The organism is Paraburkholderia rhynchosiae (assembly GCF_002879865.1).
In the GTDB taxonomy this organism is placed as follows: domain Bacteria; phylum Pseudomonadota; class Gammaproteobacteria; order Burkholderiales; family Burkholderiaceae; genus Paraburkholderia; species Paraburkholderia rhynchosiae.
On the sequence record NZ_PNXY01000013.1, the window covers coordinates 57,469 to 219,265 of the forward strand.

The 161,797-nt window shown below is 61.1% G+C and carries 157 protein-coding genes, 5 pseudogenes and 1 riboswitch (1 of these 163 cut by a window edge); of the genes and pseudogenes, 98 read left to right on the forward strand and 64 right to left on the reverse strand.

Annotation, left to right across the window (positions count from 1 at the left end):
• From C0Z16_RS19055 to C0Z16_RS19085, 7 genes are all read left to right on the forward strand, one after another.
• A protein-coding gene (locus C0Z16_RS19055; RefSeq protein ID WP_102633677.1) for an acyl-CoA dehydrogenase family protein crosses the window boundary here: on the forward strand, positions 1 to 659 show its 3' portion. It extends 571 nt beyond the left edge of the window; only the last 659 of its 1,230 coding nucleotides appear in the window; its start codon lies off the left edge, out of view; the stop codon is at positions 657 to 659.
• 17 nt (positions 660 to 676) lie between these two features.
• Positions 677 to 1,669, forward strand: a complete 993-nt coding sequence (locus C0Z16_RS19060; protein ID WP_102633678.1) for an amidohydrolase family protein — start codon at positions 677 to 679, stop codon at positions 1,667 to 1,669.
• 134 nt (positions 1,670 to 1,803) lie between these two features.
• Positions 1,804 to 3,204: an MFS transporter gene (locus C0Z16_RS19065; protein WP_102633679.1), complete on the forward strand. Its 1,401-nt coding sequence runs from the start codon at positions 1,804 to 1,806 to the stop codon at positions 3,202 to 3,204.
• A 77-nt stretch (positions 3,205 to 3,281) separates the two neighbouring features.
• A complete protein-coding gene (locus C0Z16_RS19070; RefSeq protein ID WP_102633680.1) occupies positions 3,282 to 4,505 on the forward strand; it encodes a porin in 1,224 nt (407 codons plus the stop codon).
• 23 nt (positions 4,506 to 4,528) lie between these two features.
• Complete coding sequence (locus C0Z16_RS19075) at positions 4,529 to 5,404, forward strand: intradiol ring-cleavage dioxygenase (protein ID WP_102633681.1); 876 nt, start codon at positions 4,529 to 4,531, stop codon at positions 5,402 to 5,404.
• A gap of 37 nt (positions 5,405 to 5,441) precedes the next feature.
• Positions 5,442 to 6,509: a maleylacetate reductase gene (locus tag C0Z16_RS19080; RefSeq protein ID WP_102633682.1), complete on the forward strand. Its 1,068-nt coding sequence runs from the start codon at positions 5,442 to 5,444 to the stop codon at positions 6,507 to 6,509.
• Between the two features lie 274 nt (positions 6,510 to 6,783).
• Positions 6,784 to 7,053, forward strand: a complete 270-nt coding sequence (locus C0Z16_RS19085) for a hypothetical protein (RefSeq protein WP_102633683.1) — start codon at positions 6,784 to 6,786, stop codon at positions 7,051 to 7,053.
• A 50-nt stretch (positions 7,054 to 7,103) separates the two neighbouring features.
• Here C0Z16_RS19085 and C0Z16_RS19090 read toward each other — a convergent pair whose 3' ends face one another.
• The 4 genes and pseudogenes from C0Z16_RS19090 to C0Z16_RS37785 all read right to left on the reverse strand — a co-directional run bounded on the left by C0Z16_RS19090 (position 7,104) and on the right by C0Z16_RS37785 (position 9,091).
• Positions 7,104 to 8,126 (reverse strand): NAD(P)H-dependent flavin oxidoreductase, encoded by a 1,023-nt coding sequence (locus tag C0Z16_RS19090; protein WP_102633684.1) that lies wholly within the window; start codon positions 8,124 to 8,126, stop codon positions 7,104 to 7,106.
• 181 nt (positions 8,127 to 8,307) lie between these two features.
• A pseudogene (locus tag C0Z16_RS38790) lies at positions 8,308 to 8,513 on the reverse strand (cysteine hydrolase); the annotation flags it as partial.
• 175 nt (positions 8,514 to 8,688) lie between these two features.
• Positions 8,689 to 8,853 (reverse strand): hypothetical protein, encoded by a 165-nt coding sequence (locus C0Z16_RS38210; RefSeq protein ID WP_167403548.1) that lies wholly within the window; start codon positions 8,851 to 8,853, stop codon positions 8,689 to 8,691.
• A 64-nt stretch (positions 8,854 to 8,917) separates the two neighbouring features.
• A complete protein-coding gene (locus C0Z16_RS37785) occupies positions 8,918 to 9,091 on the reverse strand; it encodes a hypothetical protein (RefSeq protein WP_158244499.1) in 174 nt (57 codons plus the stop codon).
• A 432-nt stretch (positions 9,092 to 9,523) separates the two neighbouring features.
• Between C0Z16_RS37785 and C0Z16_RS19100 the strand changes: the two genes are divergently transcribed.
• From C0Z16_RS19100 to C0Z16_RS19110, 3 genes are all read left to right on the forward strand, one after another.
• Positions 9,524 to 10,564 carry an AraC family transcriptional regulator gene (locus tag C0Z16_RS19100; protein WP_102633685.1) on the forward strand — a complete coding sequence of 347 codons (1,041 nt, stop codon included), beginning with the start codon at positions 9,524 to 9,526 and terminating at the stop codon, positions 10,562 to 10,564.
• A gap of 310 nt (positions 10,565 to 10,874) precedes the next feature.
• Positions 10,875 to 11,807, forward strand: a complete 933-nt coding sequence (locus C0Z16_RS19105; RefSeq protein ID WP_102633686.1) for a hypothetical protein — start codon at positions 10,875 to 10,877, stop codon at positions 11,805 to 11,807.
• Between the two features lie 44 nt (positions 11,808 to 11,851).
• The gene (locus C0Z16_RS19110) at positions 11,852 to 12,424 is read left to right on the forward strand and encodes an OsmC family protein (protein WP_102633687.1); all 573 of its coding nucleotides are present in this window, start codon (positions 11,852 to 11,854) and stop codon (positions 12,422 to 12,424) included.
• Between the two features lie 36 nt (positions 12,425 to 12,460).
• Here C0Z16_RS19110 and C0Z16_RS19115 read toward each other — a convergent pair whose 3' ends face one another.
• Positions 12,461 to 13,513, reverse strand: coding sequence for a YncE family protein (locus C0Z16_RS19115; RefSeq protein ID WP_244201279.1), 1,053 nt, complete (start codon positions 13,511 to 13,513; stop codon positions 12,461 to 12,463).
• Between the two features lie 352 nt (positions 13,514 to 13,865).
• On the opposite strand from C0Z16_RS19115, the gene C0Z16_RS19120 reads away from it, so the two are divergent.
• The 5 genes from C0Z16_RS19120 (at position 13,866) to C0Z16_RS19140 (ending at position 19,092) form a co-directional block, all read left to right on the forward strand.
• Positions 13,866 to 14,852 (forward strand): AraC family transcriptional regulator, encoded by a 987-nt coding sequence (locus C0Z16_RS19120; protein WP_102633688.1) that lies wholly within the window; start codon positions 13,866 to 13,868, stop codon positions 14,850 to 14,852.
• Positions 14,853 to 14,997: 145 nt separating this feature from the next.
• Positions 14,998 to 16,056 carry an ABC transporter substrate-binding protein gene (locus tag C0Z16_RS19125; RefSeq protein ID WP_102633689.1) on the forward strand — a complete coding sequence of 353 codons (1,059 nt, stop codon included), beginning with the start codon at positions 14,998 to 15,000 and terminating at the stop codon, positions 16,054 to 16,056.
• Between the two features lie 67 nt (positions 16,057 to 16,123).
• Entirely contained in the window at positions 16,124 to 16,930 is an 807-nt protein-coding gene (locus tag C0Z16_RS19130; RefSeq protein ID WP_102633690.1) for an ATP-binding cassette domain-containing protein, read from the forward strand.
• Between the two features lie 15 nt (positions 16,931 to 16,945).
• The gene (locus C0Z16_RS19135) at positions 16,946 to 18,229 is read left to right on the forward strand and encodes a sugar ABC transporter permease (RefSeq protein ID WP_167403549.1); all 1,284 of its coding nucleotides are present in this window, start codon (positions 16,946 to 16,948) and stop codon (positions 18,227 to 18,229) included.
• 134 nt (positions 18,230 to 18,363) lie between these two features.
• Entirely contained in the window at positions 18,364 to 19,092 is a 729-nt protein-coding gene (locus C0Z16_RS19140) for an SDR family oxidoreductase (RefSeq protein ID WP_102633691.1), read from the forward strand.
• Positions 19,093 to 19,186: 94 nt separating this feature from the next.
• On the opposite strand, the gene C0Z16_RS19145 is transcribed toward C0Z16_RS19140, so the two are convergent.
• Positions 19,187 to 19,378 carry a hypothetical protein gene (locus C0Z16_RS19145; RefSeq protein ID WP_102633692.1) on the reverse strand — a complete coding sequence of 64 codons (192 nt, stop codon included), beginning with the start codon at positions 19,376 to 19,378 and terminating at the stop codon, positions 19,187 to 19,189.
• Between the two features lie 132 nt (positions 19,379 to 19,510).
• Here C0Z16_RS19145 and C0Z16_RS19150 point away from each other — a divergent pair, with 132 nt between their 5' ends.
• Positions 19,511 to 21,331, forward strand: coding sequence for an ABC transporter transmembrane domain-containing protein (locus C0Z16_RS19150; RefSeq protein WP_102633693.1), 1,821 nt, complete (start codon positions 19,511 to 19,513; stop codon positions 21,329 to 21,331).
• 295 nt (positions 21,332 to 21,626) lie between these two features.
• Positions 21,627 to 22,046: a DUF1810 domain-containing protein gene (locus tag C0Z16_RS19155; protein ID WP_102633694.1), complete on the forward strand. Its 420-nt coding sequence runs from the start codon at positions 21,627 to 21,629 to the stop codon at positions 22,044 to 22,046.
• Positions 22,047 to 22,118: 72 nt separating this feature from the next.
• On the opposite strand, the gene C0Z16_RS19160 is transcribed toward C0Z16_RS19155, so the two are convergent.
• Positions 22,119 to 23,168, reverse strand: coding sequence for a Vgb family protein (locus tag C0Z16_RS19160; RefSeq protein WP_102633695.1), 1,050 nt, complete (start codon positions 23,166 to 23,168; stop codon positions 22,119 to 22,121).
• A gap of 1,083 nt (positions 23,169 to 24,251) precedes the next feature.
• Here C0Z16_RS19160 and C0Z16_RS19165 point away from each other — a divergent pair.
• The 3 genes from C0Z16_RS19165 to C0Z16_RS19175 all read left to right on the forward strand — a co-directional run bounded on the left by C0Z16_RS19165 (position 24,252) and on the right by C0Z16_RS19175 (position 26,806).
• The gene (locus tag C0Z16_RS19165) at positions 24,252 to 25,052 is read left to right on the forward strand and encodes a GlcG/HbpS family heme-binding protein (protein ID WP_244201280.1); all 801 of its coding nucleotides are present in this window, start codon (positions 24,252 to 24,254) and stop codon (positions 25,050 to 25,052) included.
• A gap of 178 nt (positions 25,053 to 25,230) precedes the next feature.
• Positions 25,231 to 25,395 (forward strand): FmdB family zinc ribbon protein, encoded by a 165-nt coding sequence (locus C0Z16_RS19170; RefSeq protein ID WP_102633697.1) that lies wholly within the window; start codon positions 25,231 to 25,233, stop codon positions 25,393 to 25,395.
• Between the two features lie 274 nt (positions 25,396 to 25,669).
• Entirely contained in the window at positions 25,670 to 26,806 is a 1,137-nt protein-coding gene (locus C0Z16_RS19175; RefSeq protein WP_146014322.1) for an alpha/beta fold hydrolase, read from the forward strand.
• Positions 26,807 to 27,122: 316 nt separating this feature from the next.
• Here C0Z16_RS19175 and C0Z16_RS19180 read toward each other — a convergent pair whose 3' ends face one another.
• A complete protein-coding gene (locus C0Z16_RS19180) occupies positions 27,123 to 28,034 on the reverse strand; it encodes a LysR family transcriptional regulator (protein WP_102633698.1) in 912 nt (303 codons plus the stop codon).
• Between the two features lie 135 nt (positions 28,035 to 28,169).
• Between C0Z16_RS19180 and C0Z16_RS19185 the strand changes: the two genes are divergently transcribed.
• Both C0Z16_RS19185 and C0Z16_RS38795 read left to right on the forward strand, forming a co-directional pair.
• Positions 28,170 to 28,934, forward strand: coding sequence for an SDR family oxidoreductase (locus C0Z16_RS19185; protein ID WP_102633699.1), 765 nt, complete (start codon positions 28,170 to 28,172; stop codon positions 28,932 to 28,934).
• A 73-nt stretch (positions 28,935 to 29,007) separates the two neighbouring features.
• Positions 29,008 to 29,205: pseudogene (locus C0Z16_RS38795) on the forward strand (SDR family NAD(P)-dependent oxidoreductase); the annotation flags it as partial.
• A gap of 328 nt (positions 29,206 to 29,533) precedes the next feature.
• Here the strand turns inward: C0Z16_RS38795 and C0Z16_RS19195 are convergent.
• On the reverse strand, positions 29,534 to 29,770 hold the full coding sequence (locus C0Z16_RS19195) for a hypothetical protein (RefSeq protein WP_102633700.1): 237 nt from the start codon (positions 29,768 to 29,770) through the stop codon (positions 29,534 to 29,536).
• A gap of 247 nt (positions 29,771 to 30,017) precedes the next feature.
• Between C0Z16_RS19195 and C0Z16_RS19200 the strand changes: the two genes are divergently transcribed.
• Entirely contained in the window at positions 30,018 to 31,127 is a 1,110-nt protein-coding gene (locus tag C0Z16_RS19200) for a hypothetical protein (protein ID WP_102633701.1), read from the forward strand.
• Between the two features lie 105 nt (positions 31,128 to 31,232).
• Here the strand turns inward: C0Z16_RS19200 and C0Z16_RS19205 are convergent, their stop codons facing one another.
• Both C0Z16_RS19205 and C0Z16_RS19210 read right to left on the reverse strand, forming a co-directional pair.
• Entirely contained in the window at positions 31,233 to 31,469 is a 237-nt protein-coding gene (locus C0Z16_RS19205; protein WP_175130694.1) for a hypothetical protein, read from the reverse strand.
• A gap of 26 nt (positions 31,470 to 31,495) precedes the next feature.
• A complete protein-coding gene (locus tag C0Z16_RS19210; protein ID WP_102633702.1) occupies positions 31,496 to 32,158 on the reverse strand; it encodes a glutathione S-transferase family protein in 663 nt (220 codons plus the stop codon).
• A gap of 235 nt (positions 32,159 to 32,393) precedes the next feature.
• Here C0Z16_RS19210 and C0Z16_RS19215 point away from each other — a divergent pair, with 235 nt between their 5' ends.
• Positions 32,394 to 33,371: a helix-turn-helix transcriptional regulator gene (locus C0Z16_RS19215; RefSeq protein ID WP_102633703.1), complete on the forward strand. Its 978-nt coding sequence runs from the start codon at positions 32,394 to 32,396 to the stop codon at positions 33,369 to 33,371.
• Between the two features lie 329 nt (positions 33,372 to 33,700).
• Here the strand turns inward: C0Z16_RS19215 and C0Z16_RS19220 are convergent, their stop codons facing one another.
• Positions 33,701 to 34,012, reverse strand: a complete 312-nt coding sequence (locus tag C0Z16_RS19220) for a DUF4148 domain-containing protein (RefSeq protein ID WP_102633704.1) — start codon at positions 34,010 to 34,012, stop codon at positions 33,701 to 33,703.
• Positions 34,013 to 34,380: 368 nt separating this feature from the next.
• Here C0Z16_RS19220 and C0Z16_RS19225 point away from each other — a divergent pair, with 368 nt between their 5' ends.
• On the forward strand, positions 34,381 to 35,838 hold the full coding sequence (locus tag C0Z16_RS19225; protein ID WP_102633705.1) for an NCS1 family nucleobase:cation symporter-1: 1,458 nt from the start codon (positions 34,381 to 34,383) through the stop codon (positions 35,836 to 35,838).
• 239 nt (positions 35,839 to 36,077) lie between these two features.
• Positions 36,078 to 36,461 carry a hypothetical protein gene (locus C0Z16_RS19230; RefSeq protein WP_102633706.1) on the forward strand — a complete coding sequence of 128 codons (384 nt, stop codon included), beginning with the start codon at positions 36,078 to 36,080 and terminating at the stop codon, positions 36,459 to 36,461.
• Between the two features lie 192 nt (positions 36,462 to 36,653).
• On the opposite strand, the gene C0Z16_RS37790 is transcribed toward C0Z16_RS19230, so the two are convergent.
• Together C0Z16_RS37790 and C0Z16_RS19240 are read right to left on the reverse strand one after the other, a co-directional pair.
• Positions 36,654 to 37,112, reverse strand: coding sequence for a soluble NSF attachment family protein (locus C0Z16_RS37790; RefSeq protein WP_158244500.1), 459 nt, complete (start codon positions 37,110 to 37,112; stop codon positions 36,654 to 36,656).
• A gap of 178 nt (positions 37,113 to 37,290) precedes the next feature.
• Complete coding sequence (locus tag C0Z16_RS19240) at positions 37,291 to 38,241, reverse strand: LysR family transcriptional regulator (RefSeq protein ID WP_102633708.1); 951 nt, start codon at positions 38,239 to 38,241, stop codon at positions 37,291 to 37,293.
• A 133-nt stretch (positions 38,242 to 38,374) separates the two neighbouring features.
• On the opposite strand from C0Z16_RS19240, the gene C0Z16_RS19245 reads away from it, so the two are divergent.
• The 3 genes from C0Z16_RS19245 to C0Z16_RS19260 all read left to right on the forward strand — a co-directional run bounded on the left by C0Z16_RS19245 (position 38,375) and on the right by C0Z16_RS19260 (position 41,909).
• Positions 38,375 to 39,805, forward strand: a complete 1,431-nt coding sequence (locus C0Z16_RS19245; protein WP_102633709.1) for a sulfatase-like hydrolase/transferase — start codon at positions 38,375 to 38,377, stop codon at positions 39,803 to 39,805.
• 47 nt (positions 39,806 to 39,852) lie between these two features.
• Positions 39,853 to 41,154, forward strand: a complete 1,302-nt coding sequence (locus C0Z16_RS19250) for an MFS transporter (RefSeq protein WP_102633710.1) — start codon at positions 39,853 to 39,855, stop codon at positions 41,152 to 41,154.
• 554 nt (positions 41,155 to 41,708) lie between these two features.
• Positions 41,709 to 41,909 (forward strand): hypothetical protein, encoded by a 201-nt coding sequence (locus tag C0Z16_RS19260; protein WP_102633711.1) that lies wholly within the window; start codon positions 41,709 to 41,711, stop codon positions 41,907 to 41,909.
• A 61-nt stretch (positions 41,910 to 41,970) separates the two neighbouring features.
• Here the strand turns inward: C0Z16_RS19260 and C0Z16_RS19265 are convergent, their stop codons facing one another.
• The 3 genes from C0Z16_RS19265 to C0Z16_RS19280 form a co-directional block, all read right to left on the reverse strand.
• A complete protein-coding gene (locus C0Z16_RS19265) occupies positions 41,971 to 42,636 on the reverse strand; it encodes a class I SAM-dependent methyltransferase (RefSeq protein WP_244201281.1) in 666 nt (221 codons plus the stop codon).
• 331 nt (positions 42,637 to 42,967) lie between these two features.
• Entirely contained in the window at positions 42,968 to 43,273 is a 306-nt protein-coding gene (locus tag C0Z16_RS19270; protein WP_102633712.1) for a panthothenate synthetase, read from the reverse strand.
• 335 nt (positions 43,274 to 43,608) lie between these two features.
• Positions 43,609 to 47,196, reverse strand: a complete 3,588-nt coding sequence (locus C0Z16_RS19280; protein ID WP_102633713.1) for an indolepyruvate ferredoxin oxidoreductase family protein — start codon at positions 47,194 to 47,196, stop codon at positions 43,609 to 43,611.
• A gap of 102 nt (positions 47,197 to 47,298) precedes the next feature.
• On the opposite strand from C0Z16_RS19280, the gene C0Z16_RS19285 reads away from it, so the two are divergent.
• Positions 47,299 to 48,204 (forward strand): LysR family transcriptional regulator, encoded by a 906-nt coding sequence (locus C0Z16_RS19285; protein ID WP_102633714.1) that lies wholly within the window; start codon positions 47,299 to 47,301, stop codon positions 48,202 to 48,204.
• A gap of 56 nt (positions 48,205 to 48,260) precedes the next feature.
• Here the strand turns inward: C0Z16_RS19285 and C0Z16_RS19290 are convergent, their stop codons facing one another.
• From C0Z16_RS19290 to C0Z16_RS19300, 3 genes are all read right to left on the reverse strand, one after another.
• On the reverse strand, positions 48,261 to 49,703 hold the full coding sequence (locus C0Z16_RS19290; RefSeq protein ID WP_102633715.1) for an MFS transporter: 1,443 nt from the start codon (positions 49,701 to 49,703) through the stop codon (positions 48,261 to 48,263).
• Between the two features lie 55 nt (positions 49,704 to 49,758).
• Positions 49,759 to 51,735, reverse strand: a complete 1,977-nt coding sequence (locus tag C0Z16_RS19295; protein WP_102633716.1) for an aconitase family protein — start codon at positions 51,733 to 51,735, stop codon at positions 49,759 to 49,761.
• A gap of 92 nt (positions 51,736 to 51,827) precedes the next feature.
• On the reverse strand, positions 51,828 to 52,733 hold the full coding sequence (locus C0Z16_RS19300) for a LysR family transcriptional regulator (RefSeq protein ID WP_102633717.1): 906 nt from the start codon (positions 52,731 to 52,733) through the stop codon (positions 51,828 to 51,830).
• 341 nt (positions 52,734 to 53,074) lie between these two features.
• Between C0Z16_RS19300 and C0Z16_RS19305 the strand changes: the two genes are divergently transcribed.
• Both C0Z16_RS19305 and C0Z16_RS19310 read left to right on the forward strand, forming a co-directional pair.
• Entirely contained in the window at positions 53,075 to 53,263 is a 189-nt protein-coding gene (locus C0Z16_RS19305) for a hypothetical protein (RefSeq protein WP_102633718.1), read from the forward strand.
• Positions 53,264 to 53,505: 242 nt separating this feature from the next.
• Complete coding sequence (locus C0Z16_RS19310; protein WP_102633719.1) at positions 53,506 to 54,768, forward strand: serine hydrolase domain-containing protein; 1,263 nt, start codon at positions 53,506 to 53,508, stop codon at positions 54,766 to 54,768.
• Positions 54,769 to 54,857: 89 nt separating this feature from the next.
• Here the strand turns inward: C0Z16_RS19310 and C0Z16_RS19315 are convergent, their stop codons facing one another.
• The 3 genes from C0Z16_RS19315 to C0Z16_RS19325 are packed head-to-tail and all read right to left on the reverse strand — an operon-like array spanning position 54,858 to position 57,327.
• Positions 54,858 to 55,649, reverse strand: a complete 792-nt coding sequence (locus C0Z16_RS19315; protein ID WP_102633720.1) for a MipA/OmpV family protein — start codon at positions 55,647 to 55,649, stop codon at positions 54,858 to 54,860.
• Positions 55,646 to 56,527 carry an alpha/beta hydrolase gene (locus tag C0Z16_RS19320; protein WP_102633721.1) on the reverse strand — a complete coding sequence of 294 codons (882 nt, stop codon included), beginning with the start codon at positions 56,525 to 56,527 and terminating at the stop codon, positions 55,646 to 55,648. Before C0Z16_RS19320 ends, C0Z16_RS19315 begins: the two co-directional genes overlap by 4 nt.
• A 2-nt stretch (positions 56,528 to 56,529) precedes the next feature.
• Positions 56,530 to 57,327 (reverse strand): DUF4118 domain-containing protein, encoded by a 798-nt coding sequence (locus tag C0Z16_RS19325; protein ID WP_102633722.1) that lies wholly within the window; start codon positions 57,325 to 57,327, stop codon positions 56,530 to 56,532.
• A gap of 209 nt (positions 57,328 to 57,536) precedes the next feature.
• Here C0Z16_RS19325 and C0Z16_RS19330 point away from each other — a divergent pair, with 209 nt between their 5' ends.
• Positions 57,537 to 58,343 carry an alpha/beta hydrolase gene (locus C0Z16_RS19330; RefSeq protein WP_102633723.1) on the forward strand — a complete coding sequence of 269 codons (807 nt, stop codon included), beginning with the start codon at positions 57,537 to 57,539 and terminating at the stop codon, positions 58,341 to 58,343.
• Between the two features lie 316 nt (positions 58,344 to 58,659).
• Here the strand turns inward: C0Z16_RS19330 and C0Z16_RS38800 are convergent, their stop codons facing one another.
• Positions 58,660 to 58,896 (reverse strand): hypothetical protein, encoded by a 237-nt coding sequence (locus tag C0Z16_RS38800; protein ID WP_102633724.1) that lies wholly within the window; start codon positions 58,894 to 58,896, stop codon positions 58,660 to 58,662.
• Positions 58,897 to 58,949: 53 nt separating this feature from the next.
• Positions 58,950 to 59,202: pseudogene (locus C0Z16_RS38805) on the reverse strand (hypothetical protein).
• Between the two features lie 321 nt (positions 59,203 to 59,523).
• On the opposite strand from C0Z16_RS38805, the gene C0Z16_RS19345 reads away from it, so the two are divergent.
• Positions 59,524 to 59,889 carry a hypothetical protein gene (locus C0Z16_RS19345; protein ID WP_102633725.1) on the forward strand — a complete coding sequence of 122 codons (366 nt, stop codon included), beginning with the start codon at positions 59,524 to 59,526 and terminating at the stop codon, positions 59,887 to 59,889.
• A gap of 395 nt (positions 59,890 to 60,284) precedes the next feature.
• Here C0Z16_RS19345 and C0Z16_RS19350 read toward each other — a convergent pair whose 3' ends face one another.
• From C0Z16_RS19350 to C0Z16_RS19365, 4 genes are all read right to left on the reverse strand, one after another.
• The gene (locus tag C0Z16_RS19350; RefSeq protein ID WP_102633726.1) at positions 60,285 to 60,518 is read right to left on the reverse strand and encodes a hypothetical protein; all 234 of its coding nucleotides are present in this window, start codon (positions 60,516 to 60,518) and stop codon (positions 60,285 to 60,287) included.
• 121 nt (positions 60,519 to 60,639) lie between these two features.
• On the reverse strand, positions 60,640 to 60,873 hold the full coding sequence (locus C0Z16_RS19355; RefSeq protein ID WP_102633727.1) for a hypothetical protein: 234 nt from the start codon (positions 60,871 to 60,873) through the stop codon (positions 60,640 to 60,642).
• 121 nt (positions 60,874 to 60,994) lie between these two features.
• Positions 60,995 to 61,228 (reverse strand): hypothetical protein, encoded by a 234-nt coding sequence (locus tag C0Z16_RS19360; protein ID WP_102633728.1) that lies wholly within the window; start codon positions 61,226 to 61,228, stop codon positions 60,995 to 60,997.
• A 121-nt stretch (positions 61,229 to 61,349) separates the two neighbouring features.
• Positions 61,350 to 61,583, reverse strand: a complete 234-nt coding sequence (locus C0Z16_RS19365) for a hypothetical protein (RefSeq protein WP_102633727.1) — start codon at positions 61,581 to 61,583, stop codon at positions 61,350 to 61,352.
• Positions 61,584 to 62,298: 715 nt separating this feature from the next.
• Between C0Z16_RS19365 and nthA the strand changes: the two genes are divergently transcribed.
• The 10 genes from nthA to atzF all read left to right on the forward strand — a co-directional run bounded on the left by nthA (position 62,299) and on the right by atzF (position 74,080).
• Positions 62,299 to 62,964: a nitrile hydratase subunit alpha gene (nthA, locus tag C0Z16_RS19370; RefSeq protein ID WP_102633729.1), complete on the forward strand. Its 666-nt coding sequence runs from the start codon at positions 62,299 to 62,301 to the stop codon at positions 62,962 to 62,964.
• Positions 62,961 to 63,632 (forward strand): nitrile hydratase subunit beta, encoded by a 672-nt coding sequence (gene nthB, locus C0Z16_RS19375; RefSeq protein WP_102633730.1) that lies wholly within the window; start codon positions 62,961 to 62,963, stop codon positions 63,630 to 63,632. Before nthA ends, nthB begins: the two co-directional genes overlap by 4 nt.
• Entirely contained in the window at positions 63,625 to 63,993 is a 369-nt protein-coding gene (locus C0Z16_RS19380) for a nitrile hydratase accessory protein (protein WP_102633731.1), read from the forward strand. Before nthB ends, C0Z16_RS19380 begins: the two co-directional genes overlap by 8 nt.
• A 227-nt stretch (positions 63,994 to 64,220) precedes the next feature.
• A riboswitch (guanidine-I (ykkC/yxkD leader) is annotated at positions 64,221 to 64,320 on the forward strand.
• Between the two features lie 58 nt (positions 64,321 to 64,378).
• Complete coding sequence (locus C0Z16_RS19385; protein ID WP_102633732.1) at positions 64,379 to 65,449, forward strand: putative urea ABC transporter substrate-binding protein; 1,071 nt, start codon at positions 64,379 to 64,381, stop codon at positions 65,447 to 65,449.
• A gap of 33 nt (positions 65,450 to 65,482) precedes the next feature.
• Entirely contained in the window at positions 65,483 to 66,298 is an 816-nt protein-coding gene (locus C0Z16_RS19390) for an ABC transporter permease (RefSeq protein ID WP_102633733.1), read from the forward strand.
• Positions 66,295 to 67,086, forward strand: coding sequence for an ABC transporter ATP-binding protein (locus tag C0Z16_RS19395; RefSeq protein WP_102633734.1), 792 nt, complete (start codon positions 66,295 to 66,297; stop codon positions 67,084 to 67,086). Before C0Z16_RS19390 ends, C0Z16_RS19395 begins: the two co-directional genes overlap by 4 nt.
• A 12-nt stretch (positions 67,087 to 67,098) precedes the next feature.
• Positions 67,099 to 67,803, forward strand: a complete 705-nt coding sequence (locus tag C0Z16_RS19400) for an urea amidolyase associated protein UAAP1 (RefSeq protein WP_102633735.1) — start codon at positions 67,099 to 67,101, stop codon at positions 67,801 to 67,803.
• A 13-nt stretch (positions 67,804 to 67,816) separates the two neighbouring features.
• A complete protein-coding gene (locus tag C0Z16_RS19405; RefSeq protein WP_102633736.1) occupies positions 67,817 to 68,458 on the forward strand; it encodes an urea amidolyase associated protein UAAP2 in 642 nt (213 codons plus the stop codon).
• A gap of 171 nt (positions 68,459 to 68,629) precedes the next feature.
• Positions 68,630 to 72,229, forward strand: a complete 3,600-nt coding sequence (gene uca, locus C0Z16_RS19410; RefSeq protein WP_102633737.1) for an urea carboxylase — start codon at positions 68,630 to 68,632, stop codon at positions 72,227 to 72,229.
• Positions 72,230 to 72,247: 18 nt separating this feature from the next.
• Positions 72,248 to 74,080, forward strand: a complete 1,833-nt coding sequence (gene atzF / locus C0Z16_RS19415; protein WP_102633738.1) for an allophanate hydrolase — start codon at positions 72,248 to 72,250, stop codon at positions 74,078 to 74,080.
• A gap of 121 nt (positions 74,081 to 74,201) precedes the next feature.
• On the opposite strand, the gene C0Z16_RS19420 is transcribed toward atzF, so the two are convergent.
• On the reverse strand, positions 74,202 to 74,942 hold the full coding sequence (locus C0Z16_RS19420; protein WP_102633739.1) for a FadR/GntR family transcriptional regulator: 741 nt from the start codon (positions 74,940 to 74,942) through the stop codon (positions 74,202 to 74,204).
• 242 nt (positions 74,943 to 75,184) lie between these two features.
• Here C0Z16_RS19420 and C0Z16_RS19425 point away from each other — a divergent pair, with 242 nt between their 5' ends.
• The 14 genes from C0Z16_RS19425 to C0Z16_RS19500 all read left to right on the forward strand — a co-directional run bounded on the left by C0Z16_RS19425 (position 75,185) and on the right by C0Z16_RS19500 (position 87,713).
• Positions 75,185 to 76,732, forward strand: coding sequence for a sugar ABC transporter ATP-binding protein (locus C0Z16_RS19425; RefSeq protein ID WP_102633825.1), 1,548 nt, complete (start codon positions 75,185 to 75,187; stop codon positions 76,730 to 76,732).
• The gene (locus C0Z16_RS19430; RefSeq protein WP_102633740.1) at positions 76,725 to 77,753 is read left to right on the forward strand and encodes an ABC transporter permease; all 1,029 of its coding nucleotides are present in this window, start codon (positions 76,725 to 76,727) and stop codon (positions 77,751 to 77,753) included. Before C0Z16_RS19425 ends, C0Z16_RS19430 begins: the two co-directional genes overlap by 8 nt.
• Before the next feature lie 68 nt (positions 77,754 to 77,821).
• Positions 77,822 to 78,766 carry an ABC transporter substrate-binding protein gene (locus C0Z16_RS19435; RefSeq protein WP_102633741.1) on the forward strand — a complete coding sequence of 315 codons (945 nt, stop codon included), beginning with the start codon at positions 77,822 to 77,824 and terminating at the stop codon, positions 78,764 to 78,766.
• A 114-nt stretch (positions 78,767 to 78,880) separates the two neighbouring features.
• Positions 78,881 to 79,897, forward strand: coding sequence for an aldo/keto reductase (locus C0Z16_RS19440; protein ID WP_102633742.1), 1,017 nt, complete (start codon positions 78,881 to 78,883; stop codon positions 79,895 to 79,897).
• On the forward strand, positions 79,894 to 80,742 hold the full coding sequence (locus tag C0Z16_RS19445; protein WP_175130695.1) for an amidohydrolase family protein: 849 nt from the start codon (positions 79,894 to 79,896) through the stop codon (positions 80,740 to 80,742). Before C0Z16_RS19440 ends, C0Z16_RS19445 begins: the two co-directional genes overlap by 4 nt.
• A 10-nt stretch (positions 80,743 to 80,752) precedes the next feature.
• Positions 80,753 to 81,082, forward strand: coding sequence for an L-rhamnose mutarotase (locus C0Z16_RS19450; protein ID WP_102633743.1), 330 nt, complete (start codon positions 80,753 to 80,755; stop codon positions 81,080 to 81,082).
• Between the two features lie 110 nt (positions 81,083 to 81,192).
• Positions 81,193 to 82,203, forward strand: coding sequence for a zinc-binding alcohol dehydrogenase family protein (locus tag C0Z16_RS19455; protein ID WP_102633744.1), 1,011 nt, complete (start codon positions 81,193 to 81,195; stop codon positions 82,201 to 82,203).
• Between the two features lie 424 nt (positions 82,204 to 82,627).
• Positions 82,628 to 82,831, forward strand: a complete 204-nt coding sequence (locus C0Z16_RS19465; protein WP_102633745.1) for a hypothetical protein — start codon at positions 82,628 to 82,630, stop codon at positions 82,829 to 82,831.
• A 165-nt stretch (positions 82,832 to 82,996) separates the two neighbouring features.
• Positions 82,997 to 84,151: a DUF3182 family protein gene (locus tag C0Z16_RS19470; protein ID WP_102633746.1), complete on the forward strand. Its 1,155-nt coding sequence runs from the start codon at positions 82,997 to 82,999 to the stop codon at positions 84,149 to 84,151.
• Positions 84,148 to 84,924: an alpha/beta hydrolase family protein gene (locus C0Z16_RS19475; RefSeq protein WP_102633747.1), complete on the forward strand. Its 777-nt coding sequence runs from the start codon at positions 84,148 to 84,150 to the stop codon at positions 84,922 to 84,924. The genes C0Z16_RS19470 and C0Z16_RS19475 overlap by 4 nt, the downstream gene beginning before the upstream one ends.
• A gap of 712 nt (positions 84,925 to 85,636) precedes the next feature.
• Positions 85,637 to 86,170: a DUF4142 domain-containing protein gene (locus C0Z16_RS19485; protein WP_102633749.1), complete on the forward strand. Its 534-nt coding sequence runs from the start codon at positions 85,637 to 85,639 to the stop codon at positions 86,168 to 86,170.
• 28 nt (positions 86,171 to 86,198) lie between these two features.
• A complete protein-coding gene (locus tag C0Z16_RS19490) occupies positions 86,199 to 86,543 on the forward strand; it encodes a cupredoxin domain-containing protein (RefSeq protein WP_175130696.1) in 345 nt (114 codons plus the stop codon).
• Between the two features lie 13 nt (positions 86,544 to 86,556).
• Positions 86,557 to 87,258: an RNA polymerase sigma factor gene (locus C0Z16_RS19495; RefSeq protein ID WP_102633750.1), complete on the forward strand. Its 702-nt coding sequence runs from the start codon at positions 86,557 to 86,559 to the stop codon at positions 87,256 to 87,258.
• 80 nt (positions 87,259 to 87,338) lie between these two features.
• Positions 87,339 to 87,713, forward strand: coding sequence for a hypothetical protein (locus C0Z16_RS19500; RefSeq protein WP_244201282.1), 375 nt, complete (start codon positions 87,339 to 87,341; stop codon positions 87,711 to 87,713).
• A 122-nt stretch (positions 87,714 to 87,835) separates the two neighbouring features.
• Here C0Z16_RS19500 and C0Z16_RS19505 read toward each other — a convergent pair whose 3' ends face one another.
• Positions 87,836 to 89,239, reverse strand: coding sequence for a GGDEF domain-containing protein (locus C0Z16_RS19505; RefSeq protein ID WP_102633752.1), 1,404 nt, complete (start codon positions 89,237 to 89,239; stop codon positions 87,836 to 87,838).
• A gap of 337 nt (positions 89,240 to 89,576) precedes the next feature.
• On the opposite strand from C0Z16_RS19505, the gene C0Z16_RS19510 reads away from it, so the two are divergent.
• The 4 genes from C0Z16_RS19510 to C0Z16_RS19525 all read left to right on the forward strand — a co-directional run bounded on the left by C0Z16_RS19510 (position 89,577) and on the right by C0Z16_RS19525 (position 94,305).
• Positions 89,577 to 90,287 (forward strand): FkbM family methyltransferase, encoded by a 711-nt coding sequence (locus C0Z16_RS19510; RefSeq protein ID WP_102633753.1) that lies wholly within the window; start codon positions 89,577 to 89,579, stop codon positions 90,285 to 90,287.
• 278 nt (positions 90,288 to 90,565) lie between these two features.
• Positions 90,566 to 91,987: a hopanoid biosynthesis associated radical SAM protein HpnJ gene (hpnJ, locus tag C0Z16_RS19515; RefSeq protein ID WP_102633754.1), complete on the forward strand. Its 1,422-nt coding sequence runs from the start codon at positions 90,566 to 90,568 to the stop codon at positions 91,985 to 91,987.
• The gene (hpnI, locus tag C0Z16_RS19520) at positions 91,984 to 93,144 is read left to right on the forward strand and encodes a bacteriohopanetetrol glucosamine biosynthesis glycosyltransferase HpnI (RefSeq protein WP_102633755.1); all 1,161 of its coding nucleotides are present in this window, start codon (positions 91,984 to 91,986) and stop codon (positions 93,142 to 93,144) included. Before hpnJ ends, hpnI (C0Z16_RS19520) begins: the two co-directional genes overlap by 4 nt.
• Positions 93,145 to 93,243: 99 nt before the next feature.
• A complete protein-coding gene (locus tag C0Z16_RS19525; RefSeq protein WP_102633756.1) occupies positions 93,244 to 94,305 on the forward strand; it encodes a flippase-like domain-containing protein in 1,062 nt (353 codons plus the stop codon).
• Here the strand turns inward: C0Z16_RS19525 and C0Z16_RS19530 are convergent.
• Together C0Z16_RS19530 and C0Z16_RS19535 are read right to left on the reverse strand one after the other, a co-directional pair.
• Entirely contained in the window at positions 94,302 to 95,750 is a 1,449-nt protein-coding gene (locus tag C0Z16_RS19530; RefSeq protein ID WP_102633757.1) for an ATP-binding protein, read from the reverse strand. The genes C0Z16_RS19525 and C0Z16_RS19530 overlap by 4 nt on opposite strands.
• Positions 95,751 to 96,410, reverse strand: a complete 660-nt coding sequence (locus tag C0Z16_RS19535; RefSeq protein WP_102633758.1) for a response regulator — start codon at positions 96,408 to 96,410, stop codon at positions 95,751 to 95,753.
• 355 nt (positions 96,411 to 96,765) lie between these two features.
• On the opposite strand from C0Z16_RS19535, the gene C0Z16_RS19545 reads away from it, so the two are divergent.
• The 3 genes from C0Z16_RS19545 to hpnK are packed head-to-tail and all read left to right on the forward strand — an operon-like array spanning position 96,766 to position 99,361.
• Positions 96,766 to 97,128 (forward strand): hypothetical protein, encoded by a 363-nt coding sequence (locus C0Z16_RS19545; protein WP_102633760.1) that lies wholly within the window; start codon positions 96,766 to 96,768, stop codon positions 97,126 to 97,128.
• Between the two features lie 12 nt (positions 97,129 to 97,140).
• Positions 97,141 to 98,502: a bacteriohopanetetrol glucosamine biosynthesis glycosyltransferase HpnI gene (hpnI, locus tag C0Z16_RS19550; protein WP_102633761.1), complete on the forward strand. Its 1,362-nt coding sequence runs from the start codon at positions 97,141 to 97,143 to the stop codon at positions 98,500 to 98,502.
• On the forward strand, positions 98,492 to 99,361 hold the full coding sequence (hpnK, locus tag C0Z16_RS19555; RefSeq protein ID WP_102633762.1) for a hopanoid biosynthesis-associated protein HpnK: 870 nt from the start codon (positions 98,492 to 98,494) through the stop codon (positions 99,359 to 99,361). Before hpnI (C0Z16_RS19550) ends, hpnK begins: the two co-directional genes overlap by 11 nt.
• A gap of 175 nt (positions 99,362 to 99,536) precedes the next feature.
• Here hpnK and C0Z16_RS19560 read toward each other — a convergent pair whose 3' ends face one another.
• The 5 genes from C0Z16_RS19560 to C0Z16_RS19580 form a co-directional block, all read right to left on the reverse strand.
• Entirely contained in the window at positions 99,537 to 100,385 is an 849-nt protein-coding gene (locus C0Z16_RS19560) for a CDP-diacylglycerol diphosphatase (RefSeq protein WP_102633763.1), read from the reverse strand.
• A gap of 13 nt (positions 100,386 to 100,398) precedes the next feature.
• Positions 100,399 to 101,853: an indoleacetamide hydrolase gene (gene iaaH / locus C0Z16_RS19565; protein ID WP_102633764.1), complete on the reverse strand. Its 1,455-nt coding sequence runs from the start codon at positions 101,851 to 101,853 to the stop codon at positions 100,399 to 100,401.
• A gap of 12 nt (positions 101,854 to 101,865) precedes the next feature.
• The gene (locus C0Z16_RS19570) at positions 101,866 to 102,786 is read right to left on the reverse strand and encodes an aminomethyltransferase (protein ID WP_102633765.1); all 921 of its coding nucleotides are present in this window, start codon (positions 102,784 to 102,786) and stop codon (positions 101,866 to 101,868) included.
• A 97-nt stretch (positions 102,787 to 102,883) separates the two neighbouring features.
• A complete protein-coding gene (locus tag C0Z16_RS19575; RefSeq protein ID WP_102633766.1) occupies positions 102,884 to 103,099 on the reverse strand; it encodes a transcriptional regulator in 216 nt (71 codons plus the stop codon).
• A 337-nt stretch (positions 103,100 to 103,436) separates the two neighbouring features.
• The gene (locus C0Z16_RS19580) at positions 103,437 to 104,096 is read right to left on the reverse strand and encodes an NADPH-dependent FMN reductase (RefSeq protein ID WP_102633767.1); all 660 of its coding nucleotides are present in this window, start codon (positions 104,094 to 104,096) and stop codon (positions 103,437 to 103,439) included.
• Between the two features lie 305 nt (positions 104,097 to 104,401).
• Between C0Z16_RS19580 and C0Z16_RS37795 the strand changes: the two genes are divergently transcribed.
• The 3 genes from C0Z16_RS37795 to C0Z16_RS19590 all read left to right on the forward strand — a co-directional run bounded on the left by C0Z16_RS37795 (position 104,402) and on the right by C0Z16_RS19590 (position 105,962).
• A complete protein-coding gene (locus C0Z16_RS37795; protein WP_158244501.1) occupies positions 104,402 to 104,578 on the forward strand; it encodes a hypothetical protein in 177 nt (58 codons plus the stop codon).
• Complete coding sequence (locus C0Z16_RS19585; RefSeq protein ID WP_102633768.1) at positions 104,562 to 105,248, forward strand: J domain-containing protein; 687 nt, start codon at positions 104,562 to 104,564, stop codon at positions 105,246 to 105,248. Before C0Z16_RS37795 ends, C0Z16_RS19585 begins: the two co-directional genes overlap by 17 nt.
• Positions 105,249 to 105,440: 192 nt before the next feature.
• On the forward strand, positions 105,441 to 105,962 hold the full coding sequence (locus C0Z16_RS19590; protein WP_102633769.1) for an arsenate reductase ArsC: 522 nt from the start codon (positions 105,441 to 105,443) through the stop codon (positions 105,960 to 105,962).
• A 31-nt stretch (positions 105,963 to 105,993) separates the two neighbouring features.
• On the opposite strand, the gene C0Z16_RS19595 is transcribed toward C0Z16_RS19590, so the two are convergent.
• Positions 105,994 to 106,320 carry an H-NS histone family protein gene (locus C0Z16_RS19595; RefSeq protein WP_102633770.1) on the reverse strand — a complete coding sequence of 109 codons (327 nt, stop codon included), beginning with the start codon at positions 106,318 to 106,320 and terminating at the stop codon, positions 105,994 to 105,996.
• 84 nt (positions 106,321 to 106,404) lie between these two features.
• Here C0Z16_RS19595 and C0Z16_RS37445 point away from each other — a divergent pair, with 84 nt between their 5' ends.
• The 4 genes from C0Z16_RS37445 (at position 106,405) to C0Z16_RS19610 (ending at position 109,365) form a co-directional block, all read left to right on the forward strand.
• Positions 106,405 to 106,620, forward strand: coding sequence for a hypothetical protein (locus tag C0Z16_RS37445; RefSeq protein ID WP_146014324.1), 216 nt, complete (start codon positions 106,405 to 106,407; stop codon positions 106,618 to 106,620).
• Between the two features lie 336 nt (positions 106,621 to 106,956).
• Complete coding sequence (locus C0Z16_RS19600) at positions 106,957 to 107,265, forward strand: hypothetical protein (RefSeq protein ID WP_102633771.1); 309 nt, start codon at positions 106,957 to 106,959, stop codon at positions 107,263 to 107,265.
• A gap of 357 nt (positions 107,266 to 107,622) precedes the next feature.
• On the forward strand, positions 107,623 to 108,885 hold the full coding sequence (locus C0Z16_RS19605) for an MFS transporter (RefSeq protein ID WP_102633772.1): 1,263 nt from the start codon (positions 107,623 to 107,625) through the stop codon (positions 108,883 to 108,885).
• A gap of 135 nt (positions 108,886 to 109,020) precedes the next feature.
• Positions 109,021 to 109,365, forward strand: coding sequence for a hypothetical protein (locus C0Z16_RS19610; protein WP_102633773.1), 345 nt, complete (start codon positions 109,021 to 109,023; stop codon positions 109,363 to 109,365).
• 507 nt (positions 109,366 to 109,872) lie between these two features.
• Here C0Z16_RS19610 and C0Z16_RS19615 read toward each other — a convergent pair.
• The 3 genes and pseudogenes from C0Z16_RS19615 to C0Z16_RS19625 all read right to left on the reverse strand — a co-directional run.
• Positions 109,873 to 110,564, reverse strand: a pseudogene (locus tag C0Z16_RS19615) (IS66 family transposase); the annotation flags it as partial.
• A gap of 471 nt (positions 110,565 to 111,035) precedes the next feature.
• Complete coding sequence (tssE, locus tag C0Z16_RS19620) at positions 111,036 to 111,461, reverse strand: type VI secretion system baseplate subunit TssE (protein ID WP_102633774.1); 426 nt, start codon at positions 111,459 to 111,461, stop codon at positions 111,036 to 111,038.
• Positions 111,462 to 111,472: 11 nt separating this feature from the next.
• Positions 111,473 to 111,739, reverse strand: a pseudogene (locus C0Z16_RS19625) (hypothetical protein); the annotation flags it as partial.
• Between the two features lie 466 nt (positions 111,740 to 112,205).
• Here C0Z16_RS19625 and C0Z16_RS19635 point away from each other — a divergent pair.
• The 4 genes from C0Z16_RS19635 (at position 112,206) to C0Z16_RS19650 (ending at position 116,452) form a co-directional block, all read left to right on the forward strand.
• Positions 112,206 to 112,958 carry an SDR family NAD(P)-dependent oxidoreductase gene (locus C0Z16_RS19635; RefSeq protein ID WP_102633775.1) on the forward strand — a complete coding sequence of 251 codons (753 nt, stop codon included), beginning with the start codon at positions 112,206 to 112,208 and terminating at the stop codon, positions 112,956 to 112,958.
• 95 nt (positions 112,959 to 113,053) lie between these two features.
• Positions 113,054 to 114,382, forward strand: coding sequence for an MFS transporter (locus C0Z16_RS19640; protein ID WP_102633776.1), 1,329 nt, complete (start codon positions 113,054 to 113,056; stop codon positions 114,380 to 114,382).
• A 48-nt stretch (positions 114,383 to 114,430) separates the two neighbouring features.
• Entirely contained in the window at positions 114,431 to 115,609 is a 1,179-nt protein-coding gene (gene rhmD, locus C0Z16_RS19645; RefSeq protein WP_027798377.1) for an L-rhamnonate dehydratase, read from the forward strand.
• A gap of 60 nt (positions 115,610 to 115,669) precedes the next feature.
• A complete protein-coding gene (locus C0Z16_RS19650; RefSeq protein ID WP_102633828.1) occupies positions 115,670 to 116,452 on the forward strand; it encodes an SDR family NAD(P)-dependent oxidoreductase in 783 nt (260 codons plus the stop codon).
• A gap of 15 nt (positions 116,453 to 116,467) precedes the next feature.
• Here the strand turns inward: C0Z16_RS19650 and C0Z16_RS19655 are convergent, their stop codons facing one another.
• Complete coding sequence (locus C0Z16_RS19655; RefSeq protein WP_102633777.1) at positions 116,468 to 117,463, reverse strand: LysR family transcriptional regulator; 996 nt, start codon at positions 117,461 to 117,463, stop codon at positions 116,468 to 116,470.
• 136 nt (positions 117,464 to 117,599) lie between these two features.
• On the opposite strand from C0Z16_RS19655, the gene rhaM reads away from it, so the two are divergent.
• From rhaM to rhaS, 6 genes are all read left to right on the forward strand, one after another.
• Complete coding sequence (gene rhaM / locus C0Z16_RS19660) at positions 117,600 to 117,923, forward strand: L-rhamnose mutarotase (RefSeq protein ID WP_102633778.1); 324 nt, start codon at positions 117,600 to 117,602, stop codon at positions 117,921 to 117,923.
• 42 nt (positions 117,924 to 117,965) lie between these two features.
• Complete coding sequence (locus C0Z16_RS19665) at positions 117,966 to 118,859, forward strand: amidohydrolase family protein (RefSeq protein ID WP_102633779.1); 894 nt, start codon at positions 117,966 to 117,968, stop codon at positions 118,857 to 118,859.
• Between the two features lie 72 nt (positions 118,860 to 118,931).
• Complete coding sequence (locus C0Z16_RS19670; protein ID WP_102633780.1) at positions 118,932 to 120,461, forward strand: sugar ABC transporter ATP-binding protein; 1,530 nt, start codon at positions 118,932 to 118,934, stop codon at positions 120,459 to 120,461.
• Complete coding sequence (locus C0Z16_RS19675; protein WP_102633781.1) at positions 120,458 to 121,519, forward strand: ABC transporter permease; 1,062 nt, start codon at positions 120,458 to 120,460, stop codon at positions 121,517 to 121,519. The genes C0Z16_RS19670 and C0Z16_RS19675 overlap by 4 nt, the downstream gene beginning before the upstream one ends.
• Positions 121,512 to 122,528 (forward strand): ABC transporter permease, encoded by a 1,017-nt coding sequence (locus C0Z16_RS19680; protein WP_102633782.1) that lies wholly within the window; start codon positions 121,512 to 121,514, stop codon positions 122,526 to 122,528. The genes C0Z16_RS19675 and C0Z16_RS19680 overlap by 8 nt, the downstream gene beginning before the upstream one ends.
• Positions 122,529 to 122,582: 54 nt before the next feature.
• A complete protein-coding gene (rhaS, locus tag C0Z16_RS19685; protein WP_102633783.1) occupies positions 122,583 to 123,590 on the forward strand; it encodes a rhamnose ABC transporter substrate-binding protein in 1,008 nt (335 codons plus the stop codon).
• Between the two features lie 124 nt (positions 123,591 to 123,714).
• Here the strand turns inward: rhaS and C0Z16_RS19690 are convergent, their stop codons facing one another.
• From C0Z16_RS19690 to C0Z16_RS19705, 4 genes are all read right to left on the reverse strand, one after another.
• Positions 123,715 to 124,791: a porin gene (locus tag C0Z16_RS19690; protein WP_102633784.1), complete on the reverse strand. Its 1,077-nt coding sequence runs from the start codon at positions 124,789 to 124,791 to the stop codon at positions 123,715 to 123,717.
• Positions 124,792 to 124,861: 70 nt separating this feature from the next.
• Positions 124,862 to 125,929: an ABC transporter ATP-binding protein gene (locus tag C0Z16_RS19695; protein ID WP_102633785.1), complete on the reverse strand. Its 1,068-nt coding sequence runs from the start codon at positions 125,927 to 125,929 to the stop codon at positions 124,862 to 124,864.
• On the reverse strand, positions 125,922 to 127,691 hold the full coding sequence (locus C0Z16_RS19700; RefSeq protein WP_102633786.1) for an ABC transporter permease: 1,770 nt from the start codon (positions 127,689 to 127,691) through the stop codon (positions 125,922 to 125,924). Before C0Z16_RS19700 ends, C0Z16_RS19695 begins: the two co-directional genes overlap by 8 nt.
• Positions 127,692 to 127,796: 105 nt before the next feature.
• Positions 127,797 to 128,885: an ABC transporter substrate-binding protein gene (locus C0Z16_RS19705; protein ID WP_102633787.1), complete on the reverse strand. Its 1,089-nt coding sequence runs from the start codon at positions 128,883 to 128,885 to the stop codon at positions 127,797 to 127,799.
• Between the two features lie 115 nt (positions 128,886 to 129,000).
• Between C0Z16_RS19705 and C0Z16_RS19710 the strand changes: the two genes are divergently transcribed.
• Together C0Z16_RS19710 and C0Z16_RS19715 are read left to right on the forward strand one after the other, a co-directional pair.
• The gene (locus tag C0Z16_RS19710; RefSeq protein ID WP_407070680.1) at positions 129,001 to 129,696 is read left to right on the forward strand and encodes a response regulator; all 696 of its coding nucleotides are present in this window, start codon (positions 129,001 to 129,003) and stop codon (positions 129,694 to 129,696) included.
• Complete coding sequence (locus tag C0Z16_RS19715; RefSeq protein WP_102633788.1) at positions 129,693 to 131,111, forward strand: sensor histidine kinase; 1,419 nt, start codon at positions 129,693 to 129,695, stop codon at positions 131,109 to 131,111. Before C0Z16_RS19710 ends, C0Z16_RS19715 begins: the two co-directional genes overlap by 4 nt.
• A gap of 14 nt (positions 131,112 to 131,125) precedes the next feature.
• Here the strand turns inward: C0Z16_RS19715 and C0Z16_RS19720 are convergent, their stop codons facing one another.
• The 5 genes from C0Z16_RS19720 to C0Z16_RS19740 all read right to left on the reverse strand — a co-directional run bounded on the left by C0Z16_RS19720 (position 131,126) and on the right by C0Z16_RS19740 (position 134,651).
• Positions 131,126 to 132,286: a CmpA/NrtA family ABC transporter substrate-binding protein gene (locus C0Z16_RS19720; protein WP_102633789.1), complete on the reverse strand. Its 1,161-nt coding sequence runs from the start codon at positions 132,284 to 132,286 to the stop codon at positions 131,126 to 131,128.
• A gap of 9 nt (positions 132,287 to 132,295) precedes the next feature.
• The gene (locus C0Z16_RS19725) at positions 132,296 to 132,871 is read right to left on the reverse strand and encodes an ANTAR domain-containing response regulator (RefSeq protein ID WP_102633790.1); all 576 of its coding nucleotides are present in this window, start codon (positions 132,869 to 132,871) and stop codon (positions 132,296 to 132,298) included.
• Positions 132,872 to 133,272: 401 nt separating this feature from the next.
• The gene (infA, locus tag C0Z16_RS19730; RefSeq protein ID WP_013343004.1) at positions 133,273 to 133,548 is read right to left on the reverse strand and encodes a translation initiation factor IF-1; all 276 of its coding nucleotides are present in this window, start codon (positions 133,546 to 133,548) and stop codon (positions 133,273 to 133,275) included.
• 126 nt (positions 133,549 to 133,674) lie between these two features.
• Complete coding sequence (locus tag C0Z16_RS19735) at positions 133,675 to 133,956, reverse strand: hypothetical protein (RefSeq protein WP_102633830.1); 282 nt, start codon at positions 133,954 to 133,956, stop codon at positions 133,675 to 133,677.
• A gap of 476 nt (positions 133,957 to 134,432) precedes the next feature.
• Positions 134,433 to 134,651, reverse strand: a complete 219-nt coding sequence (locus tag C0Z16_RS19740) for a hypothetical protein (RefSeq protein WP_102633791.1) — start codon at positions 134,649 to 134,651, stop codon at positions 134,433 to 134,435.
• A gap of 182 nt (positions 134,652 to 134,833) precedes the next feature.
• Here C0Z16_RS19740 and C0Z16_RS19745 point away from each other — a divergent pair, with 182 nt between their 5' ends.
• Both C0Z16_RS19745 and C0Z16_RS19750 read left to right on the forward strand, forming a co-directional pair.
• Complete coding sequence (locus tag C0Z16_RS19745; protein WP_102633792.1) at positions 134,834 to 135,478, forward strand: helix-turn-helix transcriptional regulator; 645 nt, start codon at positions 134,834 to 134,836, stop codon at positions 135,476 to 135,478.
• A 52-nt stretch (positions 135,479 to 135,530) separates the two neighbouring features.
• Entirely contained in the window at positions 135,531 to 135,734 is a 204-nt protein-coding gene (locus C0Z16_RS19750; protein ID WP_102633793.1) for a DUF1653 domain-containing protein, read from the forward strand.
• A gap of 49 nt (positions 135,735 to 135,783) precedes the next feature.
• Here C0Z16_RS19750 and C0Z16_RS19755 read toward each other — a convergent pair whose 3' ends face one another.
• The gene (locus C0Z16_RS19755; RefSeq protein WP_102633794.1) at positions 135,784 to 136,095 is read right to left on the reverse strand and encodes a 2Fe-2S iron-sulfur cluster-binding protein; all 312 of its coding nucleotides are present in this window, start codon (positions 136,093 to 136,095) and stop codon (positions 135,784 to 135,786) included.
• A gap of 150 nt (positions 136,096 to 136,245) precedes the next feature.
• Positions 136,246 to 138,222 carry a sigma-54-dependent Fis family transcriptional regulator gene (locus C0Z16_RS19760; RefSeq protein ID WP_102633831.1) on the reverse strand — a complete coding sequence of 659 codons (1,977 nt, stop codon included), beginning with the start codon at positions 138,220 to 138,222 and terminating at the stop codon, positions 136,246 to 136,248.
• Between the two features lie 400 nt (positions 138,223 to 138,622).
• Between C0Z16_RS19760 and C0Z16_RS19765 the strand changes: the two genes are divergently transcribed.
• The gene (locus tag C0Z16_RS19765) at positions 138,623 to 138,913 is read left to right on the forward strand and encodes a DUF1488 family protein (protein ID WP_102633795.1); all 291 of its coding nucleotides are present in this window, start codon (positions 138,623 to 138,625) and stop codon (positions 138,911 to 138,913) included.
• A 159-nt stretch (positions 138,914 to 139,072) separates the two neighbouring features.
• Here the strand turns inward: C0Z16_RS19765 and C0Z16_RS19770 are convergent, their stop codons facing one another.
• The 4 genes from C0Z16_RS19770 to C0Z16_RS19785 form a co-directional block, all read right to left on the reverse strand.
• On the reverse strand, positions 139,073 to 140,374 hold the full coding sequence (locus tag C0Z16_RS19770; RefSeq protein WP_102633796.1) for an NCS2 family permease: 1,302 nt from the start codon (positions 140,372 to 140,374) through the stop codon (positions 139,073 to 139,075).
• Between the two features lie 232 nt (positions 140,375 to 140,606).
• The gene (locus C0Z16_RS19775; RefSeq protein ID WP_102633797.1) at positions 140,607 to 141,380 is read right to left on the reverse strand and encodes a slipin family protein; all 774 of its coding nucleotides are present in this window, start codon (positions 141,378 to 141,380) and stop codon (positions 140,607 to 140,609) included.
• A gap of 81 nt (positions 141,381 to 141,461) precedes the next feature.
• Positions 141,462 to 143,147, reverse strand: coding sequence for an NfeD family protein (locus C0Z16_RS19780; protein WP_102633798.1), 1,686 nt, complete (start codon positions 143,145 to 143,147; stop codon positions 141,462 to 141,464).
• Positions 143,148 to 143,230: 83 nt separating this feature from the next.
• Positions 143,231 to 144,268 carry an AraC family transcriptional regulator gene (locus tag C0Z16_RS19785; RefSeq protein ID WP_102633799.1) on the reverse strand — a complete coding sequence of 346 codons (1,038 nt, stop codon included), beginning with the start codon at positions 144,266 to 144,268 and terminating at the stop codon, positions 143,231 to 143,233.
• 211 nt (positions 144,269 to 144,479) lie between these two features.
• Between C0Z16_RS19785 and C0Z16_RS19790 the strand changes: the two genes are divergently transcribed.
• The 6 genes from C0Z16_RS19790 to C0Z16_RS19815 all read left to right on the forward strand — a co-directional run bounded on the left by C0Z16_RS19790 (position 144,480) and on the right by C0Z16_RS19815 (position 151,891).
• On the forward strand, positions 144,480 to 145,613 hold the full coding sequence (locus C0Z16_RS19790) for an acyl-CoA dehydrogenase family protein (RefSeq protein ID WP_102633800.1): 1,134 nt from the start codon (positions 144,480 to 144,482) through the stop codon (positions 145,611 to 145,613).
• 94 nt (positions 145,614 to 145,707) lie between these two features.
• The gene (locus tag C0Z16_RS19795; protein WP_102633801.1) at positions 145,708 to 147,411 is read left to right on the forward strand and encodes an AMP-binding protein; all 1,704 of its coding nucleotides are present in this window, start codon (positions 145,708 to 145,710) and stop codon (positions 147,409 to 147,411) included.
• A 79-nt stretch (positions 147,412 to 147,490) separates the two neighbouring features.
• Positions 147,491 to 148,999, forward strand: a complete 1,509-nt coding sequence (locus C0Z16_RS19800) for a CoA-acylating methylmalonate-semialdehyde dehydrogenase (protein WP_102633802.1) — start codon at positions 147,491 to 147,493, stop codon at positions 148,997 to 148,999.
• A 29-nt stretch (positions 149,000 to 149,028) separates the two neighbouring features.
• The gene (gene mmsB, locus C0Z16_RS19805; protein ID WP_102633803.1) at positions 149,029 to 149,931 is read left to right on the forward strand and encodes a 3-hydroxyisobutyrate dehydrogenase; all 903 of its coding nucleotides are present in this window, start codon (positions 149,029 to 149,031) and stop codon (positions 149,929 to 149,931) included.
• Positions 149,931 to 150,740: an enoyl-CoA hydratase gene (locus C0Z16_RS19810; RefSeq protein WP_102633804.1), complete on the forward strand. Its 810-nt coding sequence runs from the start codon at positions 149,931 to 149,933 to the stop codon at positions 150,738 to 150,740. Before mmsB ends, C0Z16_RS19810 begins: the two co-directional genes overlap by 1 nt.
• The gene (locus C0Z16_RS19815; RefSeq protein ID WP_102633805.1) at positions 150,737 to 151,891 is read left to right on the forward strand and encodes an enoyl-CoA hydratase/isomerase family protein; all 1,155 of its coding nucleotides are present in this window, start codon (positions 150,737 to 150,739) and stop codon (positions 151,889 to 151,891) included. Before C0Z16_RS19810 ends, C0Z16_RS19815 begins: the two co-directional genes overlap by 4 nt.
• A 36-nt stretch (positions 151,892 to 151,927) precedes the next feature.
• On the opposite strand, the gene benD is transcribed toward C0Z16_RS19815, so the two are convergent.
• The 5 genes from benD to catA form a co-directional block, all read right to left on the reverse strand.
• On the reverse strand, positions 151,928 to 152,704 hold the full coding sequence (gene benD / locus C0Z16_RS19820; protein WP_102633806.1) for a benzoate diol dehydrogenase BenD: 777 nt from the start codon (positions 152,702 to 152,704) through the stop codon (positions 151,928 to 151,930).
• Complete coding sequence (gene benC, locus C0Z16_RS19825; RefSeq protein ID WP_102633807.1) at positions 152,701 to 153,723, reverse strand: benzoate 1,2-dioxygenase electron transfer component BenC; 1,023 nt, start codon at positions 153,721 to 153,723, stop codon at positions 152,701 to 152,703. The genes benD and benC overlap by 4 nt, the downstream gene beginning before the upstream one ends.
• Before the next feature lie 39 nt (positions 153,724 to 153,762).
• Positions 153,763 to 154,251, reverse strand: coding sequence for a benzoate 1,2-dioxygenase small subunit (gene benB, locus C0Z16_RS19830; RefSeq protein WP_102633808.1), 489 nt, complete (start codon positions 154,249 to 154,251; stop codon positions 153,763 to 153,765).
• A complete protein-coding gene (locus tag C0Z16_RS19835; RefSeq protein WP_102633809.1) occupies positions 154,248 to 155,606 on the reverse strand; it encodes a Rieske 2Fe-2S domain-containing protein in 1,359 nt (452 codons plus the stop codon). The genes benB and C0Z16_RS19835 overlap by 4 nt, the downstream gene beginning before the upstream one ends.
• A 106-nt stretch (positions 155,607 to 155,712) precedes the next feature.
• Positions 155,713 to 156,648, reverse strand: a complete 936-nt coding sequence (gene catA, locus C0Z16_RS19840) for a catechol 1,2-dioxygenase (RefSeq protein WP_102633810.1) — start codon at positions 156,646 to 156,648, stop codon at positions 155,713 to 155,715.
• Between the two features lie 176 nt (positions 156,649 to 156,824).
• On the opposite strand from catA, the gene C0Z16_RS19845 reads away from it, so the two are divergent.
• From C0Z16_RS19845 to catC, 3 genes are all read left to right on the forward strand, one after another.
• A complete protein-coding gene (locus C0Z16_RS19845) occupies positions 156,825 to 157,748 on the forward strand; it encodes a LysR family transcriptional regulator (protein WP_102633811.1) in 924 nt (307 codons plus the stop codon).
• A 104-nt stretch (positions 157,749 to 157,852) separates the two neighbouring features.
• The gene (locus tag C0Z16_RS19850) at positions 157,853 to 158,980 is read left to right on the forward strand and encodes a muconate/chloromuconate family cycloisomerase (protein WP_102633812.1); all 1,128 of its coding nucleotides are present in this window, start codon (positions 157,853 to 157,855) and stop codon (positions 158,978 to 158,980) included.
• Between the two features lie 76 nt (positions 158,981 to 159,056).
• Entirely contained in the window at positions 159,057 to 159,335 is a 279-nt protein-coding gene (gene catC / locus C0Z16_RS19855; protein WP_102633813.1) for a muconolactone Delta-isomerase, read from the forward strand.
• On the opposite strand, the gene C0Z16_RS38810 is transcribed toward catC, so the two are convergent.
• Entirely contained in the window at positions 159,314 to 159,757 is a 444-nt protein-coding gene (locus C0Z16_RS38810) for an IclR family transcriptional regulator (protein WP_244201283.1), read from the reverse strand. The genes catC and C0Z16_RS38810 overlap by 22 nt on opposite strands.
• A gap of 319 nt (positions 159,758 to 160,076) precedes the next feature.
• Between C0Z16_RS38810 and C0Z16_RS19870 the strand changes: the two genes are divergently transcribed.
• Positions 160,077 to 160,742 (forward strand): glutathione S-transferase family protein, encoded by a 666-nt coding sequence (locus tag C0Z16_RS19870; protein WP_102633832.1) that lies wholly within the window; start codon positions 160,077 to 160,079, stop codon positions 160,740 to 160,742.
• Positions 160,743 to 161,487: 745 nt separating this feature from the next.
• On the forward strand, positions 161,488 to 161,797 hold a 310-nt coding region (locus tag C0Z16_RS19875; protein ID WP_102633833.1), incomplete at its 3' end, for a PRC-barrel domain-containing protein.

Sequence of the window (161,797 nt, forward strand, 5' to 3'; positions counted from 1 at the left end):
ACGATACCTGGCACGTTGTAGGATTGGCCGGTACAGGCAGCAAGACGCTGGTTCTCGATAATGTGTTCGTGCCGAAGCATCGCCTGCTTTTCTTCTCGGAGACAACGAGCGGACAAACGCCGGGGGCGCAGACCTATCGCGAGAACCCAGGTTTTTCGATTCCGATGCTCACTGCGATTCCGTCCTGCCTCGCCTCGGTTGCAGTAGGCGCCGCGCTGGGCGCGCTGGAAGACTACCTCGAGCGCACGGCGCGGCGCGTGACGCGAGGCGCGGTCGCCGGCGCACAGAATCGCATGGCCGAATTTCCGACGATCCAGTTGCGCGTCGCCGAGGCTACGGCCAGTGCGGACGCCGCGAGAAAGATTCTGTTGAGCGACCTGCGCGAGCGGGAAGCCACGGTTTATCAGGGCGAACGCGTTTCTGTCGAGGAGCGCATTCGGAGTCGTCTCGGACAGGCATTCGCCGTTTCCCTCGCGATTCGCGCAGCGGAGGCGCTGAACGCGTCGACGGGAGGGCAGGGCCTCGATCTCTCGCATCCCGTTCAGCGCGCCTGGCGCGATGTCAATGCAGTGGGGCGCCATATCAGCATGAACTGGGATACGGTAGGAACCATGTACGGCCAGATGGCGCTCGGGCTCGAGCCCAAGGGTCAATACTAATACGATCGGAGCATCGCATGTCTTTCAAAGCAACCAGGAAAATTGCGCTCGAAGAGCACTTCGCAATCGACGCAACGGTTCAGGATTCCGCCGGTTTCGTGCCGGCCTCATATTGGGTAGAACTCAAGGCGCGCCTGCTGGATATCCAGGGCCGGCGTATCGATGAAATGGATCAGAACGGTGTCGACCTCATGATCCTCTCGCTCAATGCGCCGACCGTACAGGCTGTGCCGAATATCAAGGATGCGTACGACCTGTCGCGCCGCGCGAATGACTTTCTCGCCGAGCAGATCGTGAAGCGCCCGGACCGGTTCAAGGGTTTTGCCGCATTGCCCATGCAGTCTCCGGAACTCGCCGCGCGTGAACTCGAGCGCTGCGTCAAGGAGCTGAATTTCGTCGGCGCGCTGGTCAATGGTTTCTCGCAGCTCGAAGGTTCTGACGCAGCGCTTTACTACGACTTGCCCCAGTACCGGCAGTTCTGGTCAGTCGTTCAGAACCTCGATGTTCCTTTCTATCTGCATCCGCGCAATCCGCTCGCCTCGCATGCGCCGATCTATGATGGACACTCGTGGCTGCTCGGTCCCACGTGGGCTTTTGGTCAGGAAACGGCGGTGCATGCGCTGCGTCTGATGGGCTCGGGTCTTTTCGACGAGTATCCGGAATTGAAAATCATCCTCGGACATATGGGAGAAGGTCTGCCCTATAGCATGTGGCGCATCGACAACCGCAATGCGTGGGTGAAGACCGAGCCGAGCTATCCCGCGAAAAAGCGCATCGCGGATTACTTCCACAATAACTTCTGGCTGACCACGTCCGGCAATTTCCGGACTCAGACGTTGATCGATGCAATGCTCGAGATCGGTTCCGACCGCATTCTGTTCTCGACGGACTGGCCATTCGAGAACGTGGATCACGCGGCTCACTGGTTCGACGAAGCCGCTATCAGCGACAACGACCGGATCAAGATCGGAAGGACCAATGCAGCGCGCCTGTTCAAGCTGGAGCCGTAATGGTCCTGACTGAATGCGGCAGGCCATGAAGCGGTGAAGCGGTGAAGCGGTGAAGTGAAGGATACTGGCACGGGCATCGGCAGCGCCGATTAGCCACGCTGCCTGATACGAAAATACAAAATGGAGTGAGACACATGCACAACGATTCGATCGATGTGAATGATGAACTATCGGATGCGCCTGTCGGCAGGATGCACATCAAGCTTGGCATTCTGCTCGCCTTGATGACGCTATTCGACGGCTACGATACGTTCAATCCTGCGTACGTGATCCACTATGTGCGCGGACCCTGGCAGTTGTCGCTACAGCAGGCGGGATTGCTGGTTTCGAGCGGACTGGTCGGCTTCCTTTTTGGAGCCGCCATTCACGGTGCGATTGCTGACCGGTTTGGCCGCCGCATCACGCTCATCGCGGGGCTGTGGATTACCACCGTCTTCTCCGTGCTGACGGCACTCGCAGCAGACACTTTCGCCAGCTTCTGCACACTGCGCGTTTTGACGGGGCTCGGTCTGGGCGTTCTGTTGCCGCTTGCCACCACCTACATCAATGAACTCGCGCCGAGGCGCGTCGAGAACACTTTTGCGTTGTGGGGCGTGGCCCTGGGATGGGCTGCAGGCGGCGCCGCGGCGGGACTCGTGGGTGTGTTTCTCACGCCTCACACCGGCTGGCAGGGACTGTACTGGATCGGCTCGCTGTCCATCTTGCTGATTCCTTTCGTGCACCTCTATCTGCCGGAGTCGCCGAAGTTCGCGCTACTGCGCGGCCGTGAAAGCGAAGTCAGGGACATTCTTGCGAAGCTGCGACCGGAGCGCGCGCATCTTTATCAAACGCTTTCGATCAGGAAGCCGCTCGTACCGGAGAAGGCTCCCGTTCTTGCGCTGCTGGCCGCTCCATACCGCCGGCTTTCCATCGCCATCTGGTTGACGAGCTTTCTCAGCCTTTTTTGTATCTTCGGCCTTTCCGGATGGATTCCGACGCTGATGCAGGCGCGTGGCGAGAGCTTTGGTGCGAGCTTCGCGTTCGGTGCGTTGATGCAGGTGATGTCGTTCGTAGGCGGCCTGGTGTGCGGACGTCTCGTCGACCGGACGGGGCGTCCGCGGTTCTGGCTTTGCATGTGGTGGGCCGCAGGGGCTTTGTCAGTGCTGGCGCTCGTTTTTCTGCAGTCGCACTGGGTCAATCTGATTTGCAGTGCAATGGCCGGTTTCTGCATCATCGGCGGCCAGTTTGTTCTCAACAACTTTACGGCTGCCTCCTATGAAACGCGGATGCGGGCGACCGCCGTGGGCATGGAGCTCGCCGTCGGGCGACTTGGCGCGATTCTCGGGCCGTTTATTGGCGGAGCGTTGCAACAGATGTTCGGCGGCACACAAGCGATGTTGCTCGCCATCGTCATCGCAGCGGGCGGCGCGGCAATGACTGTGCGGTTTGCCACCAGATCGGCCGGTTGCCGCTTCGATAGCCGCGGTGAGGCTGACGATGTGGCAACGGCAACTGGCATTACCTCCACGAACGGGCTGAACCAGGAAGTGGGTTAGCAGCGGCTATAGCCACGCTGTCGGCGCATTCAATAAAAGCGGTGCAAATTAATAGTAGAACTAATGGAGACTTCGTAATGAAAAAGGCGGTGTGTGGTGGTGCGGTTCTCGTGACGGCGTTGTCGGCGCATGCGCAGAGCAGTGTGACACTTTATGGCGTTGTCGATGTGGGTATGAGCTATCAGAACAGCGCGCAGACAGGAAAATCGGGCGGTCACGTGAACGGGAAAAGCCTGGTTGCGTTGACTGACGCACATGCGACAGGTTTGTCGGGTAGCCGCTGGGGCCTGCGAGGCGCCGAAGATCTCGGCAATCAGCTCAAGGCTATCTTCGTGCTGGAGAATGGCTTTATGGTCAATAGCGGCGCGCTGGCGCAAGGCGGGGCCGAGTTCGGCCGGCAGGCATATGTGGGGCTGTCGTCGCCGAACATCGGCACCATGACGGCTGGCCGCCAGTACGATCCCGTGGTCGAGTCGATCCAGCAGTTTTCGGCTCCTTACTGGGCTGGGTATATGTCGTCGCATATCGGAGACGTCGACAATCTCGCGAATACCAGCCGCATCAACAATTCGGTCAAGTATACGACGCCAAGCTTCGGTGGACTGAAAGCCGGAGCCCTTTACAGTTTCGGCGGAGTGGCGGGCAGCCAGTCGCGCAATCAGATCTGGTCGCTCGGTGTCAGTTACAACGGAGGCGCGTTTTCTGCGGGCGCCGGCTACCTGAATGCACGTAACCCGAACGTCTCGTTCTATGGAAACACGCCGAACAAGGGTCTCGCGACGGTGAACAACATCGGCTCGCTCGGCTCGGCGACCGCACCGCAGGCGCTACCGGCCTACGCCGGCTATGCGTCGGCCAACACGCTCGAAATCATCGGTCTGGGGGCTTCATATGCGCTGAGCCAGACAACGGTCAGCGCGGTCGTTACCAACACGCGCTTTGAAGGTCTCGGATCAGCTTCTGGACCAAACCCGTTTGGGTACCGTGGCAATGCGGTTTTCACGAACGCGGAACTGGGTGTGCGGACGTTGATTACACCGGCGCTGCTGGCCGGCGTCGCATTCGACTATACGACGCGTAATTCCGTCAAGGGCGATGGGGGAGCCAAGTACATGCAACTGAACTTCGCAATGGACTACAGTCTGTCAAAGCGCACCGACATCTATGCGCTAGTGGCGTTGCAACGGGCGACTGGTCGCGATTCGCTCGGACAGTCGTCCGTCGCTGCCATCAGCGGATTTTCGCCTTCGGCCACGGACAAACAGGTCGGCCTGCGCCTCGGCATGCGTCACAAGTTCTGAACCGGTAGAAGTGGGAGATTACGATGCGCAACGTCGACGAAAACACCATCACACAGATTGTGTTGGCAAGACATGCTGAAGGGGCAAATCCCCGCCTCAATCAGATCATGACGAGCCTTGTCCAACACCTGCACGCATTCGCTCGTGAGGTCAGATTGACCGAGGAGGAGTGGTTCAAGGGAATAGAGTTCCTCACGGCCGCCGGCCATATCACCGACGATAAACGCCAGGAGTTCATTCTCCTGTCGGATACGCTCGGTCTGTCGATGCTCGTCACGGCGATGAATAACCGCAAGCCGGAGGGATGCACCGAGTCCACTGTGTTGGGTCCGTTCTTCGTCGCCGATGCGCCCGGGTATCAGAATGGCGACGACGTCGCGAACGGTGCGAAAGGAGAGCCTTGCTTGGTCACGGGAAGAGTGAAGGGGCTCGACGGTGAGCCCGTCGCAAACGCCATTATCGACGTATGGCAGGCTGACTCCGACGGCTTCTACGACGTGCAATACGAGGGCAACGCCGACGCGCTCGGTCGTGGAAGGTTGCGTAGCCGCGCGGACGGTTCATTCAATTTCCGTTCCGTCACGGCCGAGTCGTATCCGATTCCGTATGACGGCCCCGTCGGAAAGATGCTCGAAGCGCTCGGTCGTCACCCGTGGCGGCCCGCGCATCTGCATTTCATGATCGAAGCGCCAGGCTACGAGCGCCTGATCACACACGTCTTTCGCTCGGGAGACCGGTATCTGGATTCGGATGCGGTGTTTGGCGTGCGCTCCTCTTTGATTGCCGACTGGCAGCAGCACGACGCCGGCATCGCACCGGATGGTACAAAGATCGATGTTCCATACAGCACGCTGGATTTCACATTCGTGCTCAACCCTGCGCATGAAAGCGCGGTGTGAACCATTAGTCCAGGTTATCTGACTCTCCAGGTGCGTCATGGAATCTTTTATCTATCAGGCGCAGCCCGCTCGCGTCATCTTCGGTTCCGGGACCGCAGCGCAGCTTGCCGATGAGGCTCAGCGGCTCGGACTGAAGCGCTTGCTCATACTATGCACACCTGGGCAGGCCGCACTGGCCGAGCGTGCACGTCAATGGGCGGGCGAACGGGTGGTTGGCATATTCGCCGGGGCGACCATGCATACGCCCGTCGATGTGACGGAACGTGCACTTCGTGTCGTGCAGGATCTGCATGCCGATGGCGTGGTCTCCATTGGCGGCGGATCGACAATTGGCTTGGGCAAGGCGATTGCACTGCGCACCGATCTTCCGCAAATTGTCCTGCCGACGACCTACGCCGGTTCTGAAATGACGCCTATTCTCGGCGAAACGAAAGACGGTCTGAAGACGACGCAGCGAAGCCCGAGAATCTTGCCGGAAACCGTTATCTACGACGTCGATCTGAGTCTCTCGTTGCCCTCACCTATATCGGCCCTGTCTGCATTCAATGCAATCGCTCACGCCGTGGAGGCGCTCTACGCACCGGACACCAACCCAATCATCTCGCTGATGGCACAGGAAGGTGTGCGCACGCTCGTCCGTGCGCTGCCGCAATTGATCGAAACGCCTCACGATCCGGCCGTCAGAAGCGACATGCTATACGGCGCGTGGCTGTGTTCATATTGTCTCGGCAACACCACGATGGGATTGCATCACAAGCTTTGTCATACATTGGGCGGCGCGTTCAATCTTCCACATGCGGAAACCCATACGATCGTGTTGCCGTATGTGCTGGAGTTCAATGCACCGGTGATACCCGACGCAATGGCGCGTTTGTGCCACGCGATGAACGACGACGATCCGGTCAATACTCTCCTTGCTCTCGAGCGTGCCTGTCGGATTCCCATGGCTCTGAAGGACATTGGTATGCCGGAAGAGGGTATCGCCGGCGCCGTGCAGCAGTTGCTGGCAAATCCGTACGCCAATCCACGGCCGCTCGAAACCATTGAACTGACCACACTGCTCGAACATGCATGGGCGGGAACTGGTAGTCGGGCTATCGGATAACGCAGGGTCGCGAAAAGTTCGTCCACATGCCAAGTGCTGCGCGGCGCGGCTAGCCTGACGCAGATTTGCCCCTCATGAACTCGACAGAGCTGTGTGCGGGAATAAGTAATTTCCCCTATAAAGAAGCACGCCAAATATTCATTTTACGAAGTTAGAATGATTCCACTAATTGGGAAATGCATTCGCTGAGTCAAATGATTGTTTGCGGGCTGGCGCCGTGCTAACCGCCGACATAGTTGACGAACTAAAACGATAATCCGGGAGGACTGTCCCTATGTCTCCGCACCTTCAAGCACAGAAGGAGTTGGATCACCTTAAGTCGATCATCTTCTATCTGGAACGCGGACGGTCCGAAATCGCAGCGCCGACAAGCGCGGTGGCGGAGATTGACTACTGGCGCAGGCGCATCCGCGCCGTGTTGATGTTTCCCAATACGCCAAGGCAAATAACCGATCAAGCATCAGCGCTTCTGGCCAGGCTGGATCGCATTACTGCCGCAAAGCGCGAGTGTGATGGCTCCGGGCACATAAAGGCAGCAGCATAGTGTGTCAGGTGCTCAAGCAGTTCGTCCTTTTCGGCTGATCGTCGGCCTGGTTAGCCGCTAGCCGGGCTGATGCGCGTCGATGCCTCAATCGCTTCGTTCAGAAGGCGATCGATGACTTCTGCGGCCGACGTGCGTTTATCCACCAGCGCCGACGATTCCCCAGCAAACAATGCCATCTTCTCGAGATCGCCGGTGGTGGTGCGCAATGGCGAGTTAGTGCTGAACTTATAAATCGGGTAGTCCGGTTCTTGCGCGATCACTTCGCGCGGCAGGAGGTAAGGATTGTTGCCGAACAGATGATCGCCCGCCTCGCGAGTCACGCTGTTGGCCAGCACTCGCACGGGCGCGCCCGGCGGCCAGTTGATTGCATAGACGTCGGTGTGGACGGTATCGCCGGCCTGCGCCTCCACAATGCGTTGCTTGTGGTAGTCGTGTGCAAACGATTCATGAGTCGGGAGGAACACGGTGCCACAATGAATGCCCGACGCGCCGAGTGCAAGAGCGGCAATAAGTCCGCCGCCAGTCGCGAATCCGCCAGAGGCGACCACTGGGACGTGCAGACACCGTGCAATCTCGGGCAGTAGTGTAAGGATGCCTGTGCGTCCACGCACGTGGCCGCCGGCCTCAATTCCTTGAGCAATGACCACATCGGCACCGGCCTTTTCGGCAGCAATTGCGTCCTGAAGAGAGCCGACCTGATACAGCACGATTGCCCCTGCATTCTTCGCACGTGCGACTACTTCGGGGAATACGTCCCAGAAGAAGCACATCGCCGGCACATGCGCTGACAGGCATACGTCGAGTTCGGCCGCGAGAAGCCTTGGCTCGGTCCCCGCCGGGATCAGGTTGACTCCGAAGGGCCGATCGGTCGCCGCGCGCACCGCAGCGATTTCGCGCTCGATCACGTCGGGCGGCTCCCGAACCATGCCGAGCAACCCGAATCCGCCAGCATTCGAAACGGCCGACACGAGTTCGGCACGCGCGGGGCCGCCCATGCCGGCCGATATGATTGGATGCCGGCAGCCGAGCAGGCGGGTTAACGCGGTCTCAAACCGGGCGACTTTCTCGGTCATGGCCGTTCCTTTGCCTTTCAGGCTTGATGCACATGCCGCGAACAGAAGGCATTACTACTCAAGGGTCTATTCGGGGTTGTCGGGCCTTGCGCGGGCCAAGGCTTCTCTACAGAGTAGACCAATCCGGCTTCCGGCCCGAGAATCCTGGCGGCCCCAGAACAATAGAGCGGACGTCGAACGTCTAGGCGAGAAGTTGCAACGCATCCGTGAGCGACAGCACCGCGGTGCGCGAATCGGATGCGGTGGAGAACAGATGTTCATGTACCACCTGATCGGGTCGTAACAGCAATCCTTGACCGTGTACAGACGGAAGTCCGCGTCGCTCGCATAGGCTACCGACGACAGCACCACACTGGTCGATACAATGCCGACCATGATCAGCGAATCGGCCCGATCGGACACGACATCAGCGCTTCGAATAGCGATGAAAAGGGCGTTGGACCCAAGCCGCCGGGTCGCCTACGGAAGTTGGGTGTCGATGCCCGTCGCCAGTCAGCATTGGCGCATCGTCTCTATACGCTGCTCGCGAATATCCGTAGATCTTGCGTACCGGCGCACGGCACTAGCCCTTGCTGAACAGGCTCAAGACACGGGAGATAGACTTCGCTGCCACAACGAGCAGAGCGCCCGAGACGTTGTAGTCGACGTTGTACATGAGGTCCGTCAAGTAGAACATAGATAGCGCAATGAGCGGATGGTACATCGTACGGCTTAGCAGGCTTTTCATAGACGTCTCACGCAATTTCGTTTGCCCGAAGCGGTAGGTCACTGGACGTGAACTGATGTGGGCATCAGGTGGCGCAGCGGGCTTCGGTAAACCATGGAAGGTCTCGCCACGAGAACGGCTGACGTTGATCCGTCGCGTCCCGTACCAACTTTGCCTCTCGCAACCGCTTGCGGTCCTGCCCGCGCGTCGGCTTTTTTTGCCCGATCGTCCAAGTCTTGCCGTTGATCGACGTTGCCATTGCCGGGCGTCCAGAAAGATTGCCGGGCACTCCTGCACAAGTACACGATCTGTCTGCACGCGGCTCTATCGCATAGGCGGCGCAGACGCACACAAAGGTATGCGGGTAAACCCAATGAAACGGTAACGACGAGGCCTGACGTCACCACGTTGGCAAACGCGAACTAGGATCGCGATTGCCGCGTAGATCGTAATGCAGAGCAGAATGAGCGAGTTCCACGCGACGCAGGAACCGGGCGGCGAAACACGTTGCTAACGAACTGGCCGCGCGCGGCCCGACGCATCACAAAGCGCCTCACAGGCGGGGCGAAATCATCCGTAAGCGATTTGTTATCGAACGACGCAACGGGGTATAACATGTACCCGCGGCCGAACGACAAATGCTGCCGCCGCACTTCCTTGCCGGGGAAATCGCAGTTCACGTGAGCTATTCATGGATGCAGTTTCTGACGTTCTGCGCGCTGTGCGCTTAAGCGGCGCTGTGTTTCTGAACGGAACCTTCACGGCACCGTGGTCGTTGATAGGCCGCACGGATGCTGCGCTGTGCGGAGCTTACTTGCCGAGTTCGGAGCGGGTAGTCTCATATCACCTGATCATAGAAGGGAGTTGCTGGGCGAAGTTGCCGAACGACCCCCATTCAGCTATTCATCTCGATGCCGGAGAACTGCTGGTGGTGCCGCAAGGCGAAGCGCACGTGATGGGCAGCGCCATGGATCTTCCGCCAACGCCGTCGGAGTCGCTATTAGGGGGCGTGATGGCTGAAATGCCTGGCGAGGTGATGACGCTGTCCCACGGCGGCGGAGGAGCGGCGACTCGCATCGTATGTGGCTTTCTGGCCTGCGACGATACCCTGAGCAACCCGCTGCTCTCATCGCTGCCGCGACTCTTCAAGATTGATATGCGTCACAATCCGCGCGCGGCATGGATCGAGTCCTCTCTCAAGTTTGCTGCCGCCGAGGCAGGGGATTCACGTCCGGGCGGTACGATGGTGCTCGCGAGACTGTCCGAACTTCTGTTTGTCGAGGCGGTGCGTACCTGTATTGAAGCGCTCCCGGCGGATCAGACAGGATGGCTGGCCGGCGTACGCGATCGCTATGTAGGGCGTGCGCTTTCCTTGCTACATGCTCAATCGGTTCACCCATGGACCGTTGACGAGCTCGCGCGCAAAGTGGGGTTATCGCGCTCCGCGTTGGCGCAACGGTTCGCCGATCTTCTCGGGCAACCGCCAATGCAGTACCTGGCGCGATGGCGCATGCAGATTGCGTCGCACGAACTGTTGACCGGCGGAAAGTCACTCGCGGCTATAGCGGAGCAAATTGGCTACGAGTCGGAGGCGGCGTTCAGTCGCGCCTTCAGGCGCGAATTTGGAATGCCGCCGGCAGGCTGGCGCAGGAGCAAAGGAAAGATAGACGGTGCTGCCGTCTCCAGGCAGACATCACTCGGTGCAAGTGGTATCGCATCCCCACCGGTTTAGTAACACTGGCAGCCGGGCGCAACGGTGCCTCGATAACGTCAGCAAGGGCCCGAACTGATCGGTAGCTCATTGCGCCAATTGGCCAGATCAAATCGCCAGCGTGCCTCTGGCATGCCAGGCGCAACTTCATTCACGCGCGTCAAAGCTGATTCGGCGTTTCGGTCATATCGTCCGGCGGCCCAATCATAGAACCTCGCGTCTCCCAACCGTACATTGAGCCTGCCGGAATGCCAGATCAGCAATCTGGTTTTGACCGGCAGACGGACACGCACAGTTCGACCGCGAGGCGGTCTCTATTGGGAGCAAGGCTATGAAAGCAGTATCGCGACTTTCCGACCGCGATCGTTACGCCCGGTGCATTCGCGCCTCAAAGATGGTCAGTTGGGATATCGACCGTGACGTGATCGGAGGTCGCACTTTCGACACATCCCAGAAGTATCTGCCCGACGGGCTCTCACTGGCGCCGAATTTCTTTACCCTCTCTGCCAGTGAGAAACGGTTTGTCAGTCAGATTCAGGGCCGCACGTATGCAAACGTGTTCGGGTTGGTGGAACGCTTCATCAACGCAAAGGTGCTCGAAGTCGGCCGCGACTACTGGCTCGGCGACCAGGTGGCGCTTGAGGCGCTGGTGCGGTTCAGCGAGGAGGAACTCAAGCATCAGGCGCTGTTTCGCCGCATCGACAGAATGATCGGTGAAACCCTGCCTGCTGGTTATCGCTTCGACGTCGACCCCGATGAAATTGCCGCTGTGATCCTCGGGAAGAGTACCTGGGCGGTACTCGCGCTGACGTTGCATATCGAACTCTTCACACAGCTTCACTATCGTCAGAGCATCAATCCAGACGATCAGCTATCCGAACTATTCAAGAACGTATTTCTCTATCACTGGAAGGAGGAGAGCCAGCACGCCATCCTTGATGAACTCGAATGGCAGCGTCACGACGTCACTGTGACCGCCGAGGAGCGCGATAACGCTGTCGATGAGTTCATCGAACTGGTCGCCGCAGTCGACGGCATTTTGCAGGCGCAGGCCACAGCCGATGCGCGCTATTTCGTGGCGAACTGCGGCCGCGGAGTCGACGAAGTTGAAACGCTATCGATCGAAGCGAATTTCCTGGAGGCTTACCGGTGGCAATACATCCATTCCGGTGTACGTCATCCTCACTTCAAGGAGGTTCTTCATAGGCTCATCTCCGAAGACCAGGGCATGCGCATCCAGGCTGCGCTAGCCACGCTGCAATGAGATTAATCGAAACGGAACAACCCGCGTATTAAAGGAGATTCGACATGAATGCGAATGCACAGCACAAAGAACCTAACGTCGTGAACGGCCTCAACGTGGACGACCTGTTCGCGCTGATCGAGGGCGTCAGGCGCGACGCCTCGAAAGCCGCCACCAGTTGGCGCATTGCTACGACATGGCAAGGCCAGACCCGGACTCGCGCGGAGGTAGACGGCTTCTCGATCGGAGGACAGGACGTGTCGCGTCGGTTCACAATCGATATCGACGAGCCTTGCGAACTTGGCGGCTCTAATCAGTTTGCCAACCCTCAGGAGCACCTGATCGCGGCGCTGAACGCTTGCATCACGGTGGGTTACGCGGCGCAATGCGCGGTTCGCGGCATTACGCTCCAGTCTCTCAAGGTTGAGACTGAGGGTGAAATCGATCTAAGAGGGTTTCTTGGGCTCGATTCCAAGGTCGCAAACGGCTACGAGAGCTTGCGTTTCACCGTTCGTATCAAGGGCAGCGGCACCAGGCAGCAGTTCGCCGAAATCCACGACGCCGTCATGGCCACTTCTCCGAACGTCTATAACCTGGCGAATGCGGTCGCATTGAAATCGACGGTTGTCGTCGAGTGACTTCGGGATAGGGCACGCCGAACGGCAGCAGCGGGGTCACATGCTGCCGTTCGTAGCCATGATGCGAAGCAGCGGTTTGCCATCGACATTCTTCAGCGGGAAATAAACCCGGTGCGTCGCGGTATCGACACCAACAACATGTGCATTCGCTCCCACGAAGCCCTCGCCAATCTTCGATATAGACGAGCCCGACACGCGGAACATCGACGCAATCCCCGCTTCTCCGGCGACATAAAGCACGCCTAGGCCTGGATCGTACGAGAGGACGTCCGGCGCTCCGCCTACTTCGAAGGACTGGATCACGCGCGTTGTCACCATGTCGAGTACAAGCAGTCGGTTGTTGCCTTCACAGCCGATGAACGCGCGATGCAATTGCGGCACGATAGCGAGGCCATGATTGCCTTTAGCGCCAGGCAGTTCGATCCGACGGGTAATGGTATCGGTCAATGGGTCGATTTCAACGAGTTCTCGCCGCGTCTGGACGTTCACGAAAATATGACGGGATGCAGGATCGTATTGCGTGTTGCCCACTTCGCCACCCAGCTGGATTGTGTTTATTCGCCGGTTGGTTCGCGTATCGATCACGGTTACCGTGCCTCCGGTTTCGTCCGAGACATAGAGTTTGCGGGAATCCGGTTCATACGCGATGCCATCGGGATAGACGCCACCCGGCACACGCGCCACAACGTGCATGCTTGCCTCGTCGATCGCGACGACCTCATTGGTACCCGTCGCAGACGCATAGACGCGCCCCAGTTCGGGCACGGCCAGCACGCCATGTACGGAAGCGAGATTGCCGATGCGCGACACAACTCGCGAGTTCAGCGTATCGAAGACGATCACTTCACTGTCACCAAGATGAGCGATGAACAGCAGATGCCGGTCCGCGTCATAACTCATGTAGTCCAGACGCGTGGCGCGACCCGGCAACGGAATGTCAGCGATGTGGCTAAGCGGCAGGTCAGCCGCTGCCTGTCCGGCGGCAGCCGGTGAAATGCCGCATACCAGGATGCCGGCCGCTGCCGACACCACGACCACTATCGCGTACCACCATACCGCTCGGGCTTTGTCTGTTTCTGTGCGCATCATGCGAACCTCCTTCCCGACGTGGGAACGTGTTCATACAGAAAACGTTACCTATTGGCAGTTCCCGCTACAAGCTAACTTGTCCACTGTCCTGCATGCGTCCATTCGGCCCAAATTGCGCGATTACGCTCCGTCCAGTAGCTACGAGCGGTAGAACCGGTGTTGTCCACGCTCAGCTGCTGCATTGCACAATTAACTACCCCTCCCATACGTACTAGCCCGAATACAAGAAAGTATTGGTTGGGGGTCTTAATTTCAGTGGTGAACTCTCTGCTAGAGAGTTATTTTTCAGTTACGACGGAATGCAGTACGTGTAAGCGTAAGCGTACTGCCCAAAAAGACGGAAGGAGGACAGATGCACGCCACTCGGGGTGCCAGGGCGCACAAAGAAGCACGTAGCGCCGACATCGTTCAGCCGGACCTCGAACTGGTCGACGCGCCGCGCCATGGGTCGTTCAAGGTCTGGTCGCATGGGTATCCGTATCGAACGGTGCGCTGGCATTTCCACCCGGAATACGAAATTCACCTCATTACATCTACGACCGGCAGATACTTCGTAGGCGATTACATCGGCAACTTCACGCCCGGCAATCTCGTGATGATGGGCTCGAACCTGCCTCACAATTGGGTTAGCAATGTGCCGCAAGGCGCCCCTGTGGATGAACGCTGCCTGATTGTGCAGTTCGACGCCGAGTTCGTCGCGCGAGCCATCACGGCTTTTCCGGAACTCAGGCGCGTGAAAGGCTTACTTGACGCATCGCGCTCAGGTGTCATGTTCTCTCAGCAAACGGGTCTGGCCGCCGAACCGATCATGCGCGAGATGCTGGCCGCACAAGGCATACGGCGCATTACGTTGTTCATTGCGTTGCTCGATCTACTCCTCGAATGCGCGGAACCGGTGAAACTGGCGAGCGCCGCTTTTCGCGCAGACCCGGCTTGCTATGCCGCCACGCGCATCAATCACGTGATTGCCTATATCGGCAAGAACGTGTCGCAAGAGTTGCGTGAAATGGAGTTGGCCGAACTCGCGGGACAGAGCGTCAGTGCCTTCTCGCGGTATTTCCGCCGGCACACCGGCGTGCCGTTCGTTCAATATGTCAATCGGCTGCGCATCGATTTCGCGTGCCAGTTGCTGATGTCGGGCGAACTGAATGTCGCCGCTATTTGCGATCAGGTCGGGTTCAACAACCTCTCGAACTTTAATCGCCAATTCCTGTTGCTGAAGGGAATGGCTCCGTCACGATGGCGTGCCTGTCAGCAGCTCAAAGCGGACAGCGCGAATGAACCGTCCGATGTCGCACCCTTTCCGGAAGGATTCGGCTCGGGCGTCTTTTGCCAGTAAACCGCAGAACGCGGAACTGGTGTTAGTACCGCGCGAGGCGGACTCGCCCTTGCGGTTTTTAAACGAACATGTACAGGAAGCCTCACCCGCAGCCCGCCCACGGCACCCCATGCGCCGGGACTTTACTAATAAACGGAGACACTCGATGACCCGACTTTCTAACCAGCTCATGGGCGCCAGCGCGCTGAGCCTGGGCCTGTTGAGCAGCACGGCGGCACTGGCCGCGCCCAGCGGCACGGTTGCCTTTCTGATGCCCGACCAGGCATCGACGCGCTACGAACAGCACGACTTTCCCGGCTTCAAGGCTGAAATGGGCAAGCTTTGCCCTGACTGCAAGGTGCTGTACCAGAACGCCAATGCAGACGTCTCGACTCAGCAACAGCAGTTCAACTCGGTCATCGCGCAAGGCGCCAAGGTGATCGTGCTCGACCCGGTGGACTCGACGGCCGCCGCATCTTTGGTCCACATGGCGCAGGGCCAGGGTATCAAGGTGATTGCCTATGACCGGCCCGTGCCCTCGACGCCGGCCAACTACTATGTGTCGTTCGACAACGAAGGCATCGGTAAGGCCATCGCGCAGTCGCTTGTCGAGCATCTGAAAGAGACTGGCGTGCCTACGACCAAGGGCGGCGTGCTCGAAGTCAACGGTTCGCCGACCGATGCAGCGGCGGGACTGATCAAGAAGGGTATCCACGCCGGCTTGCAGGGCAGCGGCTATAAGACGCTCGCCGAATACGACACGCCTGACTGGGCGCCGCCGAAGGCCCAGCAGTGGGTCAGCGGGCAGATCACGCGCTTCGGGTCGCAGATCGTCGGTGTCGTGGCGGCCAACGATGGCACGGGCGGCGGCGCTGTCGCGGCCTTCAAGGCGGCCGGTGTCAACCCGGTGCCGCCCGTGACCGGCAACGACGCGACACTTGCGGGCCTTCAGTTGATCATCGCCGGCGACGAATACAACACGATCCTGAAACCCAGCGAGATCGTCGCCGCGGCGGCGGCGAAGGTTGCCGTCGGCTTCCTGTCCGGTCAGTCTCCGAAAGCTGAAACGACGCTCTTCAATACGCCGTCGCAACTGTTCAAACCTGCAGTCATCACGGCGAAGAATCTCAAGGCGGAGGTTGTCGACAAGGGCTTCGCGAGCAGCAAGGAGCTGTGCACCGGCCGCTATGCCGAAGGGTGCAAGAAGCTGGGCATCACGAACTGATCCGGCGCGACGTTGACGGGGTCCGGCTCGTGCCGGGTCCCTCTACTTTCAATGAGGTATCCGTCCCATGAGTGACAACTCCACAACACGGTCCGGACCCGGCGGCGAACTGGTGCTGAGCCTGCGCGGTATCTCGAAGCACTTCGGAGCGGTCTCGGCCTTGACGGACATCGAGCTCGACGTGCATGCCGGCGAAGTAGTCGCCCTGGTGGGCGACAACGGCGCAGGTAAGTCCACCCTGGTGAAGGTTCTCGCCGGGGTCCATCAACCCAGTGCGGGCACGATCACGTTCCGCGGCGAGGAGGTCGTCCTGGCCGATCCGGGCGCCGCGCTCGATCTGGGCATCGCCACAGTTTTCCAGGACCTTGCGCTGTGCGAAAACCTCGACGTCGTCGCGAACATCTATCTCGGGCGCGAACTGGGCCCGTTGCGCCTCGACGAGGTCGCGATGGAAGTGAAGGCGTGGACGCTGCTGAACGAGCTGTCGGCGCGAATCCCCAGCGTGCGGGACGTCGTCGCTTCACTGTCGGGTGGGCAGCGCCAGACTGTGGCGATTGCACGTTCACTTCTGCTCGACCCGAAGCTGATCATGCTCGATGAGCCGACGGCGGCGCTCGGCGTGGCGCAGACGGCCGAGGTGCTGAACCTGATCGAGCGGGTGCGCGACCGCGGCCACGCAGTCATCATGATCAGCCACAACATGGAAGACGTACGCGCCGTGGCGGATCGAATCGTGGTGCTGCGGCTCGGCCGCAACAACGGTGTGTTTTATCCCGACTCGTCGAACCAGGAGCTGGTGGCGGCGATCACTGGCGCCACCGAGAACGCCGTGTCGCGTCGCGCCGGCCGGCGCCAGGCCGAACAAGGTGCCTAGACCTAGGGAACGATCATGAGTAACGAAACGCAAGGCGCCCCGCAGCGCGAGCCGCAAGGCACGCCGCAGCCGTCCACGCTGCTCGACCGCAGCGATGTCCGCGTCAAGCACGCCACCGGAATCGGCGGCACGGTCGCCGCTTTCGTCGAACGGGTTCGCTCGGGCGATCTGGGATCGCTGCCGGTCGTCGCAGGTCTGATCATCATCTGGACCGTATTCACGAGCCTGAACCCGGTGTTCCTCTCGGCCGACAACCTGGTGAACCTGCTGTTCGACTGCTCGACGGTCGGCGTGATTTCGCTCGGCATCGTCTGTGTGCTGATGGTAGGGCAGATCGATCTATCGGTGGGCTCCATGAGCGGTTTCGCTTCGGCCCTGGTGGGCATGCTGTGGGTCAATCATGGCTGGCCGGTGCTGCTGGCCATCGTCGTTGCCATCGCCGTTGGCGCGCTGGTTGGCGCGGTGTATGCGCTGCTGCTGAACCGGCTTGGTATGCCGAGCTTCGTCGCGACGCTGGCCGGACTGCTCGCGATCCTCGGGATGCAGTTGTACGTGCTTGGCGCCACCGGGTCGATCAATCTGCCGTACGGCTCGACGATCGTGAACCTCGGGCAGCTGATCATCATTCCCGCCGTTGTTTCATATCTCCTTGCACTGGTCCCCGGCGTCGTGATGCTGGTGATCGGGATGCGCACACGTGAACGCCGCCGTGCGTCCCAGCTCTCCGCGCCCTCGATGGGCAGCCTTGTCGTGCGCGCGCTCGCCCTCACGATCCTGCTCGAAGCCGTCGTTGCGTACCTTAACCAGGGACGCGGCGTTCCGCTGATGTTCGGGGTCTTTCTCGGCCTCTCGGTCGCAATGGACTATGCACTCAAGAGAACGCGCTGGGGCCGCTCGATGCACGCGGTGGGCGGCAATCACGAGGCGGCGCGACGGGCAGGCATCAAGGTCGGCGCCATCTACACCAGCGCTTTTGTGCTGTGCGCCAGTTTCGCTGCGCTCGGTGGCGTGCTGACTGCGGCACGGCTCGCTTCGGCCAGTCAGCAGGCCGGTAGTGGCGACGTCAACCTGAATGCCATCGCTGCCGCGGTGATCGGCGGCACGAGCCTGTTCGGTGGCCGCGGCAGTGCGTATTCAGCGGTGTTGGGCATTATCGTGATCCAGTCGATTGCCAGCGGGCTCACACTGCTGAACCTGTCGTCGTCGCTGCGCTTCATGATTACGGGCGCGGTGCTGGCGATCGCGGTGATTGTCGACTCTCTTGCCCGGCAGTCCCGCGTTTCGCATGGTCGGGCGTGATTCGTTAATGCTGTGATGATTTTGCATGGGAGCCGGAGTCGCAGTCAAAGCGCTAACTCCGGTCGACTCGCCGTCTGGCATGGGACGGGAGTAAGCGCTAAAGCGCTAACTCCCGTCGACAAGGAGAGCAGTCAATGAGTGAGTCCATGAAGGGAAAGGTTGCCGCCATCACAGGTGCTGCATCAGGTATCGGCCTTGAGTGCGCGCGCACCCTGATAGCAGAGGGCGCCAAAGTCGTTCTGATCGACCGTGCGAAGGAGAGGCTCGATCAAATTTGCGCGGAACTCGGGCCGAATGCGTTGCCACTGGTCGTGGATCTGCTACAACCGTCCGAAGTTTCAGCCATGTTGCCGAAGATCCTCGACCTCGCCGGCGGCCTCGATATCTTCCATGCGAACGCCGGTGCCTACGTCGGCGGCGAAGTGGTAGACGGAAATCCGGACGAGTGGGATCGCATGCTCAACCTGAACGTCAATGCGGCGTTCCGCTCAGTCCACGCCGTGCTGCCGCACATGGTCACGCAGAAGTCGGGCGACATCATCTTCACCAGTTCCATCGCCGGTATCGTTCCGGTCGTGTGGGAGCCGATCTACACCGCCTCCAAATTTGCGGTGCAGGCGTTCGTTCATACGACCCGCCGCCAGCTCGCCAGGCATGGCGTGCGGGTCGGTGCGGTGGCGCCGGGCCCGGTCGTCACGGCGCTGCTCGACGACTGGCCGAAGGCGAAGATGGACGAGGCGCTCGCCTCAGGCAGTCTGATGCAACCGAAGGAAGTCGCCGATGCGGTGCTCTTCATGCTGACGCGGCCACGCAACGTCACGATCCGCGATATCGTGATCCTTCCGAACAGCGTCGACCTTTGAAAGGCGTTGATAGACGCAGGATCTGGCGTTGGCCCGACGCCGATCTGAAACGCCTTCAATCACATCCGCAAGCGGCCGCTCGAAGCCCACATTTCTAGCGACGGCCGCTGCGACCCCACACGTAGCGCACCCAACGTTGCCATCGGCTCTCTTGCGCAGCGGTAGCATTGCGCTTTGCCCGCTCTTCGCGGTCGCGCTCGACGCTCTTCTGAACCTGTTCGTGGATCTGGCGCAACGTCGAGCCACCAGGTCCTTTCAATTCGTCCGGATCGGATTTGTCTGTCATGGGAAGAACTCATTCCTGAGAAAATCGATTTGATCTTGATACATACGGGCGGGCGCGGCAAGCGCAGCCACTGCCTTCGAATCTGCAGGACTGGCACAATCGAGATGCTCTTCGATCCGCTCGGGAATCCTTATGCCAGACGCCGTTACGCCTTCGCCGCCTCCGCGGGCTATCGCCCCGCTGTTTGCCCTGTTCCCCTTCATGCGTCCGTATGCCGGGCGCTGGGCGCTCGCGTTCCTCGCGCTGGTGACGTCGGCGGGCGCCACCCTGGCGTTGCCGGTGGCGTTCAAATACCTGATTGACCGTGGCTTCGCCGCGGGCGACCGTGCGCACATCGATCGCTACTTCCTCGCGCTATTCGCTGTTTCGCTGGTACTGGCCGGCGCCACGGCACTGCGCTTCTACCTCGTGTCGGGGCTGGGCGAACGGGTCACGGCTGATTTGCGGAGGGCGGTCTACGACCACGTGCTGGAGATGAGTCCACAGTTCTTCGAAACCACGCAGACCGGAGAGGTGCTGTCGCGGCTCACCACCGACACCACCTTGATTCAGACGGTGGTGGGCACCAGCCTGTCGCTGGGCTTACGCAACTTCTTCCTGCTTACCGGTGGCGTGGCAATGCTGGCAGTCACCAGTCCGGTGCTGTCAGGCTACATCATCGCTACGCTGGTCGTGGTGGCCGCTCCTATCGTTATCTTCGGCCGGCGCGTGCGGCGACTCTCGCGCGCCAGCCAGGACAAGGTGGCGAACGCGAGTGCGCTGGCGGGCGAGGTCCTCAATGCGATGCCGACCGTGCAGTCGTATACGCAGGAGCCGTTTGAGGCCCGGCGGTTTGCGAGCGCAGTGGAGGCGGCCTTTGAAACGGCGCTCTCGCGCATTCGGGCGCGTGCCTGGTTGACGGCGGTGGTTATCGTGCTGGTGTTCGCCGCCGTCGTGTTCGTCCTCTGGCTTGGGGCGCAGGCTGTGCTGGCCGGGCGGATGACGGCCGGCCAGTTGTCCCAGTTCATCCTCTACGCAGTGTTCACCGCAGGCGCTGTGGGAGCGGTCGCCGAAGTGTGGGGCGATCTGCAGCGGGCTGCCGGCGCCACCGAACGTTTGTTGCAACTGTTGGCGGCACGGTCTCCGGTGGTGCAGGCCGAGGCCACAGAAGCGCTGCCTACGCGTGGGGACGGCATCCGCTTCGACAATGTTGGCTTTTCGTATCCGTCCCGCCCCGGTATCCCTGCGCTCTCCGGACTCTCACTCGAGGTCCGCGCGGGCGAGCATGTCGCGCTGGTTGGACCGTCTGGCGCGGGCAAAACTACGCTGTTCCAACTTTTGCTGCGCTTTTACGACCCCCAGGCGGGCAGCATTCTGATCAACGGCGTGCCGACGCGGCAGGTGCCGCTCGTCGAATTGCGCAAGACAATCGGGGTGGTGCTGCAGGAATCCGTGATCTTCTCGGGCAGCGTGCTCGACAACATTCGCTACGGCGCGCCGGACGCCACACTCGCACAAGTGCAGCGGGCTGCCCAAATGGCCGCTGCGGCCGGCTTTATCGAAGAACTGCCACAAGGCTACGACACGTTTCTAGGGGAGCGCGGAGTACGGCTGTCTGGCGGACAGCGCCAACGCATTGCAATCGCCCGCGCGATCCTGAAAGATCCTCCCATCCTGCTGCTGGACGAGGCGACCAGCGCGCTCGATGCCGCCAGCGAACGCCTCGTACAAAAGGCGCTGGACAATGCCGCGCTGAATCGCACCACGCTGGTCATCGCACACCGCCTCGCGACCGTACAGCGAGCCGACCGCATTGTTGTGCTGGAGCGAGGACGCATCGTCGCGCAGGGTCGTCACGCCGACCTTCTTCTGAACTCGCCGCTCTATGCCCAGCTTGCCGCCCTGCAGTTCGGCGAGCAGCTAGGGCGAAGGGGGCAGAGCGGGGCTGTGTGCGATCGTGTCGATTCTGCGTGAAGGCGCGATTCGGGTTGGCACGGCCGACCACAAGTCTCAAAAGATTGACGAGAGTTCACTAGATCAGCATTACGCTTTTTGGATGGCTCCTGCTAACCAATAAGGACGTTAGGGCCAAGCGCCGTGGAAAGCAGTCACCATCGCATTCGGCGCGAAATGCAAGCCTGGGCAGAATATCGAAGTTCTGCTCAGAGAATTGGGCTCCATCCGCAGAGACTCAAATTACTTGAGGCGGAATGGACTGCGCGGTATTTGCGCGGGTAGCCTCGGAAAACCAACATCATTGGAATACGAAATGCGCGATCTGTATGACCTTCAGCGCTTTGTCGACGCCCAGGACCCGGTGTACGCCCAGGTATGCGAAGAATTGAGGCATGGCCGTAAGCGAAGCCACTGGATGTGGTTCGTGTTTCCGCAAATCCAGGGCCTCGGGGCAAGCGCAATGGCGCGGCGGTTCGCGATCTCGTCGTTGGCCGAGGCCGAAGCCTATCTGCGCCATCCGTTACTCGGCCCACGGCTGCGCGAATCGACGCAACTGGTCAACCTTGTCAACGAGCGCTCCATAGAGGAAATTTTCGGGTATCCGGATTACCTCAAGTTTCGATCGTCGATCACCCTGTTCGCGCACGCCACGAGCGACAGCGACGTATTTGTGGAAGCTCTGCGCAAGTACTTCGACGGTGAAGCCGATCCGCAGACTCTGCAGCTGCTCTAGGCCGCTTTTGTCCCGAGTCTGCGCGCGTGCCGGAGCGGATTTCGGAATTTCAGTGACCGCACAAGTATGTTGTCATTTCCCGCTCGCATCTGATGCGCGGGACCGGTAGAGCAGCAGATGATCGGTGCTGGATTCGGATAGCCAGACCTCGCCCGGGCGCCCCATCATCTGACGTACGTTCGCGTGCGCGCGCGGCAGTGGAAACACGTCGAACCGTTCGGCACGCGGATCAAAGCGCACGAGCGCGTTGGCGCTCCATTCACTGAGCCAGACGATATCCTTGTCGTCGACAAATATTGCGTACGGGTGAGGATCGTTGCCGGGCAGTCGCCATTCGCGCCACTGGTGCGTCACGGGATCAAATACGCCGACTTGTCCCACGTTCCACTCGCTGACCCAGACGCGTCCCTTCGAATCGGCCCATACGCGGCGCGCACCTTGGTTCGACGTCGGCGGTTCGATGACCTGCGCCGCACCGCTCGCGGGGTCGATGCGGCCGAGATAACTTCCGGCCAGCGATGCGAAATACAGGTCACCGCGCGGGGTCACGCAGATGCCGTACGGCCCGGGCCCGCGCGGCGCATCGAAGACTCGAATGCGGGCGCGTCGCGGATCGAGTTCGCCATAGACGCCGCTTTGTCCGGTAAACCACAGATGCCCTTGTTTGTCGAATACGGCGGTGTTGAGATTGGCGCCTGGCCGGTCCTTAGGCAGGGGAAAACGCGTGACGTCTAGCGTCCCCGGATCGATGCGCACGATCGCGTTCTGACCGCCGTCAGTTACCCACGCAGCGCGATCGGGACCCACGATTACGCCGTGCGGCGCCGATCCGGCGCCGAGCGCAACCTTGTCAATCCTGCCGCTACGCGGGTCCAACCGTCCGACCGTGCCCTGTGCCTGCGCGGTGTACCACACGGTGCCGTCCTGCGCCGGTGCGACGTCATGCGGCGCGCTGCCGGTCGGAACAGCGAAGCTCTCGAACGACGGCGGCTGGAGCTGCGCGTGCGCCGGGCCGATGGTGAGTGCAGCGCTCGCCAAAGCAAACGCGAACCACAGTGCCAGACGTGCTTCGAGAATCGTGTTCACCGTTGCGACAACCCGTTTCCTCGTGATCGCCAACATGCTCACCTCCGTGTCGCGGATGAGGTTCAAAGGGCGCTGATGGATTCTGATTGTTGCACTTATCTGTAGCCGTTGCTGCGCCAACTCTGTCCATGCGTGTATGGATGAGAGTCCCGTTGGCCTTGTTGGTGCGACATGCATGCTCAGCCAACTTTTGCAGTTGCGCCCACAGGGCCGCAATGCGCGTATCCGTTGGGCTGATGAATTGCCGGGGAGGCCAAAAGCGAATGGCTGCTGTACTTTGGCGTTTGTCCGAGCGGAAGCAGCTACGAACGCGCTGGGGAATTGAGTCGGTCACCCGCCGCTATTGAGGTCGAAAAACCGCATGCCGCCGTGGTAAACACAAAACGCGGTTGCCTGAAATCTCGAAATCTTCGTATCGGCCAAACGTTTGCTGTTTCACGCCACGCGGTCCGCAAGCCGCGCTACGGACCACTATGATCCATCAAAGGCGACGCAAAACGCATGGCGAGCACGAGAGCGTGCAATGTGCTGCATGAAGTATTGTGTTCGGCGCCAAGCCGCCGGTCTACGACGGCCCAGAATTCAGACCCACGAGAAAGTGCGAGGGTGATTAATTTCGTTCGTAGAAATCTGGCGGCTTCGCCAACCTGGATTCTTGCGGGGCGAACCCATGACCTACATGGGTGATTTTATTTCGAGGGCTCGGAATGCAATTACTTCGGACTACATGTAATCGAAGGTCGAGGCTCAGGGCACTCGGAGAGATGAAGAACGTAAGCGCAACACGCGGTGATTTACAGGGCTGTCCAATGGACGGAAAGCCGGACTAATTTCTTACTGAACGCCCAACTCTGCCGGGTAAGTACTGCGCTGATGGAAGGCCCGACAAGTCAACCTTAAACGCTCGATCAAGCTTGTTGCTAAGGGAGGTGCCTATCGCAGATGCTTCGAGTCATGCCCCCTCATACCGGTTGATCGCCGCCCCGACCCTTCCGGGCGATGCTATTTCGGACTTACGAATTGCGTCCGTCGTGACGCAAAACGGTTCCGTCGTCGTACCGCGGTTGCTTTCGTCTCTCACTCGTCTACCCAGCACGTATCTCGTGAACCGCAGGTTGCGTGGCCCTGTTTGCATTAGTCCCGCGCCTGCCTTTATGGTCAAACGCTTTCATCGGGAGAATTGGCATGCGAATTAACACATCTATCTCCGTTGTTGCCGTAGCCCTCGGCCTTAGCGTCGCTTACCCGGCGCTCGCCGGGGAAAATGACGATGACACCGGGGCACGCTGCACGCTGCCGCAAGGGACGGTCTCGTTGGTCGAGAAGCAGCTTTTCACTGTCGTCAACCTGAGTGACGCCAACGGAGGCATTTTCAAACCGAACCGGATGTGGGCGGCAATCGTGGACCGTGAGGGCCATCTCTGTTCCGTGATCAAGACGGGAGACGCATGGCCGGGCAGCCGTGCAATCGCCATTGCAAAAGCGTACACGGCGAATGGCTTTAGCAATGATGCGCTCGCGCTCTCAACCGCCAACCTGTACGCGGCGACGCAGCCCGGTGGATCGCTCTACGGGCTTAACAATTCCAACCCGTTCAATCCTCGTTTCCTCGAACGGGGCACCGGAATCGGCCATACAGTCGGCGGCGTCATCACGTTCGGCGGAGGGGTCGCACTCTACGCCGGCGGCAAGGTCATCGGCGGCCTGGGGGTGAGTGGCGACAGCGCGTGCGCCGATCACGCCATCGCGTATCGAATGCGCAAGCTCGCCGGTCTCGGCACAGTCCCGAAGGGCCAGGGGCCGAACAACACCGACAACATCGTCTACGCTGCAAGCTCGTCACCGATGGGCTTCGAGCACCCGCATTGCTTTCCGAGCGACCTGAGTGCGAGCGCTATTGAGAACGTTGGCGGCCGATAATGGACGACGCGTGACTACCCGCTAGTGAAGAGGTAGGGCGGATACAAGGAGGCCGGCGGTGAATGGACGATTAGTGTCTGCACCACATGTCCTGGCCTACAATGGTTAGTCGGGGTGTTGCACGCCGCCCGGTCTTCGTCAGTAGCAGCACGTGCAAGATTTGTGCTGGAGGGATGCCATGCCGACTTACCAATATCGTTGCGAAAAGTGCCATGAGACTTTCGAACGCGTTGAACATCTCGCAGAGCATGAAGCCGCCCATCCGCAATGCCCCAAGTGCGGAAGCGAAGAGGTTCAGCACGTACTCACGCAATTTGTCGCAAAGACGTCGAGAAAGAGTTGAGATCTGCCCACATCATTCGCTTTTTTGGTGCGGTGACACTTCCCCAAACGAATGACGTCTGCGCGGCGCGTGTATTGCTGCGTGCAAGACTTGTGCGCTAGTTGCTGTAGTGTGACCGGGTTCGGCTATCTACGGGTGTTCGCCCACGCCGTCGCATGGATACACGGACGTCAGATACGCGCAGATAGCGGGGCGGGCTTAAAAAAGTCGAGGCTTTTCACGCCTGGTTCTTGTCATAGCAGGCGTGATTGCTTCTGCGCATCGCCAATCGACTATGGACGACGCGGCACGCGATTTGTTAGTTCCACTCCGAGCCGGACTTGAGTACGCTGACATCGTTCGACGTGAGCGCGGTCGCTGGCTGGACGCCTTCGGCTTCGGCCCGATCGAGACGCCGTCTCGCGTGGTGCGCTCCTGGCCCGGGGCGGAGCTTCGCGCGTATGGAGAGACGGGCCAGGTTTCACAGCCCTCATCCGCCGCGGCTCTGCTCATCGTCCCGGCACCAATCAAGCAGGCCTATATCTGGGATCTCGCTCCCGAGGTGAGCGTGGTGCGCCGCGCACTTGAGGCAGGTCTGCGGGTTTATCTCATTCGCTGGAAGGAGCTGAAGCGCGACGCCGCTGAACAGGATGACGGGCTAGCCGCCTACGCTGACAGCTTGATCGCGCAGAGTCTCGAAGCGATCGGTGCTGATGGGGGGCGTCGGGCGACCGTCCCGGTCGTGCTGGTGGGGCATTCATTGGGCGGCACACTTGCGGCAATTTTCACCGCTCTGCATCCGGAGACCGTGCGGGCCCTCGTCATCCTTGAAGCACCTGTCTGTTTCGCTGGGTCTGCCGCCGGCGCTTTCGCGCCTCTGGCGCAATGGGCACCGCCTGCCGACGCGATCGTCGCCGCACTGGGCGGCCAGGTGCCCGGTTCGTTTCTCAATCTCGTCTGCACGTCCGCGGCACCTGACGAATTTCAGTGGGAACGTTGGCAGGACGTCGCGCTAAGCTCTTCTGATCCATTGGCCCTATGGCTGCACCTTAGGGTGGAGCGCTGGACGCACGACGAGTTCGCATTGCCAGGCCGGCTCTTCGCGGAGGTGGTCGAATATCTATATCGCGAGGATCGGTTCTCGCGCGGAACGTTGAACATCGACGGCCGCTTGGCCGCGCCGGCTCACATCAGCGTGCCGGTGTTGGCCGTATTCAATCCGCGCAGCCGCATCGTACCGGCGGTATCCATCGTGCCGTTCATCGGCGCTTTGGCGATGCACACCGACGCCCAGGCGCTGCGCTACGAGGGCGACACCGGCGTTGCATTACAGCATGTGGGTGTCCTCGTTGGCCGCAACGCCCATCTCAGGCTGTGGCCGGTGATCCTGGACTGGATCCGGCAGCACTGCCAACGCACCGCAGAGAGGTGAAACGCTGTTCAAGGTGACGGCTCAATGCGGCCAGTTGTGGACGTCGGCGGGCGCTATCGGACAGACATTCGAATGTCGCCTGCACCGGTTGAATCCGCCCGAGGCAGCGGACATTCGCGCCGATTCCGTGTCCGGAGGTTTGTTGGCCTTGCCACACAATCCGGATCGTGGGCAAAGGCTGGCCGGGACCGTCATCCGGATGTGTGCACCCATGCGCAGACGGATCGTCCGCTCCCTGAGCCTGATTGTCCGGACATGTCGGACGCATGTTCTGGACGCGCCTTCAACTCGTCCCCGGCGTGACACCTGTCCAATTTCAGTCATCCCGATCCCATGGGGGCGCCCCGCCGAATGCATCGACCAGGAAATCGATCATTACACGCACTCTGGCGCTCAGGTGTCGACGGCTCGGGTACATGGCGAGTATGTCGATCTCAGGCAGACGATACTCAGGCAACACGTGAACGAGCGTGCCGGCACGTAGGTCGTTGCCGATCAGGAAAGTGGGTTGCCAGATCACCCCTTGCCCGGCGAGTGCTGCTGCGCGCGCCGTATCGCCGTTATTCGTATGCATGTGACAGTCGACCTTCACCGTGTGAGTCTTGCCGCCACCATCGATCAGTTGCCACTCATCGCCGGTGGCTGCATAGGTGTACCCGATGCAGCAATGTTGCATCAGGTCCGCTGGCGCTGTCGGCACTCCCGCGCGAGCCAGGTAGTCCGGCGACGCGCAGAGAATGTTTTGCGATGTCGCCAGCTTGCGGGCTGCATGGTTCGAGGAGCCGGCTCGCGAAATGCGGATGGCGAGATCGTAACCTTCATCGACGATATCGACGACACGGTCAATCAGCCCAACGTCGAGTTCGATGCCAGGATATTTGCACATGAACTCCGGCCATAGCGGCGCAAGATACAGAATGCCGAAGCTCACGGGCGCATTGATTCGCAGGCGTCCGCGTGGTTCGACCGACGCGGATGACACAAGCCCCTCAGTCTCAGCGACATCGTCGAGAATGGACTTGCAGCGGGCGTAAAGCGTCTCGCCGCCCTCGGTCAGAGACAGCGTACGTGACGTGCGATTCAGCAGGCGCGTGCCAAGGTGCGCTTCCAGTTCATTCACATACCGGGTCACGTTGGCGGGCGACGTGCCGAGCACATCCGCGGCGCGCGCGAAGCCACCACGGCTCACCACCGTCACGAAAACCTCGAAGGCGCGCAAGCGGTCCATCCGAACCTCCTATCATTCACAAAAGCTGACTGATACGACCATTTTTTTGGCCTTTCCGCCATCAGGACTGAAGCTTATAGTGCTTCCACAGGCCAAGGCATAGGGCACTGGCTAACACATCAGGAGAGAGAGAACATGCAACGCTTGACCGGAAAAGTCGCTATCGTGACAGGTGCCAGTGCAGGCATTGGCCGCGCTACTGCAAAGCTGTTCGCGAAGGAGGGCGCCAAGGTGGTCATTGCGGCCCGTCGCGCGGCGGAACTCGAAACGCTCGCCGCGGAGATCGCGAGCGAAGGCGGCGAAGCCGCGTATCTGGCGGGCGACGTGCAATCGGAGGACTTCGCGAAGGCGCTGGTGGAACTTGCAGTCGGCCGCTTCGGCCGTCTGGACATCGCCTACAACAACGCCGGTACGCTCGGCGAGATGGGCCCGAGCACCGGCATTTCCGAAGCCGGCTGGAACGCCGCGCTTGCGACCAATCTGACCAGTGCGTTCCTCGGAGCGAAGCACCAGATACCTGAAATGCTGAAGCAAGGTGGCGGATCGATCATCTTCACGTCGACGTTCGTCGGTTACTCGTTCGCGTTTCCCGGTACTGCGGCTTACGCGGCGAGCAAGGCCGGGCTGATCGGTCTGACGCAGGCGCTCGCCGCCGAGTACGGCGCGCAAGGCGTGCGCGTCAACGCGGTGTTGCCGGGCGCCGTCGACACGGAGATGTATCGCGGCATGAACGGCAGCGATGAATCGCAGGCATTCGTGACCGGCCTGCATGCGCTCAAGCGCGTCGCCAAGCCAGAAGAACTGGCGCGTTCGGTGCTCTATCTCGCGTCGGACGATTCGTCCTTCGTGACCGGCACCGCCTCACTGGTCGATGGTGGCGCATCGATTACACGTACGTGAACCTCCTGGCGGCATCCGGCGTTCAAGCCCCGATGCCGTCGTCATTACTTCATCCATAGAAAGGAAATCACTCGTGCACTTGAATCCCACAGGCAAACTCGCACCGGTGAGCGGCAGCACAGCCGGCATCGGTTAGGCTATCGCCAGCACGTTGGCGCAGGAAGGCGCTCGTGTGATCGTGAACGGCCGCTCGCAGTCATCCGTGGATGACGTGGTCGCACAACTGAAAGCCGAGACGGGCACCGACGCGCAGGGATTTGCGGGCGACCTCCCGTGCTGCGTGATTAAGCGAATGCCCGTTGTACCTCGGAAGCTGCCCTTGATTTCGCGTTGAGCCGAAGGGCCGAAGAGGGTCGCGTGACGAAGTTCGCACCGCAGTCGCCGCAGTGGCGCGGCGGAAAACTGTGGATTTCGGCAACCGGGTAGGCAGCCGTCAGGTTGTGGTGACTGGGATCACCCTTTTATTTGAACTTTGTCGGTCTCTTTAGGGGCGGTTCCGAAGCACACGAACCCGCCTCACCATCCCCTAAGATGAACAGTTGCGATCGGCTGGAGCGGGCGTCGCCATGCCGTCATGGTCGCGCCCACCGTACCTCGCATTACTGCGACTCTTGTGGCTTCTGATGCTTGCGGTGCTTGTGCGAACCATGATGGCTCGGGCGGGTACTGGTCGGTCCCGACGTGTTGTCTCCTCCGGCAGTCGGGGCCGCCGTCGCCGCGCCGTGCGCATTGCCGCCGCCTGATCCGCCGTTGCCGTTCCCGCCCGCTTGCGCACTCGCTGTGCCAGAAACGGCCAATGCGGCCAGCAGTACAAGCATCGATTGAATGCCTCGCATGTTTTGCTCCTGTAGTTGACCCCTCGCTCGGACGAAGCGGCCGTCACCGCGCCGCAGACGCATGAGAGCATATGCAATGCCTGAAAGGGGCGCGAGGCAGTCTGGCGCCGACATCGCTTCTCGCGATCTTTTGTGCCCCAGATAACAGTTAGCGCGGACGCAGCGTGTGAAGATCCGTTGCACGAATCGCTGACGCGGTGTACGCAGCGACATTCAAAAACGATAAGCGCGATACGGGGACATCGACATGAAAAAACATCCAGGCTTACTCTTCGCCCTGCTGCTCGCGGGCTGTGGTGGCGGCGGAGGCGGCAGCAGCGCCAGCACGTCATCAGCAGCACCTGCGTCCACCAGTCCCAAGGCATGTACAGATGGCCCGTACACGACGGACGCTGCAAAAGTTTGCACCGACGCAAGCGGCAATCTCGTCACGGCATATGTCTATGTGCAGCCGAACACGGTCATTCCGGACGGCACGGTCATCACCGCGGATACCACGTGGCAGGCGAGCGGCTCTCCCTATTTTCTCGCCGGCACGGTGCGGGTCGCGCCGGGCGTCACGTTAACAATCCCCGACAATACGGTCGTGGAGACGTACCGCTCCGTACCCTGTACGGCCGACTGCGTGGGTACGATTCCGACAAAAGGGATCATCAACGTGGCGGGCACGCTCAACGTGGGAAGCCAGGGTCCGGTTCAACTGCTGGGCGTGACGGCTGCCAACACCTCGTTGACGCAAGACGCGGGTGGCGGTGTGGTCAGCATCACGCATACGGTCTTGCAAGACGCATTCGTGCAGATCAGCGACGTCGCGCCGTTCTCGATGACATACAGCCAGGCTACGCATCTGAACGTGACGCCGATCGTTCGCAACGGCGTGACCACCTTCGAACCCGGCACGAACGGCTACCCGCGCTTAAGCAGGTCCGCGACCGTGACGGGCAATACGTTCGTCGACTCCGCAGCCTTCGCTTTTGATCCGTCGGTCTTCGTGCAAAACAACCTGTTCATCAACATGGTCGACCCACTCGTGTTGATCGACGCGTTCCCGGCCGCTGGACAGCCGCCCAGCGGCATCGCGCAACGGAACTCGTTTCTCTTCAAGAAGGATTCACCGAATTTGAATCGCATCGTGATCGAGTCTCACGGCACTTACAACGCTTCCACGGTTCATTCGCTCCACTTCTCGAATAACTTCTGGGGCGTGACGGATAACACGACCATCCAGTCGCGCGTGCTGGACAGCACCGACACGGCCAACCCGCGGCTGCCCAACGTGATCCTCTACGCACCGCCGCTGCAGACTCCCGATCCCGCCACGCCGGCGGACCCGCAGAGCGCCACGCCGAATGTGTAAGCACTGAGACAGCGCGATCGGCGTTGGGCGGTGCCGAGCGCAGCACCGCCCACTCGTCCAGATGGCTCACTGGCGCGGCGCGTAACGCCGCGCACACCACAGCCTCTACGTAGGCCCTGACCCGTCATTCGGAACATGACGCTCCTCGCCCGAAATAGCCGCACCGGTGAGATCGTTGCGCAAGTCGCCATGTTGCCACGTGCACGCATGGTCGTCCGGCAAGCAATCACTCTTGCTGAGCGGGAGTAGCATCGGAATCGCCTTGTACGAGGGCGTGCCGCTGCGGGCATCGCAGTCGTGCAACGCGACGAGCCCGTTCGCATCGGGATAGTAAGCAGCCATTGAGCTGCGCGGGACGGGACACCAGTCTAGTCAAGTTCATGAAGAAAATCGGGGACCGCACTTCCAATCGAGGCAAGATATCCCGCCATAGCGCCGGCAACTTTTCGCACGGCAGGACGTGCGATCATCCGTTCACGCCAAGCCAGCAGGTTAGGCGTCTCCCCTGTTATCGGCGCACCCTTGCGCGCGCCGAACAACTGCGCCATGTAGAACGCAATGTCGGCATAGGAATACGTCTCGGCCAGAAATTCTCGAGCCGCAAGAACTCGTTCCATGCGTCGATAGTATTGCAACGCTTCGTTGCGCGCAGTCTGCGCCGCAGGATCATGCGGCGCATCTTCAAGTCCCATCAGTCGGACAATGTGGGGAAAATAGATTTCATCGCTGCAGTGTTCGAGTTGACGCGCCATGGCGCGCGCCTCGGGATGCGCCGGCCATAAGGCGGGATTGGGCTTCAGGTCTTCAAAATACTCAAATATTTGCGTGGAATCAAAAATCTCCAGGTTGCCGTCTATTAGTACCGGCACCTGATGGTTCGGATTGACGCGCAATACATCTGGATGTTTGGGGTTGTAACCGCGCAGTTGGTCGAACGGAGCCATCACCAGTTCGAAGTCGATGCCCTTTTCGTGCGCGGCGATCTCGACCTTGGCACCGAACATGCTCAGGGGTCCAGAAATTATTTTCATTTGTCTCTCTTCAATTGGTCCTGTGTCTCGCGACAAACTCACGACCGAACAGATCGATCAACACGTCGCGTTTTTGGCGATGAAGGGCGGCGTAGTTCAATGGCCTTGAGTTGCTTTTCGTGAATGCTCCTGTCCTTCTTTACCTTTGCATCGATAGAGCAGATGAGGGATGTGGCAGATAATAAGTCCGTTAACATGACACCTTATGTCATGTATTTGAGGTTGGGCGCCATTTATGAAAGCTAGCCGCCTTTTGTCGATCATGCTGATGCTGCAAGCACGCGGGCGTATGACCGCACCGGCTTTGGCTGAAGCACTGGAGGTTTCCGAGCGCACGATCTTGCGCGATATCGATCAGCTCTCTGCTGCTGGCGTGCCCATCTGGGGGGATCGAGGTCGCAACGGGGGATTTCAATTGCGGGAGGGCTGGAGTACCGATCTCACAGGGCTCACGGAGCACGAAGCGCATGCGCTGTTTCTGGCAGGTTTGCCAGGGCCTGCGACAGAACTGGGCTTGGACGGCATGGCAACCTCTGCGTGGCTAAAGATGATTGCCAGTCTGCCTCCGGACTCACGCGAGAAGGCTGATCGTGTCGCTAGCCGACTGCACATTGACACTGTGGATTGGTACCGTGCTCAAGAAACGCCGTTATTTCTGCGTGAAGTCGCCAATGCCGTGTGGAGTTCGTACCGTATCGAAGTGAAGTATGAAAGCTGGCATGGCTTATCCCGCCGCGAACTTGAGCCGCTCGGTTTGGTGCTCAAAGGAGGTACCTGGTACCTGATTGCCAAGGTGGTGGGCAGGCCCGGCGCACTGACCTTTCGACTAGCGAATATTAGTGAATTCAAGTCCTCCCGCCGCCGTTTCAAGCGTCCTGCGCGATTTGACCTGGCGAAGCACTGGCGTGACGCGATGGACCGCTACGAGACCGACCTTTATCGGTTGACGGCACATGTCGCCGTGTCGGCGCGTGGCGAAAATTGGTTGGCCAACGCGCGTATTAAAACCGCTCCGGTTTTGCAGGGTGCAAATAGTGCGGACGTGCCACCGGGATGGAAAGAGTTTTTGGTGCCCATCGAATCCATCGAGCACGGCGTGCGGAAGCTGCTGGAATACGGTTCAAATTTGAGGATCGTAGGGCCGCGCGAACTTAAGAATAAATTTATGGAAGAGTTGTCACAGTTGAAAGCGCTCTATAAGAGGAGCGCATAATTTTGGTGAGACGTGAAGCCAGGAAACCTGGACAATGAAGGCCGTGTTTGAACGGCCGTTGTCCGGCGAATCGAAGGGCAGTTGCGGGTCGACCTGAGCCAACCATTGAGAGCCGTCGCGCGCGTTCTCTTAAGCAACCAGCTCAGTCATAGCGTCGAATATCCATACCTGAGAAGTCGAGATTATTGCATACAGACGTATGCTGCGGATTTCAACGGTTCGATCATTCGGAACGGCGGCTTTTGAGAAGACCAGGAGGCGCCTCAGGCTCGACAAATGCGGAACCGCGGTTAACCCGCGGACGCTCAGGTCCTGGCACGAGTATCCGCTCAACCAGGCCGCGTCTGCGGGCATTCGGTCAGATACCAGGTGTCGACCCGGCGCTGCGCGACCTCCAGATCGGCTGGGTAATAGGGATCAAAGAACCATCCGGGGTGGTAGCCCGCTTCTTCCAGGGCCGCCAGTTCACTCATACTGCGCTCCCGTGTGACGGGTGCCTTGTTTCTGATCTCCGTCAGGTCGCGGCATTGCGTGGCGCTAAGGTGCGTTCGCGTGCCTGCCTGCATGCCGCCTGCGGTACATCCAGCGAGCAGGAGCGTCAGCGCCGAAAGCATCAGCCAGAGCCTGGTTGCGTTTTTCATTTCGCGTCTCCTTTGAATGAGGCAACGCTTACTGCGCATGGGCTATTCCCGGCCTGAGCCCGCGCGCCGGAACGGCCGCCGCGATAGGTATCCCACTCATGTATCAAAGGCCTTCTACTGGATGCGACGGCATCAGAACAGATGCAGTGTTCTAAAGACGTGTTACCTGTCTACCTGTATCGCGTTCTGTGAAGACGTGAACACAAGAAGATTGCCAGCATGCATCTCGATCAGGGTTAACCCATTCGAAACGCTGCACCAAAGGACATACAGTATGGTGCATGCCAGCCGGCCTCAAACGCGGGCATCTCCGCCCAGGCGTGTCCGGCGGTGTTTCCCTGGTTCCGCGTGATGAAAGGAGATGACAGATGGAAATCCGCGATCCTTCTTCCGGCCTCTACAACGAAGATCTCGCGCCCGCCAGGCAGCGCAACTGGGGCGCTTTCAGCATCTTCAACGTCTGGACCTCGGACGTGCACAGCCTGTGGGGCTACTATCTCGCCGCCAGCCTGTTCCTGCTGTGCGGTAGCTTTATCAACTTCCTGCTGGCGATCGGGCTCAGCTCGCTGGTGATCTTCGCGCTGATGAACCTGATTGGCTTTGCCGGCGAGAAGACCGGCGTGCCTTATCCGGTTCTGGCGCGCGCCTCTTTCGGCGTGTGGGGCGCCAACCTGGCGGCACTGGTTCGCGCCGTGGTGGCCTGCTTCTGGTACGGCGCGCAGACGGCTGCCGCGTCGGGTGCGATGGTCGCGCTGCTGATCCGCAGCGACAGCATGATGGCATTCCACAGGGGCACGCACTTCCTGGGCCACTCCGGGCTGGAGGTGATCTGCTACGCGATCATCTGGGCGCTGCAGTTGCTCATCATCCAGAAGGGCATGGAAACGGTGCGCAAATTCCAGGACTGGGCGGGTCCGGCGGTGTGGCTCGCGATGCTCATCCTGGCGATCGGCCTATGCGTCAAGGCCGGCGGCTTCTCGTTCGACCATGGCATTCCGATGAACGTGCTGCTCGAGAAGACCCGCGATGCCGGCGTCAGCGGCGAGCCCGGCTCGTTCTGGGCGCTGATGGCAGTAGGTGCGACCTGGATCACCTACTTTGCGGCGCTATACCTGAACTTCTGCGACTTCTCGCGCTACGCGAAGAACCGTAACGCAGTGAAGAAAGGAAATCTGTGGGGCCTGCCGGTCAACCTCATCGCGTTCTCGCTGGTCGCCGGCGTTACCACCATCGCTGCCTTCAAGGTCTACGGCGAAGTGCTGCTGCACCCCGAGCAGATCTCGGCCAAGTTCGACAGTTGGTTGCTGGCACTCATCGCGGCGCTGACCTTCGCGGTCGCCACGCTGGGCATCAACGTAGTGGCGAATTTCGTCTCGGCGGCGTTCGACATTTCCAACGTATTCCCTCGGCAGATCAGCTTCAAGAAGGGCGGCTACATCGCCGCGATCATTGCGCTGGTGCTCTACCCATTCGCGCCGTGGGAAGGCAACGCCGCGCACTTTGTCAACGCCATCGGTGCCACGATGGGCCCGCTGCTCGGGATTATTCTGGTGGACTACTATCTGGTGGCCAAGGGCAACGTCAACGTCGCGGCGCTCTACCACGAGCACGGCGAGTACCGCTATGAAAGCGGGTGGAACGTCAACGCGCTGGTCTCCGCCGCGGTCGGCAGCGTGTTTTCCACCTTCCTGCCTAACTTCACCAACCTGCTGCCGGTCTGGTGGAATACCTATGGGTGGTTCTTCGGCGTGGTGATCGGCGGCGGGATGTACCTGATCATGGCGACGCTGCGCCCGCGTACCGCGATCGCGCCGACCCGCGCTTGAGGGTTTTCCTGAGAAGCGTGTACGAGTGACAAACAGAGCGACAAGCGCGCGCACGCCACCGATCGGGCTACATGCCGCTTGCGGGGCTGAGAGTTCAAGCCTGCCGGCGCCGCCGCTCTCCGACAAGGTGCCGGGCTTCGTCTCGGCCGCCAGCACAGAGAACAGGCACCGCAACAATGCCGATGGTTGGACGATGGCGCTCATGCTAGGATTTCTCGCAAACAACTCCGGAGACTGCTATGCCGTTCATCTGCGAAAACGTCGAATGTCGTGCCGTCCTGGCCCGCGGGCAGGTCGGGTCCATTCGCGAGAACGAGGGGTGGTGCTTCTACTGCCCAGACTGCAAAGTGAGGAACGAGCTCAAGAACATTGGCGTGCCGGGCGGTCCTGTCGAGTTGATTCAGCCGGAGAGATCCGGTCTCCCGCACAAAGTCATTGCAACTGCTCGACCACTGGAGGACGGCAGGTACTCGGCGCAGTTGCGCGTACAAAGGGCACTCGGTATGAAGGGGACTTACGCGGCCGAAGAGAATTGGGAACAGCTCGGCGTGTTCCTTAACGCGCACGAGGCTGTCGCTCATGCGAAGTCCATTGCGGCAGACTGGCTGGGCGAAAAGGCATAGCCCAAGTGAGTGGAACGCTGGATTTGGCCGTGCGCGGATCTTTTGTGGCTGGTCCGCGCCCCCGATCCGCACGACAACCTGATGCTGTATGGCGCCGGTGCCGTGTAGGCAACGGTTCAGCTTTCGCTACGCTCAAATAAGCGAGGCCAATGGCCAGACACGACGTCAACATTTCAATACGTACAACATCACTCACGACGCTCCGACCGAAGCGACGTTCACAAATAGCTTGGCTGCTTCGTTGCCATGGGACAAAGCACGCAGTGCAAGGGAGAGTGCTAGCTGCGCGTCGTGGGCGACTGCACTGCGGTCCTGATCGAAGAGCTTGACGGCATGGCGCATATGCTGCGCGGCCTGGTCGTGAAGCTCCGCTGCCGTTGCATGATGTTTTGCCGCCATCTCGCTGTTTTTGCCGGAGCCGGTCGACGCAGGTGTTGCCGGCGGCGTACCGGTGCTGTGCGCACCGGCATCGTGTGCCTGGTCGATCGCATGCAAGGTGTGGCCGTGGGCCATCATCGACTGAAGGGCGGCGTGGGCATAGTCTTTACCGGCCTCGAAATGCCGCGACGCCTCCCGGTGATAGCGCGCTGCCTTCTCGTGATGTGACGCCGCGGCTTCCAGATGTTCTCTTTTATTGTGCTTCGTGTTCATACCGGCTCCTGTAAGAGTGGAGTGTAGGACTTACTCCATGGCGACCGATTCGAAGACGCGGTGGCGGGTCGCAAGCCACTGGATCCGAATTTACACGCACTTGCACTCTCGATGATGTTTTCCTCGCTTGGTAAGCTCGTGACACCACGGTCGGCTCATGCAGCGTGTCGTCCGCGTCCTACGTCAGCAGCAACGCAGAGAGCCGCTTTTCAACTGTCTCGATACAACTTAACGCGACCGGCACGACAGGATTAGCCGACGTATGGCTATAGAACAGTTGCACTGTCTCGAGAAAACGTGTGCCGTCTAACGGGAGGATTGCTAGCTTCTCGCTATTCACGCCATGACGCGCCACTGCCAGTGGCATCAAAGCGAGAAATGGATACGCCGCGATCATCGCTTCATTGGCTTGCAACGAGATCGATTGCACGCATCCATCGGGAAGCTCGAGTCCGCGTGCGTGCATCCACGCCTCGAGCGCGAGAAACGTAGGCGCTTCGCGCGGCGGCAGAATCCACGGCAGCCCGGAAAGATCGGCAGGGCTGATCGTGCGGCGCGCAGCGAGCGGATGATCGCGCCCGCACACCACCACGATTGGATCGTCGAGAACGGCATGCGAAGCGAAGGCCGCCGCTTCGGCGCGCGGCGGGGCAGTGCGGCTCAGGACGAAATCGAGCGCGCCGGCAGCGAGCATCGGAAACAGCCGGTCGCTGGTCGCTTCGTAAAAGCTCACGTTCACATGCGGCGCACGCTTTTTCAGTTCGATCACCAGTTCGGGCGCGAAGACGGGCATCACCGTCGCGACCGCGCCGACGGAAATTTTTCCGGATATGCCGCTCGTCAACGCATCGACTTCGAAACGCGCCTGCTCGAGCTGATGAAACACCTCGCGAGCGCGCTTAGTCAGTGTCTCGCCGACGGGCGTGAAAAACAGCCGGTTGCCGACGCGGGTGAGCACGGGAACGCCCAGACCCGCTTCCAGTTCTGCCAGCTGCTTTGACACGGCGGGCTGCGTGATATTGAGCTTCTGGGCGACGAGCCGGATCTGGCCAAGACTGTCGAACATCGTGAGCAGGCGCAGGTGGCTGAGCTTCAGCCCTGCCTGAAAAAAGCGTTCGATCGGATCCATGGAAGCAAGACCGGGAAAACGAATAACCGATGGTTATGCGCTTCGCAAAAAATGTCAATTGAAAGTCATGCGCCGCTGTACGACCATGAATCAAAGGAGACGCGGCACCAAAGAATCCGCCGCAAGACCACTGATGAAACCCACAAACGTCCTCTTCATCTTGTCCGACGAACATCAGCACAACCTGATGGGATGCGCCGGGCACCCGATCATCAAAACGCCCTCGCTCGACGCGCTCGCGCAGCGCGGCACGCGCTTCAGCAACGCCTACACGCCGTCGCCCATCTGCGTGCCGGCTCGCGCAAGTCTCGCGACTGGGCGCTACGTTCACGACATCCGCTGCTGGGACAACGCGGTCGCCTATGACGGCAGTCCTCCGGGCTGGGCGCAGCATCTGTCGGCGAGCGGCGTGCTGACGGAATCGATCGGCAAGCTGCACTACAAGTCGGAAGCGTCGCCGGTCGGGTTCGCGCGGCAGCATCACGCGGTGCATATCCTCGATGGCATCGGCCAGGTCTGGGGCTCGGTGCGCAATCCGATGCCGGAGACGATGGGCCGCTCGCCGCTCTATGACAAGATCGGTCCTGGCACATCGGATTACAACCGCTTCGATATGCGGGTTGCCGATACCGCGTGCGGGTGGCTCGGTGAACACGCGCGGGACGACAAACCCTGGGTGTTGTTCGTTGGACTCGTTGCGCCGCACTTTCCGCTCGTCGTGCCGCAACAGTACCTCGACCTCTACGATCCACGCGGGATTGACTTGCCGGCGTTGCATCCGTCGACGGGATATGTGCGGCATCCGTGGGTCGAGCGTCAGGCGCGCCATATGGATCACGACGCCGCCATCGGCAGCGATGAGCGCCGCCGCCTCGCTGTCGCTTGCTACTACGCGCTAGTGTCGTTCCTCGACGCGCAGGTCGGCAAGGTGCTCGCCGCGCTGCGGGAGAGCGGGCTCGACGAATCGACGACGATCATCTACAGCAGCGATCACGGCGACAATCTCGGCAAGCGCGGCATGTGGAACAAGTGCCTGATGTACCGCGAATCGACTGGCGTGCCGATGATCGTCGCCGGTCCCGGCATTCCGGTGGGGAAGGTGAGCGAAACGCCAGTGTCGCTTGTCGATATCCAGAACACGCTGCTCGAATGCACGGGTTGCGACGAAGCGCTGATCCGAAGTCCGGGCGAATCGTTGGCCCGTCTCGCCTGCGCAGACGACGCGCCTGAGCGCATCGCGTTCAGCGAATATCACGCGGTCGGTTCCGAGAGCGCTGCATACATGCTTGCGAACGCCCGCTATAAGTATCACCACTACGTCGGCATGCAGCCGGAACTGTTCGACGTGCAGAACGACCCCGAAGAACTGCATGATCTCGCGCCGCTGCCCGAATACACAAACGTGCTGGTCGGATTCGAAAAGCGCCTTAGAGCGCTGGTCGATCCGGAAGGCACCGACGCCGCCGCGAAAGCCGATCAGGACAGACTGGTCGAAGCATTCGGCGGCCGGGATGCCGCGCTGAAAACGGGCACGCCGGCTGCGACGCCGGTGCCCGTCGAATAGCGCGCGGCCCGAGACGCACAGACAACAACGATGACGGAGACAACTCGATGGCCTCAGCAGACATTGCGGCGCTTCCCAGCCAGCCAGCGATCAGGCAGAAGTGGAAGACGGTGATACTCGCGAGCCTCGGCGGCTCGCTGGAGATTTACGACTTCATCATCTACGGCGTATTTGCGCGCGAAATCGCGCGGCAGTTTTTTCCAGCCACCGATCCGCTTGCGTCATTGATCAGCACATTCAGCGTGTTCGCGATCGGCTATGTGTCGCGTCCGTTGGGCGGCATCGTGCTGAGCAGTCTCGGCGACCGCTTCGGACGGCGAATGATCTTTCTGGTGTCGGTGCTCGCGATGTCGGCGGCGACGATCGGCATCGGGCTGATTCCCAGCTATGCATCGATCGGCGTGATGGCGCCTGCGCTGCTCGTGCTGCTGCGTCTCGCGCAAGGTTTTTTCCTCGCAGGCGAATTACCGTGCTCGATCACTTACGTCGTTGAAGAGATTCCAGTGCGCGCGAGCCTCGTCAGCGGACTTGTGATCTTCTGTTTGAATTCCGGCGTACTGACGGCGACGCTGATCAGCCTCGCGCTGCATTCGCTGCTCAACGCCGCGGATGTACTCACGTACGGCTGGCGCATCGCCTTCATCTTCGGCGGCGTGATCGGTCTCGTCTCCTACTGGCTGCGTACATCGCTTGAAGAGTCGAAGGAATATCAGCGCCTCAAAAGCCACAAGGTGAAGCGCCCGTTCAGAAAAGTGCTGACCGGGTACCCGAAGCAGGTGGCGATCGGTGTCGGCGTGGCGGGGATCGTCAATGCGTCGAACAGCCTGCTCTTTGTCGTGCTGCCGTCTTACATGACGACGGTGTTGCACTACGCGCCCGCTACCGTCAGCGCCGGACAGAATCTCGGCATTGCGACGATGTCGGCCTCGTTGCTGCTCTTTGCGTGGCTCGGCGACACCATCCCTTCACGGCATTGGCACCGCCTCGGTTCGCTCGTCATGCTGTTCGGAAGCTATCCGTTCTATCGGCTCGTCGCGGCGCATCAGATCGATCCGTTCGTCGCGTTCATGACGATCGGCTTCGTTGGTGGGTTCGTGAACGGCGCATACGCGTATCTGCTTGCGGACCTGTTTCCGACCAACGTCCGCTTCAGCGGCATTGCGCTGTCGCTCAATCTCGCGACGGTCGTTTTTACAGGCATCACGCCGTTGGTTGTCACGCAACTGCTGCATCACACGGGTTCGACGACTGCGCCGGGCATCTTTTTGACAGGCATTGCGCTAATCGCGCTGCTTGCAGGGGCTTTCGTCAACCGCTTTAGCGGACAGATTGCACGCGCAACGAATTGAAGTCGCGAACCGCTGAAAGTCTGGGCGAGATCATCTACAACGTAGCACCATTAGAAGTGCCGCGTCAGCCGGGCAGTCATGATGATTCGGTCGGAACGAGTGCAGTTCAATTGTTCCTCGGTCGCGCGCGCCGATAGATCGACCATTCGCATCTGGACGCCGGCAGCATCGCACTCGCGATGCAAATTTGCAGACGTCTGGATGGCTTGCCGCTCGTCAGCAGATAGCGCAAGCGTTTTAGTACCTTGGCCCGCGCCCGGCCAGGCGTCGTCGTCAATTCTCTCATCGGCGACTTTCTATCGCCGCGATTCTACGCTCCCCCTCTCCTATTGCGACGCAACCGTTCGCCAGGCTTCGGTGAGGCGAGTCGGCGTCTTCAGCGATGCTGCGCGATGCGCCGCTACCTGCTTTTCGTCTTTCATTGCGAGTCCTTGATGGAGGCTAGTGAGTGGATGTCGAGCGTGCCCCGCTCATGCGCCCATTGAGCGCATCCCCAGTGTAGGAACAGCGCGTGCATAAAGTCCTGCAGAAAAAGATGAAAATTTCTGAGGCGCGTGCGGATACTCGCCGCGGCAGTCTTCGAGGACGGCTATTTAAGAACTATTAAGGGCTTCGACGATGGCGTGCTCTATGGACTCGATATTCTGGTTCTCGAGTTCCTCGCTTGGCGCTTCATGCGCCGCCGCGACGCGAGGGCGCGGATCGCGTTGCGCGTGCTGGCGTTCGGCCTATATTTTGTCTGCGTTGCCCAATAACGACGACAGTTTGATTGACTGACTGAATTCGATGTACTCACATATGGACTGATCGATAGAATCATCGTGGCCTGAGCACGGCCACATTCCATTTGATGCCGGACGGAACGTGCACGAGGCGGACACGATCAAGTTCCTCAAAACCGGCCCTCAACCGTTTCCATGTGTTCACGCCGTCGGCGTGGTGCCACATGCTGACGATAAGTATTCCGCCGGGCGCAAGAGATTGTGCGAATCGCCTGACATGGTCTTCCGGAGTTTTTAGGTAATAAAGTATTTCGTTAAAGACAATGACGTCGAACACCTCTGAAGTCTTGAACGCGGTGACATCCGCTACAGCGAACTCCGCTCCCTGGATGTTCAGCTGGCGCGCCTTCTCGATGGCGGCTGCCGACAGGTCGATACCCAGATAGCTGGATATTGCGGCACTCGAAAGCCAATGGGCCAGGATGCCTGTGCCGCACCCGACGTCCAGAATGCGCGCTGCCGGCTTGAAGTGCAGACAATATCCGAGAATCACACTATACCGGCCGACTTCCTTTGTGGTGGAAAGAAAGTCCCAAGCTCCGGAATCGTACTCGTGATTCCATGTCTTATCCGAGATTGAGGTGTTGCGAGGCGACAGAATCACGGCCTTGATCGCAACTGGCATGAACTTATGAATAGGCCATTCCAGAACTTTTTTGAGTAATCTTGCAGTGCTTGCAATCTCATTAGCAATGAACAAAGCTACCTCCTTCCAGAAACCGGCACTAACAGTGCAGATGCAGAATATCCGAATTGATGTCCTGGGTATGTGCTTATCAATGGTCTCAGCAACCATGCTAACGGGTTGAAGGTACATGCATCGATGACGCTTCTTGATAGGGCGTACTGTGGCGGACAAATGGCGGAAAGCCACTTACCATCGCCGCATGGGAAGCCGGAAAGACGGCGCGTTGAACGCTGAACATCGACTCGGTGAGCGCGGGATGTGGTAAATGCGATAAGGAATGTTGCCGTCTGCGGCGCATCTCGAACCGCGGACGGCAAGTGATTTGCACATTAACGCGAGTGCGCTACTTCCATTTTGATCCGAGATTTTCCAACCCAGCTTTCATGAGGTCTTGTGGCAACATCGCGACGCGCAACTCGCAATCGGCGTTGAATTTCAGGAACCACGGTTCCGCAAGCGCGGGAATGTCCGACGCGTCATCGAGATGGATCACGAGCACTGCGCCGCGTGTGCCATTCTGCTCGGTGAAGTAGGCGGCCTCCGGTTTGGTCTCTTCGAGTATCCTCGCGATCACGTCGCCGACAGTGCCGGCACGGACTAGAGTGTTGAACGGTTCGTGCGGTATCCGTACGTTGAGAAGCATGCGCATGTCATCCTCCTGATTGATGCCCAAAGGGCAACTTAAGGATAGGTGCTCGACGCGTCGCTGTCGCTGTTCATATCGAGCCGGCCGCTTCCTGGCCGCTTCCAGGTCGCTTCCTGCCCGCTTCCTGGTCGATTGCGTCCTCCACTACGTCGACGAGCCAGTCGCGGTACACCTGCCCCGCAGGAACCTGTGGTCGGCTGCCTGACTGGCGTCAGACCGTGAGAGGTGCACGAGCAGCCACCGATGATCTGGCTCCCCATAAGCCGCGCTAAAAAGTCCGATGCGATGTCTTTCGCGGTCGGCAAGACGGAGCGCCCGAGACCGGGCGGTCATACGTTTCACGCGGTGGCTGGGATCGGTTCCGGCATACGGTAGCTGTGCAGCAGCCTCTCTTTCTCTTTTGCCACGGCTGCCATATTGCGTTCCTTCACGTGGCCGAAGCCGCGAATCCGGTCCGGCAGCGCGGCCAGTTTCAACGCGGCAGGCAGGCGTTCGTAGTCTAGTGTCATACAGAATTCGTCCACGAGCGCGATGTATTCAAGAATCAACCGCCGCTCCGCACGTCGCTCGCCGGTCTTTCCAAAGATATCGAACGGCGTGCCGCGCAGCCTTTTCATTGTCGCGATAAAGCGAAATACGGGTAGCATCCACGGACCAAAGCGTCTCTTCACCAGGTGACCATTGTCGTCGCGCTTCGCGAGCAATGGCGGGGCAAGGTAGAAGTTCAGCTTGTAGTCGCGCCCCGGTTCGCCGTCGAACTGCGCGCGCAGTTTGTCGAGATAGGCAGGATCGGCATAGAGCCGCGCCACTTCATATTCGTCCTTGTATGCCATCAGTTTGGCGAGGTTTGTCACCACCGCGCGCGTGAGCGGCAGCTTTGAATCGCGCCCGAGTTGCTGTTCCTTCGACCGAATGCGCTCGACCACGCCGCGATAAGTTTGCGCATACGCAGCATTCTGATAAGCGGTGAGAAGCGCCTCGCGCGTCGCGATCAGTTTGTCGAGCGACTCGGGCATTTGCATCACGACGGCCTGCGGCGTGGCCCGCCGATTGCGAAGCGCGTCAACGGCTTCCGAACCTTGGCACGCAATATAACGCCCCCAGTTGAACGCCTGCTGATTCCTGTCGACGGATACGCCGTTGATCTCGATCGCTTGCCGAAGGCTCGACAATCCCAGCGGCAACCAGCCTTTCTGCCATGCGAAGCCAAGCAGCAGCGGGTTGCTATAGATCGTGTCGCCGAGCAGCGCAAGGGCGAGTGCATTGGCGTCGATGAACTCGCATCCATCGCCGATGCTGTCGCGCAGTTGCGCTTCGGTCTGCGCACCCGGAAACGTCCACTGCGGGTTTTTGACGAAGTCCGCGGTCGGCGTCGCGCCGCTGTTGATCGCGGCGCACGTCACGCCATGCTGCGTGCGCGACAGCACGTCATTGGATGTCGATACGATCGCATCGCAGCCGATCACGAGGCGCGCTTCTCCCGTCGCGATGCGCGTGGCGTGCAGCTTGTCCGGTGAAGCGGCAACCTGCACGTGGCTCAACACGGCGCCGCCTTTCTGCGCGAGGCCGGCCATATCCAGCACGGTGACGCCTTTGCCTTCGAGATGCGCTGCCATGCCGATCAGGCCCCCGATCGTCACGACGCCCGTGCCGCCAACGCCTGTAACGAGAATGCCGTATGGCCTCGCGAGCGCAGGCAGCGAGGGCAGCGGCAAGCCATCGAAATCAGGCTTGGCTGCCCCGCCGGTTTGCGCGGCCTGAGGCTTGCGAAGCTGCGCGCCCTCGGCCGTCACGAAGCTCGGGCAAAAGCCGTTCACGCACGAAAAGTCCTTGTTGCACGACGACTGATTGATCTTGCGCTTGGTGCCGAACGGCGTTTCGACAGGCTCCACGGACAGGCAGTTCGACTGCACCGAACAGTCGCCACAAGCTTCGCAGACGGCGTCGTTGATAAAAGCGCGCCGGGCCGGATCGGGATACGTGCCGCGTTTGCGGCGGCGGCGCTTCTCTGTCGCGCATGTCTGGTCGTAGATCAGCACGGTCGTGCCGGCAGTGTCACGCAGTGTACGTTGAATCGCATCGAGCTGATCTCGATGATGAACATCGACGGCCGTCGGCAACACGACGCCGGAATGATATTTTTCCGGTTCATCGGTCACGATCACGATGCGCTTCGCGCCTTCGGCATGCACCTGGTGCGCGATCTGCGGCACGCTCAACACGCCGTCGACAGGCTGGCCGCCGGTCATGGCAACCGCGTCGTTATAAAGAATCTTGTACGTCACGTTTGCATTCGCGGCGATCGCGGCACGAATGGCGAGGAGTCCAGAATGGAAGTAGGTGCCGTCGCCCAGATTGACGAACACGTGCTTGTCGCCGGAAAAGTGCATCTGGCCGAGCCACGCGACGCCTTCGCCGCCCATCTGGCTGAACGTTTCTGTCTTTCGGTCCATCCACATCGACATGTAATGGCAGCCGATACCCGCCAATGCACGCGAACCTTCGGGCACATTCGTCGACGTGTTGTGCGGGCAGCCCGAACAGAACCACGGCTTGCGTTCGACGGACACTCGCGGCTTCGCGGCTTCGCGCTCCTTCGCTTCGATGATCGCCACGCGCGCGAGCATGCGCGCGCGCACGTCGTCGGGCAAATCTGCACGCGTGAGGCGCCGTGCGATTGCCTTGGCGATCAGCGCGGGCGACAGCTCGTAATGCGCCGGCAACAGCCAGTCGCCACGCGGCACAGACCATTCGCCGCCCTTGTTGTCGCGCTCGTCGAACTTGCCGTAGATGGTCGGGCGCACATCCTCGCGCCAGTTGTACAGTTCCTCTTTCAGTGCGTACTCGAGAATCTGGCGCTTTTCTTCGACGACCAGAATCTCTTCGAGGCCTGTCGCGAAAGCGCGCGCATCCTGCGCGTCGAGCGGCCACACGCAGCCCACTTTCAGGAGGCGCAAGCCGATTCGCGCACAGGTGTCGTCATCGAGGCCGAGGTCGCTGAGCGCCTGGCGCACGTCGAGATAAGCCTTGCCCGCGGTGATGATCCCAAAGCGCGGCTTCGGCGAGTCGATCACCACGCGGTTCAACTTGTTCGCGCGGATGTACGCGAGAGCGGCATACCACTTCTCGTCGAGGAGCCGCGCCTCCTGCGCGAGCGGCGAATCGGGCCAGCGAATGTTGAGGCCGCCCTCGGGCATCGCGTAGTCGGTGGGCGTGACGATTTCGATGCGATCCGGATCGAGGTCGATCGACGCGGTCGATTCGATCACGTCCGTTACGCACTTCATCGCGACCCACAGGCCTGCGTAGCGGCTCATCGCCCAGCCGTGCAGCCCGTAGTCGAGATATTCCTGCACGTTCGCGGGATACAGCACGGGAATGCCCGCCGCAATGAACGCATGCTCCGACTGATGCGCGACCGACGACGACTTCGCCGCATGGTCGTCGCCCGCCAGCACCAGCACGCCGCCGCGCACGTCGCTGCCCGCCGAGTTCGCGTGCTTGAAGACATCACCGGTACGATCGACGCCCGGCCCTTTGCCGTACCACATGCCGAACACGCCGTCGCGCGTTGCGCCCGGCCACAGGTTGATCTGCTGCGAGCCCCATACGGCGGTCGCGGCCAGGTCTTCATTCACGCCGGGCTGAAAGAACACATCGTTTGCCTGCAGATGCTTCTTCGCTTTCCATAGCGATTGATCCAGCGCGCCCAGCGGCGAACCGCGATAACCGGAGATGAAGCCGGCCGTATTCAGCCCAGCCTTCAGGTCGCGCGCTTTCTGCAGCATCGGAAGACGCACGAGCGCCTGCGTGCCGCTGATATACACGCGGCCTCGCTCCAGCGTGTATTTGTCGTCGAGAGATACGGATGAGATCGGCGCTTGTTCTGGTAGCTCGGCTAGGGTGGCGCGTTCCTGGGCATTCATGGCGAGACTGTCTCCGTGAGAATGTATTTTTCTCGCCGAGTATAGGAAGCCGTATTGCCATCGTAAAATCACAAATACGCAACCTTGATATTCGAAAAACAGATGGCTTTCGATCTCACACTCCGGCAGTTGCGCTACTTCGTGGCGGCCGCGCAAACCGGTCAATTTTCGATGGCGGCGGCGCAGGAACACGTGTCGCAATCGGCGATCACCAACGCGGTTCTGGCACTGGAAAGCGGTCTCGGCACGCGGCTGTTCGAACGGATGCCGCAGGGCGTCGCCCTCACGCCGGATGGTCACGACTTCCTTAACCATGCGCGTCGCGTGCTGGATGCAGCGCGCGACGCCGTGCACAAACCGCCTTTTCGCTCACACGACATGCGCGGGACCGTGCGCATCGCAGCGTCCTATACGCTGTTGGGCTATTTTCTGCCTGAGCTGCTGGCGCGATTTCGCGCGACGTATCCGCTGATCGAATTCGACCTTCGGGACATGGAGCGGGAGGATATCGAGCGAGCCGTGCAGGACGGGGAGATCGACATCGGCGTGGTGCTTCTTTCGAATGTCGAGAAACCCGGCCGCTTCGGGCGCCATGTGCTGATGCGCTCGCGGCGGCAGTTGTGGGTTGCGCCGTCGCATCCTCTGGCGCAACTGGATGCGCCGTCGCTCAAGGACATTGCGGCTCATCCATACATCCTGATCACAGTCGACGAGGGCGAACAGTCGACTCTGCGCTACTGGAACAGGAAAGGACTGGAACCGGACATCGCCTTTCGCACGAGTTCCATGGAAGCGCTGCGCGGACTCGTCGCGCACGGCTTTGGCGTGACGGTGCTCTCGGACATGGTGTTTCGCCCGTGGTCGCTCGAAGGCAAGCGCATAGAAGCGCGGCCGATACTCGACACCGTTCCTCAGATGGATGCGGGCATGCTGTGGCAGAAGGGCGCGCAGCTAAGCCGTCCGGCAACGGCGTTGCAGCAGTTCCTCATCCACGCATGCGGTACATGACGAGGCGCAACGGCGCCACTGACAAGAAGGTAGCAGGCGCCGGACGAACCGAAGGTTCAGTGCGAAATGCTCTCGAGCGACTTGCCGAGGGTTCGCGGCCCCATCAGGCCGATCGCGACGATCACGAGCGTCATCGCACCCGCGATGAAAACGAACACGCCGCTCACGCCGAATTCCCTCAACGTGAACGCAATGACGAACGAGCTGAATACCGCCGACAGGCGGCTCCACGAATAGACGAAGCCCACCGCGCGCGCACGAATCGCCGTCGGATAAAGCTCCTGCTGGTACGTGTGGTAAGTGAACGAGATGATATTGCCGGCGAGCGTCAGCAAAACGCCGAGCGTCACGATCGCGACCGCCGCCGACGCCTGGCTGAATAGCAGGCCGCTCACGATATTGACCGCGGCCATGAAGACGATCACGTGCTTGCGTTCGAAGCGGTCGGCGATCCAGTAGCCAAGCAGCGGACCGAGCGGCGCGGCGAGGCCGATAACCGTGGTGTACAGCAGGCTGTGCGTCACGGTGATGCCTTGCTTGACGAGCAGAGTCGGCACCCAGTTCGCAAAGCCGTAATAGCCGACCGTCTGGAAGATATGGAAGATGATGAGCATCGCGGTGCGGTTGCGATAGGGCGGTTTCCACATGTCGCCGAAGCCTGCCTTGCGCGGCACCGGGTCGGCGGGTCCAGGGGCAGGCAGCGGCTTGCCGTGTTGTTGCGCGACTTTTTCTTCGAGGCGCGTGAGGACTTCGTCCGCTTCGCGCATGCGGCCTTTGCTCGCCAGCCAGCGCGGACTTTCCGGCAAGTTTCGCCGGAAGTACCAGACAAAGAGCGCGCTGATGCCGCCGAGCAGCACGACCCATCGCCAGCCGTCGAGTCCAAATGGCGTTTTCGGCACGAGCAGATAGGAAAGAAACGCCACGACCGGCACGGCCGAAAACCCGATCGCCTGACAGATGGCGAAGGCCCGGCCGCGCAGGTGCTTCGGCGCGAGTTCGGACATGTAGGTGCCGATGGTGATCAGTTCGACGCCGATGCCCATGCCCGAGATGAAGCGCCATAGATTCAGGCCGTGCGCCGTATCCTGACAGGCCATCACCGTGTTCGCCGCCACGTACCACAGCAGGGACCACGTGAAGATCGCCCTGCGGCCGAAGCGGTCGGCCAGAAACCCGCACGCAATGGTTCCGACAAACAGCCCGGCGAAGAGGGCGGCAACGAAGCTCGCCACGCCGGAAGTGCCGAAAAGACCCGAGGTGGTCGGCGTGAGAATCCCGCTCTTCACGAGACCGGGCGCGACATAGCCGGTAAAGAGAAGATCGTACAGTTCGAAGAAGAAGCCGAGGCTCAGCAGCAGGATCAGCTTCCAGACCGCACGCGTTGCGGGAAGCCGGTCGAGGCGCGCCGAAATCGCCCCGGTGCTGGCGACCGCGGCGGCTTCGGCTCGTGTTGCATCGTCACCGACGCGTAGCGGTGACGCGCCCTCCAGAATGGCCATGTCTGTCTCCAGTATCGTCTTTTGAATAAGTCACTACTTGCACCGCGGCCGTGGGTCACGCGTGCTCGTACTGTTCCTGCAACTCGGCGAAAGAAGCAATCTTGCCCACGAGCGCGCTTGCCACAACCGTCGGCGGGCTTGCGAGCCAAACCTGGCCCGGTCCCGAACGGCCGGAGAAATTGCGGTTGATCGCGCTGATCGTGACCTCCCTCGCGTCGGTAGAGGAGCCGGGTCCGCAATTGGCGCATGCACCGCACGAGGGTTGCAGAAGGATCGCGCCGGTCTGCTCGAATGCCTCGATATAGCCGCGTTCGACGCAGTAGTCGCGAACGTCGGATGTGCCGAACTGAAGATACAGCTTCACGTCTGATGGCACCCGCAGGCCGCGCGCGGCAGCCCACGCCAGCACCTCGTGATAGTGGTCGAAGTCTTCGCGCTTGCCGGCGGTGCATGAGCCGCCATACGCGATATCCACGTGCGGGCGTTCCGCGAGATCGCGCAGCGCAATGCCGTTGCCGGGATCGCCGGGCGCGGCGAGCATCGGCGAAATGCCCATACAGTCAATCTCGATGACGTCGGTGTAGGCCGCGCCCGCATCGCTCGCCATCCACGGTTCGACGATGAAGTCGACGCCCCGGCGTTGCTTCAGGAAGCGGACGGTTTCCGCGTCGGGCGCGACGATTCCCGAAAAACCGCCGAGCTCGGCCGTCATATTCGTGAGCGTCGTTCGCTCATCGGTCGTCAACTGGGCGATCGCGGAGCCGGCGAACTCGAACACCTTGCCGACGCCCGCGCCCGAACGAATCCGGGGCTCGGCGAGAAGGTGCAGCACGAGATCTTTCGCCGTGACGCCGGGCGCGATGGGACCGTTGAAATTCACGCGCAGCGATTCGGGGACGGTCATCCGCACCGCGCCGGTGACGAACGCATTCGCCATGTCGGTCGTGCCGACGCCGAACGCGAGGCAGCCGAGCGCGCCGCTATGCGGCGTATGCGAATCCGTGCCGACGATCAACTGCCCCGGCAGCGCGTAACGCTCGGCCATCATCGCGTGAGAGATGCCTTCCGAGCCTTCGGTGAAGCTACTGCCGACTTCGCTCAGGTAGCCGTGATTCGTGATTGCGTAGTCGTGAGCGAACTGCCGGTGTGCCGCCGACAACTCGCGGACGTCGGGCAGCAGGCCGTTCCTGACATGAAGGTCGCTCTTGTGCGAATACGACAGGTGATCCTCGAACGCGAGAATCGATTCGGGCTCGCGAAGCGTCAGCGGCTTGCCGAACGCGGCGTGCAGCATATGTGTCGCCATGCCCGTGTAGTACTCGTGGATGAAACGCCAGTCCGCGCGAACGAACGCACCGCTGCCGGGCGTCGGCGTCTCGCCGGTGGCTTCGGTGGCAAGTGCATGACGTTCGAGTATTTTTTGCGCGAACGTGCGAGGCTGCTTACCGGTATCCGCATCGGCAGTGGGAGTCACCAGCCGGATCTCGCGCATATGTTGCGCGCCGTAGTGCAGCAGGCCGCCGCGTCGAAGGATCGCGGCGGCGAGGCTGTCGCGCGAGGCTACGAGTTCTTCGATATCGATCGGCTCGCCGCGCTGGATGCGCTCGATGAGCCCGAAGTCCGTCGATGTGAAAAGACCCAGGTTGTCCGCGTTCTGGCGATAGATGCGCTCGAAGCTCCTTGCGATCACGAGCCGGATGCCGGCGCGATACTCCGCGAGCGGACTGTGTTCGCGCGACGATCCTTTGCCATACCGGTTGCCCGCCACCGTCACGCAAAAGCCGCCGTTGCGGACAGCGTCGATACCGATGGGATTCTTGCCGCCCGCTCGGAACCCCAGATAGGGGACCCGGCCAAGGCGTTCGTCGAAGCGGGTCAGCACGCTCATCGGCGTGATCTCGTCCGTCGACACGTCGTCTCTCAAGGTTCCAGCCGCGGCCGTGCTGAGATCCGTACCGTCGAGCTGTTGCGCGATCTGTTCAGGGTCCGTGCAAAGAAACAGTACCCGGCCGGTCAAATCCAGTTTTGCCATCTGATTCTCCTTGAACCGGAATCTAGACGGCGGCGCGAGTGCTGCGAAGTGCTGGATTGGCAAGAGGGGCATCGCGATTCGCGATGCCCTCGTTAACCCGGAGGGTAGTCCGCAGGCTGCGTCAGTGCATCGATCAACGCCTGAACCGCCTTCAGACGGGACGATTTCCGCAGCGCGTGAACTCGCAACGTGCGGCCGGTCGCCCAAGTCTCATCGAGCGGCCGGCGCACGAACGCGTGCGAGCCGGCAAAGGCGGATGCCGCGCTAGTCGGCACGATGCCGATGCCGAGCCCCGCTTCGACCATCCGGCACTGCGCGTCGAAACTGTTGACGGTGACGGAGAGCTTGAGCGGTGTGCGAGCCGCATCGGCGCGCTCCTTGATGATCTGGTCCAACGAGCCACCCGCCTGAAGTGCCACGAGCGGAAAGCGGATGACGTTGCTGAACGTCGGCGCTTCGATGGCGGCGAGTTCATGATCGCGCGGGAGCACGACCATCAGCGGATCGTCGGCGAAGTGCCACGATTCGAGGCCGCTGGGCGTTTTGGTACCCGCCGAGATGCCGACGTCGGCGCGATCGTCCATGCACGACCGGATGACCTCGTCGGTGATCTGCTCGGTCAGCGCGATCCGCACGAGCGGGTAGTGGGCCTGAAAGGCCTTGAGCCGCTCGGGCAAAAAGCCCACGATCGCGGACGCGTTCGCGGACAGACGCACGAAGCCGGCAACCTGACCGCTGAGCGACTGAACTTCGCGTGCGAGCGATTGCAACTGGTCGTGCACCGACACCGCGCGCGCAAACGCATGACGGCCAGCCTCGGTCAATTCGACTCCCGACGACGAACGAATCAGCAACGCAACGCCCATTGCCGATTCGAGATCCGCGATGCGTCTGCTCAGTGCTGAAGCGGCGATGTGGTTACGGCCGGCTGCCCGCGCAATCGAGCCCTCCTGCACGACGGAAATAAATAACTCCAGGCTGTACGGATCGATTCGCATACCGCCAGATTCTCCCGGATGTTGATGGGTGGGAGTCGGGACTCGCCGACGGTGCCTGTCAGCGCGGACCTGGTGCGCTCAAAAAGCATCGCCACCACACGTCGCATTGGACCATTTTGTCCGTTGATTTCGGCCCGCTAATGGGTGTCAGGTTACCTTCAACATGCGGGCGGCGCCAGGTCTAACGCCGGTCCGGGTGTCCGGAGGTCCGGCGCGACGCCACACCGGAGACGCGGCGTACAGACGTCGGCACTGCGCATGAGGTCCATCCGGCAGGGCCAATCCACCCCTCCAGCAATGGGACCAACTCTTGCTGTGCAATAGGTGCACGGGAGACGATCATGTTCAGACTTTTCGGTATCCTGGCGCTCGCGGCTGCCGTCTCGGGATGCGTTGCCGCTCCGCCGTACGATTCCAGCTATCCGGCGTATGGTCCGGGCTACTATGCGCCGGGTCCGAGCATCGGCGTCGGTGTTGGCGGCGGCAGCTTTGGGGGTGGCGTCGGCGTAGGTGTAGGCGTCGGGTTCTGAGCACTTTCCGCGACAACGTCGCGCGATAGCGTTACCACCGGTCAGTAGGAGCCGCGCGGGTAGATCACGCTCTCCGCCTTCAATGTCGGCGATATTCATGCACAACCAGCCGCCACCCAGGGTTGCGACGGCATCCGTCTGTGCGCGCACGGTTCAGAACGCGCCGGTCGCGCAATCCACATCCTATAGTTACTGGAGAAGGCAACGAAAGAAGAACGTCACGAACAGGAAGGGAACAAGCGATGGCCACTTCAGCAACCCCCCAATATTTCTCGAACGAAGCGAAGCGACTTGCGCGTGGCATGTATGCCGTTACTTTGGCAATGGCCATTGGCGTCACGGTTTGCGCTTGTGGCGGCGACGGCACGCTGACGTCCAGCGAGCCGGCATACGCCACACAAGCGCGCCCGCAGATCAATGCATTACTCGCAGACACGATGACGTCGGGTGCAGTCGTGTATGTGCAATCGCCGCGGGGCGACTGGCTCGAATCGTTTGGAACGGCAGTGCGAGGCACGAACACGCCGATACCGACGAACGCGCATTTTCGCGTCGGCAGCGTGACGAAGACGTGGACCGGCACGGTGATCCTGCAACTCGTGCAGGAAGGAAAGCTGAGCCTGAGCGATCACGTCAGCAAATTCATCGCCAATGTGCCCAACGGCGATTCGATCACGATCGGGCAGTTGCTGACAATGCGCAGCGGCCTCTACAACTATTCGACAAATCTGGCTTTCAATCAGACGCTCGACTCACAGCCGAATAAAGTATGGACCGCCGCGGAATTGCTGAGCATTGGTTTTAGTGAGCCGGTTTATTTCCCGCCGGGCGCGGATTTTCATTACTCGAATACGAACACGGTGTTACTCGGACTTATCATCCAGCAACTCACCGGAATGAGTGCCGCCGATGCAATGAAGGCGCGACTTTTTACTCCGCTCGGTTTGACCGATACATATCTTCCGCCGCAGGACGATACGTCGCTGCGTGCGCCATCGCCGCATGGGTATCAATGGGGCACCAACGCCGAGACAACGAACAGCGACGCACTATCTCCGGAGCGCCAGGCGGCCGCGAAAAATGGCACGCTGCAACCAACGGATGTGACTAGTGTGAGCACATCGTGGGCGTGGACGGCCGGCTCGGGCATTTCGACGGTGACGGAACTGGCTGCGTACGTGCAACGGATGGTGGGCGGCGGCTTTCTGAACGCCGATCTGCAGGCGCAACGGCTCGCCAGTTGCACGGCGCTCAAGCCGTCCGATCCGATGTCGGCCGGTTACTGTCTGGGCCTCGCCAGATTCGGAACGTTCTATGGGCATACGGGCGAAATACCTGGTTTCAATACCTTCATGGGCTACGACCCGGCAACGAAAACGACGATCGTCACGTGGACGACCGCGGCTGCCGCGCCCGACGGACGTGCGCCCGCCAACGCGATCGCGCGGATCATCATGGGCGAACTCAGCAAGACATCCGAAGTGCCGAGCGAGGGACGGCCGTAATCAGCGGGATGGTGAGGCCGTCAGTGCGGCAGCATATCCTTGCGCCCGGTCTGTTCCGGGCGGTAAGAGCATGCGAAAGACTTTCGTTGCTAGAAGCGGTAAAGCACCGACGCCATGCCGTTGAGGTCCAGCCGGCGCTCAGTGATCGGACTGCCTGCGGCGTAACGCTCAAGGCGTCCCACAACTGCTGCAACGTTCGCCGACCAGTGCGGGCTGATTTTGTAAGTCGCATTCACGTTGAAGTGAATATCGCGCAAACCGGAACCGGTATCGTAGTGCGGCAATCCCGAAGCCGCGCTTTCCCGCGGCGTCACGCCGAACAAGGTCTGCGTATAGGTCGCGTTGGCCCATGTGAGGCCCGGACCCATGGAAATGAGCCAGTTGCCGATCGGCGCCGATACGAATAAATCGGCCGTCGCCGTCAGACCTTGTCCTGTTCCCGCGATGTCCTGATAGACCGCCGTCGCGCCGGTAAACGCCCACCATGTGTAATCGCCGAAGAGCCGCAGCTTCGGTCCGTAGTGCACATCGGGCAAGCCTTTGAGCCGCGCGTCGTCGGACGACGATCGCGACTGGAAGTCGAAACTCACCGACATACCGAGGTGATAGTTCTCTCCATGCAGCACGTTGACGCCGAGCACATCCGGACCCTGGGAGAAAAAACGATCCTTCCATGAAATGTCCTGCACAGGGAAGGGAAGCACTTGAAGCTGTGAGGAGCCGGGGAACTTCGGGAACACGTACATGCCCGGCCCGACCGAGAATTTCCAATCGCTGTCCGTCTGCCTTTCATCGGCGTGCGCGGCGCCAATCGTGCAACCCGCGGTGACCGCTGCGAGCGCTAAACAACGGCGTCCAGAAGATGTGATGCGGTGCCTCATGCTTTCCTCGCTACGGCGGCCAACTGTCTGAGGCGCCGCGCGAGCGCCCGTGATATGACAGGCGTCGGATTGTTGCAGGATGCCGACGCCGCAGCGCTTTCGCGCATGAAGAGCGCGCATTCCCGCGCGACGACCTCGCGCTCGTTGTCCGATGTGATCATGTGATATGAGTCGTCGAGCCAGATGGTGCGAAGAAACGACGCTCCGACGTTCGCCACGACGTAGCGCGCGTTGTGCGGGCTGGACGTCTCATCGTCGATCGCATGAATGATGAGGCAGTCAGTGTTGATGCTCTTCAGTTTCTTGCGCACGGAGCTCGCAAGCCGACTCGCTTCGTGGAGCGCGGGCATCGCAATGGATGCAGGCCCCACTTCGCTGATTTCGCCTTTCTGCATCACGCGCGCAATTTTCGAGCGCAATGCCTCGTTACGCAAGCCATAGGGTTCATGCTCGCGATAACGGTAGCGCGAGCGCAATGGCGTGTAATAGACGTAGTCGAGCAGAAATCGATACCAGGGAATCGCCCAGCCGTCGTAACTGAGTGTGATTGACAACAGTAGCAGCGCGCGCGCAGTCGGGCGCTGCTCAGCGACTGCGGCGGCCAGCGTGGCACCCATGGAGAGGCCGCACACCGAAACATGGCGGTGTCGCGCCGCGAGCGCGTCAAATTCGGCGACGGCTGCGCTGATCCACTGTTCCATCGGCATATGTCCCGTGCCGGCGCTGTAGCCGCGAAGCTCTGGCGTGTAGGTCGCAAAACCTTCTTCGATGAGCGCGCGAGAGAGGAATCGCAATTCCGCCGGAGAACTCGACAGGCCGTGCAGAAGCAGGACGGCGTGATCGTTGGCCTGAGCAGTGGGAGATTGAGAGGCGTTCATAGTCAATCTTCCGCCCGAAGGATCAGAAATTCGCCGGACGGTGTCGTGAAGCGTTCGCACACACATTCGACGGCGCGCCAACTGTGCCCATTCGATAGAAAACGCATACGGTGATGACCCGGCACTAACCGGTCGTTCACGCGCGCGAGATCATCCTGATGCACTTGCGAATGCCTGGCGCCGTAGGCGATACCGGTAAGAAACGTTTCGTCTTCGATGACTCCGGTGGCAGCAGAGGTTGCCGCTGCCGCGGCGAAACTGCCTGGCGGTGCGCTCGTTGCCGGATCGAGCGCCTTGATGAGAATGAGCGACCGGTTGTGCTGCGCGATGTGATGCAGCATGCGATGCATTTCATCCGTGGCACGACGCGCGATCAGGCGTTCGTTATCCCCTCGCAGCAGCATTTCGTAGCGCGAGTGCGCAACAGCCGCCAGTAGCTCGGCGCGATACTGCGCGCGTCTCAAGCGCTCGACCAGCGTGATGACAACAATCGTGATGAGCGTATACGAGACCAGCAGACGGATGTCCGACGCATCGATGATGTCGATACGTCCGTATGGCGGGACAAAGAGGTAATCCGCGAGACAGAGTCCCGCCAGCATCACGCTGAATGCCGGCGCGAGGCCGCAGTAATACTCTACGAGCATGGCGGCGATAAGAAAGGCGGTGCCCGGCATGATCGGGCCGAGCAGCGGGTGAAGTATCGATCGAATGGCGGCGGCGGTAAAAAGTGCCGCCGCCGCGATGATCCACCGTCTGCGGCCTCGAGAAGCCCACCGCCGAGAGTTTTTGACTTTCATTCGTTTTATACAGCGAGGTGACGTTTTCCCATAAGCCGGTGATTGTGCCAGACACTTCGGTGACATTAGCCGCTCTATTGCTGCAAAGTTTGGTTGAACGGTTCGCAGGTGCGATGGCGTCGAACAGAGCATGGCGATTGGCGCATCGAGCCGAAGATCGTCCGTATACTGGTGCCAAAGCCGATAAAGCCCGCCCAGCGAGACAAAGCATGCGCCTGCTCACCTATACCTTGTGCTTTGCCGTCGCTGCCTATCTGAGCGCGGCGCTGGCGTTGTATCTGATGCAGGACCGCTTGCTGCTTCCATCCACGCCCGACACAGCCCATCTGCACACGGTCATTGGCTCGGGTAACCACATTGACGCGTGGAAAGCGCAAGGCGAGTATGCAGGTTACGTCGTTACGCCGACGGAGCGCGAACCCCGCGGCACGTTCATCGTCTATCACGGTAACGAGGAGTCGGCGGAGACCAAACTGCCGCTCGCACAGGTATTCGTGCGCGCCGGGTATCGCGTCGTCATTGTCGAGTATCCGGGGCACGGCAAGCGGCGAGGCGAGCGCACCATGAAAGCGGCGGTCGTTGCTTCGCGCGACGCCTTGTCGGCCGTCCTCTCGCAGTGGCGCGGGCCGGTCTATCTGGTGGGCGAATCGCTGGGGGCGGGCATGGCATCGCAAGTGGTCAAGGGCGATGAGTCGGTGATCGCCGGCGTCGTGCTTATCACGCCTTGGGATTCGCTTGCCGCTGTGGCCGCTGAGAAGTATCCGATCTTCCCCATACGGTGGCTGCTGCATGACAGCTTTGATTCGATCGCCGCCGTATCGGGTTACGACGGGCCGCTGATCATTGTCGGTTCCCGGCGGGACGAGTTGATTCCGGTCGCGCATGCACGACGTTTCGCGAATGAACACGATCACACGCGGCTGATGCTGCTGCCCAATGCCGATCACGACGGTTGGTTCGACGCCATGACGCAGGAGGACTGGGGACGCATTCTGGAATGGCTTAATGCCGCGTGACCTGAAGGCTGGCCGGAAAAGCAGGGGCCTTGCATGGCTTTCGCCGAGCTTGATGACGACCGATGCTTTGCCGGCGTTTCAGAGCGTTCAGAGCGTTCAGAGCGTTCCGAGCGTTCAGAGCGTTTGCGGGAGTGGCGAACCGGCGACAAGCGAGCCCTCTTCGCACGGTCTGACGATAGAGGACATTGAAGCGCCAGCAAGGGCAAAACGGACGGCAAAAAGTCTGGTGCCGGGTTGACGACCCGAACCTGGCTGTCAGGCGCCCGGTGACTCAGCGATTTTCCGGCTTCACCGGACGCATGAAGCCGGCGACGTCTTATTGCGCCTGCGCTGCGTGACGTTGTGCGGCCTGCTGTTGGGCGTGCTGTTTCGCAAGATGCCTGCCAACCATGCAGCCACCTACCGCACCGACAACAGCATGATGTCCCGCGTAATGTCCAGCGACACCGCCCACTACCGCACCCTTTAGGCAGCCTGCGGCGTTTGCCGTGCCTGCCGTCGTGAAGACCAGCGCTGTGGCAATCAGGGCGATTCTTATCAAGCTAGCTTTCATTCGAAGATACTCGGAGTTTGGATTTTTCGGATGTGGCGCCTTACGGCGCCGTTTCAATACCCGCGCCAATTACGACGCTCGCGCCACTCTTGCGGGCGCCGTTCGTCATAGCCGCTGTCTGTATGCGACGGCGACAGCCGCGGGAGCATACACGACTGGAGGCGGAGACTCGTACACTGGCGCAGCCGGCGCATAGACTCCGACGGGGATACCGATACCAATGCCGACGTCGACATGTGCAGATGCGCCCGTCGATGCCGCCAGTATCGAAAGACCGAGTGCTGCGCCACAGATATTGTTATTGATTTTCCCGACTCCCCGCACGCGTTGCGTGCGTGTCGGTAAATCATGGCTCGGAGTGTACGAGACGGTGTCCGACACAAGTGAAACGACGGTGCGAGATCGGTAACAGCGGATTACTGGTGGCATCGCGACTAACGGCGCATCGGCCTGTCCCGGCAACGCATTCGCTACCACTGCGGCGACCCCAACTGTTCGCCTACTGATCGGTATGGCCGCAACGTTGCAGCCATACACGCGCTTCTTGCGATGTAATGTCAGGCGCGACAAACTTTCGGGCGCCGATGTGCCATGATGGCAGTACGAAGGACGACGCAAGATGGTCACATGGCCAATCGGGCAAAGGAGGCAAAAGTGACGGATGACCATAACCTGGCGGGCGACCGGGCCGAGCAAGTACCTGAATCGCTGCAGACACTCGCCGCATACCTGGAACGGTCACTTGATGCAGCCACAAGCGTCGTGATGATGCGGCACACGACCGAGGTCTGCACCGTTTATCTGGGTGACCCCGAAGGCTCACGCGAAGATCTGAAGCAGATTGGCGCAATTTCAGCATCACTCGCAAATGGCGTGCTTGAATCAACGTCTTCGGGCGTGAATCTGATGCAAATCCGCGGTCAAGCCTATCGCTTCGCACGAAGCTTCACGCAGGTTGACGGCATGGCGGCTGTTGTCTTTTCCACGGAATAGACCACGGCACTTTGCTGGCAAACTGGATTCGCCACGTTGACGTTGCGCGTAGCTTCGGAAGCTGTTGGGAAACCGATTTTCGGATCTGAATGCGTGTGAGAAAGAGGCCGCCGGAGGAGTGGCCGGCGACCTTGAGATCCAAAACCTCGGCGACAAGTCCGGGCGATTCGGAAGGATAACGAACTAAGCTGACTGGATCCAACCGCTTGGACCCCCCGCTGCGTTCCCCGTTTATGAAACTGTCAAGGAGATCTTAGGCGAACTTCGGTTGCCAGAAAGAACGCCCGCATCTCAAACTGACCGACAGCGCTGCGGTTGTAGTTCGTGAACGCTCAGCGAGCACACCTCAGAGCGGCGGACTGTACCGTGCCAGTGCGGCGCGCCGATCGTCGAACTCACGCCCTGACAAACTGCAGGCCGCCGAAATTCTGGATGGTGGGAATGTCGACCTTCGTGTACGTGTCAATCTGGGTGACCGGCGCGACCACGATGCTAGGGCTGGCGAAGCCGCCGCCATAAGCAGCATTGACGTTTCCAAAGTTGTAGTTGCTGCCGCCGCGCACAGCGGACAGTGCTTTGGCGGAGAGTTCTTCGGCGTGGGCGATGTCTTTGATGGTCAGCGAGGTCATGGTAAATCTCCTGGATCTGTTTCGGGTTAAAAGCACGATTTGTTGCGCAAGCGGAAGGAGAGTGCACTTGTGTGGGATTTGATGTCATCCCCTGTGAGGGCGACTCTCCTTCGCGTTTAACTCAGGCTTTGGCAAACTGCAGGCCGCCGAAATTCTGGATGGTGGGAATCTCGACCGTCGTGTGCGTGTCCGTCTGCGTGACCGGTGCCACCACGACGCCTGGGCTGGCGAAGCCGCCGCCATAAGCAAGGTTGAGGTTTCCGGCGTTGTAGTTGCTGCCGCCGCGTACAGCGGACAATTCCTTGGCGGAGAGTTCTTCAGTGTGGGCGATGTCTTTGATGGTCAGCGAGGTCATGGTAAATCTCCTGGATCTGTTTCGGGTTAAAAGCACGATTTGTTGCGCAAGCCGAAGGAGAGTGCACTTGGGTAGGATTTGATGTCCTCCCCTGTGAGGGCGACTCTTCTTCGCGCTTAACTCAGGCTTTGGCGAACTGCAGGCCGCCGAAATTCTGGATGGTGGGAATCTCGACCGTCGTGTGCGTGTCCGTCTGCGTGACCGGTGCCACTACGACGCCCGGGCTGGCGAAGCCGCCGCCATAAGCAGCATTGACGTTTCCAAAGTTGTAGTTGCTGCCGCCGCGTACAGCGGACAGTGTTTTGGCGGAGAGTTCTTCGGTGTGGGCGATGTCTTTGATGGTCAGCGAGGTCATGGTAAATCTCCTGGATCTGTTTCGGGTTAAAAGCACGATTTGTTGCGCAAGCCGAAGAAGAGTGCACTTGGGTAGGATTTGACGTCATCCCCTGTGAGGGCGACTCTCCTTCGCGCTTAACTCAGGCTTTGGCGAACTGCAGGCCGCCGAAATTCTGGATGGTGGGAATCTCGACCGTCGTGTGCGTGTCCGTCTGCGTGACCGGTGCCACCACGACGCCTGGGCTGGCGAAGCCGCCGCCATAAGCAAGGTTGAGGTTTCCGGCGTTGTAGTTGCTGCCGCCGCGTACAGCGGACAATTCCTTGGCGGAGAGTTCTTCGGTGTGGGCGATGTCTTTGATGGTCAGCGAGGTCATGGTAAATCTCCTGTGAGTTGCCTTGGGTTTGGAAGGAAGAGCACTATTTGTCGCGCTCACAGGGTTAATTGCACAGGCTGTGCCAACTCGACCGTGCTCGAAGAAAATACTCACTAACCGTTTGAAAATAAAAGAAAAAATAAGCGGCTCGCCGATATTTTTACGAGTCTATCGAGGGTGGACGCGCAAGGCATGTCGTGCTCTGGCAAACACGTCCATTGGCGACTGTTCGCTGTGATCGAACAGCCCGACTTCGCGCCTTCAATTCATGGCCCTCACGTCCAGGCTGCTCAGGAAATGACCGCTCGCTTCGTCAACAGGCACCCTTGGCAGAGCTTTCAACGCGACCGTGGACCGGAATGAGGCGTTGTCCCATCTCTGAGACGAAGTCTCTCTATCACGGCCATCACTTTCCGGCAGACCTCTTCAGTTGCGCCGTTTGCTAACGCCGCAATGCAACTTGCAAGTTAGGCCTGCTAGAAATAAGAAAGGAAAGGCGGGGGCATTGCGCACGTCGACCGAGTCGACCAACCAACTCACCGGTACGCTTCATTCGTTGACAAACAACCTCGGTTGGCTGCGGCCCGCCGCCAGCGAGAGCCGGAAGACTCGCTCTTCGCGCAGCGACCTGGAGAGCCATAATTCGGCGGGAATTGTATTTGAGCCCTGAACGAACCATACTGACTCTGTCCAATATTGTTCCTGGCGAACTGCGATGAACGGAAGCGACTCTGGAGACAACCATCGCGAGCATGCACACGACGACGCTCACGGCCACGGCAATGCGTTGTCAGAGATGGATCTGCGCGTCCGTGCTATGGAGTCCCTGCTGGTAGAGAAGGGTTATATCGATCCGCACGCCCTGGATCTGCTGATTGAGACTTATGAGCATAAAGTCGGGCCTCGCAACGGCGCCCGCGTAATCGCGAAGGCATGGTGCGACGCGACATACAGGCAATGGCTGCTCGACGACGCTACCGCTGCGATCGCATCACTGGGCTACGCCGGCAGGCAGGGCGAGCACATGGTCGTGCTGGAGAACACTCCCGCAGTACACAACATGGTGGTCTGCACATTGTGCTCGTGTTATCCGTGGCCCGTGCTCGGGCTGCCGCCGGTGTGGTACAAGTCGGCGCCGTATCGTTCGCGCGCTGTCATGGATCCGCGTGGCGTACTGAGGGAGTTCGGTTTTGAATTGCCTGCGGATGTCGAGTTTCGCGTGTGGGACTCCACGGCGGAACTTCGCTATCTGGTTTTGCCAATGCAGCCGCCCGGAACGGATGGCTTTTCCGAAGAGGCAATGGCTGAGCTGGTAACACGTGATTCGATGATCGGCACCGGGTTGCCGAAGACACCCGAATCGAAACCGGAGGCCGTATGAACGGCGCGCAAGACCTTGGCGGCATGCAGACCTTCGGCCCAATCTGCCTCGATGACGGTGCTTCGCTTTTTCACGCCAACTGGGAGCGCAGGGTACTAGCGATAACATTGGCCATGGGCGCAGTCGGCAAATGGAACATCGACATGTCTCGTGCTGCCAGGGAGAGCTTGCCGCCGGCGCAGTACCTCTCCAGCAGCTACTACGAAATCTGGTTCGAGGGGCACAGGAAGCTCTTGCAGAGCACAGGCCTCGCAACGGACGACGAAATCGAGGCTGGCGAGTCGAGGAATGCAGCAGCGCCTGTCCCTCGCGTATTGATGGCAAATGACGTGGCTGCTGCGCTGCTCCGGGGTAGCCCTGTCAATCGCCCCGTTGCTGCCCGAGCACGGTTTGGCATCGGCGACGCGGTAAGGACCCGTCAAATGAATCCGCCCTCGCATACCCGGTTGCCACGCTATTGCCGCGGCCGGCAAGGGCGCATTGTCGCTGTACATGGTGTGCACGTCTATCCGGACGCCAACGCGATCGGGCTTGGCGAGCAACCGCAATGGCTTTATACAGTACGCTTTGACGCCGCCGAACTGTGGGGGAAGGAGACCACCGCGGCGTCCGTGTGCGTAGACTGCTGGGAACCCTACCTCGACGAACCGCCCGCCCGAAATGACTGACGCCTCGCGGAGCCTGTCCGAACTGCACGCCACTTTGGCCGCATTGCCTTGCGACGATTCAGGGCCCGTTTTCAATGCCCCGTGGGAGGCGCAGGCGTTTGCCATGACATTGGCTTTGCACGAGCGAGGCGTGTTCACGTGGGCGGAATGGGCAATAACCCTGAACGAGGCCATCTGCGCCGCTCAGGCCTCAGGCGACAGAGACCGTGGCGACACTTACTACAGTCATTGGCTGAGCGCGCTGGAGAACATTACTTCAGCGAAGGGACTCGTGACGCCCGACTTGCTCCTGCAACGGCGGTGCGCGTGGGAGGCCGCTGCACTCAAAACGCCGCATGGACAACCAATAGAACTCGGCTAACTGTTTCCCGCCACGGGCCCACGATCCAATTGCCTGTGACCGGACCGGATCTGGGCCGCGACGCCCGAAAAGAGTGCGCGCTGATGCATCTCAGTGCAGGCCATCACTGCCCAAATGCACGAAAGTCGTTTGACACGCGCGGAAAGCGCAATTTCCTGGTTGGCACGCTTCCCGCTTAACAGAGTGGGCAAGGGGCCGGCGCATCATCCGGTTCATCAAACAATCTGGAAATGGACGGCTAGGGTTCCGGCCTGCTTCTCGCAGGCGCTGGTCCGAGAGCTGTCGACCTCAGGCGAGGTTACACGGCGGGATAAAAGCCCGGGAGAGAACGCGATGTTTGCGCTGCTCCCTGCCGTCGCTAACCGTCCCCTTCGAGGTCAACCTCATGCGCAAGCTCGTTCGCTGTCTTTGCATTGCCGCCATCTCCCTCGCCACACTCGCCTCCAGTGCCGCGTTCGCCGCAGGTCGCAACGACTTCAAGGTTTGCTGGACCATCTACGCGGGCTGGATGCCGTGGGGACAGGCGAAAACTCAAGGCATCGTCTCCAAGTGGGCCAGGAAGTACGGCATCAACATCGATGTCGTGCAGTTGAACGACTACGTTGAATCCATCAATCAGTACACGGCCGGCAAGTTCGATGGCTGTGCAATGACCAATATGGACGCGCTCACCATTCCGGCCTCGGGCGGTGTCGATTCGACGGCGCTGATTGTCAGCGACTACTCGAACGGGAACGACGGCGTGCTCATAAAGGGCAAGGGCAAACAGATCTCGGACCTGAAGGGCCAGCAAGTCAATCTCGTGCAGTTCTCCGTGTCTCATTACCTGCTGGCACGCGCATTGGAAAGCGCGCATATGAGCGAGCGCGACCTCAAGGTCGTGAACACGTCAGACGCTGACATTTCAGGCGCCTTTGCGACGCCTACCGTCCACAACGCCGTCACGTGGAATCCGATGCTCGCTGACATGAAAGCGCAGCCGAACGTCACCGAAGTCTTCGATTCGAGCAAGATTCCAGGCGAAATCATGGACATGATGGTCGTCAACACGAAGACGCTGCAGGCCAATCCGGCGCTCGGCAAAGCGCTGACGGGTGCCTGGTTCGAAATGGTCGCGTTGATGCACAGCAACTCTGCAGAAAGCACGTCTGCTTTGACTGCGATGGCGAAGGCCTCAGGCACCGACCTCGCAAACTTCAGAGGTCAGCTTTCGACAACCGCGCTCTTCTACACGCCAAAGGCGGCACTTGATTTCGTCACGAGCCCCGACATGCCGAAGATCATGACGCGCGTCGCAAAGTTCTCTTTCGACCATGGCCTGCTCGGGCAGGATGCCCATAGCGCGGACGCTGTGGGCATGGCATTCGACAAGAACGTCGTGGTTGGCAACAAGAACAACGTCAAACTCCGCTTTGACCCGACCTACGTCGAGATGGCTGCCGCGGGCAAGCTCTGACACGCATATCCCCGGCTTAAAGAGGCGGTCACCATGAGACTCATCAATCGACATCCGAGCCGGATCGGCGGCCTGATGCTACTTCTGCTGCCGTTCGTCGTGCTGTTGGCAGTCTATTTCACGGGGTCCGCCGAGCGTCTGAAGCTCAACTCCGATGACAAGTTGCTGCCCGGCGCGACGCAGATGAGTGATGCCGTGAAGGCGGCCGCATTCACTGAGGACAAGCGTACTGGCGAGTACCTGTTGTGGGCCGACACGCTGTCGAGCTTAAGACGACTCGGGATCGGACTTCTCGTGAGCGCGGTGATTGCTCTTGTGGTGGCGGTAGCGACGGGCTCGTTTCCGGTGGTCAGTGCAACGCTGTCGCCGTTCGTCACCGTGATCTCAATGGTGCCGCCGCTGGCGGTGCTGCCGATTCTTTTCATCGTGTTTGGACTCGATGAGTTGTCGAAGGTGGTTCTTATCGTCATCGGCATTACGCCAATGATCATTCGGGACTTGCATGCTCGCGCGAGAGAAATTCCCACGGAGCTGTGGGTCAAGGCTCAGACGCTGGGAGCCAACAGTTGGACTTTGATCTTGCGGCTGGTGCTGCCACAACTGTTGCCGCGATTGCTTGCAGCGATGCGTCTTTCGCTCGGGTCTGCATGGCTCTTTCTCATCGCAGCCGAGGCGATCGCTTCAACGGATGGTTTGGGCTACCGAATTTTTCTCGTGCGCCGCTATCTGTCGATGGACCTGATTCTGCCGTACGTCGCGTGGATTACGCTGCTCGCCTGGCTTACGGATGAACTGCTTCACCGGATCACGCAGTGGTCCTTCCCGTGGTATGGCGGAGGCGCGCGATGATCGAAGTCCGCAACGTCTGGAAAGAGTATGGCGATCAGGTTGTACTTGAGCGCTTGAATTTGACCGTCAAGGAGGGTGAGTTCTGTTCGATGGTCGGCGCGTCTGGATGCGGTAAATCGACGTTTCTGCGACTTCTGCTGGGACAGGAGCAAGCGACGCGCGGCGAGATTCTGCTGGACGGCCAGGCTCTGCCGGGCGAGCCGGACGCGCATCGTGGTGTGGTCTTTCAACGCTACTCCGTGTTCGACCATCTGACTGTGCTGCGCAACGTGATGCTTGGACTGGAGCTTCCGCGAGCGAAGTTCACGGGTCGGCTGTTCGGCGCACAGCGACGTCGAGCGCGCGACGAGGCTGCTGCGATGCTCGAACGCGTGGGTCTTGGCGCCGCCGCAAACAGGTATCCGCAGCAACTCTCCGGTGGTATGCAGCAACGCCTTGCAATTGCTCAGGCGCTGATGATGAAGCCTCGCGTCCTGCTGCTTGATGAGCCGTTCGGCGCGCTCGATCCCGGCATCCGCCGAGACATGCACGAGTTGCTGTCTGACCTGTGGCGCGAATCGAAGCTCACCATCTTTATGGTCACGCATGACCTGAAAGAAGGTTTCACCTTGGGTAGTCGCGTGCTCGTCTTCGACAAGGCGCGGGTGGACCCGCAAGCGCCCGGAGCGTACGGCGCGCGCATTACCTACAACATTCCGCTCGACCGTAGCCGCGACTCCGTGTCCGCTGTTCATCTGGCCCAGGCGGCGGTGCAGGGCGCGTCGAGTGTCGAAGCAATTCCGGACTGAAGGGAACCCGATATGAATTTGCTGCTTGAAGAAACCGTCCCTGGCGGCGGTCATACCTCGCTCATCGTCAAACGCGGACAGTCGCTTCGCATCACGGACCTGCGCGGTGGCGCAAACGTCAGCGTCATGATGGTCAATGCAACGGAAAAGAGCGAGCGGCTCAATCTGCCTGATTCGCTCAAGTGCCAGCACACCGCGAAGCTAACGACGGGTCACTGCCTCTATTCGGACATGGGGCGCGTTCTCGCTGCCATCGTGGCAGACACCTGCGGCTGGCATGACAGCATTGGCGGCGTATCGAACGCTGATGAGGTTTTCGAGCAATACGGCAGCGGTCGCTACCAGGAGTTGCGCAACTCCTTCTATCGCAACGGCACCGACAACCTGCTCGTCGAAATGAGCAAGTGGGGGCTCACCATCTCCGATTTGCTGATGACGCTGAACCTCTTCAGTCGTATCGACGTTAGCGACGCGGGAACGCTCAGCTTCGTGACGGGCAACTCGAAGGCCGGCGATTACGTTGAGCTATATGCGCCGATGAACACGCTGGTCGTGCTCACTGCGATCCAGCACCCGCTCGACCCCAACCCGGAATATTCGCCGAAGCCTGTGAAGCTCGAACTGAGCGAGGCTGACCGGGGCGTGGCCGAAGTGTGTCGGACCGCATGCGATGAGAATGTGCGCGGCTTTATCAACACCGAACGATTCTTCCTCTGAGCGGGGACTACTCATGACTAGTACACTTGTTGTCAGTGACAAACGTCCCGAAACCGCGTCTTTCCGTCAGACCGTCGCGGCTGGCGAACCCTGGCTTCACGAGGTGAAGGCCGGGCGCACATTGCGCATTGTCGATCTCGAGGGCAATCAGGCGGTAGACACGCTTTTCTATAGTCTGGCCGATCCTCGCGAGCGTTTCGACCCGCAACGCACGTTGCGACATCAGAAAAGCCTGTACCTCACAGCCGGTTCCGTTCTGTATTCGAATCGCGGTAACGCGATGTTGACCATCGTTGCAGACACCTGCGGTCGCCACGATACGCTCGGCGGTGCGTGTGCGCAGGAGAGCAACGCGGTTCGTTATGCGCTTGAAAAGCGCTACATGCACAGCTGCCGCGACAACTTCCTGCGCGCCTGTGCTCATGACGGTCGCCTCGCTAAACGGGACGTCGGCGCGAACGTCAACTTTTTCATGAACGTGCCGGTGACTGCCGAGGGCGGCCTTACCTTTGAAGACGGTATTTCTGCACCCGGCAAATATGTCGAGCTACGCGCGGAGATGGACGTCATCGTGCTGATTTCCAATTGCCCGCAGTTGAATAACCCGTGCAATGCCTACAACCCCACGCCTGCGGAGCTACTGATATGGGACTGAAGCGTATTCGCAGTTATGCCTACTTCCTCTTGCTTGTTCGCTCCGGACGCTGCATGACCTGCACGCGCGAACAATTGAATCTCGCAAATCGCTGACGCGACTTCGGCCGTGGACGACCGCGGCTGCAAATTCCCACGGCGGGACGGCCCGCCTTCGAGTTTGGGTTCTCCCATGTTTGAGAAGATCCTTATCGCCAATCGCGGCGCAATCGCTTGCCGCATCCTCAGAACGTTGCGCGAACTCGATGTAACGGGAGTCTCCGTTTTCTCAGAAGCCGACAGGGGGAGCCGTCACGTGAGCGAAGCGCCGATTGCGCATGAACTGGGAGACGGCCCCGCAGCAATGACGTACCTCGACTCGACGAAGATCCTTGAGGTTGCGCGTCGCGAAGGCGTGCAGGCTATCCATCCAGGGTATGGGTTCCTGTCCGAGAACGCGGCTTTCGGCGAGGCATGTGAAGCAGCGGGTATCGCGTTTATCGGCCCGACGCCCGCGCAGTTGCGAGTATTCGGTCTTAAACATACGGCTCGCGAAATCGCCGGTAATGAGGGCGTGCCGATGCTCAACGGCACCGGCTTGCTGGAAGACTTGCCCGCAGCGCTCAAGGCAGCCGAAACCATTGGTTATCCGGTGATGTTGAAAAGCACTGCCGGCGGTGGCGGTATCGGCATGCGAGTGTGTTGGCATGCGGACGAACTCGGTGCGCATTTCGATGCTGTCAAACGCCTGGGCGAAAACAACTTCAGCGATTCGGGCGTGTTCATCGAGAAGTACATCGAAAGGGCCAGGCATCTCGAAGTTCAGATTTTCGGCGACGGAAAAGGAGACGCGATCGCGCTCGGCGTGCGCGACTGCTCGGTACAGCGGCGCAATCAGAAGGTGCTGGAGGAAACCCCCGCGCCCTGCTTGCCGGAAGGCATAGCCGAAGCGTTGTGCGACGCGGCGCTCAAGCTCGCGAAGGCGGTCGATTATCGCTCTGCCGGTACGGTCGAGTTCGTGTACGACAGTGCGGCCCAGCAGTTCTACTTCCTGGAAGTGAACACGCGTCTGCAGGTGGAGCATGGTGTGACAGAACAGGTCTGGGGTGTCGACCTTGTTCGATGGATGATTGAATTGGCGGCTGGAACACTTGCACCTCTGAGTGAGCTCGCCGCAGGTCTAGCACCGCGCGGCCATGCGATTCAGGCTCGACTTTACGCTGAAGATCCGGGCCGCGATTTCATACCGAGTCCGGGCCTTCTGACCGAGGTTGCTTTTCCGCAGGCCGACGGAAGTGCGCTGCGTATCGATACGTGGATCGAATCCGGTTGCGAGGTGCCGCCGTACTTTGATCCGATGCTCGCAAAGATCATTGCGTGGTCGCCGACGCGCGAAGAGGCGCGACGCGCGCTGGACGATGCGTTGCAGAGCACACGTATCTTCGGCGTCGAGACAAATCGTGACTACTTGCGTCAGATTCTCCACGACCAGCCGTTTGCTTCAGGCGAACCATGGACCCGCTGCCTGGAGGGCCTCAAGTATCGAGCGAGCACGGTTGAAGTGCTCAGCGGCGGTACGCAAACCACGGTGCAGGATTTTCCCGGTCGACAGGGCTTCTGGGCGGTAGGCATTCCGCCGTCAGGTCCGATGGATGACCGCGCCATGAGGCTCGGCAATCGCCTGCTTGGCAACGCGCCGCAAGCGGCTGCTCTTGAAATCACCATGAGCGGACCGACGCTGCGATTCAATACCGACGCCGTCATCGCCATCACCGGTGCGGATGTTCCAGTGCTGCTGGACGACGTCAGGCAACCGCTGAATACCAGCATCTTTGTCCCGGCGGGTTCGGTGCTGGCTCTCGGCGCGATTCGGGGCGCGGGCGCGCGCGCTTATATGTGCGTGCGCGGTGGCCTGGACGTTGCGGTGTATCTGGGAAGTCGCAGCACTTTCACGCTGGGTCAGTTTGGTGGGCATGGTGGCCGCGCCATTCGCACGGGCGACGTGCTTCACCTTTATCCCCTGCAGGATACGCAAGCTGGCGCGTCGCTCGCCGATGTACCGAAGCTGGAGAGCGTTCGCACGATACGCGTGATCTACGGTCCGCACGGCGCGCCGGAGTACTTCAGTGCCGGCTACATCGAGCAGTTCCTCGATACGGAGTGGGAGATACATTTCAATTCGAGTCGTACCGGTGTGCGCCTTATCGGACCGAAGCCAAAGTGGGCGCGCGAAGACGGTGGAGAAGCCGGGCTGCACCCGTCGAACATTCACGACAATCCCTATGCGGTGGGTGCCGTCGATTTCACTGGCGACATGCCTGTGATTCTCGGGCCCGACGGTCCGAGCCTCGGTGGCTTCGTCTGTCCGGTGACGATTATTGAGGCCGACCTTTGGCACATCGGCCAGCTAAAGGCCGGCGACAAGGTTCGTTTCATACCCGTAGAAATCGGGCATGCGCGCGAAGCGGCACGCGAGCGCAACCGCGAGCTGGAGAGCCTCGAGATTGGGCAATGCGCGCCAATCGGGAGACGCTCGTCGCTGACGTCTCCCATTGTTCTCGACACGGGCTCTGCTGACGAAAGGCTCGCGGCACGCTTGTCCGGCGACACGCATCTTCTCCTGGAGATTGGTCCGCCGGAACTCGACCTCGTTTCGCGTTTTCGCGGGCATGCACTGATGCAGACACTGGAAGCGAAAGCGCTGCCGGGCATGATCGACCTCACGCCGGGGATACGTTCGCTTCAGATTCACTATCGGCCAGAGGATGTGTCTCTTACTGAACTGCTTGGCATCGTAGAACAGGCCTGGGAACGCGTCCTGTTGATGAAAGACCTTCGCGTGCCTTCGCGCGTCGTCCATATTCCTCTTTCATGGGACGACCCCGCGTGCCAACTCGCGATTGAAAAGTATATGACCACCGTACGCAAAGATGCGCCCTGGTGCCCAAGCAACCTCGAATTCATCCGGCGGATCAACGACCTCGAGTCTATCGATGCAGTCAAGCGCATCGTCTTCGACGCGAACTATCTCGTGATGGGGCTAGGCGACGTGTACCTGGGCGCACCGGTCGCGACGCCGCTCGATCCGCGTCACCGTCTCGTGACCACCAAGTACAACCCGGCGCGCACGTGGACTGCGGAGAATTCGGTGGGCATCGGCGGCGCATATCTCTGCGTGTACGGAATGGAAGGGCCGGGCGGCTATCAATTCGTGGGCCGCACGCTGCAGATGTGGAATCGCTACCGCAACGTCGCGGACTTCGCCGGGCAGCACTACTTACTGCGCTTCTTTGACCAGATCCGCTTCTACGAAGTCTCGCCAGAAGAACTGCTGCGCATTCGCGCTGACTTTCCGCTCGGACGCTACCCGCTGCGGATCGAGGAATCGGAGCTTTCTCTGCCGGACTATCAGGCGTTTGTTGCGAGCGAATCTGCCAGTATCGACGAGTTCCGGTTCCGACAACGGGTCGCGTTCGAAGCCGAGCGTGAGCGCTGGCGTGAAGCGGGTACATTGGAAGAGGCAATCGAGGCACCCGTGGCCGAAGATGCGCAACTGGCTCCTCTCGAAGATGGCGAGGTGGCAGTGGACAGTGAGATTGCCGGCAGCCTCTGGCAGGTGAAGGTAAGGACTGGCGACGTAGTTGCCGCAAATGACGTACTGGTTATCATCGAGTCGATGAAAATGGAGATATCGGTGTGTGCTCCGTGCGCTGGAACGGTCGGCGAAATCTACGTGGGTCCTGGCTCGCCCGTGCGCGCGGGGCAACGGATCGCAGTCATTGAACGTCACTGAATACGAGGACACACAGCCATGTCGTCATTTGACCTACGCCTTCCGGCACTGCGGAATGCATACCTTGCTGGCACTCTTGCGCCTCATACTCTCGTGAATGAGCTTCTTGCGAAAGCCGCGGACCTGAATGCAGAGTTCAACCTCTTCATTCATCTTCTGAGCGAAGAAGAAGTCGCGCCGTATCTCGATTGGCTCGCCAGGCAAGACATTGCCAACCTGCCGCTTTACGGCATTCCATTCGCCATCAAGGACAATATCGACCTCGCCGGTATCCAGACCACGGCTGCGTGCCCAGCTTTCGCGTACACGCCTTCTGAATCGGCGACGCTGGTCGCGCAACTGATTGCGCTCGGCGCCATACCGCTGGGGAAGACCAATCTCGATCAGTTCGCTACCGGTCTTAACGGCACTCGCTCGCCTTATGGAAAGTGCCGCAACAGCGCGCATCCCGACTATCCCTCGGGCGGTTCCAGCGCTGGTTCATCGCTGGCTGTTGCGCTCGGTGTCGCGAGTTTTGCACTTGGTACTGACACAGCGGGTTCTGGCCGGGTGCCTGCCGGATTGAACAATCTGATCGGACTCAAACCAACGAAAGGTATCTTGTCCACCGCGGGCGTGGTGCCTGCTTGCCGCACCCTCGATTGCGTGACGTTCTTCACGGCCACAGCGGAAGAAGCGAGTGAGCTTCTCTCGCTGACTGCACTGACCGATCCTCGGGATGCATATAGTCGCAAGAATCCGCAGTGGAATTGCGCGCAAGCATTCGGCGCGCCGGCCGCTTTCCGATTCGGCGTTCCTTTGCAACTGGAGTTTGCGGGATGCGCGGAGAGTCCGGCGCTGTTCGCCGCGGCTCGCGCGATGCTGGAAGCGGCAGGCGGCGAGGCTGTCGAGATCGATTTCGCGCCGTTCGTTGAAGCAGCAAATCTTCTTTATCAGGGGCCCTGGGTCGCGGAGCGTTACAGCGTGGCGGGCGAGTTGATGTCGACCAGGCCGGACGCTGTGCTTCCAGTCATTCGCGATGTGCTCGCCAAGGCGCCGGGCGCAACCGCTGTCGAATTATTCGAGGCGCAATATCGCCTTCAGGCATTGAAAGCCCGTTGCGATGCATTGATCGAGACACTCGACTGCGTTCTCACACCGACATATCCGCGCCCTGTGACGCTCGCCGAACTGGAGCAAGATCCAATCGGACCGAACTCGTTGCTTGGCTATTACACGAACTTCATGAACCTGCTGGACTACGCGGCCGTCGCGACACCAACCGCATTCATGAAGAACGGGCTTCCGTGGGGCGTAACCGTTTTTGGCCGCGCGTTTACCGACCAGTATCTGTTAGGTATTGCGGACCTTTTGCAACGGACAAGCGGCATCGAATGCGTTGGGGGTAACACAATCGCGCCTTCTGAGCGACGCCCCGCAACGAACGATCGAATGCTCGTCGCGGTATGCGGCGCGCACATGCAAGGCTTGCCGTTGAATAGCGACATGCTTTCTCGCGGCGCGCTTTTGCTGCAGTCCACGCATACAGCGCCGCACTACCGACTTGCCGCATTGCCGGCGTCGCCGGATCGCACACGGCGTCCGGGGTTATGGAGAGTGGGCGATGGCGGCGTCAAGGTCGAGATCGAAGTGTGGAAGATGCCTGCCTCGGAGTTCGGCTCGTTCATCGCGACGGTTCCATCGCCGCTGGCTCTCGGCAAGATCGAACTCGCGGATGGCTCGTGGGTGACCGGTTTCCTGTGCGAACCGTATGGCGTTCAGTCGGGGACCGATATCTCCGAATTCGGTGGATGGCGGGCATGGCTCGCCCATGAGCGCGGCCTCAACGCTCGAGCGTCGAGTTTGGCTTGAGAGCCGTTCGTATCTCCGGGCTCTGATGTGATGGACGCTGCCGCCCTTCGTGGCGACTTTATACGCGACCGGCAGGAAGACGAATGTCGGGGGGAAAGCTCAAACAGGTTGGGTTCACAACTCAACCCGGTCGCACGCGGCCAGCTTTACCGTCAGCATCGTTGGGCGCAACTTTCTTGATGTCACTTCCGACCCAACGCTCCTCGGAAGCTTTCAGATGCGATCGCATCGCTGCTTCAGCGGCAAGCGGGTCTCCTGCTTGCAGGGCATGCAGGACTTTTTCGTGTTCCTCAACGGCAGCCATCCATGTCGCCGTATTTTCGGCGAGTTCGCTAATCCTCGCCCCGATCGGATCGCGTCTCGCGTCGAACAGATCGGCCACGTACCGGCTCAACATCGTGTTGCCAGCCGCTTGCGCAATGATGAGGTGGAACTGCCGGTCCGGTTCCAGAGGAGATTTGCCGGCGGAGGCGAGGCGATGCATCGCCTCCACGCTGCGCTCCAGCCGGTCCAGAGAGGCGGCTGTCAGTCGCGTGCTGGCAAGCACGACGAGGCCGCCTTCGATCACAGCGCGCGCCTGCATGATTTCCGTCGGGCTTTCGCCTAACACCGCCAGCGATCCTTCGCTTTCGTTTGCGGTGTCGCGCACGTAGACACCCGAACCCATGCGCGTCTCGACGCTGCCGCCGATTTCCAGGGCGATCAACGCCTCGCGCAGCGACGGGCGCGAAACACCCAGTTGCTGCGACAAATCGCGCTCTGCCGGCAGTCTCGACCCCGGAGGGAAATCGCCTCCGTGAATGAGGCCGCGAATCTGGTCGGCGACCAATTGGTAAAGCCGCTTTGGTTCGGTCTGTTTCATCTTGTTGCCGGAAGGAAAAGTGGCCCGATCGTCTGACCGAGCCCGCGATCAAGTCTACCACGCCGACTGGCGGGGTTTTCCGCATCGTTTTCCATGGAGGATACGGGTTTGTACTGGGTAAGGCCAATGAAAACAACGCATAAATTGGCTTGACCAGATGCGCGATTTATTCTCTAATCTGCGTCAGATTGGCCTGACCAACACAAGCGCCGCATACAAGAAAGGAGACACGCGTGACAGATCTGAGCGCCGAACTGGCCCCGCGCGCAGTGGGCGGCCTCGCTGCAGAGGAACCCCAGGAGCTATTGAAACTGAGCGGGTTGGGGAAGCGGTTTCCCGGTGTCATTGCACTGGAGGACGTGCACTTCGAATTGCGCCGCGGTGAAGTCCACGCGATTTGTGGCGAAAACGGCGCTGGCAAGTCGACCCTGATGAAAATCGTCAGCGGCCAATACCGGCCGGATGCCGGCACGATTGTTTTTCGCGGCATGGAAAGGCGGTTCGCGTCCTCGCTTGAGGCACAGGAAGCAGGGATTGCAATCATTCACCAGGAACTGAATCTGGTGCCCCACCTCTCCATTGCGGAAAACATCTACCTGGCGCGCGAGCCCAAACGCGGACCGTTCATCGACCGCGCGAGGCTCAATGGCAATGCCCAGCGCGCGCTCGCCCGCATTGGATTGTCGTTGCCGCCCACCAGGCTGGTGGGAACGCTGTCGATCGCCCAGCAACAGATGGTCGAAATCGCCAAGGCTCTCTCGCTCGACGCCCAGGTGCTGATCATGGACGAACCCACTTCGTCGCTCACCGAATCCGAAACCATGCACCTGTTCCGGATCATCAAGGAATTGCGCGAGAGCGGGGTCGGCATTGTCTACATCTCTCATCGTCTGGACGAAATGAAGCAGATCGTCGACCGCGTGACCGTGCTGCGCGACGGACATCACATTTCAACGGACGATTTCGCGGCGACCAGCATGGAGGAGATCGTTGCGCGGATGGTCGGCCGGGCGCTGAATGATGCGTACCCGCCGCGCCGCTCGGTGCCGACGCAGGACGTGCTGCTGCGGGTCGACAATCTGTCGCGCGCACCGGCATTCGGGCCGCTTTCGTTCGAACTGAGGCGAGGCGAGATTCTCGGCTTCGCCGGTTTGATGGGCGCGGGGCGGACCGAAGTGGCACGGGCGATTTTCGGCGCAGACCAACCGGACGGCGGCGAGGTTCATATCGGGGGTGAGCGCGTCTCGATCCGCTCGCCTATCGACGCGATTCGCCACGGCATCGCGTACCTGTCGGAAGACCGCAAGAGCGACGGCCTCGCGCTGAAGATGCCGGTCGCGACCAACATCACGCTGGCCAACATCGAGGCGGTGTCGGGCCGCGCGGGCTTCATCCGCTTCGCCGAAGAAGCGGCCACCGCACAGCGTTATGTCGAAACGCTCGGGATCCGCACGCCGACGGTCCATCAACTCACGCGCAACCTGTCCGGCGGCAATCAGCAGAAGGTCGTCATCGGCAAATGGCTGTTTCGCGAATCGAAGATTCTGTTCTTCGACGAACCCACGCGCGGCATCGATGTCGGCGCGAAATACGCGATCTATACGTTGATGGATCAACTCGCTGCGCAGGGCATCGGCGTCGTGCTGATCAGTTCGGAATTGCCCGAGATTCTCGGCATGTCCGATCGCGTCGCGGTATTCCACGAAGGCCGGATCGCCACGGTCCTGGAGACGCGCCACACCAATCAGGAAGAAATCATGCACTTCGCATCGGGACGAAATCATGCTTGAAATAACATCCGAACAGATCACTACTGTCGACACGAGCGCGAAGCTCCGGCGTCGCGACCTGATCCAGAAATTCGCTGCGCTCGGCAGTCTGATCATGCTGGTGCTCGTCTTTTCATCGACCAGTTCCGCGTTCTTCTCGGTCGGAAACGGCATGACGGTCGCCTTGCAGGTGACGTCGATTGCCTATCTTGGCGTGGCGGCAACCTGCGTGATCATTACGGGTGGAATCGACCTGTCCGTGGGTTCCGTACTCGCGCTGTCCGGTGTGGTCGCCGCGTTGCTCGTCAAGGCCGGCGTGCCGATTCCTCTCGGCATGCTCGGCGGCGTGGTGGTGGGCGGCCTGTGCGGGCTCGTTAATGGCCTGTGCGTCACACGCATGGGTCTGCCGCCCTTTATCGCCACGCTCGGCATGATGCTGGTCGCGCGCGGTCTCGCGCTGCAGATCACGGGTGCGCGCCCGGTTTCCGGACTCGGCGATGCGTTCGGTGAACTCGGGAATGGCGCGTTGTTCCGCATCTCGCATATCGGAGCAGATGGGTTCCCCGATACGGTATTTCCCGGGATTCCCTATCCCGTGATCATCATGGTCGTGCTGGCGGTGGCCGTGTCGATCATGCTGACGCGCACCTCGCTCGGCCGTCACATCTACGCAGTCGGATCGAACGCCGAAGCCGCGCGGCTCTCCGGCGTCAATGTCCGGCGCGTCACGTTGTTTACCTATGTGCTGTCCGGGGTGCTCGCCGGTCTGACAGGCTGCGTGCTGATGTCGCGCCTCGTCACGGCGCAACCCAACGAAGGCGTCATGTACGAGCTCGATGCGATCGCCAGTGCCGTGATTGGCGGGACGTCCCTGATGGGCGGTGTAGGCACGATCTCCGGTACGGCCATCGGTGCGTTCGTCATCGGCGTGCTGCGCAATGGCCTGAACATGAACGGTGTATCGAGTTTCGTCCAGCAAATCATTATCGGCCTGGTCATTCTCGGCACCGTCTGGATCGATCAGGTCAGAAACCGCCGATAAAGCACATCGAATGATGTCATTCGAGAAGTCCAACAAAGCAGTGCAATCACCAACCCAAGGAGTGAGACATGAGGAAGACGTATCTGGCATTGGCCGCCGCACTTTTGACCGCAGCGACGGCGCACGCGAATGCGGCGGGCGGAGAGATCGCCGTTATCGTCAAGACGGCTAACTCGAATTACTGGCAGAACGTGCAAAAGGGCGCGACGGAGGGCATGAAAGGGCTGAACGGCTACACGATGACGTTTCAGGGACCGGCGACCGAGTCGGCCGTGGCCGACGAGGTCAATATGGTCGAGAACGCGGTGAACCGGCATGTCGCGGCGATCGTGCTCGCGCCGTCCGATCCCGACGCACTGGTCCCGGCAATGAAGAAGGCCTGGGAGGCAAAGATTCCAGTTGTCCTGATCGATTCGCTCGTGTCCGATTCGGGCAAGCAGTATTACCAGTCGTTTCTCTCGACCGATAACGCCAAGGCCGGTGAGTTGTGCGCGAAAGCGATGATCGACCGGGTTGGACAAACCGGGAAGGTCGCTGTGATGTCGTACGTGGCTGGAGCGGGTTCCGAGATTGGCCGCGTGGGCGGGTTCCGCAAGTATCTCGCGCAGCACTCGAAGCTGCAGATTGTCGGACCGTTCTACTCGCAGTCGCAGATGGCGACGGCGCTCAATCAGACGACCGACGTGCTGTCGGCCAATCCGGATCTGAAGGGCATCTTCGGTGCGAATGAACCGACGGCTGTGGGGATGGGGCGCGCGTTGGCGCAGTCCGGCAAAGCCGGCAAGGTCGTCGCGATCGGCTTTGACGGCAACCAGGACCTGCAGGGCTTCGTCAAGGACGGAACCATCCAGGCCATCGCTGTTCAGGGCTCGTATCAGATGGGCTACAAAGGCGTCAAAACGGCGGTGGAGGTTATCGAACACAAGCCGGTTACGAAGCAACTGGATACCGGTGTCGTGATGGTCGAGAAGGACAACATCGATCAGCCGGTCGCGAAGAACGTGTTGTATTGAAGCGCGGTGCGGACGACGCCCGACGGCGTTGTCCGCCCTTGATGACTGCGCCGTTCAGGACGTGCGGTAAGGCGTTGAACGTTCAGCAACGAATCCCTGGAGGCGGAATTTCTGATGAAAGCAGGTGATCTGCGCGATCTGTCGCGTGGGGCAGTGCAACTGAGTGCACTCGGTATGGGCTGTTCGCAGCTTGGCGGCTTGTATCGCACTATGCCGCCGGAACAGGCGCGTGCGCTGATGGACGAAGCATGGTCGCTCGGTCTGCGCTATTTCGACACTGCGCCGTACTACGGGTACACGCTTTCGGAGCGCCGTGTGGGTAACGCGTTGTCAGCGCGGCCGCATAACGAATTCGTGCTGAGTACGAAAGTCGGCAGGCTTCTTCGGCCGGATCCGACTGTTCGATGCGGCGATGACGGCTGGGCGGAACCGCTCCCTTTCCGACCGCATTACGACTACAGCTTCGACGGCGTCATGCGGTCTTTCGAAGACAGCCAGCAGCGTCTCGGTATCGCGCAGATCGATCTGCTGTATGTGCATGACATCGGTCGAATGACACATGGCGATGCAAACGTCGAATTCTGGAAACAGTTGACAGACGGAGGGGGTTTCCGCGCACTCGATACGCTGCGTAGTGCAGGGCAGGTCAAAGCCATCGGTCTTGGAGTGAATGAATGGCAAGTCGTGCATGAAGCCATGCAGGAGATACAGCTCGATGTGACGCTACTCGCGGGCCGGTATACGCTCCTCGAGCAGGATTGTTTCTCGCCGTTTCTCGACAACTGCGTACAGCATGGGAATTCGATCGTGGCCGGCGGTGTGTTCAATTCCGGCGTGCTGGCAGGTAATGGCAAGTTCAATTACGGGGATGCCCCCGCCAGTGTTGTGTCGCGCGTCCGCCGGCTGGCTGAGGTTTGCCGCGAATTCGAGGTTCCGTTACCCGCAGCGGCACTGCAGTTTCCGCTTGCGCATCCTGCGGTTGTGTCGTGCGTGGTGGGCGCGCGGAGCGTCGAACAACTCCGGCAGAACGTCGCGTGGTTCGAGCAGACGCTGCCGGCCGGATTGTGGCAGGAGTTGAAATCGAATGGTCTGATTGCAGACACCGCACCTGTGCCCGAGGTCGTCCAGTGAGCCTGCGTATCGACGCACATCATCATTTCTGGCAGCTCACGGCGCGTGTGGGGCATTGGCCACCTGCCAGCCTCGGAGCGATCTATCGAGACTTTGGACCGGCCGATTTTGAACCGCTGCTTGAACAATGCGGCATTGACGGAACCGTGCTGGTCCAGTCCTTACCGGACAGCAAAGACACCGGGTTCCTGCTCGAACTGGCGGAGCGTCACTCTTTTATTCGCGGGGTGGTGGGATGGGCCGACCTGAAAGCACCGGACGCGCCGCAACAGATCAATGCTTTAGCCCGCCACCCGAAGCTGAAAGCGCTGCGGCCGATGCTGCAGGATCTTGCCGACGACAACTGGATCGACGACCCGGCATTGCGACCGGCGATCACTGCGATGATCGAGAATGATCTTGCATTTGATGCGCTGGTCGTCCCGCGTCAGCTGCCCGGATTGCTCGCGTTCGCGAGGCGTTATCCAAGCCTTCGGATTGTTATAGATCATGCGGCCAAGCCACTGGTCGCTATCAGGCAACTGGAGCCGTGGCGAACCGCCATGGAAGATCTGGCAAAACTCGAAAACGTACATTGCAAGCTGTCCGGCTTATGGACGGAGGCGTCGCAGGATACCGACATTGTCGCTTTCGAGCCCTACGTAGAAACGTTATTCCGGCTGTTCGGCACACATCGTCTTATGTGGGGAAGCGACTGGCCTGTCCAGCGACTCGCGACGCATTTCGGCGACTACGCAGGGTGGCTTGCCGCCTGTGAAAATTACTGTGACCGGTATGCCCGCGATGAGGATAAAGACGCTGTATTCGGCGGCAACGCTTGTCGTTTTTACCGGCTCGAAGAATAGGGAGAGTGTGATGCAACGAATGGGAATGGTCATCGGTATCGATCCTCAGTACATCGATGAATACAAACGCTTGCATGCACAGGTGTGGCCGACGGTGCTCGCCCGTCTGAAACGCTCGAATGTCACCCGCTATTCGATTTTCCTGCGGGAGCCCGAGAACCTGTTGTTCGGTTACTGGGAATACGTCGGAGATGACTATGAAAGCGATATGGCCGAGATTGCGAACGACCCAGAAACACAACGTTGGTGGCGCCTGTGTGGCCCGTGCCAGAAGCCATTGCCAAGTCGTGCGCCGACGGAACACTGGGCACGGATGGAAGAGGTCTTTTACCTCGAATAGTGTTGTCCCGCATTGCACTCGTTGACTTCGCCATGAAGAGACGAATTAGCCGAGCTGGCATCGAAACCGCAACATGGCTTCGCGGGCTCTGTATCTGAAAAAGGAAACTTATGCTCACCGTTATTTGTGAAACTCCCGGCGTGCTACGCGCTGAGACGCGCTCAAGGCCATTGCGCGAACGCGGCGACGTGTTGCTGCGAGTGCGACGCGTCGGTGTATGCGGCACTGACCTGCACATCTTTACTGGCAATCAGCCATTTCTCGCCTACCCCCGCGTGATGGGACACGAACTGTCGGGTACGGTAGCAGAAGCCGATGCGGATTCCGGTCTGGCCGCGGGCGACCCGGTCTACGTGATGCCCTACCTGTCATGCGGCCAGTGCATTGCTTGCAGGAACGGAAAAACGAACTGCTGCGTGAACATTCAGGTATTGGGCGTCCATCGGGATGGCGCATTGACGGAGTATCTGAGCGTGCCGCGTCAGTTCGTTCACAAGGCTGAAGGAATCACGCTCGATCAGGCGGCAATGATCGAGTTTCTCGCCATCGGCGCGCATGCAGTTCGCCGCGCAGACGTTCAGGCGGGACAGCGCGTGCTGGTAGTCGGCGCAGGTCCGATCGGTATGGCTGCAATGATTTTTTCACGTCTGCGCGGGGCCACAGTGACGGCACTCGATACACGGCTCGATCGTCTGAACTTCTGCGCCGAGAAAATTGAAGTGGCGGCTACTGTGCAAATCGGTGATGCCGACGTCGACCAGCTGGCGAAACTTACTAACGGCGAATTCTTCGATGTGGTTTTCGATGCGACGGGTAATCCGGCGGCCATGGAGCGTGGCTTCGAGTTTATCGCGCACGGCGGGAAATACGTGCTGATTTCCGTGGTGAGAGACCCGATCACTTTCTCCGATCCGGAGTTCCATAAGCGCGAAGCCACCTTGATCGGAAGCCGCAATGCGACAGCGGAAGATTTCGAAACTGTGCTCACGGCCATGCGTGCCGGTCAGGTGCCCGATGCGGCACTCAACACACACCGGATGAAGCTCGCCGATGTCCCTGCGGAATTCTCGAAACTGCTTGAGCCGTCCGCCGGCGTAGTGAAAGCCATCATCGAATGCTGACTCTGACGCATATCCGGTGTTTGTCACGAGCTAGCCAATTCTCCAGTTTGGCATGATGCACGCAACTTTGTATTGGCCGGTGTCCATTGGCTGAAGATCGTTTAGATACTGCGTGGGCTGGTCCTCCTCATTTTCGTAGACCCTTTGCGATATGCAAGCCATGCTTAAGCGCGATAGCTCAACGATAATGCAGTTCTTGACGTCTCCAATCGAAGTCGAAGAGGGCAGGGCAACACCGATTGCGGGAGCCGAGGAACGTGTAATACAGGGCGGCAAATTCTTCGAGCCAGAAGCCTCTTCTTTCCCGTGTTTCCTGGCTGATCGTGCGACGTCAGTACCATGAGGATCTTCATTGTCGTGCTCCATTGTGAGTAACCAGGCCGCCGCTTACGGTTCATGAGGGCTCACCGCCGGGTTTTCGAACCTGAAGAGTGTCGTCTGGTGTCAGGAGGAGTCGAAGAACCAGGGGACGTGGAATTTCGTCATGGAGCTGCTGCTGGGAATCGTGAAGGTGCCGGCAGTACTGCACTACGTGGGGCCCCAGGCAACCGCGTCGACCGCACCGGATTACCGGTCGATGCACATTGCTCGCCAGGGGAAGTACCTGCACGCAGCTATTGACGAGTAAAGCGCAGCGAGATCCCTCCGTTCGTTTTTTGCGCTGACATCGGACCGCGCCATTGGAGCCTATCAGTCATCTGATTGCTGGCATCACCTTTGCGTCACTCACGCATCCGAGGTATCAATAATGATATCTCTTCGCCGACGCGCGATTCCGCGCGGGGAGGGCAACATGGAGCAGTCAGCGGGCTCAGTATCCGCGGCGCGGGCGTTACCCGTGGTGCTCCTGCATCGCAAGTCACCTAAGGCGGCGCCAGGGGGCCACGAAGCGGACACCATTCGGGAACTCGCGCGACAGATCGCGGAGCTGAAAGGCACGCAGTTTGCGGGCGAGTTCGACGAAGAATGCGCTTACCCGGCGCATCGTTATCTGATCCCCGACGACACGCTCACCGTGGCGCTCGCGCACAAGCTAGGCGTGCGGTCCGTGCGCGATTTATATGGCGGCGTCGTGCCGTTTCCCTTTGTCGCGACAAAGCTGATTGCGCACGGCCTGGCAGATGGCGCAAAAATTTCACCGCCCGGCTGGTCACGTGCGTTCAGCTCGCGTACTGCGTCGCTCGTGTTGCCGGGCTACTCGGCGTTTTCACGCGAGGATGCGCGCAACGCCGCCCGCGGACTGTGGGAAGGCGGTCCCGTGCGCGTCAAGCGGCCTTATGGAATCGGCGGCGCCGGACAGGCGGTGGTTGCCAACCGCGATGAACTGGAGGCGCAACTCGATGCGCTCGGCGACGAGGCGTTGCGGGCCGAAGGCATCGTGATCGAGCGGCATCTGGATGCGATCGAAACATTCAGCGTCGGTCAGATCGCGCTCGACGACATGCTAGCGAGCTACTACGGTGTGCAACACCTGACGGTCAACAATCACGGCAACGAAGTTTATGGCGGCTCCGATCTGGTCGTGGTGCGAGGTTGCTTCGATGCGCTTGTGCGGCTCGACCTTCCGCAAAACATACAAGACGCCATCGCGAAAGCGCGCGCATTCGATGCCGCGGTGCACAACCACTATGCCGGATTCTTTGCGTCGAGGCGCAATTACGACGTCGCTCACGGACTCGATGAAGCGGGCGTCCTCCATTGCGGTGTGCTTGAACAGTCGTGGCGCGTCGGCGGCGCCACGGGCGCCGAGATCGGCGCGCTGCGCACATTCAGGGCCGACCCGGACGCATATCTGGTGCGCGCATCGACACGCGAGATCTACGGAGAGGATGCACAGATACCCGCTGGGGCGTGCATGGTCTACCGTGGTGTCGACGCGCAGGCGGGTCATATCACGAAGTACTACACGCTAGACAGGGAACCCTGCAAAGGAGCGCCGAGCAGATGACAGCAGACCGTTACCGGCTACAGATCAAAGTCGAAAAAGGCCATCTCGACGGCACAATGCTTGTGCCGAAAGCGACCGTGCCCGGGGTGCTTTTCGTGCATGGATGGGGCGGCAGTCAGGAACAGTACCTCGAACGCGCGAGGCAGGCGACGGCCATGGGCTGCGTATGCCTGACGTTCGATCTCACAGGGCATGCGCGGACGCGAAGCGAACAGCAGACAGTGACGCGCGAGACGAACCTGAACGATCTGATTGCCGCATATGACACGCTGGTTGGCCATCCGTTGATCGACCGCAATTCGATCGCGGTGATCGGCAGCAGTTATGGCGGCTACCTCGCGACCATCCTGACGGAGTTGCGTCCTGTACGCTGGCTCGGTCTGCGCGTGCCCGCTCTTTATCTCGACGACGGCTGGGCCACACCGAAGCGTGCGTTGCATGTCGAGCACGATCTTGTCGAATATCGCAAACGCATCGTGCCGGCGACGGAAAACCGGGCGTTGCGTGCGGCCGCAAACTTCAATGGCGATGTGCTGCTGGTCGAATCGGAACACGATCAGATTGTTCCGCACACGGTCATCGCCAGCTATCTGCAGGCCTTCCTGTGCGCGCACTCGCTGACGTATCGCGTCATCGAGGGCGCGGATCACGGCCTCTCCGACGACGGCAGCCAGCGCGCATACACGGCGCTGGTTGTGAACTGGCTAGCGGAGATGGTTGCGGGCTTGCGCGCCGGCAGCAGAGGCGCGGCGCCGGATCATACGAGAACGTAGGCGCGACATTGCTGCCGCCTTTACATTTCTGCCGGTGCCTTTCGGGCGTTGCTATTTACCGGCTCCGTGCGATGCAACACAGCTAATTGCGAGCGTGCCGGCCTTCGCCTCGGGGCTGACTGCGGCGGTATGGAATTCCTGTGCGCCGCACTTCCATTCCGCCCGATAGTTCTTCTTGCATTCGGGCAATGGATGGTCCGTGAGCCGGTTTTTTATGACATATCGACATGACATGCGGCCACTGCATTCCGCCGCAAGGTGCCGTGTATCGTTACCGTGGCGCACCCCGCAGTTATCGCCGTAAGTACCGGAAACAATTGCAATGGTCTGTGCGATTGCGGTAGAGGCTAGCGAGAAAAACACAACGGTGAGCGTCGCAGCGGCGAGATTGCGAAATCGGACGGTGGTCTGCGACCTCGGGCCGGCCGGACAAGTTGCGCAGCCGCGCGGAAAAATGACAGGCGTTTCATGATGGCGCATGGACAACACCTCCAGCGCAAAAGAACCGAAAGCGACCCGTTTCAGGTGGTGGCATTCACGATTGTAGGACCGCAAGGCAGTAATGCAAGAACGCTTGCTCCGGCGGCGGCTGAACCAGGGATATTTCCCGGAACGGGATTCCCAGTCGTGACATCTATCTACATACACAACGTCGCGTTGGGCTGGCCCTGGTCGTTCCGGGCTGGTTCGAGATATCAACGGAGATACCATCATGAGATTCATCAACCCAAGCTGGCTCGGCGTCCTGGCCCTGGTCAGTGTCGCTGGCTGGGCGCAAAACGCCGGACCAACCGATCCGCAGATCGCGGCGATCGTGGTGACGGCCAATCAGGTCGACATCGACGCAGGCACACTCGCAGAGTCGCGGTCGAAGTCGACGGACGTAAAAGCGTTTGCCCAGCAAATGATTACCGATCACAGCGCGGTCAACAAATCGGCTGTGGATCTCGTGCATAAGCTGAACGTGACGCCTGAGGAGAACGCCACGAGTCAGAGCCTGAAGAGCGGTGGGGATGCGAATCTCGCGGCCCTCCGGAAACTGGATGGTCACGCATTCGATCGGGCCTACATCGACCACGAGGTGGCGTATCACGAAAGCGTTCTTGATGCGCTCGACAAGACTCTGATACCGAATGCAAAGAACGAACAGTTGAAAGCGCTTCTTGTTAAGGTGCGGCCGGCCTTTGTCGCGCACCTCGAGCACGCGAGGCACTTGCAGGCGTCGCTGGGAAAAAGCGGTGGCTAGGCGAGGGCGCGCTGCGGGAGTCGAACTGATGGCGGCTCACATTCAGTCGGCTGGCATCGCGCTGGCGTGCAAGGTCGTCACCTGTGCGATGCTGGTATCCGCTGGCCATGCGTTTGTAGCGCCGCAAACGTACGTCGTCGCGGTCGAAGACATGCGCTTCAGTCCGGCAACACTGAAAGTAAAACGCGGGGATCGCATTGTGTGGATCAACAAAGACCTGTTTCCCCATACGGTGAGCGCGGATAACCACGCATTCGACTCGGGGAGCATTGCAGCGGACGCGTCGTGGTCTTACGTCGCCGGTAAGGCCGGCACATATCCCTACGGATGCCGCTTCCACCCGACGATGCACGGCTCCGTTACTGTGCGATGAGAGGCAGCACGCAATGACGAACACCACTTACCTATCTTCCGCGCCCAGCGACGATGACCTGTCCATCGCTGCACGCATTGCCGCAGGCGACCATTCGGCGTTCGAACTGCTTATGCGGCAACACAACCGGCGCCTGTATCGTCTGGCACGCGCGACACTGCGCGATGACGCGGAGGCCGAGGACGCGTTGCAGGAGGCATATCTATCGGCTTACCGATCCATCAGCCGGTTTCGTGGGCATGCGACCTTGTCCACCTGGCTGTCGCGGCTGGTACTGAACGAATGTCTCGGCCGGTTACGTCGTGGGAACCGCAGGCAGAACATCATCCCTATGGTGAGTTCGGACACCGCTGACATTGAAAGGGACGCCATGCCATTACCTGATTCTGCTTCTCCGGATAAGGCGCTGGCACGCGCCGAGATGCGCGCGCTCATCGAGAGAAAGCTGGATACGTTGCCGGAGTCTGTGCGCATGGTATTCGTGCTCAGGTCGGTGGAAGAAATGAGCGTCGAAGAAACCGCGCAATGCCTCGGTATTCCCGAGGCTACGGTCCGCAGCCGGCATTTTCGGGCGAAGAGCCTGCTGCGCGAATCGCTGGCGCAAGACATCGATCTTGCCGAGCGCGAGCTCTTCGAATTCGCTGGTGCGCGCTGTGACCGGATTGTTCAAAACGTCATGGCCCGAATCGCTGGAAACGAAGGTTCCAGGCGCTGACGGCGTCCGATGCCGTGTTCGTCGCGAAGGGTATCGCCCCGACGGACTACAGCACCGAAATTGTGAAGGAGATTTCAATCATGGAACCCGGCCTGATTCTAAAGACCGCGACTGTATTGCTCGCGCTTGGCGCACTCGGTGGCCTGCTGATGGCCGGTATGCGATTTGCCGGACGGCCTCATCCTCCGGCGTGGCTCGCGATGCTGCACGGTGTGCTCGCAGCCTCCGCTATCACCCTGCTTGCGTATGCCGCCGCAACGATTGGACTGCCGGTGCTGGCGATAGTCGCGCTTGCCTTGTTCCTGGTCGCGGCGGCCGGCGGTGCCGTGCTGAATCTCGGCTATCACTGGAAGATGATCGCGCTGCCGAAGTGGTTGATCGTCGTCCACGCCGGCATCGCGGTATTGGGGTTTGTGCTGTTGCTGATAGCGACATGGGTGCCGTCGCGCGGATGAGCCCGCGTTGCCGCGTTCGATGCCTGGCACGGGGGGCGACCGCAAGTCCACGCAAGCCCGTGCCGCACGTCAGGATGAAAATGATGCGGCCGGTGCTGGTAGAAAGATGGCGCACCCGGTTGCTATGCGGCCACCACACGGTTGCGGCCACTGTGCTTGGCCCGATATAGCCGCTCATCGGCGACGCGCAGGAGAGTGTCGATCGTGTCGCCGTCGCGGCCGAATTCGGAGATGCCGACACTGACGGTAACGGCGACGGCCCGCCCCGTTCCGGTATAAAGCTCCTCGGTCGCCACGGCGCCACGGACGCGCTCCGCGATCGAACGGGCCACTTCTAGCGCGGCCTTGGGCAGCAGCACCATGAACTCTTCACCGCCGACGCGCGCCACGCCGTCATACGGCCGAATCGCATCCAGGCATTTCTGCACGAATCGCTGCAACACCTCGTCACCCACCTGATGGCCATAGTTGTCGTTGATCAATTTGAAGTGGTCGAGATCGAGCGCCAGCAGCGAAAACGGCGCGCCGTCTCGCCTCGCACGTGCGATTTCCACCTCCACTTGTTGAATGAACTCTCGCCGGTTAGCGGCACCGGTCAGGGGATCGGTCGAGGCGAGATGCTCAAGCTTGTGATTGGTGCGTTGCAGCTCCTGCAGCGCGCTTTCGGTCCGTGCCATCGCCTCGGCGAGGCGAGCCATCAGTTCTTCCTGACTGTAGATCGCCGAAAAGGACTGCGTGGTGCGAAACGCCTGGACGACGCCATAACTCAGCACGAAAAAGCCGGCGGCGAAGATCGCATGCGCCAGCCACCACATATGATTCCAGGGCTTGCCGAGAATGAACGCAAGCGACGCGAGCGCGAACGAAGTGATCGAAATGCCGTAGATCAGCATCAGCGGCGAGCGAATGCGACGGAGCATGAGCGCTACGACGTTCAGTGTCGAGAAGACGAGCGCTCCACCTTCCATCGACAGCCGTACCCAGAGATCGCCCGCGATCGGCGAGTTCGCGACGACTCCAACGGCCACATCTATCACGACGAATGCGGCGATTGCGAGGAGCCATGGAAGCGGTTTCGAACGCCGGTCGACCGGGTCGGGCACGCGGTGATACGAAAGAAGGCCGGCCAACAGCAGTACCGACATCACGAGGCGCGATGCCGGTCCATAGAGCAGGAAGAGCCAGATATTGTGATGAGCCATGCCGGTGAACGCGCCGTGCGGCAAATACACCAGCACAAAACCAAGAAAGCCCAAAGTCAGCCACCGCAACAGCGGTTCGCCCGACGACAGATAACAGCGCCATGTCACATAAGTGACAAACAGTCCCTCCAGCGTTGCGGCCGCGATCGCGACTTCGTGGAAGATGTGATTTTCGAACTTCAGGCTGGGGTCTTGAAAGAAAGCCAGATAAGCAATCAGGTAGGCGGGGACAAGCGCGAAACCGATGACCAGAAAAACCGAGTACAGCCTGGTCAGGGCCGCGATGATGCGGGGCGGCTCTTCGATCGAAAAAGTCGTGCTCATACGCCGGTCTCCGACAATATTGCTGTGATTTTCTGATCGTCGCGCGACTGCCCCGTGAACCGGGCCAACCGGGACGCCGGATCATGCGGTCATGCCGAGCTGGACACACCGCGCCGGGGAATATCTTCAGACCATGGGAAGTATAAGCGTCAGATTTCATCTGACAAGGAAAATGCCGGCGATCGTCTGATCGCGGCTACATAAGGATGCCGGCTGCATGCCCAATACATCGATATGCGGTAGTGGGCAGGCCAGACATGTTTACAAATTGTCCTTGAAAATCGCTCGATGTTGTTTAGTCTACCGCCATGATATCGATTTCAAGGCGCGAACTATTATGGGTTCTCTTAAGAGTTTGGGGCATTTTCTCTGGCTGGTGCGCAAAACCTGGCTAACCAGGGGCGCGCGCTTGTACTACTCGCAGTTTGGCGAAGATGCCGTACTGCGCGAGATAATCAGTCCAACGTGCACCAAAGGGGTTTATGTGGATGTCGGTGCATACCATCCCATCAAGTTTTCCAACACTTATGCATTGTATAAGCGCGGGTGGCGGGGCATTAATATCGACATGGATCCAGTAAAGATCGAAGCGTTCAGGCTCGCGCGAGCTTCGGACACGAACGTGTGCGCGGCCATTTCCAGCGAGAAGGCCGTGAAAGACGTCTACAATTTTTCGGATTATGGGCTGACCTCCACTTTGGATCCGGAAGTGGCTGCCGCTGAAACCCAGGCGCCAACGTCGGTCCGCAGTGTGGAGACTGCGACGTTAGACGATGTCCTGGAGCATAGCTGCTACTCCGATCGCGAGATCGATCTGCTTTCAATTGACGCGGAAGGTCACGACTATCAGGTGCTAACGTCGATCGATATTGAAAAATACAAGCCGAAGATCATCATCGTCGAGTCGTCGTCGGTTTCCATGCGGGATGTGATGCGTTCCAGAACATATGATTATCTCGAGAAGCGCGGTTATCGGTTGGTCAGTTGGACACATCTATCCCTGATTTTCAGGGTCGATAAGTCGAATATATTCAGATACCAGCTATAAGCGCGAATCCGTGCGCAAGAACAGTATCCCTCCAGTCAATCCAGTTTCACCATGTGATGCGCTTCAAGAATCCAGCCGGCGGGAAGACCGGTAGCAACGGTTCAATCCTCCACGCCTCCATGCAACGCCGCGCGCCATTCCGCTTAAGGTTTCCTTCAGGTTTGCTCCGTACCATCTGCGCGAATCTTGCCGTCGTGCTCGCGATCCCGCGAGTTCCAGTTCCGAAAGTTTTCCGACAGAAAACCGAAAGCGCCCGTTCAAGGCTTGCTGGAGCATCCATGAAAACTCTGTTCTTGCAGGCGCCGTCGTACGACGGCTTCGATGGTGGTGCAGGCTCGCGTTATCAGGCGAAGCGTGAAGTCCGCTCGTTCTGGTATCCGACGTGGCTCGCGCAACCCGCCGCGCTCGTTCCCGGTAGCCGTGTGCTCGACGCGCCTGCCGACGGCTTGTCCGTCGAAGCGTCGCTCGATATCGCACAGCAATACGACCTGGTGATCATCCACACCAGCACGCCGTCCTTTCCCACCGACGCGCTTTTCGCGGAAGACCTGAAAAAGCGCAAGCCGTCGGTGCTCGTCGGTATGGTCGGCGCGAAGGTTGCCGTGGACCCGCACAATTCGTTGATCGCGAGCGAGGCGATCGACTTCGTTTGCCGTGAAGAGTTCGACTTCACGTGTCAGGAAGTGGCCGAGGGCAAACCGTTCGCGCAAATCAAGGGCCTCAGTTATCGCGCGGCCGACGGTTCGATCGAGCACAACGAAGCGCGCCCGATTCTCGAGAACATGGACGAGTTGCCCTTTGTCGCGCCCGTCTACAAACGCGATCTGAACATCGACAACTACTTCATCGGCTACCTGAAGCATCCGTATGTGTCGATCTACACGGGACGCGGCTGCCGCTCGAAGTGCACCTTCTGCCTGTGGCCGCAGACGGTGGGCGGGCATCGCTACCGCACGCGTTCGGTGGAGAACGTACTGGAAGAAGTGAAGTGGATTCGCGACAACATGCCCGAAGTCAAGGAGATCATGTTCGACGACGATACCTTCACCGACTTCAAGCCGCGCGTCGAAGAAATTGCCCGCGGACTCGGCAAGCTCGGCGTGACGTGGTCGTGCAACGCGAAAGCGAACGTGCCGTATTCGACGCTGAAGATCATGAAGGAAAACGGTCTGCGTCTTCTGCTGGTCGGCTACGAATCCGGCGACGACCAGATCCTGCTGAACATCAAGAAGGGCCTGCGCACCGACATTGCGCGCCGCTTTAGCGAAGACTGTCGCAAGCTCGGCATCAAGATTCACGGCACGTTCATTCTCGGCTTGCCCGGCGAGACGCAGGACACGATACAGAAGACGATCGAATACGCGAAAGAAATCAATCCGCACACCATTCAGGTGTCGCTTGCGGCGCCGTATCCGGGCACCACGCTCTACAACCAGGCGGTCGAAAACGGCTGGCTCGAAGAGAACAAGGTGATCAACCTCGTCAGCAAGGAAGGCGTGCAGCTTGCGGCAATCGGTTATCCGCATCTGTCGCGTGACGAGATTTATCACCAGCTAGAAAACTTCTATAAACGCTTCTATTTCCGTCCGTCGAAAATCTGGGAGATCCTGCGCGAAATGTTGACGAGCTGGGACATGATGAAACGGCGTCTGCGCGAAGGCGTCGAGTTCTTCCGGTTCCTGCGCGCTCACGAGGCGTGAGCGCCGCGCATTGGCTCGCTGCCGCGCCGGCCTATGCGTGCGCGGCGTGCGCGCTGTTCGGTATCGGTTATACGATGCTGGCGAGCGTGCTGATCGGGCGGTTCTTCGCGCGAGCGGTGGCCGAGCCGTTGAGCTTTCCGCCCGTCACCATTGTCAAGCCGTTGCACGGCAACGAGCGGGCGCTACTCGATAATCTGTCGAGCTTCTGCACGCAGCGCTACGTGGGCGACGTGCAGTTCCTGTTTGGCGTACATGACCCCGCGGACGCGGCGTTGCAGGCCGTCGACGAATTACGGCACCTGCATCCGGCAGCGGACATTACGGTGGTCGCCGACGCGCGCCTGTACGGCCCAAACCGCAAGATCAGCAACATCATCAATATGCTGCCGCAAGCGCGGCACGACGTACTGGTCTTTGCCGATAGCGACGTGAGCGTCGGTCCCGACTATCTGCGCAATATCGTCGGCGAATTGCAGAGGCCCGGTGTGGGGCTCGTGACCTGCGTGTATCGCGGGCAGGCCGAACCCGGCTTCTGGCCGCGGCTCTCTGCAAAGGCGACCAACTATCAGTTTTTGCCGGGCGTCGTCACCGGTCTCGCGCTCGGTCTTGCGCAGCCATGCTTCGGACAGACGATTGCGATGCGGCGCCGCACGCTAGAAAAGATCGGCGGCTTCATGCCGTTTGTGCGCTATCTCGCCGAAGACCACGCGATAGGCGAAGCGGTGCGCGCGAGCGGCGAACAAGTGGCGATCCCGCCGTTTGCGATCGCGCATGCCTGTGTCGAACGCACCGCGACGCAATTGTTCGCGCACGAACTGCGCTGGAGCCGCACGATCCGTAGCATCGATCCGCTCGGTCATCTGGGCTCTGCGCTGATGCATCCACTCGCGTTTGCGCTGCTCGCGGCGGCGTTTTCTGGCGGCGCGTGGTGGGCATGGCTCATTGCGGCGCTCGCGGTCTGCGCGCGCTTTGCGCTGAAGCTGCGCGCCGACCGCGCGTTGCGACAGATGCATGGCGGCCTGTGGCTGCTGCCGTTTTGGGATATCGTGTCATTTGCGATTTTCGTCGCGAGTTTCTGTTCCTCGCGCGTGACCTGGCGCGGCTTCAGCTTCAACGTGGATGGCGAGGGCCTGTTGTCGGCCGCGCAAGACGAGTAACGATGAATGTCAGGTTAATGCAGCAATGATCCGCAGTTTCGTCGAACCGAAGGATGAACGGCAATGTGCGTATGCGGCACGCCTGCACGAGGTGTCCGCATGATGAAGCATCTAGGCCGCGTGGCCGCGCTGGCGGGTCTGCTGGCTTCGCTATGGCTCGTCTGGCACGACAACCCGGGTGCAGTGCTCGGCGCGTTGCGTGCCGCCGGCGCGGGTCTCGCGCTCGCGGCGCTCGTGCATCTGCTGCCGATGCTCGCCAATGCTTGCGACTGGCGCTCGCTGATTCGCGGTGCGAACCGGCCGGGCATCCTCAACATGCTGCATCTGGTGTGGGTGCGAGAATCCGTCAATAGCATGCTGCCGGTCGCGCGTATTGGCGGCGAAGTGGTGTCGTTTCGCATGCTCAAACGCTGGGGCGTACGGCCGTCGACGGCGGTGGGCAGCATCATCGCCGACATGCAGCTCACAGTCATCAGCCAGTTGCTCTTCACGATGGTCGGCATCGGCTTTCTGTTCGCGCATGCGCACTCGGGCACGCTGCGGCTCGCCGGGCAACTGGCGTGGGGCGTGGTCGTGCTGACGCCGCTTCTCGTAGTGTTTGCGCTGGTGCAGCATGCGAGTCCGTTTGAGCGCATGACGCGGGTGCTCAATCGCGTGACGAGCGGCAAGCTTGCGGCGCTCGTCGGACAATCGGCGCAGATCGATCAGGCCATCAAGCTGATCTGGCGGCGCCGCGGCGTGGTGCTGCGCTATCTCTTCTTCTGGCAGCCGCTGCAGTGCTTTCTGACCTCATTGGAAATCTGGCTCGCACTGTATTTTCTCGGCACGCCGGTCACGCTTGTCGAAGCCGTGGTGATCGAGTCGTTGATCCAGGCAATCAGCAGCGCGGCGTTCTTCGTACCGGGCGGTCTCGGCGTGCAGGAGGGCGGCTTCGTCCTGATTGGAGGCGCTCTGGGCCTCGATCCATCGACATGTCTCGCGCTTGCCGGCGCACGGCGGATTCGCGATCTGCTGATGTTCGTGCCGGGGCTGATCGCGTGGCAGTTCGCGGAGGCGTCCAACCGTGCGCCCGCGCAACATTCAACGCGACGCTCAGGTCGTCACTCGGGGCCGGCGCAACTCGCGGAAGGCAGCGTCGCCAGTGAAACGAACCGCCGCTAGGCAGCCGGCTGCAACCGTTCATCAGGGGCGGCCGCGTAAGCGGGAAACGACACCTCCACCGTGAGGCCGCGCTTGCCGAGGCCGCTATCGAAATGCACGCTTCCGCCGAAATGTTCGGCGATGCGCACGACAATCGACAGGCCCAGGCCGCTGCCGGTCGCCTGATTGCCGGTCGCGCGGAAAAAACGATTCGCCAGACGAGCCAGGTCGGCCGGCTCAACGCCGGGGCCGTCGTCGCGCACGCTTACCAGAACGCGCTCGTGCGCCGGGTCTTTCTCAGGGTTTTCGAGGCGCTGCACCGCGACCTCGATGCTGCCGCCTTCACTCCCATACTTGATGGCGTTATCCAGCAGATTGTCGAACAGGATGCCGATGAGCACTGGCTCGGCGTCTATCTCCGCACGCATATCGCAATTCAGCGTCACGCGGATGTTTTTTTGCTGGGCGTTGCCCGCATTCGCCAGCAATGCGCTCTTCGCGGCGGCGCCGGGCGCGAGCGGCGCGGTCGACATTTTCTCGTGCATGTCCAGCCGCGCGAGCAGCAGCAACTGCTCGGCAAGCCGCGCGCTGCGATCCACGCCTTGCACGACGCGCTCCATCGCCAGCCGTTGCCGCGCGGCATCCGGTTCAGCTAGCGCGACTTGCGCCTGGACCTTGATCGCGGCGAGCGGCGTCTTCAGTTCGTGGGCCGCGTCGGCGGTAAAGGCGCGTTCTCGTTCGAGCGAATGCAGCAGGCGCGACAGCAGCAGGTTGATCGCATCGACGAGCGGCCGTACTTCGGTCGGCGCGCGGCCAATGTCGACAGGCTCGAGGCGGTTGATGTCGCGCGAACGGATCGCCTCGGAGAGCGTGCGCAGCGGCGCAAGACTCCAGCCGATGCTCGACCAGACCAGCAGCGCGAGCACCGGCAGCGCGATCAGCGCAGGGCGCGCGATGCCGCTCGCGACGCCGCTTACCAGATCGCTGCGTGTATTGGCCGGCTCGAACACGCGTACCGTGTGGCCTAACGCGGTATCGCGCAGCGTGAACGAGTGGTAAATCTGCCCGCCCAGCATGACGTCTTGTGCCCCCGTGAGGGGCGGCAGCGGCAGGTCCCATGCGTTGAGCGCATGCAAGGGCGGGCTGCCCGCAATCACCTGACCGTTGCGCGCGCGCACCTGGAACAACGCGTCGCGCGGCAGTGAGTCGTCGTCATCGCTGTTGTTCGCGCCCGTTTCGCCGCCTCTCTCTTCCTCGCGCACATCGATGCGCGCATTGGCGAGCGTGGCAAGATTCGACTGATCGAGCAGCGCGAGCATCTGTGCGAGTTCGGTAAGGCGTGCCTCTTCCCATTCCGCGACTTCGCGCGTGGCCTGACGATAGCTCGACGCGAGCGCGATTGCCCAGACCAGCGCGATGCTGCCGAGCACGAGCAGCATGAGGCGCCGGCGAATGGATGCGCCCATTTACTCTTTCTCCACCACGTAGCCGATATTGCGCACGGTGCGGATCAGCTTTGCGCCGAGCTTCTTGCGCAGGTTCGAGACATGCACCTCGATTGCATTGCTTTCGATTTCTTCCTGCCATCCATACAGGCTCTCTTCAAGACGCGAGCGGGACTGAGGAATGCCCTGGTTGGCCAGCAATTGCATGAGGATTGCCCATTCGCGCGACGTGAGGGACACGCGTGTGCCGGCGACTTCAACCGTTTGCGCCACCGGATTGACCGACAGGTCCTGATAGCGGATGACTTCGACGCTGCGGCCTTGCGCGCGACGCAGCAAGGCACGGCAACGGGCGATCAGTTCGGTCAGGTCGAAGGGCTTGCCGAGATAATCGTCGGCGCCCGCTTCGAGACCGCCGACGCGGTCGACCACGGTGCCGCGCGCCGTCAGCACGAGCACCGGCACGTCCTTGCCGGCGTCGCGCAGCCGTTTGAGCAGGTCCATGCCCGGCACGCGCGGCAGCCCAAGATCGAGCAGCACCAGCTCATAGCTGGTGGTGTCGAGCGCAAGACTGGCCTTGTGACCGTCGCGCGCCCAGTCGACAGTGAAACCCGCTTGACGCAAACCTGCTTCGATACCGCAGCCGATCAGGTCGTCGTCTTCTACGAGGAGTACACGCATGAGGCATAAATTCCGTTGGATGCTTTTAAGCGTTGCAGCAGGCATACCGCGGCGTACCAAGCCGCAACGTCGAAGTTTGACCATGCTGTTCATTAACTGCTTTATACCGCTTTTTGCTTAAGGTTTCCTTCAGCTTGGCCCGATACTATCGCCCAACAGCTTTCTGCCGTCGGTGACATGAACGCGCGGCGCCGCGTTTCGTTGTCGGTCCGTCGAAACGCAATCGTAACGACATCGGTGAAATGCGCGGCGGCCGCGTTCAGTTTTCCTTTGCGCTGAAGATTGACGCGAATGTTAGGCGTCAATTGCGTGCGCCGACCCGCGCAATGCTTTCATCCGGCCACGAGACCTCGCCATGAAGCCAGTCACCGTCGATATGCTGCGCGCTCACCTGATGGTGGCCTCGCTCACGGCTCTCGCCGCGGACGTGCTCGCATGCGCGACGGCGCTTCTGGTGCCCGGCGCGCAGTACCTGTTCGTCTCCGCAGCTTTTCGCCTGATCGCACTCGCCGTCATGGCAAGTGGCGTGATTGTCACGCGCCAGTTCGCGCACGCCGCGTTTGAGCTTGCCGTCGAAGGCCGTCATGTGAGCGTTGCGGGCCGTATTGCCGGCGAGTACGCAAGGCCTGTCGCCCTCGCGTCGAATTGCCCGCGGCTGTGGCTCGTCATTCTTCATCTGCGTCTGACGGGCAAACCGTTCATTCTGACCGTGCACTGACGGAACCCGTGAATGACTGCGCATGCATTGACCGTATGCCAATGGATTCTGCTGGCCGGCTGCATCGGCGCGTCGCTGTATGTGACGACGGCCGCGGTGGCAATGCCGTTCTTCACGCTGCGCCGCGATGCTGTTTCGCGCTTTGCGCATCTTGCACAAACCGTCCGCGCGGTCGATCCCGCGGGTCTCGTGCACCGCGCGGACATCGACGCGGCAGGCTCGGTTTCGCTGTATCCGTTCGCGCATGCCGGCGTGACTGTGCTCAAGCCGCTTTGCGGCGCCGAGCCGCGTCTCTATGAAAACCTTCGGACGTTTTGCGAGCAGCGTCACGGGCATTTTCAACTCGTGCTCGGCGTGTCTTCTCCCGACGATCCCGCGATCGCTGTCGCGCGCCGTTTGCAGGCTGCGTATCCGGCGCTCGACATCGAACTCGCCGTCGATACGCGCGTGCACGGCAGCAACCTCAAGGTCAGCAATCTGATCAACATGGCCGAGCGCGCGCGCCATGACGTGATCGTGATCGCTGACAGCGATATTGCCGTCGAAGCGGATTATCTCGACAGCGTGGCCGCGCCGCTCGCCGACCCGCGCGTGGGCGTCGTCACGTGTCTTTATGTGGCGCAGGGCGTGGGCGGCTTGTGGCCGCGCGTGGGCGCGCTCTTCATCAACGAATGGTTCGCACCTTCGGTGCGCGTCGCGCATGTGGCCGGCTCGCGCCGCTTCGGCTTCGGCGCCACGCTCGCTTTGCGGCGCGCGACGCTCCAACGCATCGGCGGTTTCGAGGCCCTGAGAAACTGTCTCGCGGACGACTACTGGCTCGCCGAACACGTGCGCGCGCTGGGACTGCGAACCGTGCTCTCGCGAGTGATGGTCGCCACCGACGTGATCGAACCGACGTTTGCCGCGCTATGGCAACGCGAGACGCGCTGGCTGCGGACCATACGTTCGGTCAATCCGCTCGGCTTCGCGTTTCTGTTCATCACGTTTCCGACGCCCTGGCTCGTTGCCGGCGTGTGGCTCACAGGCGTATTGGCGGCAGGCGGGAACGGTGGTCCGCATGGCTGGGCGGCGCTCGTGAGCGCGGCGAGTACGGCTGCTGGATTCACCGCGCGTCTCGTGCTGCACGCGCGTGCAGCGCGTCAGGAGAGTGCATTGGGCCGCGCGTTCTCGGGCGCGTTTGGGCGCGGGTTCTGGCGCGATCTGCCGCTCGTGCCGTTGCGCGACACGTTGCTCGCATTGCAATGGGTCGCCGGCGCTTTCGGTTCTCATGTGATGTGGCGCGGCGCGCGTGTGCCGGTTGAAGGTTCACATTCGGCGGCACGCCGTGAGCGGCTGCGCGTGATGGACGTCATGGAGGCATCCGATGGCCGCTAAGCCGCGCGCCGCTGAGCCGCGCGCCGCTGATCTGCCCACCCCCAGGCCGCGTGCGCTGATCGTCACCGCCGACGACTTCGGCCTGCATCCGCGTGTGAATCTGGCGGTGGAGCGGGCGCACTGCGACGGCGTGCTGACGGCCACGAGCCTCATGGTCGGCGCGCCCGCCGCAAGCGACGCGGTGGCGCGAGCCCGCGCGTTGCCGCACTTGCGCGTGGGCCTGCATCTGGTGCTCGCGGATGGCGACCCCGTCCTGCCGCGTGCCGGCATTGGCGCATTGCTCGACGAGCATGGCCGCTTCGGCAGCAATATGGTGCGCGACGGCGTACGGTTCTTCTTGTTACCGCATGTGCGCAAACAGCTTGCCCGCGAAATTCGCGCACAGTTCGAGGCGTTTGCAAAGACCGGGCTCACGCTCGACCATGTCAACACGCACAAGCATTTCCATTTACATCCGACGGTGCTTGGTTTGATTCTCGAAATCGGCCGCGAATTCGGCATGAAGGCGATGCGTTTGCCGTTCGAAGCGAATGCGCCGCTGTGGCTGAGACCGTGGGTCGCGCAGATGAGGGCGCGGCTCGACGGCGCGGGCGTTCTGCACAACGATTATGTGGTTGGCATCGACCACAGCGGCCGCATGGATGAAGCCGCGTGGCTTGCAGCGCTCGCTTGTCTTGCGGACGGGGTCGGGGAAATTTACTGCCATCCGGCTGTTGCCGGCGAACGCGTATTGAGTCGCGGTATGCGAGAGTATCGGCATGCCGATGAACTGCAGGCGTTGCTCTCGCCGAACGTCGCTCACGCTATTCGAGGCCTCGGCGCAAAGCTGGGCGGATTCACCGATGTGCTGAGCCGATAACTGATGGATGGCCCGGTACGTGGCTCGGCATTGTTTGCGTGACCTGCGCGGGCATCAAGAGACTTGACACGGTGGCCTTGTACTAGCGTGCGCACCAGGGACTGGAGAATTCGAAGCGAAGGGCGGCCATAGCCGCCTCATGTCTGGCATTAAACGGCGACGACCAACCGAACCGCTACGAAGCATCGGCAACATGGCACGCGTGATCGAGCAAGCCTTCGGCTGAGCCGCTGCCGTTGTCTACGTCGAGGCCGCTATTCACGACGAGCCAGCCGTCTTTTGCAGCCGACGGTCCCGCGCCCGTCACGAGGATCGTTTGCATGGCCATCGCATCTGAGCCCGGGTTATCGCGCGAAACGAGGCGAAATGGATCGCTCGCGCTGGTCAGTGCGGTGACGCGCATGATCCGGTAACGGCTGCTGTTTAGCGTGTCCCAATGCCACTCACCGGGCGCGTCTTTCGCATGACGCGCGAGCGCGTCCGTGATATCGCTTCGCATGCAGTCGATGTGAATATGCAACTGGTTCTGCGAGCGGCGATATTGCGAGTTGATTTCGAGCCCCAATTGATTATCCGGCAGCGTTCGTTTGACCGATTGATTGACGTAAGTCCGCGCGGCCCACGCGTCGGTCCAATAGTTTTGCGCGTGCGGCGCCAGCACGAGCGGACTTTCGATACCGCTGATGCGATCTGTCGGAATCAGCAGATACTGCGAGCGTCCGACGATATCCTTCAGGATTGCATAGTGTTTGTCGAGATCGACAGCCGTGCATTGGCCCGGCGTGCCGGTCGCCTGTTGCGACGGCACGCAGCGCAACTCGACGATTTTCCACAACGCGTTCGAATCGACACCGGCAAGGCGTGCGCATCCTGCAGCGGCGAGCGCAATCGCCAGTGCCGCGGCTACTCGGCGGGCGTAACGCGCGCCGTTGTACAGTCGCGCGCGGTGATGAGATTCGGAAAGCGAATACGTATTGGTAAGTGTCTTGGTCGACGGGCGGTGCAAGGCTTTTCTTAACGGCATCTTTTAATCGGAGTTAGAGCACGGGTGGCGGCAAAGCGCCGAGTAATTGTTCGAACGCCACGCCGATCGCGAGCAGCCGCCTGTCGCTGCCAAGCGGTCCATCCAGTTCGAGGCCGACGGGCAAACCTTGCGCGCTCATCCCGGCCGGCAAGGAGAGTCCCGGAATGCCCGACGTGCTGGCTGGATCGGTGTTGCGCAGGAAAGCCTCCATGGTGTCGATCGACGGCGCGCCATCGATGGATACCGTCGACGAACCGTTGATATCGTCGATCGGCACGGCGGCGAGCCGCGTGGTCGGGAACAGTAGCGCGTCGACACGTTCGTCGGCAAAAGTCGCGGCGATGTAGGCCTGCAAAAGCGGCCGCCAGTGATTGAGCGCCGCCTCATAACGCGAGTCGAGCGTGCCCGCGAGCACCTCGTCGTAGATCGCGCGCACGTCGGGGCTCGCAATGCGGGCCGCCAGTTCGGCGACGGTCTGCACTGGCGCCTGGTTGGCGGCGAGCCAGGCGGCCAGATCGTCGCGCGCTTCGTGGATCGCAATCGGGCCGCCGACCATGCCGTTCAGATGTTCAAGCTCGCTCATGGCTACCGGCACAAAAACCACGCCTGCTGCTTCGAGCCGTTTTAATGCGGTCCGAGCGACGTCTTCGACCTGCCGTTCGAGACCTTCCCACAGCGGCGCGGGCAAGCCGATGCGCAAGCCGGTCAGCGAGACCGTGAGCAACGGACCGTCGCCGGTGATCACGCCGTCGAGCAGCGCGATATCGGCGACGGTGCGCGCCATCGGCCCGACTGTATCGCGCGTATGGCTGATCGGCACGACGGCATCGGGATCGTGATAGCGCCGCTCGGCGCCGCCATTGCCCACGGACGGACGAAAGCCCGAGGTGCCCGTGAGCGCGGCAGGAATGCGGGTCGAGCCGCCGGTGTCGGTGCCGAGGCCCGTGGGCACGATGCGCGCGGCAATTGCCACGGCCGTGCCGCCCGACGATCCGCCCGGCATCAGCGCTGGATCGTAGGGATTGCGCACGGGGCCCGCATGCGCGGCCAGATTCGTGCTCGTGATACCGAACGCGAGCTCGTGCATGTTCGCCTTGCCGAGAATGATCGCACCGGCGTCGACGAGCCGCTGCACCGACCGCGCATTGGCGGCCGGCACGAAGCCTTCGAGGGCCGGCGTGCCCGCCGAGGTCTGCAACCCCACGGTATTGATGTTGTCCTTCACGACGATCGGCAAGCCGGCAAGCGGCAGTTGCGCCTTTGCCCCGGCGGGCAGCGCGTCGAGGCGCTGCGCGGCGGCGAGTGCGCCGTCGAGATCGATCACCGTCAGCGCGTTGAGTGTCGAGAGCGCACCCGCGCGCGCGAGCAATGTGGCGACGTAGTCCGTTGCGTTGAGCCGACCGGACTGGATCGCGGCGACGGCTTCGGTTGCGCTCAACGCGAGTTGTTCATCGACGGTCCATGTCATGGTCGCGTCTCCTTATCGTTCAGTGTCCGGCCGGCGCGAACGTTTGATGAAGCGCAGTGCGACACGCGCAAGCGCAGGCACGAGCCGCGGACGCAGCAGCCGTGCATCGTAGCCACCCATGCGCCGGTCGTTTTCCGCGAGACATAGCTCGATGAGCTCGCGCTTTTCCAGCCCTTTACCGATCACGCTGCTGTTTGCGGGCAGGAAGTTCGAATCCCGCGCGACGCCATTCGCGTCGATGCCCCTGGCGATCGCCACGCGATCCCAGATCAGCACGGCCCAGATGGCGACCACGCGCAGTGCATGCCACGGCCTGCGCCATAGCGGCATGTTACGTCGATGCCATGCGACCCAGTTGATGAAAAAAAGAATGTGGCGCGCTTCTTCCTGAATCACGGGTTCGAAAGTCTCGACGAGCGCCTCCGGAAAATACCCCGACTGCTGCGCCGCGCGAAACAGGCCGAACGCGAAGAAACTGTCGATGCACTCGCTATAGCCGGTGCGCATCCACGCCCATTCGGGGTCGCGCGGCGCAGGATAGGACGGCTCAGGCGCGATCCCGATGCCGTAGGCGGCGATCAGCCTGGAGAGCACACGCTTGTGACGCGCTTCTTCGTCGCCGTCCATCGTAATGGCTTCGCGCAGCAGCGGGTCGTTCAATTGCGCGGCGTAGGTATGGACGTTGATCGACGCGCGGCCTTCGGTTTGTACCGCGATGTCCCAGATCGGCAGCGAACAGAGCCGCTGGAGTGCGTCGGGCGGCAGCGCCGGCCAGTCGATCACGGCAGGCTTATAGGGATCATGGGTTTCGAGCAGCATGCTGCAAAACATGTGCTTGTGCGCGCCGGAGCCGATCTTCACGGGCGCAAGGCCGGTGAATGTCCAATGGCGCAGGCTGCGGTCTTCGGCTACATCTGTCAATGTGTCGGCCATGGCAAGCGTACAGGGAGCGAACTCGATGTGTCGCCTATTCTGTCACAACGCCCGGAACGCGACGCTGGCGACGCACGGCCGCCAGCGCTTATCGGCCTCACTGGTGATTATCGACCCACATGCGTGCCCAGCGGAACGCGTAAGCGAGCGCGTGTTCTTCGTCGAAGAAGTAGTCGAGCGCGTCGAAGCAATACGCCTGGCGGCGGCTTGCACTGGCTTTTTCGATGGTCAGGTTGGCGGCGAACAGCCCATTGGGTAAAAGTTGCGCGGCCGGTGCGACTTCGTAGCCCTTGTAGCGGATATGTGAATTCATAGTCGTGGCAGTCAGTATGCCCGCATCTGTTGCAAGGAGCCGGTGCATATAACGCCAGGCGTTCGCGTTTGCGTTGGCATCAGGCGGCGGATGAGTCAGCGGGCAGGCTCAAGCGTAGGCCGCACTGAAGGGCCCGTGAACCAATCTTTCTTCGCATGCAAATCAGCGAGTATCCGGAAGGTTCTTCCTAAGACCGGATAACGGCCTATTCGCTGGGTTCGGACACACTATCCCGCGTGACGGGCGATTGGTCTGTTATGTGCCGCACGGTTCCGGCGAGCGACGGCGCCGTGGCCGCGAGTGCAGCGCGACGGCATCGGGCGAGGCGAGGGCTTGTTTAGACCGCGTGCAGCAGACGCGCAGGTTGCGCTTGCGGGATAGCGCTGCCAGATGCATTCGGGCTTGCCGCGCGATGCGCGTTGAACGCGAGCGCAAATTGGGCGGCTTGCTGGCCGACTGTGGCGAGTTGGTCGACGACCTTCGCGTCCGAACAGGTGTCGCTGGTCTCGAAGCGCGTTTCCAGCGTGTTGATGCCGGCGCCGAACGGCGTGGGCCAGCCGCGCAATGCGTGGACGATCGAACGCAGCGAAGTCAGCACCGAGCCCGCGGCCTGCCAGCCGTAGGCCGTGACGATGCAGCCGACCGCGCGGCCATCCAGATACGGACGCTCGTCGGCGCGCAGTTCTTCGAGCGTGTCGAGCGCGTTTTTCACCAGACCGGAGACGCCGCCGTGATAGCCGGGTGTCGCGATAATTAGCGCGTCGGCGTGGCGCACGGCTTCGATCAATTCGAGCTGCTCGTCGGTGCGTTCGTTGTGCTCGGGCGCGTAATGCGGCAGGCTATGCAGGAACGTGCCGCCGAACAGCCGGGTGTTCGCACCGGCCGCTTCGGCGCCGCGCAACGCAAAGCCGAGCGCACGCTCGGTCGACGAGGCTGCACGCGTCGTGCCGCCAATGCCGATGACGAGCGGCCGGCGGTGATGATCGAAACTGGTCAACGAAATGCTCCTTCTGTAGCGGCTCACTGACGCTCTGGCGCGGGGCTGCGCGCAGGCGCGTCGGGCGAACCGGACTTTGAAGTGTCATCTTAATGAGCGGGGCGTCCGGCACTAAGCGACTTTTTGTTCTAACGATATAACCGCGAGGTGTGGCGGCCGGCGGCGGGTGCGCGAGAGCTGTTCGACACGGCTCGACGGCTGTTTCGCGTGCGCCTGCATTGCCACTGAAGCCGTGCGGATAAGCATATGGCGAACCATTGTTTGGGCCGGCGAGGGCGCGACGCTATGATCGGAGCGTCTCCTCCATGACACTCCTTGACATGGGACTCGGCCTCGCCACTTTGGTGGTGGGGCTTTTTTTCTTCGCGTTGCGCGCGACGCACGCGCATGCCGCTTCACGATTCAGCCGTTTCTCGCGTGCTACGATGGTCCGCGAAACGATTCCAGGCGAGGTCGAGCAGGCAAATGGCAACCCTCTATGACATGCTCGGCGTGCCCATGCACGCCACCGAAGATGAGATCAAGCGCGCTTACCGCAAGGCCGCGATGAAGTGGCATCCGGACCGAAACGCGGGCGCCGAGGCAGTGGCGCGCGCCACTTTCCAGGAGATCAAGGACGCGTACGCGATTCTCTCCGATCCCGCCCAGCGCAAGGTGTACGACGCGGTCTACGCCGCGCAGATGCGTGATTGGGAAGCGCAGCGCACGCGTCATCAGCAGGCGCAAGCGGAGCGCGAGGCGGCGGCGCGTGCGGCTGACGAAGCGGCCTACGCCCAAATGGTTTCGCTCGCCATGCGTTTCGCCGACGATGGCCATAACCGCGATGTGCTGTTCGGCGTGTTGCTCGGGCGCCAATGCGAGGCGAGCCGCGCCGCACGAATCGCGGACAGCGTGGCGGCATTGCAGGCGTCGCGGCGAGAGGCCGCTGCTAATGCGGCTGCTAGTCCGGCTGCGGACGTGAGCGCGGAATCGCCAACCGCGAGCGCCGACAAAAAACAAACTGCCCGTGATGATGCCCATGGCGACGCACAAGACGACGCACACGCCGCGCGTGCGAATCACCGCAAGCACGACGAAGCCATAAACGAAGCCAACCCAGCCGGTGCCCTCGGCGGTCTATGGTTCCAGTTCCTCAATGGCCTGAGATTCTGATTTGCTGCACCCGGATCGAGCGTATTGCGGCAGGCAACCGACAGCCCGGTGAAAGAATTACGCGGCTTTGCTCCGCTCCAGGTACAAATTCCCGTAGCGCGCAAAATAAAGACATCGTAGTGTCACGGGGACGCAAGACTGAGCGGGCACAATCGCATACACAAGAAACGAAAAACAGAGTACGGGGTAAGCGTGACCAAAAAATATAAAGTGCTGTTTCTCTGCCGCGAGAATTCAGCACGCAGCATCATGGCCGAAGCTTTGCTGCGCGAACTGGCCGGACACCGGTTCGAGGCATTCAGCGCCGGGCCGGAGCCGGCCTTGCGGGTTCATCCGCTTGCGGTCGCGCAATTGCGGCCCGGCGTTTCCGATCTCGGCGTGCTGTGCCCGAAGAGCTGGCTCGAATTCACTGGTGAATGGGCGCCGCGCATGGATCTCGTCGTCGCGCTAGATGAAACCGTTGCCGCAAACCATGCGCCTGTCTTTCCGGGGAATCCTGCGCTATGTAGCTGGGATTTTGCCGATCCGCTCGCCGACGGCGTGGCAGATGCGGAACGCGTTCGTCTTTTCGAAAAGGCGTTCTGGCAAATCGTGCGTCAGTTGAGCGCGTTTATTGATTCACCGAAATATGCAGTGCCCGCTGCAGTGCCGGCGCGAGCAACGCCGCTGCACGACGCATGCACTCGTGCGCCAGCCAATTTACCCAACCTGTGACGTACGGCGATAGCGCTTATGCGCTAGCGGCTCAACGATCGCCCGAGCGCGCGAGCGGACTTCCTGCGAACGGGTCGTTCTTCCAGTCCACGCGTTTCTTCGGCTGCGGCGCGGGTGCGGGCGGAGCCGATAATTCAAAGTGGTCGATTGATTGGCCTGCGCTGATTGCCTGCTTGAGCCATTGAGGCATGTCCCCCTGGCCGTCCCAGCTATCGCCCGTTGCGCTGCGGTAGCGAGCGTTTTTTTGCGCGGCCGGTTCGGCTGCCAGTACGGCGGCAAGGTCTTCCGGTTTGATGCCAAACTCTTCCATGCGATGGCGGAGATACGCAATGATGCTATCTCGCTTCCTTTCGTCCATAAGATATTCGTCCTTCTAAAGCGTCCAGCGTTCTGTCAAATGCAGATTGCGAGGAAATCCCGCGAAAGCTTGGAGTCCATTTAAATGGCGCCGGCCCGCGGTGAGGTTATTGATCGAAATTGGGAAAACGATGATGACGATGCACTGATTTCGGGCGGCTGGTCTCATGTCCGCGCTCCGTCTCCGGCCAGTGTTTTGCGCGGAGCCGATTCTTCTGGTTATGTCAGCATCATAACGCACTGCGCGCGTAATGCACGCACCGTTTCCACTGATTTTCTCGCCTTTGAACGCCATCCGTAGATTGCCGGCTCCGCTCGCCGTATTGTTCGCGAGTTCGGGCTCGAGAGTTTGAATTCCTCGGCGCCCGAGCTATAAAAGAAATAGCGGAGAGAACAATCCGTGTTTTCCAGCTTGTGGCGTCTGGTTCCGGATTGCGGTGAATGCATCCGGCACGGCTACAGCGCGGGCGACTCGTTATTGGCTGCATTCGCTGAGGTTGCATCCAATGAGTCAACGCAGCAGGCTCGCGTCACGGTTGGCGCTTCCGTCGGCCCGGATTGGGCTATCTGGCTTTTTCGGACGGATCGATTCTTCAGGAGGGAGGACACTGCTGCGCCGGATTTAAGGAGTGTGGACATGAAACTACCTTTATTGATGGCCGTCGCGAGCGCGGTTCTGTTCCTCGCGCCGCGAGCAGCGAGCGCTGACGATACGATGACTCAACCGGCTGCCGGCACGTCCGCCGGTCACAGGCTGATGCAGCATGCCAATGAATCGGCGCAAGCCACCACCGACATGTCGTTGGGCGAGCCCGCCACGCCGGGCTCGCAATCGGCGCAGGATGTCTCGTATGGCGGAGCGGCGGCAGGGCGGTCGGAATCGGGAAGCCGGCAAAATATGCCTTGCTCCGCCGGACCGCAATGCAGGATTTACTTCGGCCGGTAAGAGTGGCTCATGTGAAGGCGATGCGCTGGAGCCGCATCGCCTCGCGAATCTCTCCATGCTGTTGACGCCTTGCGCAAGCCACATGCCCAACGGTTCCTGCGCGTCCCTATACGGCATAACGCAATAACCCCACCCGCGACTGCAATTTTTCGCAGTCTTCAGCGAACGATTTAATACGATGTTAAGGTGTGTTCCGTTCAGGATGCATCCACCGGTTTTTGTCGATTGATCCAAAAGCAGGCCACTACGGCCTGCTTTTCTATTGGTGCTGTGGTCTGCGCGAATCGATCAGTACGGTGATTTGTCACATGCAGCCGCCCCAATCCCATTCGTTGTTGGTAACCCGCAAACAGTACTATGTTGAGAGAAGATGATCTGCCGACGAGCGCTGTCGCTCCGGACGATGGCGCGTCGTCGCCCCTGCGTTCATGGCTCGCCGTCGTGGCCGTTGCAATCGGCGCCTTTGCATTCGTGACGACGGAGTTTCTGCCCGTCGGACTGTTGCCTCACATCGCGGCCGATCTCGGTGTGTTGCCGGGCACGGCCGGGTTGATGGTCACCGTGCCCGGCGTCATCGCGGCGATCTCGGCGCCCGGACTGATGCTGGTTGCGGGCCGTATGGATCGCCGGCGCGTATTCCTTTTACTCACGGCGTTATTGCTGGCGTCCAACGTGATCTCCGCAATTGCGCCGAACTTCCTGGTGATGCTGGTGGGACGCGCATTGCTCGGCGCCGCATTGGGCGGCTTCTGGACACTCGCGACCGCGGCGTCTGGGCGTCTCGTGCGGCCCAAAGATTCGGCTCGCGCAATGGCGACGATTCTCACCGGCGTAACATGCGCAACGGTGATCGGCGTGCCGCTTGGAACCTTCATCGCAAGCTTCGCGTCGTGGCGCACGTCGTTCATGGCAACCGGCGGCCTCGTCGCGAGTGCGCTCATTGCGCAATTCGTGTTCGTGCCGTCGTTGCCGTCGAGCGCCGCATTGCGTCTGCGCGATCTGATTTCGCTGCTGCGCCGGCCGCATCCGCGCAGAAGCATGATGATGGTTGGCCTGGTATTCGGCGCGCACTTTTCGTCGTACACCTACATCACACCGTTCCTGCTGCACAACGCGAATTTGACAATGCCGACAATCACATGGCTGTTGCTCGGCTTCGGCATCATCGGGTTCATCTCGAACTTTGCCGTTTCGTCGACGGTCACACGCAGTCTCAACGTATCGCTGGGCGCAATGATTTCGCTGCTGATGTTGGCGCTGGTTTTACTGCCGGTGTTGCAGCATTCGTCGATAGGCGTGATCGCGCTCGTGCTCGCGTGGGGCGTCTCGTTCGGCGCGTTGCCGCTATGCTTCAGCATCTGGATTCAGCGCGCGACGCCCGATTCGCCCGAAGCGGGCTCCGCGCTGTTCGTGGGCATCATTCAGGTGGCGATCGCGGTGGGCTCGCTGGTGGGTGGCCTTGTGGTCGATCACGTGGGCATGTCGACCGACTTTCTGTTCGGCAGCGGCCTCGCGTTGCTCGGGCTCGCGGCGCTGGCAAGTTTCGGCAGAAGCGCGGTGGGCAAGTCCGCGGCGAATGCGGCGACTCGTGCCGAATGCTCTGCCGCGTGTGGCGACTAGTCAGGCGGGCAGGGGTGGCGGATATCGCGGGTGTCGTGGCTGTCGACGCGGGTGTTGATTTTCGCGCGGACGCCCACAATTTCATTTGCTGACGATGAAACGCCCGATGACTGCTGACAGGTGAAACAAGAGCCGATGAAAAAAGTGCAATCGACACAACCCTCTGCCACGCGCGCGGAACTGCTTTGCTTCCTCGTGGCAATCGCAGCGGCATCGTACGCGTTGAGTGCACAGTGGCGCGTGGACCACGTCGTGCAATGCTGCCGCCAATGGCTTGTCAAAAACGACATGTCGATGGACTGGCTCGAACGCGTGACGATCGGACAACTCGCTTTGAAAATCGCGAGTCAGGATCTGAAGGATGCGGGCGTGGCCGTTCGACTGTCGAATGTACAGGCGCTGTTCACGAGCGAAATGGAGCTGAACGAAGCGAGCACCATGGTTCAGCGGATGATGGCGCTCTGTCAGGAAGCGCTTTGACATAGCGATTGACGAGCGGTCGCGCCGCCCGTCGCGCCGGCCCAATCGCAATTGAAGCAAACCATTCTTTCGTCTCTTCGCCGCAAGCCCGTTCGTCACTGTGATTTGCAAATCAAATTTGTCCTGACGATTTTATCCAAGCAGTTGATTCAAAACAGATTGTAAGAATCGCTTGCGATCAAGTTGATAAATGAGACTGGCCCGACCCGTGACCGCATTCTTGATGGTTGCGTAAATTAAATCCGGCCTAGCGCGATTCCTCGGCTTCCAGGGTCAATTTTCGGTTACCCAATGCGCTGGCCGACGCCGCGCGGGCATTCGCTTTCGCGAGCAGGGTTATATTTCGGACCATCCATTGTCGGAAGACGGTAAGCGCCTCGCGTGGGCCGTTCGCGATGTTTCGCGCGCATGAGGCACGATAGCGATGGCGCTGAGGTAACGGATAGCTTCCGGAAGACCTCCGGACGATCAGACTGTGGGTGGCGAAGTGGGTTGCCTGGTCAACTCCGGCGCAAACACCGGGATTGGCGTGTCGTCCGCGTGCAGCTTGAAGGACGCAATCGTGCAGATCTGCGGCGCTTCGGTCAACGGCTCGCACCGGGCCTCGCACTGGCCGACCCAGCGCCCCATGCTGGCAGGGTCGAGGTTCACACCGTCGCGTGCGGCAATCGCCGACTGTCGGTACAGCGGTTGATGACCAGCGAACTTCGAGACGAGGATGTCGGCCAGCAGGCTCGGATGCAGCGATGCTGCGCTTAATCGGCAGGCCCGGCATCGGCGGCAGCAGGTGCAGACTGCCTTGCGCCGGATTGTGCGAATCACCTTGAACATTGCAGCGACACGGGCGAGTCGCCCAGACGCGTCGTCGCCGGGTGATTGCATAGCGCCGCCTCAATTGGGCAACTCGAATCGGGTTCAAGTATGTGCTCTTCGCGCGAGAGATGCGGTGGCAACGCCTCCTTCGCGGCTGTTGCACCGACGGCCACGTTTGCGCCCGATGCGCGAGCGCGGCAAACATCCGCGACACCACGCCCGCCGGTCAGTTCCTCCAGTTCGGTCTCAAGCCGTTCGATCTGCCGGTCCAGTTGCTCGGACTTGAGGCTGGCTTTGAGCCGTTCTATCTCGATATCGCGCTCAGCGAGCTGTCCTTGCGACTTCACGTCCGCGATGACAGGAGCGGTGAGTAAGTCCGTCGAGATTCAATCCCGGTCCGCGCGAGGGGCAATCGGACTGTAAGCCGGTGGTGTTAGCGCTGCGCCCGCGTCGTACGACCACACGACCAAACGGCTACACGTGCAATCAACGTTGTACAAAGTGGGCTGTTGGCCGGCTGTTGGCAGCGAAGGCAACAATGGGATGCTCCGACGTCGGCGGCGCGTGGTGATGGGGAGAAGCATTGGTCGTCAAAGGGGCGGCAGGCGGTTTGCGGGGCGGTCCTAATGTCGCACATTCACCATCGTCGTCGTATGAGGCGCAGCGGCCTCGCCTCGTTGGACGTGTTGCAACTGGCTCGCCGTCAGCTATTCCTCCCGGTACTCTGCAAACACGGACGTCGCAGGGCGTAACATGCCGATGCAGCTACAAAAATGAGAGCGCGTCTTGTCAAGATGTTCCTTATTGTCGAGTTAGATGTTTCGTTGCGGCGCTGAGTGACGCCGCACAGCGCGTCCTTACTGGCTGGAGTGATTGCGGCGACGCTCCACGCGCATGCGCCCCGGTGGCTCAAAGTACGTCCCGAACCGCACCAGCCCGGTCTTCTTCATGTGGCACGTCATCTCGAAGCTCACGAGTACGCCGGGGTCCTGGTTGTCGGTAATCTCGACGTCGATCGCGCGAATCCGGGGTTCGTACTTCAGCAGTGTCGCTTCCATCTGCTGCCTGAGCAGATGCGAGGAGGAGGGCAGGGCTTTGTAGATGTTCGTGAGGTCCGGTAATCCATAATCAGGCAGGTGCTTGACCGCACCCGCGCGCGTGTTCAGGATGCGCCGAACGTTCTGCTGGACGCTCATGATTTCGAGCGTCCTGTCGTCGTAGGCGTCGAGCGGCTCGCCGCCGATCTGGCCGAGCAGCATGTCGTAGAGCGAGGGGCCGGGCATCGTCTGCTCCGTCAGGCGCCGTCACCAGCAGGCACGGCGTCGCTCATGGGCGCAACGGCTGCCGCAAATGCGTCGCCACGGTCCACAAAGTCGATCGTGAGCGCCCCGTCGGGCGAACCCGACAGCCGGATTTCCGCAGACGCCTCGCCGTTCGCCATCCGCGAGAGCAATTCACGTGAGACGGTCGGCAGAATGCGCTGGTTGAGGAACGCGTCGACATTGCGTGCGCCCGACTCGCGCGCGAGGCAAAGCTCTGCCAGCGAATCGACGAGGCTGTCTTTGCTTCCCTGTCTGCATGTAGGGCGGGCTGTGCAAATACCGACATCCGGCAGTGATTGGAGGCTGCTGTCCGGGTGCGACGAATAGAAGGTGGCCGACGCGGTGAACGCGGTCAAGCCAGATACCATGGCGTTTGGTCGCCTCGAGCCTGGCGTGTCAACCGTCGACGATGTGCTGCGTCGGGCCGGCAAGCCTGAGACCATCTGGCAGGACGATGATGGTTCCCGGCGATTTGAATTACGATTGGCCGCCAAGCCGCCATTCCAACTCTCCGATTCGCTTTTGCTATCAACCTTGCCAATTCTCGGATTGAGATCGCATCGCGCGCCTCGTATATTGGCGTGAACGGCAGCACACGCCGGACACGACAACAACCGGAGGACACGCCGCCCGGCGCGCCGACGGCACCCGTCATGGGATCGGAGTAAGCGCTAAAGCGCCGACTCCGATCGACAGGAGGCACGAATGAATCGAATCGATCTGGAAGGGCGCGTCGTCGCCATTACCGGCGGCGCGCGCGGCATCGGCTACGCGGTGGCGCAGCGGGCGCTGAACTCGGGCGCGTCGGTTGCGCTATGGGACATCGACGCCGAGCGTCTTGCGCGCAGTCAGCGCGAACTCGCCGAATTGGGCAAAGTCACCGCCGTGACCGTCGAACTCACTCAGGAAGCGGCTGTCGCTCATGCTGTCGCGCAGACCGTCCTCGATCACGGCGCGCTCGATGTGCTGGTCAATTGCGCAGGCATTACCGGCGGCAACGGCGCGACATGGGAACTGGAACCGGACGTGTGGCGCCGCGTCATCGACGTCAATCTGATCGGTCCATATCTCACCTGCCGTGCGGTCGTTCCGCAAATGCTGCAACAGGGCTATGGGCGGATCGTCAATATCGCGTCAGTCGCGGGCAAGGAGGGCAACCCGAACGCATCGCACTACAGCGCGTCGAAGGCGGGACTCATCGGCTTGACGAAATCGCTCGGCAAGGAACTCGCCACGAAGAACATTCTCGTCAATGCGGTCACGCCCGCTGCGGCCAAGACCGAGATCTTCGATTCAATGTCGCAGCAGCACATTGACTACATGCTCTCGAAGATTCCAATGAACCGTTTCCTGCTGCCCGAAGAAGCGGCATCGCTGATCCTGTGGCTCGCCTCCGAAGACTGCGCATTCAGCACCGGTTCGGTGTTCGACCTGTCAGGCGGACGCGCGACGTACTGAGTATCGGCTGATACTTTCGCGCTGCGCGCAGCGCGAGCCGCACATCACACAAAGAACCGCGAAGCCGCCACGGCGCGCTACGCGAAGGAGACGACATGGACCCGCATGCGAGCGCTTCACTCGAAGCGATCAACAGCAAGGTGATGCGCCGGCTGTTGCCATTCCTGCTGCTGATGTATGTGCTGGCGTTTCTCGATCGCGCGAACATCGGCTTCGCGCAAAAAGCGCTGCAGCACGACACGGGCCTGTCGAACGCGGCGTTTGCGTTCGGTGCGGGCGTGTTCTTCGTCGGCTATGCATTGTTCGAGGTGCCAAGTAATCTGCTGATGCATCGCGTCGGCGCGCGAGCGTGGATGTGCCGCATCATGGTGACATGGGGACTCGTATCGGCTGCGATGTGCCTCGCGCATACCGCTACGATGTTCTACACGCTGAGGTTCTTATTGGGCGTCGCCGAGGCCGGCTTCTTCCCCGGCGTGATCTATTACCTGACGCACTGGTTTCCCCAACGAGCACGTGCTCGCGCCGTCGGCATGTTCTATTTCGGCGCGCCGCTGGCCTTTATTTTCGGCAGTCCGTTATCGGGCTCCCTGCTCGAACTGAATGGCGCGTTGGGCCTCGCCGGCTGGCAGTGGCTCTTTCTCGTCGAAGGCATTCTGGCTTCGGCGGTAGGCGTGTGGGCGTTCTGGTATCTCGACAACCGTCCCGAAGACGCCCGCTGGCTCAACGCGCAAGAACGCACGAGCTTGCATTTTGCTCTCGACGAAGACGCGCGTGCAGCCTCCGCTCATGGACCGCATCGCATTCTCGCCGCGCTGGTGGATCGTCGCGTGTTGCTGTTCTCTCTGATCTATCTGCTCATCCAGGTGAGCGTATATGGCGTGATCTTCTATTTGCCGCAACAGGTCGCGGCTTTGCTGGGCACGACGGTAGGTTTTCGCGTCGGCCTCGTCGCCGCATTGCCGTGGCTGTGCGCATTGGCTGTGACCTGGTACGTGCCGCGCCGGGCCGATCGAACCGGCGGACACCGGCGTTGGGCGGCCGCGTTGCTGGTGATCGCCGGTCTTGGCATTGGCGTGTCGGGACTCGCGCATAACCCCTCCATCGGACTGATTGCACTGTGCTGCGCGGCGAGCGGTTTCATCGCGGCACAACCGCTTTTCTGGACCTTTCCCACGCGTCTGCTCACAGGTGCGGCTGCCGCGGGCGGCATCGCGCTCATCAACTCGCTCGGCAGCCTCGGCGGCTTCATTGCGCCGAGCTTGCGCATGGCTGCTGAACGCGCGTTTTCCTCGACATCTGCGGGACTGGTCGTGCTCGGCGCATCGAGTCTGCTGGCGGCGCTGCTGATCGGCACGCTATTGCGCCGACATGGCGCAGAGGCGTCCGGCTCTTTTCACGACTTGCTGCATCGCGCCCGCTAGGCGCATTTCCGGCTACACGTTCGACGCCCATCACGGAGCCCCTCTCTCATGGCCATGCCCACTATCCGGCACGTGCGTGCCTTCATCGTCCGCGGCGGCGGAGCGGACTATCACGACCAACCCGGCGGACACTGGATCGACGATCACATCTCCACGCCGATGGCACGTTACCCTGAGTATCGCCAGAGCCGCCAGTCGTTCGGCATTAATGTCCTCGGCACGCTGGTGGTCGAAATAGAAGCGAGCGACGGCACGGTCGGCTTTGCGGTGACGACGGGCGGCGAGATAGGCGCGTTCATCGTCGAAAAACATCTGGCGCGTTTTCTTGAAGGTCAGCTCGTGACCGACATCGAGAAGATGTGGGATCAGATGTATTACGCCACGCTTTACTACGGGCGCAAGGGCGTGGTGCTCAATACGATTTCCGGCGTTGATCTCGCTTTGTGGGATCTGCTCGCGAAGGTACGCAAGGAGCCGGTGTATCAACTATTGGGCGGTCCCGTGCGCGACGAACTCGTGTTCTATGCGACCGGCGCACGCCCGGACCTCGCGAAGGAGATGGGTTTTATCGGCGGGAAATTGCCGTTGCAGCATGGCCCCGCGGAAGGCGAAGCGGGACTCAAACTCAATCTTGAGAAACTCGCGGACATGCGCAGCCGCGTCGGCGACGACTTCTGGCTGATGTACGACTGCTGGATGAGCCTCGACGTGCCGTACGCAACGCGTCTCGCGCAAGCCGCGCATGAATATGGACTGAAATGGATCGAAGAGTGCCTGCCGCCCGACGACTACTGGGGTTACGCCGAACTGCGCCGCAACGTGCCGCGCGGCATGATGGTGTCGACCGGCGAACATGAAGCGACGCGTTGGGGTTTTCGCATGCTGCTGGAAATGCAATGCTGCGATCTGATTCAGCCGGACGTGGGCTGGTGCGGCGGCATTACGGAGCTGATCAAGATCTCCGCACTCGCGGATGCTCATAACGTGATGGTGGTGCCGCACGGTTCGTCGGTGTATAGCTATCATTTCGTCGTCACGCGTCATAACTCGCCGTTCTCCGAGTTTCTGATGATGGCGCCCAAAGCGGATGAAGTCGTGCCCATGTTCACGCCGCTTCTACTCGACGAACCCGTGCCTGTGAATGGGCGAATGAAAGTGCCGGATACGCCTGGCTTCGGCGTGCGGCTCAATCCGGAATGCGCGCTGGTGCGGCCTTATCCGCGTTGATTGCTTGCGCATGGCCTGGCATCGCTCGCGTTTCAGCATCATTCAGCAAAGGAGAATGACGTGCTGCTCAAGGACAAGGTCGTGATCGTCACCGGCGGCTCGCGTGGCATTGGCCGTGCGATAGCCGTCGCGTGCGCAGCCGAAGGCGCGGATGTCGCGATCAACTACTGGGGCGATAACGACGCATCGTATGGACGCCGTTCGGCCGTCGCTGAAGTGGTCGAGGAAATCGAGGCGCTGGGGCGGCGCGTGATCGCGATTGAAGGCAACGTTGCCGCGCGCGAAACGGGTCAGCAACTGGTGCGCCAGACGGTCGATGCATTCGGCAAGGTGGACGTGCTCGCGAGCAACGCCGGCATCTGTCCGTTCCATGCGTTTCTCGACATGCCAGCGGACATTCTGGAGTCGACCGTCGCCGTCAATCTGAACGGCGCGTTTTACGTCACGCAAGCGGCCGCGCAGCAGATGAAAGCGCAAGGCACGGGCGGCGCGATTGTCGCGACGAGTTCGATCAGCGCGCTGGTAGGCGGCGGCATGCAGACGCATTACACGCCGACCAAGGCCGGCGTCCATTCGTTGATGCAGTCGTGCGCGGTTGCGTTGGGACCGTACGGCATCCGCTGCAATTCGGTCATGCCCGGCACCATCGCCACGGACCTCAACGCCGAAGATCTCGCCGACGAGGCAAAGAAAGCTTACTTCGAAAAGCGCATTCCGCTGGGCCGTTTGGGCCGCCCGGAAGACGTGGCCGATTGTGTGGTGTTCCTCGCGTCCGACCGCGCGCGCTATGTGACGGGCGCGGCGTTGCTCGTCGACGGCGGCCTGTTCGTCAATCTGCAATAACGCGCGATGCTTACTTCAACCGACCGGTGCCGAAGCGATAATGGGTTGCGTGGATGCCGTGGGGTCGTCGCGTGCAAGACGGCGCGAGAAACCGCGCAACAGTTCGATGAAGCGCAGCGCCGGTTCCGCGAGCGGTTCTTCCTTGCGCGTGAGAATGCCGAAGCCGGCAAGGCTCTTGCCGATTTCGAGCGGCAACGCGACCAGCAGTTTGCCGCGCAAATGATCGCGCACGACCGACTCCGGCAGCATCGCAACCGCATCATAATTTTCGAGCAGTTGCAGTGTGGCGAAGATAGAAGCGCATTCGGTGAGATTGACCGGCGTGGCGAGTCCCGCACGCGCGAGTTCTTCCTCGAACAGGACGCGCGCGGGACTCGTGACGGGTTGCGCGACCCACGGCCAGTCGATCAATTCGCGCAGCGTGATGCGCGAACGGCTCGCGAGCGGATGTACCGAACGCACCACGAGCAGCAAGGTCTCTCGCGCCAGCGGCTCGAAACTGAAATCGTTGTGTTGCAAGGGACTTGTCAGGCGTCCAAGCGCAAGATCGACTTCGCGGCGATGCAGCAACTGCACGACCTGGTCGCTGGTTTCACCGAGAATGCGCACGTTCAGCAGCGGGCTTTCGGTTTTCAGCGCGGCGACGGCCATTGCCATCAGATCGGGCGCAGCGCCCATGATCGCGCCCACGGTCAATTGACCATGACCGCCGCGGCGTTTGACTTCGAGGTCTTCGGCAAAGCGCGTGAGTTCTGCGAGCGCGCGCCGTGCGTACGCCAGCGTGACGACGCCAAGCGGCGTAGGCGTCATGCCGCGCGCGTTGCGCTCAAACAGCAGAAAGCCGAACGCTTCTTCAATATCGCCGAGCATGCGGCTCGCGCTGGGCTGCGCAACGTTCACAGCGTCGGCGGCCTGATGGAGATTGCGCGCGTCGTCGAGCGCAACCAGTAGTGCGAGGTGCTTGAACTTGAGCCGATTGACGAGTGCGACGGTAGCTGAGAGTTGGCTCATGGTTGCGGTGCGATTCGGTTTGTGGATCGCCCAATCCCAAACGCGGATTGAGATGCTATCGACGCAGGAATTATAGTCTTTGAAGACGCTTGTACGGCTACGCCGCGAATGCGCCTGAAGAGAGGAGACAAGCCTCATGGAGACAATCGCTTTCCGGATGGTGCTCAACCCCGGCATGCGCGAAGAATACGAACGGCGTCATGCGCAAATCTGGCCGGAACTGGTTGACGCATTGCACAACGCCGGCGTGCGCGAGTACCGCATCTTCTTCGATCCCGGCACGGACCATCTTTTCGCCGTGCTCACGCGGACGACGAATCACACAATGGACGCGCTGCCTGAACTCGAAGTCATGCGCAAATGGTGGGATTACATGGCCGACATCATGCATACAGCCCCGGACCATACGCCGCTTCAGGAACCGCTTGAACAGGTGTTTCGTTTGAGTTCGCTTGGCTGACTCTCACGTTGAGTTTCACGCTTGAAACGACGGAGGCATTGCATGCAGGTTGTCGATTCGCATATCCATTTGTGGGACCTGAAAACGCATCGTTATCCGTGGCTGGAAAATCCGGGCGTTTCGTTCGTCGGCGATGCGCGCGATCTGAAGCACGACTATCTGCTCGACGATCTTCTCGGCGAAGCGGGCGACATCGATGTGAAAAAACTCGTGCACGTGGAAGCGAATCACGATCCTGCCGATCCCGTCGAGGAGACCCGCTGGGTGCAGTCCGTTTCGGATCGTCACGAATCGCGCGGCATGCCGAATGCGATTGTCGCCGCGGTGGATCTGTCCGCAGCCAACGCGCCTGGGTTGCTCGAAGCGCATGCGTCGTTCGCGAATACGCGCGGCGTCCGGCAGATTCTCAATGTGCATGACAACAAGCTGTTCGATTACGTCGGCCGGCATTACATGCGCGAGCCGCAGTGGCGCGAGAACTTCGCGTTGCTGCGCCGTTACGGCATGTCGTTCGATCTGCAACTGTATCCGTCGCAAATGGAAGAGGCCGCAGTGCTCGCGCGCGCGCATGCCGACACCTTGTTCGCCGTCAATCATGCGGGCATGTTCGTGGACCGCGACAGCGTTGCCGGTTATCGGGCATGGCGCGAGGGCATGCGCATGCTCGCGGATTGCGGCAACGTCTGCGTGAAGATCAGCGGACTCGCGATGTTCGATCATCAATGGACCGTGGAAAGCTTGCGGCCCTATGTGCTCGAAACGATCGACACGTTTGGCGTGGAGCGCACGATGTTTGCATCGAACTTTCCCGTCGACCGTCTGTTCGGCTCTTACGCCGACTTGTGGCATGCGTATGCATCGATTGTCGACGGTGCGAGCGTCGCGGAGAAAGAGGCGCTGTTTTGCGGTAACGCGGAACGTTTCTATCGCATATGAAGCGGTTCAAGCGGGCGCGCTGCAAACTCGCGCAGCCTGCGCGCCTCACAACGCCAAAGAAGGAGACACGCAGTGCAGCAACCCTCAACCGCTCAGCCGAGGCTCGAACTGCGGCATGCGAGCAAATCATTCGGCCGGGTCCGTGCGCTATCCGACGGCGATCTCTCGCTGTGGCCGGGTGAAGTGCATGCGTTGCTCGGCGAGAACGGCGCGGGCAAATCGACGCTCGTGAAGATCCTTGCGGGCGTGCATCAACCGGATACCGGCGAGTTGCTCGTGGACGGCGTGGCGCGCCGCTTTGCGACGCCCGCCGAAGCGCGCGATGCCGGGCTCGCGGTGATCTATCAGGAGCCGACGCTGTTCTTCGACCTGTCGATTGCGGAGAACATCTTCATGGGGCGGCAGCCTGTCGACCGGATCGGCCGCATTCAGTATGATGCGATGCGCCGCGAGGTGGACGGCTTGCTCGCGTCGCTCGGCGTCGATCTGCGCGCGGATCAACTGGTGCGCGGCTTGTCGATTGCGGATCAGCAGGTGATCGAAATTGCGAAGGCGTTGTCGTTGAACGCGAACGTGCTGATCATGGACGAGCCGACGGCAGCTTTATCGCTGCCCGAAGTCGAGCGGCTCTTTGCAATCGTGCGCAAGCTGCGCGAGCGGGACGTGGCGATTCTGTTCATTACGCACCGGCTCGACGAGGTCTTCGCGCTGACGCAACGCGTCACCATCATGCGCGACGGCGCAAAAGTGTTCGACGGCCTGACCGCCGATCTCACCACCGAAGCCATCGTGGCAAAAATGGTCGGCCGCGATCTGGAGACGTTCTATCCGAAGGCCGAGCGGCCGCCTGGCGAAGTGCGCCTGTCAGTGCGCGGCCTCACGCGCGTGGGCGTTTTCAAGGACATTTCCTTCGACGTGCGGGCAGGCGAAATCGTCGCGCTAGCGGGGCTCGTCGGTGCAGGGCGCAGTGAAGTTGCGCGCGCGATCTTCGGCATTGACCCGCTGGACTCCGGCGAAGTCCTGATTAGCGGCAAGCGGCTGACGGTGGGCAGTGCGGCGGCCGCGGTGCGAGCGGGCCTCGCGCTCGTGCCGGAAGACCGGCGGCAACAGGGACTCGCGCTGGAGTTGAGCATCGCGCGCAATGCGTCGATGACGGTGCTCGGCCGGCTCGTCAAACACGGCCTCATCACCACGCGCAGCGAGACGCAGTTGGCGAATCAGTGGGGCACACGCCTGCGCCTGAAAGCGGGCGATCCAAACGCGCCGGTCGGTACGCTGTCGGGCGGCAATCAGCAAAAGGTCGTGCTCGGCAAGTGGCTTGCCACGAACCCGAAAGTCCTGATCATCGACGAACCCACGCGCGGTATCGACGTCGGCGCAAAAGCGGAGGTATATAGCGCGCTAGCTGAACTCGTGCGCGACGGCATGGCCGTGCTGATGATTTCGAGCGAATTGCCGGAAGTGCTCGGCATGGCCGACCGCGTGCTGGTGATGCACGAGGGGCGGATCAGTGCGGACATCGCGCGCGTCGAAGCTGACGAGGAACGCATCATGGCCGCTGCGCTCGGACAACCGATTCCACCATTGGGGAACGCGGCATGATGCGCCATTCGTCAACTCATCCCGCGCCGGTCCAGGCGCCGCCGCCGTCCAGGCGCTCGGCGGGTACGTCTGGCGGTTTCGCCGCGAGCCTCGCGAAAAGCCGCGAGACGACGCTCTTTATTGTGCTGATTCTGCTGATCGCGGGAACCGCACTTGCGAGGCCGCAGTTCCTGAATCTGCAAAATCTGCGTGACGTGTTGCTCAATGTGTCGATCATCAGTTTGCTCACTGCCGGCATGACCGTGGTGATTCTGATGCGTCATATCGACCTGTCGGTCGGCTCGACGGTCGGCATCAGCGCATATGCGGTGGGCAGCCTGTATGTCGCGTTTCCGCAGATGCCGGTGATCGTCGCGCTTGCGGCGGGGCTCGCCATCGGTCTCGCGGCGGGCGGCATCAACGCGCTGCTTGTGGCCGTCGGGCGTGTGCCCTCGCTGGTGGCGACGCTCTCCACACTCTACATTTTCCGCGGTGCCGACTACGCGTGGGTACACGGCGGACAGATCAACGCGACCAGTTTGCCTGATGCGTTTTCGCGTCTCGCTACGGGCACGTTGCTAGGCATACCGACGCTCGCGTTGATTGCGGTCGTCGTGCTACTTGCGCTCGCGATTTATCTGAAGCAGTTTCGCGGCGGCCGCGAGCACTATGCGATCGGCTCGAATCCCGAGGCTGCGCGGCTTGCCGGCGTGAATGTCGAAAGGCGTGTCATGGCGGGCTTTCTGCTGTCCGGCGCGATTGCGGGCTTCGCGGGCGCATTGTGGCTAGCGCGCTTCGGCACCGTCGATGCCAGCACCGCCAAGGGCATCGAACTGCAAGTCGTGGCGGCCGCCGTGGTGGGCAGCGTCGCGATTACCGGCGGCGTCGGCACGATACTCGGCGCGACGCTTGGCGCGCTCGTGCTCGGCGTAATCAGCATTGCGCTCGTCGTGCTGCACGTGTCGCCGTTCTGGGAGCAGGCGATTGAGGGCGCATTGATCGTCGCGGCCATTACCGCCGATACGTTGCTGGCCCGCTCCGTCGCCAAACGCATGATGAGGAAACGCGATCATGGCTAAACCGGATTCCGCGCTGCTCACGCGCAAACGTGAAACGCCACTGCAATGGGAAGTGTTGCTGGTGATCGTGCTGATCTTGTCGCTCGTGCTCGGACGCGTGCTGTCGCCGGTGTTCCTGAGCGGCGCGAATCTGAGCAACGTGTTGGCGGATCTCACCGAAATCGCGTTGATGGCGCTGCCGATGACGTTGATTATCGTCGCCGCTGAAATCGATCTGTCGGTGGCTTCGGTGCTCGGTGCATCGAGCGCATTAATGGGCGTGCTGTGGCACATGGGCTTGCCGATGCCGGTCGTAATCGCGCTCGTGCTGGTTGCCGGCGCATTGGCGGGGCTGCTGAACGGGCTCGTGATCGTGAAGCTGAACCTACCTTCGCTCGCGGTCACGATCGGCACGCTGGCGCTCTTTCGCGGTCTTGCGTATGTGCTGCTCGGCGATCAGGCCGTCGCTGATTTTCCGGCGGCTTATACAGCGTTCGGCATGGATACGCTCGGCTCGACTTTTATCCCGGTGCCGTTTGCGATCGTGATTGTCGGCGCGGTGCTGTTCACGGTGCTGCTGCAATCCACCGCGTTTGGCCGCAGCCTCTACGCAATCGGCGCCAATCCCACCGCCGCCGCATTTTCCGGCATCGAAGTGACAAAGATCAGACTGCGTCTTTTCGTGCTGTCGGGTTTAATGAGCGCGCTCGCCGGCGTCGTCTACACGCTGCGCTTCACCAGCGCGCGCGGCGATAACGGCGAAGGCTTCGAGTTGTCGGTAATCGCAGCAGTACTGTTCGGCGGCGTGAGCATTTTCGGCGGACGCGGGTCGATGATCGGCGTGCTGCTGTCGCTGCTGATTATCGGCGTGCTGAAAAACGCATTGACGCTCGATGATGTATCGAGCGAAACGCTCACCATCGTCACCGGCGTGCTGTTGCTTGCGTCCGTGCTGATACCGAACCTGGTTGCGCGCTGGCGCGCGGCGCGCGACCGGCGCTTCATCGCGAAGTCCGCTTCTTCTTTATAACGCGATCATCAAACCTGGACAGCACAACGTCCAACAACAAGCAGGAGACACCTCATGTTCAAACCTCTACGTCACACCGGCGCGGCGACGCTCTGCATTGCGTTGCTCGCGATCAGTTGCGCCACCTCCGCCGCGGGCCTGAAAAACGGCCTGAAGATCGCATTCCTGCCGAAGCAGATCAACAACCCATACGAAGTGATCGCCGACGACGGCGGCATGGCAGCAATCAAGGAATTCGGCGGCGTGGGCAAAGTCGTGGGGCCGTCGGATGCGGGCGCGTCGTCGCAGGTGCAGTACATCAACACGCTCATCACGCAGCGTCAGGATGCAATCGTGATTGCCGCCAACGACGCCAATGCGGTCGTGCCGTATCTGAAGAAAGCGATGTCGCAAGGCATCAAGGTCGTCACGTTCGATTCGGACACGGCGCCTGAAGGCCGGCAATTGTTCGTCAATCAGGCGAACGCGGAAGGCATCGGCCGTGGCCAGATCCAACTCGTGTCGAAGCTGATGGGCGGTGAGGGCGAGTTCGCGGTGCTGTCGGCCACGCCTAACGCGACCAATCAGAACACGTGGATCAAGTGGATGCAGGAAGAACTGAAGAAGCCGGAGTACTCGAAGATCAAGCTCGTGAAGATCGCTTACGGTAACGACGACGATCAGAAGTCGTTCGTCGAAACGCAGGGTTTGCTGCAAGCGTATCCGAACCTGAAGGCGATTGTCGCGCCGACCACGGTCGGCATTGCGGCGGCGGCACGTTATATCTCCTCGTCGTCGAGCAAGGGCAAGGTGGCAGTGACTGGCTTGGGCACGCCGAATCAGATGCGCGCGTTTGTGAAGAACGGCACCGTGAAGGCGTTCCAGTTGTGGGACCCGAACCAGTTGGGCTACCTCGCCGGATACGCGGCGGCAGCGCTCGCGTCAGGCACGATCAACGGCAAGGAAGGCGAGTCGTTCGATGCCGGCAAGCTCGGCAAGCGCACGATCGGGCCGCAAGGCGAGATCATTCTCGGACCGCCGACCACGTTCGATGCGAGCAATATCGACAACTTTAATTTTTGAGGGAAGGGTGCCGCGCATTTACGCGTGGCGTTAACGGCAAAGAGCGAGGCGCGCCGGGCAATGAACTGCTCGTGCGCCTCGCGCTGTTTTTCACGCACGAGTGAATTCAGGCGTGAATCCGCGTTTAAAACCGATGCTGAATCCCTGCAGTGACACCCGTCTGCGTATCCGCCGCGCCGGTCAGATCGCGCGAGAGACTCACTGCGTTGCCGTGCTTCGCCATTGCATATCCACCCGCCAGATAGAGCACGGTGCGCTTGGACAACGCATACTGGCCGCGCAGTGAGAACAGCGTCGGGTCGGCGTCGCTACCATCCTTGATGTCCTGATGGTAGACCGCGCCGAACAGCGAGATGAACGGCGTCACATCGTATTGACCGCCGATCCAGTACATGTCGCTGCGCAGCGTGGGCGTGGCCGTGTGGAACGTGCGCCGGTAGTTCCGGTAGCCGGCCATTGCCTTCACCGCGCCGAAGTCGTAGCTCAACCCCGCATGAATGCCCTGGATGTAGTTGGTGGTATCCGCGGGCGTCACGCTGTCGTTCGCGCCGTTCTGCCGGTCGAAGGTCGCGACCACGGCGAATGGACCGTTCTCATAGCCGAGGCCGAAGTCGTACTTCGAGCTTGATTTCATGCTGCCCGGCACGTTGCCGAAGCCATACATCGCGCCGAATTTGAAGCCGGCGAATGTGCCGTCGTAACGCACCGCGTTGGAAGAACGCGAGAACAGCCCATCTTTACGGCCGCCTGTCGCCGTCGACGACGTCGCCCACGAATAGTTCGGCGCGTAACCCATCGGGTCGAACTGCAGCATGTAGTCGTAGGTGGTCGTGAAGTTGCGGCCGAGCGTGATCTGCCCGAAGCGGTTCTTCAGGCCGATGGTCGCGCGCCGGTCGAAGATCGCGCCGGTGCTATCGTCGAACTGGCCGTTTGCGATGTTGATGCCGCTCTCCAACTGGAACACCGCTTTCAGCCCGCCGCCGAGATCTTCGACGCCGCGCAGACCCCAGCGCGACGTGTTCTTGCCGCCGGACACGAGACGCGTCGCGCCGCCGTCCGCGCTTGCATGATTCACGTATTCGATGCCCGCGTCGACGATGCCATACAACGTCACGCTCGATTGCGCATGCGCGCCTGCTGCAAAACTTGCGAGTCCGGCGCACGTCACGCCGAGGGTTGCTTTCCTGATGCTCAACTTCATCAACAGTCTCCTGTAGCGGCTTTTTTTACTTCGGTTGGTGATTTCGTACTGCGATGCCAGGCCCGGCGCTTCAACTCGCCTGAGCGAACGCCCAGCAGTCGTTGGCGGGGAATTCGATCCAGTGACGGCCGGCCGCGCGCGGCACATTGCCGAATGCACGCAGACGCAGGTCGCCGCAATGGAACAGATACTCCCAGCGGTCGCCGAGATACATCGACGTGATCAGCTCGGCTTCAAGACGGTTTGCGCCCGGACCGTCGGCGACCTGGACGCGCTCCAGCCGGATCACGGCCTGGGCCTCCTGGCCGGCGGTCAGTGCTTCGCGCGCTTGTGCCTGCAATTGCCAGCCGTCGCCGGTCAAGGTCACGCGCTCGCCGTCGACCGCGGCCACGCGTGCGTCGATGCGGTTATTGCTGCCCATGAACTCGGCGGTATAGAGCGAGCGCGGCGCGCCATACAGTTCCGCGGGCGTGCCTTCCTGTTCGATGCGGCCGTTGCGCAGCAGGAGGATGCGATCGGACATCGCCATCGCTTCGGTCTGGTCATGCGTCACGCAGAGCGCGGAGAGACCCAGGGAGACGATCAATTCGCGCAGCCACGCACGCGCTTCCTCGCGCAGCTTGGCGTCGAGATTCGACAGCGGTTCGTCGAGCAGAATCACCGGCGGGTTGTAGACGAGCGCGCGTGCAATCGCCACACGTTGCTGCTGGCCACCCGACAGTTGATACGGATAGCGCGCCGCCAGGTGACCCAGGCCGAGCTGATCAAGCGCGCTCTGTACACGCTTTTTCTGTTCCGCCGCCGAGACGCGCCGCAGCTTCAATCCATAGCCGACGTTATCCGCCACCGTGCGGTGCGGCCACAGCGCATACGACTGGAACACGAGCCCGAGCGAGCGCTGCTCGACGGGCAGATCGACATGGGTGGCGCCGTCGAAGAAAGTCTTGCCGTCGAGCTCGATACGTCCCGACGACGGCTGCTCGAGACCGGCGACCGCCCGCAACAGCGTGGTCTTGCCGCTGCCTGACGCGCCGAGCAGGCACACCACTTCGCCGGGATTCAGTTTAAACGACACACCCTTGAGAATCGGATTGTCGCCATAGCTGAGAAAGAGGTTGTCGACCGAGAGCTTATCCATGAAGTTTCACTCCGAAGCGCAGAGCCACGCCGAGTCCGGCGCCGACCATCGCGATGTTGATGACAGAAAGCGCCGCGACCTGATCGACTGCGCCGGTCGCCCACAGCGACACCAGCAGCGCGCCGATTACTTCAGTGCCGGGCGAGAGCAGATAGACGGCGGTCGAGTATTCACGCTCGAAGATCATGAAGATCAGCAGCCACGCCGCGAGCAAACCGAAGCGCACGAGCGGCAGCGTCACGTCGAGACTGACCCGCGCACGCGTGGCGCCGACGCTGCGTCCCGCTTCCTCGAGTTCGGGGCCGACTTGCAGCAGCGCGCTTTGAATCAGGCGCATGCCATACGCGAGCCACACGACCGTGTACGCAATCCAGATGCTCCACATGGAGTTCTTCAGCTCTTTCAGTCCGGGCACGAACAGAAAGATCCACAGGAACGCGAGGCCGGCGAGCAGACCCGGCACCGCGCGCGGCAGCAGCACGAGGTAATCGAGCAGACGCGTTGCCCAGTCGTTGCGGCGATGGCCCGCGAACGCCACCAGCGAATAGAAGCCCACCGCGACCGCACCGCCGATCACGCCGATCCCGAGCGTGTTGAGCATCGCGCGAACGAGGTTGTCCTGTTCGAACAGTTCGGTGAAGTTGGCGAGCGTCAGCACCTCGGCGAGATGCACACCTTCGCCCCAATTCGTGACGAACGCGCGCAGCGTGATGCCGGAGAGCGGCACGAACACGGTCAGCATCAGCCACAACGCGACGATCGCGAGCGCGACCCAGCGCCATGCGCCGAGCGGCAGCACGGTCTGACGACCCGCCTTGCCCTTTACCGTGACGAAACGGTTCGCGCTCTTGAGTAGCCTGCGTTGCAACAGCACGAGCGGAAACGTGATTGCAACGATGCACACGGCGACCGCGGCCATCAGGTGATACGACGGCACGCCGAGCTTGTTGGTGAGCTTGTACAGATACGTGGCCAGCACGAGGTGCCCTTCGGGGTCGCCCAACACGAGCGGCAGGCCGAACACTTCAAAGCCCAGGAAGAACACCAGCACGCCTGCGAAGAGCAGCGCGGGCAGCGTCATCGGCAGGCTCACGTCGAGCGCGACGCGAAACGGCCGCGCGCCCGCGACGCGTGCGGCTTCCTCGACATCGGAGCCGAGATTGCGCAGCGCCGCCGACGAATACAGGTACACATGTGGCACATGCGTCAAGCCGACGATTACCGTGATGGCGAGAATCGAGTACACGGTCCACGGCGCTTCGGCAGTGCCGAAGAGTTCTTTCCACCAGACCGAATAGAAGCCGACCGGGCCGGCCGCGACGACGTAGCCGAACGCGAGCACCATCGGCGAAACGAATACGGGTGTGAGCAGCAACGGTTCGAGCCAGCGGCGGCCGGGCAGGTCGGTGCGCACCATCAGGAAGGCAAGAATGCCGCCGAGCGGAATCGAAATGAACAGCATGCCGCCCGCGATCACGAATGAATTTTTCAACGCGGACCAGAAGTCCGGGTCGCTGAAAATGAATTCGAAACCGGCGAGGCCGAGCGTGCGTTTTGCGTCGAAGAACGGCGCGTTCAGCACGCTCTGAAACAGGATGAAGCCGAGCGGCAGTGCCACCGCGACGGTCAGCACCGCGACGACGAGCCAGCGCAGCAGCCCCGCCAACGGTTGCAGACCGCCGCGCGGCAGTGCGCCGATGGGGCCGCCGTCTGCCGCGAGCGGTGCGGCGTCGCGAGGCCCGGTTGCGCTAGTGGAAAGCATGAGTGTCCCCCTGCGGCAGATAAGCCGCATATCGACAGGTGGTGGTCAACGGAAGGTCAGGCGTTCGCGCGTGGCGGCGCGAACGCCCAGGTCAGATGCGCGCGCCTAGCGCTTGATCGACTGTTGCCATTGCTTGAGGAATTCCAGGCGTTTGGACTGGTCGAGATAGACCAGTAGGCCCGCGCCGATCGGAATGGGCTTGAGCGAGTCGCCGAGCTGTTTTGTGAGTCCGGCCATCGACGTTTCGCCTTCCACGTCCGAGCGGATCGAGAACAGGCTCGCCTGATTCGCGAGCAGGGTCTGGCCGCGTTGCGACAGCAGATAATCGACCCACAGCTTTGCGGCGTTCGGGCTTTGCGCCTTCTTCGAAATGGTCACGAGGCGGCTCACTACGAGCGTGTAGTCCTTCGGATAGACGTAGCCGATCGACGGGTCTTTTTTCGCCTTGGTGAGCGCGTACGAGCCGAGAATGTTGTAGCCGATCAGGTTCTCGCCCGACGAAATGCGCTCCATCATCGCGCCGGTGCTCGATTGCAGTTTCGGGCCGGTGGCGCCCATTGCCTTCACCAGATCCCACGTGACCTGCGGGTTCACGCGCGCATCTTGCGTCAGATAGTTAAAGCCGACGCCGGATTTTTCGATGTCGTAAGTCGTGACCTTGTCTTTGAACTGATCGGGCTTGCCTTGCAGCAGCTTGATCAGATCGGCGCGCGTTTGCGGCACTTCGCCGGCGGCCAGAAGACGCTTGTTGTAGACGATCGCGAGCGGTTCGTAGGTCGTGCCGTACGCCTGCTTCTGATACTGCGCCCATTGCGGCAACTGCTTGGCTTCCGGCGATTCGTAAGAGGCCATCAGGCCGTCGTTGACGAGTTTCACCTGCAGGTCCATGGCCGAGCTCCACAGCACGTCGGCGCTCGTGCTGCTGGCCGCGTTTTCGCTGATGTAGCGGTTGTACAGCTCGGTGCTGTTCATGTCGTTGTACTCGACCTTGATGCCGTACAGGCTTTCAAAATCCTTGATGAGCGGACGCACGAGAGCCGTGTCTGTGACCGAGTAGACGATCAGTTTGCCTTCCTTTTTTGCCCCGTCCACGGTGGCTTGATAGTCGCTCGGATAGCCCGCGGGAAACGCTGCCCATGCGGAGTTTGCGGCGAGCGCGACAGCGGCGGCGAGAACCTTCAGAGAGATTTGCACGTCTTCCTCCAGAAATCATCATGTTGGTTTTGTGAAGGCGAATAGTAAGAGACGCGCGCTTTCTGAATGCTTTCAATTTGCGAGGGAAATGCGTCACAATGGACGAATTCGCCTCATGGATTTCCCTGGGATTCTGTTCATGCGTGTGCTGCTCGTCGAAGACAATCCGATTCTTTCCCGCTCGCTGACCGACGCGCTGACTAGCGCCAAACTCACGGTCGACTGCATGCACGACGGCGAATCCGCTGATCATGTACTGCGTACGCAGGACTACGCACTGGTGATTCTCGACATCGGTTTGCCGAAGCTCGACGGGCTCGAAGTACTGCGCCGTTTGCGCGCGCGCCGCAACGCGGTGCCGGTGCTGATACTCACGGCGCACGGCTCGGTGGAGGAGCGCGTGCGCGGCCTCGATCTAGGCGCCGACGACTATCTCGCCAAACCCTTCGCGCTCACCGAACTCGAAGCGCGAGCGCGGGCATTGCTGCGTCGCGGTCATGGCCAGGAGCCGTCGGGCGCGCAATGCGGCACGCTGCTTTACGACAGCGTCGATCGCGGCTTCACGCTCGGCGGCGAACCGCTCGCGCTGACGCCGCGCGAGCGTTCAGTGCTCGAGGTGCTGATCCTGCGAAATGGCCGCGCGATCAACAAGGAGACACTGTCGGAGAAAATCTTCGGGCTCGACGAATCCGTAAATGCGGACGCTATCGAAATCTACGTGCATCGTTTGCGCAAGAAGCTCGAACGCAGTTCGGTCGGCATCGTCACCTTGCGCGGGCTCGGTTATCTGCTTGAAGCAAAAACGGCATGACGCGGCCGAACCTGCGCGTACGGGTCGCGCTGTGGTTGTTGCTGCCGCTGCTGCTGCTGCTTGCGCTCGATGCCTGGCTCACCTATCAACGCGCGATGAACGCGGCGCACGTGGCGTTCGATCGCACGCTCGAATTCTCGTTGCGGTCGATCCGCGACGGTGTGCGTCTGCGTGATGGCCGCATCGAAGTCGACTTGCCTTATCTCGCGCTGGAGATGTTCGAATCGAACGGCGGAGGCAACATCTATTATCAGATTCGCGAGGAACATGGTCGCGTGGTGACGGGCTATCCTGATCTCCCCGAAGCGAAGAAGGTCCCGTCCGAACCGTACAGCGTGCAGTTTTACGACGATGTATTTCGCGGCCGTCCGCTGCGCGTCGCAATGCTGAGACTGCCCGTGCACGACGTGCCGAGCGCGCAGACCCGCGTGGTGCTGGTGAGAGTCGGCGAGACGATCGAGCAGCGCCAGGCGTTGGCGCGCGAGATCCTGACGGGGTCGCTGCAACAGGAAGGTCTGCTAGTGGTGCTGGCGCTCGGCATTGTGTGGCTCGGCGTCGCGCGCGGCTTGCGGCCGCTGAACCGGCTCTCCGCGAAAGTCGCCGCGCGCGCCGAGGACGATCCCACGGCGCTCGATACCGTGGGCTTGCCGAGCGAGGTTGCGCCGCTGGTCGATTCGATCAACCAGTACATTGGCCGCACGCAGAAGATGCAGCTATCGCGGCGGCGTTTTTTCAACGACGCCGCGCATCAGTTGAAAACGCCGCTTGCGGTGATTCAGGCAGAGTCCGAACTGGCGCTGCGCGATATCGATGGCGTCGAGGAGAACGGCGCAGGCCAGCGGCGGCAAGGCGTTCATCTGCGACGACTAAATCGCGCCGTGCAGCAGGCCGTGCGGATCGTGCAGCAGTTGTTGTCGCTGTCGCGGCTCGATGCGGACAGCGGCTACACGGTTAGGCAGGCCGCCGTGCCGCTGCATAAAGTGGCGCGCAGCGTGACACTCGACTGGTCGCCGGTGGCGCGCTCGCGCGGCATCGATCTCGGCTTCGAGCAGGCAGCGCGTATCGATGTGACCGGGCAATCCGATCTGCTCGCGGAACTGGTGGGCAATCTGATCGACAACGCGATCCGCTATTCCGGCGATGGCGCGGTCATCACCGTGCGGGTCGCATGCGAAGACGGGCAGCCGCTGCTTCAGGTTATCGACAACGGACCGGGCATTGCCGCCGCCGAACGCGAGGCGGTTTTCGAGCGCTTTTATCGCAGCGAGGCGACGCAAGCGGTGGAGGGCAGCGGCTTGGGTTTGTCGATCGTGCGGGAAATCGCGCGCGTTCATGGCGCGCAGATTGCGTTGAGCGATGCGAGCGGCGGTGGGCTCGTGGTTAGTCTGGTGTTTGCGGCGCAAAGTGCGGCATGACGTGGCAGCGCCGCTTATCTGCGGATCGGAAAACTCCGCCCATAAGCAGCGGCAGGCGTGCCGCTATCCCACACTTTGCCGTCCATAAACGTCCGCGCGTTTTCTTCCGCGGGCACTGCCACCTTCACATGCGCGGCGGCCTCGCGATAAAGCTGCGTCTGATTGATCCGGGCCGCGATCTCCGCGTAATCGCCGCGCGCGTCGATCATGCCCCAGCGCTCGAACTGCGTGAGAAACCACACGCCCTCGAACGGCTGCGGATAGTTCACGTCGCCATTGTCGAAGAAACGCACCGGCAAACCGCGCGGCACCGAAGCGGGAATCGCGTCGCCGAAGCGCGCGGCGATCAATGCTTCGTCAATGCCTATGTAGTCCGGCCGCGCGAGCCAGCGTGCGATCTCGTTGCGATGTCCGGGGTCGTCGAGCCAGCGGCACGCTTCGAGCATCGTTTGCACCAGAGCACGCGCGCTGTTCGGATTCGCGCTGACAAAATCCCGCCGGCACGCCAGCACTTTCTCTGGGTGATCGGGCCACACTTCGCTCGTATAAGCGACCGTTCTGCCGACGCCTTGGGCTTCGGCCATCGCGTTCCACGGCTCGCCGACGCATAGGCCGTCGAGTTTGTCTTCGGCCAGCGCCGCGACCATTTGCGGTGGCGGAATCACCACGCTTTCGATATCGCGCAACGGATGCACGCCCTGCGCGGCGAGCCAGTAATACAGCCACATCGCGTGCGTGCCGGTGGGGAAGGTCTGCGCGAAGACCGGCTTGCGGCCGAGCGTCGCGAGCGCCTTCGGCAAGCTGCCATGTTCGGCGAGCGCATCCGCGAGACGGTTCGACAGCGTGAAGGCCTGGCCGTTGCGGTTGAGCACCATCAGCACGGCCATGTCCGTTTGCGGACCGCCCAAGCCAAGTTGCACACCGTAGACGAGGCCGTAGAGCGTATGCGCCGCGTCAAGATCGCCCGACAGCAGCTTGTCGCGCACGGCGGCCCATGATGGCTGGCGGGACAGTTCGAGCGTGAGGCCATGCGCGTGGCCGAATTCGAGCAGCTTCGCGGCGACGAGCGGCGCGGCGTCTGCAAGCGCCACGAAGCCGAGCCGCAGATGCGTTTTCTCAAGCGGCCCTGACGGGGACGAAGCGGGCGACGAAGCGAGGTGACTAACTGAGTTCATGGGCGTGCTTCACTTGAGCGATTCAGCCGACGCGACTACCGCGCGCGCGACCTCGGCGAGCTTGACGCCCTGATTCATCGCGCGTTTGCGCAGCGTGGCGTAGGCGGCGTGCTCGGTGATTTTCTGCTGATCCATCAGCAGGCGTTTGGCGCGGTCGATCAGCTTGCGCTCGGCGAGTTCGTTCTCGACTTGCGCGAGGCGTTCGCGCAGTTGCGATTCCTGCGCGAAACGGGCGAGCGCGACTTCGAGAATCGGCGCGAGCCGTTCGGTTTCGAGACCTTCGACGAGATAGGCAGTGACGCCCGCGCCGACGGCGTCGCGGATCAACTGCTGGTTGGCGTCGTGGCTGAACATCAGCACCGGGCGCGGCGCAGTCGCGTTCATCACCGCCAGCTGTTCGAGCGTGTCGCGCGACGGCGAATCGGTATCGATGATGATCACGTCGGGCCGCTCGCTCTGAACCACGCTGTGCAGCGCTTGGGGCGTGGCGGTGCTGGCCAGCATTTCATAGCCGAGCCGGGCGAGCGCGTCACGAAGATCGCCTATGGGCTTATCGGTATCGGTGACGAGGAGAACACGCAGCATGGAGTAGTGGCAATCGACGGCTGAACATCATTTAAGCGATTTTCATGCCAACGTCCGCAGAGCTTGGGTCGCCAACCGAATCACGCACTTACGGCGAGCTTTCTCCACTAGATGCGCACCGCGAAAGGGCATGCAACGCCGATGCACCGAAGCAGCGCATGGTCGGACAAGCAAAAAGCCGGGGGACTACATCCGGAGTGCGGGCGAGAATGCAACAGACATCGCAACGAGCGTTGCGACGGGACTTCTTCGATAAAGCGCCGCCGCTGCGCGCCGCTCAGATTCGAATCGAGCCGAACCGGAGAAGGCGCGCGAAAGGCTTCGCGAACAACGTTGCTGCAACAGGCACGCTATCGGCCGTCAGGCCGTGCAAGACCGCGGGGTCCGGCGTGCCGTTCGCCTTAACGGCGACGGAACTGCGAATTGCTGCGGGCTGCGCCGCCACCGCCTGCGCGCTCGTCTTTGTGACGGAAGTTGATCCGGCCTTTGGTCAGGTCGTAGACCGACAGTTCCAGCGTCACGCGGTCGCCCGCGAGAATACGAATGTGGTTCTTGCGCATGCGTCCGGACGCGTAAGCGCCAACCACGACGCCGTTGTCGAGCGTCACACGGTAACGGCTGTCCGGAAGTACTTCGTCGACGATACCGTCAAGTTCAAGCAGTTCTTCTTTCGCCATGCATAACTCCTGGTCGATGGGATAAGGGGTGCGCGACGCTTCGCGGGCGGCGCTGCATCAGATACGGTTGCCGGCGGACTTCGAGCCCGCTGGGTGCGGCATCGGCATATACGCCGATAGTACCGCTCAAAGGTCGGCGACTGACTGGCCGTCCACGTGGCCGTCGATCAGTTGCTCGGCGTGAGCCATGCACGCGATGCGCGCCTTGCCCGTGCCGTCGAACGGAAACAGATACTGCAGGCGGAACACGCGGCCCTCGGCCGCCGGATTCGCGCCCACGCGGCAGATGCGCACCGAGGCGTCGTAGCCTGCGTCCGGATTGCGGCTCGTCTGACCGTCTGTGGGACGGCGCGGATAGACGAGCGGGTGAATCTCATAACCCTTGTACGTCTTGACTGCTGAATTCATAAGCATATGTGTGTCCTGTATTACGTGGCCGGTGTGTCACGCGTGTTACGCGCGGCACGACAGACCGGCGGCGCAGCACCTTGAGGCGCGCCGCCATGGAAAAAGGTTGGCACAGGCCCGGTGGAAAGGGCTTGAGCGCGCCGCGCAAAGTCGCGGATTCGATGGAGAAGAAACACGCTGATGTCGCGCGGACACCGTGCGCGTAAAAGCTGAATCACTCAGCTGCACAACTCGCGACGGCTAATGCAGGGGCGACGCATTGCCGGAGTGACGGGATCGCCGACAGGCGGCGGTCGAACAGCCGGGAGTGTTGCGGAGATGCCGGTATGAGACTGCCAGTGCTGCGAACGCGGAATACGACTATTCCAATATGATGCACTAAATAGTGCTAACTGGATAGCAAAAAGTTCCGCGCACCGGCAAGCCGCCCACCCGGCGGGGCTTGGAGCGCAGCGGGAATGGGCGCAAAAGCGCCGTTAACCCTGCGTCTCGGCGACGCGTTTCTGCAATTCTCGCGAGGCCGCGAGCGGAATGCGCGCATCATCCCACGCGGTGAGCCATTCGACTTCCTTCGACGTGAAGATTTGCCCGTGATTGCGCAACGCGTATTGGAGCGAATCAATGATGTGGTTGCGGATGATTTCCGGCGTTCTCTTGTCGTCGAGCACGGCGTGAAATGCTTCGAGCGTTGCCATCTGCGGCTCCGTGGAATAGATCGCCTGTTATCGCACGAAAAAATATTGCTCGCCAGGCGGACAAAAATCGCCGCGGTCGCCGTGGCCCGACCGGGTGGCTACAATGGCGAGTTGCCGCGCGGGCCGCGCCTCAATGCGCCGCCAATTCCTCGCACAATGCGCCTCGAACACTTTGATTTCCAATGCGCCAGACAACCGTGTCTCCTGTGAAAGACCTGCTGCTGGAGCGCTACGCTCCCATCGCCGACGGCATCGCGGCGCTCTTCTATCCGTGTGCGGAAGTGGTGATTCACGACCTGCGCGACCAGACCATCGCCTACCTCGTGAACAATCTGTCGAAGCTCGAAGTGGGCGGCCCATCGGTGCTCGACGAGGTGCACTATGCGGCGCGCGGCCGGACCATCGGCCCGTATGAAAAGCTCAATTGGGACGGCCGGCGCATGCGTTGCGTGAGCAACATCCTGTTCGACGACAACGGCAAGCCGGCCGGCATGCTGTGCGTCAACTTCAATATCGCGGTGTTCGAAGACGTGCGCTCAACGCTCGATCTGTTCATCAAGGGCGGCAATCTGACCGAGGCGCCCGCCGAAGATCTCTTCCGCGACGACTGGCAGGACCGCATCAACACGTATCTGCACACGTGGCTGCGCGAGCGGCAGATCGGCATCAATGCGCTCACGCGCGAGCACAAGCGCGAGATCGTCGAGGCGCTGCACGCACAGGGCGCGTTTCGTGGCCGCAGTTCGGCGAACTATGTCGCCGCCGTGCTGACGATGGGACGCGCGACCGTCTACAAAATTCTGAAGCAGATGAAAGAGGGCGGGTGAGGGCTCACGCTTTCCACTTCGCGCTTCACATTTCCCAGGCAAGGAGAATTCGATGGTGCGAAACGCACGTTATCGGCATTACAAAGGTGGAATTTACGAACTCATATGCGAGGCCACGCTGGAGTCCGATCCGACTGTGACGATGATCGTCTACAAGGCCAGCAACGGCACGATCTGGACGCGTCCGGCTGCGGTCTTTTTCGAGCCGGTCGAGCATGACGGCGTCAAAGTGGCGCGTTTTACGCTGATCGACTGAGCCTGCGCGCAACTTGTGAAGCGCGCATCGAGCATGCACGCAGCGTCGTTCAGCGTGACGGTGGCAATTCCACCGCGTTTGGCGCTTCGATCACCACGTCCGTTTCGGCAATCGCCACGCACGGCAAGATGTAGCCTTCCTGCTTTTCTTCGCGGCTGAGACCCGGCCATTCAATCGTATAGCGCACGCTTCCCGCCGTCATTTTGCACAGACACGTGCGACAGGTGCCGTTGCGGCAGGAGCGCGGCAGGCGCAGATTCGCAAAGCCGGCGGCTTCGAGAATCGTGAGCGAATCGGGCGCTTCGAAGATATGACCAAGCGGCTCGACGCGAATCAGAGGCGGGCGGATTGAATCGGACATCGTACGCGGATGTGTGACTGGAAGTGTCACACTTTACACGCGGCGGGCAGCTCGGGATGGCAATGCACGGCCGCCAACACGGCGGGGCCAACGCGCAGCGGTCACCACTGCACGAGCCCCGCGCAATTTCGAAATCGCAGCACAAGCGCGTCAATGCGTCGTGCCACCGCGTCGCAGATAACGGTACACCGTGTTGCGCGCGAGCCCCAATTCGCGCGCCGCAGCCGACACGTTGCCGTCCAGTCGCGCGAGCGTCTGCGCGATCAATGTGGCCTGCCAGTCTTCCATGCGTGACGGCGTGGACGCTTGCACGGTGGCATCACTGCCTTTTGCGTCATCGCCGGCCGCGAGCAGTGACTGCGCGTTGTCATTCGCCGCGCTATCGGCGCAATCCTGCAAGAAGTCTTCGGGCAGATCGTCAAGCTCGATCCGGTCCGTTCCCTCGGCCATGATGCTTGCGGTGCGCAGCACGTTGGCCAGTTGCCGCAAATTGCCCGGCCAGCGGCATTGCATGAAGCGCTCCAGCACGGCGGCTGAAACGCGGCGCGGCAAGCCTTCGCCCTCGCGCTGGAGTTCGAGCATGCGCTCGACCAGCGCGGCGAGATCCGTACGCTCGCGCAGCGCCGGCAACGTCACCACGAGTCCATTGATCCGGTAATACAGGTCTTCGCGGAAGGTGCCGTCTTCGATCATCGCGCGCAGATTGCGGTGCGTCGCGCACACGATCCGCAGGTCGACCGGAATCGCGCGTGTACCGCCGAGCGGCACGACCGTGCGTTCCTGTAGCACGCGCATCAAACGCACTTGCTGCGCGAGCGGCATATCGCCGATTTCATCGAGAAACAAGGTGCCGCCGTCGGCCTGCACGATCTTGCCGACGCTGCCGCGTTTCTTCGCGCCGGTGAACGCGCCGTCTTCGTAGCCAAACAACTCGGCTTCGATCAACGTGTCGGGCAACGACGCGCAATTCAACGCGACGAACGGCGCCGCGCGCCGCGGCGAATCGTGATGGATCGCGCGCGCGAGCCACTCCTTGCCGGTGCCCGTCTTTCCGAGAATGAGAATCGGAATGTCGCGGCCACGCACTTTGGCGACGCGCCGCAGAATCGCGGACACTTGCGCGTCGCCGGTATCGAGGGTTTCGAGTGTGGCGAGCGGTGCCGGCTCGACGATACGTGGCCCGTGACGCACAGCGTTTGACGCGGCGGTGCCCGACGTCCCTACGAAACCCTCTGCCGACCCTACGTAACGCTGCGCCGCAAATTCGCCGCGCGCGACGACTCGTACACCGCTCGGCAGCGTGAGCATCAAGCTCTCGCCAGGCGTGCGCGCGATCTGCTGCAACAATTTGGGGAATGCGACGCCCAGCAGCGCCTCGAACGGCTGTCCTTGCAACGCGGCGAGCGGCTGCCCGAACTGGAACAGCGCACTGCGGTTCGCCGATAGAAACGTGCCGTCCGCGGCAAACGCGGCAAGCCCTTCGAAAAGGGTACCGATGAACTCGGCGCGCGCGTGAAAATGCACGCGAACGGCGTCGGCGAATTGATTGGAGAACAGATGATTTTCGATCATCTGCGCCGACATTCTGACGAGCGCTAGCGTGTGCTTGTGGAAACCGCGCGTATCGCCGCTGACGTCGAGCGCGCCGATCGTGCGGCCGAACGGATCGGCAATCGGCGCACATGAGCAGGTGAGAATGCGATTGGCGCGCAGAAAGTGTTCGTCGGCATGCACGACGGTCGGCTGTCCGTCGACCAATGCGGTGCCAATCGCATTCGTACCGCGATCCGCCTCGGCCCACGAAACGCCCGGACACAACGCCACGCGGTTCGCCTTTTCGACGAAATCGCTGTCGCCGAGACTGTGCAGAATCAGGCCGCGATTGTCGGTAAGCAGCACCATGCTTTGCGTATCGACGATCTGCGCATGCAGCGTTTCCATGACCGGCAGCGCGTGCGTAAAAAGCGACTGATTGCGATCGACCAACTCTCGCAACGCGGGCCGGCGCAGCGGATGAAAGTCCGGCGTCTCGGACGCGCGCAGCCCGAGTTCGAGCGAACGGGCGTGAGCTTGCGCGATGACATCGGGCCGACCGATGCGGGACGGCGTGGCAGGGCGATGGGTCAAGGCATGTCTCCGGTGATCGTACGGCGGGTACATTGCCCGCCATTCGATGCCGCAGCGCAGCATGTGCGCGTCGCGGCCGAACACCCGATATTACAGGACCCCAAGCCCCGCGCGCGGCAGGGAAAACACCGCGACGGGGCGACGCATGGTGCCCAATCGCCGCGCGCCCCGCACCGCAATCAGGTGAACCAAAAGGAAAACTTGCGCCGCGCGCCAACTCGTCTAAAGTGAATCAAATCATCCTCGCGAGGCGCGAATTGCGTCGCCGCCGCGATCGGATGACCAGCCCGCGTCGCCAGCATTGGACAAGGAGGAGGGAGCTGCAGGCGCGACAGACGCAACCGGCGTGCGCATTACCCGTGCGAATCATGCGCAGTGCCCAACCTTCCAGGTGACTCCCATGCAGATCCTTTTCCCGAACGAAACTCCTGAATATTCAGGTCGCGAACTCACCTTGGCGTTCCCGGCGATGGTCGATGGGCAGAGGGTGGAATGCATGATCACCGCGGAGGCGCTGGAAGATCACTTCGGCGCCGCGTCGCCGCGCCTGGAAGACATGGTCGGCGCATTCGACACGCACCGCGCGCGCATCGAAGCGGCCACGCGGCGCTTGCTGTCGGAAACGAGCGCGCAGTGTGTGGTGCTGCGAAGCGGCTACGTGCGGTTCTACGAAGCGAACTGGCGTGCCTGAGGGCAGTCGCATCTGACCGGAAGAAGCGACCGGCAGCGCGGCTCGCGAAAACGGCAGGAACCGCAGCGAAACGATGGAGCATGACGCACCGCTCCAGTGAGAGCCTTGTGCGCTGCGCAGTCAACACGGCGCGCATGAGCGCCGAGCCTGTTTTGGAATCTACTCGCTGCCGAGATAGAAATAGCGGAACAGAAAAATCGCGGCGATGATCCACACCACCAGCTTGACCTGACGCGCGCGACCGGTGAGCAGTTTCAGTCCCGCATACGAAATGAAACCGAATGCGACGCCATTGGCGATCGAGTAGGTGAAGGGCATCAGCAGTGCCGTCAGAGCGGCCGGCACGACTTCCGTTGCGTCGTCCCACGGCAGGTCGAGCATTTCGCGCAGCATCAGGCATGACACATAGAGCAGAGCCGGCGCCGTCGCGTAACCCGGCACGACGCTCGCGAGCGGCGCAAAGAAGAGCGCCGCAAGGAACAGCACCGCGACGGTGATCGCGGTCACGCCAGTGCGGCCTCCCGCCTGCACGCCCGACGCGCTCTCGATATACGCGGTCGTCGACGATGTGCCGAGCATCGAGCCGGCCAGAATGGCGGTGCTGTCGGCGAGCAGCGCGCGATTGAGTCGGTGCATCTTGCCTTCGACCAGCAGTCCCGCGCGATTGGCCACGCCCATCAGCGTGCCCGTTGCATCGAACAGTTCGACGAGGAAGAACACCAGGATCACGTTCAGCACGCCGGTGGACAGCGCGCCGCGAATGTCGAGCTGAAAGAGCGTCGGCGAGATGGACGGCGGCGCTGAGACGATGCCGTGAAACTCATTGCCGCCGAAGAAAAAGCTCAGCACGGTCACGCCGACAATGCCGATCAGAATCGCGCCGCGCACGCGCAGATAGTCGAGCGTGACGATAGCGAAGAAGCCGATTACCGCGAGCACCACGTGCGGATTGTGCAGATCGCCGAGCGTGACCAGGGTAGCCGGATTGCCCACGACCACGCCGGCCGTCTTCAGGGAAATGATCGCGAGGAAAAGGCCGATGCCGCCGGTAATGGCAATGCGTATCGAGTGTGGAATACCGGTGACGATCACTTCCCGCACACGAAACAGCGTGACGATCAAAAACAGGCACCCCGAAATGAACACGGCGCCGAGCGCCGCCTGCCACGTAAAGCCCATGCCCTTGACCACGGTGTACGCGAAGTACGCGTTCAGACCCATGCCGGGCGCGAGCGCGATTGGGTAGTTCGCATAGAGGCCCATGATCAGCGAAGCCAGCGCGGCCACGATGCAGGTCGCGACGAACACGGCGTCTTTCGGCATCCCCGCGTCGCCCAGAATTGCCGGGTTCACGAAGATGATGTAAGCCATCGTCAGGAAAGTGGTGAGGCCGGCCAGCACTTCCGTGCGCAGATCGGTGCCGGCGGCGTCGAGGCCGAAGTAGCGTTTTATCGAGTCCATATGGCGGGTCTCTCGTCGTAGGGGCGAGATGATACCTTGCCAGCGCGCGCGGCGCAGCCGCAAGCGAATTTACGATGTCGCGGGGAAACAGGCGGAACGGAGGGAGAAACAGGGGTGGCGCGCCGGGTTCCAATCCCCCGGGACAGGTGCGGTCGCGGGCAGGCCGGCGTGCCGTTTCATCCGCTGAGTCAAAGCGAGTCGACGTGGATTGCAGGACCGCTGACTCATCGACTCACGGAACCGTCGGCTTGGTAAAGCGATCCAGCACAGCGCTCAGCAGATCGATCGGCAGCGGAAACACGATGGTCGAGTTTTTGTCGGCGGCAATCGTCGTCAGCGTTTGCAGGTAGCGCAATTGCATTGCCTGAGGTTGAAGCGAGAGCGTCTGCGCCGCTTGCAGCAACTGCTGCGAAGCCTGCAATTCGCCTTCCGCGTGAATCACCTTGGCGCGCCGTTCGCGCTCGGCTTCGGCCTGGCGGGCAATCGCGCGGATCATCGTTTCGTTGATGTCCACGTGCTTGATTTCGACGATCGCGACCTTGATGCCCCACGCATCCGTCTGCGCGTCGAGCACTTTCTGGATGTCGGCGTTCAGTTGTTCGCGCTCGGCGAGCAGCTCATCCAGTTCATGTTTGCCGAGCACTGCGCGCAATGTGGTCTGCGATAGCTGGCTGGTCGCCTCGAAATAGCGCGCCACCTGGATCACCGCTTTTTCCGGATCGACCACGCGGAAATAGACCACCGCGTTGACCTTCACGGAGACGTTATCGCGCGTGATCACATCTTGCGGCGGCACGTCGAACACGACGGTGCGCAAATCCATACGTACTGCCTGTTGCACGACCGGAATGATGAGGACGAGCCCCGGCCCCTTAACCTTCCAGAACCGCCCCAGCATGAACACGACGCCGCGCTCGTACTCGCGAAAGATCCGTATCGACGAAGCAATCAGCGCGATCGCCATGAGAATCAGAATGCTGCTGAAGCCGAATGTGAATCCGATCATGTGTTTTCTCCTGTCGACCAGAGTTGACGCTTTAGCGTCTTACTCTGGTCCCATGCAAAGCGGTCGACCAGAGTTGACGCTTTAGCGTCTTACTCTGGTCCCATGCAAAGCGGTTGCTTGTTGTATCGCTTCGACAGCAGGAGCGGCCACTGGCTCGACGGTGAGCGTCAGCCCCTGCCGTGCAGTAACCCGAACCGCCTCGCCCGCCGCGACCGGGACCGCGCTCGACACCCGCCAGCGCTCGCCGTTGACCCGCGCCCAGCCAGCCGCCGCGGTGTTTGCCGCTGCGGCGTCGGCAAGCAAACCGTCTTCGAGCACCACGCCGACGCTGCCGATCAGCCCTTCCGAGCCGGTCACCACGGGCCGGCGCCGCGCGCGCAACGCGAGCCGGGACACGCCCAGCACGAATAGCACGCTGAATACGACGACGGCAGCGATCATCGGCAGCGGAATGCCGTAGCCGGGCACATCGGTGTCGATCAGCATCAACGCGCCGATCACGAACGCGACGATGCCGCCGAAGCCGAGCGAACCGAACGTCGGCAGAAACGCCTCGCCGATCAGGAACGCGATGCCGAGAAAGATCAGGCCGAGGCCGACGTAGTTGATCGGCAGCATCTGCATGGCGAAAAGCCCGATCAGCAGACTGATCGCGCCGACCACGCCGGGCAGCACGAAGCCCGGATTCGCGAATTCGAAGAACAGGCCGTACATGCCGAGCATCAGCAGCATCAGCGCAACGTTGGGATCGGTGATTACCGCGAGAAAATGGCTGCGCCAGTCGGCTTCGAGCGTGACGACGGGCGCTTGCGCTGTCGCGAGCCTGACGTTGCCCGCGCTCGTCGTGACTGTGCGGCCGTCGAGCTGGCGCAGCAGATCGGGCACGTCGCGCGCATTCAGATCGACGACATGCTGCGCGAGCGCGTCGGTCGCCGTGAGGCTCACGGCCTCGCGCACCGCGCGTTCGGCCCAGTCTGCGTTGCGCCCGCGCATCTGTGCGAGACCGCGGATGTAGGCGGCGGCGTCATGCACCTGCTTGCGCAGTTCGGTCGATTGAGTGTCGAGCGGCAATGCGCTTGCCGCGCCGCTGGAAGCGCCACTTGCCGCGCCACCCGAAGCACCGGTGGCGCCACCCGCAGCGGCTGTTGACGCCGGAGCCGGCGCTTGCGGCGCGCGATCCCCTGTGCCGGGCAAGCGGGGCGTGCCGCCGCCTCCTGGCGGCTCGGCGCCGCCGATGCCCATCTGGATCGGCGTGGCCGCGCCGAGATTCGTGCCGGGCGCCATCGCCGCAATGTGGCTGGCGTAGACGATGTAGGTGCCCGCGCTCGCCGCCCGCGCGCCGCTCGGCGCGATGAACGTGGCGACCGGAACGGGCGAGCCGAGAATTGCCTTGATGATCTGCCGCATCGACGTATCGAGCCCGCCGGGCGTATCGAGTTGCAGCACCGCGAGTTGAGCGTGATCGTCAGCGGCGCGCTGCAGGCTGCGCACGATAAAGTCGGCGCTCGCCGGACCAATTGCGCCGCTCACTGGAATCACCACGACACTGTTAGGTACGCGCGCCGTGGCGGCATACGCGCCTTGGGCTCCAAACGGCGCAAAGCGTTCGCACGACGCGAATGCAAATGCAAATGCAAATGCCAAAAGCATACCGAGCGCGGTCATGCCGCGCATGAATCGGCGCATGAGTCGGCGCACGACATCGCCGCGAGTAGGCGGCCTGCGTGCGCCACACTGCCGGAACGGGAGACGCGGATGCATGCTCATCGCTAATGGCCACCGCGCGCTGTCGACGGTTATCGACCGGCGCGGACCGACACTCCAGGGAAGGCTAGCCTGCTGCTTACAGCTTAGTCCGATTCCACGCGCCGCGTGAAGTCGGCGCGCGCCGGCCGGTAGTCTGTCGGCCGCATGCCGGTCCATTTGCGGAACGCGCGATGAAACGCGCTCGGCTCCGCAAAGCCCACCGAAGCCGCAATGTCTGCGATCGTGCGCCCCGATTGCTGCAGTTCGCCGATTGCAATGTCGCGCCGCAGGTCGTCCTTGATGGACTGGTATGTGTAGCCCTCCTGCTTCAGACGCCGCCGCATCGTCGCTTCGGCGACGTGCAGGCGGGCTGCCATCTGATCGGCGGCGGGCCAGTTCGCCATGGGCAGCGCCCGCAGCATCTTGCGCACGCGCGCGGCGAGCGAGCCCGGATTGCGGTATTTGACGATGAAGTTGGCAGGCGCGTCGCGCAGAAACGCTTTGGCTGACCTGGCCGTCTGGACCACGGGCAAGTCGAGAAAAACCGTCGAGAGATCCACGTACGACTCCGGTTGATCGAACGTCATGTCGTCGCAGAACATCAGCCGGTATTCGTGCGCGGCGGGCGGCTCCGCGCAGCGAAAGCGCGCCTCTATCAAAGGGATGCGGCGTCCGACGAGCCAGCACAACAGCCCATAGACGACGATGAAATACGTCGCATACGCGAACATCGCCGGCGGCTTCATCCCTTCGCGTTCAACGAAGCGCAGCCGCACGCGCTGCGCATCCGCTTCGATGCATGCGCCGAGGTCGTCCAGTACGAGCCCCATGAAGCCGACCGCGCGCGCCAGCGCCTGCGCGCCGTTGCGCGCCGTCAGTGCGCTCTGCGTCATGGCGATGAAACTGCCGCTTTTCATGCGATGCGAATCCTGGCCGAAGAATTCGTCGTCGAGCGCGCGTGCAATGCCGACCCACAGCGCGCCATATTGCGCCGACGACACGCGGCTTTTCGGCGACGCGAGTATCGGCGCGGCGATGCCCGCGGCTTCGGCGAGCGGCAGCGCATCGAAACCGCGCGCCTTGGCGAGCGCGAGCGCTTCCTCGACGAGACTCACGGAGATCGTGCCTTTATCGGTTTTCATCAGCGTCGTTCAAGAGGTGGCGAGAATGGCAATCGCGCTCAACGTTTTTCCTTGTGACGAATGGCTAAAGCTATGGAAAAGCGTGGCAGCAGTTGCAGCACATGGTATCAGTGTGGCAAATGCGCTCATTCATTATGATCGGGCTGAGCATCGAAGCTGTGCAGCGGCTTGCCTACACTAGGCCTCGAACGCATGCACAGGAACCGGGCTCATGGACAGCTTCTACACCGACGAACAACGGATGATCCGCGACGCCGCCCGCGACTTCGCGACCGAGCGGCTCGCGCCGAACGCCGCTCAATGGGACCGCGACGCGCAACTGCCCGCTGGTGTCGTCACGCAAATGGGCGAGCTTGGTTTCCTCGGCATGATCGTGCCGCCGGAATGGGGCGGCTCTTACACCGACTACGTGGCCTACGCGCTCGCGCTCGAAGAGATCGCCGCGGGCTGCGCGGCGTGTGCGACGCTAATGAGCGTGCACAACTCGGTCGGCTGCGGTCCGATTCTCAAGTTCGGCAGCGACGCGCAAAAAGACCGCTATTTGCAGGATCTCGCGACGGGCCGGCGCATCGGCGCGTTCTGCCTGACCGAGCCGCAAGCGGGTTCGGAAGCGAACAATCTGCGCACGCGTGCCGTGCTGCATGACGGCAAGTGGATACTCAACGGCAGCAAGCAGTTCGTGACCAATGGCGCGCGCGCCGACATCGCGATTGTGTTCGCCGTGACGGACCCCGACCGCGGCAAACGTGGCCTGTCGGCGTTCATCGTGCCGACGGACACGCCCGGCTTCAATGTCGGCAAGCCGGAACACAAGCTCGGCATTCGCGCGTCCGACACCTGTCCAATTTCACTCGACGACTGCGCGGTGCCGCAGGCGAATCTGCTCGGCGAACCGGGCGAGGGCTTGCGCATCGCGCTGTCGAACCTCGAAGGCGGGCGCATCGGCATCGCCGCGCAAGCCGTGGGCATTGCGCGAGCCGCGTTCGACGCCGCGCGGGCCTATGCGAGCGAGCGCACGCAGTTCGGCAAGGCGCTGAAGGACCATCAGACGATCGGCAACATGCTCGCCGACATGGCGACGCGTCTGAACGCCGCGCGCCTGCTCGTGCATCACGCGGCGCGGCTGCGCTCGGCGGGCGAGCCGTGTTTGTCGGAGGCATCGCAGGCGAAACTGTTCGCATCCGAAACGGCCGAACAGGTCTGCTCGAACGCGATCCAGATTCATGGCGGCTACGGCTATCTCCAGGATTACGCGGTGGAGCGCCACTACCGCGACGCCCGCATCACGCAGATTTACGAAGGAACCAGCGAAGTGCAGCGCATGGTGATCGCGCGCCACGTTTAAACGCGGAGTGAACGGCGTTTGAGCGCAAAATAGCTTGCGGGTAAAACTAAACCCGAGCAAAGCGGATGCATACCGCGCCCATCAGGAGACGACCATGACCGCAGCAAAAGCTTTCTTCGACGCGCGTGACCTGTTATTGCGCCATCGAACCGACTACGACCGCGCTTATCGCGAGTTCGCATGGCCTGCGTTGGACGAGTTCAACTGGGCACTGGACTACTTCGACGTGATCGCTCGCGACAACGACAACCCCGCGTTATGGATTGTCGACGATCCGTCTGGAGACGGCCTGCGTTTGTCGTATGCGCAGATGTCGGAACGCTCGGCGCGCATGGCCAACTTTCTGCGCAGCGTGGGCGTGAAGCGCGGCGACCGCGTGTTGCTGATGCTGCCCAACCGCGTCGAGCTGTGGGACGTGATGCTCGCCGCAATGAAGCTCGGCGCGATCGTGCTGCCTGCCACGACCCAGCTTTCCGCCGACGACGTGCGCGACCGCGTGCAGATAGGCTGCGCGAACTTCGTGGTGGTGGACAGCGCGGAGCTGTCCAAATTCGATTCGCTCGACGTGCCGTTGACGCGCCTTTCAGTCGGCGCGCCGCGCGACGGCTGGATCGATATTGCAGCGGCGTATGACGCATCGCCGCAATTCACGCCTGACGGTGTGACGCGCGCCACCGATCCGCTGCTGCTTTACTTCACGTCCGGCACGACCTCGAAGCCGAAGCTGGTCGAACATACGCATCAAAGCTATCCGGTCGGCCACCTGTCGACGATGTACTGGATCGGCCTGCAACCGAACGACATCCATTGGAATATCAGCTCGCCGGGTTGGGCCAAGCACGCGTGGAGTTGCTTCTTCGCGCCGTGGAATGCGCAGGCCTGTGTGTTCGTTTTCAACTTTGCGCGTTTCGCGCCGAAAGAGACGCTGAACGTGCTGGTGCGTTTCAACGTCACCACACTGTGCGCGCCGCCGACTGTCTGGCGCATGCTCGTGCAGGAACATCTCGCCGATTATCCGGTGAAGCTGCGCGAGATTGTCGGCGCGGGCGAACCGTTGAATCCGGAGATCATCGAGCGGGTCCGGCATGCCTGGGGCATTACGATTCGCGATGGCTTCGGTCAGACGGAGACCACTTGCCAGATCGGCAATTCGCCGGGGCAGCCGGTCGTGGCCGGTTCGATGGGCCGCCCCTTGCCGGGTTACGCAATCGAACTGCTGGACGCCGACGATCAGCCCGTGACGGAAGGCGAGATCGCCTTGCCGATTGGACCTGATGGCGCGCAGCGTCCGCTCGGCCTGATGACCGGCTACGCGAACAACGAGAAGGCCACCGCGCAAGCGATGCGCAATGGTTTCTATCGCACGTCCGATGTCGCGCTGCGACGCGATGACGGCTACTACGTGTACGTGGGCCGCGCCGATGACGTTTTCAAATCGTCCGATTACCGGCTGAGCCCGTTCGAACTCGAAAGCGTGCTGATCGAACATGAGGCGATCGGCGAAGCCGCCGTCGTACCGAGCGCCGACGCGCTGCGTCTGTGCGTGCCTAAAGCATTCGTCACCGTGCGTCAGGGCTACGAAGCCGGGCCTGAACTCGCGCGCGCCGTGTTCGCATTCTCACGCGAAAAGCTTGCACCGTATAAGCGGATTCGCCGTCTGCAATTCAGCGAGTTGCCGAAAACCATCTCGGGCAAGATCCGCCGCGTCGAATTGCGGCGCCGTGAAATGGAACGCGAAGCCGAACCCGCGCGCTTGCCGGACGAGTACTGGGAAGAAGATTTCCCGGACCTGCGTTGAGCTGCGTCGAGCGTCATTCAGTATTTTCATTTTCAGTCACTGTCCGGCCGCTACGCGGCCACTGCACAGGAGTTTCAGCATGAGCGCAATTGCTTCGAACACCGTCAAGCTGCTGATCAACGGCGAGTTTGTCGAATCGAAAACCACCGAATGGCGCGACATCGTCAACCCGGCGACGCAACAAGTGCTGGCGCGCGTGCCGTTCGCGACCGCCGACGAAGTCAACGAAGCAATCCACTCGGCGCATGCCGCGTTCAAGACGTGGAAGGACACGCCAATCGGCGCACGCATGCGCATCATGCTGAAGTACCAGGCGCTGATTCGCGAGCATATGCCGCGCATCGCGAAGACCTTGAGCGCGGAGCAGGGCAAGACGATTCCCGACGCCGAAGGGGATATCTTTCGCGGGCTGGAAGTGGTCGAGCATGCCTGCTCGATCGGCACCTTGCAGCAAGGCGAATTCGCTGAAAACGTGGCGGGCGGTGTCGACACCTACACGCTGCGTCAGCCGCTCGGCGTATGCGCGGGCATCACGCCGTTCAACTTCCCCGCGATGATCCCGCTATGGATGTTCCCGATGGCGATCGTCTGCGGCAATACGTTCGTGCTGAAGCCGTCCGAGCAGGACCCTTTATCGACGATGCAACTGGTCGAACTCGCGCTCGAAGCGGGCGTGCCCAAGGGCGTGCTCAACGTCGTGCACGGCGGCAAGGATGTCGTCGACGCGTTGTGCACGCACGAGCTGATCAAGGCGATCTCGTTCGTCGGATCGACGGCGGTCGGCACGCATGTGTATCGACTCGGCAGCGAACACGGCAAGCGTGTGCAATCGATGATGGGCGCGAAGAACCACGCCGTTGTGCTGCCCGACGCCAACCGCGAGCAGACATTGAATGCGCTCGCCGGTGCGGGCTTCGGGGCGGCGGGGCAGCGTTGCATGGCGACCTCGGTGGTCGTGCTGGTCGGCGCCGCGCAGCAATGGCTGCCGGACCTCGTCGCGAAGGCGAAGACGCTGAAGGTCAACGCGGGCAATGAACCGAACACGGATATTGGCCCTGTGGTCTCGCGCGCGGCGATGCAGCGCATTCTGGGGCTGATCGAAGCGGGTGTGAAAGAAGGAGCCACGCTTGCCCTCGACGGCCGCGACGTAAAGGTGCCCGGCTACGAGCAAGGCAATTTCATCGGCCCGACGATTTTCACCGACGTCACCACTGAGATGGAAATTTATCGCACGGAAATTTTCGGCCCCGCGCTGCTCGTGCTCAACGTTGCCACGCTCGACGACGCGATCGCACTCGTCAATCGCAATCCGTTCGGCAACGGCGTCGGCCTCTTCACGCAGAGCGGCGCGGCGGCGCGCAAGTTTCAAAGCGAGATCGACGTGGGCCAGGTGGGCATCAACATTCCGATTCCAGTGCCCGTGCCGTTCTTCAGTTTCACGGGCTCGCGCGGCTCGAAGCTCGGCGATCTCGGCCCCTATGGCAAGCAGGTCGTGCAGTTCTACACGCAAACCAAAACGGTCACCGCGCGCTGGTTCGACGACGACACGGTCAACGACGGCGTGAACACGACCATCAGCCTGCGCTGAGTGAGCCTCGCAAAAAACGGAGAGGCATCATGAACATAGGCTTTATCGGACTCGGCAACATGGGTGCGCCGATGGCGCACAACCTGCTGAAGGCGGGCCACGCGGTCAACGTGTTCGACCTCAATGCACAAGCGGTGCAGGCGCTCGTCGATGCGGGCGCGAAAGCCGCCGCCTCGCCGAAAGCGGCGGTGACCGATGTGCAATGCGTGATCACGATGCTGCCCGCCGCGGCTCATGTGCGCAGCGTGCTCACCGCCGACGGCGGCGTGTTCGCCGGCATCGGGAAAGGCGTGACGATTGTCGATTCGAGCACGATCGACCCTGCGAGCGTGCAGGCCTTCGCCGAACTCGCGCAGCAACACGGCAACACGTTTGTCGATGCGCCGGTTTCGGGCGGCACTGGCGGCGCGGCGGCGGGGACACTCACCTTCATGGTTGGCGGCAGCGTGAGCGCGTATGAGGAGGTGAAGCCGGTGTTGTCGGCGATGGGCAAGAACATCGTGCATTGTGGCGATACAGGCACGGGCCAGGTCGCGAAGATCTGCAACAACCTCGTGCTCGGCATCACGATGGCGGGCGTGGCCGAGGCGATGTCGCTCGGCGAAGCACTCGGCATCGACGTAAAAGTGCTGGGCGGCATCATCAATACATCGACCGGGCGCTGCTGGAGTTCGGACACGTATAACCCCATGCCGGGCGTGATCGATAACGCGCCGTCGTCCCGCGGATATAGCGGCGGCTTCGGCACCGATCTGATGCTGAAGGACCTTGGCCTCGCCACCGACGCCGCGAAGTTCGCGCGTCAGCCGGTCTATCTCGGCGCGCTCGCGCAGCAGCTTTATCAAACGATGAGCGCAAAAGGCGCGGGACGTCTCGACTTTTCCGCAGTCATCAAGCTTTATCGTCGCGACGCTGGCAATGGAGACACGTGATGATCGAACTCGACTACGTGCACGACGGCGCCGTCGCGCAACTCACGCTCAAGCGGCCGCCCGCAAATGCATTTACGCCTGAAGGCTTGTTGCAATTGCAGCAGACGGTTGAGCGTCTGAACGGCGAGCCGCAGGTGCGGGCCATCGTGATTACCGGCGACGGCCCGAAGTTCTTCAGCGCCGGCGCCGATCTCAACACGTTCGCGGATGGCAATCGCGAAGTCGCGCGCATCGCAGCGGCGCGCTTCGGCGCGGCGTTCGAAGCATTGCAGAATGCGCGGCCCGTGGTGATCGCGGCCATCAACGGCTACGCAATGGGTGGCGGACTCGAATGCGCGCTTGCTTGCGACATCCGGATCGCGGAACAGCATGCGTCGATGGCGCTGCCCGAGACGGCAGTCGGCTTGTTGCCATGCGGGTGCGGCACCCAGACGCTGCCGTGGCTCGTCGGCGAAGGCTGGGCGAAGCGCATGATTCTCACCGGCGAGCGGGTGGACGCGGCGACCGCGTTGCGCATCGGTCTCGTCGAAGAAGTCGTGGAAAAGGGCGCTGCACGCGAAGCCGCGGTCGCGATGGCCGCGCGCGTCGCGTCGCTGAGTCCGCAAGCGATCGGCTTCAGCAAGACGCTGATTCATCAGGCGCGCCAAGGCGTGCCGCGCTCGGCTGCGCTTGCGCTGGAACGCGAACGTTTCGTCGATCTGTTCGACGGCGCCGATCAGCGCGAAGGCGTCAACGCGTTCCTCGAAAAACGTCCGCCGCGCTGGGAAGTCACGCGGACCGCACACGCAGACAAGGAGACGCAACGATGAGCGCCTTGCAAAGCGCCGTCTCCGACGTCGCGCTCGAGCCGAGCGTTGAAGCTGAACGCGAGATTCTGTTTCGCGTGATCAACCGCGTCGCGATCATCACGCTGAACCGGCCCGCTGCGCTCAATGCGCTGTCGCATGCGATGATTCGCGAACTCGCCGTGCTCGTCGAACATTGCCGCAACGACGAGGGCATCGTCGCGCTCGTGCTCAAAGGTGCCGGAAACAAGGGATTTTGCGCGGGCGGCGACGTGCGCGAGGTGCATCGGCTCGCGACGAACGGCGACAATCGCTGGCTCGCATTTTTCGTCGACGAATACCGGCTGGATTACGCGTTGCACACGTTTTCGAAGCCGGTGGTCGCGCTGGTCGACGGAATTGCAATGGGCGGCGGCATGGGGCTCGGGCAGGCGGCGCGGCTGCGCATCGTCACCGAGCGCAGCAAGATCGCGATGCCGGAGACGCGCATCGGCTTCTTGCCGGATGTCGGCGCAACGCGCTTTTTGAGCGTGATGTCGGCGGAGTCCGAGTTGTATGTGGGGCTGACCGGCGCGACGTTGTCCGGCGCCGACGCGTTGCGGCTGCAACTAGCCGATCTGTGCGTGCCGGCCGAATGGCTGGCTTCTTTCGAAGAGCGCTTGCGGCGCATGTCCCATGAAGGCGATCTCATCAGCGCGTTGCGCGGTGTGTTCGAGCCGCCGTGCAACATCGTGCCGCATGCCGCGTTGGGGCCGCTTACGTCACTCATCCTGCGGCATTTCGATCGGCGCTCGAGCCTCGACAGAATGATGGCGACGTTGCGGCACGATCTTGAACGCGAGCCGCCGCGCGAAGTCAGGCAGTGGTTGCAGTCCACTTATGATTCGCTCGCCGCCCACTCGCCGAGCATGCTCTACGTCACGCGCGAGGCGCTGCTGCGAGGCCGGCAGATGACGCTCGCCGAATGCTTCCGGATGGAACTGGGCATCGTCAAACGGGCGATCGAGGAGGGCGATTTCTGCGAAGGCGTGAGGGCGCAGTTGATCGATAAAGATCGCAAAGCGCGCTGGGCGCCCGCTACGCTCGCTGAAGTGCGGCCCGAGCGCGTCAGGCATTTTCTCGCTTCGCCGTGGAAGCGGGACGCGCATCCGTTAGCGGATCTGGGCGCGGAGTAGAGTTGATGCGCTCCAGACTGATTTCGGTTCAAGGCTCTAGCCGTTGTCACCGCCGGCAACCGGCAACACGGCACCCGTGATGTAGCCAGCTTCGTCGGATGCCAGAAAGAGAATCGGCGCGATTTGCTCTTCAAGCGTCCCATAGCGCTTGAAGAACGTGGAATCAGCCACCTGCTTCACGGCTTCCCTCATCCACACCCTCTCCTGGTCGTTATCTCCGGCTGTGTTGCGGGGCACGCGTCGCGGCGGCGCCTCTGTCCCGCCCGGGGCAGCAGCGACCACGCGGATGTTGCGTTCGCCGTACTCCATCGCGAGCGACTGAGTCAGGGCGTTGACGCCGCCTTTGGCAGCCGAGTAGGGCACGCGGCGAATACCTCGTGTGGCATTCGATGAGACGTTGACAATGGTTCCCCGGCCTTGCCTCAGCATCTGCGGCAGGACCGCGTGGCACGCATACAGGGTCGGCATCAGGGAGCGGCGGATTTCAGCATCGATCTGGGCCGGTTCGAACTCCGCGAAAGGCCGCATGCGAATGGCACCGCCCACCCCATTGACGAGGATGTCAATCCGGCCAAACTTTTGCGCCGCGAAAGCCATTGTCGAAGCTGCGCCTTCATACGTCTCGAGGTCTGCGACGAAGCCGGCTGTCTGGGCACCAACCACCTCGGCGGCGACATCGGAGACAAACTCGGCGCGGTCCACCAACAGCACTTTCGCGCCCTCCGATGCTGCACGCAGGGCGACGCCCCGCCCGATTCCCTGCGCCGCTCCCGTGACGACCATCACCTTGCCTTCGAACCGTTGGGCGTTCATGCGTCCACCGGGGCGACGTTGGGGGTAAATTTTTCGTAGTGAAAGCTGGTTGGCTCTACACCGTTTTCGTCGAAGTATTTGCGCACAGCATCCACCATCGGCGGCGGGCCGCACAGGTACACGTCGACATCTCCGTCGTTCAGACATTCTGCGGGCATGTGCTGGGTCACCCAGCCCTTGCGCGGGTGGCCGGATTCGGCCGCGGCCACAACGGTGCTAAACGTGAAATTCGGAAGTTTTTCCGTGTATGCCTGGATGGCCTCGACCAGCACCAGGTCGAGGTCTCGGGTCACGCCATAGATGAGGTGCACCTTCTGCTGAGAGTTCGCACGGGCCAGCACTTCCAGCATCGACAGGAACGGAGCGAGCCCCGTGCCGCCTGCGAGGAACAGCAAGGGGCGTTCGACAGCACGCAAATAGAAAATGCCCATCGGTCCGGTTAGCTGAACCTTGTTGCCCGGCTGGGCCGATTCGAGCCAGGTGCTCATTACGCCACCGGAAATCTTCTTAATCAAAAAGCTGATTTTCGATTCGCCGGGCGACGATGAGAACGAGTAGGAGCGGCGTTGGCCACTGCCGGGCACATCGATGTTGACGTACTGACCGGCAAGGAAGACGGGCGGAGCGCCGTCCACGTCCATCTCAAGCACGACGGCCGCGTCGTTGTGCTCCTCGACCTTTGTGACCGTCGCGGCGAACTTGCTGTGCTCAGTCTTGCAGGCCATCGACGATGCCGGGACGGCAATGACACAATTGCTCTCGGGAACCATCTGACATGTGAGGACGAAACCGCTCTGCTTCTCGTCGTCGGTAAGCGCGTCCTCTATGTAGTCATCGCCCAAATCGTAGCTGCCGCTCTCCGCCCGGCATTTGCAGGTACCGCATACGCCGTCAGAACAGTCCATCGGCAAGTTAATCCTGGCGCGAAAGGCTGCATCGAGAACCTTCTCGCCGGCCTTGCATTCGACGAAGCGGGTTACTCCGTCTTCGAAGTTAAGTGCAATGTTGTAGCTGGACATGTTGTCTCCTACTTCCTTGTCTCTGTCCGACCGGTCGCATCAAACGTGATAGACGTCGAGCACCTGTCGGATATAGTCGTTCTTAAGCGCAATCTTCTTGCTGGAAATCAGCAGACGGTCGTCGACCGTGCGCAAGGTTACGTATATCGTGCCGAAGAACTGGTCCGTAATCTTGTAGCGGTGAATAAGCGTGTTGAAGTTGTATCGAAGGTCCACTTCGCCATCACGTTCAGCCAGCACTTCCACATTGGTCACGTTGTGACTCGTGCGCGGTTCTGGCATCGAAGCGCCGCTTCGCTCGGTTTTGATGCGGAATACGCGGTCTTCGAGGCCACCCCGGTCCGGGTAGTACATCAACGAGATTTGCCTCTGTGGGTCCTCCGTCAGCGTGTCGTCGTCGTCCCACGCCGGCATCCAGTAAGTGACGTCCTCCGTGTAGCAGGCGAGCCACTCGTCCCATTGACGGTCATCGAGGAAACGGGCTTCCTGATAAAGGGCGCGACAGAGTTTTTGATAGTCGAAGCTCATACCGACGCCTCCACTTGTTCTTTTCGCAACGCTTCGCGCATCACCTGCAGCCAGTATTCGTGCTGAACCACAAAGAGCCCCTCATCTTCGCTGCGCTCACCAGAGATGAGCGGATTCAGGCCCATGCTCCTGGCGTTTTCATCCGGTCCGTGAATCCACAGAGGAGCACCGCGCGAGAGGTCGTTCCACATTGTCGTTGAACCGGCGTACCCGGACTGACACGCGCGGAATTCTTCGAGGTCGTCACTGGTCCCCATGCCCGATACGTTGAAGAAATCTTCGTATTGGCGAATGCGGGTCGCGCGGTCTTCGGCACTCTCGCCCTTGGGCGCGAAGCAGAAGATGCTGACTTCGGTCCTGTCCACGCTAATCGGACGGACCACGCGAATCTGCGTGCTGAACTGGTCCATCAGGAAAACGTTGGGATAAAGGCACAGATTGCGGGTCTGGTTGACGACGAATTTCCCTTTGTCTTCGCCGACGCGCGCTGTGATTTCGTCGCGGTGCCGATAAACTGGCCTCACTTCCGGGTTCATGGTGTTGGTCCACAGCAGGATATGACCGTGCTCGAATCCGTACACGCCGGCAACCGACTTGCTCCAGCTATTCGCATCCACTGCCTTGGTGCCTTCGACCTTGCGACGGCCCATCGTTGCGGCGTAGTTCCAGTGGACGGTGCTGACGTGATAACCGTCGCAGCCGTTCTCCATCTGCATCTTCCAGTTGCCGTCGTAGACATACGAAGAGTTCCCGCGCAATACTTCCAGGCCGTCCGGCGCTTGTGCAACGATCTGGTCGATGATGACCTTCGTCTCACCGAGGTAATCCTCGAGCGGCATGACGTCGGCATTCAGGCTGCCGAACAGGAAACCGCGGTAGTTCTGAAAGCGCGCAACCTTCTTCAGGTCGTGCGAGCCTTGCTTGTTGAATTGCACAGGGTATTCGGTGGTCTTCTCGTCCTTTACTTTCAGGAGCTTGCCGACGTTCGAGAACGTCCATCCATGAAAAGGACAGGTGAAGCTGGTCTTGTTGCCATGCTTGCGACGACACAGCATTGCACCTTTGTGCGCGCAGGCATTGATGACCGCGTGTAATTCACCGGTTTTGTCGCGCGTGACAACTATCGGCTGGCGACCAATCCACGTGGTGTAGTAGTCGTTGTTGTCAGGAATCTGGCTTTCGTGCGCCAGATAAACCCAGTTACTCTCGAAGATATGCTTCATCTCGAGTTCGTACAGATCGGCATTGGTGAAGATGTCGCGGCGGCAACGGAAAACACCGTTTTCTTGGTCGTCCTGCACGGCGTTACTCAGCAGGTCTTCCAGCTTCAACGCCTTGTCGATAGTTGCAGACATGTTTGCTCTCCCTATGCGGGCTCCGCGGCGGAGCCCTTGCATCGGTTCAATGATTTATGCGGAGAATCAGGCAGCTAGTCGTTCAGAAAGCTGCCATGTTGAGCGGTTACGCCGCAGCTGATGCGCGCGGGCGATTGACGAGCTGGTTGTCTTTACCCTTAATCAGTGGACTCAGCGCAATGTCGAACTGAATGTCTTTGTACGCATCGGCCTTGAGACCCAGGGCCACGCCGCCCGTCTTGTCGACCACTTGAGGAACGAGTTCCTCACGAGTCGCATAGGCGAAGTCGTCCCAAATGAGCGGGTCGCCTTCGATGTTGATTTGCGTCGTTAGCTTGCGCGTTTTATCGCTGGTGACGAAGAAGTGCACATGCGCCGGACGATTACCGTGCCGGGCAATCATGTTCAGCAGTTGCTGGGTGGCGCCGTGCGGCGGGCAGCCGTAGCCCACTGGCATGAGTGTGCGGAATTCGTATTTGCCATCGGCGCCGGTTCGCACTGCGCCGCGAAGGTTGAACTCGCTTTGTGCGCCGGTCGGGTCGAAGTGCGAATAGAAACCCTTCGAGTTGGCGTGCCAGCATTCGACCACCGCTCCCGCCACAGGCTTGCCGTCGGGCCCAGTCACAGTGCCATGGATGATGAGTGGGCCAGCGTCTGCGTCAGGGTTGACGTCGATTTTCGACACACGGTCGCGGACCGGCGCGCCGGCGACATACAACGGCCCTTCAATGGTTCGCGGCGTGCCGCCATGGACGTCTGCCTCAAGGTCCTGGGCATCCATCCGGATGTCGAGATACTTTTCCAGACCAAGGCCAGCAGCCAGAAGCGCCGCTTCGCCGTCTTGTCCGAGTTTATTGAAGTAGGTCACGCCGGCCCAAATTTCATCGGGGGTCATGTCGAGGTCTTCGATGGCCTTGAACAAGTCGCCCAGCAAGCGATGGGTAATCTCCTTGGCGCGGGCGTTGCCGTCCTCGCAACCAAGATTTGCGGCGGCCTTGAGAAGGTCCTGCACTTCGTTAGTTTCAAATACTTTGGCGTTCATTGTCTGCTCCTGACTCTCTAATTCTTTGCTGGGGGTTAACCCTTGTTTCCGATGGGTTCGAGTATGCCCGGAAGGTATAATCGGGCCGTGAAACGCGGTCTGAATGCAGGATAGTTGACGGCAAATGGACCGGTCCAACACCGATTTAGTATTGGGCTATATCTGGGAGGTATTGAATGGAGCTGCGACACCTCCGGTACTTTGTGGCGGTTGCCGAGGAGCGGAACTTCACGCGGGCCGCGCAGCGGCTTCACATCGCGCAGCCACCGCTCAGTCGGCAGATACAGCAACTGGAAGAGACCTTGGGCGTGCAACTCTTTGAAAGAAACTCGCGCCCTCTGAAACTGACGGAGACGGGCAAGTTCTTCTACGGCCACGCGGTGCAATTGCTGGCACAGACTGCAGAGCTCGAGTCGATGACACGACGGGTGGGCAACATCGAGCGCAGCATGTCTGTCGGTTTTGTCGCATCGACCCTGTACGGGTTGCTGCCAAAAATAATTCGCCGCTTTCGCGACGAGAATCCGACGGTTGAACTCAGCCTTCACGAGATGTCGACTACAGACCAGATAAGGGCGCTCAAGGACGGACGGATTGACGTCGGTTTTGGCCGCATCCGGCTAGAGGATGCGAACATTCGGCGAGTGGTTCTGCGAGAAGAAAAGATGATTGTCGCGTTTCCTCTCGGCCACCCGCTCTCGATTTCCAAGCCTGTTTCGGCCTTGCGGGACCTGGTTAGCGAAACGCTCATCGTCTACCCGAAAACGCCGCGTCCGAGCTACGCAGACCAGGTCCTCGCTGCCTTTCAGGACCGAGGATTGAAGCCGCGAAAAATCTATGAAGTCCGCGAAATCCAGATTGCGCTCGGGCTAGTTGCGGCCGGCGAAGGGATTTCCATCGTCCCGAGCAGCGTCTATGGTCTGAAGCGAGACGACGTGAGCTATAAGGAACTGGACGACCCGACGTTGGTGTCGCCAATCATCATGAGTGTGCGTGCGATGGACGAGTCGCGCGACATCAGCGAGATGCTCAATCTGATTTATCGACTGTACGAGGAAGAGCAGGTCGCTTCCGTCGCCCGTACAGACGGGGGGCGGTAAGCCGGTTATACCTCGGGGGTATGACACTAGACGTCGATGGTCTTGGACAGGGGAAGATTGCGCGCGCAATACTTCAGTAACCTATCCATCTCGTCACCTCAGGTATGAACCCCCAAATCACCTCCGTCGAAGCGATTTTAGTTGACCTTCCAACCATTCGCGCGCATCAGCTTTCCATGGCGACGATGCAGCAACAAACCATGGTCATCATCCGCCTTCGCGCGAGCGACGACATTGAGGGCATTGGGGAAGCCACGACCATCGGTGGTCTCTCTTACGGCGAAGAAAGTCCCGAAGGCATCAAACTGACCATCGACACATACCTGGCCCCGGTGTTGGTCGGGCAGGATGCGACCAACGTTAACGACGCCATGCTCAAGCTGAACAAGGTTGCGCGTGGCAATCGGTTCGCCAAGTCCGGTATTGAAACGGCGCTGCTGGACGCGCAGGGCAAACGTCTTGGCGTGCCATTGTCGGCGCTGCTCGGCGGAGCAGTTCGCAAGACCCTCCCGGTCCTTTGGACGCTCGCGAGCGGCGACACCAATCGCGACATAGAAGAAGCCGAAATGCTTCTCGCTGAACGTCGGCACAATACGTTCAAGCTGAAGATTGGACGGCGTAGCGTTCGCGACGACGTCGCTCACGTGTCCAAAATCAAGGCAGCCTTCGGCGAACGCGCGAGGATTACCGTGGACGTGAATCAGGCATGGAACGAAATCGATGCCGCGCTGGGAATTGCCGCGCTGGAAGCCGCCGGCATCGACCTCATCGAGCAACCGACGCCTCGCGAGCAACGCGGCGCGCTTGCCCGACTCGCTGCTCGTTTCGTCGTGCCGATTATGGCAGACGAGGGGGTAACGGGTCCCGAAGACGCTCTCGAACTCGTACGTGGCTCATGCGCTGATGTTTTCGCATTAAAGATTGCGAAGTCCGGTGGCATCTACGGAATGATGCGGACTGCGGCCATCGCCGACGCCGCCGGCGTGGCGCTGTACGGCGGCACCATGCTCGAAGGCAGCATCGGCTCGATTGCTTCTGCGCATGGATTCGGCGCACTTCCCCAACTGTCATGGGGCACTGAGCTCTTTGGCCCACTCTTGCTCAAGGATGACGTGGTGACGGCTCGCCCCCACTATCGCGATTTCGACTTGCATATTCCTGACGGGCCAGGGCTCGGACTCCAAATCGATGAAGAGAAGCTTGCTTTCTACCGGCGCGATAAAAAGGCGTGAGCACACCAGGTCATTCGACAGTCAAAATGACGCAATCACCCAGCAACGGGAGAAGAGCGTCTCGTAAGGAGCAAAAATGCTGTATCTCGCAAGAATGGACGTACACCTGCCGCAAGATATGCCGGTTGTTCAAGCCAATGAAATCAAGGCCCGCGAAAAGGCATATTCGCAAGAGCTACAACGACAGGGGAAATGGCAGCAGTTGCACCGGGTCGTTGGGCGGTATGCGAACTACAGTATCTTCGACGTCGACTCGCACGACGAACTGCACGAGATTCTTTCAGGCCTACCGCTATTTCCATACATGTCGATTGAGGTGACCGCGCTTGCACGTCACCCTTCGTCTATACGATAGAGGCAGCGCTGGTGGTGGGTCAGTGCGGAACCGGCGACCTGATTAGCGCCATTGAAGAAGGGTGCTGCCACAGCCACAGCGCCTTCAATCAATTCGTGACGACTGGTACCGGAACCTTTGACTCGGATTTCTTCAATGTCGTCATCAGCGCTGACACGTCCTGACTCGGGAAAGGCCTCATCGTCGTGTCGGCGCTCCCGGCGGTGATCGGCTGGCTGTACGGGCATTCCACCGGGATCGAAATGGCGACCCTGCTGGGCTTCCTGCTGTTCACGCTCACATAGCTGATGGGGGCGCTGGGCATTGCGAGGTATATCCCCGAGCTCTTCGCTACGGAGAACCGCATGCGTGCGAACGGCATCGCCGGCTGCGCCGGGCGTATCACCGGCATCCGGCCCAGAACCAGACATCGCCGCGATCACTCACGAAGCCGCGACGGTGTTTGTGGAAAAAAGGAGCGTCAACGCATTCTTGAGACGGGCGTCCAAGCCCTCACCGGGCCAGGTAGAAATCCAAGGGGGTAAGCTTGGCTGTCAGTGCCTGACGAGGACGATAATCGACTGGAGCGGTTCGCTGCTCGCATGGTCCGAATGTCGGTATTCTGTTGAGCATGGAGCGCGCACCGACGCTTTGCGGGGACAGACAATGGTCGCAACCAGGATTCGATCGAAGCCTGCGCCGACCCGATGCCAAATTCCAGGTGCGTTCGAAATTAACGACACCTTAATCTTCGGAGCCGTCTTGATTAAGCTTTACCACTGCATGAGTGCTCGTTCATTCCGGCCTCTCTGGATGCTGGAGGAATTGGGCGTTCCCTACGAGCTAGTGATGTTGCCGTTCCCTCCCCGAGTGCTCCAGCGCACTTATCTCGACGTCAATCCGCTAGGGACGATTCCCTTGCTGATTGACGGCCAAACGCGAATGACCGAGTCGGCCGCGATTTGCCAATACCTCTGCGCAGTCCATGCGCCCACGCCTTTGCAGGTCGAACCGCATGATCACGGGTTTGGCGCATACCTGAACTACCTTCATTTTGGCGAAGCCACGCTTACATTCCCGCAGACGCTCGTGTTGCGATATTCCCGCTTTGAGCCCGAGCATCGGCGGCAGCCTTCGGTGGCGGAAGACTACGCGAAATGGTTTCTGGCCAGACTGCGATCACTGGAGCCGCTGCTTGCGACCCGGGATTTTCTGTGTGCAGATCGCTTTACGGCCGCGGATGTGTCTGTCGGATATGCGCTGATGCTTGCACAACATCTTGGGCTGAGCGCCCAGTTTACGCCCGCCGTGACAGCGTATTGGGAGCGGCTGCAAGAGAGAAACGCATATGTGCGCGCGTTGCAGGCACAAGAAGCCTCGGCGCGCGCGCAAGGCGTGTCGACTGTCCCGGCTCCCGACACTCGATGATTTTGGCGAATCTTAAGTTAGGCGAGGGCGATGAGGGCAATCCTCCTACTAACGTCGACAAGAGCTGCAACCGATCAGCGTAAGCGCGGCGCACCTTCCGCCAGTTGCGATATGCCCCGACCAAAAGAGAAATTCTCGTTCGGTACCGGAACCGATCAGTGGCGCCCAGGACGAGAGCGTGCCCCCGCTGTCACTGCTTCCCCAAATGCCAATCCGATCGGCATCGACTTTGGGGGCAAGCCTCCAGCCAGGAGATCGCGCAACGCCAGTCGTTAACCTGTACCCACGGGGCGATGTCCTGGCGCGCGAGACCATCGCCGTGCGGCGTCTGTTACCGCCTCTTTCGTCTGGCGGCGCCCCAATAACCTCGCCGTAGCCCCGTTTCCACATCCCGCTCATCGAACCTGGCGTGCAGATCTCCCGCACCGGGCTCCCGGACAGGATCACGCCTTCACACACGCCAGGCTATGCCCCCACGTGAGCTCAGACGTACGAGACCGCAGTACCGGTAGAGATGCGGGGATGGATAAATCCCGCCCCTGCGACGTCTGAGGTTGTACTTGTTGCAATACCCTTTGCCGCCGCGAAGGCTCGTGCGACGTGGATACCGCATGGCGTTTCCCGATTTGCTCCTGCAAGACGAAATGCCACTTGCGCCTGCACGCCGCGCCGCCCGCGCCGCTCGTGCACTGCGGGCATGTCCGTTGCGCATTGAACGCCTACACGATTACATATGGAGGACATCATGAGCACATTGGATCCACGAGGCACCGCATCAGGGGCCGGCGGTGCAGACATTGTCGGCAGTGGCACGGGCGACGGTCCCGGGCCGGAGGTCATGGCCGCAGCGACGCTTGACGGCACCCAAGTGGTTTCGTCGGACGGGGAAGATGTCGGCAAGATTTCGGACATCATGCTCGACGTGCGTAGCGGCAGGATTGCGTACGCCGTGCTGTCGGAAGGCGGCTTTCTCGGCATGGGCACGAACCTGCATGCGATACCGTGGAACGCACTCACGCTGGATACCGACGCAAAGTGTTTCCGTGTCAGCATCG

Bases quoted from the DNA above. Each gene is read 5' to 3' on its own strand.
- C0Z16_RS19355 (WP_102633727.1), bottom strand. From the start codon at position 60,873: ATGACCTCGCTGACCATCAAAGACATCGCCCACACTGAAGAACTCTCC.
- C0Z16_RS19230 (WP_102633706.1), top strand. From the start codon at position 36,078: ATGCCGTTCATCTGCGAAAACGTCGAATGTCGTGCCGTCCTGGCCCGC.
- C0Z16_RS19510 (WP_102633753.1), top strand. From the start codon at position 89,577: ATGGGTTCTCTTAAGAGTTTGGGGCATTTTCTCTGGCTGGTGCGCAAA.
- C0Z16_RS19775 (WP_102633797.1), bottom strand. From the start codon at position 141,380: ATGATCGGATTCACATTCGGCTTCAGCAGCATTCTGATTCTCATGGCG.
- C0Z16_RS19475 (WP_102633747.1), top strand. From the start codon at position 84,148: ATGACAGCAGACCGTTACCGGCTACAGATCAAAGTCGAAAAAGGCCAT.
- C0Z16_RS19245 (WP_102633709.1), top strand. From the start codon at position 38,375: ATGAAACCCACAAACGTCCTCTTCATCTTGTCCGACGAACATCAGCAC.
- C0Z16_RS19130 (WP_102633690.1), top strand. From the start codon at position 16,124: ATGAGTGACAACTCCACAACACGGTCCGGACCCGGCGGCGAACTGGTG.
- C0Z16_RS19780 (WP_102633798.1), bottom strand. From the start codon at position 143,147: ATGAGCATGCATCCGCGTCTCCCGTTCCGGCAGTGTGGCGCACGCAGG.
- catA (WP_102633810.1), bottom strand. From the start codon at position 156,648: ATGAACGCCAAAGTATTTGAAACTAACGAAGTGCAGGACCTTCTCAAG.
- C0Z16_RS38210 (WP_167403548.1), bottom strand. From the start codon at position 8,853: ATGAAAAGCCTGCTAAGCCGTACGATGTACCATCCGCTCATTGCGCTA.
- C0Z16_RS19715 (WP_102633788.1), top strand. From the start codon at position 129,693: ATGACGCGGCCGAACCTGCGCGTACGGGTCGCGCTGTGGTTGTTGCTG.
- C0Z16_RS19320 (WP_102633721.1), bottom strand. From the start codon at position 56,527: ATGAACGCCTCTCAATCTCCCACTGCTCAGGCCAACGATCACGCCGTC.
- C0Z16_RS19450 (WP_102633743.1), top strand. From the start codon at position 80,753: ATGCAACGAATGGGAATGGTCATCGGTATCGATCCTCAGTACATCGAT.
- C0Z16_RS19115 (WP_244201279.1), bottom strand. From the start codon at position 13,513: ATGATGCGCACAGAAACAGACAAAGCCCGAGCGGTATGGTGGTACGCG.
- C0Z16_RS19405 (WP_102633736.1), top strand. From the start codon at position 67,817: ATGACTAGTACACTTGTTGTCAGTGACAAACGTCCCGAAACCGCGTCT.
- C0Z16_RS19100 (WP_102633685.1), top strand. From the start codon at position 9,524: ATGGATGCAGTTTCTGACGTTCTGCGCGCTGTGCGCTTAAGCGGCGCT.
- mmsB (WP_102633803.1), top strand. From the start codon at position 149,029: ATGAACATAGGCTTTATCGGACTCGGCAACATGGGTGCGCCGATGGCG.
- C0Z16_RS19570 (WP_102633765.1), bottom strand. From the start codon at position 102,786: ATGGCCGACACATTGACAGATGTAGCCGAAGACCGCAGCCTGCGCCAT.
- C0Z16_RS19835 (WP_102633809.1), bottom strand. From the start codon at position 155,606: ATGTCTGCAACTATCGACAAGGCGTTGAAGCTGGAAGACCTGCTGAGT.
- C0Z16_RS19180 (WP_102633698.1), bottom strand. From the start codon at position 28,034: ATGGACCGCTTGCGCGCCTTCGAGGTTTTCGTGACGGTGGTGAGCCGT.
- uca (WP_102633737.1), top strand. From the start codon at position 68,630: ATGTTTGAGAAGATCCTTATCGCCAATCGCGGCGCAATCGCTTGCCGC.
- C0Z16_RS19560 (WP_102633763.1), bottom strand. From the start codon at position 100,385: ATGCCGTTAAGAAAAGCCTTGCACCGCCCGTCGACCAAGACACTTACC.
- C0Z16_RS19125 (WP_102633689.1), top strand. From the start codon at position 14,998: ATGACCCGACTTTCTAACCAGCTCATGGGCGCCAGCGCGCTGAGCCTG.
- C0Z16_RS19210 (WP_102633702.1), bottom strand. From the start codon at position 32,158: ATGAAAATAATTTCTGGACCCCTGAGCATGTTCGGTGCCAAGGTCGAG.
- C0Z16_RS37790 (WP_158244500.1), bottom strand. From the start codon at position 37,112: ATGAACACGAAGCACAATAAAAGAGAACATCTGGAAGCCGCGGCGTCA.
- C0Z16_RS19485 (WP_102633749.1), top strand. From the start codon at position 85,637: ATGAGATTCATCAACCCAAGCTGGCTCGGCGTCCTGGCCCTGGTCAGT.
- C0Z16_RS19345 (WP_102633725.1), top strand. From the start codon at position 59,524: ATGGCCAATCGGGCAAAGGAGGCAAAAGTGACGGATGACCATAACCTG.
- infA (WP_013343004.1), bottom strand. From the start codon at position 133,548: ATGGCGAAAGAAGAACTGCTTGAACTTGACGGTATCGTCGACGAAGTA.
- C0Z16_RS19400 (WP_102633735.1), top strand. From the start codon at position 67,099: ATGAATTTGCTGCTTGAAGAAACCGTCCCTGGCGGCGGTCATACCTCG.
- C0Z16_RS19395 (WP_102633734.1), top strand. From the start codon at position 66,295: ATGATCGAAGTCCGCAACGTCTGGAAAGAGTATGGCGATCAGGTTGTA.
- C0Z16_RS19720 (WP_102633789.1), bottom strand. From the start codon at position 132,286: ATGAACTCAGTTAGTCACCTCGCTTCGTCGCCCGCTTCGTCCCCGTCA.
- C0Z16_RS19240 (WP_102633708.1), bottom strand. From the start codon at position 38,241: ATGGATCCGATCGAACGCTTTTTTCAGGCAGGGCTGAAGCTCAGCCAC.
- C0Z16_RS19440 (WP_102633742.1), top strand. From the start codon at position 78,881: ATGAAAGCAGGTGATCTGCGCGATCTGTCGCGTGGGGCAGTGCAACTG.
- C0Z16_RS19090 (WP_102633684.1), bottom strand. From the start codon at position 8,126: ATGACCGAGAAAGTCGCCCGGTTTGAGACCGCGTTAACCCGCCTGCTC.
- C0Z16_RS19700 (WP_102633786.1), bottom strand. From the start codon at position 127,691: ATGCTTTCCACTAGCGCAACCGGGCCTCGCGACGCCGCACCGCTCGCG.
- C0Z16_RS19675 (WP_102633781.1), top strand. From the start codon at position 120,458: ATGATGCGCCATTCGTCAACTCATCCCGCGCCGGTCCAGGCGCCGCCG.
- C0Z16_RS19635 (WP_102633775.1), top strand. From the start codon at position 112,206: ATGAATCGAATCGATCTGGAAGGGCGCGTCGTCGCCATTACCGGCGGC.
- C0Z16_RS19770 (WP_102633796.1), bottom strand. From the start codon at position 140,374: ATGGACTCGATAAAACGCTACTTCGGCCTCGACGCCGCCGGCACCGAT.
- C0Z16_RS19740 (WP_102633791.1), bottom strand. From the start codon at position 134,651: ATGGCAACGCTCGAAGCATTTCACGCCGTGCTCGACGACAAGAGAACG.
- C0Z16_RS19295 (WP_102633716.1), bottom strand. From the start codon at position 51,735: ATGGCAAAACTGGATTTGACCGGCCGGGTACTGTTTCTTTGCACGGAC.
- C0Z16_RS19390 (WP_102633733.1), top strand. From the start codon at position 65,483: ATGAGACTCATCAATCGACATCCGAGCCGGATCGGCGGCCTGATGCTA.
- C0Z16_RS19280 (WP_102633713.1), bottom strand. From the start codon at position 47,196: ATGAATGCCCAGGAACGCGCCACCCTAGCCGAGCTACCAGAACAAGCG.
- nthA (WP_102633729.1), top strand. From the start codon at position 62,299: ATGAACGGAAGCGACTCTGGAGACAACCATCGCGAGCATGCACACGAC.
- C0Z16_RS19065 (WP_102633679.1), top strand. From the start codon at position 1,804: ATGCACAACGATTCGATCGATGTGAATGATGAACTATCGGATGCGCCT.
- C0Z16_RS19310 (WP_102633719.1), top strand. From the start codon at position 53,506: ATGGCCACTTCAGCAACCCCCCAATATTTCTCGAACGAAGCGAAGCGA.
- C0Z16_RS19315 (WP_102633720.1), bottom strand. From the start codon at position 55,649: ATGAGGCACCGCATCACATCTTCTGGACGCCGTTGTTTAGCGCTCGCA.
- atzF (WP_102633738.1), top strand. From the start codon at position 72,248: ATGTCGTCATTTGACCTACGCCTTCCGGCACTGCGGAATGCATACCTT.
- C0Z16_RS19430 (WP_102633740.1), top strand. From the start codon at position 76,725: ATGCTTGAAATAACATCCGAACAGATCACTACTGTCGACACGAGCGCG.
- C0Z16_RS19470 (WP_102633746.1), top strand. From the start codon at position 82,997: ATGGAGCAGTCAGCGGGCTCAGTATCCGCGGCGCGGGCGTTACCCGTG.
- C0Z16_RS19420 (WP_102633739.1), bottom strand. From the start codon at position 74,942: ATGAAACAGACCGAACCAAAGCGGCTTTACCAATTGGTCGCCGACCAG.
- C0Z16_RS19725 (WP_102633790.1), bottom strand. From the start codon at position 132,871: ATGCTGCGTGTTCTCCTCGTCACCGATACCGATAAGCCCATAGGCGAT.
- rhaS (WP_102633783.1), top strand. From the start codon at position 122,583: ATGTTCAAACCTCTACGTCACACCGGCGCGGCGACGCTCTGCATTGCG.
- C0Z16_RS19845 (WP_102633811.1), top strand. From the start codon at position 156,825: ATGGAGCTGCGACACCTCCGGTACTTTGTGGCGGTTGCCGAGGAGCGG.
- C0Z16_RS19145 (WP_102633692.1), bottom strand. From the start codon at position 19,378: ATGACAGACAAATCCGATCCGGACGAATTGAAAGGACCTGGTGGCTCG.
- C0Z16_RS19225 (WP_102633705.1), top strand. From the start codon at position 34,381: ATGGAAATCCGCGATCCTTCTTCCGGCCTCTACAACGAAGATCTCGCG.
- C0Z16_RS19350 (WP_102633726.1), bottom strand. From the start codon at position 60,518: ATGACCTCGCTGACCATCAAAGACATCGCCCACGCCGAAGAACTCTCC.
- C0Z16_RS19385 (WP_102633732.1), top strand. From the start codon at position 64,379: ATGCGCAAGCTCGTTCGCTGTCTTTGCATTGCCGCCATCTCCCTCGCC.
- C0Z16_RS19250 (WP_102633710.1), top strand. From the start codon at position 39,853: ATGGCCTCAGCAGACATTGCGGCGCTTCCCAGCCAGCCAGCGATCAGG.
- C0Z16_RS19060 (WP_102633678.1), top strand. From the start codon at position 677: ATGTCTTTCAAAGCAACCAGGAAAATTGCGCTCGAAGAGCACTTCGCA.
- C0Z16_RS37445 (WP_146014324.1), top strand. From the start codon at position 106,405: ATGGCGCCGGCCCGCGGTGAGGTTATTGATCGAAATTGGGAAAACGAT.
- C0Z16_RS19270 (WP_102633712.1), bottom strand. From the start codon at position 43,273: ATGCGCATGCTTCTCAACGTACGGATACCGCACGAACCGTTCAACACT.
- C0Z16_RS19495 (WP_102633750.1), top strand. From the start codon at position 86,557: ATGACGAACACCACTTACCTATCTTCCGCGCCCAGCGACGATGACCTG.
- catC (WP_102633813.1), top strand. From the start codon at position 159,057: ATGCTGTATCTCGCAAGAATGGACGTACACCTGCCGCAAGATATGCCG.
- C0Z16_RS19490 (WP_175130696.1), top strand. From the start codon at position 86,199: ATGGCGGCTCACATTCAGTCGGCTGGCATCGCGCTGGCGTGCAAGGTC.
- C0Z16_RS19600 (WP_102633771.1), top strand. From the start codon at position 106,957: ATGAAACTACCTTTATTGATGGCCGTCGCGAGCGCGGTTCTGTTCCTC.
- C0Z16_RS19300 (WP_102633717.1), bottom strand. From the start codon at position 52,733: ATGCGAATCGATCCGTACAGCCTGGAGTTATTTATTTCCGTCGTGCAG.
- C0Z16_RS19305 (WP_102633718.1), top strand. From the start codon at position 53,075: ATGTTCAGACTTTTCGGTATCCTGGCGCTCGCGGCTGCCGTCTCGGGA.
- C0Z16_RS19105 (WP_102633686.1), top strand. From the start codon at position 10,875: ATGAAAGCAGTATCGCGACTTTCCGACCGCGATCGTTACGCCCGGTGC.
- C0Z16_RS37785 (WP_158244499.1), bottom strand. From the start codon at position 9,091: ATGGCAACGTCGATCAACGGCAAGACTTGGACGATCGGGCAAAAAAAG.
- hpnI (WP_102633761.1), top strand. From the start codon at position 97,141: ATGACTGCGCATGCATTGACCGTATGCCAATGGATTCTGCTGGCCGGC.
- C0Z16_RS19665 (WP_102633779.1), top strand. From the start codon at position 117,966: ATGCAGGTTGTCGATTCGCATATCCATTTGTGGGACCTGAAAACGCAT.
- C0Z16_RS19605 (WP_102633772.1), top strand. From the start codon at position 107,623: ATGTTGAGAGAAGATGATCTGCCGACGAGCGCTGTCGCTCCGGACGAT.
- C0Z16_RS19110 (WP_102633687.1), top strand. From the start codon at position 11,852: ATGAATGCGAATGCACAGCACAAAGAACCTAACGTCGTGAACGGCCTC.
- C0Z16_RS19795 (WP_102633801.1), top strand. From the start codon at position 145,708: ATGACCGCAGCAAAAGCTTTCTTCGACGCGCGTGACCTGTTATTGCGC.
- benD (WP_102633806.1), bottom strand. From the start codon at position 152,704: ATGAACGCCCAACGGTTCGAAGGCAAGGTGATGGTCGTCACGGGAGCG.
- C0Z16_RS19435 (WP_102633741.1), top strand. From the start codon at position 77,822: ATGAGGAAGACGTATCTGGCATTGGCCGCCGCACTTTTGACCGCAGCG.
- C0Z16_RS19155 (WP_102633694.1), top strand. From the start codon at position 21,627: ATGCGCGATCTGTATGACCTTCAGCGCTTTGTCGACGCCCAGGACCCG.
- C0Z16_RS19800 (WP_102633802.1), top strand. From the start codon at position 147,491: ATGAGCGCAATTGCTTCGAACACCGTCAAGCTGCTGATCAACGGCGAG.
- tssE (WP_102633774.1), bottom strand. From the start codon at position 111,461: ATGCCCGGCCCCTCGCTCTACGACATGCTGCTCGGCCAGATCGGCGGC.
- C0Z16_RS19290 (WP_102633715.1), bottom strand. From the start codon at position 49,703: ATGGCCATTCTGGAGGGCGCGTCACCGCTACGCGTCGGTGACGATGCA.
- C0Z16_RS19175 (WP_146014322.1), top strand. From the start codon at position 25,670: ATGGACGACGCGGCACGCGATTTGTTAGTTCCACTCCGAGCCGGACTT.
- C0Z16_RS19070 (WP_102633680.1), top strand. From the start codon at position 3,282: ATGAAAAAGGCGGTGTGTGGTGGTGCGGTTCTCGTGACGGCGTTGTCG.
- C0Z16_RS19595 (WP_102633770.1), bottom strand. From the start codon at position 106,320: ATGGACGAAAGGAAGCGAGATAGCATCATTGCGTATCTCCGCCATCGC.
- C0Z16_RS19150 (WP_102633693.1), top strand. From the start codon at position 19,511: ATGCCAGACGCCGTTACGCCTTCGCCGCCTCCGCGGGCTATCGCCCCG.
- C0Z16_RS19575 (WP_102633766.1), bottom strand. From the start codon at position 103,099: ATGAATTCACATATCCGCTACAAGGGCTACGAAGTCGCACCGGCCGCG.
- C0Z16_RS19185 (WP_102633699.1), top strand. From the start codon at position 28,170: ATGCAACGCTTGACCGGAAAAGTCGCTATCGTGACAGGTGCCAGTGCA.
- C0Z16_RS19710 (WP_407070680.1), top strand. From the start codon at position 129,001: ATGGATTTCCCTGGGATTCTGTTCATGCGTGTGCTGCTCGTCGAAGAC.
- C0Z16_RS38800 (WP_102633724.1), bottom strand. From the start codon at position 58,896: ATGAAAGCTAGCTTGATAAGAATCGCCCTGATTGCCACAGCGCTGGTC.
- C0Z16_RS19785 (WP_102633799.1), bottom strand. From the start codon at position 144,268: ATGAAAACCGATAAAGGCACGATCTCCGTGAGTCTCGTCGAGGAAGCG.
- C0Z16_RS19455 (WP_102633744.1), top strand. From the start codon at position 81,193: ATGCTCACCGTTATTTGTGAAACTCCCGGCGTGCTACGCGCTGAGACG.
- C0Z16_RS19285 (WP_102633714.1), top strand. From the start codon at position 47,299: ATGGCTTTCGATCTCACACTCCGGCAGTTGCGCTACTTCGTGGCGGCC.
- C0Z16_RS19160 (WP_102633695.1), bottom strand. From the start codon at position 23,168: ATGTTGGCGATCACGAGGAAACGGGTTGTCGCAACGGTGAACACGATT.
- C0Z16_RS19790 (WP_102633800.1), top strand. From the start codon at position 144,480: ATGGACAGCTTCTACACCGACGAACAACGGATGATCCGCGACGCCGCC.
- C0Z16_RS19120 (WP_102633688.1), top strand. From the start codon at position 13,866: ATGCACGCCACTCGGGGTGCCAGGGCGCACAAAGAAGCACGTAGCGCC.
- rhaM (WP_102633778.1), top strand. From the start codon at position 117,600: ATGGAGACAATCGCTTTCCGGATGGTGCTCAACCCCGGCATGCGCGAA.
- hpnK (WP_102633762.1), top strand. From the start codon at position 98,492: ATGGCCGCTAAGCCGCGCGCCGCTGAGCCGCGCGCCGCTGATCTGCCC.
- C0Z16_RS19220 (WP_102633704.1), bottom strand. From the start codon at position 34,012: ATGAAAAACGCAACCAGGCTCTGGCTGATGCTTTCGGCGCTGACGCTC.
- C0Z16_RS19585 (WP_102633768.1), top strand. From the start codon at position 104,562: ATGGCAACCCTCTATGACATGCTCGGCGTGCCCATGCACGCCACCGAA.
- C0Z16_RS19200 (WP_102633701.1), top strand. From the start codon at position 30,018: ATGAAAAAACATCCAGGCTTACTCTTCGCCCTGCTGCTCGCGGGCTGT.
- C0Z16_RS19735 (WP_102633830.1), bottom strand. From the start codon at position 133,956: ATGAATTCAGCAGTCAAGACGTACAAGGGTTATGAGATTCACCCGCTC.
- C0Z16_RS19080 (WP_102633682.1), top strand. From the start codon at position 5,442: ATGGAATCTTTTATCTATCAGGCGCAGCCCGCTCGCGTCATCTTCGGT.
- C0Z16_RS19765 (WP_102633795.1), top strand. From the start codon at position 138,623: ATGCAGATCCTTTTCCCGAACGAAACTCCTGAATATTCAGGTCGCGAA.
- C0Z16_RS19690 (WP_102633784.1), bottom strand. From the start codon at position 124,791: ATGAAGTTGAGCATCAGGAAAGCAACCCTCGGCGTGACGTGCGCCGGA.
- C0Z16_RS37795 (WP_158244501.1), top strand. From the start codon at position 104,402: ATGACACTCCTTGACATGGGACTCGGCCTCGCCACTTTGGTGGTGGGG.
- iaaH (WP_102633764.1), bottom strand. From the start codon at position 101,853: ATGACATGGACCGTCGATGAACAACTCGCGTTGAGCGCAACCGAAGCC.
- C0Z16_RS19505 (WP_102633752.1), bottom strand. From the start codon at position 89,239: ATGAGCACGACTTTTTCGATCGAAGAGCCGCCCCGCATCATCGCGGCC.
- C0Z16_RS19325 (WP_102633722.1), bottom strand. From the start codon at position 57,327: ATGAAAGTCAAAAACTCTCGGCGGTGGGCTTCTCGAGGCCGCAGACGG.
- C0Z16_RS19655 (WP_102633777.1), bottom strand. From the start codon at position 117,463: ATGAGCCAACTCTCAGCTACCGTCGCACTCGTCAATCGGCTCAAGTTC.
- C0Z16_RS19810 (WP_102633804.1), top strand. From the start codon at position 149,931: ATGATCGAACTCGACTACGTGCACGACGGCGCCGTCGCGCAACTCACG.
- hpnJ (WP_102633754.1), top strand. From the start codon at position 90,566: ATGAAAACTCTGTTCTTGCAGGCGCCGTCGTACGACGGCTTCGATGGT.
- benB (WP_102633808.1), bottom strand. From the start codon at position 154,251: ATGAGCTTCGACTATCAAAAACTCTGTCGCGCCCTTTATCAGGAAGCC.
- C0Z16_RS19140 (WP_102633691.1), top strand. From the start codon at position 18,364: ATGAGTGAGTCCATGAAGGGAAAGGTTGCCGCCATCACAGGTGCTGCA.
- rhmD (WP_027798377.1), top strand. From the start codon at position 114,431: ATGGCCATGCCCACTATCCGGCACGTGCGTGCCTTCATCGTCCGCGGC.
- benC (WP_102633807.1), bottom strand. From the start codon at position 153,723: ATGTCCAGCTACAACATTGCACTTAACTTCGAAGACGGAGTAACCCGC.
- C0Z16_RS19330 (WP_102633723.1), top strand. From the start codon at position 57,537: ATGCGCCTGCTCACCTATACCTTGTGCTTTGCCGTCGCTGCCTATCTG.
- C0Z16_RS19195 (WP_102633700.1), bottom strand. From the start codon at position 29,770: ATGCGAGGCATTCAATCGATGCTTGTACTGCTGGCCGCATTGGCCGTT.
- C0Z16_RS19695 (WP_102633785.1), bottom strand. From the start codon at position 125,929: ATGGATAAGCTCTCGGTCGACAACCTCTTTCTCAGCTATGGCGACAAT.
- C0Z16_RS19135 (WP_167403549.1), top strand. From the start codon at position 16,946: ATGAGTAACGAAACGCAAGGCGCCCCGCAGCGCGAGCCGCAAGGCACG.
- C0Z16_RS19170 (WP_102633697.1), top strand. From the start codon at position 25,231: ATGCCGACTTACCAATATCGTTGCGAAAAGTGCCATGAGACTTTCGAA.
- C0Z16_RS19610 (WP_102633773.1), top strand. From the start codon at position 109,021: ATGAAAAAAGTGCAATCGACACAACCCTCTGCCACGCGCGCGGAACTG.
- C0Z16_RS19535 (WP_102633758.1), bottom strand. From the start codon at position 96,410: ATGCGTGTACTCCTCGTAGAAGACGACGACCTGATCGGCTGCGGTATC.
- C0Z16_RS19755 (WP_102633794.1), bottom strand. From the start codon at position 136,095: ATGTCCGATTCAATCCGCCCGCCTCTGATTCGCGTCGAGCCGCTTGGT.
- C0Z16_RS19680 (WP_102633782.1), top strand. From the start codon at position 121,512: ATGGCTAAACCGGATTCCGCGCTGCTCACGCGCAAACGTGAAACGCCA.
- C0Z16_RS19500 (WP_244201282.1), top strand. From the start codon at position 87,339: ATGGAACCCGGCCTGATTCTAAAGACCGCGACTGTATTGCTCGCGCTT.
- C0Z16_RS19530 (WP_102633757.1), bottom strand. From the start codon at position 95,750: ATGGGCGCATCCATTCGCCGGCGCCTCATGCTGCTCGTGCTCGGCAGC.
- C0Z16_RS19215 (WP_102633703.1), top strand. From the start codon at position 32,394: ATGAAAGCTAGCCGCCTTTTGTCGATCATGCTGATGCTGCAAGCACGC.
- C0Z16_RS19380 (WP_102633731.1), top strand. From the start codon at position 63,625: ATGACTGACGCCTCGCGGAGCCTGTCCGAACTGCACGCCACTTTGGCC.
- C0Z16_RS19815 (WP_102633805.1), top strand. From the start codon at position 150,737: ATGAGCGCCTTGCAAAGCGCCGTCTCCGACGTCGCGCTCGAGCCGAGC.
- C0Z16_RS19640 (WP_102633776.1), top strand. From the start codon at position 113,054: ATGGACCCGCATGCGAGCGCTTCACTCGAAGCGATCAACAGCAAGGTG.
- C0Z16_RS19085 (WP_102633683.1), top strand. From the start codon at position 6,784: ATGTCTCCGCACCTTCAAGCACAGAAGGAGTTGGATCACCTTAAGTCG.
- C0Z16_RS19745 (WP_102633792.1), top strand. From the start codon at position 134,834: ATGCGCCAGACAACCGTGTCTCCTGTGAAAGACCTGCTGCTGGAGCGC.
- C0Z16_RS19360 (WP_102633728.1), bottom strand. From the start codon at position 61,228: ATGACCTCGCTGACCATCAAAGACATCGCCCACACCGAAGAACTCTCC.
- nthB (WP_102633730.1), top strand. From the start codon at position 62,961: ATGAACGGCGCGCAAGACCTTGGCGGCATGCAGACCTTCGGCCCAATC.
- C0Z16_RS19850 (WP_102633812.1), top strand. From the start codon at position 157,853: ATGAACCCCCAAATCACCTCCGTCGAAGCGATTTTAGTTGACCTTCCA.
- C0Z16_RS19365 (WP_102633727.1), bottom strand. From the start codon at position 61,583: ATGACCTCGCTGACCATCAAAGACATCGCCCACACCGAAGAACTCTCC.
- C0Z16_RS19750 (WP_102633793.1), top strand. From the start codon at position 135,531: ATGGTGCGAAACGCACGTTATCGGCATTACAAAGGTGGAATTTACGAA.
- C0Z16_RS19525 (WP_102633756.1), top strand. From the start codon at position 93,244: ATGATGAAGCATCTAGGCCGCGTGGCCGCGCTGGCGGGTCTGCTGGCT.
- C0Z16_RS19545 (WP_102633760.1), top strand. From the start codon at position 96,766: ATGAAGCCAGTCACCGTCGATATGCTGCGCGCTCACCTGATGGTGGCC.
- C0Z16_RS19205 (WP_175130694.1), bottom strand. From the start codon at position 31,469: ATGGCTGCTTACTATCCCGATGCGAACGGGCTCGTCGCGTTGCACGAC.
- C0Z16_RS19075 (WP_102633681.1), top strand. From the start codon at position 4,529: ATGCGCAACGTCGACGAAAACACCATCACACAGATTGTGTTGGCAAGA.